This window comes from Olivibacter ginsenosidimutans, assembly GCF_039542865.1.
Lineage (GTDB): Bacteria > Bacteroidota > Bacteroidia > Sphingobacteriales > Sphingobacteriaceae > Olivibacter > Olivibacter ginsenosidimutans.
The window spans coordinates 57,672-288,357 of sequence record NZ_BAABIQ010000044.1 but is presented as its reverse complement, the minus strand read 5'-3'; the positions used below and the strand labels follow the sequence as shown (position 1 = coordinate 288,357).

The window sequence follows — 230,686 nt, the reverse complement described above, 5'->3', positions numbered from 1 at the left end:
ATGTGACCGGCTTAACCGGTACAGCATTAAAAGATGCCATTTTTATGGAACGTTGCCGTGAACTATTTGGCGAAGGCCACCGGTATTTTGACCTCGTGCGTACCCGACGTATTTTAAACTCCTCTTGGGTTGCGCATCCACTTAATCAAGATCAGTTTACTCGTAGGGCATGGACGTGGCCAATCAATAATAGTGCATTGACCAATAATCCGTATATGGTATTGAACCAATATTGGTTGCCTGGAGGAGGTGGAAATTAATGGTGTTGTTTAACGCTAAAAATGAAAAGATAATGAAGCAAAGAAACATAACATCCTTTAAACAGCTAGGTATAGGGCTGTTGTTGGTTACGCTTTTATGGGGCGCATGTAAAAGAGACGAATATTACACCGATGGCGGATTGGCCAATCCGCATTTTGAAGGTACGATATTACAATATTTAGACTCTAAACCCATGCAATTCGATACCATAGCAGAGATTGTACGTTTGGCAGGCCTGGAAGAAACATTCAATAACGAAGAGTTTACATTTTTTTGCCCAAGCGATCGTGATATCAAAGATTTGATTAGCGACTACCGTCATGATGGAGTGAATAAAAAACTGTACGAGTTAAATCGCGATACGATTAAAACGCTTGGAGATGTCGATTCACTCATTTGGCGAAAATATCTTTTACGCTATATGTTTAGGGGAAGAAACGTCCTGGCCGACTATCCGCAAATCGATCCCGATTTATCGAATGTGTATCCAGGACAGAATTATTATGCTTACGATAATTCCATTTCTAAAATTGGCGTCTTCTATAACGATGCGGTGAGCAGCGATGGAAAGTCAGTCTTGAAATACATGGGATATCGGCAACTGTTCATTTATTATATCCCCAATTTGTCGTATCCCGATATGACCATTGAAAATAGAGTAGCATCGTCTGACATCCAACCCACCAATGGGGTAGTCCATGTGCTGGATTATACTAGGGGTAGTTTTGGTTTTGATAGTGGCGAAGTTATCGATGACATCGTACAAAGTAAACGCTAGCGTTTGGATTAAGGTTTTAAAAAAAAAGAAAATAGTATGCGATCAAGTGTCTACCAGTTTGGATTATATGCCTCCGTTTGGTGCTTCTTGTTGCTTTCATGCAGCAAAAATGCGGAACAATTCAGTGAGCCCTATCCGGAAGGAAAAGCCCCTTTGGGTATTGTTATAGACCGTGCACAGCTACCCACTCCAACAGCTGGAACTCCTGGAACAACGGTAAAGGTAGCAGCCACGGGCCTGCTGCCGTACAAAGATGAACTCATATTCCGGTTTAACGGTGAAGAAGCAGAGATTAAAGAGGTAACCGAAAGTGAAATCTCCGTTATTGTTCCCGAGTTTGCCAGTACAGGAGTAACCTCTATCTCGGTAGGTGATGTGGTTACCTTTGGCCCTGAATTTACGGTAAATGGTAAAATCAGAATTGACCCTACCTTTACGGCTTTGCAGGGTACGAACGATGCAGTGGGGCAGATCTACTTTACTAATGATGAAAAAATGATGGTTATAGGCGGGTTTACGAACTATAATAATAAAGGAGTGGTGCGCCCTATTAATCGTATTGCCCGCGCTTTCTTAGATGGGACCTATGATGCCGGCCTGCGCTCAGGATTGGGTGCAAACGGGTATTTGAGTGCTATTATAGAGGTCAACAATAAGTTTTATATTGGCGGTACATTTTCCGGTTATGCCCAACGAAGCAGCAATATCAGTAATTTAACCATGCTGAATAACAATGGCAGCATCGATACGATGGGAATCCATACCTGGCGTAGGCCAGACCAAGCCGATACCATTCAGTATTTCCCGCGTTTCAATGCTGGATTTCATGGAGGAAGTGTATACCGTGTATATAATCAAAATAATAAATTATTGGTTACCGGATCATTCCGTTATTACGTTAGCCGACAATACGATAAACCCAATAAATTGGAAACCAGGGATACGATTATTATTGATAGTACTGAAGTACGGCAATTTGCACGGCTGAACTTAGACGGAACCTTGGATAAAACCTATCGCTTTAACCAGGGAACTAATAAAAGTTTGGTCGGGGCTAATGGAAACACCGACACGTATTATCATACGGAGGGTGCCCAGAAGGGAAAAATGTTGGTGTTTGGTAATTTTAGCCAGTTTGATAGCCAGCCGGCAGGTTACATATTGCGGCTGAATGCTGACGGAACGATCGACCCAACGTTCAATGCTGGCGGAGCAGGCTTTGATTATGAAGTGTATTGGTCATCGTACAATGCCACAACACATAAATATGTCGTTTGTGGAAATTTCCGCACATACAATGGGAAGTCGAAGCTCTCCATGGCGATGCTCAATGAGGATGGATCATTAGATGACACTTTTGTGCCGCGGATCTTGGAGAATGGTTTGCCCCGCTTTATCAAACAACTCAACGACGGACTCATTGTGGTCAGTGGTTATTTTAATAAATACGATGGAAAAACGCGTAACCGCTTTATGGTGTTGAACCCAGATGGTAGCTTGGCAGCCGGATACAATGCAATCGGAACGTTTAATGGAGATCTTTATGACGTTTATGAAACGAGATCAGAGGATAATAAGCCGGCGTTACTGCTCATTGGCGATTTTACACAATTTAACGGCCAATATTATTATAACATGATCCGAGTGTTGATTGAAGAATAAATTAAAACGGCATTTGCCATTAAATAATATAATCTGATGAGAACAGAGAGAATAGTTGCTAAACTAAAGAAGATGTTACCACATTTGGGATTAGTAGGCCTGTTTGCCGGTCTATTGGTGGTATCCTGTCAACAAGAATTTGACAAAACGATTCCGGATACGGCTAACAATGATTCGGTAAACGTAACCTATGGCCAGCCAAAAGTGCTCTATGTCGTGGTGGACGGTATGCGGGGGCAATCCGTACAAAACTTGGCACCCCCTCATATCACCAGTTTACTGAACCATGCCATTTATTCTTGGGTATCGCTGGGCGATGCGGAAACCGCCAAACCGGGTGCCAATTGGGCCAGTCTATTTACCGGAGTAAGTAAAACGAAACACGGTGTATTAGATAATGATTTTAGTAATAACCATTTTGATATCTATCCGCTGATCTATAAACGCATTAAGGCCTTAGACTCCGCAATGAACATCCAAGTGTTTACGACCTCACAGGTCTTTAAAGATCATCTAACGGATGATACCGATGCAAGTGAATTGTTAGCGAATGATGAGGCCGTCAAATCAGCCGTAAAAACAGCATTGGGCGATGAAAATGCCGGTTTTATTACAGCTCATTTCAGTAACCCCAATGCTGTAGGGGCCAGTGTAGGTTATGACGAAACAAAGCCCGCTTATAAAGAAGCCGTATTGGCCTTCGATAACGAACTTGGGGAGATGTTGGAGGCGCTAGAAGCCCGTCCGACGTATAATCAGGAAAATTGGTTGGTTGTTGTGACCTCTAGTATCGGAGGAAGTTACCCAATAACGAATGATGATAATACCGTGTTTAGTAATCCTGTGGCTAATACGTTTACCATCTTTAGCGCTGCACGGTACAGAACCCGATACATTAGTAAACCGTTTGTAGGTAACAGGCTGCGTGGTGATTTTGTCCAATTTCAAGGCCAGCGCCGGGCAATATTGGAACCAGATGCAGAAGGAACAGATAATAACGCTTTATATGATTTAGATAGCAGCGCCTTTACTATTGAACTCAAGATCAAGAAAAATAAACGGATCAAAAATATTTATCCCTGTGTGTTAGGAAAGCGCCCGGAATGGTCGTCAGGCTGGCCTTCCAATGGATGGGTGATTTTTTTGGAAAATGATTTCTGGCAGTTTAATGCGCGCGGTACAGGAGATGGTAATCAAGTGAAAGGCGGGGTGTTGGCCGATGCAAGCTGGAGCAGTGTGGCGGTTGTAGGGGTTATTCGTGATGGTGAACGTTATATTCGAACGTTTACTAATGGTGCCTTTAATAATGAAACAAACATTCAGGGGTGGGGCAATCTAAATGCAGATGCTCCCTTATCAATAGGTTATATCCAGGGACAAGGACATGGTGAAGGGGATGTTTATGTGGCAGATATCCGAATATGGAAGGCCGCTTTACCCGATGATGTGATAGCCCAATATGCTTGTGAAACCACAATCGATGAGAATCATCCTTATTATAGTTATTTGGCTGGTTACTGGCCGGTAGCAGGTGATACAGACGGTATCATTCGCGATGAAGGACCTTTTGGTAGCCATTTAACCATGACTTCTGATGATTTTTCTTACAATGAAATTAACGATTATCTATGCGCACCGACTACAGAAGATTTGGGACAATCAGTGCCACGTTCTTTTGATGTGCCCACACAGATTTTTACCTGGTTAAAAATTGCACGCCAAGAAAGCTGGCAGTTGGATGGCCGTACCTGGCTGGATCAATAAATGGAATAGATACGTAAAGCATGGATCTTTAATAAGAGCAGATATGAATAAAGCAAATAAACATTGGAAACATTTTTCTATAATGGCTCTCTGTGCGATTGGAATAATTGCGTGTAAGAAAGAAGGCTTAGACAATTTTTCCTTGACAGATAATGTGACTACGATGGTATCGGCGGGAGACATCGCCGGAGAGATGACCAAGAATAGCGATGAAGTCACTATTCCGGTAAAGGTGACCTTGGCACATCCTGCAACGAAGGCCTTTCAGGTAGGTTTGCAGCTCAATACAGATACCGTACCCCGTTTAATAGAAGAGGAGAGTTTAACCGACGTATATGCCGTCAATACAGAGAGTATTATCGTTCCTAATGCGGTTAATGTGGCCTATGGCGCGAGTGAGGCTAGTTTTGAGATCAGGGTATCCATCTCTGAACTGGAGAAATATTTTGGTCATGATGTTGCTTTGGCATATGACCTGACCGACCCAGGAAAAGGAAATACGCTTGATCAAAAAACAAAAGTGATTGTGTTCAATACAGAAGATATATTAAAGCAGGAAGAGATACATTATGTGTCGATTACCAATGGTGGAGGTGGTATCATTGAGGCAAGCAGAAGGAAAAATTATAGCGTAACTTCTGCGGGAATCAGTATACCCTTAGGTATTAGTTTGGCAGGTACACCAGGCAATTTCTTTGAAGTGAGCACGGAAGTAGATGAAGACACCGTCGCTACCTTAGTGAAAAATGGTACGTTGCCAAAAAACACGATCGCATTGGCTACCAATCAGTTTGAATTAAAAGATACTTATCAGGTAGGTAGCAACCTTAGCCAAGCCGATATGAATGTGATTATACCTTGGTCCAGTATTGAAGAACATGCGGATCATACGCTTGCTATTGTGGTGAAGTTAACGGCAACGAGCAGGCACGTATTGGATACCGAAAAAAATCATGTGGTAGTTGTTATTCAGCCCAACATGGTCATGGAAAGGGATGTCACCGACCTCGGTACCCTAACGGTGGATCATGATAATGGTGGTGGACCAGATGCAGGGGAGGGGTCTAACAAACTGGTAGACGGAAATTACTCCAGTAAATTCTTCCAACCCGATTTTAGAGCAAACAGTTGGTTCCAGCTGGCTTTTGACGAAGCGCAATTTATTGGAGCATATACCATTACTTCAGGAAATGATGCCGCAGATCGGGATATGAAAGATTGGAATTTGCAGGGATCTGACGATGGAGAAAACTGGGAAACCTTGGATACCCGATCGGGAGAAACGTTCGCAACGCGGAACTTGACGGTACGTTACGATTTTGATGCTACGCATGCCTATAAGTATTTCCGCTTAAACGTGACCGACAACAATGGCAGCGGAGTCATACAGGTTTCGGAATGGCGATTGATTCAAGTCCCATAAAGGAGTAATGATGTGCTTAAGGTTAATATGAAATCGATTTAAATGGCAATTATGAAAATAAAATGGAATAAATTATGCATGTTTGGTTCTTTGATGGCCGTGCTCTATGTAGGGTGTAAAGACGATAAAAAAGAAGTGCCCGAACCCGAGGAACCGAAACCAACGGCAGCTTTTACCTATAAGCAGGTGGCAGACGACGACCCTTTTACTTTCGCTTTCACCAATCAGGCCACGAACTTTAACGTGGTTCGGTGGGAATTTGGTGATGATAGCAGTTCGGTCGAAACTTCACCAGAGCATACGTTCTTGAAAACAGGAACATTTACAGTTATGATGCGCGCCGAAAACGGCCAGCAGTACTGGGCACAGCGGGAAAATATTATTAAGATCAATCCAGATTCATTGATGGAAATGGATCCACATCGAAAGGGTAACGGAACCTTGGATATCGGTATCTTGACGGGTGTAAACTTGAGCGAGGTAAAATGGTATAGCGGTGAGGTGGCTACAGGTGAACCTCTTTCGACAGAACGCCAAATCAATATACCAGTAGAGGCTGGGAAATTTGAGAATTATACTCTGCAAGGGAAAACACCTAAAGGCTCTGTATTGCAAATAACCCGGTTATTGACGAATCTAGGCTTGGTGCGTGATGCAACAGATAATGGTGTGCTCTCTGTATCACGTGATAATGATGGCGGACCAGATGCTGGTGAAGGATCCAAGAAATTGGTGGATGGTGATAGGAATAGCAAGTTTTTGCAATTTAATTATGCAGGCGACTTATGGTTTCAGTTAGAGTTCTATGATCCGGTCATTTTAGGAGGGTATACATTTACCTCTGGTAATGATGCTCCTGAAAGAGATCCATTGGATTGGCGTTTGGAAGCCTCAACGGATGGGGAAACCTGGGATGTATTGGACGAAAGGACAGGAGAGAAATTTGATAGCCGTAATTTCACGAGAACATTTATTTTTGAAAATACGAAGGCATATAACCTCTATCGGATGTATGTGACCAAGCTCAACGGTGCTGGTTTGTTCCAAATGTCTGAATGGCGCGTGCTTTCATTACCGCAGGATTAATTGCTGAGCAATAGATAATACAAGCCAATGGAGAGGGGTTTTTAAAACCCCTCTCCATTGGCTTGTATTACTCATTTTATTAAAATAACTTATGCTAACCATATACCCAATTGCTTATTATGATCAAACCCTACTGTCGTTGTTTTAGTTTGCTTGTTTGCTTGGTATACTCTTGCCTTTATGTAGAGGCTCAAGATAATGTCGAGCAGATAGCGAAGCCATTGGAAACTTGGGCAAAAGATTTTCCCCAAGAAAAAGTACATGTTCATACGGATAAACCTTATTACATGGCTGGAGATACTATCTGGTTTAAAGCGTATACGGTCATAGGAGCCCATCATCAACTCTCTTCGCTCAGCGGTGCGCTCTATGTCGACCTGATTTCATCAACAGATTCGGTCGTTTCTTCCTTAAAACTACCACTCATGGCCGGCATGGCTAAAGGTAATATTGATTTACCGGTAGAACTGCGCTCCGGCAATTATCGCTTAAGGGCTTATACCCAGTGGATGCGAAATGCCGGTAGCGATTATTTTTTTGATCGGCCACTTTATATCGGCGCTTTAAGCCAAACAGGCACGCAAGCAGCGGCCAAGTTAACTTTAGATGACCAGAAGAAAGGGAAAGCGGTAGGCATGGATATTCATTTTTTGGATATGAAGGGTGCTCCATTAACCGATAAGCCTGTTGATTACACCTTGCGTACCAACAGTGAACTGCTTAGTCATCGAAAAGTGAAGACAGATGCCCAAGGAATGTTGCATATTGCCTTCGATGAAAAAGATCTTCGTGATACTACAAATGCGTTTATTGTGAGTGAAATTGAACTTGAAAAGAAACTCACAGCGACCCATGTATTTCCCATAACAGTCCAATATACGGCTGCTAATGTGCAGTTTTTTCCAGAAAGTGGTGATTTAGTTGGTGGTATGCCCTCGCGTGTTGCCTTTAAGGCTATTGGCGAGAACGGTTTAGGAATATCAATATCAGGAACAATAGTAGATGAACAAAACCAATCCTTAATAACATTTAACAGCGTACATGCTGGTATGGGGTCTTTTATGCTCACCCCCGAAACAGGAAAAAAGTATCAAGCGAAAGTGACTTTCCCAAATGGTGAAACGAAGAACTGTCCTCTTCCGGAAGTAAAATCGTCTGGCTATATCTTGTCGGTCTATCCGCAAGAAGCAAACGATACGATAATGGTACGTATCATGAGTAGCGCCGACCGGCTCAAACAGCCAGTGCAGTTGGTAGCACAAATGGACGGTGAGATCTTTTATGCCGCCGAGTTGAATGTGGTAAGGCCGTTAACTTCGTTGTATGTTCCGTTGGAACAGCACCAGTCGGGTATTGTCCAATTCACTTTGTTTCACGAAGGGCAGGCCACTAATGAGCGCTTGACCTATATTCCACGGCCGGATACACTGGTGGTAAAACTAAACGGCCTTGCGGATGCTGTAAAACCCAGAAGTGAATCGGTATTGGATTTTCTGGTGACCGATGTTGCCGGAAAACCAATAGTTAGCAATCTTTCTATGGCCGTTATTGATGAAAGCCAGGTGCCTGTAAAAGAAGAGAAACGAAGCACTATTTTGTCGCAATTATTATTGCAAGCCAATTTGAAGGGGTATATCGAAGATCCCAATTATTATTTTACGAATATAAGCAATGAAAGGCTGGATCACTTGGATCTCTTATTGATGACTCAAGGCTATCGGCGCTTTGTTTGGAAAGATTTATTGCAAGGTAAGATAGGAAAGCCTACGTATCCAGCAGAGAAAATAACGTCGTCTATTTCGGGTAAACTATTGACGTTGCGTAATGGGAAGCCTGTTCCGAATGGAAAGATTACCTTGTTTTCTACAACGGCAAATATTGCGTTGGAAACGAAAACCGATACTGAAGGAAAATTTACATTCGATAGTTTATTTTTGACCGATAATATCAAGTTTACTATACAAGGGCGTACAGAAAAAGGAAGCGACAAAGTCGAAATAAGCTTGGATGGTATACCAAGTTTAGCGGTAACACCCAATAAGAATACAGCTGATTTCTCTTTAAATGTGAACCAACAACTGAATACGTATTTCGAGAGTACGCAAAAACACGATGCCGAATTAAGTAACCTGGGCTTAGAAAGCAGAATGATCAAGTTAAATGAGGTCATTGTGAATGCGCGGGTGGAAAAGAAATTACCGATATCGCATAATCTGAATGGAGCGGGTAGGGCTGATCAAGTTATTTCAGGTAATGAGTTGGGAACCTGCCCTACCTTACGTATGTGCTTGGAGGGGCGCCTACATGGTGTGGTGTTTAAAGTGGAGCAAACCGATATCGGACCGGTGAGTTTCCCCAACTCAACCCGTGGAGGTAAGATGCTTTTAGTGGTCGATAACAAACAGTACAATACGAATTCGGATGCGATGGACATTTTGGGGATTTTTGAGCAGAATTTAATTGATCCGACCCAGATTTTAAGCATTGAAGTGATGCGTAGCCCATCGCTTACCAATATGTACGGACAGGCGGGTGCCAATGGCGTTATCTTGATCAATACTAAAGGCTGGACGCCTAATGAACGTACCGACTATAGTGCACAGTTATATGCCCCTAAAGGGTTTAGCGTAACACGTGAGTTTTATTCGCCCAAATATAGGGTTTCAGAGCGGTTAGACGCATTGGCTGATCAGCGTAGTACCGTTTATTGGAATCCTGCCATATCTATTGATAAAACAGGTAAAGGTCAGGTACGTTACTTTAATACGAAAAACCCAGGATGGTACCGTATTGAAATTGAAGGTATTGGTGCAAACGGACAATTGGGTAGAAAAGTGTTTCGCTATCAAATTGCCAAATAGTTCATTTCGTACAAGTATCCTACCGGGAACGATTTTTGTAGTGATGGTGTATGGATAAATGGATAATGACCAAAACAGGTTGTTTCTTACTACTGGTAAGCCTCATCTTTTCTGCGCTTCATGCTCAAACAAAAGACACGTTAACCTTACAACAGGCCTTTAAGCAAAGTGCAGATAGCACCCTGATATTAACCGAAAAAAGTGGTTGGTCTTTGGGCAATACCAATGCATTGGTGCTTAGCAAAAAAGGAGATACCGTAGCGTGTTATCAATATAAGTTGGTTCCTCCGCAACAATCTTCCCTGAAACGTATACCCAAACAGTTGGCAGCTATACTGAATGAACAATATCATGCTGCTGCAAAAGACTCGTTAAGGTTAAATGCTTATTTTAAAGTGTATCCCTTAGACGTAGATCGTGCACAAGTTTTTTGGATTCATATAATGAAGCTGGAACCCTGGCAACTCAAGGATGATCGAGCAGAGGGAGAAGGTTGTCCTGTGGTGGATTCAGCGGATCGACCTCGTCATATTTTTGACGGTGTTACGTATACGCTTTATTTGATAACCAGTGATGAAAGCCAAGAGTTACAATTTTATGAACCTGCCTTTTATGAGAAAGAATGTCCTGGTAGGGCAAGCCGGCAAAAGATGCTTGAAATTTTAAGCACTTTTAAAAGCATTTTCAACAAGAAATCACGAATTTAACCCAAAATTTAGTTTGCCCCTTGTTCTGCTAATAGTTTTAGGGTATAATCCAGGGATGCCTTGCTGTCCCAGCGGTCATGGCCGGTAACGATATACTGGGGCAACCCAAACCTTTGCTGTATGTTGCGGATACTTTGCGGCCATGCGCGAACATTTCCATCGTCAACATTCCCTAAATTTGTTGCTGCGGTACTTTTTATTAAACAGCCGCCATACAGTACCTTATCTTTCTCCAACCAAACCACAATATTGTCTTTAGTATGGCCTTCGCCTGGGTAATAAGCCTCAAAGCTGTATTCGCCAACCGTAAAAACAGTGTCCTGATTAAAGGTGTAGTTTGGGCGTGGTTTATGGTATTCCTTGCATAATTGATCGGTTAATTTTGATGTGTAGGTTTTGGCTCCGTGTTTTGCATAAAAGGTCAATCCGGCTGAACGATCATCATGCCAATGGGTGGCCAAACATAGCACTACGTTTTGGCCATGCTTACGTTTGATGCTATCCAGTAAAGGTTGGAATTGCGTGGTATCCCAAGGGGCATCAAATAGTACAGCACCATCTTTAGTGACTAAGTACATACCGTTAGCCGGGACCGGTTGATCGTTGTACATACCATAGCTTGTAAAAACATATAAATCGCCCGTTAGCGGAGTAATGGTTAATTTTTTAGATGGTGTTTGGGTCCAATTGGCCAGTATGGCAAATAAAAAAATAAAAGCTATAGAAAGAGATTGCATCGTAGCGCCAAAGGTATTAAAATTCTATGATTAAGCCGTTTTTTTCCTAAGCCGTCCTTTAATTATTTTTACTATAACGGGTGTAGTAGCAATAGCTACAATTAAAAAAATAATCTTTTCCAAGTTGTTTTTAATCCATTCATTTTCACCCAATAAAAAGCCCGCCGTTACCAACACGCCGACCCATAAAAAGCTACCAATAATATTGAAAATCGAGAATTTGCGCAAATCCATCTTCACTATACCGGCAACAATTGGAGCGAAGGTGCGAACGATAGGCATAAAGCGTGCCAATACAATGGCGCTCCCACCTTTCTTTTCGTAGAATTCTTGAGCCTGAGTGATATATTTCTTCTTAAAGAATAGACTATCTTTTCTTTGCAATAATATTTTGCCCGAACGGTTTCCTGTCCAATAGCCTAAAAAATTACCGAGAATGCCGGCAATAGAAATCAGTAAAACCCAATATAAAAGGCTAACCACAGGATTAACCTCGGTAAGGGTATTATTGGCTAAAATAATACCGGTAATAAATAATAAAGGATCACCCGGAAGGAAGAAACCCAATAAAATTCCAGTTTCAATAAAAACAATGAACAGTAGAAGGTAAAGTCCGCCATTATCCATAATCCAAACTGGGTCTGTAAGATTATGGAGAAAATCAAAAAAATCTGTCATTAAACGTTAACCAAGAAAATGAATGAAAACAGTGTTCATTATAAAAAAATGATACTATAAGCTATTTAAAATCAGTTAATTGCCGGATCTACTTGTTGTAGATTAAGGGTTGGCAGAAAAAGATTAAAAAAGAGTATACCGAAAGAGAAATTGGTAATAAGTGGGTTTTTGCCGCGTTTACACCCCCTATCTTTTCGTTTTTCCGAAGCATCATGTCAGCAATCTGCTTTAGTTTCCGACAAAGGTAACAAAAAGTATTAAGATAATGTTTTAGAACATGCTTAATAAGCTTTTCCCCGTAAAACTTCTACAAGCTGATAAGAAAAAGTCAGTAAGTAAATTATAGGAGGTGGCAAACATTAAAAATCAGAATAGTCTGTTGGATATAAAAAGATAATATCGCTATGGCTTACGTTATGCTGATAATTTGGTGAGGAGGATAATTTTTTCCAATAGGGATCATTGTTAAATGCATCCCAATGTTTTTCCCTTGACTGCATATCCTCAAAAGTGGTTAAATACATTAAATTGGGCATATTTTTACCAGCTAACACTTCTCCATAAAAAACCGCGTTAAAACCTAATCGTTTAAAGAGATTAATCTCATCGCCCAAATTGAACATGTCAACCTTATTGCGGTATCGTTTTTCAGTAGGCCCTTCGTAGCTTCGCAGTTCATAAATCCGGTCTTTGCGATTTCCCTTTAACTGGGGTATGCTGACTGTTGGACTCTTTTCAAAAGCCCTCATGAATATAGTTTCCATGCGTGTATAAGGAGGGTTATCATAAGCCGCATGGATATAATCAGACCCTGCTTTCTGATAGGTCTTGTCGTTCATAAGCTGTTCTTCCAAACCGAGGTACTGATCAAAAGTGGTATAAGGAATAAAAACGTAAAGTAGTCTTTCTGCGTCCTTTTTCTCCGTAGCTATCGGCTTAAAAACCCCAACTGTACGTATATTTGCCCGATGAAGCGCGGGGACGAAAGCGTGTTGAAGATAATGCTCTACACGCGTTTCCTGCTCTTGGCTTTGGAGGTGATATATTGTTAATTGATAAATATACCGTGGTGCAGCAAAACTTTTGGTAAGAAAAATGAATGTGAATACGATAAGCAGTTTCGTGGTTTTCATGTTGTCTTTTCGAGATAAAGATAGCAAAAAAATGAGGTTTGTATACGAATAAGCAATCGCTTTCTTTACTCACAATTTAGGAAGTTATTGAAATTTAAACTAGAAAGACGTTTTTTTGTAAAACTTAAAAGATATACCATTTGTTTGCTTGGCTATAAACCCTATTGATGATTAAAATGAAATACCTTATGCAACATATGTCGAATTTAGGTTCATTAAAGAACAGCAGTTTAGCTGCTCTTTTCATGCTAGCTGTTTTGGTTTCTTGTAAACCATCAGCAAAAACCGTTGTAGCGGATGAAGATAACGCCGGACTAACCTTACCGGAAGGTTTTGGCGCTCTTAAGGCAGCAGACAGCGTGGGTAAGGCCCGCCATCTTGTGGTCAATGCAAATGGTGACATTTTTGTCAAACTTGAAAAACCGAAAGATGGAAGCGGGATTTTGATGTTATCCGATGGCGATGGCGACGGTAAAGTAGATAGTACAGCAGGTTTTGGGAACTATGATGGAACAGGCATTGCCATGAAGGGGGATTATCTTTACGCTTCCTCCAACACCGATGTATTCCGTTATAAATTGAATGAGCACCAGCATGTTATAGACGGACAGAAGCCAGATACTGTTGTAAGCGGATTGATAGACCGTCGTCAGCATAACTCTAAGTCCATTAGCTTAGATGAAGCGGGTAACATCTATGTAAATATTGGTGCCTATTCCAATGCCTGTCAAATACAGGATCGTACCAAAGGTTCTCCGGGGATGTTGCCTTGTCCAATCTTAGATTCTGCAGGAGGAATTTGGCAATTTAAAGCGGAGGGGATAAAGCAGGGTTATGCTGATGGTGTCCACTATGCTACTGGTTTAAGGAATGTGGTTGGATTAGACTGGAATAAGCAGGCCAGCGCTTTGTTTGTCATGCAGCATGGTCGGGACAACTTACAGGATTTTTATCCAGAGTTATTTGGGGGGCCGGATGTGTCGGTGAATTTACCTGCAGAAACGATGTATGAAGTACATCAAGGAACAAACGCTGGTTGGCCTTATTTCTTTTATGATCAGGATAAAAAACAAAAAGTGCTAAATCCGGAATATGAAAGTCATAGAGCGGCATTAAGTGCGGATAGTATTGCTGACCCAGCCGTTGCTTTTCCTGGTCATTTAGCTCCTAATGCCTTATTATTCTATACCGGAAATATGTTCCCTGAAAAATATAGAAATGGGGCTTTCATTGCATTTCATGGTTCATGGAACCGGGCACCAAAACAAGAGGGGTTCTTCGTCGCATTTGTGCCGTTTAAAAATGGAAAGCCGAATGGGGAGTGGGAAGTTTTCGCGAAAGGTTTTGCTGGTGCGGAGCAAGTGGAATCTCCTGGGGATGCAAAACATCGGCCTACAGGCTTGGCACAGGGGCCAGACGGTTCCTTGTACGTATCGGATGATGCAGGAGGAACCATCTATCGGATTATTTATGGAAAGCAATAAGCTATTTTATTATTTTTTATCGATCGTTTTAGGGGGAACCATTGCAGGATGTAATGGTCATCAAGAAACAGGACAGCAAAAGGAACAACAAGAACTTAGTGCTTCAGCACCGCATCCTAACGTGGAAGAGACGCCAACATTGACAGGTAATCTTTTGGCTGGGAAAAAGGTATATGAAGATTATTGCTTAACCTGCCACCAGTCAAATGGTGGGGGAGTACCCAATTTAAATCCTCCTTTAAAAGGTACAGCGTACGTATTAGGCGATAAGGAACGATTAATTGGTATCGTATTAAAGGGATCAAATGAAGGATTGGAGATTAATGGGGAAACGTTTGATAATGCGATGCCTCCACATAATTTTTTAAGCGACGAGGCAATTGCCCAAGTATTATCGTATGTGCGAACTAGTTTTGGAAATCAAACAGACACCATTCGCGTAAACGAGGTTAAAACGGTGAGAGCCAAACTCAAATAAGTAGCTTGAACCGACTGTGGGTTTTTATTCAGGGAATACGACCTCACTTTCGGCAAATTTGCATAACTGATCAAGCATATCACTTAATTTCGTACCAGATGAGGTTAAGGTATATTCCACGCGTAAAGGTACTTCATGCACATTTTCTTGTCGGCTAATTAGCTGATAATGCTCCAACTGTTTTAAGCGATTCGCTAAAATATTATCGCTGATGTGTTTCAAATCCTCTTTGATACTGGAAAAACGGTTATTACCCTCTTCAATGCTAAATAAAACTTCTGTTAGCCATCGTTTACTAAGCAGGTATAAAAGTTCGTTTAGGGCGCATTTGTCTTCTAAATAAACTTGATTGTAATAATTTGTAGAACTTAATTTTCGCATAAATTTGGCTTTTTCAAGCTAATATACGTTATACGTGCTAAAGAATAGATGCGTTTTCACCGTTGAAACGTAACAAATCTGTTTATATCCTATGATTTGTGGTGCAATTGCTTTTTGAAAGAGGAGGGACTTAATCCAAATTTCTGTTTAAACAAGGTTGCAAAATAAGTGGGTGACGAAAAACCGGTTTGATAAGCCACTTCATTAATGGTCATATCTTGCTGTAAAAGGTATTTTGATTTTTTTAAGCGCCGATGGATAATATAATCATTTACACTACAGTGCAATAACGCTTTGACCTTACGGTACAACTGTACGCGGGATATACCAATTTGTCGACAGATATCGTCAACATTTAATTGGGGATTGGCTAAATGGGTTTCTACAATTGCTGAGAGATCATTAAGGAAGCGGCGGTCTAGTTCACTGAAAGCATTGGTATGATCTACCGTGGCTGATAATTCACTGCTGTATCGTTGCTTAAGTTCCTTTCGGGAGGCAATTAAGTTTTGGATAACCGCTTCCAAGTGAGTCGTGCTGAAGGGCTTAGTAATGTAAGCATCGGCCATTGCCTGTAAACCGGCTGCCCGTTGATCTTCTGAATCGAGTGCCGTTAACAAAATAATAGGAATAGTTGCTGTACGGGTATCTTTTTTTAGTAGTTTCACTAAATCAATCCCGCTTTTGCCGGGCATGACTACATCGCTGATGATTAAGTCTGGAACTTTCGTATAGGCTAACTTGATGCCATCTTCTGCATTGGTCGATGTATATACCTGATAATATTCGCTTAGCTTATCCCGGAAAAAATAATTAATTTCTTCATTATCATCAATGACCAATAACGTGTTCGTTTTAGGAGGCAGATGTTCCCATTCTTCCATACCCAAATCATGAGGAGTTTGTAAGGTTGTTAAATCGGGAGATGCCTTAGGCAAATCGGCTATCTCTTCAATAGCCATCTCTTTTTCGGCGTCCGTTAGATGAGCATCTCCAACGGGCAATCTCAGCGTAAAAGAACTTCCTTCGTTTTCTTTGCTGCTTACGGTAATTTGGCCATGATGCAATTCCACGATTTCTTTTACCAAGGCTAATCCTAGGCCTGATCCTCCAGTACTATAGGCGGCACCTTGATAAAAAGGATCAAAAATATGTTCTACATGGTTTTTATGAATTCCCTTTCCGTTATCAATGATCCGTATTAATACGTGGTCGCCAAATGTATTTTGTTCAGTTTTTACCTGAATTCTACCATTGTTGGGTGTAAATTTAAAGGCGTTGGAAAGTAAATTATACAGTACCTTTTCCATTAAATCTGCATCAAACCATAAATTGCTAATGGTTGTATGGTGTTCTACACTCAAGAGAATATGCTTTTGATGGGCTAAAGGTTTAAAAGATTGTACAATCTGATTAATAAATCGCTGAAAAGGTTGAGCAGCAGCTCTTAATTTCAATTTTTCCTGAGCAAGCCTTTGGATGTCGATGAGTTCTGAAACCAAGTTCATTAAGCGCAATCCATTTCGTTTAATACGAAGTAAATGTTCTTTATGCGCTGGGGGAAGTGACGGTTCTTTTAGTAAGTCTTCCACAGGTGCCAATATTAATGTCAAAGGTGTTTTAAATTCATGCGATATGTTAGTGAAAAAGTTGGTTTTCGCTGCTGAAACTTCTTTTACTTGCTCGCTCATGTCAATGAGTTGCTGTTGTTGTTTACGAATTTCAGCATTTTGCTCTTCCAGATGCTTGTTTTTCTCCCAATTACTCTTTAACGAATAGATAGCTATACCAGCAAAAATAATGGCAAGAACCAAACTGATGACCAATATATTTAAGGCCGATTGTTGGTTACGGTAGATTTTCTGCTGCTCGTTTAATAGCCGTTGCTGTTTATCGATGTCTTGTTGCTGACTGTCAATTTTATCTGCTTGCATTTTCATCAGCTGTACATTGGCAGAATCGATAACAAGTGTATTTAATAAATTGTCTCGTTGATAGGGTTGTTTATGAAGGATTGCTACAGCCGTCCGAATGGCTTCAGCGCCTCCGGTAGGATATAGTACGGAAGCATTGATATGGCCTTGTGCAATTTGTTCCAGTCCGTTACCCGCTCCAGGGAGGGCATCGACACCGAAAATCTTAATAGGCTTTTTAGCATGGTTTTGCTGAAGGGCTTGGTATGCGCCGATAGCCATTTGATCATTGAAAGCAAAAATTGCATCTACTTCTTGCAATTGCCGCAAATGTTGCTGTACCTCATCGGTGGCTACCTGAATTAACCACTGGCCATTCAGCTGAACTTGAATAGCGATATTTGGGTGGTGCTGTAGGGCTTCTTTTACCCCTTTTTCGCGCTCTATGGAGGCTGAAGAACCTGGTAATCCCGTTATTAGTGCCACTTTACCCTTGCCCTGAAGATGATGCGCCAAGTATTGCCCGGCTAAATAGCCGATGTTATAATTGTCGGATCCAACATAAGCGTTATACAAGCCAGACGATGTCTTTCTATCGGTAACGATAACCGGTATCCCTTGTTGAAAAGCTTGATCAACAATGGGAGTAAGGGGATCGGCTTCGTTAGGCGATATAATTAACAGATCAATCTTCTTTTTAAGAAATGCTTGTACTTGCGCAAACTGCCTGTTGTTGTCTCCTCGGGCATCGGCATATAGGAAATCAATTTCGGGATGAAAAGACAACTCCCGTTTCATTTCCTTTAACATCGATTTTCGCCAAGCATCAGAACCAACACACTGAGAAAATGCAACCGTATAGTGCTTTTTTGATGCTTTTCCTGTACAAGAAGAAAAGAATAGCAGCAGTAAACCGAAGCAAAGGAAAAAATAAATGCGGTACATAAAACTGGTTTTGCGTCAACAGCGGGTTGAATATACTAATTTTTTCTACGGGATTTCATGATTAATCTACCACGGTGTAAAAAATACACTATTCTATCCTGGAAAAAATAGATTCAATAATGAAGATTTTGATACGAAATTGAAGTGCTTGTAATAGTTGTATTTGGATAATATGTTGATTTTTTGGATATTATGTCTTGTTTAAAAATTGAAATACGAATGAATCATTTTGGAACAATGTTACAGTGGAATACCTATTAAACCGGTTATTTTAGCTGCCATAAACCGTATATCAAAACATGAGTAAAAACATTGTATTTGCGTGGTCCTTTGTGGTGGCCTTGGGAGGATTTTTATTTGGCTTTGACACTGCTGTTATTTCCGGTGCAGAAAAAGCTATTCAGGCCTATTGGAAACTTACTGGTTTTGAGCACGGTCTTACGATGGCTATCGCGTTAATAGGTACGGTATTAGGAGCGGCCTTAGGTGCATGGCCTTCTGATAAAATAGGACGGAAAAATACGCTCTTCATTGTAGCAGCCCTCTATTTTTTTTCTGCGCTAGGTACTGCGCTTGCGCAGGAATGGCCAATATTTCTGCTTTTTCGGTTTTTAGGGGGAATTGGCGTAGGTGTGTCGTCAGTCACAGCGCCCATTTATATATCGGAGATTTCTCCAGCGAAATCCAGGGGAAAACTAGTGGGTTTGTTCCAATTTAATGTTGTACTTGGCATTTTAATTGCTTATCTATCCAACTACCTTATTGGACAAAGCGGCGAACACGCGTGGCGATGGATGCTTGGGGTTCAGGCGGCTCCAGCCTTACTGTTTTTTATTTTTATCTTCTTTGTGCCGGAAAGTCCGCGCTGGCTTTTATTGCATCGGCAAGATAGTACGGCAGCAGCGCGAATATTGAAAAGGATCAATACGGCAAATTACCAACAGGAATTGGCCTTAATTATAGCGGCACATCAAAAAGTTGAATCGAATCAGCATCAAGCGCAGCTGTTTTCGAAAGGCTATCGTACTCCTGTATTATTAGCGATTTTATTTGCTGTATTTAATCAAGTGTCTGGCATTAATGCGATTATTTATTATGCTCCTCGGGTATTTGAGCTTGCTGGATTGGGCACGCAAAGCTCTTTACTATCAACGGTGGGCATCGGACTGGTTAATTTTACGTTTACCTTGCTTGCGTTAAACTTTATCGACAGAGTAGGCCGGAGAACATTGATGCTCATCGGGTCTGTAGGCTTAATTGTATCGCTGAGTTTAGTTTCCTTTGCGTTTCACTCGGGACATACGGAAGGATTGGCGATAACCTTTTATTTAATGCTTTATATCGCTTTCTTTGCTTTTTCGCAAGGAGCGGTAATTTGGGTGTTTATTTCCGAAATTTTCCCTAACGAAGTGCGGGCCAAAGGACAAACGCTAGGTAGCCTTACCCATTGGGTAATGGCAGCGATCATCACCTTTAGTTTTCCGACATTAACGGAATTTTTGGGTGGTGCAAACACTTTTTTAATCTTTGTAGGTTTTATGATATTACAGCTTTGGTTTGTATGGAAAATGATGCCCGAAACGAAGGGTAAAACATTAGAACAAATGGAAATTGAAAAGTAATAAGATATGACAACTCGCAACTCACAACGAATAACAAATAACCGATAACGAATAACGAACGTGTTATGAAAAAAGTAGTCTGTTTCGGAGAAGTATTATGGGATATGCTTCCCGATGGAAAGAAACCTGGTGGCGCACCGATGAATGTTGCCTACCATCTCAATAAGTTAGGCATTGCAGGACAAATGATCAGTAGGGTAGGTAAGGATGCCGCAGGAGAAGAATTGATACAATTTTTAACCAAAATGGGACTTGCTACGGATTATATCCAGCGAGATGATTACTATAAAACCAGTGAGGTCATTGCCCGGATGGGAGAAAACCATGAAATGCAGTATACCATTATACAACCTGTTGCGTGGGACTTTATTGCTTATAATGAACGCTTGGAAAATCTAGTTGTTGAAGCCGATGTACTGGTGTTTGGCAGTTTGGTAGCCCGGAATGAGATCACCAGAAATACACTTTATCAGTTAATCGAACAAGCATCCTTCCGCTTATTTGATGTCAATTTTCGCGCACCGCATTATACTCCATCTACTATTGAGTATCTATTGAATAAAGCAGATGCTGTAAAACTAAATAACCATGAGCTGGAAGAAATTACCCAGTGGATGGGGGAAAATGGAGGAAACGAATACGAAGCCATTTCCCGCCTACAAGATAAGTACCGTCTATCTGAAATTATCCTGACCAAGGGAGCTAATGGAGCATCTTATTATACCGAAGAAAGTCGGTACGATTACAAAGCCTATCCGGTAACGGTTAAAGATACCGTGGGTAGTGGAGACTCTTTTCTAGCCGCCTTTTTAGCACAAAAATTATTGGGTAAGTCGATTGATGATATGCTGAATTATGCGGCAGCACTAGGTGCCTATGTAACTGCTCAGGCAGGAGCCAACCCCGTCTATAAAGAAACAGATTTAAACCGGTTTATTTGGGAAAAACAATTGGAGCAAGCAAAATGGAAATAAAGTAAATATAGGCCTGATCATAACAATAAGCATTTAAACTAACCAAACAGCTTAGCTTTCCTCATTATATCATCTATTTTTTTGGCACGCGAAAGGGTGCCTAGGGAAGGCTATTGCTAATTTTTTATCAAACCAATATTCAAGAAAATGAATAAAATACTAACCATTTATCTCCTGCTGATGGCTAATCTAGGAATAGCCATCGGACAAACAAACAGGATTACCGGTAAGGTGACAGATCTTTCCGGAAAACCTTTGGATGGCGTTAATATCTCCGTTATGGGGACAGCAATTAAAGCCATAACAAATGCCGATGGCACCTATAACATTGCGGCAAATCCGGGACAAAAATTGATTTTCTCCATGGTAGGGGCTTTGAATGAAACGCGTACTGTAGCGGGCACAACACCAATTGATGTACAGATGAACCTTAATTTCGATCTGGAAGAGGTTGTCGTGACGGGTTATCAAGCAGAACGAAAAAAAGACCTTACTGGAGCAGTAGCGGTGGTGGCAGTAAAAGACATACAAGATATACCGGCGGGAAACCCGATGAAAGCCCTACAAGGGCGTGTACCAGGCGTGTTTGTCAATACCGACGGATCCCCGGCAGGTAATGCTTCGGTGCGTATTAGGGGGATCGGTACCTTAGGAAATACCGATCCGCTGTATGTTATTGATGGTGTCCCAACAACAAGGGGATTACAAGAGCTTAACCAGAATGACATTGCTTCCATACAAGTACTGAAAGATGCGTCTGCAGCATCCATCTACGGTAGCCGCGCAGGAAATGGGGTAATCATTGTAACCACTAAACGAGCAAAGGCCGGTGTTAGTCACATTGGCGTCAATGCTTCTTCTTCCTTGCAATTTTACACTAGCAAACTTGATGTCCTGAATACCGACGAGCGTGGAAGGGCTTATTGGCAAGCAGCAATTAATGATCACCTGAATCCAAACCTGAATTCGACCTATCAATACGATTGGAATGGGGATTTCACCAATCCTATTTTAAATCAGATTATCTTACCCGAGTATTTGGATGAGGCAAAGACCATGAGACCGGCCGATACACGTTGGTTCGATGAAATTTCACGTACATCGCTATTGCAATCTTATGGATTGGATATTTCGAATGGTAATGAAAAAAGCAATACGTTATTTTCCTTAAGTTATTTTGATAATCAAGGTATCCTTAAAGCCTCACGCGATCAAAAGGTAACTGCAAGATTCAATTCCGATTTCAATCTATTTAAAGACCGACTTAAAGTAGGTGAAAATTTTTCAGCGACCTATATGAAAGATGTGCTCTTACCTACCACAGACATCACCATTTTATCGCTAATTGACCTGCCAATCGTGCCCATTCATACCATAGATGGTGGTTGGGGTGGACCGGCTCCTGGTATGGCAGACCGTCAAAATCCCGTGCGTTTGATTGAAGATAACCGCCAAAATAAAAATCATTTTGGACGCATTTTTGGAAATGCTTATGCCGATTTGGCTATTTTGCCCAATTTGCATTTTAAAACCAATTTTGGGATTGATTATGCCGGCAATTATGCGCGTACTTTGCGCAAATCTTATGTTTCGGGCTTTTTAGCCGATGCTACCAATCAAGTAAATACAAGCACGGACTATGCCGGTAGCTTAACTTGGCAAAATACCTTGATCTACAACGTGGAATGGAATGAAAAGCATAAACTGGAACTATTAGCTGGTCATGAACAAATCAAATTAATTAATCAAAATTTTTCAGGGAGTAGACAAGGTTTGGCTTTGGAAAATATCAATTACGCCTATTTGAGTGCGGGATCAACCCTTAAGGATAATGCTGGCGGGGGTGCTAATAGTGCGTTATTGTCGTACTTCGGAAAGGCGAATTATAGTTTTAATGATCGTTATTTAGCGTCTTTAACCATTCGTCGGGATGGCTCCTCGCGCTTTGGTAAGGATAGGCGTTTTGGAACATTTCCTGCCGCATCATTGGGATGGCGTCTGAGTGAAGAAAATTTTATTAAAGAAAAATTGCCCGTCATTTCCGATTTAAAGCTGCGTTATGGATGGGGGATCACAGGTAACCAACAGACTAATGATAATGCATCACTTGCATTGTATTCGGCCATTTATGGTACTAATTTAAGCGGGGCGTTTGATGGGGGTACGGCATATGACATAAGCGGAAAAGGAAGCGGGCAATTGCCCTCAGGATTTGTCTTTATCCAACGAGCTAATGATCAACTTAAGTGGGAAGAAGCCATGCAGCATAATATAGGGCTCGACTTTGGCTTGTTTGACAATAAGTTCAGCGGATCGGTAGATTATTTTATTAAAAAAACCAAAGATATCCTAATCAGTCCAGCCTATTTAGCCGTACTTGGTGACGGAGGTGCAAAATTTGTCAATGGTGCTTCAGTTGATAATAAAGGATTAGAGCTTGTATTGAATTACAATACCTCCATCGGAAGAGACCTTACCATCGATATCAGTGCGAACATCTCTGCCTATCGGAGTAAAATTACAAAACTTCCAGAAGAGGTCTTGACGTCCTATCCTGGCAATGGAACCGATAAGACAATTTTAGGACGATCGGTAAGCTCCATGTTTGGCTATGTAGCCGATGGTTTATTTACTTCTCAGGAGGAAGTAGAAAATTCGCCTGAACAACCGGGTAAAGGTCTAGGACGCATTCGGTATAAAGACTTAAATAATGATCATATTATCGACGATCGCGATCGTGATTACATTGGTAACTCAGATCCTGACTTTATTTATGGTATTAACACCGCTATAACATATAAGCGCTTTGATTTTAGTTTCTTCTTGCAAGGCATACAAGGAAATAGTGTGTATAATACCTATAAGAATTTAACCGATTTTTCCTCTTTAGCACCAGGGGCCAATTGGGGTAGTCGTACCTTGGATGCCTGGACCCCCCAGCATCCTAACTCAACGATTCCGGCTTTAACAACGGTGGATCGAAATAATGAAGGACGTAGCTCTACCTATTATGTAGAAAGCGGCTCTTATCTGAAACTGCGGAATATTCAATTGGGTTATAATCTAAAAGATGCCTTGCAGACATTGCATGTACAACAAGCACGGATTTTTTTACAGGCTAGTAATTTATTGTTGCTAAAAAGCAAGACATACAACGCACCTGATCCAGAAAATCCAGGTAATGCTTTTCCCATTCCTTTAATGACCACGGTAGGGATTAATCTATCCTTTTAATTAAAAGATGAAATAACATGAAGATGAAAATAGTAATAGCGATTCTGGTAAGTTTATTTTTTGCTTCCTGCAAAAAAATCTTAGACCAAGATCCTCAAGGTGTCATTTCAGGTGATGACCTGAATACCCCAGAAAACGCCGAAAAAATGCTCATTGCAGCATACTCCGCTCTAGGAAATGATTATTGGGCTGCTCCTTATAGCAGCATGTGGGCCTATGGTAGTATTCGTAGTGGCGATGCTTATAAAGGCGGAGATGGCCCGGGTGATGTGGCTGACTTTCATGCTTACGAAACTTTTGCATTGAACCGCGTGGATTTAGGTGCTTCGGACGTGACTTGGTTTCGCCTATATATGGGAGCTGGTCGGGTTAATGATGCTTTAGGCCGTATTAATGCGTTGTCAGATACCGATTTTCCAAATAAAGTAACGCGGCAGACCGAGGCTCGTTTTTTACGTGGGCATTTTTATTTCCTGCTTAAGATTTTATATAAACATATACCTTATATTGATGAAACCATTCCGAGGGATGATTACGATACGGTATCGAACCGTACGTACACCAGTGATCAACTGTGGACTAAAATAGCGGACGATTTTCGTTTTGCGGCAGATAATCTTCCGGACAAGCAAGCAGAAGTAGGTCGGCCAACAGCCTATGCGGCAAAAGCTTATTTGGCGAAAACCTTACTTTATCAGGCGTATACACAAGATGAACAAAATAAAGTCATTGCTATCGACAAGCCAAAACTGGAAGAGGTAAATAGCTTATGCGATGAAGTCATCAGCGGCCCATACAGCTTGATGCCCGACTTTGCTGAAAACTTTTTAACAGCCTATGAAAATGGGTCGGAATCAGTTTTTGCTATTCAGTATTCATTAGATGATGGTACACCCGCCGGTCGGGTGGATAACGGGCATTCATTGAATTATCCCATGAACCAGGAATATGGTTGCTGTGGCTTCCATGTGCCCAGCCATAATTTAATCAATGCCTTCCAAACCGACGATGATGGTTTACCTAAATTTGATACTTTTAACGACAACGATGTGGCAACTACAGGCGATTATAAGAGCCATACGTTTGACCCTCGCCTAGACCACACGGCAGCGATACCAGATCATCCGTACAAATATAAGCCTGATTTTATCTATAAAAGCACTTGGTCACGTGCGCCACAGATTTATGGGCCGCTATTAAGTATGAAAGAAACAGTGGCCTATGATGATCCATCGTTTAAGAAAATTCCACCTTTTATTGGTAGTTCAAAGAACTGGGCAATCATTCGATTTGCCGATGTTTTGTTGATGAAAGCAGAAGCACTAATTGAGCTGAATCGAGAAACTGAGGCATTGCCTTTGATTAATCAAGTAAGGAAACGGGCTGCAGAAAGTACAGCGCTTCTAAAGCGTGCCGATGGTTCTTATACATCAGCGTATAAAATCGGCATGTATCAACCGGGGATAAATTGTCATTGGACAAATGATTACGCTCGTCAGGCGCTTCGCTATGAACGACGCCTTGAATTTGCAATGGAAGGATATCGTTTTTTTGATTTAGTGCGTTGGGGCATTGCAGCGGAATATTTAAACAATTACTTTAGTAAAGAAAAATCGAGAGTAAGCCATTTGCAAGATGCCTCTTTTAAAAAGAACCGTGACGAATATTTGCCCATCCCCTTAAATCAAATAAATTTTAGCAAGGGACTTTATAAGCAAAATACAGGTTGGTAAGGTGTCTATGGAAAACGATGTAGCTTGTTTGGGCAGAATGCCTTACCGTTTATTAACGATTAAATCGAATGGATATGAACCATAAATTAATACCGCTTCTCTTATGTACCGTCATCTGGGGAAGCGCATGCCAACAGGTAACAAAAGCGAAAAAGGAACCTCATGAAACTTTAAAAAAGGAACAATATCGCCCCCTTTTTCATTTCAGTCCGAAAAAAGGCTGGATGAACGATCCTAATGGAATGGTTTATCTTAATGGTACTTATCACCTTTTCTTTCAACACAACCCTGATAGTGCCGTATGGGGCCCGATGCATTGGGGGCATGCCACCACGAAAGACCTTATCCACTGGGAAGAGCAACCCATTGCCTTGTATCCAGATAGTTTAGGGACTATTTTTTCTGGGAGTGCGGTAGTAGACAAAGATAATACAGCAGGCTTTGGTGCTAATGCCCTGGTAGCGATTTTTACCCATCATAATGCGGAAATAGAACAAAAAAAGACAGGAAAACATCAATACCAGAGCTTGGCATATAGCACAGATGAGGGCAAGACGTGGACCAAATATGCAGGCAATCCAGTACTCCCTAATCCGGGGATATGGGACTTTCGCGACCCCAAGGTAAGGTGGCACGAAGAAACTAAACGGTGGATCATGACATTGGCTACTAAACAAACTATAACCTTCTATAGTTCGCCAAATTTGAAGCAATGGAGCAAGTTGAGTGAATTTGGTGAGGGGATTGGTGCTCATGGGGGAGTCTGGGAATGCCCAGACCTCTTTCCGCTGATAGTGGATGGAGAGCGTAAATGGGTTTTACTCGTGAGCATTAATCCGGGAGGACCCAATGGCGGATCGGCTACACAATATTTTGTGGGTAATTTTGATGGAAAGACCTTTAAACCCGATAAGAAAGAAACGCGATGGATTGATTATGGCGCTGACGATTATGCTGGAGTGACTTGGTCTAATACAGGGAACCGTATTATTTTTCTCGGTTGGATGAGCAACTGGCAATATGCCAATGTCGTACCAACAACGGCTTGGCGCAGTGCAAATACGATACCTCGTGAATTAACTCTCAAAAGAGTTGGCGATGAAGTTTTTTTAAGCTCAGCACCCGTTAAAGAGCTGAATGATTTAAAAACCAAAATGGAAGAAATGACCAATGTGACGGTTGCATCAGAAAAAGACTTTTCTGATCTTCTTAAAAATACATCAATGACTTACTCGCTCGATTTGACTACAGCTAATCTAGATGATTTCACCGTCCAACTGGCAAATGATTTGGGAGAGCAAGTGCTGGTTGGCTATGATAAACAACAGAATCAATTTTACGTAGATCGTTCACAATCAGGAAAGACAGATTTCGAGTCGGGATTTGCCAAACGAATTGTTGCTCCGAGAGTAGCGAAAGATACCAGCATAGAACTAACGTTGGTGGTGGACGTCAATTCCGTTGAGCTGTTTGCGGATAAGGGGTTGACCGTTTTGACCGATATTTTTTTCCCGAACCGCGTGTTTGATAAACTTCGGCTCAAATCTCCCGAAAAGATCGAATTTAAACGGGTTAACCTTAGTCCGTTTAAGTCAAATTGATAGCATTATTAACTCCTCTTGTTTAGAGGTAAATAAGAACGTGATACAATAAATTTATTAGCAATATATGAAGAAGAATAAGTGGATTAAATTGGCCATCATGGCAACCCTTCCGATGGCATCAACACTAGCTTTACCTGCGAAGCCCGTCATTTTGGCTGGCCAGAAAATAGTTATAAACGATCGTAACGATGCTCCCGTTAAAACCATTACCGCAGAGAAGAAATGGTTGCTGTTACCGGTTAAAAACGGCGCACCTAAGCAAAAAATAGAAATTAGGGTACAGGGAAAGCCCGTGCGGGCATTTGATATCGAGTTAGCTAAGGGGCAACCCGACTGGTATGCTTACTTAGATATTAGTACATGGAAAGGACAACAACTGGAAATCACATCTAACGATGAAAAAGCCGTATCTGCTGATCTCGATGCCATTAAGCAGGAAGATCGAGAGCTGGATGCACAGCAATCATACCATGAACCGAATCGAGGACTATTTCATTTCTCTCCCAAAAGAGGTTGGAATAATGATCCAAACGGATTGGTTTATTACAAAGGTGAGTATCACCTGTTTTTTCAACACAATCCTTATGGTGTGCAATGGGGTAACATGCATTGGGGACATGCGGTGAGTAAAGATCTCATCCATTGGACTGAAGTGGGGGAGGCACTGTATCCCGATAGCTATGGTACTATGTTCAGTGGAAGTGGTGTGGTGGATGTGGATAATACCAGTGGTCTAGGCACTACATCAAATCCACCCATGGTCGTTTTTTATACTGCAGGAGAGCAATCGTGGACACAAGGCATGGCTTACAGTACGGATGGTCGGAAATTTACTAAATTCGATAGACCTGTAGTACCCAACATAAAGCGTGATAATCGTGATCCAAAGGTGATATGGTATGCACCAGGAAAGCATTGGGTTATGGTTGTTTGGGTGCCGGAAGCAAACGATCAACATAGCATGCATTTCTTAACATCGACGAACCTGAAAGATTGGAAAGAGGCAAGTGTGCTTAAAGGAGGAATAGGTAATGATCGCTATTTATTTGAATGCCCTGAATTCTTTGAACTTCCGGTAGAGGGTACGCAAGAAAAAAAATGGATACTAACGGGAGCAAACAGCCAGTACGCTATTGGTTCATTTGATGGCCAAACGTTTGTGCCCGAAATAGAGCGGTTAAATGGCCAGCGAGGACGTGATTTTTATGCTTCACAAACGTACAATAACGAACCAAATGGCAGGCGCATTGAAATTGGCTGGTGGCGAACCCATACCGACGGCAATGGTAGCAAATTTAATCAATCGATGAGTATACCCCTGGAGCTCAAGCTAGTTCAAACGCCAAAGGGGCCGCGGCTGAGTCGCACACCTATTAAGGAGTTGAACAATTTGCGCGAAAATCACCAAAACGTTTCTGCCGTAAATCTTAAAAACGGACAACTTTTTACAGCTAAAGGCGCTGATGCCGAAGCCTTGGAAATCCGCACGACTTTAACACCCAGTAATGCGTCTTCCATACACATTACCGTTAGGGGAGTGGATATCTTTTACAATGTGGCAGAACAGGAATTGAGTGTAGACGGTGTGAGTGCCCGTGCGGAACTGTCGGATAAGGGTAAATTGGATTTAATCCTTTATGTTGATCGGACGGGCTTGGAAATCTTTGCAGATCAAGGTTTATTGTTTATGCCTATTAACAAGAATATACCTGCTGAAAATAAGGGGCTGACCCTAAAAGCTACTGGCGGAGATGCCCAATGCGATCAGTTGAATGTATATACCTTAAAAAGTATTTGGCCATAACTATATCGTTTATAACTTGCTGGCTTGTTTATAAAATGATTGTTATTTCAAACAAAAACACCAAAATGGTTGAAATAACAATCAAATTTAGTTGCTAATTTATGAGGGGTATAAAACCAGGCAGTCACTATATGGTTCCATGGTTTGTTTACAATGTCACTGGCACCGATGGATCTTAGGTATTGGGAATCTAAGTAATCTTAATGCTCAGTAATTTGCGCTTAAAAGTTTTATAAATGCTGTTTAAAGAAAAGAATATTCTTATTGATGACCTCTTGCATGGGTATGGGCTGTTCAAGTGGGTTCCAAGGATGTTTACGGCCAAAAACATGATCGGAAGACACCGTAAGCAGTGTAGCTTTCGGATTGGCCGCTGCGAATTGATAAGCAACTTTTACAGGCACTGTTGTATCTTCCGTTCCATGACAAAGTAACCAAGGAATTGGAAGGGTAGCTGCTGCCTTTGGAATATCCAACTGTTTATCATGCAGAAGATAATCTTCATAAAGCTGATAATGAAGAGGCATTTCCTGTCTTGTCCGGCTATTGGTATAGTAAGCTACGCCTGATTGTTTCCATTCCATCATTTTTTCTTTTGACCAACCGCCCCAAGGTGTTTTGCATGCACCGATGGCAGCCCAGGTTACCAATGCCTTTATGCGGCTATCTTCGGCCGTTTTCAAGATACAGATGCCTCCGCCCATGCTGTGGCCAACGAGTCCGATGCGCTCTTTGTCGATGCCATATCGTAAACTATTCGCAGGGTGTTGAACCCAGTCGATTACTAAGCCCAGATCGTACAGCTGTTTGGTATAATTATTCTCACCAAAACCCTCAAGATCTGTAAAGTCTTCCGGTGTATCAGGAGTCGTACCATTATGCGAAAAATTAAATTTAACAAAGGTAAAACCAGATGCCAAAAACTGTTCGGCAATCAAATCAAAATTCCCCCAGTCTTTAAAACCATTAAAACCGTGGGCATAGATAATTACTGGCTGTTGTTCATGGGTCTCATTAAAAAAGATGTCCAAAGCTATTGGTTTGTCGTCGCTACCCTTAATGATCAGATTCTTCACTTTTGCCATAGTACTTCTATTTTGTAAGGTAAAGATACGAAATAGAGAGAAATCGTTGTTGTCATTATTCGGATGCACAACAAAAATTCGTTTTTTAAAAAAGCATTGGAACTCTGTAAAAAGATTTGTCACAATTACCGACAATGGTTATATTGCATCATGCCTATAGCCTGCTTAGATTGTCGGAACGTTACAGATTAACTTCTTACCGGCTTCGCGTTTCTCTCGTACAAGTTGTGGGATTACCTGGTACAAAAGTTGCATCTTCTTTGAGGTGAGTCCAGGGTGAGTCCGGGTTCCATCCGGGTTAAGTCCAGGTTTTTTATGATGAAACCTGGACTTAACCCGGATAAATCCTAGAAGGACTCTATATGGAGGACGGAGTTTGTGCGTGGAAGCTAGGAATCTAAGGTGAAGAAGGATGGTATAAATTTAGACTGGGGACGCTTATGAGAACAAATGTAACGTAATGATGGTAGAACCAAAACAGAAACGGTAATTTTAACCAACTAGTATGTTATTAAAGTTTTTTTATATATTCGAATATATTTTAAGCCAGATTATGCATTGCCGTTAGGCTGAAATAACCTAATCTTCATGAGTAGAAAAAGAGATAGCGTATTGTTGCAGCGTTTTATTTCGGGTGACGATTCGGCTTTTGCCGAGCTATACGACACCTATTGGGAACGGCTCTTCGTATATGCTGTACGCATTTTGGGTGATGAAGAAGATGCGGAAGATGCTGTACAGGATGCCTTCGTCTCCTTTTGGAAATATCGGAAGTCGGCAGAAAATGTTGAACATCTACATAGCTACTTGTTCACTATCGTTCGCAATAATACGGTTAAGCTCATTCGACGGAATATAGCGCGTCGAAATTACCTGAGTGCTATGCAATCTTTTTTCGACGAGCTGGTAGGCGGGCCAGATGAAATGTACATCGCAAAAGGATTAGAGCAGTTTTTTGAGGCAGAAATTGAAAAATTGCCAAACAAAATGCGCGAGATATTTCTACTGAGCCGCAAAGAGCAATTGAGTCATAAGCAGATTGCCGAAAAGCTTGGTATATCGCATGAAACGGTCAAGAAGCAGATTTATAATTCCCTCAAGGTACTGCGTGAGCAATTAAACAACGATCAATATAGCGCCCTATTGCTCTTGACGATTGTCTGGCTATGCTGCGGATAATTTTTGACTAAAAAATCATTTTCATCTACCACCATTTCCATTTTTGCTTCTCCTATAAGAAACACCGATATAAACGCGCATTATAAATCATATGATCGATGACCGAGGAGGAACTTAAAAGCTTATTAGAACGTTATGCCAATGAACAGTGCACAGCCGATGAAAAAAGGCTGGTAGAAGCATGGCTAAACCATTTGGAGGGACAATCCGACTGGTCCTGGCGTGATGAACAGCACCTTCAATTAATGAAAGCACGTATTGCGCAAAGAATCGAAGAACAAAAAGTTCCAGTAAAGAAAATAAAGCGAATCAAGAGGTATTATCAGCTGTTGGCGATAGCGGCCAGTTTTTTATTGATTGGCTCCGGAATTGTCTTGTGGAAGCATTACGAAGAGAAACCCCTGGTGGCAGACCATGTGATCGCCTTGCCCGATCAAATAGGCGGCGCACAATTACGCATGTCTAACGGAACGGTGATTAACCTTACGGATCTGAAAGAGGGAAGCTTCAACCAACAGGGTGTTGCAACTATAAAAAAAGAAAAAGGCAATAGTCTGGTTTATGCAGTTCAAGACCAGACGAAGGAGATTCCCTTAGCTGACCAATGGAATACACTACGGATACCAGCTGGTACAACCTATCAGCTAACGTTGCCGGACGGGAGCAAGGTATGGCTGAATGCTTGCTCAGAACTCACCTTTCCAACCGTTTTTGGGAAAGAAAGTCGTAACGTGAGATTGAAGGGCGAAGCTTATTTTGAGGTGGCGTCCCAAGCGAGGCAACCTTTTGTGGTGGAAGCAAATGGGAGTACCGTATCGGTGTTGGGCACTGCATTTAATATTTCGGCGTATTCGGATGAACCTCAAGTATTGACGACATTGACAGGGGGTTCAGTAGCAGTATCCTTAGGGGAGCACCGTTTGGTGTTAACACCAGGAGAACAGGCAAAAGCAGATATCAGTAATCGTCAGCTCGGAAAAGCTAGGGTAGATCCTGAAGTCTTTTTAGCTTGGAAAGGTGATTATTTTGTTTTTGATGATCTGGATATTCAATCGATTATGCATCAAGTTTCGCGCTGGTACAATACCGAAGTGGTTTTTCAAGGGCTTATTCCAACCAAAAAATTCGGCGGTACCTTTTCGCGCACGAAGCCTATTGAAGAGTTGTTAAGCTACTTGGAAAAATTGGGAAATATGCATTTTAAGCTAGAAAATGATTCTTATTTTAAAAAGGAAAGGAGGATTGTTGTTATGCCTTGACTTCCTAAATAGACCTAAATTCAGCAATAGGAAATAAGCCGTATGCTGTAAGCCATTTGCACGGTTTGCAAATCGATAAATCGGCAGATGCTTAAAGCCTACAGCGTAATGCGGGTTAAATTAAGGGTTACAAAAAAACCGAAAGTGTTCGCTCCACTTCCGGTTATACAGGTTCCGTAACCAACTATTGTAAACCACAGTTCATTAATTATAAAACCTATACGAATGTACAAAAAATATACTGCTAAAGCGGATAGGGGATTTTCTTATCTGTCAAAACCTTTATGGGTTATGAAATACACCGTTTTTCTGACGATGATCTTTTACTTTCAGGTCGAAGCTGCCGTTCGTGCACAGAATGCCAGCCTTTCCGTAGAAAATCTATCTTTAAAAAGTGTCTTTAGAATATTGAAAAAACAAACAGGATATGATTTCTTGTATGCGACAGATGATTTGAATAGTGCTACCCCGGTAACTATTCATATACATAATCGACCCTTAAGAGAAATACTGGATCAGTGTTTAGCAACACAGCCGCTGACCTATACCATGGATAAGGCAACGGTACTTATTGAACGGAAAAAAGAGTTGCCTAAATCAAATCTACAACAAGAAATAAATCTTTCAGGTAAAGTAACCGATCAACAAGGAAATCCTATACCTAATGCTTCGATTTATGTAAGGGAGCACCCGGCTAATGGTGTGAAAACGAATGCCAATGGAACGTTTTCTTTAAGGGTTTTAAAAAACGAAATATTGGTAGTCAGCTCGGTGGGGTTTATTAAAAAGGAAATTGTATTGGAAACACTGAATCTCCAACAGCCCATAAGTGTTGTGTTGGAAAGTCAGGAAGCGGTATTGGATGAAGTGGTAGTCGTGGGTTATGGCACCGTAGCGAAAAAAGATTTAACAGGCGCTATTGCAAGTGTGTCAGGTGATTTGGTCTCGGCACGTAAGACCACACAAGTTTCCCAAGCACTACAAGGGGCAGTGCCAGGAGTTATGGTTACACGTAGCGGCAATGCACCGGGCTCTTCTGCTACAATACGGGTACGGGGAATTACGACCATTACGGACGGAGGCCTCAATCCACTCTATATTCTGGATGGTGTACCAATCGATGATATCAATACCGTAAATCCAAATGATATTGAGAATATCTCGGTACTTAAAGATGCCGCATCAGCCTCTATTTATGGCTCCCGTGCGGCCTCGGGAGTTGTCTTAATAACGACAAAAAGAGCTAAAGATGGGCAAGTGGGCTTGGATTATTCGGTCGAATACGGTTGGGAAAAGGCTACGCAATACCCGGAATATGTGGATGCCATTCGTTATATGCAGCTGAGTAATGAGCTGCGTTGGAATGATAATGGCAATAATGATCAGGAATATCCCATTTATACCAAGGATGTCGTTGACAACTACTGGCAGTTGAACCGGGAAGACCCGGATACCTATCCGGCGACTGATTGGCGTGATTTAATACTAAACGATTATGCACCACGCCAAAGCCACGTGTTGGGTATTTATGGCGCCAATAAGTTTGTCAAAACTCGCGCGTCCATCGTCTATGACAAAAATGATGCTTTTTATGATGAAAGGAGTTATGATCGAATTACCTCGCGAATCAACAATGATTTTACCATCAGCAAATATTTAAAGGCAAGTGTTGATTTGAATTACCGGCGTACTATCATTAAACAAACATTAGATGAACCATTTTATAGAGTGGGTATCACACCACCTATTTATGCAGCCATGTGGTCGGACGGTCGACTTGGTGCTGGAAAGGATGGCGACAATATTTATGCGATCATGCATGATGGAGGCTTTAACCATACTTGGTATAACCAAGTTGGTGGTAAAATTAATGTAGATTTTACACCTATATCCGGGCTAACCTTATCGGGTGTGTTTTCCCCTTTTCTCAATTTTGATAAAAGAAAAAGCTTTAGAAAGAAAATTCCGTATACTCGTTTTAACGAACCGGATCGGATAGCGGGATATATTAATGGATATAATGAAACGAAATTGAGTGAATCTAGAAATGATAGCCATCGCTATACGGTACAGTTCCTGGCGAATTATACCAGGCAGTTTGGCGATCATAACATCAACGCCTTAGCTGGCTACGAATACTTCTATGCCTTTAATGAAAACCTGGGTGCTTCGCGTGGCCAATACTTGTTATCTAATTATCCTTATTTGGATATTGGACCCTTGGACCTTCGCGATAATAGTGGGGATGCCTATGAAAATGCTTACCGTTCTTGGTTCGGACGCGTTATGTATAATTACCAGGATAAATACTTGTTGCAAGCCAATATTCGTTATGATGGTTCTTCCCGCTTTGCACCTGGGTATCGATGGGGATCTTTCCCTTCTGTTTCGGCCGGTTGGGTATTATCGAATGAAAACTTTTTAAAAGATAAATGGAAACCTTTGTCCTTTCTAAAAGTACGAGCATCTTACGGAACGTTGGGCAATGAACGCATCGGTAATTATCCTTATCAAGCGCTGCTAAATTTTGAGAATGCGTCCCTATTCTATCAAGGGAATCAGGTGGTATCCGCACAGTCGGCCGCCCAGTGGCAGTATGTCATTCGTGATATTTCCTGGGAAACAACTTCTTCTTTTGATATTGGACTTGATGTTAATTTCTTTGATAACCGGTTAACTTTTGTGGGCGATTATTATAAGAAAACAACGAAGGATATGCTATTAAAATTAGAAATCCCCGATTATGTAGGCTTTGATAATCCTGACCAAAATACTGGGAAGATGTTTACTAAAGGTTGGGAAGCGCAAATTGGTTGGAACGACCGATTGGGTGATTTTCGTTATAGTGCTTCCTTTAATATATCCGACTTTATTTCGCGGATGGGTGACCTTGGCGGAACGGAATTTCTTGGCAATCAAATCAAAATCCAGGGCAGCGAATATAATGAATGGTATGGCTACCTATCGGATGGTTTATACCAAACACAAGCAGAAGTGGATAATTCAGCCACGCTAAACGCCAACGTAAGGCCGGGCGATATCCGTTACAAAGATGTTAGTGGGCCAGACGGTGTGCCCGATGGTAAAATATCTCCGGAATATGATCGGGTTTTGCTGGGCGGTTCATTACCCCGATATATGTTCGGAGGCAATTTCAACCTAGGTTATAAAAGTTGGGATCTATCCTTTGTTATCCAAGGGGTAGCAAAGCAAAACAGTCGCCTACACCCAGATATCGTACAACCGTTACGTGAAAACTGGGGTAATTTTCCGGCTATATTAGATGGGAACAGCTGGAGCAAATACCAGAGCGATGAGCAAAATCTGCAAGCGAAGTACCCACGCTATTCCAATACTTCTGCGGGAAATAATTATGCCGTATCCGACTACTGGCTGATTAATGGAGGCTATTTCCGATTAAAAAATATAACCGTAGGCTATTCCTTTCCACAACAGTGGATGGAAAAAGTACATCTAAAAGGACTCCGGCTTTATGGAACAGTGAATGATGTCTTTGCTTTCCATCACTTTCCAAAAGGGTGGGATCCGGAAATGAATACCTTCGGTTATCCCATTACTAGAACGTTTTTAATCGGTGCTTCCCTAAACTTTTAATGAAATAGCTATGAGAAACTCTATAAAAAGATATGCTTGGTTTGTGATGGTCCTTCTACTTCTAGGCTCCTGTGGTAAATTAGATATGAACCCCTTGTCTAAAGGATCAAGTGAAACGTGGAATTCGGTGCCAGAAGAGATTGATATGTCCCTAAACGGTCTATATAAGGCGGTCTTTTGGCCAGTAGATCAGGATGATTGGACAGACGACTGGATGTACCGCGAAGACTTAACACCAGTGACTAATGCTACCGTTAATGGACAGTCGGGCTGGGTAGGCGACTGGTGGAAAAATGCCTATAAGTGTATTGCACGGGCTAATGACGTGATCGCCAGCGTAGATCGTGCGGCAGATGTACTGTCACAGGAGCAGCGCGACCGTTATGTGGCTGAGGCACGTTTTGTACGTGCTTCCCAGTATGCGCTATTATTAGCGCGTTACCGTAATATTGTCTATACCGAAACCATGGTGGAAATTGATGAAGCCTTAACGGCCGAACAGGCGGATCCGGAAATGGTGCTGCAGAAAATCTATGCGGATTATGATTTCGCTGCCGCAAATCTGAAAACCGAATACAGCGCTAATGAGCTTAAACGTGCGACGGCAGGTGCGGCTTTAGCCATGAAGGCACGCATTGCTCTTCAAATGAGCGATTGGGAAGTGGCGAAGGAAGCCGCAAAGGCTTGTATGGATTTGGGTATCTATAAATTACATTCGGATTTTGCTGGCCTTTTCCTGTCTAAAACAAAAAATTCTGTAGAAACTATTTTTGGATTTCCCCGCTCCATCGAACTTAATGTTACAAAAGGCGATTGTCAGAACTATGTGTCCCGGAATGCCGGTGGATGGGCCGCCAAGGTTCCCTCTTGGGATTTGTTTTGTGCTTTTTTATGTACCGATGGCTTGCCAATCGATAAATCACCGTTGTTTAATCCGCATAAACCGTTTGAAAACCGTGATCCACGGTGTACAAAGACTATTGTGGAGTTTCAGACACCACTTTTGGGCTTTATGTACCAACCCCATCCAGATAGTTTACAGGTGTTGAATGTCAATACCGGTAAGAAGGTTAACAATAATGATACGCGTTCTGTAGCACAATATGCATCGTATAATGGCTTATTATGGAAAAAGGGAGTTGACGATGATTGGCTGAAAAATTCCTGGAAAATAGAGCCCGACCAGATTATCATTCGTTATGCAGATGTGTTGTTAATGTACGCAGAAGCCAAGATTGAATTAGGAGCATTAGATGAGTCGGTAACCGATGCCATCAATCAAGTTCGTGCACGGGCCTATGGGGTGGAACCAGCTAATGTAGCGGCTTATCCAGCGGTACAACTCGGTTCGCAAAGCGATATGCGCCGGATTGTACGGACAGAACGCCGGATGGAATTTGCGTTAGAAGGCATTCGTTATATGGATATTATCCGTTGGAACCTCGCTGAAAAGGTGCTGAACAAACCGAATTATGGTTTATTGGATGTAGCCGATTTACGTAAAAAAGTGATTGAACCCAAGCTATGGTTTTTTCCGCAAGCGCCAACTATCGATGAAGATGGTGTAGCGGATTTCTCTATCATGGCTAGCGCCGGATTGATTAAACAAATAACGATACGTAAATTTGATGCTTCACGACAGTACTTGTGGCCAATTCCTACTACGGAAATCTTGACGAACAGTAATTTGAAACAAAACCCGAATTATTAAGCGAAATAAATTTTGATGATGCAACGATTTAAGAAAATCAGTTTAATAGCCCTTTGTTTACAGGCAAGTGCATGTGCAGTACAGGAGCTTAAGGAGCCTAAACAAATTAGTGGCATCTATCCACATTTGGCCATGTATAATAAGGAAGGGGAATGCGGTACAGGCGCTGTGGTACCTTGGCAGGATCGCCTATGGGTGATTACCTATGGCCCGCACTTGCCCTTTGGGTCGTCAGACAAATTATACGAAATTACAAACGATCTGGAACGGACTATCCGAACCGAAAGCATTGGAGGGACACCTGCCAACCGAATGATACATCGAGAAAGTCAGCAGTTGTTTATTGGTCCTTATGTGATTGATTCGACAAGGAACGTACGGGTAATCCCGTACAAAACCATGCCCGGCCGTATGACGGGCAATGCGCGACATTTGACCGATCCAGCACATAAAATTTACTATGGTACGATGGAAGAAGGTTTTTATGAGGTAGGGGTTGATTCCTTGGATGTAAAAACCTTGTACGTAGATGGTAATGTCACGAGAAAACCCGGAGAGATGGTTCAGGAAGCATCTTTACTACCGGGAGCACATGGGAAGGGACTCTATTCCGGGCAGGGTGTATTGGTCTATTCCAACAATGGTGAAGCAACGAAGGAAGCCCTGACTAAATTTGATGTAAAAGCAGGGGCTTTATCGGAGTGGGACGGTAAAAATTGGAAGCTGGTTCGTAGAAACCAGTTTACGGAAGTTACCGGTCCGGGCGGCATCTATGGTAATGAACATCCGGAGTCAGATCCGATATGGACCAACGGGTGGGATCATAAATCGTTGCTATTGGGCGTTCGGTCGGCTGGTAAATGGTCTTTTTTCCGATTGCCAAAAGCGAGTCATAGTTATGACGGAGCGCATGGTTGGAATACCGAATGGCCTAGAATACGGAATGTGGGTACGGAAGCACAACCTGATTACCTCATGACGATGCACGGCATGTTCTGGCATTTCCCAAAAGGATTTACTAGTGGGCATACAGCGGGTATACGCCCCCGTTCTGCCTATCTTAAGGTTATCGGCGATTTTGCCCGTTGGAATGATCGCTTGGTTTTTGGTTGTGATGATTCGGCACAGAAGGAATTTTTGAACAAACGTAAACAAAAAGGATCTATTGAAGGCCCCGGGCAATCGAATTCAAACCTCTGGTTTACTTCCATAGATCAACCCGATAAGTTAGGGCCAGCAACTGCCGATGGAGCCGTTTGGCAACATGACACGGTGCAAGCGGGACAGACTTCTGACCCTTTTCTGTTTGCCGGATGGCCACTACGTTCCTGCTGGTTAACTAACGAAGGGAAGACACCAACTACGTTCTCCCTTGAGATCGATAGGCAGGGTGATGGGCAGTGGACAAGCTTCAAAACCATACCGGTTTCGCCCGGAGAGACGGTGAATCTTTCCTTTGATCAACAAGAAAGCGGGGAATGGATTCGGGTTAAAACGACTCAGCAAACACTAGCTAGTGTTCATTTTACCTATGGACAGCACGATGAACGGAAGGGAGAACCTGATGCCATTTTTCGGGGACTTGCACAAGCATCAAGCTTTAACGGTGGACTGCTCTATGGCCTAGGGAATGATCGAAAGGCGCTAGGTGTTTTGGCACAGTCTTATGAGGATGGTCAGGCAGCAGCGACAAGCGCTTATTATGAGCTTAATGAACAATTGCAGTTGATACCCAAAACGGATGATTCTACGGCAACTTTTATCGCCAAGCGCTTTGCCATTCCAAAAAATGTGTTATCGACAGACGCTTCGTCAGTATTGATAACAGATGATAAAGGAAGACGCTGGAGGTTGCCCTTAGGGGATAGCTCCTTAACCGCACTAAATAATAAGGGAGCTTTACGTGTCTGTAGGGAGGTAGCAACCGAAAGAGATTTATTCAATTGTCAAGGTACCTTTTATGAGTTACCTGCCGAGAATGCGGATGGTTTTGCGAAGATTAGACCGGTAAGTTCTCATCCCTTTAAAATCAATGATTATGCTTCGTATCGTGGTATGCTGGTGATGACCGGTATCGACCCGAAGGTATTAGCGAAGAATAAAAACGAGCATATTGTGGTATCTGCAGATAACAAGGCCGCCGTGTGGTTGGGTGCGATTGATGATTTGTGGAAAATGGGGAAACCAAAAGGGGAGGGTGGCCCGTGGATGAATACACTAGTCCACCGCAATGTTCCTTCAGACCCTTACTTAATCGGTTTTTATGATAAACGAAAATTAACTTTGTCGCATCAAGCGGCAGCAAAAGTAACTGTAACGATTGAAGTTGACCCGGGAGGGGAAGGAAATTGGATGAAATACAAGTCGGTTGACGTTCAAAAAGGTGAAACTTTTGAGTTTGATTTTCCAGCTTCTTTTCAAGCGAGGTGGATTCGTTTTAAAACAGACACGGATTGTACAGCGACAGCATGGCTTTCTTACTCTTAGCTTTTTTTATTATACTTAGGCAATGATTGGTAAGCGTTTATATGTAATAATGATCCTCATCGGGATTTCTGTTGCCCACCTCAGTGCCCAGCAACGGGAGGAGACGTTTACTATTGCCGGTACTGGAGCAGATGGTACGGATAAGCTGGTACTGCAATACGATAGCAGTGGTTTTCCTTCGGTTTTTTTTCAGGATATTTTTACGCCGGTTTGCTTGGATAATGTTTGCAAACCGGTTCGTATTAAGCTCTTTTGGGATCTGTTGGGAAATTATATCCAATACGAAGTGCCTCTTGATGAACCTTTAACCAAGTTGGATCATCAGGAGTTTACACCAGCAGACTATGAAAAACTGCAACAAATCCTCGCAAATGATGAGTCCTTACTAAAGCAGCTTAAGATGGAAGAGTTGATGGACTCAACCACCCAAAGGCTTTCCGATTCGGTGGATGCGGTTACGGGCGCAACGAAGAATACGGTGAAAGGGGAAGTGATTGAGGGGGCTTTATATACCTGCTATACGTTATGGCATTTAGTTCATGGTCAGGTGGTAGACGAAATACATCAGGTTATGCAGACGAAACTGGATGAGCAAATGCTCCATCGCTTCTTGAAAAGTACTAACTTCCATTATGTGCATTTCGCCTTAGATGAGGTTATGGATAAGCAGGGTATGGTGCAGAAAGGCTTTTTGCCGGATGTGTTGGCAGTGCTGGAAAGCAACCACATATTTGCCGCTCGTCGAGTAGCACAAGAAATTAATCTTCGCTATTTTACGGCGGGATCGGAGCAAGAAAAGCTTTGGGTGATATTTACCCGATCAGCTTATAGCCAACAGGTCGTTTTGTTGCGGCGAATGACTGGACTGACGCTGGATACGCGGCTTGTCGAGGAGATTGCCAATTATTTACCCAAGTTAAATCAAGCGCTATTTAAACAAGGGGTGAGCCTTTTAGCACATCAGGAAAATCTGTCGCCACCAATACAGGAAAAACTAATGGCCTATTTAAAATCGACCGATCAACAGAAGGCTCAAGTAGTTTATCAGGCCATGAATGGAAAAAATCAATTAACAGATACGGCTAAGAAACAATTAAATGCTTACCGAAAACAACAAAACCAGTTATGAACAAACAGCTTAAAACAAGTACATTCTTTTTGATGATGCTCTGTTGCTTTACCAGGCTTTTAGGGCAAGATCGGGTTCTGGTAGAGGCAGAATCTTTCCAGCAAAAGGGAGGATGGGTGATCGATCAGCAGTCTTTTCCCGTATTACACTCTTCTTACCTCATGGCCCATGGTATGGGTAGGCCGGTAAAAGATGCCAAGACGTATGTGCGGTTTCCTAAAAAAGGAACATACCAAGTGTGGATACGAACCAAAGATTGGGCACCATTTCCAGTTGGTCCAGGCAAATTTAAAGTACAGGTTGATGGAAAGCCATTAGCGCCAACTTTTGGCGAAAGTGGCGATAGCGCTTGGAAATGGTACAGCGGTGGTGAAGTGAGGGTAGATAAAGATTCGGTGGAACTCGTATTGCAAGATTTAACAGGGTTTAACGGTCGTGTAGACGCCATTCTATTCGATGCTACACCTAAAATAGAACCGCCAAATGAGCTCACAGCATTAGATAAGCTGCGCAATGAGCTGCTTGGCTTGCGTACCAACAGAAAGGAAATGGGAAACTACGATTTGGTAGTTGTTGGTGGTGGCGTGGCGGGAACCTGTGCCGCCATATCCGCTGCGCGACTAGGAATGAAAGTAGCCTTAATACAAGACCGACCGCTGTTAGGGGGCAATAATAGCTCAGAAATACGCGTGCACTTGATGGGCGATCTCGATAAAAGCTATTATCCGAAATTAGGTAGAATTGTGCGGGAGCTGGATAATGGTGATCCTGGAAACGGGAATCCGGATGCTAAAGAATATGGTGATGCCCGAAAATTTGCCATCATCAAGGATGAGAAGAATATTTCTCTTTTTATAAATACCCATGTCTTTGAGGCGGAAGCTGAAAATAATACGATTAAGGCTGTTATCGGGCGGGATATCGAGACCAATCAGGAGAAGCGCTTTACCGGTACCTATTTTGCCGATTGTACGGGCGACGGGACATTGGGCTTTTTGGCTGGCGCTGATTTCCGTATGGGGCGGGAAAGCAAGCAGGAAACAGGCGAATCTTTCGCTCCCGATAAGGCGGATGATTTTACCTTAGGGACATCGAACTTATGGGCCTCCTTACCGGTGGATAGTGCAACGACCTTTCCGGAGACACCTTGGGCACTTCCTTTCTCGGATGAATACCATATTGACGAAGAGAAGTCTGATTGGCAGTGGGAAACGGGTTTTGGCAACTTCAATACCATTACTGAAGCGGAACAGATACGCGATCATAATTTACGGGCGATATATGGCAATTGGTCCTACCTTAAGCACCATAAACCAGAGAAATATGCAAAAAGAGCGTTGGCTTGGGTAGCTTATATCGGTGGAAAACGGGAATCAAGACGCTTGATGGGCGATCATATATTAACACAAATGGATGTTCAGGAGGGTAAAGTCTATCCTGATGCAACGGTTACAGCAACCTGGACAATAGATCTTCATTTTCCGGATAAGAAAAATAGTCTTTATTTTCCTGATGAGGAGTTTTTTGCCGGCACGAAACATGTTCGTGTGGCACCCTATACGATTCCCTATCGGTGTCTCTATTCACGCAATATCCATAACTTATTTATGGCCGGAAGAGATATCAGTACGACGCATGTTGCCTTTGGCAGCACACGGGTTATGCGTACCTGCGGAATGATGGGCGAAGTGGTTGGAATGGCTGCCTTTGTGGCAAAGAAATATCAAACCAGTCCGCGCGGTGTATACCAGAAACATTTGCCGGAATTTATGGGCATGATTAAAGGTGAAGAAGGAGGGGTATCGGTACAACCGAAGTATATGCAGCAATAGGAGGGTTAATAAGCTGTAGGCAATAGGCTCTAGGCAATAGGCTCTAGGCATTTAGCTTATAGCCTACAGCTTACAGCCTATTACTGCTTGTTCAGCCGTGCTTCTTCTAAATCTAAATTATGCTCCATTTCGCGGATAACATGGTCATCGAATTTCTTTTCCCTACGGAAACGTTCCAGCCCCGCTCTGCGTAATGCCACCAATTCCAACATCACACGCCGATAAAGCATACGCACGGAAAAGAGTTGGTCTTTTTTCTCTTGTTCATTAGAAGTACTTTCTGTGGCTTCAATACTGCGTTGCAATTGCTCTTTAATCCGTCCGATGGTTGGGTATTCTGCCATTTCGCGCTCATATTTTTTGTCTAAATAGTGAATGCTTTCCTTTGCCAGCTGAAGTCGAATAGCCTCCACCTGATCACGCTCGGGTACATATTCATCTATTTCATCAACTTTTAATACTTTCAGAAAAAGGGGGAGGGTAAGCCCTTGAAAAACCAGGGTAACGAGAATAACAATGAAGGTAATGAATAGAATCAGATTTCGATGTGGAAAAGCTTCTCCGTTTTCCAGTGTTAAAGGAATGGCCAGTGCAGAGGCCAGGGAAACGACACCGCGCATACCCGCCCAGCCAATGATAAAAGGCAATTTCAGTCCCGGACTTTTTTCTTTGGCGCGGATACGCTTACTTAGCCAACGTGGTATAAAGGCCGAAAGATAGACCAAAATAATGCGTAAAACAATAACGATACCACTAATGTAAAGTGCATAGCGAATAGCTTCTTCCTTGGAATATCCTTCCAAGCCTTCCATTATAACAGGCAACTCTAACCCAATCAGAATAAAGACAAAACCATTTAACAGAAAGCCGATGGTAGCCCATACTTCTTTCGTTTGGAGGCGTGTATGGTAATTTAAAAAATCCCGGGAACGAAAGGATAAAAATAATCCACCACTAACCACAGCGAGTACTCCTGACCATTCAAAATGCTCGGCTACAATATACATGAGATAAGGTGCAATTAAGGTAATAGGTGTGGTGATGTTAGACGACTTGGCCAGGTAACGCAGTACGAAATAAAGAAGGTGTCCGATAACGAGTCCAACGACTACACCCATGACCGATAAAATTATAAATTCTGTCGCTGCTTCCTGTAATACAAATTGCCCCGTTATGATAGCGGCTAAGGCAAAGCGAAAAACCGTAAGTGATGCGGCATCGTTTACCAAACTTTCTCCTTCTAATATGGCCAAGCCTCGTTTAGGCATACTTATACCTTTGAGAACAGATGTTGCGGCAACAGCATCCGGAGGAGAGATAATCCCTCCTAATAGAAAACCTAAGGCTAGGGTGAAACCCGGAATGAGGTATACGGTAGCATAAGCAATAGCTAAGGAGGTGAATAATACTAATCCGAACCCTAAATAAAGGATTGACCTCCGCCATCTCCAGAAATCATTCCACGAAGTGTACCATGCTGCCTCGAAGAGGAGGGGCGGTAGAAAGATTAGGAATACCATATCTGGATCAACCTTGATATTATCAGGCATTTGGCCAATAAAACTGATACCCAAGCCTCCAATAACCAGTAAAATAGGGTAAGAAATTTTTAAACGCTGACTGACGAGGTACAGCATGGCCATGGCGAAAAATAAGGTCAATATGAGTAAGAGGTTCTCCTGAATCATAAGGTAAAAATACAAATTTAGCTATTAGATATGAGATACAAGTATCAAGACATAAGACGCAAGTATTAAGACGTCTGTCTGCGGTAGGCCCCATTCTTAAAACGTATAAATTCAGTTACCTTGCTTTCCGCTTTCTGCTTTTCGTTTAATGGTTTTCTCCGGGTCAAAAAAATGATTTAAAGGTCCTTTTCCTTTGCCTATGGCTACGTCTTTGCCTTGCAAAAGCGCTTGATAAACATAATGTTGTGCTTTAGTGATGGCGCTCAGCTCATTTTCACCCCTTGCGAGATAAGCCGCTATGGCGCTGGAGAGTGTACATCCCGTACCGTGGGCATTAGGTGTTTCTATCTTTGGAAACGAATAGGTATGCTGCTGTCCGTCGGATGCAAAATAAATAGTGGTTAAGGTATTGCCTTTTAGGTGGCCGCCTTTAAGAAGAACCGATTGGCAGCCTAAATCCTTGATCTTTTGGCCTGCCTGAAGCATATCGTCGATGGTCTTAATCGGCATCTTGGCCAATAAACTGGCTTCGTCTAGATTAGGTGTGAGGATATGGGTTAAGGGAAATAGTTTTGTTATCATGGCCTGTATGGCCGATTTTTCCATGAGCTGATGGCCACTGGAGGATACCATCACTGGGTCGAGCACTAGGGATACCTTCGTATGGGCTTCTAATCGTTTCGTCAAGGCCGAAACGATCGCCTTGGTATGTACCATTCCCATCTTGATGGCTTGTGGTGGAATGTCTGTTAGCAGGGCATCGAGTTGTTTAACCACCACCTCTGGAGGAATAGCATGTAATGCCTGTACTCCCAGCGTGTTTTGTACTGGTAAGGCTGTGAGTACGGAAGTTGCATAGCAGCCTAGTGCGGAAATGGTTTTTATGTCGGCAGGTATTCCTGCACCACCACTACCGTCAAAGCCAGCAATGGCCAGTACCGTGTGATATTGTTGTTCTGCATCCATGAGCTATGCAAACCTCGTTAAAAATATGATGAAATACAATGTGCTTTTTTTACCGCTATATTTGTCGTTTTTCACCATCCATAACTATTTAAGACCTATTTATCTTTGTTATAAAGTAATAGTTATGGAAAATCAATTTAATAAACAAAACGTATTAAGTGGCCTGGAAGAAAAATTTGGTCATTTCATACATGCACTTAGCTTATTTGATGCTAAGCAACTAAATCAACAGCCCGCCTATGGGGGTTGGACGGCAGGGCAGGTGGCCGACCATATGATTAAAGCTACTGCTGGTTTACCTGACGGGCATACGAAAGACGCAGAACGAGCTATCGATCGTTTTGTACCTGATCTAAAGGCTATTTTTCTTGATTTTGATACGCAACTGCAATCTCCGGATTTCATTTATCCCGGAAACGGTCCGTTTACTAAAGAAGCACTAATCGATCAATTGGAAAAGCAGGAGTCCATGTTAATGGAAAACGTGCAGACAAACAATGTTAAAGCGGTCTGTATCGATGCACCTTTTCCGACGCTGGATTTTTTGACCCGATACGAATGGTTTATGTTTATACAATTCCATTTAGCGCGTCACGAACACCAATTAAAGAAAATTCATGCGGCTTTATTACGTACTAGCGATACCAAATTAAGTACTAGTGATACCAATCCCGTATGATAACCTTTATAGCTGGATCGCCAGCATGTACTAACTGTTGGAATGCCTTTAAATCGCTTTTTCCATTTTGTCCCCGGTAATGGTATGGATAAACAATTTTTGGCTTGAACGCTAATACGGCTTTGGCAGCTTGTTTCTCTGTCATTGTATAAGGCATATTCATACATATAAATGCGATAGCGATATTTTTCAGGTTGCGCATTTCGGGAATGTCTTCGGTATCGCCGCTGACATATACCCGTTTATTCCCCAATGTCAGTACATAGCCGTTACCTCTGCCCTTGGTATGAAAAGCTTCCGCTGATTCGGGTAAATTATACATCGGAATGGCCTCAATCTGGATACCGGCTAATTTCGTTTGCTCTCCGTTTTTTAAGATGCGCGCTTTTGCTTTCAGGCTGTCAGGCAACTGGTCGGCTACCACTTGCGGAACGATCAAAGTAGCTTGGGAAAGATCAAGATGTTGCAACGAGCTAATATTGAAATGATCACCGTGGATGTCTGTAATAAACACTAAATTGGGTGTAGGCAGGTTTTTTAATTTCTCTGGATCCGTACTGGGATCGAATAAAAAATGTTGATCTCCCCAGCCAAGCAGAAATGCCGCATGTTCAATGGGTTGAACACTTATATTGTCGATTTTATCGACCGATTGGGCAAAGGAGGCGATGGATAAACAGCATCCAATAAGGGAAAAAAGAAATGTTTTCATGGTACTATGCTATTGAGTTAAAACATAAAGATAGTAATTAAATTGCGATGGGGGTTGAAGACAGAAATGAAGACTTGTGAAAAAAGGTAAAATTAGTTAAGTTTGTGCATGGATGCATTGTTAATTCACCCAGAAAATAAAGAGCAACTAAGGGCTGTGAAGGCCTTTTTGAAAGCGATGAAGATTCCTTTTGAAGAAAAAAAAGAAGATTTCTTTTATCCTGAATATGTTATAGATGGGGTAAAAGAATCTTTAAAACAAGCTAATAATGGTAACCTTATCCAATATACCGGAATAGAGAATATGCTCAATGCAAAATGAAATTGAATGTCCTTTACACACCATCGGCCAAAGAGACACTAAAATCTGTATATCAATTTATAACAACAAAATTCGGTCATCGTTCTGGAAAGAAATTTCTTAAAAGAGGTAGAGGCAACGGTAAAACTGATTGCCGTTAATCCTTTAATGTTTAAAGCTTCAGAAATTGATAACAGTGTTAGGATTACCTTCGTAGCAAAACAATGTTCCCTTTTCTATAGAGTGACTGAGGAAGCTATAAACCTATTATATTTTTGGGATAACCGCCAGGAACCCTTCGAAACTAAGCTGTCTTAAGCTTAGTAGAAATAGTTTATGGAAAGCGAAGCCAATGTAATTAGTCAAAAATAACTATCTTCCGCCCGGATTAAGGAATTTACCGTGGCAAATTTCACTTTTGATGCTATTAATAATGAAACGAACAATTTGTATACTGGGATGGGCAGTTTTGGTTTTAGTTGCCTGTAATAACAATCAGCAAAACAACGAAACAACAAGCGAGGATAATAATAGTGATACGAGTACAGCCATTCCGGCTCCGGCTACCGTCATTTTCAATGTCGCAGATACCATCCATCACGATAAAGATGCATTCACGGAAGGTTTTGAATTTCATGAAGGAAAATTGATCGAAAGTACCGGTGAATATGGAAAGAGTTCGATTAGAATATACCATCCGAAAAGTGGGTCGACTGAAAAGCTTATCCCCATAAAAGATCCAAAGATTTTCGGGGAGGGGATAACTTTTTTTCAAGGGAAAATGTATCAATTGACCTATCGAGAACATCAGGTGTTGGTTTATGATGAGCAGAACTTAAATCAGCCTATCCAGCGACTGACCTGGCCGAAGGAGGGTTGGGGAATGACCAACGATGGTACGAACCTGTTGGTGAGCGATGGCACGTCTACGTTGTATTATGTAAAACCGGATGATTTCAGTGTGGTGAAGACCTTGACGGTTAATAGTACAGAAGGGGCGGTAGACCAACTCAATGAGCTGGAATTTATCGACGGTTATATTTACGCCAATCGTTGGCATGAGGATGCTATTTATAAGATCGACCCCAATACCGGTTATGTCGTGGGAAAAATGCATTTTGAGGGTATGCTGGAACATTATTTACCCCAGCTCATCCACGGGGAAGAAGACGTACTCAATGGCATTGCATACGATCAGCAAGAGAAAATGTTGTATCTAACGGGCAAAAATTGGCCAATCACCTTTAAGGTTACATTTTAGTTACGAGTTGTACGTATAACCCAAATTATAATTGTTTTTTACGTTTTGCAAAATGTAATAGTTACATTTTTGTTTATTTTGTTGTGCGTTGTAAGCACTTACGGCCCACAACGCACAACGTATAACGAACTACAATTTTTTAATGGTTTCTGTGATACTGCCACAGGTCATCATTTTTTCTCCGAAATAAGGATTTCTAATGTTCTTCGACGGACTGATCCAGTTAGCGCCATCATTGTTGGCTGCCATAGGACAATGTGCTAAATAGAATTCACCGGAAGCAACGCCTTCTGCCTTAATCTGCGCAACAAGAGCATCACTTAACGTCGCGAAAGCTTCCCGCTGTTTTTGCAAATCAGTTGCCGATAGGATATTACCCGCCGCTGTCTGTATCCCTTTTCCGCCATCCCAAAGTTTGCTGGCTTCTTCTATCAAAAGCGCTGCTTCTTTGGCTTGCGCTACATCTCCCTCAACTAATGCCTCCTGTAAGTGGAGGTAATGTGGATAGAGGGCATTAAGTTCGGCACGCTTCGTTGTAGGTGTTGTTTGGGCCGTTTCATCCTGCTGAACTTCTGTTTGCTTTTTTGCCGAATCGCTGGACGATTGGTCTGCATTTTGACAAGATGTTAAAAAAAATGCTGCTGCCAATGCAGTTGATCCGATGTTTAAAAATGTTGTTTTCATTTTATTTAGATATTAGATATTAGATATTAGATATTAGATATTAGATATTAGATATTAGATATTAGATATTAGATATTAGATATTAGATATTAGATATTAGATATTGTCTTAAAAGCTTGATAAGTGATGAACGATGAATTATAAGTGATGCGTTCATTGTAAATTAGTTAGATACGCACAACTGATAACTCGTAACGCGCAACTTATAACTCATAACTCATAACTAATTAACAACTCCTCCTTTCTTGAGTACATATTCGCTGTATAGCAAATAAGCTCCGCTTATGACCACGTTATCTCCAGCCTTTAACCCACTGGTGATGGCCGTTCGATCAAAGGCTTCGGCTCCCGTTTCTACTATACGGGGTTCGAATTTCTCTTTACCCAATGCGATCCATACATGACTGCTTTTCCCACTCCGGATAATAGCATTGCTGGGAACGCTTAACGATTCAATTGAGGAAGTCTGTGGCAATAGAATCGTAGCGGGCATACCTGCTTGGAGCTTGTTGTCCGGATTAGCAATAGTTCCTCTTAACTGCAAAAGCTGTGTGCTTTCCTGATAAGCGGGTGAAATAAATTGCACTTCCATTTGGAGTGGCTGTTCCGTGTTGCCATTGGCAAATACGGTGAGTTTTTGCCCTTCCTTTACTAAAGAAGCTTCACGCGGATAAATGTCCGCTTCTACCCACATACTATGGTAGCCTTCTAATCGTAATAACGCGTCCCCTTCAGCGACATACTGGCCTTCGGTTATTAAAAGCTCGGATACTACTCCGCTGCTAGGTGCATAGAAAGTGATATAGGGAGAGGCCTTTCCACTACGCAGTAAGGAAGAAAGCTGCTGCTGAGTCTGGCCATATAACAACAGTTTCTGTTTCGCTGCTTCAAAAATATCCTGAAAGCGCGTGTCGCTGGTAAACTGTTCCGCCTGCTTATGGGTCATTAATAATTCTTGCTGTAAGGTGAGCAGCTGCTCGGAATAGCCTTTAAATAAGGCTTGCCCTTTACGGATGGAGGTGCCTGTTTCTTTTACATATAATTGTTCAATTCTGCCGGCATTACGGCTACTGATGACATTGCTTTCTTCTGGGTTTACCCGCAATCTACCGTTAGTTCTCGTATAATTGTTTACATTTCCTGCACCAATAACTGCAGTGCTAATATGCGCTAAAGCCTGCTGCTCTGCATTTAAGGTTAAGAACTTATCTTTTTTATTCCGATCAAAAGGAACTAAATCCATTCCGCATATTGGGCAGGAGCCTTTATGGTCTTGTACGATTTGCGGATGCATCGGGCAAGTGTACGTGCTTGTGGCAGTCGCTTTGTTCGATTGTTTACGACCCGAGCAAGCGCTTAACCAAAGGGATGGCACAACGGCGGAGGCCAATACGATTTTTATAGCTTGTTTTCTATTCATCACCAACGCGTTTATCTGTTAATACAAAATCTTCACTATCTACGAGATAAGCAGCATTCTTCGCTAATTGCCAATGCTCAATATTGCTTATTACTTGTACCTCCTCTTGGGTAGAAATGCCAGTTTGTATAGGCACAGCCTTAAAAATACCCTGCTCTTTCTTAAAGACAACAGCGGTATTTCCGAGTTGTACGACTGCTTGTTTGGGTACCCAGAACCCTTCTTTTTCGGAGAAGGCTAATGTGCCTTTTAGCAGTTGACCCACGGGTAATTTTATTCCTTTAAGATAAACACGTGCTATACTGAAATTTTCTCCGGCATTGAACGTCGGCTGAATTAAGCCAATTTCTCCCTGATAGCTTTCTTGGGGCTGGTCTATATTTTGAAAAAGTATCTTTTTGCCTACAAAAACCTTTGTGGCCCATTTAGATGGAAAGGCAAATTCGGCTATTAAGTCGGTGTTGGTATAGATGGTAAAGATCCCTTGTCCGGTATTTACATATTGCCCTTCACGTAGTAATATGGGTGAGCTTTCGAGACGGGTAGGAGGTGGGGGTTGCATGGATGCGGTGGATGACGCGTTCATGGCATCCATCTCTTCAGCATTGCCGGTAATGATGGAGCTATTAGCTGCTGGTGCAGCTGAAACCGGTTTGCTTTTTTCGAGGATATAACCACTCGCTGTACTATAAATAGGTATGCGGTATAATACGGTACCCGTTTTCAAAACCTGTTGGACTTGCTGAGTGCTCATACCCAAATATTGTAGCTTCTGCATGGCAGCTAGCATTAAGGCTTGTTGCTGCGTGTTACGTAAAAGCAACAACTCGCGTTGAGCGCTAACCAGTTCGGGCGAATAAATTTCGAGAAGCAGCTGCCCCTTGTGAACTGGCTGATAGTTATATTTAACGTATATTCGTTCCAGTCGACCGCTTACGCGACTACTTATACTGGTGTTGTTCCGACTGTCGTAGTTTACTTTTCCGGTTACTTGAACGGGAAATACCTGTAGTCCCTTTTTGGCCTGTATTGTTGCTACTTGAGCTACAACCTGTTGATTGGTAGCTTGTGCGAGCTGGCGAACACTTGAATCTACTGTGTTATGTGTATGTACCTTCTGGTCTGTCGTATGGTCTCTGTTCGGTGTGCAAGCCGTAACTAACAGCAACAAACAACCTATAACGAGCTTATTTATACAGTTCCTTTTCATAGTTTACGAGCATTAGATAGCGCTTTAACTTTTCATCTAACAAAGAATTCTTCATCATATTAAGCGCTTCCCAGTCGGATAATACGGCGGGTAATTGCTGCTTATTTTCGCGGTAAGCCTGAAAGGTAGCTTCCATAGCGCGCTGTAGGGCAGGAATGACCTTGTCGCTTATTCTTTTTATCTGCTCTTCCATATTGCTGATTTCTTCTTGCATACCATATAGCATCCCTTGGCTTTCCAATAGCATTCCTTGTCGCTCCTGTTGCATGGCATCCAGCTCCAGTTGCATGGCTTTCGTTTCGTTCTTGTACATGCTGCTGCTCCAAGGCGCGATAGGAATACTAACCATACCCATAACGCTATAAGCATTGGGCATCATGTTGCCTAGCGGACTCATATGATCAAAGCGAATTTTAAAATCTGGTTTACGTTCGCGCTTCATGCTTTCAATACCTAAACGCATGGTTTGCATATCGGCATTCATTTGATGAATATCTTTCCTACGCTCGGCCAGCAATGTGGTGTCAAGTGCTGCTTGTGGACTGAATGTAGGAGTAGCAGTAGTATCAATAGTAAAGGGTGTATCGCCGGGAACATTCATCAAGCTGTTTAACCAGGCTCTGGCACGTGCAATTTCTGCTTCCTGCATTTGGCGCATATTGCGGTTTTCTTCGAGCTGAGCCTCGGCTTTAAAGACATTGCTGAGTTGCGACTGATTATACTCATAGCGGATAGCTTCGATTTGTTTCATGCTTTGGAGTAAGGTTTCGTTTTCCTTCAAAAGACTGATCCGTTGTGCGGCAATTACCCAGGTATAGTATAAACTTTTAGCTTGGGCTTGGAGTTCATTCAGATTAACGGCGCGCTTTGCATCTTCTGTAGCGGCCTGCGACTGGATATATTGTTTATTAGCTTGTTGCTTACTGGGATTTGGAATTTCCTGTTCTACAGTAAACATCAGCGACCCTTTGTCGCCATCACTCATTAACGCTTGTCCGGGATAAGGCGTCATAAAGGTACCTGCCCCTACCATGGGCGCCATCCAGCTCGTTGCCGCTTTTGCGCGGTAAGTAAAGCTTTGGCTTCTGGAAGCATAAGCTTTTAGTTTGCTGTTTTGTTGATCGATGCGTGCAAGAATCGTATCCAAGGGGAGTACGGCCGCCTGAGGTGCTTGCGCACGGCTGCTGTAAGCTGTTAGGAGTAACAACAGCAGTAAGCAAAGCGGATATAAGGAACGATATCGCTTATTACTTAGCATCATAAATTTCCAATTTTCCATATTTACGTAATTCGTATTCTTTGGTCATTAAAAATATTAGTGGGGTAACCAGTAAAATATGTGTAGAAGAAGTCAGCACACCCCCAATCATCGGGAGCACGATGGGACGCATCACATCTGTACCCACACCGGTAGCCCATAGTACCGGTAGAAGTCCAAACAATGAAACACAGACGGTCATGATTTTTGGCCTTAACCTTTTGGCCGCACCCTGGATAACATAAGCGCTCAAATCTTCTTTACTAATAGTTTCGCTGCTATTTCCTTTGGCTTTAACCAGTTGCTGCATGGCATCATTGAGATAAATTACCATGACAATACCGGTCTCTACCGCTACCCCAAACAAGGCAATAAAGCCTACTGCTACCGCTACAGAAAGATGGACACCCCAGAAATAGATCATGTAAGCACCGCCTATAAGGGCGAAAGGAATCGTCACCAAGCTCAAAAATGCTTCTCTTAATGAATGGAAAGCAAAATAGAGCGCGAAGAAGATAATGATGAAGACTAGGGGCGCAATCCATAATAGGGTTTGTTGTCCGCGGATTAAATTTTCATATTGTCCGCTCCATTCCAGAAAATAACCTGGAGGTAGAATCGCTTCAGCACTGTTCAATTTTTCTATCGCTTCCTGCACTGTTGTGCCTAAATCCCGATCGCGCACATTAAATAAAACGGCACCCCGTAGCAGGGCATTATCTGAGGTAATCATCGGTGGGCCATCCTCAAAACGGAGATTGGCTACAGCGTTTAAAGGTACTTCGCCAAAGGAGGCACTTTGCAAAGGCACTCTGCCTAATTGCGTTAGGCTATTGCGGTAGTCTTGTGCGAGGCGGACGTTGATACTGAATCGCCTACGTCCTTCTATGGTTTGTCCGATAGCGGCACCACCGATAGCCGACTCTACGGTTTGGTTCACCTCATCTACCGTTAAACCATAGCGGGCTAAGGCATCTCTTTTGATGTCGACTGCTAAATACTTTCCACCAGTGATGGGTTCGACATAGAGATCTTGGATGCCTGGTGTTCCCTCCAACGTTTCCCGTACTTTTTCTGAAACGCTGGCCAAGGTATCGAGGTTCTGGCCAAAAACTTTAATACCAACGTCGGTACGGATACCCGTAGCTAGCATATTGATACGGTTGATGATCGGTTGCGTCCAGCCATTTACGACACCCGGAATTTGCAGTTTCTTGTCTAATTCTTGAATAAGCTGCTCTTTGGTCATGCCTTCCCGCCACTGGTCTTTAGGTTTGAGCATAATAATCGTTTCGATCATGCTCATGGGGGCATTATCGGTTGCGGTACTCGCTCTGCCCGCTTTACCTAATACCTGCGCGACTTCCGGAACGCTTTTGATAATTTTATCCTGTACCTGTAAAATACGTTTGGCCTCACTGTTGCTCACATCGGGTAGCGTAACGGGCATAAAAAGAATGCTTTGTTCATCTAAAGGAGGCATGAATTCGGTCCCTAATTTTTTCAGCAAAGGAATGGTGAGCAGTAGCGCAATGATGTTGATAGCGATGGTTGTTTTACGCCATGTTAACACGATCTTTATAATGGGCTCATATATTTTTTCCAGGAATCGGTTTATCGGATTAGCTTGGTCTGACTTAAACCGTCCTTTCATAAAAAAGGAAATCAATACAGGCGCTAGGGTAATAACCAATAAGGCATCCACCACTAATATGAAGGTCTTGGTAAAAGCAAGCGGGTGGAAGAGCTTACCTTCCTGCCCGGTAAGCATAAAAACAGGTAAAAAGGAGGTAATAATAATTACCGTAGCAAAGAAAACACCGCGGCTTACCTGCTTACTGCTTTTGCCGATTATTTCAATCCGCTCTTCTTCCGAAATCCAGCTTTTTTTCCGTTTAAATAATTTTTTTAATCGCTTCATGCTTCTGTACTTGCTTGATGTGTTGAATGATACCTTTCAGCAAGGTGTTTATAGGCATTTTCGCTCATGATAATGCCATTATCTACAATAACGCCAATGGCTAACGCGATCCCGGTTAACGACATAATATTGGAAGAGATGTCAAAGGCGTTTAATAGAATAAAGCTGATGGCAATGGTTACTGGTATTTGGATAATTATGCTCAGTGCGCTGCGCCAATGGAAGAGAAAGAGGATCACAATGAGCGATACCACGACCATTTCCTCTATAAGCGTGTGTTTGATGGACGATACCGACTCCTTAATCAATTCGCCCCGGTCGTAAACGATATCAAAGGTTACGCCTTTCGGTAAGCCTTTTGCTACTTCTTTCATTTTTGCTTTTACATTTTCGGTTACTGCTGCTGCATTTTCACCATAACGCATTACAACGATACCGCCTACCCGCTCGCCTTCGCCATTCTGATCGAAAATGCCCAATCGCGGTTCGCCCGTCATTTGCACCGTTCCAATATCGGATACGGTGATGGGATTGCCCTGTTGATTGCCAACAGGCAACTGTTCAATATCTTGCATAGACGCCAAATAACCACTTGTTTTGATGATGTAACCAATATCGCTCATCTCGAATTTACGACCGCCACTTTCATTATTGTTGCTTCGGATTGCCTGGATTACCTGGGCAACCGAAAGCTTGTAGTATAAAAGTTTGTTAGGGTCGATAGTTACTTGGTATTGTTTCTGGAAGCCACCGAAAGAAGCAATTTCGCTTACCCCCGAAACGTTCTGAAGGGCAAATTTGACATACCAATCTTGTATGGCCCGTTGCTCACCCAGATCCATATCGGGCGCCGCCAAGGTGTACCAGAGTACATGCCCAACACCGGTGCCATCGGGGCCTAAAGTAGGCGTAACTCCCTGTGGCAGCGTATTATTTAAGGTGCTCAGGCGTTCTAATACGCGTTCACGCGCCCAATAGATATCCACGTCGTCTTCAAAAATGATATAGATAAAACTCATGCCGAACATGGAGTTGGCACGGACGTATTTTACACGTGGCAAACCTTGTAAGTTTGTTACCATAGGGTAGGTGAGCTGGTCTTCTACCAATTGTGGTGAACGCCCCATCCATTCGGTAAACACAATAACCTGATTTTCGGAGAGGTCTGGAATCGCGTCAATGGGATTCTTTTTTACAGCAAAAACACCCCAAATAAATAATCCTAGACTTAGAAATAAGACGATAAATCGATTACGTAAAGACCAATCAATGATGTAGTGAACCATTTTGTTTTTGCGAGCTTGTCCGCCTACTGGCGGATTATGCGTTATCAGTTACGAGCCTATCCGCCCACTGACGGATTGTTGGTTATTGTTCTTAGGAACAACGTTCGTTATTTCGACCGAAATAAAATGGAGCGGAGAAATCTATGAAGGAATCGATTAAATAAATAAACAAGCGACTCGGAGATTTCTTTCCGTTAAATTACAGTCAAAATAATAAGAAGGATAAGGCTATATAAGATAGGTGCAATGGCGTACGTATAGGGATGGGTATCCACTGTACGGTGGCGCATTGTTGACTGGATGGCTTACCGTTAAATTGATCAACGCTTTGCTGGGATGCAAAGCATAGTTGGTGGGCAATATTGCCGTAGCGAGCGGGGAGAACTGTTGAAAAGCCCATTCGGCTGCTTGGTGATTTTTTTCCAGCTTAACCTGTTTGTGCTCTTCTTTGCAGCAATTCTTCTTTTTGCTGTTGGACTTTTCCATCCCGCAGATACCACATTTGCCCATATCTTTTTGCCAAAAGGTGGTTTCTACGTAGCGGTCCATGCAATAATGGCTATACGTACTAAACCCCGTGGCAATGCCAAGGTATAAAAAGGTCAATATGAGGGCAAATGCCTTCTTCACAAAAGCAAAGGTAAGAAAAAAAGATTAGTCAGTTTTATATTTTAATGGAGAAGATGTATAAAATTTGTTAAAGCAGAAAGCCATTTACCTATTAAGTTCTAGTCAACTGCTGACTTTCTTCTACCTTGAAGCGTAGCGGGATCCTAATCCTAACTGGGGATGATCGGGATTTTCCCGATAAAGCCTCGATGAAATCACGGTCGCGTCACGGTAAACCCCCGATAAATGGCAAAACTTGGGGTGAAGTTGGTTAGGTGTTTGTGTTTTTTGTTATTTTTATCCGTGAAGATAATGATGCTCATCAATAGTACATTTCCGGTGATTATAAGGCTGGGTGATGCACAGCTCACCCTCCATGCGGTAACAGAAGTATTAAGCTTTTTTGTAGCCTATCGCTATTATGTATACCTGAAGCGACGAAGTGGGGACGCTATTTCATCAGAAAATAGGTTGTGGATTATTTTGGGTGCTACTATCGGGGCATTGTTGGGCTCACGGTTGGTAGGCGGGATGGAAAATTTTCCTGCCCTATTGAATAGTACGCATCCTTTAACCTACCTTTACCTCAATAAAACCATATTGGGTGGCTTTCTAGGAGGGATTTGGGGAGTAGAACTGGTTAAATTGGCGATTGGCGAGAAGCGAAAGAGTGGAGACCTATTTGTATATCCTATTTTGCTGGGCTTGATTATTGGACGTATAGGTTGTTTTAGTATGGGCGTCCACGAAGAAACGTATGGCCTACCGACTTCCAGCTTTTTGGGGATGGATTTGGGAGATGGTTTGATGCGGCATCCGGTAAGTTTATATGAAATCGTTTTCTTACTTTTACTGTGGATGGGATTAAAGCAATGCGAAAAACGATTGGACTTATCAGAAGGTGCGCTGTTTAAATTATTAATGATAGCTTATTTCTGCTTCCGTTTCTTACTCGATTTTATCAAGCCGCATTATACCTGGCCAATCGGGCTTTCAACCATCCAAATGGTTTCACTCGTGGGGCTATTGTATTATTTACCTGATATGATTAAGCCCAGAAGATTAATAAAAACTGCTTATGCCTGAACGTCCGTATACGTATTATGATTTTACCACGAGCATCTGTAGCACCTGTTTAAGACGGGTAGATGCCAAGATTGTTTTTGAAGACAATAAGGTGTACATGCTGAAAAACTGTGTACACCATGGTTTCGAGAAAGTGTTGATCGCAACCGATGTAGCCTATTACAAGAATATTCGCAATTATAACAAGCCGTCGGAAATGCCCTTGCAGTTTAACACCAAGACGCAGTATGGGTGTCCCTACGATTGCGGACTTTGTGTCGATCATGAACAGCATAGTTGTTTGACGGTAGTCGAAATTACCGATCGTTGTAATTTAACCTGCCCCACCTGCTATGCCATGAGCAGTCCACATTACGGTCGGCATCGTACAGTAGCAGAGGTGGAAAAAATGCTGGATATCGTCGTGGCCAATGAGGGAGAACCGGATGTGGTGCAGATCAGCGGTGGGGAACCTACGGTGCATCCGGATTTTTTTGAGATCTTGGATATCGCGAAAAAGAAGCCTATCAAACACCTCATGGTGAATACCAATGGTATCCGTATTGCGAAGGATTTCGAGTTTACGAAGCGTCTGGCATCTTATATGCCTGATTTTGAAATTTATTTACAGTTTGATTCCTTTAAAGCGGAGGCTCACCAGCATTTACGTGGACAGGATTTGACGGAAATCCGTAAACAAGCGCTGGAGCATTTGAATGCCTTAAATTTGTCCACTACCTTGGTCGTCACACTCCAGCTGGGTGTCAATGATGACGAAATAGGAGAGATTATTGATTTTGCACTTAAACAGCGCTGTGTAAGAGGGGTTACGTTCCAGCCCGTACAGGTTGCCGGTCGTTTTGAAAAAGTTGATCCGGCGGTGCATCGCATGACCATGACAGACGTACGCCAAAAAATATTGGAACAAAGCTCCATTTTTACGGCGCAGGATCTTATACCTGTGCCCTGTAATCCGGACGCTTTGGCCATGGGCTATGCGCTAAAATTAGCTGGTGAGGTATTTCCGCTTACGCGTTATATTGATCCGGCAGTTTTGCTCGACAATAGTAGAAATACCATTGTATATGAACAGGATCAGGTGCTAAAAGAGAAAATGATTGATATCTTTAGTACGGGAGTATCAGTAGATAAGGTAGAAACCGAGCATATGCACCAGCTGCTGTGTTGCCTGCCTAACATACAGGCCGATGGCTTAAGTTATGATAATCTTTTCCGTATCATTATTATGCGTTTTATAGATGCATACGATTTTGATGTGCGTAGTATTAAAAAGAGCTGTGTACATATCGTCAATAAAGACGGAAAAATCATTCCTTTTGAGACGATGAACCTGTTCTATCGGGATGATAAAGAAGCATATTTAAAAGCATTGCAAAATGAACGTGTGCTTCCATAAAGCCGACATGTACCAGTGTATACTATAATTATAACAGTATGGAACTTTTTGGATTATTTTTTTTAATACCCTTCATCCCTTTGCTATTGATGTTTCTTGGATTCCTTAAGTTATTGAAGGGCGACGAAAAATCAAAAGCACAGGGCAAAACCTTATTCTTGATCGGCTTTATTATTATCGCATTAGCTTTGCTGATTGGCTTTTCTATTTGTAGTGGTATGTAAAATACCTTCCTTACTGCTACTTTTGTTTTAAATGCGCTGCTTGTTATTTTTACAAAAAAAATCACGATTTCGATGAATCCACTCAAAACCGCTTTATTATTTTTTCTGCTTGCTTGTTTTAGCTATCCATCTTCTGCTCAAGAAAATGCCGATTCATTATATATACGGCAGCACTATACCAAGATTGAACGGTACATTCCGATGCGGGACGGAGTGAAGCTATTTACTTCTATTTATATTCCGAAAGACCAAACAAAAAAATATCCGTTTTTAATTAACCGGACACCCTATACGGTTGTGCCTTATGGAGAAGATCAGTATAAGGCGACGCTGGGTCCGGATCCCTTGTTCATCCGTGAGGGATATATTTTCGTTTATCAGGATGTGCGTGGGAAATGGATGAGTGAAGGAAAGTATGCTGATATCCGACCGTATATTCCGAATAAAAAGAGCAAAAAACAGGTAGACGAAAGTAGCGACACCTACGACACCATCGACTGGCTGTTAAAAAACATTGCCAATAACAATGGAAAGGCGGGGATTTATGGTATTTCTTATCCGGGGTTTTATTCGACAGCCGCACTTCCGGATGCGCATCCTGCGCTGAAAGCGGTTTCACCGCAGGCGCCGGTAACGGACTGGTTTCGTGGTGATGATTTTCACCATAATGGCGCTTTTTTTGTAACCGATGCCTTTAATTTTTACAGTAGCTTCGGCGTGCCCCGTCCGAAACCGGTTAAACCGGGGCAAGAAGGAAAGAAAGTGGCTTATACCATCAACGATAATTACGATTTTTTCCTAAAATTAGGCGCCTTAAAACATGTAAAGGAACGCTATTTTGGGGATAGCATTCAATTTTGGAACGCGGTTACGACTCATGGTACGCTAGATACCTTTTGGCAAGCGCGCGAAATTACGCAACACTTGAAAAATATTAAACCCGCAGTATTAGTGGTGGGAGGTTTTTTCGATGCAGAAGATTGCTATGGTGCTTTGCATACGTATCAAGCTATTGAACAGCAAAACCCCAAAGCAGATAACCGATTGGTCATGGGACCTTGGTTTCACGGCGGGTGGGTACGTGGGGATGGCAGCTTCTTTGGTGATATCAGCTTCGGTCAGAAAACCAGTACCTGGTATCAACAAGCTTTGGAACTTCCGTTCTTTAATTATTATTTAAAGGGGAAAGGTACATTTAACCCTTCGGAGGCAACCATTTTTGTTACCGGCAGTAATGAATGGAAGCATTTTGATACCTGGCCACCTCAAGAGACCACCAGCAAATCCTTATATCTCCATGCCAATGGTAAGCTCAGTTTTGAACAGCCTACAGCAGCTGAAAGTTATGATGAATATGTGAGTGATCCAAACGCACCAGTACCTTACCAGAAGGGGGTTAACCAATCGCGCAGTAGGGAATATATGATAGATGATCAACGATTTGCCTCCAAAAGACCAGATGTTAAGGTCTACGAAACAGATGTCCTAACGGAAGATATTACCTTAACGGGGCCTTTATTGGCCAAACTACAGGTATCTACAAGCGGTACTGATGCCGATTACGTGGTCAAGCTCATCGATGTCTATCCGGACGATACACCCAATCCTTCTCCTAATCCAACTAATGTGTTGATGGGGGGATACCAGATGCTGGTAAGAGGAGAAGTGTTTCGGGGGAAATTCCGACATAGTTTTGAAAAGCCAGAACCTTTTAGGCCGGGAGAAATTACGGCGGTGGATTATACCCTGCCGGATGTGGCGCATACGTTTAAGAAGGGACATCGGATCATGATCCAGATCCAGAATTCCTGGTTCCCTTTGGTAGACCGTAATCCACAGCAATTTATAGATATTTACAACACCGCGGAAGATAGCGATTTTCAAAAGGCAACGCATCGCATTTACCATGATCAGCAGCATGCCTCGCATATCGAGGTGTCGGTGCTTTAATATTAAAGATTTTTAACTAACCAAACTGAATTATGAAACTAAAATTTGCCTTTCATTTATGGGGTATCTGGGCGATTTCTTTCGCTTTATTGATGGGATGTAAAAAGGATCGTGAGCAAACCGATATCGATTTATCTGCCGAGCACGAATTGTCCTCATTTATATTTAAGCAAGTCAATAACCCGGCATTGAGGATGGATATTGATGGGGAAATCATAGGCGATACGGTATTTGCCCATACCCTGGTTGGTACGGATTTGAGCACCTTGGTGCCCACGTTTGTGCATACGGGTGTAGGGGTTACGGTAGAAGGAGTTGAACAGCATAGCGATACAAGCGAACAGAATTTTACGCAATTAGTCCATTATAGCATAGCTGCTGAAAATGGTGATACACATACCTATGTGATCAAATTTAGCGATACGGGCTTGCCTGCTGTTTATATCGCTACAGGTGGGAAGTCTATTGACAGTAAAGAGGATTATGTAGATGGGCAGCTAAAGATTACAAAGGGACTAGCTGGAGAGGTATTGTTTGAAGGGGCTTTGGAGATCAAGGGCAGAGGTAACTCTACTTGGGGGATGCCCAAGAAGCCATATAAGGTAAAATTGCATGATAAAGCTGCATTATTGGGAATGCCGGCGGATAAAAACTGGGCATTGATGGCTAATTATGGAGACCAGTCATTACTGCGGAATGATGTAGCCTTTGAATTAAGCCGTAGGTTAGAATTGGAATATACCCCCCGACAACAATATGTTGAGTTATTTTTGAATGGGGAATACATGGGGAATTATAATTTGACCGAACATGTAAAAGAAGGGAAAAATCGGGTTCCAATTGATGAGGATAATGGCGGGTTTATCGTAGAAGAAGACGGTTATGCACACCAAGAACCAACATATTTCGATACACCGAAGGGGATGCCCATTACAGTAAAATTTCCGGATGAGGATGATATTACTTCAGCACAATTCGATTATATCAAGAACTATTACACGGCGTTTGAAAGCAGTTTGTTTGGCGAGGATTTTAGTGATGCTTCAAAGGGATATCAGCAGTATTTTGACCTGGCGAGTTTTGTGAATTATTATCTGGTCAGTGAAATATGCGGTAATACGGATATGTTTTGGAGCATGCGCATGTACAAAAAGAGCAGTCAAGATCCAAAAATATATACTGGGCCTGTATGGGATTTCGACTTAGGGTTTAATAATGATAAAAGAGTAGGTAACACCATAGATGATGCGCGAAAGAAACTGATGCTGACGGACGCACATTGGCCCCGTCAGTGGATCGATCGTATCATGCAAGACCCAGCGTTTAAAAAACTGGTACGTGAACGTTGGAATAGTGTAAAGGAAGACGTAAAAACCATCCCGCTGTATGTTGATGCACAAGCTAAACACTTGAAGTATAGTCAAGGTTTCAATTTTAAAAGATGGGATGTGTTGGGAGCACAGGTAAACCAAAGCTGGTTTGCAGGAGAAACCTATCAGGAATACGTGGATTTTGTTCGAGACTATTTGAGCGTGCGTGTAGACTGGTTGGACGAAGTAATCAATGGAGAACAGTTTGATTGATGAAGAGATTTTTTTGGGAATAGAAAAAAATATTATTAATCTTGTTAAAGCATAAGCTATTTGTAATGGCCGACTATAGATCGTTTAATTTATCTAACCATTGATTTGCTATTTTAGCGAATCTTCTGTTTACTTTTTTATCGCAACGCATATGAGCACACCTGAAGACATGCTATGGCTTGTACGGCTTAAAATGGGTGATAAAAGTGCGTTTCAAGCACTGTATACCAAGTATTGGGATATGGTATTTAATAATGCTTATAAGCGTTTGGGAAACCTAAACTTGTCGGAAGATGTTGTTCAGGAAGTTTTCAGTCAGTTATGGTTACGCCGTGAACAGGAACAGATACGGAATTTACCTGCTTATTTATATATAGCTACTAGAAACCAAGTATATAAACTTCAAAGGAAGGAACAAATTTATATACCCATTACGGAAATAGCAGAAGAATTGCGATTGCAACGAGAAAGTGCGGATGCCCAAATACTGTATAAAGAACTTTTGGAGACCTATAGACAACTGATTGAGCATTTACCACCGCAGCAACGGGAAATTTTTAAGTTAAGGTATGATGAAAATTTGGAGACAAATGAAATCGCTGAGCAATTAAAAATATCGCCAAAGACGGTCAGAAATCAATTGGGAAGGGCACTTAGCCGATTAAAAACGGCATTCACTTTTTTACTGATATTAACCATTTATATGCTGCTTAAAGTAAGTGGATCCCTTTCTTAAATAAAATTTAAAAAAATAATCTCCCCTAGTGGGCAAATTTCGAAAAAGAGGGTCATATAATATAGAACCAACTATATGGAACCCTTATCTAAAGAAGAATACTTAAGACTGGTAGACAAGTATATTTCAGGCGAGGCGTCTACAGAAGAAATAAGCTTTTTAGAGGCTTATTATGAAGCTTTTGCAACCAAAGAAGAATATACTACCTCTCTCAGTCGAAAGCAATATAAAATGCTATCAGCTCGTTTAAAAGAGCGAACGGATAGAAAAATAGCTTTTTATGATCAGATCCCGACGACTAGACGCTTCAATTTAGTTAAATATGCAGCGGTAGTATTACTTTTAATAGTTGCTGGTCTCTTTTTACTTCCTAGAAAAAATAATCCTACATCTTTTGAAAAGGCCCATATTACACCTAAACCAGGAACGGATAAGGCTGTTTTAACCTTAGCTAATGGGAAAAAAATCATCTTGGATAATAAGATGAACGATAGTGTATTTAAAGAGCACGGCTTGCCATTAAAAAAAGCCGAAGGCTATCTAAGCTATCAAACAGCTGATCATCAAGTTCCTTCAACGAAACGTCAGTTGGTTTATAATACCATTAGCACACCCAAAGGCGGTCAATATCGTGTAGAATTGTCGGATGGAACAGTGGTATGGTTGAACGCTTCTTCGTCCTTAACCTTCCCAGTTCAATTTAATGAACAACAACGGATAGTGGAATTAACAGGGGAAGGTTATTTCGAGGTTGCTAAAAGTCCTCATAAGAAATATATACCGTTCATCGTACATACGGCAGAACAGCGTGTAGAAGTTTTAGGAACACATTTTAATATCAATGCTTATAAAGAAGAACAGACGATTAGAACAACGTTGATTGAAGGTGCTGTTCGTGTTGTGAGTGGCTTTCGTGTTGATAAAGCAGTTGTGTTGAAGCCGAATCAACAAAGCCGTATTTCCAGATCAGGGAACGATGATGCAATAGACATCGTTTCGGTAAATGCGGATGCTGTGATCGATTGGAAAAATGGAAATTTTGTTTTTGACCGGGAGAATTTACCAGCAATTATGCGCAAAATTGCCCGATGGTACAACGTTGAAATTGAATATCAGGGAAAAGTAGATTTAGCCGACTTTGGTGGACAAATATCAAGGTCTAAATCACTACAAGAGGTGTTGACCGTGCTCGAATTAAGTGGGGGCGTACACTTTCAAATAAAAGGAAATAAAGTCATCGTTCGAGCAGAAGGATGATAGAACCCAAGGATGAACCATTTTAATCAATTAAATTATGAAGACTTAAATACCAAGACATGTGGCTAAAAGGAAAACCAGGAATGCTCGCGACACTCCCGGTAATAATCTGAGCTGACAAATCAGTGTGAAATCTAATTATTAAATCTCAAATCAAACAAAGATATGATTTTTTGCCTGCACGGGAAAATACCCAGGGCGCTATCTGCGCATGCCCAAGATAAATGGCAGCGATCATGGTACAGGAGCCTTTGGTCGTTTACCGAACCTAAATTCATTATTCGAATGAAACTATCTATTCTATTGGTGATTATTACAGCTATGCAAGTACATGCTACGGCATTGGCACAACGCATAACGCTGACCGAAAAGAATGCAAAGCTGGACAAGATTTTTAGAGCGATAAATAAACAGAGTAAAATCGATTTTATTTATAAGATTGAACAGTTGGAGAAATCCAAGCCGGTAACGCTCCAAGTTTATGAACGTCCAATTGAAGAAGTATTGGAGTTAATGTTTAAAAATCAGCCAATCGACTATGTGGTAAAAAACCAAACCATTATTATTCGAGATAAGAAAGCGATACCAACCGATGTGGATAAATTGGTGCTCTTTCCAATGGAAAAACAAAGCTTAACGATTCAAGGAAGGGTAACCGATAAAAACAGCCAACCATTATCCGATGTAACTATATTGGAGAAAGGAACAACAAATGGTGTGAAATCGGGAAGCGATGGTCGTTTTATGTTAACTGTCAAGGATCGATCAGCTATCCTGCGATTTACCATCCTCGGCTATTTATCACAAGAATTGCCTGCATCAGCCAACTTTACTCAAGTGATATTAGCAGAAGACCTGGCTAAATTGGATGAGGTGGTCGTAGTAGGCTACGGTACGCAGCGTAAATCGAGCATGACCGCTGCAGTAACGACTGTGAACACCGAAGATTTGCAAAATATCCCTCGGCCAAATGTTTATTCGGCTTTACAGGGACGTGTTGCCGGGTTAACAATCAATGAAACTTCTGGTGAACCGGATGCATCGCCATCTCTTCTGGTACGGGGTATTGGTACGATTGATGGTAATACAGGGCCACTGATTTTAATAGATGGTACGCCCACGGGTACCTTGAATGAAATTCCAGCACAGGATATTGAATCAATCTCTGTATTAAAAGATGCTGCTGCTGCTGCAATTTATGGTGCTAGAGCGGCTAATGGCGTGATATTGGTTACAACCAAGCAAGGAAAAAGTCAGGAAACAAAACCGATCGTCCAATTGAATAGCTATGTTGGTCTTCAAACACTGGCACAGTTTCCAAAGAAGTTATCGGCCTATGAATATGCAACACTAGTAGACGAAGTGCATGTCAATGACGGGAAAAGTCCGGTTTACTCGGAGAAGGATTTGGAAATGTACCAAAATGGATTAACAGATGATTTTCATGGCAATACCGATTGGAAAAAAGAAAGTTTACTTAATACGGCACCGATTTATACGAATCACCTAAGTGTCAGTGGAAACGGTAAGATGGGAAGGTACTATGTAGCGGGAGAATATGTCGATCAAAAAGGAATGGTGAAAGAAATCGACCATTACAACCGTATGAATTTTCGAGCGAATATAACTAGCGATATATCCAAAAAAATCCAATTTCAATTTTTGTCTAATTATATCAGGACGGCTAAGGATGCTACCGGGCTAGCGGGTGTGTTCAGTAATGTGTTAGCGGCGTCCCCAACAGCTCGGGTTAAGTATAGTGACGGGAATTGGGGAAGTATGATTTTTGCGAACGATCGTTACCTGTGGGATACCGGTAATCCTGTAAAATCAATCGAAGAATATGGACCAAAAAAGACGTATTGGAATACCCTTAATACCTCCGCAAATATCAGTTACACACCTATAGAAGGGCTGGTCATCAAGGGTATGGGTACGTATAGAAATTCTTGGGGGGATAAACAAGATTATAACAGAAGCTGGATGTCATGGGATCCGTTGAAACAAGAAATTGCCCAGACGGGCCCGGCTTCCTTACTTGAAGAATGGACGAAGGAGTATAAGTACGACCTGCAATTAACGGCTACTTATGAGAAGACCTTGGACGACCATTTTTTTAAGGCTTTGGCCGGCTACTCTCAGGAAAGTCTACGCAGCGATTTTATTAAGGGATTTAGAAAAGTGTTCATTAATAATGAAATTTATGAACTCAATGGCGGTGATGCTTCTACACAAACCAACGAAGGGGGAGCAGATCAATGGTCTTTTGCTTCACTTTTTGGCAGATTGAATTACACCTATAAAGATAAATATCTACTAGAGGCCAACTTACGTTATGACGGATCTTCCAGGTTTGCTCCGGGACAACAGTGGGGAGTTTTTCCTTCCATTTCTGTCGGTTGGAACATCAATAAAGAATCTTTCTTATCGGCGTATGATTTCATTGATAATCTTAAACTGCGCTTATCGGCCGGACAATTGGGAAATGCAGAGAAAGTGGCCCTCTATTTATGGTTTCCCAAAATAGAATCGGGACCTTATTATAATTTTGATGGTAAATTGGTATTTGGTACCCGCCCAGGTGAATTTGCCAATCGGGATTTGACATGGGAAACAACAACATCGTATAATGCGGGTTTAGATGGCAATTTCTTTAAAGGAAAATTGAATGTTGAACTTGATCTTTGGAGAAAGAATACCAATGATATTTTGCTAGTGGTTCCCATATCCACTACAATAGGTTCTCCTTCTTCTAATCTCACCGTGAATGCTGGTAAAGTAGGAAGCCAAGGTTTTGATCTTACAGTGGGTACACAGGGTAATTTTGCTAATAACTTCCGCTATGCTGCAAGTTTGTCTTTTACCGGATGGCATAGCTGGATAATTGATTTAAAAGATCGCGCAACGGCGTTTAGTACGGAGTTCAGGCCGGGAGAAGACTTAGGAAATTATTATGGCTATCAAAGTCTCGGAATTATTAATGATGAAGAGACTTTGGATCGCTATAAAAAATTAGAAAATGTGGCTCCACAGACCGCATTGGGTGACTTGCAATACAAAGATCAAAATGGGGACGGCAAACTGGATTACCTCGATAACGTGAAAATAGGTAATTGGTATACAAAAAATAATTTTGGTTTGAACTTAAGCTTGGGTTATAAAGGTTTTGATGCCCAGATTTTTTTCCAGGGTGCCTTTAATGTAGATAAGCAGATCATTGGTAATACTCGAACCTCCTTCATCAATTTTCAATCGCCTGATGCGAACCAGCTTGATCGATGGACAGAAGAAAATAGAAACGCCGATGCCCTTTATCCACGCTTGCGAAAAGAGTATAATATGAATACTGGGCCAAATTCAAGTTTTTGGATAAAAGACGCTTCTTATGTTAAGCTTAAAAACCTTCAGATAGGGTATAATTTTTCTAAAGAGGGCATAGAAAGACTAGGATTGAAGGGGTTGCGAGTCTTCCTTACCGGAACAAACCTCTTTACCATCGCCCCGCATTACCTAAAAGGGTACGACCCAGAAGTGGATATGGGCCCGTCGATATATCCGACACTACGTGTCTATGCGGCAGGGGTAAATGTTAGCTTTTAGAAGCAATAATGGGGATAATTTTTTGAGATGAAAAGAACCTAATTAATGGCAATGCCAAGAAACTAGGTGTTAAAAATTAAATGGTAATGAAACGAATATTTTTATTTTTTGTATCCATTGCGTTATCGGGCTGTCAGAAAGATTTTTTGAACAAAGGTCCGTTGACCAATCTTTCAGAGGAGTCATACTGGACGCAGGGATCAGACGCAGAGTATGCTGTAAATGGTCTATATGAAGCTTTTTATGAGCTTGATGGTGGAGGAGAATTTACTCCGGGTGGAGCTCCCTATATGGATCTCTGTACCGATTTGATGTACTTAAAAGCTCCATGGGAATTTGGTTTTAATGACTTTAATACAGGAAGCCTGACAGCAGACAATGGTTGGCTAGCCAATTTTTGGAAAAAGAAATATCAATACATCAGAAATTGCAATTTCTTTTTTGAGAATGTAGACAAAGTAAAAGATCAGCTTTCTGCAGAGCAATACAACGATCTTTCTGGTCAAGCAAGGGTAGTAAGAGCTTTCCTTTACTTACGTTTGGTACAGGGATTTGGTGACGTTCCGCTAATTACTCAAACGCTTTCGGCCGATGAATGGCCGGCACGTACCTCCGCAGAAGAGGTATTAGACTTTGTTATTTCAGAACTGGCTAAAGCAGCAGAAGAATTGCCTGAAGATCAGTCGGATGGCGCACACGGCAGGATTTACAAATATGTAGCGTTAGCGTATGAAGCAAGGGCTGCTTTGCACTACGCGGGCTTTTATGATAAACCGGCCTATTATCAAGTGGCTGCTGATGCCTTAGCCGCTATTGTCAATAGTGGTAAATTCGAATTATTTAGGAAAGTGGAAGACCCAACAGATAATTTTACCCAAATCTTTTGGGCGGAGAATGAAGGAGCTGATAATAAAGAAATCATTTTTTCTGATCAATATATAAAAGACTTAAGACCGAGTAATATAAGTACTTCCTTTGCTGGTCCGGGTTGGAAAGGCCAACAGGCACAGCAGAATTATATTGATATGTTTGAGGACAAGGCAGGGTGGCAAGCACATGGAATAAGTTTTCGTGAAATGAATAGCTATCGCAATACAAAGACATTGAAGAGTCCCTTATTAGGCAAATCGGATACGTATGATCCGAAAAATGAATTTAAAGACAGGGACCCTCGTTTGAACGCAACTTTTTTTAACCCCAATATTTATCAAGATGCGAATGGCGTTCTTCAGAAGCGAGGGGAAGATTGGGCTCCGGCCAATAGAAACTTTGCTCCAGATTGGGAAAATGATTGTTACTTCTTTAAAAAATTGGTCGATCCAACCAATTTCAATCCTGTCTATTATTATGGCAATAGCGACAATAATTTTCCACTAGTACGCTACGCTGATATGCTATTGCTTTATGCTGAAGCATTGAACGAGTTGGGGCGAGCAGCTGATGCGGTGACTTATGTGAATATGGTACGCAATCGGGTAGATATGCCAACTATTGTTGTTACGGACAAAGAAGATATGCGTGAGATTATTAAACATGAGCGGAAAATTGAGCTCATTGCCGAGCAAGTTTTGGTCTGGGATTATAAGCGATGGCGAGAATACGCTCGTACAATGCCAAATGGGGTAGAGTTCTATGGATTTCGACGAGAGACGTATGGACAGGCTTCTATATTGCTTCAACGTAAATTTATTACAAACAAGTACTATTTATGGCCAATCCCTGCAGTTGAATTGAGAAATAACCAAAATATGGTTCAAAATAATGGTTGGTAATTTTTAAATAATAGATCATGATAAAATATAAGCTATTCTTGCTGCTGGCCCTGATGATGTTCGCCATAGGATGTAGTAAAGATGAATTATACACCTATCCGTCTAGCTTGAGCGATAAGGCTCAGATAACAGCTATTCGGGTGCTGAACGATGCTGGTGAAGACGTTGTTATGGATTATACGATTGATGAGGCAACGTCTACAGTTACCGTGAAAGCCAATGCAGACGCATCACTGAATAAATTATTTCCTACGGCGACGGTTTCTGAAGGAGTAGTTGTAGAACCCGTAATGGGTAATTATACAGACTTTTCTTTACCGGTAACGTATACACTAATTGCGGGAGATCGTACCACTAAAAGAAATTGGACGATAACAGTTACACATTAAAAAGAACTACTTCCAATGAAAGCAACTCATGTATCCATTGTCTTATTATGCTCTTTTTTCTTTCTGGTAGTTAAAGGCTTAGCACAACAGGTGGTTTCGATTACTGACTTTGGTATCGGGCCTAATCAATCCGTTAATGCGCTTCCGGCGATAAAAAAGGCATTGAAGTTTTGCCAGCATAAGCAAGGCATCATCATCGATTTTCCAACAGGTCGTTACGACTTTTGGCCTGTAACCCAAGCGGGAAATACAGAGCAGATCGGTTTCGATATGCAGCAACTTAAGGGAATTACTGTTGAAGGGAATAATTCTTCTTTTATCTTTCATGGAAAAATGCAGATAGCGCGCATTGATTCGAGCAGTAATATCGCTTTTAAAGGATTTTCGGTCGATTGGGACCGGCCATTTATCTCCCAAGCGGTGATTACAGCTACTACAGATAGTACATTAGATGTGCGAATTGATCGACGGAATTATCCGTATACGATCGAGCGTGATACCATTTTCTTCTATGGTGAAGATTGGAAATTACCAGTATTAAACGTTTATAATAACCTTTACGATAAAGCGCGTAAAGAGATTGTCTACCATACCTGGGATAATCCATTAGGAGACATTTTTACACAAAAGGCCGAAGAATTACCAAATGGGAATGTGCGTTTCCATGGCCAAGTGAAAATCAAACCTGATTCAGGTACTTTCGTTTCTTTATTCCATCTTCGTTACGCTATCGTCGGGTTTGAAATTAAAAATAGTACAGAGGTCTTATTGAAAGACCTCTGTATTTACCACGCCCTGAGTCACGGAGTTTTAGGCATTAGAAGCGAGAATATCACCATGGACAACGCGTCGATGATGGTTAATGATACAAAGGGACGAGTATTTAGTATCATTGCCGATGCATCGCATTTTATCAACTGTAAGGGTACCATTAAAGTAGAAAATTGTGCACATACCGGACAAGGAGACGATTTCATTAACGTACATGGGACAAACGCTAAGATTTTAGCTATCGTGGATAAGCATACAGTATTACTTAACGAAAGGGGAGGATATAATGGGGTTGGGGATGAGGTGTGGTTGGTTGATTCGGGAACGGCACAACGAACGGATAGTTTGCAAATTGCGGCGATAAAAGCGGTATATGATCAGGAAAAGTTACGTGGATATGAAGTTACTTTTAACGAAAAATTGCCAAGTACCGTTAACACAAATGATTTCATAGAAAATAAAACCTGGACTGCTCGTTTGGAATTGCGAAACTGTCGTATCCTAAAGAGGCATCGGGCACGCGGTATTTTGGTGACCACCCCTCAGGAGGCAATCATTGAAAACAATTACTTTCGTACAGCCGGCACGGCCATATTGATTGAAGGGGATTTGGATTTCTGGTTTGAATCCGGAGCACATCGTAACTTGTTGATTCGGAATAATGTATTTGAAGATTGTTTGACCTCAGGAAATGCCCATGGTAATCGGGGTGAGTGGGGTGAAGCTGTAATTACCATTACACCTTCACATAAACCATCTTCTGTTCATGATGTACCATACCATCAACATATTCGAATTCTTCACAATACGTTTAAGGTATTCGATGCCCCTTTAATACGGGCACGATCGGTAGATGGATTATGGTTTACAGACAATACAATTATAAAAACCTTCACGTATCAACCCTATACTTGGCAAAAATCTGCATGCTTATTAGATGGTTGTCGAAAAGTGATCATTAAAAACAATCTTATAGATGATCAGTATCAAACGCGAGATGTGTTGATTGAGCATATGCAAAAATCGGACGTAAACATTGACCAAAAACAAGGATTTGTGTTGCGCGAATTAAAAGGTTTAAATACGCATCATACATGGTAACCATTACAATGAAAAATATATTTTTTTTAATTACGGTTTGCTTTTTCCTTTATGCTTGTTCCCAACAGGTTGAACAATATTCAGGTGATAGCCAATATGAAAGCTTTATAGTTGATGGGGTAACCTTCAGTATAGCCGATTCACCTTGGCGTGCAGATATGCGGGGGAACCATCGGGTGTTGGTAAAAGTGAATAACCCTCAGGAGGATGCCGTATTAGCCGAAATTCCTTGGCGAAGGCCTGATATTCATCCAGAAACAAAGAACGTGATTGTTGTTGAAGCACATAGTGGACGGGAAGTGAAAAATGTAGACGCTTTGTCGATTACGAATGAAAAGGGATTAATTGCTTTTCAACCGTTTCCACAATCTGCCGATTATTATATTTATTATTTACCTTATAAATTTCGTAAAGGATCCGGTGATGCGCGGTACGGAAAACCTTGGAACGATTATCTTCCCCCTGAATATACCGCGGATGTTTCATGGAAGCAAAACGTTGCAAAGGCAGTTAACCAGCTATCGAAAGTGCAAGTCAAAAAGTTTGAGAGCCGCACTAAATTTGATTACTTTACATCCATGGGCATCATTGCTACGGATAAAGAGGAGCAAGAAATTAGCGATAGAGACACGAATAGTGCCTTCATACTCTTTCCCGAAGATAGGGCCTTTCCGATACGATTACCCAATCGATTGCCTTGGCGCTGGGTAAAAAAAGGCCCTTCAGCTGATTTTGAAGGATATGCATCAAAGCATGAATTTTACGTTTGGCAGGTGGGTTTATGGGCGATGGATTCACTTAAGGACGTACGGGTTGATTTTAGTGATTTACGCTCAGCTGATGCTGTTATTAAGAAAGATCAATTGACCTGTTTTAATCAAGAAGGGACGGGATGGGATGGAAAATCCGTTCAGTTCGCTATTCAGGTGCCGCCTGGAAAAATTCAAGCATTATGGAATGGGGTTCAAATACCAAAGGACGCGGAACCGGGAACATATAAGGGTAATATGCGTATATCAGCAGATGGCCAACAAACAAAAGACTTATCGATTACCATCCATGTTGGCGATAATGTTTTAGCAGACAAAGGGGATAGCGATTTATGGCGACATGCGCGACTGAGATGGCTGAACTCAACGATAGGTATCGATAGTCTGCCTGTTCAACCGTATTCGGATATGCATGTGCATGAGAATACCATTGAGGCAACAGGAAGAACGGTGCAGTTGGCAAAAAATGGACTGCCTGAAATGATTATCATGAATAAGCAATCCATCTTAGCTAAACCGCTGATGCTTCAACTGGAAATGCCAGAAAAGGTACTGAATATTGAAGGCGATAGTTTTTCATTAAAACAAGACGATAAGGGCTTGGTGAGTTGGCAAGCGCATCAGCTGAAAGACGGTATTTCTTTTAATTGCCATGCGTATATGGAATATGATGGTTATATCCGCTATCGCATCAAATTAGCTGCAGAAAGACCCATAACCATACCGAATATACGTCTTATTGCATCTTATCCACAACCTATTTCCACCTATTTCATGGGAGTTGGATTTAAGGGTGGATATACACCTAAAAGCTATCGCTGGAATTGGAAAGGCCCTTGGGATAGCTATTGGATTGGCAACGATCAAGCTGGTCTACATACGGAATTTAGAGGGGGAGCTTACCATGGGCCTCTGTTAAACGACTATAAACCTGATGCGCCTGCATTCTGGGCTAATGGTGGTTTAGGACAAGTAGTCCTTAAACCAAACGTTTTTAATGGAAAAGAAGTGATCGCAGAATCAGGAAAAAAAACAATTGGTCGTGATACCACAGTGATCGAGTTTGCCCTTCTGATTACACCAGTTAAATCGGTTGATACGAAAGGTCATTTTTCGCAACGGTATTACCATTCGACACCGGATGGATTTAATAAGGCAGCCAAGGAAGGGGCGAATATCGCCAACATTCATCACGCAACTCGTCTTAATCCAGTAATCAACTATCCATTTATGGTACAAGATTCATTAAAGGCCTTTATAAAAGAACAGCACCAGGCGAATAGAAAAGTGAAGCTTTATTATACAATAAGGGAATTAACGAATCATGCTACCGAATTGTATGCTTTAAAAAGCCTGCATCACGAAATATTTACCGGTGGTGTAGGATATGGTACGCCTTGGCAGATGGAGCATCTGATTGCGGATTATAAACCGGCGTGGTATACTGAACTCCCCGGAGAACAGGCTGATGCGGCTTTGGTTTTAAATGGCTTTTCGCGTTGGATTAATTATTATTTAGAAGGGCTTCGATGGATGTATGAACATGATCAATTAGACGGTATTTATATGGATGATGTATCCTTTGATAGAAGCGTGATGAAACGTATGCGGAAAATCGCTGCAAAGTATCGCCCAGATGCGTTGATTGATTTGCACTCCAACACTGGTTATTCCATCGGCCCCGCTAACCAATACACGGATTTCTTTCCTTATGTAGATCGCTTATGGTTTGGAGAAAGCTTTAAGTACAACGAAATGACGCCGGATGAATGGTTCGTAACGTTTTCCGGGATTCCATTTGGACAAATGAGTGATATGCTACAGGACGGCGGTAATCCATATCTCGGAATGGTTTATGGCGCAACAGCCCGTCATTCATATGGTCCATTTTCACCGGTACCAATTTGGAAGTTATGGCAAACATTCGGTATTGAAGATGCTGAAATGATCGGCTATTGGGCTACTAATAAAATAGTAGAAACCAATCATGAACTTGTAAAAGCAACCGTTTATCGTAAACCTGATCAAGCACTGATCGCTATTGGAAACTTTGGTAAGGATGATGTGTCGGTTCGGTTGCAGATTGATTGGTCCAAATTGGGTTTCGACCCGAAATATGTTCGTTTAGAAGCACCTGAAATTGCGGATTTTCAATCGAAACGCATGTTTAACTTACAGGAAGCGTTGCAGATCAAGAAAAAAGAAGGATTGATTTTAGCAGTAACACCTTTAACTAAAGAAAGAAAATGATACCGTTGAAACACTTACCACTTATGTTCCTTTGCTGCCTATTGTTTATAGGATTACATCTTATGAACACAGCCGTTGCAAAGGCAAGAACTGCTGACCATAACAACATAGACGATACGTTATACGTGAGCGATTTTGGTTTAAAGCCCAATACCAAAGAGAATGCTGTTCAGGCAGTATACCAAGCCTTAAAGAAAGCAAAAGGGATGAAGAATCCGGTGTTGGCATTCGCAAAGGGGCGATACGATTTCTGGCCAGATAAAATGCTTGAGCGTACCTATTTTGAATCCAATACGACGGATAATAATCCCAAACGACTCGCTATTTTCATTGAAACGATGCAACATTTAACAATAGATGGCAAAGGTTCTTCTTTTGTTTTTCATGACCGTATTCAACCCATAACCATCGAGAAGAGTGAGCAGATTGTGATTAAGAATTTAGCCATTGATTGGGAATTTCCTTTAACTGCACAGGCGCTCGTTGTGGATACCAATAGCAATTACCTAGATATATCCTTAGATGCTAAGCAGTATCCATATAGCATTGTCGATGGAAAGATCATCTTTTCTGCAGAAGGATGGAAGGGAGTGATTACCGGAGTAATGGAAGTGGATAAAGAAACCAATCTTATAGCATATAACACGGGTGATAATCCAAGTGCATTAGGATCGGGATGGCAAAAATATACCGCTGAAAAATTGGGCAAAGATATTGTACGCTTGCATTATGCTTTTAAACGTAAGCCGGCAAAGGGTAATATCCTTATTCTTCGGCATAATGATCGTGATCATGCGCTAATGTTTATTAATGAAAGTCGTAACGTACATATACAGGATGTGAATGCTTACCATTGTGCAGGCTTGGGAATTCTCTCTCAATATGCAGAAAATGTATCTTTTGAACGGGTAAATATTGTTCCTAATAAAACAAAAGGTCGGTATTTTAGTGGACATGATGATGGCTTGCATTTCTCGAATTGTCGCGGTACTATTAAGGTAGAAGCGTGTATGTTTGAAGGGCTTATGGATGATCCAATTAATGTACATGGTACTTATGTGCGCATCATCCGTAAACTTGGGAGCAATAAGTTACTGTGTCGTTTTATGGAACATATGAGCACGGGAATGCCATGGGCACGAGCGGGTGAAAATATAGCTTTCATCGATAATACTTCGATGAAAACGGTAGGTAATACCACTGTACAAGCTTTTAAACAGATCAGTACGACAGATTTTGAACTTACCTTGACATCGGCTATTCCGAGTACTATTCAAGAGGGATTTGGCTTGGAAAATATGGATTGGACACCGACAGTGCTTATTCGGACATCTACATTCGGCGGTAATCGAGCAAGAGGTGTTCTCGTTTCAACACCAAAATCGATACGAATTGAACATAATGTATTTAAGTCAAGTGGTTCGGCCGTATTGATTGCTGGAGATGTAAACTCATGGTATGAATCGGGGGCTGTAACAGACTGTCTAATCAAGGGTAATAAATTCTTATCCTCCTGCAATAATTCCTTATATCAATTTACGGAAGCTATCATTAGCATATTTCCTGAAATTCCAGTAATGAACGAACAGACTGATCGGTACCATCGCAATATTCGTATGGAAGATAACGTATTCTTTGCTTTTGATTATCCTATACTATTTGCACAATCCGTGGATGGCTTGTCGTTTAAACATAACCAATTGCATCGGAGTTACGAATTTAAGCCTTTTCATCCACGTAAAGCTACTTTTACATTGATAGGTTGCCGGAATGCGCAAATTTTAGATAATACGATTGATCCTGAACTGTTAGGAAAAAATGTAGTACTGGAATACATGGATACTCATGATTTACGTTTACAGGATGATTTTATCTTATCCCATTAATACAGACGTTTATCCTGCTGTTCTTTCCAATATTGAAAAGGTTTTAGAAATTGTTCTTCGTGGTAGAAGACGAAGGGAATTTTTCGGTCATTGTCGGGAATGGCGATTTCGTCGTAAATGAATTTGTCGTCAAAACCGGCATCTGCAGCGGTGAAACGTGTAGTTGCGTATAATATCCGTTCAGGCCTTGCCCAATAGATTGCGCCCAAACACATGGGGCAGGGTTCGCAGGACGTATAAAGGGTACAACCGGTCAGTTGATAACTGCCGAGGTGCGTGCAAGCGTCACGTATGGCAACAACTTCCGCGTGCGCTGTTGGATCATTATCGGAAATTACTTGATTATAACCTTTTCCGATGACACGGTCATCTTTAACGATGATGCAGCCAAATGGCCCACCCATACCTTGCTTAACACCTACTAAAGCAAGATCAACAGCCTGTTGTAAATAAGCGATATCTTTGTCGGTGAGCATCGTTTTCATCATAAAATAGCGTTAATTATACCCTTCTCCATGACGTTGAAAAGGTATATAGTTACCAAATTTTTATAAAGATACGCATTCTTCTTTTGATCTCCATTTTCTTTCCGGAATAGGGATTGATGAAATAGGTGAAAAAAAAATTACTAATTCCGGTGATATTTTTCTTAATTTTTGCACATCTATTTAAAAGCACGATAATAATGGTATTGGAAGAAGACAAGAAGCAGGTAACCGTTTCTGATGGTGTTTTCCTGCAACTTTATAAAAAAGTATTCCCTACGGTAGCCCGATATATCGGAAAAAGAGGAGGAACTTTGGAAGAGGCAAAAGATGTTTTTCAGGACGCGCTGCTGATTTATTATGAACGCGTACAAAGTGGATCGACACCCATTAGGAATACGGAAAAAGGTTACATCTTCGGTATATCCAAGCATTTATGGATCCGTCGGTTTAAGCAGCAGGTGACGATGGAGCCCTTGAACGAGCAATGGGATGTGCCGGAAACAAAGGAAGAGACCATAGCTGATAGGCAAATTGTGCAAATGCTTAAGCAGGCTGGAGAACGATGCATGCAATTGTTAAAGAGTTTCTATTATGAACAATTAACGATGGCTGATCTGGCGAAGCGATTTGGCTTTGCCAGCGAGCGATCGGCGACGGTGCAAAAGTTTAAATGTTTGGAAAAAGTGCGGGATTTTGTTAAAAAAAATATAGGTCAGTATGAGGACATCATTAATTGAAATCCGTTTGTTAGAAGACTATCTCCAGCAGCGGCTATCTCCTGAGGATAAGCTATTGCTTGAGGCAAGACTATTACTTGAAGAAGGTTTACAGGAACGCCTGTCGCTTCAACAACGTTGCTATCAGCTGATTCAGGTTTATAGTCGGGAAAGCGTTCGTGAGCAATTGCAGCGGGTAGAACACGCGCTGTTTACCCAACCTGCACACAAACGGCTTGTACAGAAAATAAAGCAGTATTTTTTATAGGCTGTAGGCTTGGTGAAAGAAAAGCTAACAACCCGTTAGTAGCCGGACAGGCTATAACGAATAACCAACAACCAACAACGAATAACAAATAACTATATGGAATTTAGAAAATTTGCTGTATCCCACTACGGGGTGAGTGGGAATACCTTTGACGAGTATGCTAAGCACATAGAAACGACGATATCCATGTCTATGACGCCTTATATAACCGAGGAACGTCAGCTCAATGTAGCGCAGATGGATGTGTTTTCGCGATTGATGATGGATCGGATTATCTTTCTCGGTAATGCGGTAGACGATCGGGTAGCGAATATTATACAGGCTCAATTGCTGTTTTTGCAATCAACGGATGCGCAAAAAGACATTCAGCTTTATATCAATTGTCCGGGAGGATCCGTGTACGCAGGTTTAGGCATTTACGATACTATGCAGTATATTTCACCCGATGTGGCTACTATCTGTACCGGCATTGCTTTATCTTTTGGTGCGGTATTGTTATGTGCTGGTGCGGCGGGAAAAAGAGCGGCTTTAAAACATGCGCGTGTCATGATCCATCAGCCCTCGGGAGGCATGCAGGGCACTGCTGCCGATATGGAAATTAATCTGCAGGAAACGCTCAAATTACAAAAAGAGCTCTATCATATTATTGCAAACCATAGCGGGCAATCGTATGATTGGGTACACACGTCGTCTAACCGGGATTACTGGATGACCGCCGAAGAGGCTAAAAAATATGGCATGCTGGATGAAGTGCTTTACAACAATTTGCCAGATAAAAATAATGCAGCTACCGAGAAATAGATAATTAAACCCGTAACATCAACTAGGGTTGCCACAAAGGGCGCAGACGCCGTAGCGGGGTCTAGCCCTAGCTTTCTGAGTACAAAAGGAATCAGCGAACCGGAAAGCGATCCCCATAGCACGATAAAAGTTAACGAAACGGCCACACTAATCCCTACCCAAAACCAATAGATACCGTAATCGTATATACCTGTTTTCTGCCAAATAAATACCCGTAAGAAACCAATAAGGCCTAATATGGAACCTAATAAAAGTCCGGAGAAAATTTCTTTACGCATCACATACCACCAATCACTTAACTTGAGTTCACCCAAAGCCATTGCCCGAATAATAAGAGAGGCGGCTTGTGAGCCCGAATTTCCACCGCTCGAAATAATAAGCGGGATAAATAAAGCGAGTACCACGGCCTTCTCAATTTCTCCATCGAAATACCCCATCGCGGATGCGGTAAACATTTCGCCTACAAATAGAATGATTAACCATCCAGCCCTTTTTCTTACCAGCTCTATCCAGCTGGTTTTGGTATACGATAGGTCCAGCTCTTCTACACCACCAAATTTTTGAATATCTTCGGTATCCCGTTCTTTAATTTGATCTAATATGTCGTCAAACGTTACAATTCCAATCAACACGCCCTTTTCTGTTGTAATGGGTAGCGCTTCCCGATCATATTTTTCGAAGATGTCTAAGGCAGCCTCAATGGGTGTCGTGCTGGTAATGGATATAAAATTGTTATCCATCAAATCAGCCATAAGCGTATCGCGCTCTGCCATTAACAATTGCCCGATCTTTAAGTCGTCAATTAATCGATTCTGGTTATCGACTACATAAATATAATTTAATGTTTCTGCTTTTTTGCCAAATTTCTTAATATGTGTAAACACCTGCTCGACCGTCCAGTTGCTTTTCGCTTGCACGTAATGCGGAGTCATTAATTTGGCAATACTTTGTGGAGGATAGCCGATGAGATTTAAAGCAATTTCTTTCTCCTCAGCGTTAAGTAGATTGATCAATCGTTTAATGAGATCGTCAGGAAAGTTTTCAAAAAGTAGCGTTCTATCATCTGGCTCCAAATTATTCAAGACAACGGCAACGTCCCGATCGCCTAAGCTTTTAATAATTTCCTCTTGTATAGGGGGATCAAAATAGGAAAAGACTTCTGCTTTTTGATCACTGGTTAACCGTAGAAAGGTTAAATACCTTTCCTTTGGTGTCAATGCTGCCATTTGCTCTGCGATATCCGCAGGATGTGTTTCCAAAAATCTTTCCATAACCTATCATTTTCAGTGAGCAGCCCTGATTATTTTTCGCGACAAACTTAGATAAAAAAGTATGGATATACAATGTAGCGGGTGTCTTCTACATTTGTTTTGACAAAGATAGGAAACACCCGCTGATCATAGAAGATAAAAGACGCTTTTAGTCGTCTAGTTTAAAAAATTGTTTTACTGTTTGATAATTATTCAAATCAACTTGATTATTTTTCGCTGCTGTTGCCGCTTTACCTGCAATGACAACAACTTTGAATGCAATTCCCGGAGCAGAAGGAGCCGTATTGCTGGAGTTATGTACACGCAGTGTAACCGAACCTGCTTTAATACCATAGGTGAAATGGTTGGTTTTACCCGTCTCATAGAAGGAAAGGGGTAAGGCACTCCAAGGGCTTTCCCAAAAGAAGCCACCATAAACCATTACAGCACCATTATTGACGATATCCGCAGTAATTTCTGGCACAGACAGCGTGGCGACCACATAATTGGTTGAAAATATAACACTGCTGGTCCATGTAATCTTATTGGCCGTAAACGTTCGTGTAATGACATTGGCATTTCCTTGATCACCTTTACTGCCTTTATCTCCTTTGTCTCCTTTTTCGCCCTGCTCCCCTTGGATACCTTGAGGCCCCTCTGGACCGATATCTCCTTTTTTACAGGCATTGAAACTACCCATAATCAGTAAAAAAAATAATAGATGTTTGATGAATGTTTTCATAATCTTGTGTTTTTTTATGTTGTTTATCCGTATAGTCGGACGAAATAGAAGGAAGGGAAACAAGAAAATGAAATAAAATATATTCACGTTTTAACATGAGGAGATTTACAAAGGGGAGAAGGTGGAGCGGGACTACTTTTCTACAGATACGGTAAAATAAAAAGGTTTCCAAAATTATTTTGGAAACCTTTTTATTTTATAGGACTATCAGAAGTTTACCTAAAAATAATGACAGCTCTACTACAGTCGAGATCACGTCTTTATAATCTCTTGTGGCAATTTATTCAATTATTCGTTGATATTAAGGCTAGGCGGTGTTAATCCTTTTTCTGTACACGCCCGCTTTGCCGGTCTTTCTTTCGGCCAATGGCGTAACCACCAGCACCACCAACAGCAGCTCCGATAGCTGCGCCTTTGCCCTTACCGATAATCGTACCTAAAACTGCACCAGCACCAGCTCCAATCGCAGTTCCCTTAGCAGCATCACTCCATCCTTTTTTCTTAGGAGCTGTAGCAACAGGCGTATTTTCGCTGGGTTGAGCTACCGGCTCATTAGCTTGTTCATAGCCAGTATCACCATCATATCCTGCATCACCTTGATCTTGGTAAACATCGTTAGTGGTTTCTGTTCCTGTCGTACCCGCATTAGATTTCTTAGAAGAACTTGTAGCCTGACGATTAGCTGAATTGGGATTGGATGAAGCTTGTTCTTCAGCCTGTTTTGAACTTTCCTCGGCTATCGCTTTTTTTTCAGCATCAGCTCTTCTAAAGCTATCTAGCGCCAAGCTGTCTTTAACGTGTTGCAGTGCTTCCTGCTTGGCTAATGCTTCTTCTTTTGCTTTGTTATCATTACATGCCGTAAAGCCAATTCCGGCAAATAGGCATATAGCTATCCATTTATTCATGACGTTATTCCTTTTCTGATGAATACCAATGAAAAAATTGTGCCAAAAAAGACAAGCTACACTGAAATAAAAGAAAACTTTTTTGTGATTGACCAGATTTTACAGAAATTTATCATTCTTAACAATGATGAAGATGACTTTAGAAGCATTTAAAGAAACACTTACCTTAAGCGAACCTCCAGTGGCATTTTCCGTTCACCTAAAAGCGTTGTGGTACGATGCGAAGGGCAATTGGCAACGTGCCCATGATCTTATAGATCAGTTAACCGATGCTATTTCTGCACATGTACACGCTTATTTACACCGTAAGGAAGGTGACCGCTGGAATGCGCAATATTGGTATAACCGGGCAGATCAACCCATGCCGCAGCATTCGCTCGATGAAGAATGGGAAGATCTGTTCTATAAGTTACGCGTTGCGAGTTGTTAGTTGCCCGTTGTGGGAAAGAAAACGCTTCACACGCAACTCATTTAATTGCTCCAAAAGCGGCAAAGCATAAATTTTTATGCAAGATTTCTGTCTTTCGAAATCCGACTTTTTCTAATAATTTTAACTGATAATTGACGGAACGAGGGGTGTCTTCCTTTGCAATATAGTCAAATACCTTATCTCGATACGTTTCATCTTTTAAATGGATGAGGTATTCACCGAAACGCTCTTGGTAAATGAGCTGTTGAATAGTAGGCGTTTCTTGCTTGATAAAATCAGAAACCCATAGACTGCCTCCCGGTTTCAGGAGGTGATATAATTTGGTAAACGCTTCTTCCCAATCTTGATCATCCCGTAAATGATGTAAGACAGCCGCAGCCATAATGGTATCGTAATGGTTCTCAGGCAAAGGAGCTGTTCGTATATCTTCCTGTATAATCGTGATGATTCCTGTATTGACCGCTTCAACACGTTCTTTTGCCCGTTGCAACATGGGTAAGCTGAGATCTAATAGGGTACAGTCCAATGGCGCTTTTTTGCTTAAAAGCTTTAACGTATAATTTCCGGCGCCACAGCCGATATCTAATACCGTCTTCAAGTTGGGCGTACACGCTACAATACTATCTACAATTAGCTCCATGCTGAAAGCGGCGTCGATGGTTGTTTGCTGGCCGGTTTCTAAATTGGAAAAGCGTTCTACATCTTTATCAAAACGTGCTTTGATTTCATCAACTGTCGATTTGTTTACAAAATTATCCATTTGCTGTCGTTTATGTTTAAGACAAATTTATCGGAATAAATGATAGCTTAAAAATACTATTATTTGCAATTATTAATACCTTTGAGGTATCATGGAATTACGTCACCTGCTTTATTTTAAAACAGTGGCTGAACTTTTACATTTTAGTAAAGCTGCCGAACGTCTGCATATTTCGCAACCGCCGTTAACACGGCAGATTAAAGAATTAGAACAAGAGCTTGGTGTGCAGTTATTTTACCGGAACAATAGGCGGGTTCGCCTGACCGAGGCTGGCGCTTACTTTTTTAAATCTTGCGAATCACTTATCGGGCAGTTGGAGCGGAGCAAGCAATTGGTCAAGCAAATTCATGATTCGGTGAGCGGGGAATTTCGGATTGGCTACATCAGTTCGACATCATTAATAGCGCTTGCTAAAATCCTGCAAAAATTGCAGGATGAATATCCCCTACTAAAAACGCGTTTGTATGAGCTTTCTACGATCAAGCAGGTGAAGGCTTTGGAGGAAGGTAAGTTAGATGTAGGGATTTTACGCGCGCCGATTGCTTCCACACAATTGGAAATTACTTCGCTATGGCAAGATAAGTTTGCACTAGTCTGCTCTGCCGAAAAACCATTGGCATTAGGTATAGACGATTTCATACAGGCACATTTTATCTCCTATAATCGTCACTACGCTCCGCATTACCATCAACAGTTTATTGCTTGTTGTCGCAGAATTGGCTTTGAACCTCAGGTTGTCCATGAATGTAACAATATGCATTCGATATTAAGTTTGGTAGAAAATAATCTTGGAATAGCCTTGGTTCCGGCATCCATAAAGGGCCAATATCCCTCCCTCCATTTAAAATTTACAGATTTGGAAGATATTCCGGTATACACGGAAATTGTTATGGCTCATCATCATCATACGGAACATCCGGCATTGGACAGTTTTAAGAGTGGCTTTAAAGCTTTAAGCGCTAGGCTTTAAGCTTATGTTTTACATTTCGTCTCAGTTCTCAGGCATTTTTACCTTGAATGCTTTAAATGGATAAACATATGCTTTTTTACCATCATTGTAGCCGGCATTTCTATTCACTTGTGAACAGGTGAAATAAAGCTAACCGTCTTTTCCAATACCAAAAGAATCTGGCCAAATGTATTGATCGCTTTGTGAAAGTAAGTGGATTTGTCCATCCGGACTTAAGTATTTTATCGCTTTTTCTGTGGATACTGTCAAGTAGATGTTACCCTTACGATCGGCAATCATGCCATGGCAAACACCTGTTTTAGCTACTTTTTCCACTTTCGATGAGCGGGTTTGTTTATCGAGGGATGTATCTGCGAGATATTTCGTTTCGATACGATACAGGTAGTCTTGGTTAATAGCCCGAAAGTAAAGATATTGGTTGTCACGCGTTAAGGCAATCCCATTAACGTTAGATACAAATGGTTGCTTGCTGGCATCCATGACATCTTTTCCTTCGATGTGTAAGACATAGCCGGGTTGCGCTAGGGTAGCAGGATCATCCTGAAGTACAATCCGACTTTTTCCGTTCACCAGATTCAGGACGACAATGGCTTTTAAAGCTGGATCGGATAAATACGCGAGCTGTTTATTGTTATCTATACGAACATCATTTAATGCACTTTTATTTTTTGGTAAATCATCAAAGGTGTAGGTTTTCTTAACTTGATTGTCCTTTAAATCAATTTTTACCAATTTGAACTGACCACCTGCTTGCTTACTATCTCCGAATACAGAATTGCCGCCTCCGGGTTTTGAATCGAGTACCCATAACATATCCCGATCATCCACCATCATGTCTTGTACGTTGACAAAATGCTCCTCGGGTTGATTGGACTGATATACGTTCCATTCTTTATTGGGATAAGGCACCCGCTTCCCGTCAATGATTTCTGTTAGTGCATATAAGAACGGTTCGTTATGTGGGAAGGATACAAAGATGCGGTTGGTCTTTTCGGATACAGCCATACCGATGGGTTGGTTTTCGCCAAAAGAAGCTACTTCGATTGGATTATTTTGGCCTTTTAGTTTTGTGGCAACGGCAAGCATAAGGAAAAGAGATAACCAAGGAATGCATTTCATTTTTACATGATTATTTGTTAACAAGACAAAGAACAAAAAAAATTGTTTGCCTCTCCATGGATAAGGTATTAACACCTATCTATCTTTGCCTTCCATTCGCCTTCTAGTTAGATCCTATTCACGCTATATCCATATAGTATATCTTTTGGGATATCGACAGCGGATAAATAGCGGCAAAGTAGCGGGAAGATGGCGGGAAACGGGGTCGTGAATAGGAAGTGAAGGAGAACTTTGTTTTGTAGCGGAAAATCTATATGTTTACGGCGTAATTAGAGGAGTAATGCGCTAACATAGGCGTTTAAAACCCCATAGCTAATAGACAACAAATGGAAAGAAGAAGTTTTATTAAAAGTACCGTAGCCCTTGGAGCCGGTTATTATTTTAGCAATAATCTAGCATTCGGCCAAGAGGAAAATTTTCCAGCGGTTAGGGTTGCTGAAAACATGCGTAATTTTACCAGTGAAGCCGTAGAAGGAGTGATCAAAACTTTTCAAAGCAAGGTAAAGAATAAGGAACTTGCTTGGCTATTTGGAAACTGTTTTCCAAATACATTGGATACCACTGTATTTTTTCAGTCGACTGACGGCGTACCCGATACTTACGTGATTACCGGAGATATCGATGCCATGTGGTTACGTGACAGTAGTGCCCAGGTTTGGCCCTATCTTGCGCTAGTAAAGGAAGACAAGCATTTAGCCGATTTAATAGCAGGTGTTATTAATCGACAAACGGATTATGTTCTAAAGGATCCTTATGCTAATGCCTTTTATGATGATCCGGAAAAAGTAGGAGAGTGGGCTAAGGATAAAACCGATATGCGCCCAGGGGTACACGAGCGGAAATGGGAGATTGATTCTTTATGTTATCCCATCCGTTTGGCTTATCATTACTGGAAAGAGACGAAAGATACCACACCATTTAATGCAGTTTGGAAAGAAGCGATCCAAAATATTTTAAAAACATTTAAAGAGCAGCAACGTAAAGACGGCAACAGTCCGTACCATTTTGAACGGGTAACAGGTAGAGCTACGGATACCCTTCCAATGGATGGCTATGGTTATCCTGTAAAACCGGTTGGATTGATCTGTTCTTCTTTTCGGCCAAGCGATGATGCTACTGTTCTTTCTTTCTTGATACCGTCTAACTTTTTTGCCGTCGTATCGTTGAAACAGGCCGCGGAGATGGTAAAAACTATTTTGAACGATAATGCGCTAGCTAACGAACTAGCGGGTTTAGCAAAAGAGGTAGAAACGGCTTTGGATAAGTATGCTAAAGTAAAGCATCCGAAATATGGGGATATCTATGCTTTTGAAGTGGATGGCTATGGCGGTCACCTATTGATGGACGATGCGAACGTGCCAAGTTTGCTGGCTTTACCTTATTTAGGTGCTGTAAAGACCAATGACCCAGTTTATGTGAATACCCGTAAATTTATCCTTTCAGAGGATAATCCATTCTTTTATAAAGGAACTGCCGGTGAAGGTGTTGGCGGTCCACATATTGGTAAAGACATGATTTGGCCGATGAGTATTATCATTAGAGCCTTAACAAGCACCGATGATAAAGAAATAAAACACTGTATCCAAATGTTACAAAAATGCCATGGTGGAAAAGGATTTATGCACGAATCGTTTCATAAGGACGATCCTACTAAATTCACCCGTTCATGGTTTGCGTGGACCAATACGCTTTTTGGTGAATTGCTTTGGGAGACCTATCAACGGAAAAAAAGTTTGTTGAGCTAATAGCCAAGTTTTTTTTGACTTAGAAAACTAAAATGTTTTAGTTATTGTTTTAACTAAAACATTTTTTGTTTCCGGCGTTTTCCTTGTAAAAGTACGTTTAAAGGGCCGAATCTTATTTGATTTTTCATAAATTGCCAAAAGTATTAAGGAAAAGATGATAACAAGTGAATTATTTCAGGTAAATCAGGAAATTCAGTGGCAAGATGCAGGTAAGGGCATTCAACGACAAATCTTTGGACATGACGATGCGATCATGATGGTCAAGGTGAAATTTGAAAAGGGCGCAATTGGAGAAGTACATGCGCATCATCAAGTCCAAGTTTCTTATGTAGAAAGCGGTATTTTTAAGCTGCTTATCGGAAATGAAACCAAAATTCTAACAAAAGGTGATGGTTATTATGTTCCGCCAAATGTTTTGCACGGTTGCGAATGTTTGAAGGCTGGTACATTGATCGATGTATTTACACCTCACCGGCCAGACTTTTTAGTAAATGAATGATCCGGCAGTGGCGATGTAATGATGAGATCAACTGAGCTTTTTCGCCATGATCTTATCCTCCATAAGAAAGCCAGCACCAATATCAATATCTTCCATACCGATAATATCGAAACCTAATTGTTTATAGAAGTTTTCAGCTGTATTGAATTTATTGACATTTAAAAGCAGTTGCCGATCTCCCTTATTTCTAGCGATACGTTCTACTTCATCCATTAATTTACGACCAACACCTGATCGCTGTGTGGTAGGAAGAATATAAATTTTGTGAATCTTCGTTTGGGATAGCCCTCTATAAGGTGTTTCATAAGAGACAAAGCCGACAACTGTTTCGGCTTGTTTCGCCAATAAGAAATGATGCTGAAGATCGGTTAGCTGTTTGGTCAGCGATGCCTGACTATACATCATATCGAGCATGTAAGTGATTTGTTCGGGACTTAAAATAGTGCCAAAGGTAGTTGGCCATGTATTATAAGCAATCTCTTGAATGATCTTTATATCTTGTATATTGGCTGCAATAATTTCAATCATGACGTTATTTTGAAAGGACAAAATAACTAAATAATGTTTACATTATCTGATCAATAGCCGTCGCCAATTTTCGATCCCTTTCGGTCACTTTATCCCCCGCATCATGTGTAGATAACCAGATTTCAAGCGTGTTCCAGCTATTGGTCCACTTCGGATGATGGTTTTGTTTTTCTGCTAATAGTGCTACCCTTGTCATAAAAGCAAAGGCTTCTGAAAAATCATTGAATTCAAAGCGCTTATATAGGCTGTTTTCTGTTTCTCGCCACATAATCATCGCAATTTAATATACTTAGAGCCTGTTTAATTAATTATGTAAATTTAAACAGGCTCTAAATTATGAACAGTAAACCTTGCCTTTTGTTTTACAATTGCCATCCTCCGCCTAATGAGCGGTACAGATCAACCAAAGCAACGAGTTGAGCTTTTTTTAGCTGTGCTAATTCTAACTCACTTTGTAATACACTACTTTGTGCGGTGATTACTTCAAGATAGGTTGCCATGCCTGTATTAAACAGTAGGTCGGCATTATGGATGGCCTGTTGCAATTTAAGGGTACGGCTGCTCGCAATGGCCTGTCTTTCCTTAAGCTTATTTAACGCAACTAGCGCATCGGATACTTCCCCAACAGCTGTAATTACAGACTGTCTAAACTGAATTACCGTTTTTTCCTGATCAATGACAGCTAATTTATATTGTGTTTTTAGCTGTTTTCGCTGGAGGATAGGTTGGGTAATTCCGCCGATAGCCGTTCCGAAAAGTGAAGCGGGAACGGTAAACCAATCACTCGCTTTAAATGCGTTTACACCAGCTTGGGCACTTATGGTAAGCGAGGGATATAGGTTTGCTTTAGCGTAACGTTGATTTGCTTGTGCGGCAGTAATCGCCAATTCAGCTTGTTTGACATCAGGCCTTCTACTAAGTAAGGAAGAAGGGATTCCGGCGTCAACTGTTTCAGGAACGGAAATATTGTCTAATATTGTTTTTGTTGCAACAGCTTCTGGTAATTTCCCGCTTAAAATGCTCAGCGCATTTTCCTGAATATTGATTTGCTGTTCAAAATCGGGAACCAATGACGCTGCTGCCATACGTTGGGCTTCTGTTTGCTGTAATCCAAGTAATGTAATTTCGCCAACCTCGTATTGCTGTTTCATGATATGGAGGGTGCTGTCATTTAATAAAAGATTTTGATGTGCTACCTTTAGTTGTTCCTGTAACATGAGGAGGTTATAATAGCCTTGTGCAATAGTAGCAATTAGACGTGTCTGTATGGCTTTTTTTGCTTCAGCAGTTTGTAGATAACTCGCCAATGCTTCAGTCTTTCGATTTTTGACTTTGCCCCAAATATCAGCTTCCCAAGAAAGGGCTACGGCTGCGGTATAGTCTTCAATGTGCTTGCTACCTTCTAAGAATTGATTTAAACTCAAGCCATTTAAGCTATTATCTGAGGGCCTTGAAGTATTTGCCGTCACCTGCAAATTTACGTCGGGTAGATAACCTGCTTTTGCTTGTTTTAAAGTCAATTGAGCAGCCTCAATATTTTTTACGGCCAATTGCATATCGACATTATGCACTAAAGCTGTATCGATGAGTTGCCGCAATATAGAGTCACTAAAAAAATCACGCCAGGCAATTCCTGCAATACTTGATGAGTCTTGTTGACCGTCTTCCTGGTTGCGGTAGTGCTCAGGCACTAGATTGGTTTGTTCTAGTGTTTTTTCTGTGGTTTTGCAAGCCATAAATAAGGCCTGCAAAAACAATATAATAAAGAAATAAGATCTAGTATGCATTGTATAAAATATTATAAAATAAACCAATACGTTTAGCCTATTGATACCGTATCTGGTACAGCCAAAGACGCTTGTGCAGAGGGGTGATTTCCCTGATCGGTAAGATTCGGATTTGATTTTCCGGATACCTTTTCTTGTAAGTGTTGAAATACGATAAATAATACGGGAATGATAAACAATCCGAGTACAACACCTGCTACCATTCCTCCGGCAGCACCAATGCTAATGGAGTGGTTACCTAAAGCCGAAGGACCATTGGCGCGCATCATCGGAATTAGTCCCACAACAAAAGCAAGAGATGTCATAATAATCGGTCTTAGCCGTAATTGTGCAGCTTCCAATGCTGCTAAGGTGATTGGTTTACCAATTCTTCGGCCCTGTACTGCAAATTCTACAATCAATATCGCATTTTTGGCCAGCAATCCGATAAGCATGACTAAAGCAACTTGCACGTAGATGTTGTTCTCAATGCCTGTTAATCCAATAGCGGCAAAGACACCAAAGATACCCGTGGGGATGGATAGAATTACGGCAAGCGGTAGGATGTAACTTTCATATTGAGCCGCCAATAGGAAGTATACAAAAACTAAACAGAGCATAAAAATGATGGCTGATTGTCCGCCAGATGTAATTTCTTCCTTGGTCATACCAGAGAATTCGTAAGAAAAACCAGATGGCAAGTATTGTTTAGCTACTTCCTCTACTGCCCGTATAGCATCTCCAGAACTTTTTCCGGGGGCCGGCATAGCATTAATACCTATGGAGTTGAAAAGATTGTACCGGGAGGCTGTTTCTGGTCCATATACACGATTAAGTTGTACCAAGGTGTTAATAGGGACCATTTCACCTAGCTTGTTTTTAACAAAGACGCCATCCATAGAAGATGGTTCGGCACGATCTTCTTTATCTGCTTGTACCATAACTCGATAATATTTTCCAAATCGATTAAAATCGGAGGCCTGTGCACTTCCAAAATAGGCCTGCATGGTCTGTAAAATCGCCTTAGTACTTACACCCAATTGTTCAGCCTTCACGTCATCTAACTGTAATTCGTATTGCGGATAGTCTGCTCGAAATGAGGTAAAGGCGACCATAATTTCCGGGCGTTTCATCAATTCGCCAATGAAGTTCTTTCCAACTTGATCAAATTTATCCAATGGACCACCTGTACGATCTTGGAGAACCATATCCAGGCCATCAACATTACTAAAACCGGGCACTGTAGGGAAGGTGAAAACAAAGAAATTGGCTCCCTTTATTGTCGCTAATTTTTGATTAACCACGCCCATGATAGCATTGATGTCTTTTATAGCTCCTCTTTCTTCATGGGGTTTAAGCAAAATAAAAGCTACGCCGGCAGATGGACTAGTTGCCTGTGTCAAGATATTAAATCCGGAAATGATGTTCAACGTTTTGGTAAAGGGTGCATGTTGCAGTTGTTTTTCCGTCTCTTGTAGCGCTTCTGTTGTTCGTTCTAATGATGCACCAACTGGCATAGAAAGGGAGATGGCGATAAATCCCTGATCCTCGGAAGGAATGAATCCGGTAGGTGTTTTTCTTACCATCAGTATGGTTGCCACCAATACCAAGGCGAGACCGGCCAAACTGAGCCATTTAAAGCGGATGAGAAAACGTAAACTACCAACGTATTTTTTGGTTAAACGGTTAAAACTTGTATTAAAACCGGCGAAAAATTTTTCTTTAAAACTCAACTTTTCTTTAGGTGCTGTTTCAGGATTACTTTCCTTGAGGAATAGGGCACATAATGCGGGGCTAAGGGTCAATGCATTGATTGCCGAAAGTACGATAGCTATCGCGAGGGTGAAGGCAAATTGACGATAAAACATCCCTGTTGAACCTTCCATAAAACCTATCGGTAAAAAAACGGCAGACATGACTAGGGTAATCGAAATAATGGCGCCTGTAATTTCACTCATGGCTGATGTAGTGGCCATTTTAGGTGAAAGTTTTTGGTGCTCCATTTTAGCATGTACAGCCTCCACTACTACGATGGCATCATCTACGACTATCCCAATGGCTAAAACCAATGCAAATAAGGTTAATAAATTAATCGAGAATCCGAACACTTGCATGAAAAAGAATGTTCCGACAATCGCTACGGGCACTGCAATAGCCGGAATAAGCGTCGATCTGAAATCTTGGAGGAAAATAAATACCACTAAAAATACCAGCACAAAAGCCTCAATTAGGGTATGTTTAACTTGATCAATAGATTGATCGAGTGCATCTTTTGTATTGTAAAGCACTAAGTATTTTACACCCTTAGGGAAACTTTGAGCTGCTTTTTTCATGAAATCTTGAATGGCAATCTGGATCTCATTGGCGTTCGATCCAGCAAGCTGCATGACACCAATATTTAACCCTGCTTTTCCGTCGATCCGGGTTTTACTAGCATAAGTGTAAGAACCTAGCTCTACTTTGGCAACGTCCTTTAACCGCAATACTGAACCATCGGCATTGGAACGAATAATGATATTCTCATAATCTTCAGGCTGATTTAATTTGCCTTTGTACTTGATGACAAATTCAAAGGCTTCTCGGCTACTTTCGCCAAATTTTCCCGGTGCTGCTTCCACATTCTTATCCTGTATAGCCGCCATTACCTCTCCAGGAGTAAGTTTATAGCTAGCCATTTGATTAGGATTTAACCAAACACGCATGGAGTAATCTTTGCTTCCTCCAAAAACGAGCGCTTGCCCAACACCTGGAATACGTTTTAGTTCGGGAATAATATTAATTTGGGCATAGTTAGCCATAAAAGTCTGGTCGTAAATGCCTTCGTCTTCAGTATAAAGATCAAGCACCATAATCAGGCTATTTTGCTGTTTTGCCGTTGTGATCCCTGCCTGTACGACTTCTGCTGGAAGTTGACTGGTTGCTTGGGCTACACGGTTTTGCACGTTTACTGCCGCCTGATCTGGATCAGTACCTAATTTAAAATATACCGTAATCATTAAAGAACCATCATTACTGGCGGTTGAGCTCATATAACTCATATTTTCAACTCCGTTGATGGATTCTTCCAGTGATGGTGCTACTGCACGTAATACGGTTTCTGCATTTGCCCCTGGATAAAGTGCTGTTACTTGAACTGCAGGAGGGGCAATATCTGGAAATTGCTGCAACGGTAGCTTTACAATTCCGATAACTCCTAGAATGACTAATAATATAGAGATAACCGTTGCTAATACGGGTCTTTCAATAAATTTTCTTAACATAATTAATGGTTATAAGCTGTCAAATGCAAACTATCTGGACTGATTTCGTGTGGTTTAATAAGCTGACCATCCTGTAAGAGATCCATCCCTTTATAAACGATATGGTCACCATCTTTAAGGCCACTTTTAACCAAATAAGTGGCACCATTTTTTCCAATGACTTGTATGGGTTGTTTCGTTACTTTGTTACTATCATTTACCGTATATACAAAGATCTTATCCTGCATTTCCAAGGTGGCCATTTGAGGTACTAATAATACTTTTCCGTGTTTTTTACCCAGCCTTACTTTACCGGTATTTCCGGAGCGCAATAAACCAGCTTCATTGGCAAATGTAGCCCTTAACGTTATTGCACCGGTATTTTTATCAAACTGGCCATCTACCATATCTATTTTGCCTGCTTGGGTATAAACCGTTTGGTCTGACAATACGAGGTTAATTGGGGGAAGTTTTTTAAGCTTCTCTTCCAATGTCGCTCCTTCGTAATTGTTCTTAAAATCGACAAAATCATTTTCACCTAAGGCAAAATACACGTGTATTTCATGGATGTCAGAAAGCTCAGTGAGTGCTTGTGCATCTGCCGGACCCACTAAACTTCCCTGCTTTTTTAGCAAGCGCCCTATATAGCCATCCACAGGTGCCGTAATCAGTGTATACCCTAAATTGATTTTGGCCGTACCAACACTGGCTTTTGCCTGTTCCAGATTTGCCCTAGCTACGTTTCGAGCGGCTTCAGCTGTTTTTAACTGAAAATCAGCCAATACCTTATTGTTTACCAATCTTGTTTTTTTCTCTACTTCAATTTCAGCATTAACCAGTGCTGCTTCGGCAGCATGTAAATTGGCTAAGGCCTGATTTAATTGTTCTTGATAAGGTCTGCCATTGATTTTAAAGAGTGGCTGTCCTTTTCTGACTTTAGCACCTTCATCAACATAGATTGCATCCAACGTTCCCGAGACTTGAGGACGAATCTCCACGTTCGTAATCCCCTCAATAGCTGCGGGATACTCTTGGTAAACCGTTTGTTGCCCAGTATTAACGCTAACTACAGGAAGTGTTGGTGGTGGAGGAGCTTCTGGGCCTTGCTGTCCTGATGAACAGCTATATAAGAAGATGGAAGATGCTATAAGTGCTAGTTTACTTACGTTATTAAATAATTTAACAACGTTAAATAAAGGGTGATAGCTTTCAAATGTGAAAATTGTTAAGAGCTGTTTCATTTTTTTGTATTTTACTTTAAGTGGGTGTACTATGGAGCTGATTGTCTCCAACATTTAACAGTGTTAAATGATTTATTAGTGTTACTTTTTTGTTAAAAAAAATTAATTATTTAACGAACGGGTTATGCCATGGATGGCATCTTTTAAAACTTGCTGATTGGTTTCATCACCATTACCTTTATTAACCAGATTGATAGAAATCAAACCATGGATAATCGACCAATACGTAAAGTATTTTCTACAAATTAGCTCATCTGATGGTTTTTTATCTTTCATAATTTCTTTAATCACATCGGTAATCAACTTCGTATGCGAATCCGTACATTGAAAAGTTTTTTGCATTTCACAACAAGGTGCTCCTATTCCATACATCAATTGATACAATTCCTTTTGATCAAAAGAAAATTGCCAATAAGCCAACCACATGGCTTCAATTTGTTTTTCCGGCGTTTTTTCCTGCTCTTTAGCTTCTTTTACTTTTTTTGCCAGTTTCAAGTAACCTATTGCAGCCAACTCAGACAGAATTGCTTCTTTATTGGCAAAATATTCGTAAATCATGGGAGCGGTATACTCAATAATATCAGCAATTTTGCGCATGCTTAGTGATGAAAGACCTTCATCCCGTATAATTTGCAAAGAAGCTTGAAGGATTTTCATTCTATTCTCATCCTTTAACCGCTGAATCCGTTCCTTACTTCCCATGTGATAACCGTTGTAAATTATTTAACAGTGTTAGGCAAACTTCGAAATTATTTCTGAAATAAACGAACATAAAAATGTCATGAATTTTAAAGAGCTGAATAAGAGGTTTTTGTGGTGGTTTCGATTGGTGCATGTTGATCTATTATCTTTCCATTTTTTTCAAGCACTTGGCTTACCTCATTTACTCCACCCGTAAAAGGACCGGAAGTTTGGAGTTTCAGCGTGGCCATTGCTGCGGCAAATTCACCTGCTTCCCTAAGTGAGCTACCGTTGACTTTCTTGAATAAATAACCGGCCATGTAAGTGTCTCCACAGCCAGTAGCATCCGTTATTTGTTCAGGTATATAGGCTGGAATCTGATAGAGCATACGATTATGAAACAGTACAGATCCTTTGCTTCCCAGGGTAATAATAACTTCTTTAATTCCATAATCCGCTAGTATCCGTATACCTTCGTCTATATTTCGTGTGCCTGTTAAGGCTTCCATTTCAAATTCATTAGCCTTTAAAATATCAACATAAGGTAATACCTTTCCCTTCGCCAGCCAATCGGTATGAAATACCTTTTGTTTGCTTACCTTTCGTAAATAGCCTTGTACATCTAAAGAAATGGTTCCTTTGGTTGAAAGGTGCTTGATAACTTCGGCCGGAATGTCATCGGCCAATAATGGTCCTAAATGAAATATTTTGGCCTGAATATTAGCCAGTTGATCAACAGTAAAGGCATCGGCTTTTTGTAAGACACGTTGCGTGCGGTGATCCTGATTTTCATTATAGCTGTTTTCAAAATAAACAGTGTGTTTGCTTGGTAAGGCCGTTACGGTAATTCCCTGTGCTTGCAGTTGGTCAATAATATATTGCTCCTTGGCTCCAACAGCCGTAACCAAACCAAACGAGATGTCCATATTTTTGATCGCATTGGCAAAGTAGAAGGAAGTACCTCCCGGCATATTTTTTTGGCTATTACCGATGATAACTTTATCAAGTGTAATGTGACCGATACAACAAACATCAAACATACAAATGCTATACTATATGAAAGTTAAATTTCAAGAAACAGCGTTTCCAATCGGACAAAGATACCGTTTTATTTTAAACCGAACGTATAACCATTTGTTGCATGTGGTTGCCTCGCACATACGGCTAAGTTTGACAATTTTTTGATAAAAAATAGAAACTATCAACCTTAGCAACCTGTTCTATCAATAGAAAAAGGAGGTTATTATGTCATTGGTTAGAAGAAGTGGAAATACTTTTCCATCTATTTTTGATGATTTCTTTGATCGCGGTTGGTTTGACTGGGGAAATGCTCAGCTTTCCGCTACAAATACCACTGTTCCTTCCGTAAACGTAAGGGAAAAAACCGGTACTTATGAAGTAGAAATGGCCGCTCCTGGCATGAATAAAGAGGATTTTAAAGTGGAGTTAGATGGTAATTTACTTACGATTTCATCTTCGAAAGAGCATGAAGACAAAAAAACAGAAGAAGGTTATTCTCGTCAGGAATTTAGCTACCAATCTTTTCGGAGGAGTTTTAATTTTCCAAAAGATGTGGTAGACGAAGACAAGATTGAAGCCAAATACGAAAATGGTTTGTTACGATTAACCATTCCAAAAAAAGAAGCATCCAAGAAAAAGGGCCCTAGATTAATTAATATTTCCTAAAAAAATGAAGCGATCTTTCATAGCGGCTGGTATCTTTTCGGATACCAGCCGCTATGAAAGGTTTATAAACCTGTATGTATCCCTTAATTAAAGAATATTTATAAGCTCAATTGCTCTTAATTGTTGATCAACTTTTTGGCACCCTCGCTGTATCGTTCTCCAACATTTGGATACTTCTCTAACAATTTTTGTATGGCGTTCAAATCTGTATCCGAGAGTTCGATGTCTACTGCTTGTGCATTTTCTTCCAGATATTTTCTTTTTTTCGTTCCCGGAATAGGAATGATGTCTTCTCCCTGTGCTAATACCCAAGCAAGAGCTAATTGTGCAGGTGTGACCTGTTTTTCTCGTGCGATGGAAGCAAATTCCGTAGCTAATGATTGATTATTGGTTAAATTCTCTCCGCTATACCGTGGTAGCGACTTCCTAAAATCATTATCCGCTAGCTGGTTTACATCCAATGTATTGGTCACTAAACCGCGAGCTAGAGGCGAGTATGGTACAAGCGTGACACTAAGTTCACGGGCAGTGTTCAGAATTTCTCCTTCCACCTCTCGTGTTAAAAGCGAGTATTCACTTTGCAGGGCTGCAATGGGATGAACCGCATGTGCTCTTTTTAGCGAATTGGCAGAAGCCTCACTCAAGCCAAGATAACGGACTTTCCCTTCTTTTACAAGCTCGGCCATTGCGCCGACAGTTTCCTCTATTGGAATCGTTGGGTCTACACGATGGGCATAATACAAATCGATGGTATCTATCTTTAATCGGCGCAGGCTGTTTTCAATAGCTGTTTTTATCCATGCTGGAGAACCATCAAAATAGGTGCCTGAAGAATTACTTGGTCGTGCAACATGATCTTTGAAGCGAAAACCAAACTTGGTCGCAATAAATACTTTGTCTCTATTTGGTGCAAGAACTTTTGAAATAAGTTCTTCGTTCGCACCGTTACCATACATATCGGCAGTGTCCCAAAAGTTAATGCCCAAATCTAGGGCCTTATGTAGGGTTGCTACACTCTCTTCATCGTCACCTGGACCATAGGCGAAACTCATACCCATGCATCCTAGACCTATAGCAGATAATTGCTCTGTTGTGTTACTCAAATTTCTGTACTTCATTTCTAAAAATTTTGTTCTTGATAAGCTTAACAAAAGTAAGTTAGATACGTTGTACTATTTTATAATAATCAAATAGCTTATTATAAAATTCAAACATGGATGTATTGTTCCCTAAATATTCCGGGGGTCATTTTCGTTTGTTTCCTGAAAAAGTTATTAAAATAGGGGGGATAAGAAAATCCTAAACTATAGGAGATTTCCGATATTGTCCAATCGGAATGTAGTAATAGGGCTTTGGCCTCTTTGATTAGGCGCTCTGCAATATGTTGGGTAGTTGTCTTTCCAGTTGTTTCTTTTACAGAACGGTTTAGATGATTGACATGTACTGCGAGTATATTGGCATAATCCTGTGCCGTGCGGAGTTGAAGGGTACGTTCTTGGTTATCGATCGGAAACTGCCGCTCTAAGAGGTCAAGAAATAAATCGCAAACACGGGAAGATGATGAATGTGCTAAATAGGCGTCTGTCGGTTGCATTTTCATCGCTTCATGGATAATTAAATGAAGGTAATTGCGTAGCACATCGTACTTATGGATATAAGTAGACGCGATTTCAACGATCATTTTTTCAAAAATGTCATGGAGTGCTTGCTGTTGTTCTGCATTAACAAAAAAGACAAAATTTCCACCAATCTTGAATAGGGGAAGCTGATGTAATAAGAAATGGGGGTGGTCTGATTGAAAAAAGGCCCTGGTAAACAAGCAGAAATAACCCTTTTGTTCTTCACTAATAGCTTCCCACGAATAAGGGATAGAAGGGTTAGAGAAGAGTAGGGCGGGCCGATCGATATCGACCCATTTATCGGCATAATATAGTCTTCCTGTCCCAATAATTAATGATATTTTATAAAAATCACGTCGGTTATAGGGAGTAGACTTAAAACAGTTCTCTCGAGTGAATACATTAAAATGACCGAATCCATTGGCATTATCGGCCGTTAAACCGAAGGGGTTTGCTTTTGGATTCCTATGATAAAAATCTTGTAAACTTTCTGTTTTATTCATTGTCAGCAAGAGTTGCTTATAGCTGTTAGTCGCTTTTCTTATGAAATCATTGCGGTGCTGCAACAACTAATCTATTATAACGAATATTTTATTATTATAGTGTCTGTTCATTGCCTTACTTCTCTTAATAAATGTCTTAACAAATGGCTATAACCCAGCATCACATGAGCTTATGTCATTTCATTTCAATTCCTAATCGAGATCAGGGTTTCACAAGCATTCTACTTTTGATGTAAAGAGAAATCAGGTACCCTAGTATTATCCAAAACATCGATAAGAAATTAGAGGTAAAAACGACGGTTTACATATAAGAAGACCTAGAGTGGCTGGCAATCAATTGCTTTTCCAATAGCTAAAATGCTTAGGGTGTCTAAATTACCCCATAATTGAACCCATTTTCCGTTCGATTCTTTTCTTAATTCTGTTAGCTGTTCCTGATCTTGTAAACATATGAAGTAAGGAACCCCGTCAGTGGTTTCTTCGGTTTTTACGGTTAGCTGTTGTTCCACACCATTAATCTTAGCTCTTATTATAAATGGGGGTTCGGTGGTATGTGCCATATCGTTTGCGCTTTAATGGGCGTGTGTAAAAGTCGTCATTTCAATCTTCTTTTGGTCATTTCGATATATTCCTACGTACGTTATCTTGATCGCATTGGAGAGGTCTATTAAACAAACAGACACCTCGACTATATACGTTTCGCTCGATATGACATAGAGGCTCTTTTCGATATGACGGCAACGAGCTTTTACAGCCCTATTTTAAAAACAGTTATCGTGTTGGATTGTTTGAGGTTAAGATAGATCCGATTATAAAAAACGTGCAAAATGGATTTTGCAACAAAAAATAAATGGTTTAAGATAGGAATAATCAGCCTCAGCCTACTTTGGGCTTTTGGAATAATGAAGATAGGTGTACCGAACCTGTTTACTACTGAGTTAGTTGTTTCTGTAGACAATATAATTCAGAAGTATAGTGCAGAAGGAGAGGAGAAACGCATTAGCTTGGTACTTCCATCGAAAGAAACTTATACCCACAGCTATGTAAATAAGGATTATTTGCCGAGCCCGAAAATAAAAGCGTTAAATGAATGCAAGCAATTGCTTATTTATATTCCAAAGTCAGGCAAAGGACATACTTTTTATGGGATAGAAACCTTGGATCATCAGGTATTGCAATCAAGAAGGCTAGATTTGGCCTATGCTTATTTTAATAATCGTTTCATTGTCTTTTTCATGATTGTGCTACCTATTGCTTTATATTGGGTGGCAAAAGATATTGCTATACGTGGCTTTTATCTGTTCTTGTTTATGCTGCATAGTTTTTTGTTAGCATACATTTGGGGGAAAGTACATTGGTTTTTGATGATTGTTCTTATTGTAACATTGATTAGGCTTAATAAAAAACGAGCGGATAGACGTGCACAAATTATTGAGGCGCCAAATGCTGGCTAGTTCTGCCAAGCATTTCGTAAAAATCGGAGCCAATTTCCATGGAAAATGTTGGTAACATCAGGTTCTTGATAGCCTCTATTCATTAGTTTTTCCTTTAGCAGTTGTAGGTCAGCTATGGTGTGTAAATCATAAGGACATTGTTCGCGGCCGAAGGCACCATCAAGATCTGAACCTATACCTATATGTAGAGAATTGCCTGCTAACTGACAAATATGATCTAAATGATCGATAAGTACATCAAGGTTGCACTGCATTTCCAGAGGGGTAGACAAGCCTCTTTGCCAGTTAGATACCATCATCCAGGCATCTAATGCACCACCGATTACCGCTCCTCGTTCAATCAGTGCTTTTATTTGTTCGTCACTGAATTGACGATTGTGGTTGACGAGTGCTCTACAATTGTTATGGCTGGCCCAAAGTGGTCCGTTAAAATGGTCTAACGCTTCCCAAAAGCTATCATCACAAAGATGAGTAACATCTAAAATGATTCTTAACCTCTCCATTTCGCTTAACAGTTGATGGCCCTTAGGGCCCATTAGGCCTTTAGCATCTGTTCCCTGTGCGTATCGCCCAGAGCCGTAATGGGCTGGACCGATAGCACGTAAACCACTTTGCCAGGCTAAATGTAGGTAGTCCAAATTTATAATGGAGTCTGCACCTTCTAAACTCAATATATAACCAATAGGTTTGGAAACAGAAGCAATGGTATCGTCGTTCCAAAGCTTGAGATGGGCTTCTAGGGAAATTAAATCTTTAATCTGCACCATTTCTCCTTTTGCTTCCATCGCTTTATACCAAGCCAGCTGCCCTTGAGTTTGTGCCCATGCCTGTTCAGGGGAGTGCCAACCGGGTAAAGGGTTATCCGGAGCTACATATCGCGCGATTTGTGTAGCTACCACTAAACCAATATTTCCTTTACGCAATTCGGGAAGAGAAACTACAGCGTTCCCGCGATCGGGTTTATCGGTTAAACCTTTTTCCCGCTGATTAATTTCCGCAACTGCTTTGGTCAGGTCTCGGTTCCATTCCAAAGCATTCATGCTTAGATCAAGATGTGCGTCTATTATAAACATAGATTTTCAAATGCTAAGTTTTCTTTTTCGGGCAGCAATCGTCCAGTTACCATCCCATTTCTGATCGACAATGGCATACGCTTCATCATATAATGCCACTGTCGGGCAAATATGATAGGGGATACCAAAAAAAACAGATCCTATAGGATATGCACAAGCATTGGGGACGCTAACCACCAAGTGTTCTTCGCTTTGAGCAACCGCTCTGGCTTCAGGAGCATTGATGAAAAAGACGCGTTTACTCAAGTCATTTTCAGCCGCAATAGCCTTATGCCCTAAATCTAAACAAAGGGTCTGTCTATCAATTGTGGAGATTACACGTGTTACTAATAATGCAGCTGGTAGAAATGATTGTTCATGAAGCAAATCGCCATAACCTTTATCCCAGAATACGAATGTACCAGGGCTACAAACGACATGTGCTTGTTTTATATGAATAGGAAATGTTGGCGAACCACCGGCTACTACAGCGACGTCAATCCCATACTCATTCTGCAGATTTAACATTAATTGTCTTATTGTAGCAAAATAATCGGTACACTTTTTCTCCCGTTCGTGCAAAGAGATATTATGAATATGGCCATCGTAACAATGTAATCCCAGCAGTTTAATATGACTTAACCTTTGGCATTGTTCTACCAGCTCCATTACTTCGTTGGGCATTATACCCGTTCTGTTCATGCCAACATTAATATCGATATAATAATGGACGATTAAATTATTGACAAGGGCCTGTTGATGGAGCTCCTGCGCTATTGTAGAGCAATCGATCAGGCAAGAGAAAATAGTCGTAGGGAAACGCTTAATCAAAGAAATAAAGCGTAGGATATTAGGACCAACAGGCTGATAGGCCAAGAGTACATCTTTTACACCACAGACACCTAGTAGTTCTGCTTCGGCAATAGTGGCGCATTTATATTGGTAAATTCCTGCAGCCTTTAGGAGGCTTATAGCTTCAGCTGATTTGCAGGTTTTAATATGAGGTCGTAGCCTATCAACAGATCCAGCCATAGCAAGGAGCTTCCGAATGTTCTCTTCCACGCGATGCGGGTAAACTACTAACGCGGGACTAGGAATATCAGCGATATTTTGAATGGTGTACCAAGGTGTTTCGGCTTTTTGTAGCATTCCTTTTGTTAAACTAGTTCAAAAAGAGCTTCTACTTCTACAGGTATATTATCGGGCAAACTACCCATTCCGACGGCGCTTCGGACGCCAATGCCGTTTTCTTCTCCCCATACCTGCGCAAAAAGTTCACTGCAACCGTTAATAATATACGGATGTTTCTCAAAGTTAGCCGTGCAATTCACCATGCCCAAGACCTTTATAACACGTTTTACTTTATTTAGGGAACCAAGGTTTGTTTTAATGGTCGACAGCATTGTTAAGCCTACTTGTTGTGCAACTAGCTTTCCCTGTTCCATATTGATGGTTTCGCCAATCCGGCCAATAATCAGACTTTTATCGTTCTGAACAGGCCCATGTCCCGATAGGTAGAGGTATTTTCCATCAATTAAATAAGGCTTGTATACACCAAGCGGAGCAGGTGCAGGAGGTAAAGTCAACCCTAAAGCGTCAAAATTTTTGTCGGCATCTATATTATCCATTGTTATTAATTTTTCTTTTTTTACGTTAAAAACCCCTTATGATGGCAGAGGTTAGCTACATGACATTGCGTATGTTGGTATTGGTAAAGGTATAAAACTAATATAGTTTTTAAGCTAAAAAAACGTCGAAATGTAAAAAAAAATGCACGTTAATTTCGCTTTCTTTAGTACGTGAGGAATGTACCGCTGCTGACATTAACCATTACCAATGGCATAGGCCTGTTTTACGTCATGAGAATATTACTTGACTTCACCGCAAATAAATGTAAATTAGACAAACAAAATATACCTTATATAAATCTATAAAAATGATACCAAGAAGGACGTTTATCAAGCATTCAGGCGCAGCATTGGGTGCGTTATTTATCGGTAATACCTTATGGACATCGTGTACCAAAAGAGCGCAGGAGGAAAAAATTGGTTTACAGTTGTTTACGATGCGAGACGATCTCGCCGCTAACGCTAAACAAACCTTAATGAAAATCGCCAACATTGGTTATGGCCATGTTGAAACCTTTTACGATTATACTACCGATAAGGATAGTGGGAAATATTGGGGACTATCTACTGCCGATTTAAAGACAATTTTGGAAGATAACGGGTTAAAGACCTATAGCGGGCATTATCAATTGAATGATTTTTTAACGATGGGAAAAGGACAAGATGATGCCTTAAAACAACAAGCTGAAATAGCGCTTGCTTTGGGTCAGCAATATTTGGTCATACCTGTTCCTCCAATGGATTTAATTGATAAATTGACCTTGCAGGATTTTCAATTTATGGCAGATCAATTGAATAAAGGTGGCGAGTACTGTAAAAGTGTCGGTTTAAAAATAGGTTATCATAATCACTTTTGGGAATTTAGAAGCTATGGAAAGGATAAGCAAAAGGGCTACGAGGTATTATTGAATAATACCGATGCTGACTTGGTTGCGTTTGAGTTGGATATGTTTTGGGCTATCAAATCCGGAGCGCATCCGTTAGACTTATTTCAACAATATCCTAAGCGATTTGAAATGTGGCATGTAAAGGATATTGACAAATCTAAACCCGAAATCATTGTTGGTGATGGTAAAGATTCTATACCTTCTCTAGATGTATTAAATAATATCAAATTCACAGAAGTTGGTACTGGAACGGTTGACTATAAAGCAATTTTTAAACAAGCAAATGAAGCTGGATTAAAACACTTCTTTATAGAACAAGATGGTATTTATATGAAGAATCATTTTGAAAGTATTAGAAATAGTTTCAACTATGTTAAGCAACAGCTTATTTCATAAGCATACGTTATTTTTTCCATGTTTTAGCCAGTATTCCCTAAGCATCGAACCCAATCAATACAGGGAATTCTAGACTTTTGCTGTAAGAACGTGACTACTTACTTTTAATGGGGCATGATTATTTCACGATATCGTTTTCGTAACTAAATAATAAAACCCAAGGGAAATTAAGCAAAAATTGATATCATTGTAGAAATAAGTCATTGGAGAACTGGTGCTCGTGCAAACGTTTTCTGTGAGCCTAATTAACGTTTTTATAGCCAAAAATAATGAATTCAAAAGAAAAGATCGGTAACTTCAGATGGACCATTTGCGCCCTGCTGTTTTTTGCCACGGCCATTAATTATATGGACAGACAGGTGCTTTCCTTAACGTGGAAAGATTTTATTGCTCCGGAATTTAATTGGACAAATAACGATTATGGAAATATCACCGCTCTGTTCTCGATATTCTATGCCGTCTCTCTTTTAGTGGCTGGACGATTTGTGGATTGGCTAGATACGAAGAGGGGATTTCTTTGGGCCATAGGTATATGGTCCATTGGTGCATGTTTACACGCATTTTGCGGTATTGCAACCTCAGGTATACTTACTGGCAAGTGGTTCGTTAGTTTCGCTGGAGCAAAAGAATCTATAGCTTTGGTTAACGATGGAGCTATGATTGCAACAGTCAGCGTTACTTTATTTATCTTCGCACGTTTTATATTGGCACTTGGAGAGGCAGGAAACTTTCCTGCAGCTATTAAAGCTACAGCTGAATATTTTCCTAAAAAAGATAGAGCATTTTCTACCAGTATCTTTAATGCTGGAGCAACAGTAGGAGCTCTTATAGCCCCCGTAACTATTCCTTTTATTGCACAAGCCTATGGATGGGAAATGTCATTTATTATCATTGGCGCCCTTGGTTTTCTTTGGATGGGTTTTTGGGTGTTTTGGTACCGTAAGCCAGAAGTACATCCTAAAGTGAGTGCAGCGGAATTAGCTTATATACAGCAGGATTTAATCCATGATCAACAACTGGTTGATTATGTGGCAGAAACAACGACCAAGGTGTCCTTTCTGAAATGCCTACGCTATAATCAAACATGGGCCTTTGCTTTTGGTAAATTTATGACCGATGGTGTTTGGTGGTTCTTTCTTTTCTGGACACCGGCTTATTTAAGCTCTGTATACCAGATGGATTCTACTGCAAGTGCGGTGCCTTTGTTTGTTCTATATTTAATTACGCTCCTCTCTATCATTGGCGGATGGTTACCTACTTATTTTGTAGACCAAAAGGGGATGAATCCTTATGAAGGGCGAATGCGAGCTATGCTGATTTTTGCTTTTTTTCCACTATTAGCCTTATTTGCGCAACCCTTAGGACATGTGAGCTATTGGCTTCCAGTTATTATTATTGGTATCGCTGGAGCAGCACATCAGGCGTGGTCGGCTAATATATTTACTACCGTAGGAGATATGTTTCCCAAAAAAGCTATTGCAACGATTACAGGTATCGGTGGTATGGCAGGAGGATTGGGTTCATCTTTCCTCAACAAAGGCTCGGGTATGTTATTTGACTATAGTCGCGATACGGAGATGTCCTTTATGGGCTTTCAGGGAATTGAAGCGGGATATTTTATTATATTTTCTATCTGCTCGATTTGTTACCTTATTGGATGGGTTGTGATGAAATCACTGGTGCCAAGATACAAACCTATTACTGATTTGTAGTTGAACGGTTGAAATGGATTAAACTGTTAATGACGTGGACGAAGCTGTTAATAAGGTCGATAAAACCTATAGCTAAATAATGTAGGGCTTATTTATCGAATAATTTTTCGAAATAGTCTATCAATCGCTGACATATTGCATGGAAAAATCATTATTTCTTAAGATAAATGTGGTAATCCATGATCTTTTTCAGAACTTTGCGTGCATGTTAAAAGGTTCGTAAATATTGTTCCCTACAGAGGGGTGTTGGAAGCGCCTTTTGTCATATTAAGTACAAGGTTAAAACGTGGAAAGTATTACCCACCCCACCACCGCACGTAATCGAAATAAAGTTCGTTTAGCGGTTTCTCTCTTTTATTTTGGTCAAGGGTTAGCTTTTGCTTCATGGGCAAGTCGTATTCCTGACATAAAAACAGCACTAAAGCTCTCTGATGGTCAGCTAGGAAGTCTATTGTTTGCATTGCCCTTAGGGCAACTGTTAACCATGGTACTGTCTGGTAGCTTGGTTACCAAGTTTGGAAGTAAACGGGTATTGATAGTAGCTGCGTTTTTCTATGTGCTTGCATTAACCAACTTGGGTCTAGCAACGAAAGCTTGGCATTTAGGAGCAGCTCTTTTCTTCTTCGGGGTTATTGGCAATATGTGCAATATAGCGGTAAATACACAGGGCGTTGCTGCCGAAAATCTTTTTGATAAACCTATTATGGCATCCTTTCACGGAGCTTGGAGTATCGCTGGTTTTACGGGTGCGCTGATTGGTCTATTCATGATTAATCTTGATGTCAGTCCATATCTTCATTTTTGGATGATCACAATCTTGGTTTGGATCAATATTCTGTTGCATGCAAGGTATTTGGTAGGAGGTGCGGGGCCACAGGCAACGACAAAGAAAAAGTGGTTTCTTAAACCTGAAGGAGCTTTGTTACAACTCGGAATTATCGGTTTTTGCAGCATGGCAACCGAAGGAGCTATGTTTGATTGGAGTGGCGTTTATTTTAAAGATATCGTTCGGGTATCTCCTGTATTGGTGCCGCTTGGTTATGCTTCTTTTATGGTAATGATGGCATCGGGTAGGTTTGTTGGCGATAAATTGATTGCAAATCTAGGCAGAAAACGTGTATTGCAAATTAGCGGTGTGCTGATTTCAGGAGGTATGTTTATCGCGGTATTATTTCCTTACCTGATATCGGCAGTTTTGGCCTTTATGTTGGTTGGTTTAGGAGTCGCTACTGTTGTACCCACGGTGTATAGTGTGGCCGGTAGAAACGGAAAGGTAGCGCCAGGCATTGCCTTAGCTATGGTTTCCAGTGTAAGTTACCTCGGCTTTCTGATGGGGCCGCCGCTAATTGGTTATATTGCTGAGTTGGCTAGTTTGCGTTATTCTTATGCGGTTATTGGTATATTTGGCCTAGTGATCAGTCTATTGGTTGCTAAAATAAAGGCTATAAAATAATTAGCCAATGTAATAGTTAGTAATACAAAAAACGAATAAAGAACAACAAACAACGATAAGATGAAAGTAGCCTTTTACAGTACCCAAGCCTATGATCGGGATTCTTTTGACCTGATAAATCAGAATGGCATGCATGAGTTTTTGTATTTTGATATCAACCTTAATATACAGACCGTTAAGCTAGCGCAAGGTTGCCAAGCTATTTGTATTTTTGTGAATGATCATGCAGATGCTGACGTGTTACGGGCGCTTGCTGCTATTCAAGTGAAAATCGTTGTTTTACGTTGCGCTGGTTTTAATCAAATCGATCTGGAAGAGGCAAAACGGTTAAACATGCAGGTATTGCGTGTACCGGCTTATTCGCCTGAGGCTGTAGCAGAACATGCCGTGGCAATGATATTGACGCTAAATCGAAAAACACATAAGGCATACAATCGGGTTAGAGACGGAAATTTTTCCTTAAATCGGCTGATCGGATTTAATTTGCATGGTAAAACGGTTGGCGTGATAGGCTTGGGTAAAATTGGTCTGGCATTTTGTAAAATTATGCATGGATTTGGTTGTAAGGTATTGGGTTATGACCCTCTTGCAACCCAAGTCCCTGATTATATTCATCTTGTAACGATCGATGAATTATTTGCTTCTAGTGATATCATATCCCTTCATTGTCCTTTACTTTCTAGTACCTTGCATATTATTAACGAACAACGTCTAGCACAAATGAAAGATGGGGTAATGCTCATTAATACCAGTAGGGGCGGACTTATCGAGAGTAAACCCATTATTCAGGCGCTGAAGGATGGAAAAGTTGGCTTCTTGGGAATCGATGTCTACGAACAGGAAGAAAAGCTGTTTTTTAAGGATCTTTCGGAAGACATTATTGATGATGATGATATCTTGCGACTGATGAGTTTTCCAAATGTCTTAATCACGGCGCATCAGGGGTTTTTAACTAGAGAGGCTCTTTTCGAAATTGCACATACGACTATCCAGAATCTAGCGGATGCGGAGCAAGGGATTGAAAGTAAAAATTCCTTAACAACATAAGCCTAGAATAGGCCGAATGTTAAAATTTGTTAAAAGTTCAGATCATCATGTAACCTTTTGATTTTCGTAACGTCTTATAGGTGGTTTTTGTTTATATTGGGTTTGTCAAGTCCTGCTTTTACCCAAAAGGCAGGACTTGTTTTTATCTTCCCATTCATTTTGTCATAAAAACGTCAATTCATTTTAAAGGTTTTTCAAAGTGTAGTTTGTACACTATCTTTGTGTCATTCATAATTTAGGTTTATAATTGGTTAGTTAGGAAGCCTTCAATCTCCCCGGTTGAAGGCTTTTCTTTTTTGCTATGCGCTTACCTAATTGGAATGAGTAAGGGCTAATCTAAAGAAAAGCTAAACTCATCGTAATCATTACGGCGCCAGGCAAGGTGCTGGGTAGCAGGCGAAATAGCGAATAAAGGTGAAAATGTTTTTACATGCACCCTCTTTTCATCCGGGAGAAATTCCAATATGCGCAACCAGCCGTCGCCGCCATTGCCATGCCAACCACCACCTAATGCCTGTGCATTAAAGGTCATCTGTTGTACTTTTTTGCCCGCTGCATTGATGTCTGTTCTAAACGCAATATGTGCCCGTTCGTCATCAGGTGCTCCTATATGGCCTGAAAAAACAAGTACAATATTTTTTGACGGTTTGACTAGCTTTTCCCAAATCGCTTTTCCATAATTAGCATTTTCTACTTTATAGCCTTCTTTTTCGATATGCTCATTTTTAGCATTTAAGTAAGAATGGGTAAGTACAACCACACGGTGACTGGCATATGCTGGTTTGTTTACAACCTTTTTTGCCCAAGTAAGTGTGCTGTCATGTGGAGCAAATTCCAATACAACAAACAAATATTTTATGCCATGAGGAGAAATTAATTCATACGCTGCGTTGGTGAGACTTGGCTGCCCATTGATATCTGCACCTACTTCTTTTAATAGGGCTTGTGACTTGAGATTTTTATCTACTGGAAAATAGGTGTTATAATTCGTTGCTCTATTTTCTGCACTTTTAAAACCATAATCATGATTTCCTGTAGCTGCAATATAAGGAACCTTACCGTCTAGTCTACTAAAGCTATGGGCAACCGACCGCCATTGTTCCAGACTGGCTTGGTTGCCGTTTTGACCATCAGGTGCCAATATATTGTTTTGCTCTACCAGGTCTCCGGTACATAAAACCATTTGAATGTTTAATGGCTTGATATTTTCACCAATCCAGCTCGTCATAAGTTCGAAAATAGGCTGATTCCGTGTGAATTTTACATAGGTCTGTGGATCAGGAAGTAAAATCATGGACCAGGAATTGGCGTCGGACAATGCGGGAACAGTATAATCCTTTTTTTGTGCAGTAACTGCAAAAAAGCAGTGCATTGCGGTAAGAAAAACTAGTGTTATTTTTGCAATAGGTTTCATCCGTCTATATTTTTGTTTTGGTCTATATTTTTAAGCACCTTAATCCCGCTATTTTCTGCTAATTAATTTGATTTTTTAGCGTGGCTTTTGTTGGCCGGGATACCCCATTCTTTAGTAATATAGGTGTAATCCCCTTCCGGAATGTCTTGACAATAAACAGTTAATCCATCGTGGGCATCCCAATATCCTTTTACGGTATAGCCTTTCATTGCACCAGCATCCGGCCCCTTTTCTACTTTTTCATTATCTGGATTAACAATAAGTTTAAGGCCAACCGATTCATTCATCATTTCCAGATCACCACGGCTATTTCCACCGACAAAAAGCGGTCGGGCTTTGATAAATGTTTGTATGGCATCTGCTTTTCCGGCATCTTGCGGAATAGGATAGACTAACTGATCCGTTACTTTATGTTGGTTTACAACAGACTTAACACCGAGAATGCGGTCGGCAGGGATACCCAAGTTTTCTTGTACGAATTGTTGATAAAGTAATTCTGGAGATGCCGATAGTACCCATATTTCAAAGCCATAGGCCTGTAGGTTGGCCAATAATTCACGCATTTCGGGGTAAAACTTCCGTTGATATTTTTCATGGAAACAGTTCTTACCAATAGTTTTTACCTCATCTGGTGTTAAACCAGCTAAAAAAGCTATTCGATTTTTAACATAATTTATGCCCACATTGTCCCCATGGAGCATCGCATCGATGATGGCCATTTTAGCTTTGGATAAGCTATCACGTTTATTAGCATAAGTTTCTTTAGCAAATTGGTAAATGGCTTCATCGGCCAAATAATACGGTGCTTGTCCAAATAACGTCCCGTCGCAATCGAATACAGCTACCTTCCGCTCCTTAATAATGCGTGTTGAATTTAAAAAGCTTTCTATTCGTTGATTTACGGTTTGGTCCCAGCCTGATATCTGGTGGTACGATTGCGCAAGGCTAATCCCAATGAAAGCTAAAGAAAAGCCCCCTATGAGGAGGGCTTTTCTTAGTATTTTTTTTAACCGCATGGCCAATTACTTTTGATGGAGCACTTCGAAAAGTAATTCAGGTTCATTAGTAGTAATATAATCGACTTTCTGTGCCAAGAAATTTTTCATATCTTCCACATCATTCACTGTCCAGACATTGACGCTCAAACCGATCTTATGGGCCTCTTTGATCCAATCTGGATTCTTTTTGAATGCATTTATATGGTAATCGATACCTGTATACCCAGCAGCTTTAGCTTCCGCAGGCGCGACATCGCCATTCAGGTAGGCGACTTTTGCTTTGGCATCTAATTGATGTACAAGCTTTCCAGCATCATAATCGAAGCAAATGTATTCAACCTGTTTTTGCAGACCTAGTTTTTTTACCAGATCAACAGACATACGCGTAAGTTGTAACGTGCGCTCCTTTCCTGCTTTTGCCGTTTTGATTTCAAAGATCAGCTTGGTTTTTTTATTTTTCTTACCTGCTAACAAATATTCTTCTGCAGTTGGGATTTTTTCCCCGTTAGGATGTTTTTTGACGAGCAGGTCTTGGTATGTAGAAGATTCAATGTCTATACCATAGAAGGTGGGGTCGTGGTTCACTACCAGGCTATCATCTTTTGTTAAGTGGACATCAAATTCAGAACCGTAACAACCTATCGCTGCTGCTTGATTTAAAGAAGCAATAGAATTTTCTGGTAGATTGTTTTTCTTCCAGGCTCCTCGGTGAGCAATGACTACATTTTTGTTAAATTGGGCGTAGCTGTTCTGCACCAAGGCAAATAAACAAAATGTGGCGATTAATAACGAATACTTTTTCATAGTTTTTTAATTTTTGATGTGCCTTTTGAATAGCGACAGCATCGTTGTTTCAAAGATAAGTGTCTTTTGATGGACATTCAATATACTTAATTTATTCCTCTAGTTCAGTAACACCAGCCCCCGTTTCTAATTCACTTAATTTGGACGTTTTTGTTAATTCGTAATGTTCATAAGTTCTTGCCTCGGTCCATGTTCTGGTGGAGATGTTGAATTTTCCTCCGAGCTTAACAAAAGCACCAACATCAGCAGGTGTTAAATACGGAAAAATATAGGTATTGCTTCCCTGATAGAAAAATGGTTGTGCATTTCCTGAAACAGGATCTGTCGAATGATAATGATCATTATTCGGAACGCGGTAACCAATGTTGTTTACCGAATCGATTATGGTTGTTTTTCCGTTGCCACCCATAAATACGACATCGAGTGGAATGGATTCCTTGCTGATGTTTGTGCCTACGAATAAAGCGATTCCGCAAGCATTTCCCGAATTTGGCAATAACCCCGATGTCGCGTCACCTAAGCCATCTCCGGCATTAGATTTATAGTCAATCGCTCGTATCCAATTGGCGTCCCGGATATCGGTTGAATTGGCACCATTGATTTTTTTCTGCGATCCGCCTACATAGAAAAATTCACCTTTACCCACCTTTCCTGAAGTAAGATTGAATTTATAGGTTCTTCCACCTCCAGTAGCCCATCCGGCACCTGGAGCGGCTCCTGCATTTGGAGTAGCGGCATTGGCATTTACACACACTACTACCGAAAACGGCACGGTTGAAAAATCTATATCTGTTGCTGCCCGTAGCTGAATATATTCGTAGTTTCCATCGGCCCCTTTAATGTCGTTGGCAAAACCACTAATGATAATCGGAAATTTACCGATATTATCGGGTATTTCTGGATCGCTAATATCCACGATATTCTCGTCTTCCCGAGGCCAAATCTGCAACGAATTTTTGGGTTGATTTTCGGTATCGGTAAACAGGATACCGGAAATATTAACATTTCGTGGTAAAGGTGATTGTGCAAATGAGGCAGTAGATTCGGTATGTATAGTCAACGTATCTATACCGTTTATCATAGATCTATTGCCTTCCAGGATATCGCCTTCTATTGGTTTAGGTGTTATTTCTCCACCGTTGATGGTAACTAAAGTGCTTTCATATTTAGATGGTGAAGCATAGGCCTTAGATGCTGTAATGATTTGTGTTAATAGGGGGTTGCCAGATGATACCACATTAATATTGGTAGATGGTATATTTTGTAAGTAAAGATGCCCTTTAACCCGACTTAATTGTGCGCCGCGGATATTGACTACAACTGAATCGCCTGAAGCGAAGTTCTCCGATTTATCGGTTAAGATAGATATGCCACTAATAACACCGGTTTGGACTTGTTGTACCACAATGGTATTCTTAGGGGCATTACCATGGCTTGGATCAGAAATTACCAAACCAACAATATTTTCTGCTCCGAGTAGATTTTTTTCCGTCAATTGTACATCTGCACTTTTGTAAATAGAACGTACATCGGCTATGCTAATATAAGGACTTGGGCGTCCGGCCGCAAAGTCGTGTTCCTTGCAGCTATAGGTTATGACCGCTATCAAGGAGAATAATAAAATTGCAAAATATCTATTTTTCATTTTCGGTTGAATTATTATTTCGTTTGCCACCAAACTTCGGTTTGTATATTATCGGGTCCTTGTCTATCTACCGCAGCTCGATAATTAACAGCATTGGTTGATTGTATATATACTGGGTAATTTAATCGAGCAGGCATTACACCATTGTTTTGCAGTCCAGCACCTTTTGGTATCTCAGGATAGCCGGTGCGTCTGTATTCAAACCACGTTTCTAAGTCAGTGAAAAATAAGGCATAATATTTTTGCAAAAAGAGCTGATTTAACTTCTCTGTTTCGGAAGCTTCATCATTCCATTGCACATGTTCACCGGTTAGATAATTTTCCGGCAATTCATACCCCCAAAGCTGGATAGCTGCCTTAATGCCCTCTTCATAATAATCTTTGGCTGGCTTCTCCGTAATCCAGCCCCTTACTACCGCCTCGGCTAATATAAATTGGACCTCAGCATAATTCATGATATTGCCCAACAACGGCTCGGTCATTAAATCTGTTGGTAAAGATGATTTTCCTACAGGGTGTTGTCCAACGGGATATCCACTTGGAACACCCGCGTATTCCCCTTCGTATAACGTAGCCCATTTTTCAATTCTCGGGTCACTTCTTTCGGTAAGGTTGTCCACAAAGAAATTGGTTAAACGCGGTCCATACCAATCACCAGGTCGCCAATTGGCAAAAGGAGAAGGATAGGAAGTGGATCCATCCCAGCGGAGTATGGCAGACTCATCATTGGAGGTCATGATAGGGTATTCCACTGGATCTGCAACAATTGCTTTAATTTTGGCAGCCACTTTTTCTGGCTCCTTATTAGCGATTCTAAGTAATAAACGGAGGTATAAAGAATTACCAAATTTCCGCCATTTTAGAATATCGCCATGAAAAATGGGATCTGAGGTTGATTTAATATCGGTATTACTTTTCAGTAGTTGATTGGCCCTTTCCAAACTATCCAGTAGGGCGGGATAAATATCTTGTTGCTGGTCAAAAACGGGAGTGAAATTTTTTTCCTCTCCACGTAAAGCCTGTGTATAAGGGATATCCCCATAAGTATCGGTTAACATAGAAAACACCCACGATTGGCAAATCAGCGATATGGCCATATAATTGGTTTGCTCCAAGTCGGCACCAAAAGTATAGATATCTTTAATGTTTTTTAATTCGAGATACCAATTGTTCCAAAGATAATCTGCTTCAGAAGTTTTGATGTCATACCGAAAAATTTTGCCATCGCCGTCACCCATATTAATCGTCACCTGCATCAATTCATTGGTAATGCGTTGACTACGGTTCATGTTATAGCTAACGATGTTTTTTAACGCTGGAGCAAGTAAAGCTTCCGGTAAAACTTTGCTATTCGCATTCGGGTTTTCGGCAAGTTCCTTAAAATTTTTGGTACAAGCGGTAAATGACAATAATAGCGCTAACGAAATATAATAATAAAGTGGTTTCATCATGTTCAAATTAAAATCCTACGATAAGATTCATCCCAAAGGTGCGTGTAGAGGGAAATTGGCCCAATTCAAAACCTTTATTGATATCGCCATTCCCAAGTGTTCCAAACTCTGGATCAAACACTGGCCATTTCGTCCAAGTGAATAAATCCCGGCCATATAGACCGATGGCAACACGTTGCACGTGTAACTTTTGAGCAATTGAGGGACTTAAGGTATAATCGATACGGGCTTCCCGCAATTTAACGAAGTCGGTAGAATAGGTGGTTCCTTCCACATTGTCTTTTCCATAATGTAAGACATAATAGTTCCGGACATCGGTAGCTATAACATCGTTCGGAACATAGGAACCGTCGGCTGCACGCATAACACCATTGCCAATAATACCATTATATCTGCCAGGTAAGGTATTGGTCGTTTTTCCCTGTTCAGCCATATTGGCTGCCGTTAACGAGTATCCTACAGCGCCATATTGTCCGTCGATTAAGAAGCTGAATTTAAATTGCTTATATCGGAACTCATTGCCAATACTTGCGCGCCATTTTGGATTGGTATTGCCGATGTATTTCATATCTTCCCCAATAACGGGATATCCATCTTGGTAAATGATCTGTCCGTCAGGAGCACGTTCATAACCACGTCCGTATAAATCTCCCATACTGCCTCCAATAGTGGCAATAATGGCACCGCGACTGCCTGGACCATTCTGAAGCGTTAAGCTGGATAATTCAGGTGTCAATTCTTTCACGATATTTTTATTAGCGGTGAATGTACCGTAGATATTCCAATTAAATCCTTCTCTATTTTTTAGAACATCGCTTGAAGCTTCAATCTCTATTCCTTTGTTTTGGATGAGACCGGAGTTGACAACAACAGAACTGTAGCCAGAAGAACGGTCGGTTGTTGCACTTAATATTTGATTGGTTGTGTTGGCGGTATATAACGTTAGCCCTAAACTTAAGCGGTTTTCCAAAAATTTAAGATCAGTACCAATTTCATAACTGGTCGTAAATAACGGTTTTAAGTCTTCATTAGGCATTTGAGATGGATTGGATTGCCCTCCTGGAATAACGAGTTCTGGCGCATAAACATAACTCGTTAAATAAGCTCCGGTTAACCCACTACCAACACCTGAAATAGAGCCTCTAATTTTAGCATAAGAAATAGCTTTTGGTAAATCTATCGCTTCCGATAAAAGGAAACTAGTGTTCACTGATGGATAAAAGAAACTAACATTTCTTGTTGAGGTGGGAGTTGCTAGTATACTGGTCCAATCGTTTCGGCCGGTTACATCGACAAAGAAATAATCTTTATAGGCAAAGGTAGCTAAACCATAAAAACTATTTAACACGTAAGATGAACGATAGGGTTCGGAAATAATAATGCCTGCAGAATTGGCTAAGGTGTAGACACCGGGATATAAAAGGGAGTCCGCTTTATTATAATCACGATTGTATGTGTTCTTCAGATGACTTCCTCCTGCTGAAATAGAGACGTCGATATCTTTATTGAGTTGTTTCTCATATTTTGCCAGGAAATCTGCACTCATTTCCTGTGCAAAAATGTTTTGGGTACGGTACATCCCCTTTTTGAATTTCTCTGTATCATAAGGTCGTTGTTGCGAGCGTCTTTCGTTATTCATGTCCATTGACGTTCGAACCATCAAACTGAATTCTTTAGTGAAATTATACGTTGCTTGCACGTTTCCAGTGATGCCATCCCGATCTGATTTATTGAGCATTTCATAAGCAATTAAATAAGGGTTGTCCGGATAACTGCTAAAAGGATAACTCTGTTTGAGTCCTTCTTGTCCTGGCATCCAATAGTCTTTTAGCCAATTAATATCGGCATTGGGTTCCCAAAAGATGTTCCAATACATAAATGATTGGTTATTGTACCCCGTATTCGGTAAATTGTCGCTGCCTTTTTTATTATAATTAACTTTGGCATTTATGCTGAGCTTGTCTGATACTTTTTGACTTGCTGATAAGGCGATGGAAGTTCGATTATAGCCTGTATTTGGAATAATCCATTTGTTTTGCACGTTGGTTGCCGAAAATCGAATCGATGTTTTGTCAGAACCGCCATCTAACGTTACGCTGTTGGTAAACGTTCTTCCTGCGTCAAAAAACTGTTTGCGTGCATTGGGGTAAGGCACCCATGGGGTTCTCGTTGTACCTTTGGTATGGGTGATGGGATCATATTGATAATATTCCTGACCATCAAACTTCGGTCCCCAGGCATCACTTGTACTTCGGGTACTGGCCCCGTCTTCACTATCATTGTAGGAATAATAGTTGGCACCATTCGTACCTTGACCATATTCATACTGATAATCGGGCCAACGGGATATGCTTTCGATGGCTGCGTTGGAATTAACCGTTACACCTAATCCTTTTTTCTTACTGCCAGACTTCGTAGTAATGATGATTGCACCATTGGCACCGCGTTGCCCGTATAGTGCGGCAGCACCGGGCCCTTTTAACACTTGTACACTCTCTATATCTTCTGGATTGATATCATTTAAGCCCGTACCAAAATCGACGGGCGAGTCTTCTGATAAATAAGCACCACTACCTGATCCAGTCATCTTACCGCTGCTATTATTAATAACGACACCATCGACAACAATTAAAGCTGCGGTTTCTCCGGAAAAATTGTTTTCTCCACGCAGAATAATTTTATTGGATCCGGCGGGCCCACCATTGGATCGAACCAAGTTTAAACCAGCTACTTTTCCAGATAAAGCATCCGTCCAATTATTGGATAGGGCTTCGGTCAATTGTTCTCCTTTCACCTGTTTTGTCGCATAACCTAGTGCTTTCTCTTCACGTTTAATCCCCAATGCGGTGACTACTACTTCATTTAAATCCGTTGTGGCTTCGGCTAAGGTTATACGAAGGTTCGGATTGTCTTCGTTTACCGTTATAGAAAAGGGGGTATAACCAATCAACGAAAATTTTAAATCAGTGCCTCTTTTTACTGTAATAGAGAATTGACCGTTAAGGTTCGTTATGCCTATAGATTTTCCATCAGCAGTAATGGAAACTCCCGGTAGGGATTCGTTATTGGAGTAAACCGTTCCTTGAATCTTGATGTTTTCCTGTACTAGGGGAAATGAGGAATGGCTAGCTGCAAACGCTGGATAAGGAAATACACCTAACGTAAGCATCAAGAAAACCATACAGGAGAGTAGAAAATAAAAATGAATAAATTTGGTTTCTGTTTGTTTCATAGAGTTTCATTTAAATGAACCATTGTGGAGTACTTGTTTTCGCTTCGGATGAAAGTTGCAATTTTAGTGCAGTTAGGTTGTGTAATGGTTAGTTTAGTGTTATCTTATTGTTAAGTTTGCTTTTGCTTTTTATGAAAGCAAGAGCTAAAATAGCTCAAAATAGAATCGATCATTTGATCCATGAGCAGATGCTATATGAGCTATTTTTATGGTAATTAATAATTCGGGTTTTGTTTCAAGTTTGGATTTAAATCCAATTCAACCTGTGGTATTGGCCACCAATAGTCGCGTGCCTTGTTAAATTTCCGTGTTTCAATTACACTATTTTTCCACGTCTTGATCGGTGCATTCATCACTGTTTCTGCCGTTTTCCACCGTCTGATGTCATTATAATAAAGGGCCTCGCCCACAAATTCTATGCGGCGTTCTTTACGGATAATTTCCCGCATTGCTTCTTGGCTTTTTCCGGCTGTAATGGCAGGCATGTTAACGCGTTTACGGATCTTATTTAAGCTTTCCAGTATTGCTGGGTTTCCAGGATCTATTTCATTTAATGCTTCTGCATACATCACGAGGATATCTGCATAGCGTAAGATGATAAAGTTTGTTTCCGATTGTCCTCCTTTTAAATCTTTTTTATCAGCAGGAGGGGTTTCTTTATCGTAGATAGAATATTTTTTCATAGCGTATCCCGTTTGCTTATAATAAGACGCCGATGCTGGCTCACCTTTATAGAGCGCACCCGGGTATACGACGGTTGCTTCCAAACGGGGATCTCGGTTTTCGTAAGGTTTTTCTGCATTATAACCCGAAGCAGGATCGGTTATGGCTAACCCATTTTTCATTTCATAAGCATCGATCAAATCTTGCAAGGGTGCGTTGGTGTTGTATTGTGCATCTATAAGATCGAAGGAGTGCGTAACATCTGGAAAAATATATTGCACGTCAAAAATGACTTCTTGATTGTTTTCATTTTCTGGAAGGAATAAACCACGGTAATCTGCAAACAGATCATAGCCTGCATCACCGGCTAAATCGATGACGGCTTTTGCTGCATCTGCAGCGGCCTGCCATTTTTCAGTACTATTATTTTCGTTGAATAATGGACTGGCTTCATAAAGCAGTACACGTGCCTTTAAAGCTAGTGCAGCTCCTTTGGTTGCTCGCCCGGTATTTGCTCCTGTTTGTTTTACGGGTAGGCGTTCTGCCGCGGTTTCTAAATCGGCGAGTATTTGCTGAATAACTTCTTCCCGCGTATTCCTGGGTAAAGAAGTTTGAGTGTCAGGATCTGGCGCATCCAGTATAAGTGGTACGCCTCCATAGTAAGTAGCCAACTCAAAATAAAATAAAGCGCGGAGAAAATACGCTTCGCCCTCCATGAGGCTTTGTTTTTCTTCGTCCAATCCGACATCTCCAATACGTGCAAAAAGTGTATTGGCCCGTCCTATGCCCTGATAACATTGTTTCCACCGATTGGCAATGACGCCTTCGGTACTGGCCGATTGCTGGCTACGACCAATGGCATCAAATCCTTCCGAAGTACTATAACAATACACATTTGGTGTCGCCCCTTCTTCCCATAAGGGGGTGGCTTCTCCACCAAAAAGCCCTTTATAAGTGAGTTCTGCGTAGATACTACTTAGTGCAGCATTGGCTGTCTCTTCCGTTTGCCAAAAAGTACTTTCGGTATATTTATAATCAGGATCCCGGTCTAGCAGGTCGGGATTACACGCTCCTAAAATAATGCTGGCAAATAGCGTAATAGCGATATATTTATGATGATTCATGATAATTCTCTCCATTAATTTTTAAAATGTAACGTTTACACCTCCACTGATGGTTTTAAGCATCGGATAATGGTACAATGAGCTATAGTTACTGATGGTTTCGGGATCGAAATCCTTATACTTGGAAAAGGTGAGAAAGTTTTCGGCATTAACGAAGACGCTCACTTTAGACAAACTGATCTTTGATGTCCACTTTTGAGGTAGCAAATAGGCTAATTGTACATTTTTTAGTCTTAGATAAGATCCGCTTTTCAACCAAAAATCCGATTGTAGGAAATTGTCATTTCCTCCAGTGCTTTCCGTTATGATAGGTAATTTAGCATTCGGATTTTCCGGTGTCCAGGTGTTGCCTACCCATTCTTGGGTAATGCCGGCCCCATTATTAAATGGATAAGCCAAATTACCTACAGGATAAAGGCGTATGCCGCCAATGCCCTGAAAAGATGCCCGTAACGATAGACCTTTGTAGTCTACATTGAAACCAAAACCATAGGTATATTTTGGAATGGCAGATGATTCATTAATGACGACGCGATCATCACCATTAATGATATTGTCACCATTGATATCTTTATACTTTATATAGCCGGGTTTGGTTGCATTGCTTTGGAAAGCGGATTGATCTACTTCCTCCTGGCTTTGGAAATAACCATCGGCTTGTAGCAAATAGTGTGAACTGATAGGGAGGCCTTCTTTGGTAATCGTAGATAAGTTGGTATCAAAATCGTACAAAATTTGTCCGTCTAAATCGATCACCTTATTCTTATTGTAGGAGATATTACCATTGATACCAAAACCAACCGCTCCAATCTTATCCTGATATTGGCCAGTGAGTTCAAAGCCAGTATTGTCAACAGTACCAACATTTCTCTTTGGGCCTGTTAATCCAACTTGCGAAGGAAAATTGACTGTTCGTAAAATATCGGTTGTACGTTTTTTGTAAACGTCAACCGTTAAATTGAGCTTGCTTTTTAACAATGCCATGTCTACACCTCCATTATAGGTGGTGGTGGTTTCCCAAGTAGTATTTGGGTCAGCATAGGCCAAAATTGCCGCACCCGGTGCCAGTAAGCCATTTATTCCACCAAAGCTATAATTCTGGCCTAGTTCAACGCTCTTTTCATAACTATAGAGATCAACGGCCTGATTTCCTAATTGGCCTATAGATGCCCGAAGCTTTAACATGTCAAAGAGATTCGATTCAAAAAAATCTTCTTTGTCGATACGCCATCCAGCAGAAACGGAGGGGAAGAAGCCCCATCGCTTATTGCGGGCGAACCTTGACGAACCATCGTAGCGGAAGGTGGCTTCAAACAAATATTTTTCATTGTAATCGTAGTTAGCTCGACCGAAATAGGAGATTAACACATCTTCCGTTCTTTGTCCGGATATGGCATTACGGATACTGCCTGCATCGAGCGCGGTTAACGTACCATCTAGGTATCCGGTCATTTCTGCACTAAACATGCCTGTTCCATAATAATCATATGCAGAACCCAACATGATCGCAACATGATGTTTGTCGGCGAATTGCTTTTTCCAGTCGAGGGTATTATAGAAATGTGTATTTATATTGTTATCGTCTGCTTCGCTAGATCGCGGGGCGGTAGCTGGACTGTTCCAATTGGTTGGTTTTAGTGTTTTCGGATTAAACGTCTGCACTTGTGGTGTGAATTGGGAAAGCAAGCCATCATACTTGTCTACACCAAATCGAATATTGTAGGTGATATCCCAAGGCAATTTATACTCTGCAAAAGCGGATGCTAAAAATCGCTGAACAATTTTTTTGGAATAGCCCGTTTCAGCAATCATCCTTGGATTCTCCCAGTTGTTACGACCAGGGGTTGATAACCAAGAATTTCCGTAGCGCCCATCGGCAAGTCGGTCGCTTAAGATAGGCAGCGATCGACTTAAATGTTTGAAAAAGTCGCTACCATAAAACGGTTGTTCGTAATTTCGGTAATAACCATCAATAGAGGCTCCTACTTTTAAGCGCTTGGATACATTTAAGGAAGCATTAAGGCTTAAGGAATATTTGTTTTCATTATCAGAAGGCCCAATCATGATACCATCACGATTTAGATACCCCAGGGCTAAGCGATATTGATAGGTGTCGGAACTTCCACCAAAGCTTAAGTTATGTTTTTGGATATTACCGGTTTTTAACGCGATATCAAACCAATTATTAGCTGGGTAGGTGTAGGGATCAGTTGCCATTCCTGCTTGGTATTCGGCAATATCTTCGTCAGAATAGATGGCGGCTTGCCCTTGATTGGCTAAAGCTTGATTTTTTAGGTTCATATATTGAATGGGATCCCAAACCACATCAGGCATACGAGTGGGGCTTTGCGCTCCATTGTAGTAATTGTAATTAACCTGCGAGACGCCACTTCCTTTTTTTGTGGTGACTAAAATAACCCCATTTGCACCCCTTGAACCATAAATGGCCGCTGCTGCATCTTTTAAGACCGTGATTGTTTCTATGTCGTCTGGATTAATTTCGTCCATGGAATACTCAATGCCATTTACCAGCACTAAAGGATTATTATTGTTTAGTGTTCCCATACCCCGAATTTTTATTTCCGATCGGTCGACGCCAGGCTGACTATTCCCTAATTTAACAAATAATCCTGGTGTACCCGATAAAGCATTACTGATGTTAGTCGTCGGCGATCCCTCTTTTTCTTTCATTTGAACCGTGGTGACTGCTCCGGTAAGACTTTCTTTTTTCTGGGTACCATAGCCCACCACCACGACATCTTCTAATTGAGTACTAGTAGACTCTAAACTGATCTTTACATCAGTCATTCGCTTATTAACCAATAGTTCGTAGGGTTTATATCCAATATAGTTAAAGTGTAATTGGGTGTTTGCGGCTACGGATACCGAAAACCTTCCATTACTGTCCGATATACCCAATGCCTTATTGTTAGCCAAAATAGAGACCCCTGGCAAAGGTTCTCCGGTGCCGGCTTCTTGAATGAGTCCTTGCACTTCGAAGGTGGTTTGGGCAAATGCAACATGCAACCCTAAAAGTAGTATACATAGGATTGTTGCTTTTTTTCGGATGGAATGAAAAGCCCTTTTACTGTTTAACTGATTCCGTTTCCAGAACAGATTCCTTTCCAATTTATTCATAATGTTTCGTTTTTATTATCATTTTAATTTAAATGATAATGTGTTGCCACGATGATGAAAGCCACAGGATGTATGCAGCCGGTAAATGGTTCGTTATGTTAAATAATGGTGAAGTTTGTAAGTCTTATTGTTGCTTATGAAAGTAAAAGATAAATAATACAAGCCAGCGTAGAACCTATAAGCGGTCCTAAAACAGGTACCCAAGCGTAACTTCCATTGAAGTTAGCCTTATTTTTTATCGGTAGTAATGCGTGCATAATCCGAGGACCGAGATCTCGCGCCGGGTTAATGGCATAACCGGTGGTGCCTCCTAATGAAAGGCCAATAACCCATACTACGAAAGCAACCGGTATAGCACCAATAGAACCTAGGCCTACAGGTGTTTTGGTTTGCTCAATGGATATTTCGCCATCGGTAAAAAAGAAAACAGCCAAAATAAGCACAAAAGTTCCTATGATTTCGCTAGTCAGGTTGATGGGAAGATTCCTGATAGCTGGTGAGGTACAAAATACGGCTTGTTTCAGTCCCGGATTTTCGGTTTGGTCAAAATGATCTTTGTACATCAACCAAACTAAAAAAGAACCAGCCATGGCTCCTATAAATTGTGCTAATACATACAATAAAGCATCACCATAAGATAAGCTTCCGGTAATTACCATTGCCAAGGTCACGGCTGGATTAAGATGGGCACCACTATAAGGGCCTGCGATGACTACACCCGTGAATACGGCTAGTGCCCAGCCGGTAGTAATGACTATCCAGCCACTATCATTGCCATTGGTTCCTTTTAGTAAGACATTTGCTACTACTCCGCCACCTAAAAGGATGAGTATTAATGTTCCTAAAAGCTCTGCTATAAAAGGTGTCATATTTTAGTTATTCGTTGTTTTTGTTGGTTATTCGTTATTGGTTATTTGTTAGATATAAAGACTAAACAGCAACAGATTAAAAGGTAACCATGAAAAATGAAAAGGTTGCTTTTAGTATTTAAAACGTATAACGCAAAAGTGTTCCGCTTTATGCTTTTCCTTTATCTTCCAATTTGGCCCATGCTTTAGCAGCTTCAATAGCCCGATGCCACTCTTGCATACGTTTGAGCACATCCGTTTTTCCGTCTGGCTCAAATGTTTGATCTATTTGCCACTGATCTTTCAGATCATTTAAGTCTTTCCAATAACCCACTGCTAATCCAGCTAAATAGGCTGCCCCAATAGCTGTGATTTCTGTAATCTTCGGCCGTACCACATCGGCTTGTAGAATATCCGCTTGAAACTGCATGAGTAAATTGTTTTTGGTAGCCCCGCCGTCTACCCGAAGTTCGTGTATTTCCTTTTGAGCATCGGCTTCCATCGCTTTTAAAATGTCTACGGTTTGAAAAGCGATACTTTCTAAAGCTGCCCGGGCAATATGTGCAGCCGTACTTCCTCTGGTTAAACCAACCATGGTGCCGCGCGCGTAAGCATCCCAGTGCGGGGCACCTAAACCGGCAAATGCAGGTACTAAATATACCCCATCGGTATCATCTACACGTTTGGCCAATGCCTCTACCTCTTCAGACGACTTGATGATGCCCAATCCATCACGAAGCCATTGCACGATAGCACCAGCAATAAAGATGCTTCCCTCTAAGGCATAAGTAACTTGGTTTCCTATCTGCCAGGCTACTGTGGTGACTAAGTTGTTTTTCGAAACAATCGGTTTGTCGCCGATATTCATCAACATAAAACAGCCTGTACCATAGGTGTTTTTTACCATACCTTCTTTCGTGCACAGCTGTCCGAAAAGAGCGGCTTGTTGATCGCCAGCAATTCCAGCAATAGGAATGCGGTCAGTTAACATTTTTCCCGCTGTTTGGCCATATACCTCGCTTGAAGATTTAACTTCGGGAAGCATACTTTCCGGAATCTCAAAAAGATCAAGTAATTCGTTATCCCACTGCATGGTTGAAATATTATACAACATGGTGCGCGAAGCATTGGTCACATCAGTTACATGTTTCTCGCCATCCGTTAAATTATAGATCAACCAACTATCTACAGTGCCGAATAATAACTTTCCCGCGGCTGCTTTTTCTTTAGCACCTTCCACGTGCTGAAGAATCCACCGGATTTTGGTGGCCGAAAAGTAAGAGTCAATGAGCAGTCCCGTCTTTTCCCTGATTTGTTGTTCATAGCCTTTTTCTTTTAACTCATCACAGTAAACGGCTGTTCGTCTGTCCTGCCATACAATAGCATTGTATATGGGTTTTCCCGTTTCACGATCCCAAACGATAGTCGTCTCGCGCTGATTGGTAATGCCAATAGCCGCGATGTCTGCCGACTTGATATCGCCTTTTACCAAGGCCTCGGCAATTACGGCAATTTGTGATGACCAGATTTCACGTGGATCATGTTCTACCCATCCAGATTTTGGGTAAATCTGGGTGAACTCTTTTTGTGCGAGTGAAACAATGGCTCCTTGGTAATTGAAAATAATTGCCCTTGAACTAGTTGTCCCTTGGTCAAGCGAAAGAATGTATTTTTTGTCTGTCATATTTAGTGTTATATTGTTGGTAAGTAGATGGTCAATTAGGTATTGGTAAAGGATGAATTAAATATCCTTTAGCAAGTGTTGTAAATTCAATAAGCTGTTCTTGAACCCAAGATTCATCTTGATCTAATTCTGCACGCATAATTTCCGCTACAGTTGGGGCCATTTCAATAGCTGCTTGGGCATCTAAAAACAGTATGCGTATTCTTCTGGCAAGTACGTCTTCCACTGTTCTGGCCATTTCGTGGCGTACTGCCCAAACAACTTGTGCTGCAATAGGCTCATGCTTGGGGTGAAGTTTTTTCCCTAAAGCGGTATTTGTAGCTACAAGTGCCTTGATTTGATCTGCATCGGTACCATAAACCTGCCAATGATCGCCCGTTGAAACGTTAACGGCACCATGAATAAGGGTATGTTCGGTTTTACACGGAACAAAAGGAAATTTGGCTATTTTGATGGCTTGGTTTACCGTATCTTCGGCCATTTTTCTATAAGTTGTCCATTTCCCCCCAGTAATGGTGATTAAATTGGTTTCATCAACCAGAAGCTTGTGGTCTCTGGAAATTTCTTTCGTACTTTCCTTCCCATCTTTAGGTGCTGCTAAGGGCCTGAGACCTGCAAAGACGCTTAAAGCATCCGAACGGGTGGGTTTTTTACAAAGGTATTCACTTGCGGTATCTAAGATAAAATCAATTTCCTTGGCTAATGCTCGTGGTTCCAAACGATGTTCGTTAAGTGGTGTATCAGTTGTTCCTAATACTAAATGATGATGCCAAGGTACGCCAAAGAGCACACGGCCATCGCTGGTTTCTGGAATCATTAATGCACTTTTTCCAGAAAGAAAAGAACGATCTATTACAATATGAACACCCTGGCTTGGACGTACCATCGCTTTATGGTTCGGATGGGCTAGGGTCAGAATGTCATCTACAAACACCCCAGTAGCATTGACGACAACTTTAGCACGAATGGTATGGTTAATGCCATTTTCTCGGTCTACCATAGAAAACCCATTAATTTTTCCTTCTGTATCTTTGTCAAGTTGTGTAACCTTCATGTAGTTTACTAGTGAAGCGCCATATTGAGCTGCCGTTTGGGCAAGATTAATAGCAAGACGGGCATCATCAAATTGTCCATCGTAATACTCAATGCCGCCTTTTAGTCGACTTGATTTAACTTCCGGAATCTGCTGGAGAACCTTATCTTTGGAGAGTAAGGTTGATTGACCAATGCGGTACTTACCCGCCATCCAATCGTAAATTTTTAATCCTACTAAAAATTTAAGTTTGGCAAACCAAGTATAGCAAGGAATGACAAAACTTTGCGCATGGGCTAGGTGTGGTGCATTCTTAAATAAAATGCCCCGTTCACGAAGTGCACCATAAACTAACTTAATATCGCCTTGAGCTAGGTAACGTACACCACCGTGTACTAATTTTGTACTTCTACTGGATGTTCCTTTTGCAAAGTCGGCTTGCTCCACCAAAAGCGTTTTGAAGCCACGGGTAGCGGCATCTACCGCGATTCCTAAACCTGTTGCTCCACCGCCGATAATGGCAATATCCCATTGCTGAACTTGCGTTAATTGTTCAATAGCGCGTTTGCGGCTAAACGATTGGATGTGATAAGCGTTTTCTTGCATAGTAAAGTCTACAATTAGTTTTACTAATTGGTAAATAACAAAGGTAAATGATCAAGTTTAGAAATCAAAAATAAATTATTGAAAATTTTACGAAAGAAAATGAAAGAATAAAACAAGCTTTGTTTTGATCAAAATAATTTGTTCTTTTGGTTCATATAAATTTTACGACAAGTAATATCTTTTGTAATTAACTTAAACACTAAGCTATGAATAGCGTAGAGCGCCATCAATTTATTCTTAAAAGACTTCAGGAAAAGGGTAGTATCCATGTAATTGATTTGGGCAAGGAACTGGATGTATCAACAGTAACGATTAGAAAGGATCTGAAGTTATTGGAAGAGCGACAGATGCTCTTTCGTACACATGGCGGTGCTACGCTGAATAATCCCTATACGATTGATCGGTCGGTTATTGAAAAAGAAAAGATGCAATCGGAAGAGAAGGCCTTAATTGCGGCAACTGCTGCGGCAATGGTTGAACCTAATGACTCGATTATCATTGCTTCAGGAACAACCGTACTAGCAATGGCTAGGCATATTCATCCGGTCGGTAATTTAACGGTAGTCACTTCTGCATTAAATGTGGCTATTGAACTGAACCGACATCAGCATGTCGAAATATTGCAGTTGGGAGGAATGATGCGTTCTACTTCGGCGTCAGTAGCTGGGCCTTATGCTGAAACGATATTGCAGGATTTCTTTTGTAGTAAATTGTTCTTGGGGGTTGATGGCATTGATCCCGATTTCGGATTAACGACAACAAACGGTATGGAAGCCCACCTTAACCGTAAAATGATAGAAGTGACGCAAAAGACGATTGTACTGGCCGATTCTACCAAATTTGGCAAACGAGGTTTTGGTCGTATTTGCGGATTCGATGAAATTGATGAAATTATTACCGATGCGGGTATTCCACCGCATATGTTAAAAGCCCTAGAAAGCATGGGCGTCAAGGTCACCGTTGTTTAGTTATCCGTTTTGCATTGCGCGCGTGGCACCTTCTTAAAAACCATACCAATTTTCTCAGAAAATACAAATGTGGATTAATCCACTTGTGTTGAAAATTATTTACACCTATTCTAAATACTAAGGTGCACCTTTGTACCTACACCTCTAGTAACAACAAAAAATTAAAAGGCTATGATAAGAGTTATAAAATTTGAAAAAGATAATTGTGCGCCATGCAATATGGTGTCTGAGTTTCTCGACAACAAAGGTGTAACCTACGAAAAAGTCAACCCTTTTGAGAATCCCGAAGTAGCTATGCAGTTCAGGGTGCGTTCAGTGCCCACCGTCATTGTAACAAAAGGAAATGAAGAAGTGAGACGCATAATCGGCTTTAAACCAGAAGAATTATTAGCCATAAGTGCCTTGCAGTAAGCCTAAACAGATATAACTATGCAAGATTGGATTTATTACGATAGCAAGACAGGTAATGTAGATCGATTTGTGCATAAACTAAAGGCCCAAACAGGATGGTTTGTTCAGCGTATTACTGAAGATTTATCGGTGTCCCAGCCGGGACATCTTATTACATTTACTACTGGGCGGGGTGAGATTCCCGAAAGCACAGCAAAGTTTATGCAGCAGAACGCCACCTTTATCAAATCCGTTTCAGCTAGTGGCAATCGGAATTGGGGATTAAATTTTGGAAGGGCTGCGGATATCGTTTCAACCCTTTACGATCTGCCTGTATTATTTAAGTTTGAACTATCCGGCAGCATGTCAGATGTTCAACAATTTATTAACAAAATAAACGAATATCATGAATACCACGGTAACGAAGAGTCCCATTATTGCTAAAAAATGGATTTTACTCAATAATGAAATCATGACTAAAGACGATGAAGATTTTCGTCTTTATAAAGATAAGGAAGCAGTAAGATCGTACTTCTTGGATTATGTCAATAAAAACACGGTATTCTTTTATACGCTCAAAGAAAAAATCGATTACTTGATCGAAAATAAATACTACGTCAATTTTTATGAGCATTATACTTTTGAACAAATGGAAGCAGTATACGACTTCGTTTATGCGCGTAAGTTTCGTTTCCCTTCGTTCATGAGTGCATTCAAATTTTTCCAAAGCTATGCCTTGCGGGATGACAGTGGAGAGAAATTTTTGGAACGCTACGAAGATCGCGTAGTGTGTGTCTCTCTTTATCTGGCCTCGGGCGATTTAAAACGTGCACTCGAATATGCAGAAATTTTAATTAATCAAGAATACCAACCGGCAACTCCTACTTTCTTGAACGCAGGGAAATTACGTTCGGGTGAATTGGTTTCCTGCTTTTTGGATGAAATCGGTGATAGTTTAAGCGGTATCAGCTATGCGATCGATGAGGCGATGAAACTTTCTTCGATTGGTGGTGGTGTTTCCTTTAACATTTCCAAAGTTAGGGCAAGAGGGGAAGCCATTAAGGGAGTAGAAGGTCGTTCTAGTGGTGTGTTACCGGTTATGAAAATTATGGAAGATACGTTTTCCTATGCTAATCAGCTAGGGCAACGCCCCGGAGCGGGAGCCGTATATCTCAATATTTTCCATACTGATATTGAAGAGTTTCTGGATTGTAAGAAAATTAATGTTGACGAAAAGCTACGTATTAAATCCCTCTCTATTGGAGTGATTATTCCAGATAAATTCATGCAGATTGCAGAGGCGGATGAGGTATGTTATCTTTTCTATCCACATACTGTTTACCAAGAATACGGACAGTACCTGGATGAGATGGATATGACAAGCATGTACGATGAATTGGTGAGCAACGCTAAAGTAAAGAAACGCAAAATCAATGCGCGTCATTTGTTAATTAAAATTGCGCAAACGCAAAAGGAAAGTGGTTATCCCTATCTGTTTTTTAAGGATAATGCCAATCGAGGACATGCGTTAAACGGTATTGGTTCGGTTAAATTCTCTAACCTTTGCACAGAAATCATGCAACTATCCGAAGTCTCTGATATTCGGTCGTATCATGAAGAGGATACCATTCGTTATGGTATTTCCTGTAACTTAGGTTCCTTAAATATTGCGACGACCATGGATAACCGTCGGATTAAGGAGGTAGTCAAAACGGCTATGCGTTCGCTAACGGTAGTATCTGATATTACGGATATCAAGATGGTACCCACTATCCAAAAAGCCAATCGCGAGTTGCATAGCGTTGGTCTGGGTGCCATGAATTTACATGGCTACTTGGCTAAAAATTTCATTACGTATGAAAGTAAAGAAGCATTAGATTTTTGTAATATCTTCTTTATGATGGTCAATTTTTATTCCATTGAATGCTCTATGGAAATTGCCAAAGAACGTGGTACGACATTTAAAGGTTTTGAAAATTCAGCCTATGCTGATGGGACATATTTTGATAAATATGTGGCGCAAGATTTCTTCCCGGTAACAGATAAGGTAAAAGAACTCTTCGAAGGAATCGTTATCCCTGATAAAGCGGCTTGGGAAAACTTAAAACAGCAGGTCATGGAAAATGGGCTATACCATGCCTACCGCATGGCCATAGCTCCAAACCAATCTACTTCTTATATTATGAATGCAACGGCTTCGGTGATGCCGGTAGTAGATACCATAGAAGTAAGGGAATATGGCGATAGCACTACATACTATCCGATGCCGTATTTGAATAACGATAACTATTTCTTTTATAAATCAGCGTATGATATGGATCAAAATAATGTATTGCGGTTGATCTCCGTTATACAGCGCCATGTTGATCAGGGTATCTCTACTATTTTACATACGAATTCAAAAGATACAACCCGAGATTTAGCTAAGTATTACATCTACGCGCACAAAATGGGGTTAAAATCCTTGTATTACACCCGTACCAGAAAAGCATCTATCGACGAGTGTATTTCTTGTTCGGTTTAAACTGCTAGTTGCCAGTTACGCGTTACCAGTTGCGAGTCGTTTATCGAAACTTCGTAATGTAATACCTCATATATAAATAAATATCAATATTGTAAATTATGAGTTGTGTATTATCGCGCAACTCATAACTCATAACGCACAACTCATAATAATAATGAATCAATATAAAGCGGTAAATTGGAATACACCAGAGAATGATTATGTAGGGATGTTCTGGGAGCAGAACATCAGGCAATTTTGGATTGATACGGAATACATCCCATCTAAAGATATGGATGTGTGGAAAAAACTTGCACCAGAAATGCAAGAAACATATAAGAAAGCACTGGGAGGACTAACGTTATTGGATACCTTACAGAGCCATACGGGAATGCCTAAACTATTGGATCATATCGATGGGCTGCAGAGTAAGGCCGTGCTTTCGTACATGTGCATGATGGAAGCTATTCATGCTAAATCGTATTCTACCATATTTACCACGGTTGCTAGTACCCCAGAAATTAATGAGCTTTTCGAATGGGTACAAGAAAATAAATACTTGCAATTTAAAGCGGCTACCATTGATCAATATTACCGGTCGCTCGATAAGAAAAAAGTAACCAACGAAGAGCTATTCATGGCCTTGGCCGCTTCCGTGTTGCTGGAGTCGTTTCTTTTTTATAGTGGATTTTTTATTCCATTATGGTTAGCCGGACAAGGCCAAATGGTTGCCAGCGCAGATATCATTAAAAAAATTGTCGCTGATGAATCCATCCACGGTGTTTTTGTGGGAATGCTTGCGCAAGATATTTATCGAAAATTACCGCATAAAGAAGACGTACGAAAAAAAGTCAATGATTTACTGATGCAGTTGTACGAAAATGAATTAAAATACACAGAGGAAATCTATACCGATGTGGGATTAACCGCAGAAGTTAAGGAGTATGTGCGCTATAACGCTAATAAAGCATTGATGAATTTGGGTTTTGAGGAGCTTTTTGAAGTGAAAGAAGTCAATCCTATCGTATTGAACGGATTGAATCTGGAGACAACACAACATGATTTTTTCTCGAAGAAATCCACAAACTATGAAAAAGCAACACAAGTTAGCCATTTACACGATGAAGATTTTATGCCTGATTTAACGCTACCGGTATAAAGATTGCCCATTCCCATGGATTTAAGATCAAACCTAATAGGGCGATAGTTGTTATATTCATAAAACGTAATTATTTTATCATGGCAACTATTGGAAATAAAGAATATCTTTTAGCGGAAGACGAGTGCATTCCCAACATCGATTTTTCGGAACGTATTATATCTATTGGTACCGGTACCTATATGATTTACAAAGGAGTGCGCGAACTATTTAAAAAACCGCTATTGGCACTTGGACAGGTAGCTATTGGAAGTGCCCTACTATATAGAGGCGCTACAGGAACGTGCGATGTGAAAAAAGTACTGGAAAAAGCCGCGCATCCCGAAAAAGCCGAATTTATATAGATCGAAAACAGATAACGTCCGCCTAAAAAGAGCGGGCGTTTTTTATTGATCACTACTTTCACTTTTCGTTAAGCGTTCATGTTAAGCCTGTTGTTTTCACGTTGGCGATCACGTACAATTTCACAATTAATTAGTGATCGTTAATAATAAACCTTCCGCTTTTGCTTTTTAATTTTTTTACAGCTGCACACCTGCTTTTGGCCTAATGGGTTCAGGTAAAGGAGATTCGCCTAATAATTCCCTCAAGTCTATTTCGATGTTTTTTGCAATTGTGGTAACGGGTGTATCGTTTGCTTTCCCTTCAAAAGGATCTTGGATCTGAATAGCAATTTGCTCAATGATAAGAAAGATAAACGAAATAATAAGCGCCAATATAATGGTTAAATAGCCCAACTCTTTAACCATTGCAAAGGGAATTAAACAGGCAAATGTGTGTACGAGTAACCACGAAAAGTAACCGTAAGGAACGGGGAATGGAGTGTTTTTTATCCGTTCGGCTTTTCCTAATTCATCTGTTAATTGCTGAAGGACCGTTTCCAGTTGAACCAATTGATAAGTTGATAAAGACCCCTGTTCATTAAATAACGTTAATTGTTGTAAGTTCATGGCTAAAAGTGCTTGAGGGATGTGTTTTTTGCTGTTAATCGTTTCGTAATCCGTTACAGACAACAATCTGTTTAAGTGTTCGATTCCTCCTTGCTTTCTCAAATGCTTGCCTAAGGCTTCTACAAAGCCGATCTGCCTGTAAATTAACTGCTTTCCACCCTCAGCGTTTTTCTGCCCCACGAAACTAATGACTTCCCGGGCAAACGTTCGCGAATTATTGACAATCGCACCCCAGATAATCCGTGCTTCCCACCATCTTTTATAAGCTGCATCAACACGGAAGCCCATCAAGATGGAAAGTGCTGTGCCCATAATAGCAATTTCTGTTTCGGGAATAGCGATGCGCCAACCCAATTCTATATAACCAATACAAACGATGATCGATAATAAAAGGTAAATAATAATCCATTTAGCAATGAGTTTAAACATTTGCACTGCCCTAATATTCGTTTCTACAATCATATAGTTAGATAAATTACAGGTATTAACTGAACAAAAAACAGCAAATAATAGGCATTGTTTTAAGCAAGGCACGTTCTCCTGAAATAATATACACGCAATAGGAAATAGTATATAGGAAATTAGGGTAATAAAAAAATTTTATATTAGGTTTGTACGCATATAACGCAAAGCATGATTCAATTTTTAAAAGACAGTACGTTTGCCGTAAATGATGTGATTAACCGCGCTTGGGAGGTGCTAAAAAAACATTATTTTTCTATTGCGGGCCTTTGTCTTTTACTTTTCCTGACCTCCAATGCTTCAGGGGTACTCTCCTTCTACTTTAGAGACGTCAACCTTATTCTCAGTGCCTTTATGCTTATTATCTTTACAACCCTTTATTTTGGTATCCAATTGGCGCTGTTTAAGTATATTTTTCATGTGGTAGATGATGATAAACAGCAGGTTTCTTTACGCGAGACTTGGCCAACGACGAAAGAAATCAGTTACTTTTTCATTGCCATGTTAAGCTTGGTTATGATGGTATTATTAGGTTTTGCCATCTTGGGTATTATTATTATGCCGGTCATCTACATATATCATAATATCAAGCATGGAGTAAATCTATTTGCCATTTTTTCCTTTATCTTTCTAATTAGCTTTATGTTGCGTGTGGCCTTTTATCCTTTTTTTATTATCGATCGGCATGAGAAGCCATTTAAAGCCATTCGCTTGAGTTTTGCTATAACACGGGGCAATTTCTTTAAGTTATTGCTCTTGCTTGTTTTTTTGGCTATCTTACATTTATTGTCTATCTATTTCAACTATCGGGGCTTTCCCATGTTGTCCGCCATGCTCAGCCTCCTGAATTCATTTTTGGTGGTACCGTTATCGAGTGTGGCCGTTGCATTAGCTTATCGGCAGATGATGAAGGATTATAAGGGAGAAGAAGACCCGACATTTATTAAAAATATTATTTGATTGAAGCAAGTATCAACCGTTTAAGAAGCGTATGGGACTAAAAGCTGCATTAAGCAAACCCTTTGCTGCTATTGTGGCGAAGAAAATCAATAAATGGAAATACAACGCGGTAGAAGTACAAGAAAACGTTCGGAAGAGCCTCGTTGAAGCTGCAAAATATACGGCTTTTGGTCGAGATCACGGTTTTTCTAGTATTCGTACCTATGACGATTTTAAAAATCGAGTGCCGCTTAAGGATTACGAAGGTTTACGAACATATATCGAACGGATTTTAGAGGGAGAGCAAGATGTCCTTTGGCCAGGCAAACCACTCTATTTGGCTAAGACTTCCGGTACGACATCAGGCGTAAAATATATCCCCATAACTGCAGACTCCATGCCGGAACATATTACGGCTGCTAGAGATGCTTTATTAAATTACATTCATGAAACAGGCAATACCTCCTTTGTGAATGGTAAAATGATTTTCTTACAGGGGAGTCCGGAAATGAAAGAAAAGAACGGCATAAAAATAGGCCGACTTTCTGGCATTGTGGCACACTATGTTCCAACCTATCTGCAAAAAAATAGGCTTCCAAGTTATACAACCAATTGCATTGACGATTGGGAAACCAAAGTAGATGCCATTGTAGAAGAGACCATCCACGAGGATATGCGTTTAATTTCGGGTATACCACCATGGGTACAAATGTATTTTGAACGGCTCTCGGCAAAAGCAGGTGGTAAGAAAATTAAGGATATATTTAAAAACTTTAGCCTTTTTGTATATGGTGGCGTGAATTTCGAACCCTACCGTGCAAAATTGGAAGAGATGATCGGAAAGCGGGTAGACGCTATTGAGACTTATCCCGCTTCAGAAGGATTTATTGCTTATCAGGATGCACCGCATAAAAAAGGACTGCTCTTGCTCTGTGATGCCGGTATTTTTTATGAATTTATACCAGTAGAGGAGCTCGCTCAGGAAAGGCCTCGTCGCTTAAGCCTAAAAGACGTACAGCTAGACGTAAATTATGCACTGATCTTAAATACGAATGCCGGTTTATGGGGGTATCACATTGGGGATACGATTAAGTTTGTTTCCCTAAATCCTTATCGTATCGTTGTTTCAGGTAGGATTAAACATTTCATTTCTGCTTTTGGTGAACACGTTATCGGAGAAGAGGTAGAGCAGGCACTTATGAGTGTTGCGCATGCCGAACAGGTGGAAGTAACCGAATTTACCGTTGCCCCTCAGGTTAATCCTACAGCCGGTGAATTGCCTTACCATGAATGGTTTATCGAATTTGCTAAACCACCGGTAAACATGGAAACTTTCCGCATGAAAGTTGATCAAGCATTACAGCAAAAGAACGTTTATTATTTTGATTTGATAACCGGTAAAGTATTACAGCCTTTAGTGATTCGATCCATGCAAAAGCATACTTTTGTAAATTATATGCGATCTTTGGGAAAATTAGGAGGGCAAAATAAGTTGCCCCGTTTAGCAAACGATCGGTCAATAGCTGATCAGTTAGAACAATATATTTGTGAATAAGAAAAATATAGCCATACTGGGCGCCACAGGAAGTGTCGGAACGCAAGCATTAGACGTTGTGCGTGCACACCCTGATGCATTTCATATTACGGTACTTACCGCTGGGAGTAATGCCGATCTATTGATCCAACAGGCACTGGAGTTTAAACCGGAATCTGTGGTGATTTCTGATGAACAACAATACCAACGGGTAAAGCAAGGCCTGTCCGGTAGTTCTATTGAAATTTTAGTAGGAGGGGAAGCCTTAATTGAGGTTGTTCAACGACCCAAGGTAGACATCGTATTAACAGCCTTAGTTGGCTTCGCGGGTTTGCGACCCACTGTGGCAGCAATTAAGGCGGGTAAGGATATCGCATTAGCGAATAAAGAGACTTTAGTGGTTGCGGGCGAATGGATAATGGCTTTAGCTCATGAACATCACGTCAATATATTACCCGTAGATTCTGAGCATTCTGCGATTTTTCAATGTTTGGCGGGAGAGGCGGACAATTCAATCGAACGAATTTACCTAACAGCTTCTGGAGGGCCTTTTCGTGGGAAAGATAAATCGTTTTTAGCTTCCGTTACTAAAAAAGAAGCGCTTAAACACCCCAATTGGATAATGGGACAAAAGATTACCATCGACTCCGCTTCTTTAATGAATAAAGGTTTGGAGGTGATTGAAGCAAAATGGCTGTTTTCATTAACCGTAGAGCAGATTAAGGTGGTCGTACACCCACAATCGATCATCCATTCCTTGGTTCAATTCCAAGACGGCTCATTAAAAGCACAAATGGGGCTCCCAGATATGAAACTGCCTATTCAATATGCTTTGAGTTATCCCAGTAGGTTACCAAATGCTTTTGTTCGATTTGATTTTATGGATTACCCACAATTGAATTTTGAGCAACCCGATATGGAAACTTTTGCTAATTTAGCGCTGGCTTATAAGGCTTTGGCTGTTGGAGGAAATATGCCCTGTACCTTAAATGCTGCCAATGAAATTGCTGTGGCAGCATTTTTGAATGACGAAGTCGGTTTTATGGAAATGAGCGATATTATCGGAGAAACCATGGCACATATTCCTTTTATAGAAAGACCTACCTTGAATGATTATATGCATGTGGATGAGGAAGCAAGGAAAATTGCCAGCAAATTAGTAACAAAAAAGAAAAAGGTATATCAAATAGAAAAATAAAGCATGAGTGGATTAGTTATGGCGGGCCAGTTATTGTTGGGCTTGTCTATTTTGATTGTTTTGCATGAGTTAGGACACTTTTTAGCGGCTCGTGCATTTGGGATAAAAGTGGAGAAATTTTATCTATTCTTTGATGCCTGGGGCATGAAACTCTTTAAATTTACGTATAAAGGTTGCGAATACGGGATAGGATGGTTACCGCTAGGAGGCTATGTTAAGATCGCTGGAATGATTGACGAATCGATGGATACCGAGCAATTGAAAGGCGAACCTCAAACTTGGGAATTCCGCTCAAAGCCTGCATGGCAGCGACTTATTGTCATGTTGGCAGGGATTATTGTCAATATTATCTTGGGTATATTTATTTTTTGGATGCTTACGCTTCGTTACGGCGAGACCTTTACCCCAAATGATAAATTAGTAGATGGTTTGGCTCCTGGAACGATCGGAAAAGAGGTAGGCTTACAAGCTGGTGATTTAATCACGGCTATTGACGGAGAGCAAGTTGTACGCTTTGAAGATGTTCGTAGTCCGAAGGTTTTGCTAGGCAACAGTAAATTAACCGTATTAAGAAAAGGTCAAACCATCGATTTAACCGTTCCTGGTGATATTTTAAATGAAATTTCTGATTTAGGAATCGATGAATTTGTATTACCGCGGTTTAGAATAACGCATATTGAACTGGTCGAAAAAGGTGGAGCAGCCGAAAAAGCAGGCCTAAAGGTGGGGGATAGCTTGGTTTCCATTAATCAGCAACCGATCGTCTTTTGGGATCAGATGGCTGATGCGTTACTTGCCAGTAAAAATAAAGATGCACAGATTGTTTATTCACGAGCAGGAAAAATCGATACATTACAAGCTAAAATTAGTCCAGAAGGAAAGCTCGGTATAGGAACAGGAAGAGATCTTAGCCGTATCCCTCAAGAAACACTGAAGTATGGATTTCTGGAGGCACTTCCTATAGGCGCCAGCAAAGCTTGGGGATCTTTGACGGACAATGCTAAGGCTTTGGGTAAAGTGGTTACCGGACAAGTGAAAGCGAATAAAGCATTATCTGGACCTGTCGGAATTGCGCGTATGTTTGGTGCAGAAGTTGATTGGGTAAAGTTCTGGAGTCTGGTAGGTTTATTATCCATGGCTTTAGCTTTAATGAATATATTACCTATTCCGGCATTAGATGGTGGTCATGCATTATTTTTGATCGTCGAGATGATCAAAGGAAAACCGTTGAGTGATAAATTCATGGAAAGAGCACAAATTGTAGGTTTTGTCATCATTGTAGCACTCATGATTTTTGCTCTAGGCAATGACATTATGAAAGCTTTTAGCGACAAATTGCCTTAATGTCCGACCGCCAAATAAATTTTAAAATTTATTTGGCGGTTGTGCTATTAAGCAATATATTTGCGTCCCGTTAGCGCAATAAGCCCAGGTGGCGGAATTGGTAGACGCGCTAGTCTCAAACACTAGTGGGAAACCGTGCCGGTTCGATCCCGGCCCTGGGTACTAACAAGACCTGTTAATCAATTTGATTTCAGGTCTTTTTTCTTTTTCAGGATGTAAAAGAAGATATAATAAATTTTATACTTATTACATACCCAAGAGATCGATCTCCGGCAACATATCTTCAATGGTATGCCCATCCTTTTGTTGACACTTTCTCCTGGTAAGCCTTTAGATGTACCATATCATAGCATCAGTTCAGCAAACGTGGACATACAAACGTATTAATACGAGCATATTAATACATCTTAAGATGAAAAGGTAGACCGCTATGCTGATTGGGATGCCTCCTTCGGCGATAAATGTTTCTTCATTTTGTCTTTAAGGTACTGACGGAATGGGATATCTAGGGTAACCATGATCAGGTAAGCGAGACCGATTAATAGCATAACGGCTACCGGAATAATGATTGCCATATGACCCAAGGCTGGTTTATACCGTTCAACATAACTCATAAAGATCCAGATGAAGGGATAATGAACCATGTAAAGAGGATAAGAAATATTGCCTAGAAATTTACAAATAGCACTCGGTGTACTGTTTACACCAGTACCGGCTCCAAGAGCAATCAGGAATGGAAAATAGAAAATAACTAATAAAGGGTCTATTACCCAGTTTAGTGATTCAGAAAAAGGAATAAAAAAGACAAGAGCTAATAAAGCAGCTAATGGAATAAATCTTAGTTTGGTACGAATAATCCAGTTTGTGCGATAAACCAGCATGCCAGCGAGAAAAGAATAAAAGATACGTATACCCCCACCTATAAAATTGTCGCCGCCCCAACCAACACCCAAATAACCGGAACGATAGGATTCATATCCCAGCAAAAATGCCGCAAGCAAAACTAAGCATCGCAAAATTTTATTAGATTGTTTGAATAGCACCAGTACATAAAAAACATTGGCTATATATTCCCAAAATAATGACCATGTAGGTGGGTTGAGATGAAATAGATTAAAATAGCGCTCAGGTACAAGAGGGTAGGGGATTAGAAAACAGGAACTTAAAAATAAGAGTAGTACTTGAGTCGTTGTAAATTTTGCGTGAAGATTGCTAAAGGGGTCAAATATAAAGGCAAGCAGACCAATTACCGAACAGATAATCACTAATGGGTGCAAGCGGATAAGCCTTAATTTAAGAAATGATGCCGTCCCGATTTGACGTATCTTATTGTCGTAAGCATAGGCAATAACGAAGCCAGATAGGCAGAAGAAAAAATCGACCGCAAGGTAACTGTGTGCAATAAAATTGTCCTTGTAATCGGGGGTCGCGATTTCCATAAAATGGAAAATAACAACCGCGATGGCAGCAATTCCTCTAAGTCCATCTAGAAAGGCATAGTGCTGTTTCGTTTTTAATAAAGAAGGGTTTTGTGTTGTTGCGTACATGCTTGTTTTACGAATCTGATAGCCGAATAATGCTTGCTGTGACACACAGCGCATCTCGGAGAAAGTTGTAAACTTCCTGCAAAAAACAAAGAACGTAGAATAAGGATAGGTTGAGCAATACGGCTGTATCAATTTTTCCAGCATTTGTCTCAATCTATCAACATAATCCAAACACCTTTGTTAATGGTTTTCATCTCTTTTCATAATCTCATAGTAACAAAATAATAGGTTTATTTTATATTATTTATATTTGTTCTAAATAGAAAAGAGCTGGTGCCAGTTCTTGAATATCCAGTACTTTTGCTTGCATAATGCTCAAACGATTTGTTGCTATAGTCTTGCTTATTGCGCTGATTGGTTCTAACTTTTCGCGTTTCTTTATCTATGCTGGATTTGAGCTGAATAAGAAATACATTGCTTCAACACTTTGCGAAAATAGGGATAAGCCATGGATGCATTGTGATGGTAACTGTTATTTCATGAAAAAAATTAAGCAGGCACAGGAAAATGAAAAAGATCAGCAGAAACAATTGCAACGGAATCTTTTTCAAGAAGTCTGCATTATTCATACTATCGAAATTAAATTTGCGAACCGCTTATTGCGGGTAATTAATACACCCTATCCTGCAAAGAAAACAAGAGTGATCGCGAATCCCCTCTTTCATCCACCTAAAATAGCTTAAGTCTCTTTTCTTCTTCATTTTGTGGTATCAACCACGATAGATCTACATATTAGTTAATATCGTTTAAAGCTGTTTAAGCACAGTTTCTGTACAAGGGTCTACACATGTACACGGCCATACGCCGGTATATCTGGATTGGTGTTGATTCTCGTATCCATGAGCTTCCTATGCATGCTTCATGCAGCATTTGGATAAAAGAATGGTTATGCCGAACTGATGCTTTAAAAGGCAAAATAAAATAATAATTGCTACTGATGAAAGTTATTAATATTCTTATTTATATACTACTGCTTATTCCAACAAGTTTTGCCCAGCAACCTACTACGGTTACAGGCAAGGTATACGATGCGGTTACGAAAGAACCTATAGTAGGAGCAACGGTTGCTACGGTACACCATTCGATGACGACCGATGCTGCAGGAAATTTCACCATGGTTACACAAGAGAAAAACCTTAAGGTCTCTTCTGTTGGTTACCAAAGTCGTTCAATAGCTATAACCCGTGCAGCGTTGGCTGTTGCACTCCAACCTACGTATGCAGAACTTCAACGAGTAGTCGTTAGTGCTAATCGTACTGCCGAGAAACGAAGTGAAGCACCTATTGCTATCGCTTCCATTAGCAAGCAAACCATAGAAGATACGAAAGCCCAACGTCTTGATATGCTATTAAATAAAATAAGCGGAGTCAATATGGTTAATCTCGGGAATGAACAGCATGAAATGAGTATCCGACAACCTATGGGTACCAATAATTTGTTTTTATACTTAGAAGATGGCATTCCAATCCGCACCTCAGCTGTGTTTAATCACAATGCACTACTGGAAATGAACATGGCAGCAGCCAAAGGAATAGAAGTCATTAAAGGTCCCTCTTCTGCGTTATATGGAGCAGAAGCAATTGGAGGCGTTGTCAACATAATCACCCAGGCACCCCCAGCTTATACTGCGGGCTATATCAGCACGCAAGCCAATAACCGCGGTTATAAAAGGGTAGATGGCCAGTTAGGTACAACGTCTGGAAAACTTGGTTTTATTGCCAGTGGATATTATGCTGACCAGCATGACGGACCAATAGATTACAGCGATTTTCATAAAAGTGCAGCGACATTCCGGCTCGATTACAAGATCGACCAAAATACCCTTTGGACGAATAGTCTTTCCTACATTGATTATTATAGCGATATGTATGGTGATTTGGATAGTATACATTTCGCTCAAAAAAATTATGCATCGCAAGTTTTTTTTACGTATCGTAAAGTACATGCCTTGAGGGCACGCTCAACTATTAACCACAGCTGGAACAAAAACAGCTCAACCAGTGCAAGCTTCCTATACCGGGATAATTCCGTTATACAAAATCCGGCGTATCAGATCGCTAGTTACCCTATAGGAGGGCTAAACGGTAATCCTGTTTCACAGGATACCGCTACGGGAAACATCAATAAAAACGCTTTCAAATCCTATGGCTTGTCCGTCCAGCACGTGCAGCGATTTAATTTTCTACAAAGTAAACTAGTTATGGGCGTTAATGCAGAACATAGTCCGCAAGCTTATTTTCAAGAGTTCATATGGGTAAAAAAGCATAGCCAAGAGAATTTAGTCTCTTATGTGGGCTATATGCAGGTTAATCCTGATTCGGTTATGGCAAATTATAAAACAGTCATCAGCAATTTCGGCACCTATGCCAATTACGATTTTTCAGTGGCTAAAGGTCTACGGATTTCGGCTGCGTTGCGTTATGATGCCTTTCAATATGCATTTATCAATTTTCTACCCGGATCGGCTGTCAAGGGCGGTCCGTCTACTCTTACCAATTATAGTAAGCTAGCTCCCAAAATTGGTTTTACCTATAATGATCAGGGAATTGGTTTCTACGGAACCTACAGCGAAGGTTATGTGCCTCCACAAATTACCCAAGTATTTGGCAAGTCTGTTAACAGTACATATCTACTGCCGCAAACTTTTCATAATTACGAATTCGGCGGTTGGCTTTCTTTACTACAGGATAAGTTGTATATCGACTACAGTGCCTACTTCATGAAGGGTACCAATGAAATTATTACGGTACGTATGCCAGATAATACATCGCAGGCGCGAAATGCAGGTAAAACCAGACATATCGGTATCGAGTATGGAATCAACTATAGGCCAATTGCCGATATTTATTTTCGGTTAAGTGCTACAAATGCCAAGCACACATTTGTAGACTATGTGGCTAATGGCATTACCTATAACGATAAACAGCTATCTGCAGCCCCGCGCTTTTTTGGCAATGTCGAATTAATGTATAAGCCACATCAATTGCCCGGACTTCGATTGGGGATAGAAGAACAGCATGTAGGGAAATATTTTATGGACGATCTCAATCAATATACCTATGCGGGTTTTGATGTAACTAATGTGCGCATAGGATATCAGTTTTCTGCCATTGAAGTTTGGCTAAATGCCTTAAACGTATTCAATACCTATTATTCTACTTTATCTACGGCTGCTGTTAGCAACGGCATAACGGCCTATAATTATCGCTTGGGCGATCCAAGGGCATTCACCTTGGGGCTTTCTTATCGTTTTGGTAAACAAGATTAGCAATAAACTTAAAAATAATGATGCGTAAAAATATCTATAAATGGCACCGCGTAAGCTCCTTGATTATTGCGATACCTGTTTTACTTTGGGCATTCAGCGGATTTATGCACCCTATTATGACCAATTTCCGACCGGCAGTTAGCACACAAGCTATACCTGTGGAGGCATTGAATAAACATAAAATACCGCTATCTTTACAAGAAGTGTTGGCGCGAAATAAGCTGGATAGCGTTTATAGCGTTCGGCTTATTCATATTGATACCAATTGGTTTTATCAGTTGCGGTTGAACGCTGGCGTGCAGCTCACCTACATCAGTGCAAAAAATGGGCAAATATTGCCCAAAGGTGATTGGCTATACGCCCAATATTTAGCTCGATTTTTTCTGGAAGGTCCTTTATCGAAAGACGTTTCCCACAGGCAAGATACACTGGTTAGGCCTGTAGCACCATCTATGGCCATGGATTGCTGCGGGGAAGCAGCGGCTACGGTACTTCATCATAAACGGGGAGCTCCTATTGCCGGTGTTTCTGCTGTGCATACATTTAACAATGAATATAAAAGCATCTACTGTTTATTACCGGTTTATAAGGTTGCTTTCGATCGGGTAGACCGGATCAGGCTTTATGTAGAAACCGGGCAAGATCGATTTGCCGTGGCATTCGATAAGAACAGGGCTGCGTTTAACGCCTTTTTTAGTTTGGTACACACATGGGGTTGGATTAACTTTTTAGGAAAAGGAAGAGTTTTAGTTGAAATGTTCTTTTGTGGTTTGGCCTTTTTAACGGCACTGATGGGTATCTATATTTTCTGTACTACCCGTAGTAAAAAAGTGCAGGGTAATAAATTGGTTAAAGCAAGACGAAATCATCGCTATACCGCTATTGTCGCTTCCATATTTACCCTGATGTTTTGCTTTAGCGGAGGTTATCATGCTTTTTCCGGACTAAAAGGAGAGGAAAAGACAGTGTATCGGTCGAATCATGCATTTGCGGCATCGGCAGTAACGTTTGATCTTGATCAATTGCAGGATGTTGTTCAAAAACCGATAAGCAATATCGGTTTGGTGCAGATTGACGGACAGTCCTATTGGCAGGTATATGTAGCTGCCAATCAGGAAAGTGCTAAAACCAAAGATCTGATGGCGGAAATGGGAACAGATGCAGCGGAAGTGGTCTATGTGCGTATGCACGATTATGCTATCCTACCAAATGGCGATGAAAAGTATGCACAAGAGTTGGCTACGGCATTTAGCGGGAAAAACCAGCAAGCAATTGTTTCCTGTGCGCCCATTACCCGTTTTACAGATGAATATAACTTTACCGATAAGCGCTTACCGGTTTGGAAAGTCAGCTACTCCGATAATCATCGTGAACGTTTATATATAGAAACCTCAACAGGCGTTCTAGCAAAACGAACCAACGATCTGGAGGTATATGAGGGCTATAGTTTTGCGTTGTTACATAAACATCATTATATGGATTTTTTTGGAAAAACCGTAAGGGATATTAGCACGATGGTAGGAGCAGGGCTTCAAGTACTCATGATTGCCGTGGGCCTCATCCTGTATGTTAGGTGGAGAAATCGCCGCGCATCGTCTGTTGGTAAAAGATAAATGTAGTTATCTCTTATGATTTCTTTTTGCATAAATCAGACGCGGAGACGTGTCCTTGGCTTTTTTGTCTGCGTGTTGGCGTTCTTTTTCTTTTATGATTAATTGGTGCATTTCATGGAGCTTTTTTGCTGCACCATGGACGATCGGCATCGATTCTCCCAACGGAATAAACAACTCCCGATCACCTTTTTCGGTCATTCTGTCGGTAACATGGAACGCATGTAAAATACCGGCGGCATTGTATCGTGGGTCATGAACAGGCTTCAAATCGGTTAACCAACCATTGGTATAGTAGTGCAAGGACATTAATATCATCATGATTGATCCTGTTGGTAGGTTTTTATTGGAGGTATACCGGATGGTATAAGGCTGATGATCCGGTATCTTAAATTCCTGATAATCGATCGTCTGTACCGTATTCTGTCTAAAATCAAATGCAATCGACGTAATTTTTACAGCAGGTATGATTTTACTGTTGCGTTGAACAAAGGCAAAGTCTTTTTCGGTATCACTAATATCCAATTCAAAACGCAGGACGCCTTGCTCATCGACCATTGAAACGGGAGACTTTTTTAATACGCGTTCGAAGGGGGCGTCCAGGTTAAATTGAAAACCTCGTAAATCGGAGAGATGGACATCATGTAGATCCCGTTCACCAATAGACTTTTCCGAATGATGAAGGCATTGACGAATCATACCTGTAAAGCGATAGGCCATTTTACTGTCTGCCTGATCAATGATCATCCCGATGACGCGCCGCATCGTAGCCGAAATCGTACTGGCTAGACCGAACTCATGTCCGGTTAGTTTGGTGGATGTGGTTTGCTTAAATTTTCGTGGTAAACTTTGTACAATTTGCTGCCCTTTACTGCTTCGGTACACCAATGGACCAATTTTCCCGTGTACATGTCCTTTTTTATCATTAATTGCCATCTTACTATTGCTTATGTTTTAATCCCCCTGCCCAAACGGGCTACCAATATATGCCTATTTTCCTACTAAGTCGTAAATATAACGCTAATAAATGAAATATTTAACTAATATCAATCCATATTTTGTATTAAAAATATGGATTGATATTGGACTTACTATGGAGTCACTATGGAGTCACTTAAGAATTGATCATAACTTAATTGCCAATTGGTATGAGGCATGGAAGAGCAAGGACAGGGTTATCAAATGGTAATGTTTATCGGGTTGAAGTATGGATAAATACGCCAATAAAAATCTTTACCCCTTTTGTCTATAAAGCCCAAGCCCGGCCAAGGCAAATGACAAGACATCAATAAGGTGCTATTTTCAGATTCTTCTTTCATGATGTTCTTTCGCGTTGCCACTGCTTGATCAAAATCCGTATCCCATTGTGTACCCCAATCGGGTTTTGAGACCAAAAAAGGCGTATGAAACGTGTCTACAATATGCTTTAAAAACTTTCCGCGTGAATGAATGGTAAAAATGGTGTGTCCCGGTGTATGTCCTTCTGCCAATTCTGGGATTAAACAAGAAAAAAGTTCTTGGCCGTAGTCAAACAACTGTATGCGGTCATTGATTTTTGCCAACATGTTTTTTGCAAAAGATATGTTGAAATCAGCAGCTGATTGGTTTCCCTTAGCATTAGAAAAATCCGGTTTTTCAGACATCCAAAAGTTATATTCCTTTTTTGCTAGGTGGTATGTTGCATGAGGAAAGATGAATTCATCCTCGGCATTGAGAATTCCTCCTATATGATCTATATGTGCATGGGTAATAACAATATCCGTAATATGTTCAGGACTTAAACCTATGGTTTGTAAAGAAGGAATCAGTTTTCCGCCATTTTCGCCAAAATGATGGCCGCTACCTGTATCAAGTAATATTAGCTTATCCTCTTTACGGATTAACATGACATGAATTCCCATTTCCATCTGCTTAGGAGATAAATGAAGTTTACTTAGTTCATTTGTTAACCGTGATTCTTCTGTTCCGGGTGCAAAAGTTGGCTGAATTGATGCTAAGGAAATAATACCATCAGACAAAATATAGGTTTCCAACTCGCCAATAAGCAGTTTCAGGGCTATGTAGGTTTCCCCATTTACAGCATCATGGGTAATGCGTTTAAAACCCATTCGTTCTGTTGACAACAATAAGCTGCCCGTTGCTAACACGCCTGATTTTAAAATTTCTCGTCTGTTCATATCGTTGTTTCTTATCGTACTACAAGGATTGAATGATGTGTTCTAGCGGTAAACGTGATTTCGGATTAATGGATGGCTGATTGGCATCGCTGGGATCCCGATATCCAATAGCAACGGCAAACAGTGTTTTATAATCCTTCAATTGCAGTATGCTATCGTACTCCTCATGTTGAATACCCTCCATAGGTGTGCTGTCAATCTCCATACGCACACAAGCAGAAAGGAAAAATCCAAGAGCTAGGTATACCTGATGTTGCATCCAGTATTTGACTTCGGTTTCTCCCTTTGGTTTTAGAAATTGATTGTAGTAACTGACAGAACCCAGTGGATATTGATGAATTTGCGCTTCAAATTTTTCTACAACGTCAATTGCAGTAAATACCACCAAATGGCTTGCTTCATTGATTTTCTGTTTATTAAAATAGGACGCATTGGCCAGTTCACGTTTTGTTCTTTCGTCTGCTACGAAAATAAATTTCCACGGCTGGCTATTGATGGATGATGGGCTTAACCGTAAAATTTCTTTTAATTCCTGAATTTTTTCATCCGAAATCTTCCTGTTTGGATTATACTTCTTCGTCGTGTACCTGTCTTTTGCAAGGTCTAAAAATCGCATATCTGTACATGTTAAATTATACTATACTTTTTATTGTTGCAAACCTAAGTATAGTATTATACCTTTGCAATAACGGTCAAAAACGATAGTAACAGATGTATAGTATAGACAATAAGCAATATCCTTGCAGTACTAGCCTGACAATGAAATACATAGGTGGAAAATGGAAAGCGGTTATCCTTATTCATTTAATCGAAAAAAAACGGTATAGCGAGTTGAGAAAAGAATGTCCGGTAATAACGGAACGGACATTGAGCCTGCAATTAAAAGAAATGGAAGAAGACGGCCTGATAAAACGCACGGTTTATACGAGCAAACCACCTTTGAAAGTAGATTATGAGTTAACTGAATTTGGCAAAACGCTTATTCCTGTACTCCATACTATTGCCCAATGGGGAAAAGAAACAGCCAAAAACAATAAACGGGTACGCGTGCTAAAGGATAGTACGATATAATAAGTATTCACTACGGGATCATAAATATTCACTACGGGGAAACGCCTCTACCTATTTCCAATATCTTTTTTTTAAAATATTTTAAAAGAATGAACATTCATTTATATTTGAAGAATTATGCGTAATCGGGATGAAAATAAAATAGAACGGATCAAACAAAGCGCTTTGGAGATGATTGTAAAAAATGGATTGGACGCCTTTAGTATTCAAAAATTGGCGAAAACGGTTAGTGTATCTCCTGCCACAATATATATTTATTTTAGAGATAAAGAAGATCTTATTCTCCAGTTGTATCATGAAGTAGGAGAAAATATGATGCGAGAAACGTTAAAAGGTTTTAATCCGGAAATGCATTTTGGAGAAGGATTACGCGTTCAATGGACCAATCGATCAAAGTATTGCATCCAGCATAAAAATGAAATGATCTTTTTAGAACAGATTCGTCACTCTTCTTTGCATGAACAAGCCTCAGCGATGGTAAATGAGCAGTTTCAGTTGGCCATGGGTGAATTTGTGCGAAATGCAATTAGCCGGACTGAAATGCGGCCAGTTGCCACCGAGGTATTTTGGTCAATAGCATTTGCCCCTTTATATAATTTGATTCGTTTCCATGAACGGGGTAGCAGTCTAGGTAGAAAAAAATTTGTTTTCTCTGAGAAAATAATGCTGGAAACACTAGAAATTGTTTTAAAAGGATTAAAACCATAAAAATGTGGGTTGAATTCGATATATTTTTATTGGTTAATCGTCTTTAACGTAGAGATGGTTAAGAGAGAGAGGAGAAGAGAATCGCCTGAAGAATTTAAACGAAAGAGGTGGCCAAAATACAAAACTGGTGCCCTTGCATAAATTTTAAAAAATGAAGCAGCCTTCAGCTCATGCTAGCAAGAAAACGTCTGGTGTTTTTGGATTACTAAAACCATATGCAGGCCTATTAAGTATATTGTTATTATTTGCTTTTTGTAGCAATGCCTTAAATCTTTGGATTCCAAAAATTATCGGTCAGGGAATAGATGCTTATCAAAATCATCACTTTTCATTTAGTGCAACCATTACGGAGTTTGGCATTATTGTATCGGTTATCTTTATATTTACTTATCTGCAAAGTATTTTGCAAACCTACGCCTCAGAAAAGGTAGCCAGGGATTTGCGTAGGCAACTTATTCAAAAGATATCCGGACAAGCATTTGCTTTCATTAAAGAAGCCACACCAGCTAAACTATTGACGAATTTAACGGCAGATGTCGATTCCATTAAACTCTTTGTTGCGCAGGCTATTGTGTCCATTGTTTCTTCTGTGTTCATTATTATCGGAACAACTATCTTGTTGTTAACCATTAATTGGAAACTAGCTTTAGTGGTGATCATGATTATACCCATTATCGGTGGTACATTCTTTCTAGTCTTGCGCAAAGTAAGGGCATTATTTATTCAAAGTAGGGCCGTAATCGATTGGTTAAATCGTATTATAAACGAAAGTATCCTTGGGGCGGCGCTTATTCGGGTGATTAATTCCCAGCAGCTGGAATACCATAAATTTTTAGAGGCAAATACCAAAGCTAAGGGTTTTGGATTGGCTATTCTTCGTTTGTTTGCTGCACTGATACCGATCATTATATTCACAGCTAATTTAGCTGGTTTGGCGATTCTGATGATGGGCGGGCATTTTGTAATTAATGGCCGCATGAGTTTGGGCGATTTTGCTGCATTTAACAGTTATTTGGCTCTTTTAATCTTTCCCATTTTAGTTATTGGTTTTATGAGTAACGTAATTGCCCAGGCTACCGCATCTTATGAACGAATTAATAAGGTAATTGATGCACCTGAGCGTGCCGAAACAGGTTCCCGTACTAGCGCTCTAAAAGGTGAGTTGGAGGTCGCATCCGTTTCGGTTAACTATGGCCAGAAGCCTGTACTTAAAAACGTTTCCTTCCATGTAAAACCCGGAACTAAAACCGCGATTATTGGACCTACTGCTGCGGGAAAGACGCAATTGCTTTATCTGCTGACGGGCTTGATTAAGCCAGACACAGGAAGTATTCTATGGGATGGTTATCCAATGGATAGCTATGACTCAACCTCCTTTTATAATCAAATTGGCTTTGTTTTTCAGGACAGTATTATTTTTAATATGAGTATCCGTGAAAACATTGCGTTCAATGATACGGCTACCGATGCATCGTTGGAAAAAGCCATTGCCACAGCAGAATTGGATGACTTTATTCACCAGTTACCCGATAAACTCAACACCTTGGTATCCGAAAGGGGAACAAGTCTTTCTGGGGGGCAGAAACAGCGCATTATGTTGGCAAGAGCTTTAGCATTGCATCCTAAAATTTTATTACTAGATGATTTTACAGCAAGGGTAGATCAACATACCGAACAGCGAATTGTCCAGAATATCCAGCAAAACTATCCCGATCTTACCTTAATTTCTGTGTCGCAAAAAATAGCTTCAGTAGAAAACTATGACCAACTCATTTTATTAATGGATGGAGAAGTGATTGCGATCGGTAAACACCAGGAACTCATGCAAAGCAGTCCGGAATATGTTCAGATTGCAAATTCACAAAAAAGTACCAGCAACTATGAATTATAACCTCAATAAGCTTGCTGACGACAAAAAGAAGCCGTCGACCATTGCATCTCTTAAACGGCTATTGCAGCTTATAGCCAATGAACGGAGGCCGTTACTGTTGGCACTTATCGTCATTTTAGTCAATTCGGGCTTGAACTTATTAGGGCCTTATTTAATCGGACATACTATTGATACCTATGTGGTTACTAAACGGTACCATGGCGTATTGGTATTTTCCGCCATCCTCCTGAGTATGTATCTCATCGTTTTGTTAACCAGTTACCTACAGACGAAGCTCATGGGGAGTGTTGGCCAGCGTTTATTGTTTACGCTTCGCAATGCGATATTCAATAAGCTGCAACAGTTGCCCGTTGCTTTTTTTAACCAGAACAAAGCCGGAGATTTGATTTCTCGTGTCAATAACGATACCGATAAATTGAATCAATTTTTTTCGCAGGCATTGACCCAGTTTATAAGTAGTATCGCAACCATGACGGGGGCAGGTATTTTTTTGTTGGTCATCCATGTGGAATTGGGCTTAGCAGCATTATGTCCGGCAGCTATTATATTGGTGTTCACTAAAATCATTTCACCTTGGCTAAAGAAAAAAAATGCGGTAAACCTAAAGAGTGTAGGAGGAATGAGCGCGGAAATCCAAGAAAGTTTGGATAACTTTAAGGTCATTGTAGCGTTTAATCGTCGCGATTATTTTAGAAAGCGTTTTGATGAAGCTAATCGTGCCAATTACCGTACAGCCATTCAAGCTGGATTAGCCAACAATATTTTCTTACCGGTTTATAGTTTATTTTCCAGTTTAGCCCAATTAGTTGTGTTAACTTTCGGGATTTACCTGATTAGCAAAGGCCAGTTTACGGTTGGATTGCTTGTGAGTTATCTCGCTTATTGTGTAAGTTTTTATAATCCGCTCCGTCAATTGGCCTCCCTTTGGTCCAGTTTCCAGGTGGCTATGGCTGGATGGGACAGGATTTCACAGATTTTGTCTTTAGAAACCAATCTCACCATTATACAAAAGGAAACATCGACGATGAACAATCCTGTCTTGGAATTTAAGCATGTCCATTTTGCTTATCCTGGCGGAAAGGAGATTCTGCATGACATCAATTTCAGCTTGGAAAGCGGAAAAACCTATGCGTTGGTTGGTCCGACGGGTGGAGGAAAGACAACAGCGGCTTCTTTGATGGCTCGCTTATATGACCCAACGGCAGGAACGGTTTTACTGAATGGAAGAGATATCCGGACTTTTGAAGCAGCAGAACGTTCGCAGAAGATTGGTTTTATTTTACAAGAACCTTTTCTATTTAGTGGTACCGTCAAGGAGAATATACTTTATGGAAATCCGGCCTATCAGGATTATAGTGGGGAACAATTACAAGAGCTGGTTCAGGCAAAGGGATTAGGAGAATTGTTATCGATTTTTGACGGAGGCTTAGAAACGCAAGTATCCTCTAATGGAGACGATCTTAGCTTAGGGCTTAAACAAGTTATTGCCTTTATACGTGCAGTTTTAAGGAATCCAGATGTATTGATTCTAGACGAAGCAACAGCCAATATCGATACGGTTACCGAACAATTGCTGGAGAAAATTTTGCAACAATTACCGCAGGAAACAACCCTCGTGATTATTGCCCATCGATTGAATACAATTGAAAATGCCGATGAAATATTTTTTGTTAATCTTGGAGAAGTAACCAGAGCAGGTTCTTTTAATGAGGCTGTTGAACGGTTGATGCATGGAAAGAGCGCTAGTTAAGCCAGATTATTAGCCATAAAAAAACCTCACTTATGGGAAGTGAGGTAAAAAATCTAGTTTTTTTAATCAACCTAACCTAATTTGTAAAAGAAATAAGTGCCTAGAGGTATAAAGACATATAATGCGAAGTAAATCATTTTTGCAATTACTAAAGAAAAATTTACACCAAATGCCGTTTTCCTTACACCAAAAGTTTTTTTTGGTATTTTTAGACTAATTTTTTTGGGGTTCATGTCCCAATTTCCATGTTGGGAATGGGAAGGAAAAAGCAAAATTCAAAAGTTTTTCCCGTATGCGTCTTTTGGTAAAAAGCCAAATTTCTTTTTGAATGCATGGCTGAAATGATGTGGATACTTGTAGCCCATAGCATAGGCTACTTCAGTGATACTACGGTTACCTTCCTGTAACATTTGAAAAGATTGCTGCATGCGTACATCGTTTAGATAGCCAAATACCGTATTTCCAAACAGTTGTTTAAATCCTTTTTTTAATTTGAAGTCATTCATACCCGCAGTTTCAGCTAATTGCCTTAAGGAATAATTAGCTCCTGGATGTTGATGAATAAGTTCTTTGATATAATGAAATTTGTCAATATCTTCTTTACACAGTCGAAGCGTTGGTGAAACCGGAGTAGCGTCATGGAAAAATTGATCAATTTGCAGATTCAATAACTCAATTACCTTTGCTTCGAGGTAGGTTTTTTTAAATATGCCTTGTAAATTGCAATGCATGATTTCCAAAATTATACGACTCATTGCTGGTGTAATGGCTTTGCTTTGTTGACCAATAAGAATTGGCTGATTGGTTTGAATGGCCTGCCCTAAAGCACCTAAACAGCGGAGATCAGGGCCAAATAACCGTTCAAAATAGGCTGGTGAAAATATGACATCTAAAACTTTTCGCGAATGGGGATAAAAAAGCGTACCATCAACTTCGGGAAGGAATAATAAGGTATGTTTGCCATGCAAAATGTCAATATTTTTGTAGGTAATAGCGACCTTGCTGGTAAATTCTGAATGCCCTTCCAATTCGAATTGCATTTTTAAGAAAGGCTGCTCATGTTTCGTAGGCATGGTAATCGGTGCAGGTAACGTCCAATCCCGGTAAATGAGGCAAACGCCATCCAGTTTAATGACACGATGTTTTGCAATAAGGTACTGGTGGCTAAACTCCATTAGCTCATCACTGAAATCTATTGCCGATAAACGACGTACGGTTTCTGTATGAAAAATCTCCTGAAAGGTTAGGAGTGATATGGGCTTAGTCGTGTACTGCATGTTGCTGAAATACTCCGTATAATGTTCAAATTAATCCTTTATCTGTTATTTTTAAGGCAATAGCCGTTTTACCTTTGCATTATTTATAATAAGTCTTAATACATGATACAAAGGTATACAAAAAGGAAAACGTTTACGAATAAAAATGTATTCATTTACAGCATTAAATATGGATTATTGGGGATATTGTTATTTTTAGGGCAACTAATTAAAGCGCAACAGCAAATGGTTCAGGTAACAGGTAAGGTAAATACTTCTGATGAAGAACCCTTGGCGTATGCCTCCATTTTACTAGAAGATACTCGTTATGGTACGATGTCTGATAAAGAAGGAAAATTTTCCTTTGATGCGCCTGCGGGTCAATATACCTTAATTATAACGTATGCGGGCTTTACGGCTAGAAGTATACCCATAGTTCTGAATGGCGGAGAAGTAAAGGATATGGGGGTTATTGTTATCGAGGCTGCTTCCAATCAATTACGAGAAGTGATTGTGGAGGATATCCAAACAAACAAATTTGCGAATAAGCAAACGGCTACGCCGGCTCGGATGCCGTTGGCTAACTTAGAAAATCCGCAAGCCTACAGTGTCATCAGAAAGGAACTCATGCAAGAACAGGTTGCCATTGATTATAATTCGGCCTTAGTTAGTGTTCCTGGTGCAGTGGTTTCAAATGGTGTAAATGATAGTGGGAATGATATCAGACTCAGAGGTTTTTCATCTCAGGCTACTTAACGGAATGGATTGGCCTTAGACGCTCGTACCCAAACCGATATTTTCAATCTTGAGCGGGTAGAGGTATTAAAAGGTCCGTCTGGAACATTATTTGGTGGACAAATGGCGGGATACGGTGGCGTGGTCAATAACGTAACGAAGAAACCTTTTGAGAGTTTTCGTGGTGAAGTAACGTATACGGCAGGTAGTTTCGGTTTAAATCGATTTACAGCAGATGTCAATAGCCCATTAAATGCGGATCGGACGGCACTTATGCGGGTAAATGTTTTTGGGCATAGCGAGAATAGTTTTCAGGATTATGGTTTTTTGCGTAATGCTGGCGCTGCTGTCAGTTTGGCTTTTAAACCGAACGACAAAACGACGGTACGGTTTGATGCCGATGTAACCATTCCAACTAAAAATCTAAATGGGTATACAAGGCCAACTAAAGGTTTAACAGCAAGTAGTATAAGAGATCTTCATATGGACTTTAAACGATCGCTATCTAGTGATGATATTGGTACGCCGAGATCTACTGTGAATGCTATGGCTGAGATTGAGCGGAAACTGTCTGATCATTGGATTTCAAGAACCAGTTATCAACATGGACAATCAGGAGAAAAGGGATCCATATTCTTTGTGACCTATTTTTTGGATAACGAAAATATCCAACGACGTTTTAGGATATTTGAAAATTATCAAATTGTTACCGATAATATACAACAGAACTTTACCGGTGATTTTAAAATTGGTTCTGTTCGAAATCGAATGGTAGTAGGTTTAGATTATTTTTCCAGAACCCTACATAACCAAAGTATGCAACCCATATTTCAAATATATGATACGGTTGCTATTAATGACCCCAATGGCTGGACTCCAATTGCAAAGTCTCGAATTAATGATATAAGACAGGAAAAAGGACAGCCATCTACAAACGATATTACAGGGGAGAAGACTTACGGTGCCTATTTTTCTGATGTGGTGAATATGACCGATAATCTGATGGCAATGTTAAGCTTGCGTGTCGATCGTTTCGAACGACAGTCGTCTAGACATAATGGCGTTGAAGCTGATGACGGAGATGGACAGACGCAGTTTTCTCCTAAATTAGGGTTGGTTTATCAACCAGTTAAAGACAAAGTTGCTCTTTTTGCAAGTTATTTAAATGGTTTTTCTAATCCTGCTCCATCGTTAAATAGCGAAACAGAAACATATACCTATTGGAAACCGGAGCAAGCGAATCAATGGGAAGGTGGGGTTAAATTGGATCTTTTAGATGGCAAGTTAAGCAGTACCATAAGTTATTATAATATTGAAGTAAAAGATAAAGTTCGTTCATTAGGAGATGGTTCTTCCGTACAAGACGGTACGCAGCAAAGTAAAGGAATAGAGTTTGATATTATTGCCAATCCTTTGCCTGGCCTTAATATAGTAGCAGGATATGGATATAATGATAATACGTTTACCAAAGATACTGAAGCTAACCAAGGAAAACGTGCACCTTGGACTCCGGTCAATGTGGCTAATTTTTGGTTAAGCTACCGTTTGATGACGGGTACAGCTAAAGGGTTGGGTGCTGGTATTGGAGGTAACTACGCAGGGAAAACATACTTTGATGTTGATGAGCTCTTTTCCGTTCCTTCATCTACGCTCTTTAGTGCTACCGTATTTTACGATCAACCCAAGTACAGGATTGGTCTGAAATGTAATAACCTCAGTAATGAACATTATTGGAACTTCTATGGACAACCACAGAAGCCAAGAGAAGTGCTGTTAAACGTGTCTTATAAGTTTTAATGCGGCAATGGCAAAGAGCGAATAGGTAATAGCAAGCAATAAGCCGTAAACTATAGACAATTCCGACAACGAATAACGAACAACGAATAACTATAAAAACGATGGGTAAAGAAAAAAGCTTAGCAACAGTGCCTCCTAAAAAAGTAGGAAAAAGCTGGTTGAGTAGGGCCATTGCATGGATTCATTTATGGCCTAGCCTGGTGTCGGCCATTATCTTAATCGTGGTCTGTATAACCGGAACAGTCGTCGTGTATTGTGACGAAATTATGGAGTGGTCGGCTGGTGATGCCCGATATGTAGAACAGGTAGGGAAAGAACGTATGCCTGTAGAACTAATCATGGAACGGTTGAAAAAAGAATTTCCCAATTATGGCAACCCAAGTTATATGGTTGCCTATAAGGATCCTAAAAGGAGCGTGCGTTTCAATATGTTTAGCAGAAAGGTGGGTTTACGGATGGTATACGTTGATCCGTATACAGGTGAAATTTTAAAGAATGATGCAACCATCTATTTCTTTTACATTACGGCACACCTCCATGCATCCTTGCTATGGGGTAAGACGGGTATGTGGATTGTAGACATAGCGACTATTATTTTTCTGATCGAGCTAATTACCGGATTAGTGTTATGGTGGCCAGCAAAATGGACAAAGGCAACGCGTGATGCGAGTTTTAAGGTAAAATGGAAGGCACGTTTTGAACGTCTAAATTATGATCTGCACAATGTCATTGGTTTTTATGCCTTATCGATTTGTCTGGTTTTAACGCTTAGCGGTTTGATTATTGCGTTTAAACCGCTAGCTCAATTTACCATTCAAGCTGCCGGGGGGGATGCCTCTCATCACTGGGAAGAGCAATTGCCTGCTGCTGATCAGGGGAAGGTACCAGCAGCTATTAACCATACCTTGGATCAGTTTTTTGCCGCCTATCCCGAAGCCAAGGAAGCTCAAGTAAATACCTTTAAATTAGATCAGAATGGTTGGTACGGATTGCGTTTGGCACGTGCTATCGGACTGAAAAGCGCAGATAATGCCAAGGCGTTTTTCATAGACCGGTACAGTGGGCGCTCCATCGAAGTGCCTGAGGCGGCCATGAAGCATGAACAAGTAGAAAATATTTACTGGAGCCTGCACATGGGGACTTGGATGGGACCTATCGGAAAACTATGTACATTCATCGGTGGATTGGTCAGTACGAGTTTGCCCATAACGGGTTTCATCATTTGGTGGGGACGGAGAAAAAAGGGTAAGAAGAGAAAAGGCTCAAAGGAGTCATTAGCTGAAGAACGCAGTATGGGTTCGTATAAGCCAAGACACCTTGTTAAGGCGAATAGCTAAATCATGCGCAGTATACCGTATTAAATGCGATTGTCTTGTCTTTCTGTAGAAGAACGTGGAAAGTAGCGCTAGAATTTCTACTTTTACCTTTTCAAAAGAAAAAATTATGCACAAGCAGTCATCAATAGAGCTACTGATTATCGCTTGTTCTGCCGGAGGAGTGTTATTATTGATGGATTTATTGGCCGCACTAAATCGGCAAATTGGATTTTCAGTATTGGCGGTCGTCCATCGTAATGATAAGTTTCCCAGTTCGCTGGAGCAAATGGCCCAGCAGAAATGTAGTTTAAGCGTTAAACAAGCGGAAGAAAAAGAATCCTTAGCGCCTGGAGTGGTTTATTTTGCCCCGGCAGGATATCATGTATTAATTGAATCGGATAAAACCATTTCCTTAGATGTATCTGAGCCGGTTAATTATTGTCGGCCCTCTATTGATGTGGCTATGCAAAGCGCAGCAGAAGTTTATCGGGAAAAACTAATGGCCATTCTGCTTTCCGGGGCGAACCAGGATGGAGCAGAAGGCATGCGTGCAGTATATGCTTACGGTGGCTTAACCTTGGTGCAAAGTCCCAAAGAAGCAGAAGTAGATACCATGCCCAAGGCTGCAATTGATACCCATGCTATTGTTTCGATTCTATCAGACGAACAGTTGAAGCGTTATTGTCGAGAGCTTGTTTAGTTGCCAGTTGTGCGTTACAAGTTACCCGTTGTGCATTGTCGGCGTAGGTATAAGACACAAGTGCAAGGCACAAGACCTTTTTTAATGAAAATATAATAAAGCCAAAAGCTTCTGGGAATGTTTTGATACTTGATACGGATATCTTCAGACTAGAATGATCAACTTTCCATCATCAACGATCAACTGCCAACTATTTTGTTAAAAAAATATTTGGACGTATGGACTTAATGCATTACTTTTGCAATCCAAAATAACACTAAGTACTGCGGAAGTGGCGTAATTGGTAGCCGCACCAGACTTAGGATCTGGCGCCGAGAGGCGTGGGGGTTCGAGTCCCTTCTTCCGCACTTGATTCCTCCCGACAATATCGGGAGGAATTTTTGTATTAAGCATTATTAAAACGCAACGAATGAACATTTCACAGGAGAAAGTAGACGACCTGAATGCAGTTATCCATGTAGACATTAGCCCTGCAGATTATAACGAACCCGTAAATAAAGCCATTAAGGAACAGGCTAAAAAAGCGAAGCTTCCCGGATTCCGTCCTGGAATGGTACCTGCATCGCACATTAAAAAAACTTACGGTAAAGCGATTCTTTTTGACGAGATCAACCGTTTGGTAAGCGATCAATTGAACAAGTATTTAAGTGATAATAAAATAGAAATACTTGGACAACCGCTTCCCAAAGAAGACACTGCGGCAAACTACAATTGGGATTTTAATGATGAATTTAAGTTTCAATATGAAATTGGTTTGGCCCCTGCTTTTGACATGCCTTTCGGCGAAAAGGATAAACTTACGCAATACGATATTAAGGTAGATGACGAAACATTAGCTTCCCGTATAAAAAATTTACGAAAAAGCTATGGCAAGATGACTAATCCAGAGGTTTCGGAAGATGGTGACGTTTTGTATAGTACGTTAACCCAATTGGATAAAGCAGGTCAGGTCTTGGCCGGTGGTATTGAGAATACGGCTTCTGTAAGGACGGATTTAGTAGAGGATAAAAAAATTAAAAAGTCATTGATTGGTCTGAAGAAAGGCGATGAAGTAACGATCGATCTTAAAAAGGCCTTTAATGACGAAAATGTAGCACGTATCTTAAATATCAGTCAGGAAGAGGCGGAAGCTTTAAGCGATAGCACCTTTAAATTAGTGGTGAAGAATGTGAATCGTTTGGAGGAAGCAGACCTTAATCAGGAGCTTTTTGACAAGTTGTTTGGAAAAGACGAGGTAAAAACAGAAGAAGAGTTTCGGGCACGTGTGACGTCAGAAGTGGAAGCGATGTTAGTTCAAAATTCGGATCAGCGTTTGCAACAGGATTTGTATAATTTTGGCATGGAAAAAGTAACCGTTCAGTTTCCAGATGAATTTTTGAAACGCTGGTTGAAAGCTACTAATGAAAAGTTGACGGATGAAGAATTGAATGAAGGATATGACGATTTTATTAAAAATTTGAAATGGACCTTGATTGAAAACAAAATCATTACGGAAAATAAACTGGAGATTAAATACGAGGAAGTATTTAAATTGGCAAAAGAACGTATTGCAGCCCAGTTTAAGATGTATAGCCCGGAGCCCATTAGTGAGGAACAGCTAGCGCAATATACGGTTCAATTTTTGCAAGATAAAGAACAAGCCAACCGTTTATTTGAAGAAGTGAAAGCATTGAAGGTGTTTGATTTTCTTAAGGGCTTAGTAAAACTGACAAAAAAAGAAATTGATTATAACAAATTCTTGGAACTTAAATAAGCATTTATCATTTCCTATAGGATACGGAATGATGCGGGCTGGCTAAACTCAAACTTTAGCCAGCTTTTTGTTTGACCTATCTCCGTATTTCATGATTGTTCTGGCGCATTTTGGTTTAATACTAATAATAGCATTGGGGTTAATTCTAGGAGACTTAGAAACGGCAAAGGCGTCAGTTTTTGTCTTGATATAAGGCATTATGTCAGTCTGTAGACACGGATTGGAGGAAATATTGGCTTGGCGCATTCTTTGCAGAAAGCTAAGCGTAAAAAAGTGTAATCCTCTTTGCTGGTATTCGAGATTTTAGAATTAATCTTCTATATTAGCTAAGCAAAAAAGCAAAACTATGAACATAGATAAAAATGAATTTAGAAAATATGCGGTAAAACATCACCATATAGGCAGTCAACATGTTGATCGTTTTATCAACAACGTGGAGACGCAAATGCCTGTTTCACTGACTCCCTATATCATAGAGGAGCGTCAGTTAAATGTTGCACAAATGGACGTGTTTTCCCGTTTAATGATGGATCGGATTATTTTCTTAGGCGATGCAGTTACTGATCAAGTAGCTAATATTATACAAGCACAGCTTTTGTTCTTACAATCTGCAGATGCTCATCGTGATATTCAGATTTACATTAATTCTCCAGGTGGTAGCGTATATGCAGGTTTAGGTATTTACGATACCATGCAATATATTTCACCTGATGTCGCTACGATCTGTACCGGCATGGCTGCATCAATGGGTGCCGTATTGTTAGTAGCAGGCGCTAAAGGTAAACGGGCGGCTTTACGCCATTCGCGGGTAATGATTCATCAACCATCGGGTGGAGCGCAAGGTGTGGCTGCTGATATGGAAATTAACCTTCGCGAGATGTTAAAGTTAAAAAAAGAATTATATCAGATTATTGCAGATCATTCCGGAAAATCCTACGAGTGGGTAGAAAAAGCATCAGATCGCGACTTTTGGATGACCTCCGATGAAGCGAAAGAAAACGGAATGATTGATGAAGTGTTAATAGGGGGAAAGAAAGATAAATAACATGGCAAAGAACCCAAGAGAAGTTACTTGTTCGTTCTGTGGTTTGCGTAAGTCGGAAACATTAATGCTCATTGCGGGCAATGATGCGCATATTTGCGACCGATGTGTGGCGCAGGCTAATGAGATTTTAGCGGAGGAATTGACCTTACGTAAAAATAAGAGCGTACAGGCAGCATTAAAATTGTTAAAGCCAGCTGAAATAAAGGCACATCTAGATCAATATGTTATTGGTCAAGATGATGCTAAAAAAGTATTGTCTGTTGCCGTTTATAACCATTATAAACGGTTGAACCAGAAGGTAGATAAAGATGAAATTGAAATAGAGAAGTCGAACATCATTATGGTTGGTGAAACAGGTACTGGAAAAACCTTATTGGCAAAAACGATTGCCAAAGTGTTGAATGTACCTTTTTGTATCTGCGATGCGACGGTATTAACCGAGGCTGGTTATGTTGGCGAAGACGTGGAAAGTATTCTCACCCGTTTACTACAAGCAGCGGATTATGATGTTGCATCTGCGGAACGGGGTATTATCTATATTGATGAAATTGATAAGATTGCCCGCAAAAGTGATAATCCATCTATTACACGTGATGTTTCGGGCGAAGGTGTACAACAGGCTTTATTAAAAATTCTTGAAGGGACAGTGGTGAACGTACCACCACAGGGCGGCCGAAAACATCCGGATCAAAAAATGATCGCTGTAAATACCAGTAATATCTTGTTTATCTGTGGTGGAGCATTTGATGGGATACAGAAAAAAATCGCTAACCGTATGCGTGCGCAAACCGTAGGATACAAAATGAATAATGAGCATGCAGAAATCGATTTAAACAATCTTTATAAATATATCACACCGCAAGACCTCAAGGCGTTTGGATTGATTCCGGAGCTCATCGGTAGGTTGCCTGTCATTACGTACCTGAACCCATTGGATCGGGATGCATTGTTAAATATTTTGACTGAACCGAAAAATGCGCTGGTTAAACAATACCAGAAGTTGTTCGATTATGAGCATATCCAACTTCAGTTTGACCCGGAAGTCTATGCATTTATTGTAGATAAAGCCAATGAATTTAAATTGGGCGCACGTGGCTTGCGGGCGATCTGTGAAGCCATCATGCTAGATGCAATGTTCGAAATCCCTTCACATGATAAGGATGATGGGGGAGCACTATATATTACATTGGATTATGCCAAACAGAAATTTGAAAAATCCGATCTGAAAAAATTACATGTTGCCTAAGCAAATCAAATCCTCCGTTCAAAAACGGGGGATTTTTTAGTTTTACGTTGTAAGTAACTTAAAAAGCAGAAAGTACAATAGGGCATCAGGTATGAGCAGATGAGAAATAATAAGTGCTAAGTCTACTTTAGTCGACGCACAACGCACAATCGACAACTGATAACTCAAAACTATGGCAAAACGGATAAAGGAAGTAGAGTCTCCGATCAAATCAGGGCTCAAAAATAAAGAAGACATTGTAAAAAATTGGTTGCCTCGCTACACCGGAAGACCTTTGGAAGAATTTGGCGAATACATTTTATTGACGAATTTTTCAAATTATTTGCTTCTATTTTCGGAATGGCATAACAATGCACCGGTATATGGGCTTGATAAACCCATGCAAAGCGTAACCGCAGCCGGTATTACAATTATTAATTTTGGAATGGGAAGTCCGGTAGCCGCAACCGTTATGGATTTGCTAACCGCTATACAACCTAAGGCTGCTTTATTTTTAGGAAAAGCAGGTGGATTGAAGAAAAAGAATAATATCGGAGATTTGGTTTTGCCAATCGCTGCGATTAGGGGGGAGGGAACGTCAAATGATTATCTTCCACCAGAGGTGCCTGCTTTGCCGGCGTTTGCTTTGCAAAAGGCCATTTCGACAACGATACGGGATAATAGTCGTGATTATTGGACAGGTACGGTATATACAACCAACCGCCGTGTGTGGGAACATGATAAAGAATTTAAAAAATACCTGAAATCTATTCGTGCAATGGCTGTTGATATGGAGACGGCAACCATATTTACGGTTGGGTTTGCAAATAAAATTCCTACAGGGGCGCTTTTGCTAATTTCTGATCAACCCATGATCCCTGAAGGCGTAAAAACACAGGAAAGCGATTCATCGGTCACCGCAAATTTTGTAGAAATTCATTTAAAGATAGGCATTGACTCTTTGAAGCAGCTTATCAATAATGGACTAACGGTTAAGCACCTTAAGTTCTAAGTTATAAGTGTTTTTTATTCGGTTTATTAGAGGAAAGTCAGTCCGATTCTTCGGTTTAACCCTTGTTCAAAAATTCGGATTAATGTCGAAAGCTGAATATTTCCTTTTCCATTTTCAAGTTTAGAAATGTAACTTTTTTTCGTTCCTGCTCTTTCCGCCAATTGTTCCTGTGTCAATTTTGCTTCTTTGCGTGCTGCTTTCAACATTTCGCTCACAATAAACATTTGTGCACCTTCTTCGTATTTGTTTCGACTTTCAGTCCCGATTTTTCCGTGTTCGAGTTCAATCAGTTCGTCAAATGTCTTTATATTGTTATATTTTTCCATAACCGTCATTTTTTATTTTAAACTTGTCTACCGGGAGGCAAAGTATTCCTTCATTAATCGTGCTGCTTTATCAACTTCTTTTTGCGGTGTTTTTCGGGTCTTTTTTTGAAACCCATTAAAAAGAACGACAAGTTTCCTATCATCAAAGCAACAGAAAATTCGATAAATATTAGATTTGTATTCAATCCGAATTTCATAAAGTCCATCCGTTCCTGTCAAATGTTTTAAAAACTTTTCAGGAACCTGGTCAACTTGTTTAATCAACTCAAAAACGTATTGAATCTTCCCTTTTACTTTTTGATCCTGCTCTTGGTAAAATTCAATGAAATGGTTTTTGTAGAAGATTATTTTTCTGCTCACTTGCCAAAGTTATTTTAAAAGATAACATTTTCCAAATTTTGAGAAGTTTTTTAGTGTTATGAGTTTTAAGTCCTAAGTGTGCGCTTACCCATTACAACTTTAAAGCTTATAACATAAAACTTTAGGCTTTTCGCTTTCTGCTCTTAAAACGTAAAACTTAGAACTCAGAAGTGCTTGTTGGTTATCGGTTATGAGACCGTTAACCAAGTCTGCTTTTTTACTTTTGAGTTTTTACTTTTGAATTCCTTATGTTTGTATCTATACGATTAAACAAAAGGCTATGTGGTATAACAACATTTTAGAAACGATAGGCAATACTCCCTTGGTTAAATTGAATCAGCTAACAAAGGAGATTAGGGGTACTGTTTTGGCGAAAATTGAGACCACTAATCCAGGAAATTCTATTAAAGATCGTATGGCGATCAAGATGATTGCTGATGCCGAAGCGGCTGGTTTGCTCAAACCAGGTGGTACCATCATAGAAGGAACTTCTGGCAATACCGGAATGGGCTTGGCAATTGCTGCGGTAATCAAGGGGTATAAATGTATTTTTACGACAACGGATAAGCAATCTAAAGAGAAAATCGATGCTTTGCGTGCCTTTGGTGCTGAAGTTATTGTATGTCCTACCAACGTTGAGCCAGAAGATCCGCGTTCTTATTATTCTGTTTCTAGCAGACTGGAGCGGGAGGTTCCAAATGCTTGGAAGCCAAACCAATATGATAACTTATCTAATACTCAGGCACATTACGAACAAACTGGTCCAGAAATATGGGAACAAACCGAGGGTAAAATCACTCATTTAGTCGTTGGTGTAGGTACAGGGGGGACAATTAGTGGCGCAGGCAAATACCTCAAAGAAAAAAATCCAGCTATTAACGTGTGGGGTATTGATTCTTACGGTTCTGTATTTAAAAAATATAAAGAAACGGGTGTTTTTGATAAGAATGAAATTTATCCCTATATCACTGAGGGTATTGGGGAAGATTTTTTACCCAAGAATGTAGATTTTGGTGTCATTGATCACTTTGAAAAAGTGAGCGATAAGGACGCTGCACTTATGACGAGGGAAATAGCCCGCAAAGAAGGAATTTTTGCAGGGAATTCGGCAGGTGCAGCTATTGCCGGATTATTACAGATGGGCCACCTATTGAAAGAAGAAGATGTAGTCGTCGTTATTTTTCATGACCACGGATCACGTTACATGGGGAAAATGTATAATGAGGATTGGCTGCGCGAAAGAGGCTTCCTTAAAGATGAAAAATTGACAGCAGAACGGATTCTGAAGCGGAGGGGTACACAAGAAATGATTACGGTTGATGGTGAGCAGTCGGTGATGGAAGCCTTTAATACCATGAAAACATTGCATATTTCACAAATTCCCGTTACACAACAAGGAATGGTTGTAGGAAAAGTGACGGAAGCCGATATTTTACATGCACTTTTAGAAAATCCGGGAACGAAATCGGGCAAAGTGATCGATATTATGACAGCGCCTTTTCCTTTTGTCGACCGCAATACGTCCATTAATAAGCTTTCTGCTTTAATAAACAAAGATAATAATGCCGTTCTAGTTGAGGATACTTCGGGAAGGTTAGAAATTATTACGCAATACGATATTATTAATGCTATATCGGGGTAAAGGAAGTTGCCCGTTGTGGGTTACGAATTATGAGTTTTGCAGAAAATTATATTGGTGATAAAAAGAGTATATGATCAATGAACAATTTTGTTCATTGATCATATATAAATTATATTGACAATAATGAAATGAGATTGTCTAGTCTTGATACGCACAACGGACAACTCGCAACGAACAACTTTTTCAATGCAGGGGTTTCCCTTCAATTCTTTTTATCTGTGCACCCAATGCTAAGAGACGCTTATCAATATGCTGGTAACCCCTTTCAATTTGTTCGATATTGTAAATGACTGATCGCCCTTGTGCAGATAATGCTGCAATTAAAAGCGACACTCCCGCGCGGATATCGGGAGACGTCATCTCGATTCCCTTTAACTTAAAGGCTTTATTCAAGCCGATGACGGTTGCCCGATGCGGATCGCACAGGATAATCTGCGCACCCATATCAATTAGTTTGTCGACAAAAAAGAGGCGACTTTCAAACATCTTCTGATGAATTAATACGTTTCCTTTAGCTTGCGTTGCGACAACCAAAACAATACTTAATAAGTCTGGCGTGAAGCCAGGCCATGGAGCATCTGCAATGGTTAGAATAGAACCATCAATAAATGTTTCAATCTCATAGGATGTTTGTGCCGGAATATAAATATCATCACCCCGATGCTCCAACTGAATACCTAAACGTCTAAATACGGTAGGGATAATTCCCAGCTCTTCAAAGTGAACATCTTTTATGGTTATTTCGGAGCTGGTCATGGCGGCTAATCCAATAAAAGAGCCAATTTCAATCATATCCGGCAACATACGATGTGCTGTTCCCGATAGGCTGTCTACGCCTTCGATGGTCAGTAAATTGGAGCCAATACCAGTAATTTTCGCACCCATACGGTTAAGCATTTTACACAGTTGTTGTAAATAGGGTTCGCAAGCTGCATTGTATAGCGTCGTTGTTCCTTTCGCCAGTACTGCTGCCATCACGATGTTTGCGGTACCGGTTACAGACGCTTCGTCTAACAAAATATAGGTGCCCCGTAGATTGGTTGCGTCAATGGTGAAGAAATGGTTGTTGGCATCGTAATGGAAAGTAGCTCCAAGTTTTTCAAAACCCAAAAAATGGGTGTCTAATCGTCTTCTGCCAATTTTATCACCACCAGGTTTTGGAATAGCAGCTTTTCCAAAACGAGCTAAAAGCGGTCCAACCAACATGATTGATCCTCTTAGGCTGCCGCCCTTTGTTTTAAATTCTTCCGATTGAAAATAGTCAATATTAATGTCTTTCGCTTCAAATGTATAGGTGTCTTGATTGATCCGTTCAACCTTTACACCCAAATCCGCTAAGAGCTCTATTAATTTGTTGACATCCTTGATATCCGGTACATTGCTGATGGTCATCTTTTCTGCCGTAAGCAACACGGCTGAAATGATCTGTAAAGCTTCGTTTTTAGCTCCTTGTGGGGTGATTTCTCCTTTGAGTGGCTGTCCGCCATAGATTTCAAATGCGTTCATGCAATGGTGCTATGCTTATAAAAAATTAAACCGGCTTCTATCTTGCTGCCTGAAAGGACACATACGATAATAAGCCGGTTGGAATAATCAGATGGGAGGGAAGTTTAGAAGCGTTTACGCTTTTTCCCTCCATTGTTCTGGTTCTTATTGTTATGCTGTTGTCGGTTCTTTTGCCCTCCGCTATTCTGTTGATTATTGGTGTTGCTTTTTGTGCGATTACCGGGAGGAGGAGTTTTAAACTCTAATTTAGTTAGATTGACATCATCACCGAGCACCAAATCGTTATTAGACATTTCTTTGAGATCATCAATGATGTGTTCATCGCTTACCGAATCCTTATTCCACGTAACATAAGCCATTTTCATAAAATTAGCCATAGACTGTACCATGCTTTTCTTGCGATCGGGATCTTCGATTTTCTTTGCCTTGTTAATCATGAGCTCAATCGTATAACCATAATGTTTGTACTTTATACGATGCTGAGGGTAATTCAGTGTCTCCGGTTTGGCATGGATGGCACCTGGAGTGGGTTTTGGGTAAGGAGAATCCACGTCAATCTGAAAATCAGAAATAATATGTAAATGATCCCAAAGCTTATGTTTAAAATCGGTTACATCTCTTAAATGCGGATTCAAAAAACCCATCAGGTCTATCACGACCTGTGCATGCCGGTTACGTTCTTCCTTAGTCGGAAGCGTACAGATGTAAGCGACCATATTCTGTACATTGCGGCCATACTCGGCCAATATTAATTTTTTTCGGGTGCTATTATAGTCAAATTCCATATCTTTCTTCTATTACCAGTTGTGCGTTGCGCGTTGCTTCCAAATGGCTAATTAACAATTCTAAGTTTTGCAAATTTAAGCAACAATTGCTTTTGTCCTAATTCTTTAAAAAAAATTGTTGCTTTTACATCAGGTTTATTTCCTTCTAAATTAATCACCTTGCCAAAGCCGAAACGTTCATGTTCTACTTCCATGCCTACTTGCAGGGTGCTGGTGTCTGAAGGAGTGAAACCAGGTGAGGGTTGATGAGCCTTTGGCAATATTGTGGTCGTTTTCTGTGCTATTTTTGGCTTGGGCTTGGTGAATATATCTTGTGTTTGTGACCAACTGTTTCGTTCTTTTGCGAAAATATCTCCATTATTTGGCTTTGGCATAGGCGCTTGGAAGTCGAGTGCCAAGTAACGGGGGTCTATTTCATCAATAAATCGGCTGGGTTCGCAATTGTTTAAGGTTCCCCACCGATAACGGGAAGTAGCATAAGATAAAGTAAGTTTCTTTTCGGCACGTGTTACAGCAACATAAAATAGTCTTCTTTCTTCTTCCAGCTCGGTACGTGAATTAAGAGATAATTGAGAAGGAAATAGATTCTCTTCTAAACCTACAATGAATACTTGCGAAAATTCCAGTCCCTTGGAAGAGTGGATGGTCATTAACGAAACCGTATCGGCATTCGGATTTTTGTCATTATCATCATTGGTCAGTAAGGCGATATCCTGCATAAATACAGCTAAGCCTTTTTCCTCAATATCTTCCCTTTCGCTAAATTCTTTAATCCCGTTTAAAAGTTCTTGGATATTTTCGTAGCGATTCAATCCTTCTACTGATTTATCTTCGTACAGATCTTTTAAAATACCCGAATGTTGGGCTATATGCATAGCCGTGTCATATGCATTGTTGTTTTTAGCTAATACCTGAAACCCCTGGATCATGGATCCAAAAGGATAAACAACACTCGCTGTACGTCCGTCTAAAAAATCTTGTGGACTACTAATAATTTCCCAAACGCTCTTTTGATGCTGGTCTGCTGCAATAAAAATCCGATCAACGGAGGTATCGCCAATACCTCTTCGCGGATAGTTGATGACACGTTTGAGGGCTTCTTCATCGTTGGGGTTAAACGTTAGACGAAAATAGGCAATAAGGTCTTTTATTTCTTTACGTTGGTAAAACGATGTACCTCCGTATATTTTATATGGGATGTTTAATTTGCGTAGCGCTTCCTCCATTGCCCTTGATTGTGCATTGGTGCGATACAGAATAGCGAAATCCTTAAAGTTGCGGGAATAAAGCGATCGGTCTTGCAAAATACTTTCGGCTACCATCTTTCCCTCTTCATTATCACTGAAAGCGCGTACCACTTTTATTTTATCACCGATTTCATTATCTGAGAAAACATTTTTCTTCAGTTGGTTTTTATTATTGGAAATAATGCTGTTGGCAGCATTAACAATGTTCTGCGTAGAACGGTAATTTTGTTCCAATTTAAAAACATGAAGATCAGGGTAGTCTTTTTCAAAATTTAAAATGTTCTGAATATTAGCTCCCCTAAAAGCATAGATACTTTGTGCATCATCACCTACTACACAAATATTTTCATTAATGGCCGCAAGTCGCTTGACAATAAGGTATTGTGAGAAATTGGTGTCCTGGTACTCATCTACCATTAAATACCTAAATTTCGTTTGGTATTTATACAGCACTTCGGGATGCTCTTTGAGCAGTACATTGGTTTTAAACAGTAAGTCATCAAAATCCATTGCCCCTGCTTTGTAACAGCGTTGCGTATAGGTCATATAAATCTGTCCTAACTTATCGCGCCCGGCAGATTGATCTTCTGCCTGGATCTGTGGATTTTGTTGGTATTCTATTGCAGCGATCAGGTTATTCTTGGCTGCAGAAATGCGGTTGTATACAAAATTGGCATTATATAATTTATCATCCAATTGCATTTCCTTCAATATAGATCGGATTAAGCTTTTGCTATCATCCGTATCGTAGATCGTAAAATTGCTGGGATATCCAATGAGATGTGCTTCTACCCGTAAAATTTTGGCAAATACGGAGTGAAAGGTACCCATCCAGATATTTTTTGCTTCACCACCTACCACACGAGTAATCCGTTCACGCATTTCTTTAGCTGCCTTATTGGTAAACGTTAATACTAAGATATTAAAAGGATCAACACCTTTTTGAATTAAATAGGCTACTCTATAGGTAATAACGCGTGTTTTTCCTGATCCAGCTCCTGCCACAATCATGACTGGGCCTTCCGCTTGTTCTACTGCTGCTCGTTGTGAAGGGTTTAATCCGTTTAAAAAATCCAAAATTCCTGCCTTTGATTTAAGAGGTGTAAAGATAATAAAAAGTTGTGAGTTACGCGTTACGTGTATCAAGTATCAAGACATCAGTATCAAGACATCAGTATCAAGTATCAAGATATTCCTAACGCTCTTAGCTTTATTAATTTCACTAAAATTTGTCTTGTGTCTTGCTACTTGTATCTTATGTCCTTTTTAAGCTTTTAACTTTTAGCTTTTAACTTTTAAATTTGACAAATGCAAGCACAATATCCTTTTAATGTACGAGTCTACGGATTGCTGATTAATGAGCAGCAAGAATTATTAATAAGTGATGAACAGGAATACGGGATTCGGTTCAGCAAATTTCCTGGGGGTGGCTTGGAATATGGCGAAGGGCTGCGTGATGCCCTGAAGCGGGAATACCTGGAAGAATGCATGGTAGAAGTAGAGGTCTTGGAACATATTTATACGACAGATTTTTATGAACATTCCTATTTTAACGACAGTCAGATTATTTCTATCTATTATAGCGTGATTAATAAAACGCCTTTTAATATTCTATTTAGGCAGCTAGCTTTCGATTTTGGTACGCAAGTGGGCGAAGTTTTGCAATCCTTCAGGTGGGTAAAATTGACAGATATTAAGCCTGAAGACCTAACCTTTAAAACCGATAGAATTGCTTTGCAGGAGTTATTGAACCAGCAGCGTGGTTGTGCGTTGTAAGTTGTTATACCTTACACCTCATACCTTAAATCTTACACCTCATACCCATACCGCTGTTCATTTTGTTCAGTCTTAGTAATGATGGCTGATAATTTTTATTGAAGGCTATCTTTGCGTTACTATGTATTTTATAAACCTATTATTCATATTGCTTTCCCTAAATGTATCGGCTCAGGCATTATCTGTTGCCCGCTATTGCGCCATGGGAAACACGGGGATAGCGTTACAGGGACTGGAAAGCTTATCGGCGAATGCCGCAGGTCTCGCTGCCCTAGACCAATCAGCAGTAGCTTTATATTATCAAGGCCATTATGTAGCTAACACCCGTACACAAGGGCTGTTAATGGCTATACCGACGCATATAGGCACCTTTGGCGTTTACCTCAATCAATATGGTATCTCCGGTGTTTACGTTGAGCGTACAGTCGGAGCAACGTATGCTATATCCTTTGGTCAGCGTTTGTATACCGCTTTAACGCTTAATTACCATCAGTTGCGTATCACAAACTATGACAGCAAGCAAACTTATTCTGTAGATGTGGGTCTGCAGTACCGTATTCAAGATAACTGGTGGGTTGGTGCCAAACTAGCGAACCCCGGTTATGCCGCTTATGACGATGCGCTTTACGCGGTGATCCCCGTTCAATTGAGTTTCGGTACCAGCTATCGCGTACATCAGGGCTTATTGTTAACAGGTGATATGGAGCGTTTACTCTATAGAAAAAAGACGGATGTGCGTACCGGCTTGGAATACCAATTAGCATCTTGGATCTATTTTAGAGGTGGTCTTGGATTCGATGAGTTTAGCCAGTTTTGCGGACTCGGTTTACGCCATCGAAAAATGACGTTTGACTTAGCCACGATCATCCATCCGCAGTTGGGTTTTGCTCCGCAATTATTTTTGGCTTATGCTTTTTAGGTTATGCACGATATCGGTGCTTTTGCTAGTTGTTTCGATCTGTCTAAAAGCACAAACAAACGAAGACCTGTTACTCGAACAGTTGATGGAGTCTATAGCTAATGAATTGCCTGAGGATGTGGATAATACCGAACTTACAGAACGATGGATCTATTACTTGCATCATCCCATTGATTTGAATGCAACCTCTGGTAAAGAATTAGCGGAATTACAATTTCTTTCACCCTTACAGGTGGCCTCAATTGTCGATCGCCGGAAAGAAACCGGTTCTTATTTGTCTGTGTATGAATTGCAATCCATTGCTGGCTTAACAGCCGATTTGGTTCGTTTACTGCTTCCCTTTGTACAAACCGATCCGTCTTCAGAAGTAACACAACGTCGTCTTGGCGATTACCTAAAGGATGGCAAATACGATGCGCTCTTTCGTTATAGTAGAATCCTAGAGCAATCGAAGGGATACACCATAGCTGATCCAACAAAATCACGGTACCTCGGCTCTGCCGATCGCCTTTTGATAAAGTATCGCTATCAACTGCCTCAACGGTTGCAGGTAGTCGTCAATATGAAAAAAGATGCGGGCGAACAGTTCTTTACAGGAGCACAACGGATGGGTTTTGATTTTTATTCGGGAAGCATTGCCCTACAATCGCAGCACCGATGGAAACAGATCGTATTAGGAGATTATACGCTGCAATTTGGTCAGGGATTGGCATTGTGGTCGGGATTAAGTTTTGGGAAAGGAGCATTGGTACAGCACGTAGCTCGCTTAGGTATGGGCTTACGACCATACACCTCAACCAATGAATATGCTTTTTTTCGAGGGCTAGCCGCTACCTATGCGTTACGAAAGATAAGCATTACACCTTTTGTTTCGTATAAGCCATTAAGTGCAACCTTTGCTGATCGTGTTGATGATCATAATATCTACAGCGCTATTAGCAAAACGGGGCTTCACCGTACTCCAAATGAAGTTGCTAATCGGTATAAGCTAAAAGAATTGGTTTTTGGCGCTAATGCGCAATTCCAATCCAACGGACTTACCATTGGTGTAAATACGTTTCGAACACAATTTGCAGGTCTTATCCAACCAAGGGAGTATTTGTATAATTCCTATTCGTTTCGCGGACAAGCGCTAACCAACAGTAGCATCTATTATAGTTACGCTTTTCAGAATATCTATGCCTTTGGCGAGCTGGCTAAAAGTTTTACAGGGGGCCTGGCGTACACTAGTGGCTTGATCAGTACACTTTCGCATGAGTTGTCTCTCGTTCTGCAATACAGGAATTACCAGAAAGATTACCATGCGTTTTATAACCAGGCTATAGCCGAAGGTAGTGAGCCGGTTAATGAAAAGGGATTTTATACCGGATTGATTTTTCAGCCCAGCAAACGATTATTATGGGTTGCCTATGTCGATTACTTTAAATTTCCCTGGCTTCGTTACCGAGTAGATGCCCCGTCGGATGGTCAGGATATGTTCACACAACTTACCTTAACCCCTAATAAGCAAACGAAATGGTTGTTTAGGTATCGCTATCGTAATAAGTTGGAAAACGGCGATTTGGTACAACAGGTGTCTTCAATGGCTCAAGTTAAACGGCAGCAGCTACGGGCAGAAATACAATTTCGGCTGAGTCCAATATTTAATATGCGCAACCGTGCCGAATGGGTATACTATAAGAAGGCGGACCAAAAAGAAAGAGGCTATTTAGTTTACCAAGATATGCTGTATAAGCCGATGCAAGGGCATTTCTCCGGAAACTTTCGTTTCGCCTATTTTCACACCGATGGCTATAACGCCCGGATTTATGCTTTTGAGAACGATGTGTTATATGCTTCTTCTTTTCCCTTTTACAGCGACAAAGGTTTTCGGTATTATCTAAACCTGAGATATAAGTTAAAGCGGGGAATTGACTTTTGGTGTCGGTATGGGGCATTTCTATATCCACAAAAGGAAACGTTAGGATCAGGCTTGGATACTATTGAAGGCAAGCACAAATCGGAAATTAAGGCGCAAATCCGTGTACAATTTTAAAGCATTGCCATGTATCCGATAGCTATTTACCGCGCACAGCATCCGTACCTGTTTTTCGTTGCGGCGTTTATAAGTGGTATCCTTTTGGCTTTTTATTTACCCGTTTCTTCGATCGCTTATGATGTGGTATTGGTAGGAGTGGTGTTGGCATTAGGTACCTTTACCGCCTTAGCATGGAGGAGTAAATGGAAAGACTTTCGTTTATTTGATCTTGCTGGTTTAAGTTTTTTCGCCATATTAATAGGTTTAGGCTGTTTGCTTACCTGGAAAGATATTCCTGAGATGAATGCTCAGCATTTTAGCCATTATCCGGCAACACGTTTTTTAGGTTATGTGGTGAGCGATCCCGATTCCCGAGGGGATTTTCTATCGGTAGAATTGAAGGTTTCCGCCGTCAAAGAAAGGGAGCTTCATCTGGTGGACGGTACCCTTTTACTTCGGATTGATCAACGGAAAAATCCCATTTCTTTGCGCTATGGAGACGAGCTTTTATTGGAAGGACATGTCCAACGGATTGATCCTCCTTTTAACCCACATGCCTTTGATTATGCGCAATATATGGCTAACCGGAATATTTGGCATCAGCTATACCTGTCGTCACAGGAAATTAAAAAAACCGGCCGTTTGGAAGGTAGTAAATTGATACGATACGCCTTTACGCTTCGACGATATTTGCTGTTCAAATTTGAACAACAGGTAACCAATAAAGCTTCTGCTGCACTTTTATCGACATTAGTATTGGGGTATCGCGCCGCACTCGATAAGGACTTGGTACAAGCATTTTCTACTACAGGAACTATTCATGTGCTTTCTGTTTCGGGGATGCATGTGGGAATCGTCTTTGCCTTTTTTGCATGGGGCATGCGGTGGATGGAAAACCGCCGTTATTTTTCTGGCTTACGTTTGCTTATCCTGTTAATCTTGGTGTGGTGTTACGCCTTAATTACCGGTTTTTCTTCATCCATATGTCGGGCAAGCTTTATGATTAGTTTTATGTTGATCGGACAGGTCGGAAAACAGTCCCGTCATACCTATAATCATATCGCTGCCTCAGCTTTCTTTTTATTGCTGTTTTATCCTAAGTATCTCTTAGCCGTAGATTTTCAACTTTCGTATTTGGCGGTGATAGGCATGGTCTGGATTGCCCCCAAAGCCAATGCTTGTTTAAACATCAAGCATAAGTTCGGTCGACAGTTGGTGGCTTACCTTTTGTTATCGTGTGCTGCCCAAGTGTTAACCTTCCCGCTAGTATTATATTATTTTCATTCCTTTCCTACGTATTTTCTCGTAGCCAATCTTTTGGTAGTTTTACCGGCAACGCTTATCATCTATGGCGGGTTTGTTTTGCTTTTGGTACCCATTGCAGCTATTACGCGGTTAATAGGCTTCGCATTGGAAAAGTTAATTGCTTTGCTAAATGAACTACTGATAACCGTAGCCCATTGGCCAGGGGCCACGATAAAAAGTGTCTGGATAAGTCCGTATGAATGTATAATGCTTTATTTTGTTTTGATCACCTGTGTATTGACCTGTCAATATGCGAATAAAAAATTGTTTTACGGCATGCTTGGTTGTTTTATTGGATTAACGATCCTAACAGGCTATCGTGTTTGGAACAAAGCTACGGTGAAACAGCTCATTATATTTAATGTGCAAGAACAGATGGCTATCGCGTTACTTGATGGAAATAAGCCCATACTATACAGCAATATAAAATCCACTCAAGATGTCCTATTTTCCTATGCGATTAGACCGACCATAGAAGCGCAATCGACCATAGAAAATTTGGTATTTATTCCTTCACCGGCTAAAAGTTGCGGTGTCCAATTTAGTATCAATGGTGATCTTATTCAATTTATGGGAAGAACATTGTTCATTTTGGATGGGAAGAGGAGAAATAAACTACCAGCACGTACTCCACATTGGCTATTGTTAAGAAATGATGCCTCTTGTAATTTGTCTGTTTTTAGTAAAGCGGGAAGGAGAAAACCTATACTGATCCTAGATGCTTCCAATCATATCCGCACTTTAAAAAAATATGCTGCTGAAGCAAAGCGCTTCGGGTTTGAGATATACTGCCTAAAGGATAATTTTGCGTATGTTTGGGATGCTAAAAAGCAGCGATAGCATGTCCATTTACGAAATACTGCAGCATTATTGGCGATATTCGCATTTCCGTCCATTGCAAGAAGAAGTCATTGAGCAAGTACTTGCAGGAGAAGACACCTTAGCGCTAATGCCGACAGGTGGAGGGAAATCCCTTTGCTTTCAAGTACCAGCTATGGCTATGGATGGCATTTGTATCGTAGTAACGCCACTAATTGCGTTAATGAAAGATCAGGTAGAGCATTTGCACGCAAAAGGAATTGAAGCGGTGGCCATTTTTTCTGGAATGACCAAGCGCGAAGTTGATATCGCCTTGGACAATTGTATTTATGGGAAGATAAAATTTTTGTACCTGTCGCCCGAACGTTTGATGAATGAACTGGTCCGCGAACGTATTCGCTATATGAAGGTCAATCTATTTGCTGTTGATGAAGCGCATTGTATCTCACAATGGGGGTATGATTTTAGGCCGCCTTATTTGCATGTAGTTACCCTCCGAGAGTTGCATCCTCAAGTACCTTTCTTAGCCTTGACCGCAACCGCTACCCTTAAGGTGATGGTAGATATTCAGGAAAAGCTACAGTTTAGGTTAAGATCAGATCAAAGAAGTGCTGTTTTCGTAAAGAGTTTTTTTCGTCCTAACCTGGCCTATCTGGTATTGGAGGAAGTGCATAAAACCAGACGGTTATTGGGTATCATAAAAAAGACTGGTGGAAGTGGTATTGTCTATGTTCGTAATAGAAGGGAGACGCAAGAGCTTACTCGTTTTTTGCTGTCGGAGGGCGTTAAAGCCGATTTTTACCATGCAGGACTGACAACGCCCGAGCGCTCCAAAAAACAAGAAGATTGGAAAAAAAATCGAATACAGGTTATTGTCGCTACCAATGCCTTCGGAATGGGAATAGATAAATCTGATGTCCGTTTTGTGGTGCATATGGATTTACCCGATTCCTTAGAGGCTTATTATCAAGAGGCAGGCAGGGCAGGTAGAGATGAAAAAAGTGCCTATGCTGTTTTACTTTTCAATGAAGCGGATAAGCTACGCTTGCTTAAAAACCTTGAATTAAGCTTTCCTACCGTTAAAGAAATTACCCAGATTTATTATCATTTAGGGAACTATTTCCAGCTAGCTTACGGTGCGGGTCAAAACCTCAGCTTCGATTTTGATCTGGCCGATTTCTGCCATCGATATCAATTGGAGCCTTTAAAAACCATTAGTGCATTAAAATTTCTGGAACGAGATGAATGGCTGACAGTGTCCGAAAGCGTTTATATTCCTTCACGCTTGCGCTTTGAAGTATCTGCACAAGATTTGTACAGTTTTCAAGTGGCTCATGCTAATTTGGATGGATTTATCAAGACCATTTTGCGGGCATACGGTGGGGCTTTCGATTATTATACACCTTTTAGAGAAGCAGATCTCGCCCGTAAAGCAGCCTTGTCAATGGCAGATACCCTAAATTGTTTACAACAGTTGGAGCGGTATCAAATTATTACGTATATACCGCAGACGGATAAACCGCAGTTGCAGTTTTTGAGGCCTCGAAGTGATTCCCAGCATCTCTCCGTAAATAGGCAACATATCTTGGAACGAAAGCAAATTGTTACCGAACAAGTGGAGGCCTTGCTTAACTATTTGAAGCCAGACGACTGTCGCTCGCGTAAGTTATTGGCCTATTTTGGTGAACAACAAAAACAATTATGTGGTATTTGCGATTATTGTTTAAGGCAAAACAAAAAATCAAGATTGCAAGAGTCTGCTAATAAAATTATTGCAGAGCTTACCGCAGCATTAGCGCATGCACCCTTGTCTTTAGATGATTTGGTGGCCTGCTTACAAACTGGTGATGAACAGGAGCGAATTTCGGTTATTCGGGATTTGGTGGATAGTGGGAAGTTAAAATTAAATCAGGGAAAATATTATTTGTAATAGATTAGAAATACTAGCACTAACCCTATTAGTCAAGACAAAACAACCATGCATGCAGCCGTATGTAGCTATATTGGAATATATAATTTAGCAAAGTTTTGCTTAATTAAATGTTGTTTATTTATATTTGTACATACCGCATTATAAACATTATGGAGCACACGGACTTTACTGATGTTGAATTATTGATGGAATTGAAGGCAAATAACCATCAAGCATTCAAAGTAATCTATAAAAGGTATTGGAAAGTGTGTTTTTTACAAGTATTTCGAAAATCAGGCAGCAAAGAATTGGCAGAAGAGCTTACCCAGAATGTATTTGTATCCTTATGGGAGCGTAGGCAGGTTGTAGAGATTTCCAATTTATCTGCCTATCTTTTATCCGCCGTTCGGTTTAGCTTTATTAATCATTTAAAGAATTTACTGCAATTTGATATTTACGTCGAAAACAAGAAAATAAATGGCGAAATTGGTTGTAATGTGTTAGAAGAACGATTGGCTGTCAGGGAACTTTCTGTTTCTATTGAGAAAGGTATTAACTTACTTCCGCGGAAAACCCGTGAAGTGTTTGTACTCAGTAGACTGGAATATCGTTCCGTCAAAGAAATTGCACAGCAATTGAAAATTTCTGAAAAGGCAGTTGAATACCACATCACACAATCTCTTAAAGTGATGCGTATTGCTTTAAAAGATTATATGCTCTTATTTATTTTATTGATTGTTTTTGGCTTTTAGGCATTAATCCCTCGCTTTTTTACTAACCTTTTACCTCTTTCGTTTCAAGTCCATTTTATAAAAAAAATATTTTTTTTAGGGATTGGGTATAGTTGCTTTACTATACTTATAAGAGCCCTTAATAGGGAATACCAATTTATTTTACCCGTTATGAGTCGAAAGGCATTTCAAAACTTATTGGAACGTTATTTAAAGGGCCAATGTACCAGAGAAGAACAAGATATTGTTCGTCATTGGTATGACTTACTCGATGTTGAAGAACAAATAGATTTAGATGAAACGGCATTTGAGACCTTGGAGGAACGTCTATGGGATAAAATAAATACAGTCACTCTTCAAAAAGAAGACAAAAAAAAAGTTCCTCAGATTAAGCGTTTGTCTTCATATAGTTATATTTCTATTGCTGCAGCACTAGTGATCATTATTGCCGGAGCGGTGTGGATAAATAGGCGATTGCGTTGTAACCCTGTAGAACCTGAATTCGTATTGGCCAAGTCACATGCTGTCGTTGTAGTTAAAAACAATAAGCAGGGAACGATGGAACTTATATTGCCAGACGCATCGAACGTTAAGTTGTTTAAAGGAGCGCAGCTGACTTATCCTAAGGCATTCAACCGGAGAGAAATTACCTTAGTTGGGGATGCGCTTTTTGATGTGAAGAGCGATCCTTCGAATCCGTTTGTGGTTTTCCATGAAGGGATGATTACACGGGTTTTAGGTACCTGTTTTTTAATTAAATCCGGAGTGACAACAGGTAATGATGAAGTGATCGTATACTCGGGTAAAGTTGAAGTTATACGGTCGTCAAAGAAAAGTAATTTCATAGAACGGATTGTCGAAAAACCGGTGACCGTACAACTTACCATGAATCAACGAGCGGTTTTGAACGAGAAAGAGCAGACCCTACGGGAAACACTAGCTGAAACGCCTGTTCCTATTGAGGCGAAGCAAAAATTGTTGCAAGAGACTGCTTATAAGGAAATGACTCTTTCCGATTTGGCGAAGCGATTAAGTGACGTATACGGTATAACTATTCAAGTTAAGCCACAGGCGAAGAATATCACCTTTACAGGTGATTTAAGCGATATGGGATTGTTCAACCAACTGAAATTGATCTGTAATGTAACCGAAACAACCTATCATATAGAAGAGAAAACCATCATTATCCAATAATAACACAAACCAAATTAATTGCCCATGAATACGACATAAACTATAACCCAATCAAACAAAGACCGGCAATATGGGGGTATTGCCGGTCGGAGATTAAATCATGATTATGGGTCGGCATATTGGCCGGCCCTTCACAAACCAAAATTTTTCGAATTTATGAAAAAAGAACGAATTATTGCTATAACCAAACAAGCGATGAGAATATCTTTTATTCATGCGCTGCTCATCTCTATTGGCACCTTTACAACCTATGCCCATACAGCAGAAGCTCAAGGAGCATTGAAAAGAACAATAAGCATTACAAAAACGCGGATGACGCTAAAAAGCTTTTTGGAAAACCTAGAAAACCAGTCGCATGCAAAATTTATTTACAGTCCGTCTATTTTAAAAAGCCACCGTACAGTAGAAGTTGGCGTCCTAACAAGTGATCTAGAACACGTATTAAATGAGGTACTTGTACCAATGGACATTGACTATAAAGTAGAAGGAGAGAAGATTTTATTAATTCAGAATAGGCAAGATACTAAGATCGGTGGTAAGATCATTGACGCGGTAACGAAACAGCCATTACCAGGTGTAAGTGTGCTCATAAAAGGATCAAGTAACGGTATCTTAACGAATGAGGAAGGGCAATTTACGTTTTCTGCAAAGGTGAATGATGTACTGGTTATTTCCTACGTGGGCTATGTAGGGCAAGAAATCAAGGTTACCAGTAGTCGGCAAGTTTATAACATCAGTTTAGAACCAACCACCAGTGATCTGGATGAAGTTGTAGTAACAGGTTACTCATCGCAGCGGAAGAAAGACCTTACGGGAGCTGTTGCAGTTGTTGACATTGGCCAGATGAAAAGCCAACCGGCAGCGAGTGCTGTGGAAGCTATGCAAGGAAAAGCGCCTGGTGTACAGATTATTACCGATGGTGCCCCCGCTTCCACTCCCCAAATACGCATTAGGGGATATAGTACAATCAATAACAATGATCCATTATACGTTATAGATGGTGTACCTTATGAGGGGAAATTAAGTTGGCTTAATCAAGCAGATATAGAATCTATGCAGGTCTTGAAAGATGCTTCGGCTGCCTCCATATATGGTTCTAGAGCCAATAATGGTGTCGTGATTATAACAACAAAACAAGGAACAACCGGAAAACCGGCAATAACATTTGATGCGTACTATGGGACACAAGATCCGCGAAATGGTTCTTTTCCTAAAATGATGAATCCTACTCAGTATGCCGAAAATTTATTGCTTTCATTCCATGGCGAAGACCCAGGGTCTTCTTTTACCAAGTTATATGGAAGCGGTGCTACGCCAGTTTTGCCTGAATACCTATTAGCAGGTTCCAAAGTGGGCTTAGAAGTAACTGACGCAGATGCGAATCCAAGTCTTTACAATTATACTAGGGACAATAGTACATTTTACCAAATAACAAAAGCTAATCAAACAGGAACAAATTGGTTTGATGAGATTACGGAAAACGCACCCTTACAATCCTATCAATTGGCAGCCAATGGTGGTAGTGATAATGCTACTTACGCTGTTTCTGCAGCTTATTTTGGGCAAAATGGTACGATTAAACATACGGGTTTTGATCGGTTTAATTTTCGTTCAAACACACAGATTTCTGCGTTCAATAACCGATTTCGTTTTGGTGAAAATGCTCAATATAGTTATTCAGAAAATTATGGTTTTGGAAGTAATGTCAATACGCCAGGAACTTACCAAGATGAAGGGAGTGCACTCGGTTTTGCCTACCGGATTCCAACCATTATTCCAGTTTATGATATTATGGGCAACTTTGCTGGTTCTAAAGGAGGAGCACTTGGAAATGCTCAAAATCCTTTAGCTATGTTATATCGTGCAAAAGACAATAAGAATAAAAGTAACTTTTTTTTCGGAAACATATTCGGAGAAGTAGATGTAGTTGATGGTTTGACAGCCCGTACGAGTTTTGGTATTCGCTACGAAAATTATAATGGCATTTCACTTACTTATCCCAATCTAGAATTTTCAGAAGGTAGTAATGCTAATGGCGACAGCGAAAATCAGGGTTATAATACAGAGTGGACTTGGACGAATACATTGAATTATAAGAAAAACTTTAACGATGAACATAATTTGAATGTCTTAATAGGTACAGAAGCAATAAGAAATAGAAGTCGGCAGTTAGTGGGTTCACGAAATGGATATTTTATCTTAGGTAATCTTGATTATTATTATTTGGATGCAGGTACGTCTAATATTACAAATTCCAGTACAGGAAGTGTCGGTTCATTATTTTCTATTTTCGGAAAAGCAGATTATTCGTACAAAGATCGCTATCTATTGAGTGCAACAGTGAGAAGAGACGGTTCTTCTAATTTTGGATCAGCACATCAATACGGTGTCTTTCCTGCCGGAAGTGTAGCTTGGCGTTTATCACAGGAGGAATTTATGAAAAATACGGAATGGTTAACCGACCTAAAAATTAGGGCTGGCTATGGAATTACTGGAAATCAACGCATCCCCGCATTTCAATACCTTGATCGCTTACAGTCTTCTATTGGGTCTTCCTCATACCCTATAGCAGATGGTAAAGGATTGGTAACTGGTGTTCGACAAAATGCATTTAAGAATGAAGTGGTAAAATGGGAGGAGGTAAGATCACTTAATATCGGTCTGGACTTTACTGTTCTCAATGGTAAATTCGACGGTTCATTCGATTGGTATAATAAAAAAACGAGTGATATGCTTTATCCCGTTCCTTTACCTTCAGTAGCAGTTGGAGGAGGATCGTCTCCTTATGTTAATGTTGGCGACATGGAGAATAAAGGTGTTGAATTGACTTTAGGGTATCATTACGGAAGAGAAGATGACAGACCATTTAAGTTTGATGTTGGCGTTAATATATCGCGGAATGTCAATAAGGTAATCGAATTAGCTCCTGGTGTTACACAGCAAATTTATGGCAATTTTCGGAGTCTAAGTACTACAGTGCTGAAGGCTGGTGATCCTTTTGGATCTTTCTATGGTTATAAGGTAGCGGGTATATACCAGAGCGAAGAAGATCTTGCAAATTCTGCAACATATACAGATGCGCGAGTTGGTGGACTAAAATATGTAGATATTGATGGAAATGGTTCTATAGGTCCTGAAGACAGGACGGTTATTGGTAATCCGCATCCCGATTTTATCTATTCTTTGAGTCTAAATGCATCGTATAAAAACTTTGATCTGGCATTATTTTTTAATGGTTCTCAAGGAAACGACTTGTATGAAGCTACACGTTATTTCACAGATTTCACCACTTTTGACGGTGCTTTGAGTACGCGATTACTCGACGCTTGGAGCCCAACCAATACAAGTAGTACTATTCCTTCACTGTATCGAGGTGCTTCTGACTTTGAGTACGCTTCTTCAAGTTATTATGTACAAGATGGTAGCTTCTTTAGGTTAAAGAACTTTCAGATTGGGTATACACTCCCGGCAGAGCACTTGTTTGGCAAGGCGATTTCCAGAATGCGCGTTTATTTGGGAGCAACCAATTTATTTACAGTCACCGACTATACAGGTTTAGATCCAGAAGTCAGTCAGGAAGATAGTACCTTCCCTGTATTAGGTGTAGATCGTGGCATCTACCCCGTTTCCAGACAGTTTATTATAGGTTTAAATGTCGGCTTTTAATTGTTAAGATCATGAAGATAAAAGGAATAAAATATTTCGTATATGCAACGCTTGTGTTTTCTGCATTTTCTTGTAGTAAAAGTTTTTTAGAACGTAATCCGCAAGCGGAGTTAACGTACCCTCAAATAGAGAGTAAAGACGGCGTAGAAGGTTTGTTAGTAGGAGCCTATGCATTATTAAATGGGAATATCAATGGCGATTGGGGGAACTATGCTTCTGCTCCAAGTCAATGGCTTCTAGGAGAAGTTGCAGCTGATAATGCGCATAAGGGAAGTAATAATGGTGACCAACCCAATATGAATCTGATCGAGCAGCACAAGCCAACAAGTACAAATGATAATTTACAGGTTTTGTGGAACCGATCTTATGAAGGGATTGTGCGCTGTAATAATACCCTTCGTATACTGGCTCAATTGCAGGCAGGCTCCGGAGAGAAATTTGACGATGAAAGAGCGATACAAATTCAGGGTGAAGCTAGATTTTTAAGAGCTCATTACTATTTCATGTTGAAAAGAATTTTTGTTAATGTACCCTATGTTGATGAAACCGTGGCTGCTGAAGATGCGAGTGCAGTTCCAAATGATGCTGATGTTAACCCTAAAATAGAAGAGGATTTGCAGTTTGCGGTTGATAACCTAACTGATAAGTTCAATAATGAAGCTGGTAGGGCAGACAAGATAACAGCGAAGGCGTATTTAGGCAAGTTTTTATTATACCAAGAGCGTTATGATGAAGCGCTACCTTTGTTAAAGGATGTGATCGCTAGTCGGCCGGATATTACATCATTACCCTTTACAGATAATTTTGATGTAACTAAAGAAAATGGACCAGAAAGTATCTTTTCTGTTCAGCACACCATTAATCCAGATGGAACAGGTGATAATGGAAACGTTGGTGATATGTTGAATTTCTTCTACGGTACTGCACCTATTTCTTGCTGTGGTTTTTTTCAGCCCTCATTTGATTTAGTCAATTCCTATCGGGTGACAGATGATGGATTACCGATGCTTGATGGAACCTATCAGGATAATCCTTATTTGTCTGATTTTAAATTAAGTGGTGATGATAAGTCTGATTACAAAGTGGATAAGAATTTAGCTATTGACCCCCGATTAGATTATACCGTTGGGCGTAGAGGTGTGCCGTTCCGTGATTGGGGTATTATGCCTGGAGATGGTTGGATCCGTGATCCAGGATTTGCTGGCCCTTTTGTTGCCATGAAACACACCATTGAAAGTTCACAATTTGCGACAAATACCGTTGCTGGTACACAACAGATTACCGGTTTAAATGTCAATATCATCCGATTAGCTGATGTCTATTTAATGGCCGCTGAATGTCAAACAGAATTAGGAAATCTCGCTGATGCACTTCAATTAATTAATGCTATACGGGAAAGAGCCGCCAATTTAAGTCCAAAAGAAGTAGATGGGACACCAGTTGCTGCTTACAAGGTTAAACCTTATCCTTCCTTTCCAAATGTAGATTATGCGCGAAAGGCTGTGCGATTTGAACGACGTTTGGAATTAGCGCTTGAAGGACATCGGTTTTACGATCTAGTGCGATGGCATGTCGCTAAAGATGTTTTGGAAAATTATTCGAAATTTGAAGGCAAATATCTTAGCATTTCGAAAAATCTTTCTTTTCAGGATAAAAACACCTACTATCCTATACCACAGGACGAAATCGATCGGAGCGGAGGTGCTTTGAAACAAAATGACGGTTATTAACCAATCCATTTCTATACTAATAAAAAGCCGGAAGAAGTGATTTCTTTCGGCTTTTTACGTTAAACCTGGATATTATATTAGTTCAGTAATAGGTAATAAGCTATAGGTTTTAAAGCCTAAAGCGTAATGCGGGTTAATTTTATTTTTCATCGTTGAATCTTATAAGACATTTGTCGTTTTAAAAAAGAAATGTTACATTTGATGTATATCATTAGGCTAACGAAATGAAAGCAAAAACCTATTCTACAAACAGTATTATTCCAGGCATTGCCAAGGAGTATGATATGGTATATTTTGTCAATACTTCAAGAAAGGGCTTATCCTACGAAGATTTTGTCAAAATCGCAAAACAAACACCTTTTTCTATTGACGATTGGTCTTCTTTTCTACACCTGTCCGAAAGAACCATGCAACGTTATAAAAAAGAGAACAAGCCCTTTGATCCCATTCATACAGAAAAGATACTGGAAATAGCACTTCTTTATGATCAAGGTACAGATACTTTTGGTGATGCATCGGGTTTTAATTTGTGGCTTGATCTACCGAATGTAGGTTTAGGAGGTGTGACACCGAAGTCGCTTTTGGATAGTACATTTGGCGTTACCATGTTACGCCACGCTTTGGTTCGTATAGAAAACGGCATTCCGGCGTGATTTTGTATCGGCTCGTTAAATCGCGATATAGTCGTGATATTGCTAGAAAGGGTGCTGAATTGTGCGGAGGACGCTGGAATAGCGTAGGGGTGCCGATGTTGTACACCTGCCCATCCAGAGCCTTAGCTATGGCTGAAGTGGCCGTGCATCTGCCTTTGGGCATTTTGCCAAAGGATTTCGTTATGGTAACACTGTATGTGCCCGATGAAGGAGGAATGAAGGTGTTGCCTCAAATAGATTTACCCAATGGCTGGTTTCATTATCCACCGATATATTCAACACAAAGAATAGGCGATGCATTTATCCGGAAATCGGATTATTTGGTGCTGCAAGTACCATCGGCAGTCGTGCACGATGATTTTGTGGCCTTGATCAATCCGCATCATCCCTTATTTCCGCAAGTTAAAATGCTTGAGCAAAGACCTTTTGTCTTCGACAGACGTTTATTTCAACATCATTTATCATGAGTGATAAAGCTACCATAAGAGCTTGGGCGATGTTTGATTGGTCAAACTCCGCATATAATCTCGTCATTACATCAACCATCTTTCCCGCTTACTATACCGCTATTACCACAACGGATGCTACAGGAGATCGGGTGAGTTTTTTCGGTTTCCGTTTTATCAATACAGCACTTGCTAATTATTCTCTGGCTTTTGCGTATCTCGTTATGGCGCTTGTTTTACCAATACTTTCGGCAATCGCCGATAATCGGGGTAATAAGAAATCGTTTATGAAAGGATTTACCTACATGGGAGGATTGGCCTGTATTGGATTATACTTTTTTAAGCTGGAAACCTTAGCGTTTGGGATTATTTGCAGTACGCTAGCTGCAATGGGTTATATTGGTGGTGTATTATTTAACAATTCTTATCTTCCGGAAATTGCTACGGTTGATGAACAGGATCGGGTGAGCGCTCAAGGCTTTGCATACGGTTATGTAGGAAGCGTTATCTTGCAGCTAATTTGTTTTGTATTTGTACTCAAACCAGAATGGTTTGGGATAAGTGATCCAACATTGGCCCCACGATTATCTTTTCTATTGGTTGGGCTTTGGTGGATCGGCTTTTCACAGATCCCCTTTCGTAAATTGCCTCCGGGTAAAGCCAATAAAAAAGGTACGAGCACCCATGTACTAAAAAATGGTTTTTTGGAATTGACCATTGTCTGGAGGAAAATCCAACAGCTTTCCAGACTGAAACGATTTTTGGCTGCCTATTTCTTTTATGCCATGGGGGTGCAAACAACGATGTTGGTGGCTGCGGCGTTTGGGGAGAAAATTCTTCATTTGGGAACAGACAAATTAATAATTACTATATTATTGATTCAATTAGTAGCTATTTTAGGTGCATATCTTATGTCTGCCTTAGCTACTCGTTTGGAAAATATTCAGGTATTGGCGGGGGTTGTATTGGTTTGGATAGCCGTTTGTGTTAGCGCTTATGCGATTCGTACAGAAGGTCAGTTCTATGCTTTGGCCGCCGTTGTTGGATTAATTATGGGTGGAATTCAATCCCTATCACGATCAACATACGCCAAGTTTATTCCAGAGAAAGAAACGGATACAACTTCCTTTTTTAGTTTTTATGATGTTACAGAAAAGTTAGCTATTGTTATCGGTTTGTTCTCCTTTGCTTTTATAGAAGAACGTACCGAAAATATAAGATATTCTGCATTATGCTTAGCTTTGTTCTTTGTCTTTGGATTGTTTTTTCTTTGCCGTTTACTTTGGAAGAACAATCAGGGAAAAGACACGTTGAAAAATAGAATATAAAAAAATAAGATTTATGGATGTTAGTTTGTTCATTCCCTGTTTTATTGATCAATTGTACCCGGTTACGGCCTTTAATACCGTAAGAGTGTTGGAAAAAGCGGGATGCAAAGTAAACTATAATCCAGCGCAAACTTGTTGTGGGCAACCAGCCTATAATGCTGGTTTTTGGGATGAAGCAAAAGGGATTGGTCACAAATTTCTACAGGATTTTGAAGCCTCAACATATATTGTATCACCCTCTGCTTCTTGTACGGGTATGGTCAAAAATGCATATAACGATCTTTTTACCAATTCTATGGTACATAACCAATGCCGTTCTATTCAAGCGAGCATCCATGAGCTTTCCGACTTTTTGATTAACATCCTAAAAAAGGATTATTTTGGTGCTGAATTGGAGGGTAGGGCCGTTTATCACGATTCGTGTTCAGCATTGCGCGAATGCAAAATAAAGGAAGAACCGCGGCAACTTTTGTCTAAAGTTGATGGACTGGAAGTGATAGAAATGCGTGATCAGGATACCTGTTGTGGTTTTGGTGGGACCTTCTCCGTGAAATTCAGTGCGATTTCATCTGCTATGGCCGAGCAAAAAGTAAATAATGCCTTAGCGGTAGGTGCTGAATATATTATTTCTACTGATGCTTCTTGTTTGTTGCACTTACAGGCTTATATTGATAAACAGCAACTTCCAATAAAAACCATGCACTTAGCGGATGTTTTGGCAAATGGTTGGGGGAACGTTTAGTGGCTATATAGTTAGTGGTTGGGTAGTTATTGGTTAGTAGTAGTTGATATGGGTGTCCTTTTAACCGTAGGGAAGAAATCTGTGGTCTCTTTCTTTCTGGTTTAGGAGTCGGTACACACAACACCTGTGATATTCCATTTTTTTTCCTAAATTGCCTTCTTACACAAACCAAAAAAATATGAATAATAGAAGAACCTTTTTAAAGCACTTGGGGATGGGTGCTTTGAGCGCTACCGTGTTTTCTAATTTACCGTTAGCCGTTTCTGCCGGAGATAAAAAGCTTTTCTTTGATATTTCTCTGGCGGAATGGTCCTTTCATCGAGCCTTGTTTTCAAAAAAAATGGACAATCTAGACTTTGCGGCTACCGCGGCGACAACATATGGCATTCATGCGGTAGAATACGTGAATCAGTTTTTTAAGGATAAGGCCAATGATCAGACATACCTACGGGAGATGCTTAAACGTGCCAAAGATAATGGTGTTAAAAATGTACTCATCATGGTTGATGGTGAAGGAGAGCTTGGGGCAACCAATGATGCTGAGCGTAAAAAAGCCGTTGAAAATCATTATAAATGGGTAGAGGCTGCCAAGTTTTTAGGATGCCATGCCATCCGTGTTAACGCAGCAGGTAAGGGATCTGCGGAAGAGGTCATGCAAGCGGCGGTAGATGGATTAGGATCGCTAAGCGAATTTGCTGGCAAACATAAGATTAATGTCATTGTAGAAAACCATGGTGGCTTATCGTCTAATGGTCAGTGGCTCAGTTCGGTTTTGAAACAGGTTGGCAAGAAAAATTGTGGTAGTCTACCAGACCTCGGTAATTTTTATGAATACGATCGTTATCAGGGGGTGACAGATATGATGCCATTTGCCAAAGGTGTGAGTGCAAAAACACATGATTTTGACAGTGAAGGAAACGAAACTGTTATTGATTATATGCGGATGTTGAAAATTGTAAAAGATGCCGGGTTCCATGGCCATATTGGGATAGAATATGAAGGGGAAAAACTCAGCGAGGATGAGGGTGTCAAAAAAACGAAACTTTTACTCGAGCGTGTTGGAGCGGCGTTGAGTTGATTAATATGTAGACCGCTTTCCTAAATTTGCATTTAAACATAAGTTTATCTAAGTTTGGAGGGCAATGCATGAATAATACTCATCTATTATTTTAGCATTGTCCTTTTCAATGACTAGGTATTGAAAACCGATTAACGTTAATATAACCTTAAAATAATTATACTGAGGATATTGTTATATATTTTCGCAATGTTGCGTTGGTTGGACACTTAGGTGTAATTTAAATGGAGAATTTGCAAGGACGTATATTATGGAAGGCATTTATCGAGGGCAATGATCAATCATTTGAGTCTTTATATGAGCTCTACATTGCCAGACTTTTTGCGTTTGGCATGAAGTATCATACCGATCGTGATTTAATACAAGATTGTTTGCAAGACTTGTTTGTTAATATCTATCACTATCGAAGTAATCTAAATCCAGATGTGAATCCCCTTTCTTATCTTTTTGCTGCATTAAGGAACGGTATATTGGCCCGGTTAAAACAAGAAAAGAAAAATTTAGATACAACCGCTTTAATATATACCTTCCAGTTGGAATGGAGCGCGGAAATGACTTGGATAAAAAAAGAAGAGGACCGCGCGTTAATCTATAAATTACAGCAGTTCACACAACGCTTACCAGCTAGGCAACGGGAAATTCTCTATTTGAAGTTTAGTGAAGAACTTGGTTACGAAGCGATAGCTGAAATGCTTAATATCACGGTACCTACTTGCCGGACATTGGTATATCGCGCCATCAAGCAACTGAGAGAACAAATTGAAAACCTTCCTTTGGTACATCTATTGTGTTTGTTCTTTAAAAGACATTCCCTTTAATACTTTGTTCGTGTTTTATTGTTCAAGTCTATTGTAGGTATTTTTATTTTCTCAATATACCCGTTTGTTACTTCCTTATGAACGATGGAAAAAAGGGGAAGTGAAAATTAATTTTAATTTTTTCAAAGAAGTAGTCTATAAAAATCAATGCTTTTACTTTATATCTAAAAGAGTACGATTAACTTTAGATGAAGAGAAAAGTAGAAGATATTTTAAGTGAAGATAAAATAGCCGGGATAGATAAGAAGCCTACTGATTTGGATGATCAGGAAAAGCTAGCTTTGACATTTAGCAAAACGTTTGCAGAGAGTAAGCAGGAACACCTATCTGCACATGAAAAGGGTACATTGTGGAATGACATACATGCTCAGATAAGACGTAATCAGCAAGCGGTTCCACGTATGAGGTTTGTTAAGCGGTTGAATTGGTTTGCAGTCGGACTGGTTTTTATCCTGCTATCTTTAGTTGTTTTTCTTCAACTTCATAAAGATCCAGTAACCATTCAAACCGTAGCTACTCATAACAAGAGCTTCTTTTCGGGAGTTACTGAAGTGGAATTACTGAAGGCTGATAAAAAATCAGTGGCATTTGGTACGGATACCTTAATTAATTATAGCTATCTACAGGAAGAATCAAAAGTTGACCAAAAGAAAAATACTACTCAATACAATTCTATAGGTGTGCCCTATGGGAAGAGAAGTCAGCTTTTGTTAGAAGACGGAACAAAAATCTGGTTGAACGCTGGTTCTATCCTTACTTTTCCTGAACATTTTGCCGATAACCAACGAGAAGTTTATCTAGAAGGCGAGGGGTATTTCGAAGTGGCTGCCGATGTACATAGACCCTTTAATGTGAAATCTGCACATATGGATATTCACGTGCTGGGTACCAGTTTTAATGTAAGCACCTATGCTGATGATACCTTTGCATCTACTATATTGTTAAGTGGCAAGGTAGAGGTTTCCAGTAACAGTTCAATTATTTTTGACAAACAGATATTAGAGCCAGGTATGGAAGCTAAAGTGAGTAAGCAATTACAGACTTTGGTGGTAAATAAAGCCCCAGAAGGTTCTGTTTCGTGGACTAAACGTAGGCTGATACTGAAGAATACTTCACTTGCCGAAATAAACAAAAAATTGGAGCGCTTCTATAATACACCCATTATAGACCATTCTGACGTTTCTATCCATGATACATTTTCTGGCAGCTTAGATCTAAGTCAGAGCCTACAGGAAGTTTTACAAAATATATACGATAAGCAAACCTATACGGCCAAACTCATAGAAAGGAGGATATGTATTCAAAAAAGATAATCAACTGAATAAGAAATAAGAGGAAAGTGCTGCAACACTCTCCTCTTTATGAACTAATTAACCGGATTAATTAATTAATTTATGTGCTAAAGTATGAATTTTTTTCACACCTGCCAACCCTGTATACAACAGGCAGGTACTGTTTCAAAAATATTTCGAATGTTAAAGTTGGCAGCAATTTTAGTATGCATTACGACTTTTGGCGTGCATGCTAACGCTTACTCCCAGCGTAAAATCAGCGTACAACTTAAAAATGGCAAACTAACTGCGTTCTTCGATGAAATCCAACAACAGACTTCGTATTCAGTTTTTTACAGCGATAAGCTTGTTTCTGGTAAACAAGCATCAATTCATGCAATTGATGAAGATCTGTTTCAGGTACTAGAGGAGGTTTTGTCGCGTAATAACCTGAAGTATAGTGTAAATGGTAAACAAATTACCATCAAAGCAAAAGCATCAGCTAAACTTTCACCTAAAGAAAAATACCGTCGACAAGACTCGCTTGTAAAAGTTAGGGGTAGGGTATATGACACCCACGAACCACCACAGACGCTCCCGGGTGTAAGCATAAAGGTGAAAGGAACGGACGAGGGTGTGACCTCAGATGCAGAAGGTTATTTTGATATCAATGTTGGTACCGGTCAAACCTTGATTTTTTCTATGGTCGGTTATCTACCGGAAGAATATCCTATTACCAAGAGTTTAAGCAGTTTAAACATTTCTCTAAAAGAAGATGTTTCGGCCTTAGATGAAGTGGTTGTTGTTGGGATGACCGAACAGCAGAAAAAACATATTGCCAGTTCGGTTGCCAATTTGAATGTGTCATCCAACATTGCGGGAAAGCCTATTACCTCATTATCTCAATCGCTTCAAGGGGGTGTCACCGGCTTAGCAGTAAGTCAGGGCTCTGCATTGCCTGGCGGAGACGCAGCTACAGTCAAAATCAGGGGTATCAGTACCCTGGGCAATTCAGATCCGTTGGTGCTTGTAGATGGCATTCCGATGGATATGAATACAATAGACCCTATTACAGTGGAGAGTATCACTGTGTTGAAAGATGCAGCTGCAGCTGCTATCTACGGATCGCGTGCCGCAAATGGTGTCATCGTAATCACCACCAAACGTGGCGTGCCAGGCCGGGTGGTCGTTACATATGACGGGTATTACGGGATGCAGTCGCCTACCTACATGGCGGATCTTGTAGATGCCCCCATGTATATGCGTATGTACAATGAGGCGCAGGTGAATACGGGTAATAGCCCTTTCTACTCGCAAACGGAGATTGATAGTACTAGCATGGGGATTGATCCTGTTCGTTATCCAAATACCAATTGGATAGACCTGATGGTCGATAAAACTGCACCAATTACTAGTCATTCCCTTTCATTAAGTGGAGGCAATAGTTTAGCTAGATTTGCCGTTACCGGAAATTACCTGAACCAACAAGGGATGATTCCCAATACCTCTTCCGAACGATATAATATCCGTGCAAATACAACTGTCACCTTGAGTCCTAAATTTTCTATTAACCTGGATGTGCTGGCCATCAAACTTGACTGGGATCGGCCAAACCGGATTGACGGCTCAGGCGGAAACCGTATGTTGGAAGATATTCACCGTGTACCTCCTACTATCCTACCCAAATATCCGGATAATGGCTCTGGGAAAACAATCTATGGGCGCTACGTTGATATTGTGAATCCATTGGCTTATGCAGAAAAAGGAGGGATACGACAACGTGAGAATGGACAAGCAAGTATCAATTTTCAGCCGAAATGGGAAGTATTCCCAAATTTTAACCTGAAAGGGCAGTTTTCTTTTCGCCTTAATAGCGATGTGACACACGATACCCGCGATGCGTTCAATTTTTTTGATTACTATTCCGGAAACTTGGTACAGACTTGGAGTCAGCAACGGGAGAGTACCATGGCTCGTACCACCTATTATTACGTTGGAGGGTCGGCTGATTATTCCTATCGGCTGAATAAACACTACTTTTTTGCCTTGGCAGGCTATTCCCAGGAACAAACTAACAGTAATAGTTGGGATATATGGTCTATCATGTCATCTTACGCAAAGCTCAATTATTCCTATGATGACCGATACTTACTTGAAGCTGTGGCACGTATAGATGGATCCTCTCGTTTTGGTCCCGGGCATAAATATGGGTTTTTTCCGTCATTTGCTTTAGGTTGGAATATCCATAACGAATCTTTTCTTAAGGGGCAGGCAGACTGGCTAAATAACCTTAAGTTAAGGGCGTCCTATGGACAACTGGGGAATGAGAATATCGGATTATATAAGTACCAAACACTTATCGGTACTGGAGATGGTGTGGAAAGCACTTGGGGTAATCCGGACATTACTTGGGAAACGGTTAATATGCTGGATATAGGATTGGATATCGGTTTATTCAAAAATAACAAGATAGAGATTACAGCCGATTATTATGATAAGCTTACTAAAGACATTATCCTTACTCCTCAAGTGTCCTATGTAGGCGGATTGGGGAATGTTCCTGTAAATGCAGGAGAGGTAAGAAATCGCGGATTTGAATTTTCTCTGAATTATTTTGATCAATTAGGAAGCAATACCAGTCTGTCCATCCGGCCGGGGTTCACTTATAATAAGAACACCGTTGAAAAGCTATACGGTGGAATAGATGTATTTTCTAATGCCACCACCATTAACCGTGAAGGGTATTCCGTGTCGAGTATTTTTGGCTATCATGCGAATGGCTTGTTGCAGGAAGGTGATTTTGATGCCAAAGGTAATGCGCTCTTGCCTGTTGCCACCAATGCGCATCCTGGTGATGTGCGATATATTGATGTCACTGGTGACGGAATTATAGACGACAATGATCAGACGGTTATTGGTAATCCAGTGCCCAAGATCAATTACTTTACTAACGTAAAGGTTTCTTACCGCAATTTTGACCTTGAGTTCTTGTTGCAAGGCACTGGTGAGAGCGATTTGGTATTAGGTGGAATGCTGGCCTATCCACTGGATATGAGCTTTGACGGAGGAGTACCGACTAAGTATTTTGCTGAAAGATACTGGACACCCCAACGTACTGATGCAATGTTCCCGCGTTTATCTGTGGCACCTGCTGTCAATAAGCTATCGTCAGACTTTTGGATACAAAATACAGCCTACCTTCGGGTCAAGTTTATGCAGTTTGGATTCAATTTTAAAAAAGATACTCTGCTAAAATATGGTATCCACAATGCGCGGATCTACGCCAATGTACAAAACCCATTCACAATTAGCAGTGTAAAACTCATTGACCCAGAAAGTCAGGGAAATCAATGGACTTATGGTATTATGCGCGCCTATACCATTGGTTTAAATGTACAATTTTAGAATGGTTGATATGAAACCATCCGTGAGTAATTTGCAAGGTGACGGATTAATCACACATAGTAAATAGTAAAATAAAATAGACGATTAATTATTTGTAGATGAAAAAGATAACAATATTTTTGTTTCTGGCGGCCTTTAGTCTTTATTTCTGTAGCTGTGAGAAATACCTGACTCATGATGACCCTTCTGGGGTGACTGATGCCGATTGGTGGGAAACAGAGGCCAATGCCCGGAACGCACTTAACGCTGTTTATGCTGGTATGCCGCAAGGCACTGATGGTCGTAATATTATGTTGGCAGGCTCAGATCTAAGCGATGAAGCAGTGGGAAGACAAAGTTCCTTTGGTGATTATGAGCAATTTACAAAAAGCTTGCAAACTTCCGATTGGGGAGTGGCTTTACATATTTGGCGGGACAATTTTCTAGACATCCGTCGGGCAAATCGTTTTTTGGAAAATGTTGGCAATGTATACATGGATGAAGCGCTAAAAGCGCGTTATAAGGCGGAAGCGAGAGCACTACGGGCCTATTATCATTTGGAACTCTTTTTATTATACGGAGCTATACCAATAGCTGATCATTCGCTTAGCCAAAACGAGAACACACTTACGCGTAATACGGAAGAGGAATGTTATACCTTTATATTTACAGAGTTAGCTGCTGCTGCGGAAGAATTGCCAGTTTCTTATAGCACATCGGAGGCCTGGCGGATATCGAAACCGGCTTGCTGGGCATTTATCACCAGACTGGCTCTGTTTTACAAGCACTTTGACGTGGCTGCTGAGTATGCCAAAAAAGTGATCGACCTCGATGTTTTTGTGCTATATCCGGATTATGCTAAACTGTTTACCTACGATGGTGAACTAAATCAAGAACGCATTTACTATAAAGATGCCGGTTGCGCGACCGCATGGGATCGTTTTGCACCCAATAGTCTTGGTGGCCGAACGGCTGTATCGCCTACAAATATCGTGGTAAATAATTTTGAAACTAGGCAAGGCAAAACGATTTGGGAACTCGGGGCCGATTCGGTAGCGCTTTATAAACGTAATCCCAATTATCACAATAACCGGGATCCCAGGCTTTCGGCCAGCGTTTTACTTCCTGACGAAACGTATCTCGGTGAAAAACTGCAACCCTTTCTTCAGGATAACGCCAATATGAACCGCGTGGGTGTGCAAGCATCAACTATGACGGGCTACTGGGTGAAAAAATACCTCGATACTAAAGATCAGAACGGTGCACGGAGCCTTGATTTTATGTATGTCCGTTATGCGGAGATTTTGCTTACTTATGTTGAATCGCTGATAGAAATAGGAAAATATGATCATGATGATGTTACGAAATACATTGACCAAGTGCGTCAACGTGCGGGAATGCCAAAGGTTGACAAAAGCAAATACAACTCACAGGAAACACTGAGAACTTTAGTAAGGAGGGAACGTCAGGCAGAGTTAGCTTTTGAAGGGCAGCGTTTTTTCGACATCAGGCGTTGGGGTATTGCCAGTGAAGTTATGAATGGACAGGTTTATGGAGCAACCAACCCAGAAACAGGCGAGACAGTTAAGGTGGAAGTCAGAACGTATAAGCCCGATCGTGATATTCGCTATCCGATTCCAAGAGGGGAGATCACCGCTAATCCCAATCTTGCCCAAAACCCAGGCTACTGATTAGCTGAAATACATGCCTGAAAATAATGGTTAATTAAAAGTTAATTTTTCAATTTAAGCGTTGTCGGATTTTTAGAAGATTTTTTAGTTAAAAATGATAACCGAGATCGGTTCTCTTACTCTTATCTTGAATATATTTTAATGAGTGAACAAAATTGTTTTTAGCATTCATTATACCAATGGACTTATCAAAAAAAATATTTTAATATATTAGGGTCTATTTTAAAAATATTTGCATTTATTGAGAAAAGCGTTAACTTAGACCCTGATCTTTTGGATATGTTTTAGCCTAATATGATGAATCAATGGAATATTCATAATACTTATTGGTGAACTTGTTTAAACGTTATCTTTTGATCTGCAATGGTGTCTACAAAACAATATTTACATCAATATTGTGGTAAATATTTCTTAGATTTAGTTTTTATTGAAAACGTAATCGCCTAATTAAGAAAATCATAACATATAAAACGACAAACCGGTTGTCACAGTTTATAATCAATACGTATGAAACCAGAAAGTACCTCTAGAAGGGATTTTATCAAGAAGTCTGTCTTTGCCGCGGCAGCATTTAGCATTGTTCCGAGATTTGTATTGGGTGGACAGGGATACTTAGCCCCTAGTGATCACCTTACCAAAGGCGTTATTGGTGTTGGTGGCATGGGGCGAAACCATTTCGCTTATGCCGGTACCAAGACAGTAGCGATTTGCGACGTAGATAAACGCCATCTGGCTATTGCGATGCAACAATTAAAAGATAATAGCATTAAACAGTTGGCCGATTATCGTGAGCTGATTCAATTGCCGGAAGTAGATATTGTACATATTGCCACGCCTCCTCATTGGCATGGCATCATGGCAGCAGAGGCGGCCCGTGCAGGTAAAGATATTTGGTGTGAAAAGCCAATGACCCGTACCATTGGTGAAGGAAAACGTGTTAAAGAAGCCGTTCAGCAGAATGGTCGGATTTTTCGGTTAAATACCTGGTTCCGGTTTAAAGACGATTTCTATGGTATGGCTGTACCGGTAAAAAAAATAAAAAAATTGGTAAATACTGGTATGTTAGGATGGCCTCTAAAAGTTACGGTGAGTAGGCATACAGGATTCGATTGGAAATTCTACTGGGTGGGCAAGGAAAACCTAGTGCCTCAGGAAGTACCTGCAGAATTGGATTACGATATGTGGCTGGGCCCAGCACAACATAGACCCTACAATGCACATCGGGTACACCAGACCTTTCGCGGCTATTGGGACTATGATGGGGGTGGATTAGGCGATATGGGTCAGCACTATTTAGATCCTATTCAATATTTTCTGGGTAAAGACAACGAAAGCCCTGTATCTGTGGAAGTGGATGCACCTCAACAACATAGTGACGCTGTAGGCACGTGGAGACGTATTGAATATACGTATGCGGATGGTTGTAAAATTATTTTAGATGGGGAGGGAAGAGACAAGAATGTTCCTTACATTGATGGTCCGAAAGGAAAATTATACCCTGGTTTTAAATCAGATATTCCCGACTTAGAACGTAAACTAGCCACTTTCCCGGAGCCAGAAGAACAAGTAACAGACTTTGTAGATGCGGTAAAAAAACGTCAAAAATTTGCTTTGAATGAAGATAATGGTTACCGTTCTTGTACCTTGGTCAATATGGGAATAACAGCAGTAAGGTTGGGCCGATCCTTAAAATTCGATCCAGATAAACAGTTATTTGTGGATGACGAAGAAGCCAATCGTTTAGTAGACCAACCTATGCGTGGACCTTGGACCATTTAATTAACATTAACCGATTTAAAGCAAGACATAATGAACCGAATAAATAAACACCTATATACCTTCGTAGTAGCTTTGGCACTGGCGTATTTACCAGCAAGAGCACAAGAGGATACCGGACGCACAACAGCAACTAAAATAGCCGATTTATTGGCTACGCAACCTGCCCCAAATGCAGTTAGATTAGCGGCAGCAATGGCGCAATTAGATGGGTTTACAGCAGATGATATCAGCACACTCTTACAGCAGTTACACCCCCAAGGAGGTGATAATGCTAAAATAGAATACGCAACCGTAGCGTATTCGTATGACGTAATGAAGCCTGGCAGAGAAAGCCAACGGACTAAATTTGTACAGGGAGCGATAAATGCGTTGGGAAAATTGCAAGATCGGGATAATAAGGGATATGTACTCAATTTACTGTCGAATGCGGGAAAAGAGGATGTGGTAGCAGCTGTTGCGACCTATTTACATGACGAATACCTGGGTGACCGTGCTGCTCGTACCTTAGCGAACACGCATAGTGATGCAGCGGGTAAGGCCCTTGCTGAGGCGTTACCAGGAGCAAAAGGCAGAAACCAGAGTTACATCATTGAAGCTTTAGGAGATGTGGGTTATGAAGCGGCGGCACCTGCTATTTCACCTTATACGGATGCTCCAGACATCACCGTACGAAGGACAGCACTTTATACCTTAGCGAAATTGGCTGATGCTACTTCTGAAGAAACATTACGCAGCGCAGCTGCTCAAGCAGATTTTGCTTATGACGAGTCGAATGCAACGGCGGCTTATGTGAACTATGGGCAGAATCTAGCCTTGAAAGGAAATAAGGAACTGGCCGAACGAGTGGCCAATAACTTGTTAAACGTAAGTGACGAACATACGCCAACCCGCATAGCCGGCCTTAATATCCTGAGCCAACTGAAGGGCGACGCATATGTATCCGATTTGATTAAGGCAAGTAAAGATAAAAATACGGCTTACAGTATCGCGGCATTAAAACTTGCTCAACCGGCTTTAAAAACACATGTTAAGGAGTGGGGAAAAGCATTGAGGAAGGCGGAGCCAATGACGCAGGCCGCCATTTTACAAGCACTGGCCAATACTAAAGATAGTCAAGCGCTTCCTATGGTAGAACAGTCCCTAAAAAGTAAGGATACCTTGGTACGGAAAACGGCTATTCTTGCTTACGCTAAATTGAAAGGATCGGCAGGTACTGACCGGCTACTTCAGGTATTAGAAAAAGCGGATTCGACCGATAGAGCTGCTGTGAAAGAGGCGTTTTTTACCATGGATGATCAGGCGTTCATTGGTCAATTAATAAATGCTTTACCTGCTGCCGCACCGACAGATCAGGTCACTCTCCTGGAAATATTGGCGAATAGAGGTGCCAATGAAAGTTTTGACACCGTAAGTTCCTTATTAAAAAGCGAAGATCCAGCTGTACAATCGGCAGCTTATCAAACCTTGCCGGCTATAGCTACTAGTCAACATCTGAGTGCTTTAACGCAACTGTTATCAACAGCGAATGATACGACCGAAATAGAGGCGGTACAGCAAGCCATCGTTGCGGCAGCAACGCAAGGTGAACAAAAAGAGCAGACGATACAAGCGGTATTGGCTAGTTATAAAAATGCTGAGGCTGGGCAGAAAGCACGCTATTTCCAAGTTTTCGCTGGAATTGGCCAGGGGGAGGCCCTAGCACCTGTAGTAGAGGTATTAGACAGGAATGATGCAACGCTAAAAGCTGCGGCAATTAAGGCCTTAGCCAATTGGAATGATAGTGGTGCTTTACCGCATTTGGTTAAATTGAGCCGTTCCGTAACAGATGCAGAACAGTTTAATGCAGTTATTAATGGTTTAGTGCGGCTAACTGCTCAAGCAGATTTTCCTGCGGAGCAGAAGGTACTGTTATTACGTGATGCTATGACAGTAGCACAAACGGTAGCACAAAAGAAAGCGATTTTAGGTGCTTTGGAGGCTAATAAAACCTATAATGCCTTAATTTTTGCGGGTAAATTTCTAGATGATCCAGCATTAAAAGCAACCGCCGCCATGACTGTGTTGAACATTGCCTTAGCTGACCCTGCTTTATACGGGCCTGAAGTACGCAAAATTCTTGACAAGACGGTAGAAGCCTTAAGCGGTCAGGATAGCGACTACCTTAAGCAAGCATTACTAAAACATATCGCTGAATTGCCACAAGGTAAAGGTTTTGTTCCGCTTTTCAATGGTGTTGACCTCCGTGGTTGGAAAGGTTTAGTGGAGAATCCGATAAAACGGGCGAAAATGAGTGCAAAGGAATTGGCTACGGCACAAGCTAAGGCTGATGAAATCATGCGTAAGGGTTGGTATGTAAAAGATGGAGTGCTCTATTTTAATGGTAAAGGAGATAACATCGCGACGATCAAACCTTATGGCGATTTTGAACTATTGGTAGATTGGAAGTTAAGTCCGGTTGGAAAAGAGGGGGATGCTGGTATTTATCTTCGCGGAACGCCACAAGTACAAATATGGGATACCTCTAGAGTTAATGTAGGTGCTCAAGTGGGTTCAGGTGGTTTATATAACAATGAGCAAAATGAAAGTAAGCCTTTGAAAGTAGCCGACAATGCCTTGGGTGAATGGAATACGTTTCGTATTTTAATGAAAGGAGATCAGGTGACCGTTTACCTGAATGGTGAGTTGGTGACCGACAATGTGCCCTTAGAAAATTATTGGGACCGAGGTTTACCGATATTTCCCGAAGAACAGCTAGAATTGCAAGCACACGGAACAGAAGTTGCATATCGTGATATAACCATTCGTGAAATTCCACGGAAAGAAGTGTTTATCCTTAGTCCGCAGGAGAAGGCAGAAGGCTACCAGGTATTATTCGATGGAACCAATATGAATGCCTGGACAGGCAATACAACGGCTTATACCATCAGCGATGAAGGTACATTGGCTTGTTATCCGACGGAAGGTTCAGGTGGTAATCTTTATTCCAAAGAAGAATACGGCGATTTCATCTACCGCTTTAGCTTTCGTCTAACCCCCGCAGCCAATAATGGTATTGGTATTCGGGCGCCCATGGAAGGAGACGCCGCTTATGTAGGTATGGAAATTCAGGTGATTGACGATAGCGCAGATGTGTATAAAGATATTAAAAAATACCAGCATCATGGTTCTGTTTATGGGGTAATACCCGCAAAAACAGGTTATCAGAAACCTGTAGGCGAATGGAATGATGAGGAAATATATGTTAAAGGGAATCGGGTACGGGTTACGTTGAATGGTACGGTGATTTTAGATGGAGATATTGCTGCCGCCTCAAAGAATGGTACAATGGATCATCGCGAACATCCCGGACTCCTGCGTAAAACGGGTCATCTAGGGTTTTTAGGACATGGTTCTGAAGTACATTTTAAGAATATACGGGTGAAAAGGCTTTAATAGTTGCGAGTTGTGCGTTATACCATGCTAAAGCTTTTCGCTTTCTGCTTTTTAATTCCTACTTTTGTCCTCACAAAAAAATCACAGAGTAAGTGATTGATATTAAACATTTTTTAAAATTTAAAATCATAGTTGTAGATGATTAATATTACCCTTCCCGACGGTTCTATCCGTTCGTATGAAAAAGGAGTTACTTCTTTAGAAATTGCCCAATCTATTTCAGAGGGACTTGCCCGAAATGTTTTAGCAGCCGAAGTTGATGGCCAGGTTTGGGATGCTAGTCGCCCAATCGAAAAAGATGCATCTGTTCGTTTGTTAACCTGGAATGATAAAGAAGGTAAAGCGACGTTTTGGCATTCTTCTGCACACCTCATGGCAGAAGCGTTAGAGGCATTATATCCCGGTACAAAATTTGGTATTGGCCCTGCAATAGAGACAGGCTTTTATTATGATGTGGATTTTGGTGATCAGTCTTTTTCTTCAGACGACTTCAAGCGAATTGAAGATAAAATGCTGGAACTTGCCCGTGCAAAATCTGACTATGTACGCAAACAAGTATCCAAGGCCGATGCACAGGCTTATTTTACGGAAAAAGGAGATGAGTACAAACTTGATTTGATCAAGGATTTAGCGGATGGGTCCATTACATTTTATACCCAGGGTGGTTTTACCGATTTATGTAGGGGTCCACATATCCCCAACACCGGCTTTATTAAAGCGATAAAATTAACCAATGTAGCTGGAGCTTACTGGAGGGGAGATGAAAGTCGGAAACAGCTGACGCGGATTTATGGTGTGACATTCCCGAAGGCCGGCGAATTGGCCGACTATCTAAAAATGATAGAAGAGGCAAAGAAAAGAGATCATCGCAAATTAGGTAAAGAGCTTGAGTTATTCGCTTTTTCCGAACGAGTTGGCATGGGACTGCCATTATGGCTGCCTAAAGGGGCTGCTTTAAGGCAGAAATTGATCGACTTTCTGCAAAGGGCTCAAATAAAAGCAGGTTATGAACCGGTGGTTACACCGCATATCGGCCATAAAAATCTTTATGTGACCTCAGGGCATTATGAAAAATATGGTGCCGATTCTTTTCAGCCTATTCATACACCGCAAGAAGGAGAGGAGTTCTTGTTAAAGCCCATGAATTGTCCACATCACTGTGAGATCTATAAGACCAAACCAAGGTCTTATAAGGATTTGCCGGTCCGTTTTGCAGAATTTGGTACGGTATACCGTTATGAACAAAGTGGCGAATTACATGGTTTAACAAGGGTAAGAGGGTTTACCCAAGATGACGCCCACTTATTCTGCCGTCCAGATCAGGTAAAGGATGAATTTAAAAAGGTTATCGATTTGGTACTCTATGTATTCAAAGCATTAGGTTTTGATGATTATACGGCACAGATATCTTTACGGGATCCAGAGAATAAGAATAAGTACATCGGCAGTGAAGAAAATTGGTTATTAGCAGAAGCTGCCATTGTTGAAGCTGCGGAGGAAAAAGGATTAAAAACCATTACGGAATTAGGAGAAGCTGCATTTTATGGGCCAAAGCTCGATTTCATGGTAAAAGATGCTTTGGGGCGTAAATGGCAATTAGGTACTATTCAGGTAGATTATAACTTACCCGAACGTTTCGAACTGGAATATACCGGTAGTGATAACCAAAAGCATCGACCTGTAATGATCCATCGTGCTCCTTTTGGCTCATTAGAGCGCTTTGTTGCCGTATTGATTGAACACTGTGCAGGAGACTTTCCGTTATGGCTTGCACCAGAGCAGTTCATTATCCTTCCAGTGTCAGAAAAATACGAAGATTATGCAAAAAAACTTTTAGAATCATTAAATAATACCGATATTCGCGGGTTGATCGATTTACGTGATGAAAAGGTAGGCAGAAAAATCCGTGATGCGGAGGTGAAAAAGATTCCTTATATGCTCATTGTGGGCGAAAAGGAGGTGGACAATGGCACGATTTCTGTTCGAAAACACGGCGAAGGTGACCTCGGTAGTATGACGGTGGAAACCTTTAGCAAGCAGTTAATTAAAGAAATAACCGTTTAAATTAAAGGAAAAATTTGGCATTAGGAAAACCAGGAATGAGAGGGCCGCGCCCTCCTTTTAAAAAGAAAGAACCCGATCATCGTATTAATCAACATATCCGCGCAGCAGAAGTGCGCTTAGTTGGTGACAATGTAGAACAAGGGGTTTATCCAATTAAGCAGGCTTTAGCAATTGCTGACGAGCTCGAGCTTGATTTGGTTGAAATCTCTCCGAATGCGAATCCTCCTGTTTGTAAAGTTGTCGATTATAGCAAATTTGTTTACGAACAAAAGAAAAAGCTTAAAGAAATTAAAGCCAATGCCAAGCAAACCGTTATCAAAGAAATTCGGTTTGGTCCGAACACCAATGAGCATGATTTTGATTTCAAGCTGAAACATGCCATAAAATTTTTAGAGGCAGGTGAAAAGGTGCGTGCTTATGTGCATTTTAAGGGTAGAGCTATTGTCTATAAGGATAGGGGAGAGATTTTATTATTGAAGTTTGCTCAAGCATTAGAGGATATTGGTAAAGTGGAGTTATTACCAAAGTTGGAAGGAAAGCGTATGTTCATTACCGTAGCGCCCAAAAATCCCAAAAATAAATAAAAAGCTATTTTGGACAATGGCGAATAAAAGAGACTAATAGATAGATAATAATAGATTAGAAGAGTTATGCCAAAAGTAAAGACCAATTCCAGCGCGAAGAAGCGTTTTAGCTTGACTGGAACAGGTAAAATCAAAAGAAAACACGCGTATAAAAGTCATATCCTGACGAAGATGAGTACTAAACGCAAACGTAATTTAACGAAAAGCGGTTTAGTATCAGATGCAGATTTAGGTAATGTAAAGCGTATGCTTGCCATTGGTAAGTAGTTAATTATTCACATTTTTATTAACCGGGTATTGGGTTGTAAGTCTGCTGACGACATCGGAAACGCAGCACCTCATACCAAATTTAAATTAAAATTTTTATGCCACGTTCGGTTAACGCAGTAGCTTCTAGAAGAAGAAGAAAAAAGATCCTTAAACTTGCCAAAGGCTATTATGGATCACGTAGCAAGGTGTATACCATTGCAAAAAATACGGTTGAAAAAGGTTTGCAGTATGCTTACCGTGACCGTAAAACCAAAAAGAGAGAATTTAGGGCATTATGGATTCAACGGATCAATGCGGGTGCCCGTCAACATGGAATTTCTTATTCACAGTTGATTGGTAAGTTAAATGCAAAGCAAATTGGTTTAAACCGGAAGGTTTTAGCTGATTTAGCCTTGAATAACCCCGATGCTTTTAAAGCAGTAATTGATGCAGTTAAATAAGTATTGATTTTATCCCATCTATTAGTAAAAAGGGAGGCCTTTAAGCCTCCTTTTTTGTTGAGTTCCAACGCTGGCGTTGACTTTAGGTTATTCTTCTCGAAAAACGTTGGGAAGATAATGTTGGGCTTCTTGTAAAGCTTCAATATTGAGTTGTGGGGAGATACCTTTTTTCGCCAATAGGGAAAGCAACGCTTCGGTGGGAATATTTCCTGTCAGTTGTTCGCTAGCCATTGGGCAGCCACCATATCCTCCTAAGGCGGTATCCAGGCGCTGACAGCCACTGATCAAGGCAGCTTCTATTTTTTCTTGGACTCCTTGTGGCGTACTATGCAAGTGCATACCCAAATCGATCATTGGAAATAATTGCTTTAGCCTACTGAAGAGCTGACGGATATTTTCTGGCGTGGATACACCTGTGGTATCTGCTAACATCAGGTGCTTAATATCCAGAGCTACTAATTGTTCGGCATAGTCTACTACGATATCCGGATCCCATGGATCGCCATAGGGATTCCCAAAAGCCATCGATAAATAAACTAACGGCTGTTTTTGAAAAGTATAACACAGGGCTACCATTTCTTTTATGCGTTCTAATGCTTGGGCTCTACTTGCATGGGTATTTCGCTGTTGGAACGTCTCCGACATCGAAAAAGGAAATCCAAGAAAGTTTATGGAGGGGTAAACACACGCTTTTTCTACCCCTTTTCTGTTCGCAACGATAGCTAACAATTGGGTTGGTGTATCGGCTAAGTCCAACAAAGAAAGGACTTCGGCTGTATCTTGTAGTTGAGGTATGGCCTTTGAGGAGACAAAACTACCAAAATCCAGGCGGTCGAAACCGACTTTTAATAATAGATTCAGGTAGGCAGCTTTAACAGTTGTCGGAATAAATTTCTTGATTCCTTGCATAGCATCTCTTGGACATTCAGTGATCTGTATCATAGCGGTTGTTGGTTATTAATCGTTCGTTATTCGTTCGTTCATCGCTTATCCCAATTACACTAGACTGCCCTTTATTTTGACCATAAGACCATCTAACTGTTCATTAAGCCTTATTTGGCAAGATAACCTACTTTTTTCGTCTGCATCTGGTAGTGTATCCAACATATTCAATTCATCGTCTGACGGCGCTGATAGGGTATCCCAACCCGATAATATGCTCACGTGGCAGGTGGCACATAATGCCATACCTCCACAGGTAGCAAGGATAGGGTATTCGGCAGCCTTTAAGACTTCCATTAAGCTGAGATTGATATCTTCAGGTATTTCGATGGTCTGCATGAAACCTTCTCTATCTTCAACGGTAATATGAATCATGTTTATTAAAATTATGCGTTATACTACGTAACCGTTTATGTATCCACTAAAAAGCATGTACGCCATTTACTGTCGTATATTTAAAGCTCAATTTCTGTTCCGGATAAACGTATTTAAAGGCGCTTTGTGCCATTAACGCCGCTTCATGGTAACCACATAAAATCAGCTTAAGTTTACCAGGATAGGTATTAATATCGCCAATCGCATATATGCGTTCTATATTAGTAGCGTAATCAACGGTATTCACGTTAATAGCCGACTGGTGAATGGCTAACCCCCAAGTAGCAATAGGCCCTAATTTCGGACTTAAACCAAAGAGCGGTATGAGTGCATCCGCTTTCAGCGAAACGTCTTCTTGCCGTTTATTCGTTACGATAATATCCGTTAAATGACCCGTTCCCCGAACACTAGATAATTGATGTGCTAATAAGAGATTAATTTTGCCATGTTTTGCCAATTCGAAAACCTTTTCCGTGGAATCAGGTGTACCTCTAAAGTTTTCGCTCCGGTGTACCAATGTAACCTTTTCGGCAATCTCACTTAAAAAGATGGTCCAATCCAATGCTGAATCGCCGCCCCCTGCAATTACAACCTTTCGGTCCCTAAATTGCTCAGGATTTTTAACCATATAATAAATACCTTTTCCCTCAAATGCCGTTAAACCTTCTACTTCTGGTTTTCGAGGTTCAAACGAACCTAAACCCGCCGCAATGACAATTACTTGTGCATAGATAGACGTGCCTTCATTGCTTTTAACGACATAAGAACCATCCTCTTGTTTTTCTAAAGCTTCCACACGCTCACCCAGTGTAAAGGTTGGTTGGAAGGGGGCAATTTGTTCCATTTGTTTATCAATGAGTTCCTGTGCCTGGATGGCGGGGTAACCAGGGATATCATAGATCGGTTTATGCGGATAAATTTCCGAGAGTTGCCCCCCAATTTGAGGTAATGCATCAATGACATGGCAACGCATTTTTAGGAGACCAGCTTCAAAAACGGCAAATAAACCTACTGGTCCGGCTCCAATGATACATATATCGGTTGTAATCATAGGTCTATTCTTTAGACCCTGGATGATCATCCAAGGTTAGATTATTATAAATCGTGTTTAAAATACGTTCCAATTGCTTGAAATCGCCTTCATTGAGCTTTTCCCAAGCTTTGGTCCGAATTTGCTTAATTTGCGGTGATAATTCTTGTACTTTGACTCTCCCAAGATCGGTTAAATGGACAATGAAACTTCTCCTATCGTTTGGATGTACTTTGCGTTCAGCTAATTTCTTTTTGATTAATAGGTCAACAATTCGCGTTAGTGTGGGTTGGTCTTTTCCACACCGCTCAGCTAGTTCTTTTTGGGTTAAATCTTGATGTTCATAAAGATTTTTTAGGACCATCCATTGATCTACGGTCATGTCAAAGCCTTTGTTGGCGAAAACAATTTGTGCATATTGTTTTACCCGGCGTGCTGTACGATCGAGTAAAAACGAATACCTATTGTACGGTTCTTTTTGCATAACAATATTTAGTATAACAAATATATGTATATCAAATAAAAAGTAAAAATTAAAAAAGGAAAAAGCCGTAACGTGAGGGTTCAGAAATCTGACGTGGAGAACGAATGAAAGAAGGTCAATAAGCTTGGTTCATTAAGATAAACAAAAAAAGGTGCCTAATAATCTAGGCACCTTTCTAATACGTATTTTACAGCACGATATTATATAAGTATCGTTTTATGCTTTAGCTGTTTTAAAACTTGTTTTCTCGGCAGCTGAAAGTTCTTTTGCCGGAGCTTTTTCCTCACCCTGCAAGTCGGCAAAAATAGGTGCCGCTAAGAAGATAGACGAGTAGGTTCCGAATATGATACCCACCAAGATAGCGAAAGAAAAACCGCGAATGACCTCTCCTCCGAAAATAAATAACACAGCCAGTACAAATATTACCGTTAAGGAAGTAATGATGGTACGACTTAAGGTTCTATTGATAGCCGTATTCACCACATGTGATAAAGGTTCATTTTTAGCACGATGCAGCTTCAAGTATTCACGTATACGGTCGAAAACAACCACAGAGTCGTTAATGGAATAAGCCACTACCGTTAAAATAGCTGCGATAAAATGCTGATCGAGATCCAATGAAAAGGGTAAGATGCCATCAAATATCGAGAAAATACCCAATAGAACGATTGCATCATGTGCAAGAGAAATTGCTGCAGCAACACTATATTGCCATTTCCGGAAACGGATGAGGATATATAGCGCAATTACAATGATCGAGAAGATAACAGAATAGGTTGCCGAGACCTTAATATCATTCGCTATTGTAGGTCCGACTTTCTGAGAGCTCACAATCTGGTATGCATTGTTTTGCACTTTAGCTAGCCCTTCGTTTAATTTGTCAAGCACCTGTTTGTCGGCCGCATCATCTGTTTGATCAATCAAATAAGGAGTAGTAACCCGCAATTGATTGTCGCCTCCAAACGTTTTAACTTCACTAGTAACGCCGAAAGTACCATCTAGATGTTCCCGAACTTCTTCTAAGTTAACCGCCTTTTCATACTTTATGGTATAGGTACGTCCGCCAGAAAAATCAACACCTAAGCTAAAGCCTTTAGTAAAGATTGAAATCAGACTAATGATCGTTATGGCAATAGAGAATGCATAAAACTTTTTACGATTTTTAACAAATCCGAAGTTAGCATTCTTCATGGTATGATCACTCCATGGATAAGACACGGTAATTTTCATATCCTTTTGAAGCATCCACTCAAAAATAATACGAGTGATGAAAATGGCCGTAAATAATGAAGTAAGGATACCAATTAATAAGGTCGTAGCAAAACCTAAAATTGGTCCAGTTCCGAAAATATATAGGATTACACCCACAAGGAAAGTGGTAATCTGCGAATCCAATATCGAGGGCATGGCATGTTTATAACCATCGGAAATGGCTTGTCTAACACCTTTACCCAGTGCAAATTCTTCCCGTATGCGTTCATATATCAGTACATTGGCATCAACTGCGGTACCCATGGTCAGCACGATACCAGCTATGCCGGGTAGGGTAAGTACTGCACCTAAGGAAGCCAAAATCCCCATAATGAAAAATACGTTAAAGATAACGGCGATGTTAGCAACTAATCCGGCGCGGTTGTAATAAAAGATCATGAAAATTAATACAACGACTAGGCCAATGACTGAAGAATTGATACCGGCATCGATAGCCGCTTGTCCGAGTGTTGGACCAACAATGGCCTCTTCTACTATTTTTGCAGGAGCAGGTAGACGCCCGGCTTTTAAAACATTGGCTAAATCCTGCGTATCTTCGAAGGTAAAGTTTCCGGTTATGGAAGATATCCCATTAGGAATTTCATCTTGTACCGTAGGAGCAGAATATACGGTATTATCCAATACGATAGCAATTGCTTTTTTAGGATTCGCTGAAGAAGCTGCCGCACTGATTTTCCGCCATTCGCGGGCACCCTCGCTATTCATGGTCATTTCCACCTGTGGGTTATTGGTGCGTGCATCTACGTCTGCTTTTGCATCAGCAATAACATTGCCCGTCAATACCGGATTTCCTTCCAAACCAGTCGGTTTAATAGCAAACAGCTGGAACATTTTGGTTTCTTTAGAAACCGGTTTCACGCTCCATAGTAATTTTACGTTAGCGGGGATAATTGCTTTAACAGCAGGACTGTTAAAATAAGAATTTACTAAGGCGGTATCTTTCTGCAATACATAACCAATAACTGGTCCGTTGCCTAAAGCCTGTTGTCCTTGTGCATTTTGCCCCACATTAGGACTCATTACAGCAAATAGCGGATTCTGATTCCGAGCTTGCTGCATGGCTAAAGAACTACTATCTTTTGCTGATGAATCGGTTATTGCTTTATTTCCAGCGCCAAGCGATGCTAATCGACCGCCACTTACAGAGTCTTTTGCTGTCGTATCATTTGTAGCAGCAGCAACTTTGTTTTCTTCCACTTTAAGCGTTGAAGCTAAGGTGTGGTTAATATTTTCTAGCAATGGAAAAATCTCTGTATTATCATAGGTCTCCCAGAATTCGAGTTTTGCAGAACCTTGTAAAAGCTTACGTACACGCTCTTCATCACTTACCCCTGGGAGTTCAATTAAAATACGGTTGGTTCCTTGTTGGCGCTGTATGTTCGGAGAAGTAACACCAAACTTATCAATACGGGTACGTAAGATGTTAAAAGAACGATCAATCGCGCTGCCGGATTCTTTTTCTAGAAAGGCCAAAATGTCGGCATCTGAAGAATTTGCCGTAATATTATTTGCTGCATTATCTTTACTAGCGAAGAAGCTGGCCAATTTCGTATTAGGACTCAATTTCTTGAACTCCTCACCAAATAGGCTTACAAAATCTTTTTGACTATCCTTACTTCTCGCTTCGGCATTATCCAATGCTTTCTTGAAATTTTCATCTTTAGGGTTATCGGCCAAATTATTAATTAGCTCCTTAAGGGAAATTTCCATGGTAACGTTCATTCCACCTTTAAGGTCAAGTCCTAAAGACAATTCCCGTTCTTTACAATATTGGTAGGTGTATTTGGCAAAACCGAGACTATATACATTCACGGTAGCCATTGAGTCTAAATAAGCCCGTTCTTTTGCGGGATCCCCTTTTGCATAGGCAACTGCATCGCGTTCCACTTTATGGGTTACAAAAGTAAATGAAAGTGAATACAGGCACGCAATCGATATCAGTATTACAAAAAAGTTAATGAGGCCTTTACCTTGCATCTTTGTTTAGTGTTGTATTTATATAGTAATAATAATTGTATACATTTCATCTCTTAAAATGATACTCAGCCAATTCCGCTAAGTTTCTTAAGAACGGCAAAGCTATGAAATTTTTGAATAAACAAGAGGTTTATTGAAAGAAAATTGTTGTCTTAGAGCAGACTTCTGAGTTATACGTTTTAAGTAAGACGTTTTAAGCGGTATATGGTGTAAGGTTTGAGATATAAGGTGTAAGATACTAAGCTTTAGGTAATCTGTCAGCGGCTCAACCAACAACCAATAACAAATAACTAAACCTTTGTATACACCAAAAAACTATAGTCATAAGGATTTTTTTCATCACTTTCGTGATGTTCTACCTGCTCCAATTGCCATTTTTCGTCGCTTATTGGTGGAAAGAATGTATCCGCATCTTCGAACACCTGCTGGATTACGGTAAGGTAAATCTTGTCTGTGAAAGGCATGGCCTCTTCATAAATCTGTGCTCCTCCCACAATAAACACCTCATCGTCTTCCCTTTCTTTTTCGCAACGTTCCAATGCTTCTTCAAGGGAACTTGCCACTTCTATTCCTTCTGCCTGATAATCTTTTTGATGAGTAATAACGATATTACGACGTTTTGGCAACGGTTGGCCAACCGATTCGAACGTTTTTCTACCCATAATAATGGTATGGCCAGAAGTGGTTTTACGGAAAAACTTGAGATCTGCTGGCATATGCCATAATAACTGATTATTTTTTCCTATCGCGTTATTCTTTGCCGCTGCAACGATTATGGATATCATGGTAGCTGTTTTAGACCGCTACGATCGCTTTAATATGCGGATGAGGGTCATAATTCTCTAATTTAAAATCTTCAAACCTAAAGTCGCCTATTTCCTTCACTGCAGGGTTGATGGTCATAGTAGGTAGCGGTTTTGGTGTACGACTCAACTGTAATGCAGCTTGCTCTAGGTGATTGTTATAAAGATGTGCATCACCTAACGTATGAATAAACTCCGCCGCTTCCATTTCACAGACTTGAGCAACCATCATGGTTAATAGCGCATAAGACGCAATATTAAAGGGAACACCTAGAAAGATGTCGGCACTTCGTTGGTAAAGCTGACAGGATAATTGGGGTTTTGTTTGCCCTTTAGCTGTATCTGGAGGTGCTACGTAGAACTGGAAGAAGGCGTGACAGGGAGGGAGTGCCATGTGTTCAATTTCGCCTACATTCCATGCTGAAACAATAATACGACGGGAGTCTGGATGCTGTTTTAGCTGTTGGATGACTTCCGCGATCTGATCGATATGCCGTCCATCTGGAGTTGGCCAAGAGCGCCATTGGGAACCATAAACAGGCCCTAGGTTTCCCTTTTCGTCTGCCCATTCATCCCAAATACTTACCTTGTTTTCTTTTAGATAGGCAATATTGGTGTCGCCGCTTAGGAACCATAATAGTTCATGAATGATAGAGCGTAAGTGTAGTTTTTTAGTAGTCACCACCGGAAAACCCTCCTGAAGATTAAAGCGCATTTGATAACCAAAAACGCTTCGGGTACCAGTGCCCGTACGATCATGTTTTTCTACACCATTTTCATATACATGGCGCATCAAATCAAGGTATTGCTGCATGTTATTTCGAATGATATTTTTATTGGGGTAAACTTAGCTAAAATGCTTGGTATTCGCGAATGGAAGTTACAAAAAAACATCAAGTGTATTTGTTTTTGTTTTTATAAATCTAGGAAATCACCTTTTAATTAAAGGATCTATTGAAGATCGTTTTCTAAATTGCTGTTTTTGTTGTTTCGTTTTGGGAAGCAAGGGCTTCTCGTTGTGCAACAGGAGTAATCGTGATTCCTCGTAGATTGCTGCCATCTGTAGGTTTTATTTTAAAGTATTCTAAGAGAGAAAGAAAAGAAAGTAAGCTGATCATCCGCAAGGCTAGGCGGAAGTCGGTCATTTGATAGTTTCCTATCGTTTGGTGGAAGGTGCTAGCCAAGTGCAAGGTAACGGCACCCAGGGCGATGCCCATTCCTAAAGCCATTTGTTGGGCAGTATTATAGAGTGTGTTCGCATTGCTTAAGCCTTCGGCTGGAATATCAGCATAGGCCAAGGTGTTTAAGCTCGTAAATTGCAGTGACCTGGTCATGCCTGATATAAAGAAGACTAAGCCGACTAGCCAAAGTGGGGTGCTTATCGATAAGAATGAAATGGTAAATGTTATAGCGGTTAAAATAAGGCCATTACCGATCAGGACCGTGCGAAAGTTAAATCTACGGGTAATCCATATAGCCGGTGGTTTCATGCTCATACTGCCTAACATATTAGCCATATAAAGCAATCCGGCATGAAAAGGATTCAGACCAAAACCTAGTTGAAGCATTAATGGTAAAATGAAAGGAGCAACATTGATGACCATGCGGGTAATGGTGCCCGAATATACCGTTACCGCAAACGTTTTTATTTTTAAGGTGGTATAATCGATCAAGGGGTAAGCCGTTTTTTTGGAGTGCCAGACAGAAATTCCCATAAGTGCAAAGCTCAGTAGGAGTACCAGTCCGGGTTTGGTATACTCACCGTTCGAGTTGCCGATCATTTCGGTGCCCACCATGATTCCCGATAGTCCTAAACCACTGATGATAAAACCAATTTTATCTAGGGGGCGTTTGTTTTCAGCATTCATAGCGGGAATATATTGATGGGTGAGCCAAAGTGCAAGGAGACCAAACGGAATGTTGATAAAGAAAATCCAATGCCAGCTTAAATAGGTTGTAAAAAAACCACCTAATACAGGCCCCAATATAGGGCCCATTAAGCCTGCCCAGGCAATATAACCAATGGCATCTACCAAATCTTTTTTCTCTGTATTTTTTAACACAATCAAACGGCCTACCGGAACCATTAATGCTCCTGCCGTCCCCTGACAAATTCTGGCTAACACAAATAGCGGAAGGTTTCGGCATAAGCCACAGGCGATTGACGAAAGAATAAAAGCAATAATGGCCGTACTGAAAATTTTTTTGGCGCCAAAGGTATCGGCTACCCAACCACTAATCGGAATGAAGACGGCTAGCATAATGGTGTAGGAGGTAATTCCTGCGCTTAAATGAACGACATTGGTTTGGAAATCGTGAGCCATTTTTGGCAATGCGGTTGAAATGGCTGTTCCATCCAGCATTTCCATCAGTAAGGTCCCTCCAACGATGAAGGAAATAATACGTGATTTTTTTTGCATTGTCTTATATGCTTTTGCGATCGTTATGCTATGCCTGAAAGAGTTGCGTTGCGGTGATTGTATGAACGTTGAGTGCTCAAAATCGCCAGGCCGAATCTGCTGCAAAAGTAAGGTTTTAAATGTAATTCATATGTCTTTTTCTATAAAATTTCCTTATTTACAATGTTCGTTGGATGCCCGTTAATATAGTTTAGCGCATTTTCAAAGGCCTTACCAAAATAACGTTCATAACTGTTCCTTTCCACATAACCCAGATGGGGTGTACAAATTACTTGAGGCATTTTTAGCAGTTCATTGTCGCGGTTATAGATCGGTTCTTCTTCATACACATCTAATCCAGCAAAAGAAGGTCTGCCTTTTTTTAAACAATGCACTAAGGCACCTTTTTCAATAAGCTCAGCCCTTGCAGTGTTAATCAAAATAGAATTTTCTTTCATGCGCATTAAATCAGTTTCTCGTATAATACCTAGAGTGTCTTTAGTAAGCCTGAGGTGGATGGTGATAATATCAGCTGTTTTGAAAAAAACTTCTTTGCTATTTGTTGTGCTGAAGCCATCGGCCAATGCTTTGGCTCTCGACTTTTCACTGCCCCAGATAATTACGTTAGCTCCAAAAACTTTTGCGTATTGCGCTATTAATTGTCCTATTTTTCCATATCCCCAAATGCCAATAGTTTTTTCATAAACGGTATTTCCGATATTAATCTGCCATTTACCAGCTTTCATTGCTTCAATGGCTTGCGGGAGTTGCCGCACCGTATTCATCAATAAAGCCCAAGTTAGCTCCGCTGGTGCGATAGGAGATCCAATCCCTTCGGAAACTAATACCTTATGTTTGGTGCAATCCGATATATTCAGATGATTCGAAATTTTGCCCGTCTGGCTAATTAGTTTAAGATTTGGCAATAATGAAAGCAAGCGGTCATCAATTTTTGTTCGTTCACGGGTTAAAACCAGTATATCGGTATCTTGTAATTGTTCCGCCAATTTTTCTGGATTTTTCTCCGTATGATGTCGTATCTGAACCAATTGTTCTTTCAGTAAGTCAAAGCATTTTAATTCCTTAATAACATTTTGGTAGTCATCTAAAATGGTGATTTTCATTATAGGTGGTATTCTAATGGGCGAATAAGGATTTAGCTCGTGGTTTTCTGGCTATAACTAATCGTAGAGATCCTGTAAATTCAGGCTGATTACGAAGATATCCGTATTTTCTGTCCCATTCACCGCTATCCAAAGCTTGTTGCAGTCTAGTAACCAGTTGTTCTTCCACACCGCTAGAAAGAAACCCCCAAGCAGATTGTGCTTTTCTAACGGATGGGTTTAAAAAGGCTTCTGGACGGCCATAGAATGCTTCAATAAATCCATCGGTACAATCCAGTGGGATGGGGATCGTCTTCACCTCACAATGATCACCAAGAACGCGTGTAATGAAATCCATTGTAGGGAATTTTAATCGTTCGGCCTCAAGCATTTCCCCGAAATAATTAAAGCCCCAAAAGATATCCATTGCATTTGGATCAAACGTCAGGATCAGTATACGATCATTGGAAACCCTATGGAGTTCTTGGAGACCTTTGGCGATATCGGGCCAATGATGAATCGTTAGTGTGGCTAAGGCGGCATCAAATGTGCTATCATCAAAAGGTAAAGTATCGGCTTTTCCTATAATTGCAGGAACTTTACGCTGTGCCGAGCGCTGCGCGCGCATAACTGATAAGGGTTCGACGGCAACTACATAGCGATCAGAAGGTTCATAAGACCCTGCACCTGCCCCTACGTTAATTAGTGATCGAGTATCTCCAAGTGCCTCATTGATGTAAGAGGCTATACAAGGATCAGGTACGCGGTGGGAAGCGTATTGGATTTCAGGATCATCGTAATTAAATGTAAGATCGGCCATTATTGTGTGTTCTTTAATAGTTAAACAACGGTTTCCAAACTTAACCAAAATGCATAGAAACTACAATAGAAATTATAAGTCAAAATCAATAGTAATAATATTTCTAAAATAATTTGTTAGATATACCTAACTTTACTAGTTATGCTGAATAAATTATTGTTTTCCAATCATCATGCATTATTCAAATTTATTTTTTACGCTATGCTTTATCCTATGTTCATCGAGCGTCTTCGGACAATTGGGAATACTGAAGGGACAAATAACGGATGAATCAGGCCACGCCATTGCATCCGCTTCTATTACACTGTTAAAAACCGCTTTAGGAACCAAATCGGATTCAACTGGCCATTATGTAATTATGGGAATGCCCCTTGGTAAATATGAAATGAAGATCAGTTCTGTCGGTTATGTTTCATCAGCTATCGAGATTTTCATGGTAGGTGATACCAGTGTTAGACATGACATTGTCCTTAAAAGAATGGACAATGAGGTGCTTAATGAGGTAGTGATTACAGGCACTATGCGTGAAGTAAGCAGGCTGGAAAGTCCGATACCAGTAGAAGTTTTCACACCAAATTATTTTAAAAAGAATCCAACACCAAGCTTATTTGATGCGGTAGCCATGATCAACGGTGTTAAACCGCAGCTAAACTGTAACGTTTGCAACACGGATGATATTCATATCAACGGAATGGAAGGACCATATACGCTGATTTTAATTGATGGAATGCCCATTGTAAGTGCTTTACCCACCGTTTATGGACTGAGTGGTATTCCGAACAGTATGGTTGAGCGTTTAGAAGTGGTTAAAGGGCCAGCTTCTTCTTTATATGGTTCAGAGGCTATGGGTGGAATTATTAATGTCATTACCAAAAACCCATTAAATGCTCCGCTCATAAGCACCGACGTATTGGGTACCACCTGGGGGGAGCTGAGTGTTGATGCAGGAGCGAAGTTCCAATTAGGTCGGACTACAAGCTTGTTGGGATTGAATTATTATAACTTTCAGCGAAAAATCGACCATAACCACGACAACTTTACCGATATGACCTTACAAAACCGGATTTCGGTGTTCAATAAATGGAATATTGCGCGAAAAGAGCGACGTTCGGCAAGTTTGGCTGCACGATATGTGTATGAGGACCGTTGGGGAGGAGAAATGAGCTGGAATAAATCTTTCCGAGGAAGTGACGAGGTATATGGCGAAAGCATTTATACCAAACGAGCAGAAGTAATAGGCCTCTATCAATGGCCTATGGTTGAAAAAGTCTTTACCCAATTTTCCTATAATTGGCATAACCAAAACTCGTGGTATGGAAACACCCCTTATAGGGCAACGCAGCAAGTAGCTTTTGTACAAACCTATTGGGATAAGGCGATTGGGGCTGAACATCATTTTTTATTAGGTGCAGCAATGCGTTATACGGTATATGATGATAATACACCAGCAACCGCTTCGGCAGATGGTATTAAAAATGCTCCATCAAAGACACCTTTGCCGGGATTGTTTGTCCAGGACGAATGGGAAATGAATAAGAAGAATAGCCTTTTGTTAGGCTATCGATACGACCACGATAAAAACCATGGTCATGTGCACTCGCCAAGGATAGCCTATAAATTTTCACCGAATAGCCATCACACCATCAGGGCAAGTTTTGGTACCGGTTTCCGCGTCGTGAATTTGTTTACGGAAGATCACGCTGCTCTAACGGGTGCCCGCGAGGTCGTGATTGCAGAAGCGCTTAACCCTGAACGATCGTATAATAGTAACTTGAATTATATATGGCGTATTCCTACGGACCAGTTTTTTCTAGGCTTTGATATTACAGGGTTTTACTCCTATTTCACGAATAAACTTGTTGGCGATTTCGATACGGATCCTAACCAGATTATTTATGATAACCTACACGGGCATGCGGTATCGAGGGGGATTTCCTGGAATACCGATTTAACTTTCCAATTTCCGTTGAAACTGCTGGCAGGTATCACTTTTATGGATGTTTATCAAAAGGAAGCCCAAGAAGATGAAGGCTACGTTAAAGTCCGGCAGCTGCACGCGCCAAAATGGTCGGGTACCTTTACGGCAAGTTACGAATTACCGAAAAGATACACGATCGATCTTTCCGGGCAATGGGATGGGCCAATGCGACTTCCAATACAGCCAAACGACTATAGGCCGGAATATTCACCCTGGTTTTGTATTGCAAATATACAACTGACCAAGAAGTTTAAAAATGGCGTGGAGCTGTATGGAGGGGTCAAGAATCTTTTTAATTTCGTACCTAAATACCCCTTAATGCGTCCGTTTGATCCTTTTGATCAATACGTAGATGATCCCGTGCAAAATCCAAACGGTTATACCTTTGATACTGAGTATAATTATGCGTCCTTACAAGGCATTCGCGGATTCTTTGGTATTCGTTATCAAATTTTAAGAAAGTAGAGAATGATACAGGAAATCGATATAAAAACATGGATCATTACGTTAACAAGTTTAATAACCATGATCACCACGGCGAAGGGACAGGATATTTTACCCAAAATTAGTCTTGCGCAGCTCGACGATAGTATGTTGGTGAAGCCGCAGCCAATTGTCGTGTTAATTGGTTCTGGAAGGTGTGGTTACTGTGCCATGCAGCGAAAATTATTAGAAAAAGATAAACAGATTGCTTTATTGTTTAAATCCGTATATTTTGTCGAACTAAATGCCGAAGAAGACTCGCCTGTATATTTTAATAAAAGGTTATATCAACCACCACTAAAGGGAGTATCCGGAGGTATACATGATCTGGCAGTAACGCTTTCCGGAAACCAGAACCAGATGAGTTTTCCACTTTGGATTTTGCTAGATGCTAATTATCGTGTGCTTTACCGTTATAATGGACTATTGCGTAAAAACCAACTCATGAGTCTTTTATCTTTAGACGTTCCGGAGAACTAACAGAGGTTAGCAAAGAAAAGCGTTCGTAACGGATGGAGTACCGTACGAACGCCAAAGCTATTTTGCTATGTGATTTATCGATTTAATTCATCGTAAAAGAAGGAGGGATAGCATCATCAGTTGCAGCCCAGGTTTTATTGGGGTGTTTACCCATAACCAATTCCAATTTTCCACCTTTGCGTAATTCTTCATGACTAAACCACGATTTATTCCAAGGCACGCCGTTTAACTTGGCCGATTGAATGTATTTATTCTCAGGTGCATAGTTTTGGCACACCACTTGAAAAGTTTTCCCATTCCCTAAAGACAGGCTTGCTGTTTCAAACATCGGACTGCCGATAACATACATAGGCAATCCGGGTGTAATCGGGTAGAAGCCTAACGAGGAAAAGACAACAAATGACGTCAAACCACCACCATCTTCGTCGCCCGGTATTCCCATGACGTCATTTCTAAACCATTGTTGCAGCAGGTTACGTACTCTTTTTTGTGTACGCCAAGGTTGTGCCGCATAATTGTATAGGTAAGGAATATGCATGGCTGGTTCATTACCCATAGAATATTGCCCCACATTACCACTATGATCAGCATAAATATGATAAAAATCAGGTCGGCCTCTACCCAGAGGTGTACTATACATATTTTCCAACGCATCGACAAAAGCTTGTTTTCCGCCAATCAATTGGATCAGGTCCGCTATATTATGCGGTACATCGAAACGATACACATAGCCCGTGTTTTCATCATAGGCGTCGCGTCCACCAATCCCTGGAGGGAAACGGTAATCCAAATTAGGCATAAAAACGCCAAAAGTGTCTTTCGGATGGAAAAATTTCGTTTCGGGGTTTAGCACCTTCCGGTAATTTAAGCTTCGTTCGGCAAAATGCTGGGCTTCTTCCTTTTTACCTAAGGCCTGAGCAATTTGTGCTAAACACCATTCGTCATACACGGTACCTAACGTTACAGCTATGGGTTGCCGCCGCTCCCACGAATGCACCTCTGGAACAGTTTCCTTTTCGTCAGGAGCTAGGGACGGAAAGTAACCATGGTCTTTATAAAACTGATCCAACACACCTGCCGGTTTTGAAGACCACGGCGCCAAGGTTTTCTCGGTTATGGCTGCTTTCGATGCCTGGTAAGCAGCCGCAAGATCAAAATTGCGTAAGCCTTTGTTGTAAGCATCTGCCACCATAGCCACCGCATGATTGGAATTCATTCGACGGCTGTCGCCAGTAACTTCTGGGAAATTTGGCATCCAGGGACGAGGCATCTGTTGTGTCATCAATAAATAAGAGTTAATCATATCGGCCTCCATTTGTGGTTCGATAATGACTCTTAAAGGATGTGTTGCGCGATACGTATCCCAAATCCAATCGTCTGTATAGAAAGGCCTACCGTTATCATTATGTATCTTGCCGTCATAGGCACTGAAATATTGACCATCTTCCGAAAGGCAGATCATCCGCTCGTATGTACGATACAACGAGGTATAAAACACCGTTTTTGCATTTTCATCGGTACCAGAAACCTGTATCTTATTTAACGTTTTGTTCCAAACGTCACGTCCTTTTTTTGCTAAGGCTTCCACATCATAATCTTGAATTTCGCGTCTCAGGTTTTTCTTTGCCTGTTCAGCACTGATAAACGAAACTCCGTAACGAGCTTTTAGGGTTTTGCTATTATTGGGAAATTTTAATACAAAATAGGCGTTATGCCCTTTCGTCGTTTTTTCCTGTGTTGCTAAACGTTCGCCTTTATGGGTTCCAATTTCCAGTGGTTTGATGTCTGTTTCCAAGTAGATGTACACCTTAGTGTTATTGTCCAATTGCTGATATCCGCTCACACGATAACCATCATGAGAGAGCTCTCCATCTCGTGTATTCAACACTAGATAGACCGGTTCATTGGTATGGCTCATATCGAAGGTGTATATTCCCGATTGATGAGAGGGGGCGTATTGTACCGCTATATCCTGGTCATCCAAATCAACACTATAGTAGTTCGGCTTAATTACTTCATTATCATAACCCAAAGGGATTACCGATTGAATATCCTGCAAAGCCCCTTGAAAAGGACTTAGGTTAAAAGCCGAGCTTCCGCGATGGCTGATCACGATTAAAGGTAATCCGTTGAGCACATTACCTGTAAAGTTTTCCCGTTCAGGATAAACGCGTAACATGCTGTTGGGTAAATGAATGGTAGGGTAGGTCGGGACTAATAAATGGCTGATATTGCCAATATACGGATTGACATAGTCGACAGGCTCTTTAGTCTGCGCAAAGCCATTTGTTATTGTTGTTAGCCATACGGCCCACAAGAGTGAAAAGTTTAATCGTTTCATTATCGCGTAGCTTTTTCTTGAAATTCTTTACTAAAGGAATAAGGGGCATCGTCAGGGGCGATACCACGTTTCTTGTTTGGTTCGTCGCTTAATTCAACGTTGATAGTTGCACCCTTGGTTAAATCCTCATGACTGAAATAATTTTTGGTATACGCATGGCCATTGAGAGTTAGCTGACGGATGTAGCGTTTATTTTCATTATTGTTAGGAGCTGTAATGGATATTTCTTTACCATTTTCCAGATGCAATTTTACCGATTCGAAAAGGGGTGAACCAATTACGTATTGATCCGTTCCCGGGCATACCGGATAGAAGCCTAGGGCTGAAAAGACATACCAGGCTGATGTTTGTCCGTTATCTTCATCACCACAATAGCCATCAGCTTCGGCATTGTATAATTTATCCATCACCTCACGTACCCAATATTGGGTTTTCCAAGGTTGGCCGGCGTAATTGTAGAGGTAAACCATATGCTGCATGGGTTGATTACCATGTGCATACTGTCCCATATTCATCACTTGCATCTCACGCATTTCATGGATCATGCTCCTGCTTTTCATTCCTTCGGCACCTGGAATGATGAAAACGGTATCTAACATATTAATAAAGGACCGATTTCCGCCCATAAGCTGGATAAGGCCTTGTGGGTCATGAAATACCGACCAGCTATAATGCCAGCTATTCCCTTCAGTAAAGTCGCGGCTCCAATCCGTACCATCAAATGTTGTCGGAAAGCTACCGTCTTTTTTCCTTCCACGCATCAGTTTATACGCCGGATCAAATACATGTTTATAATTCATTGCCCGTTTGGCATAAATAGCGATCTCCTTTTCTGGCTTATGTAACTTTTTACCTAGGGTGTAGATGGTCCAATCATCATAAGCATATTCTAAGGTGCGGGCAACATTTTGGGAAATATGCACATCATTTGGAATATAGCCGTATTGATTATACTCCTGATAACCGGTTCTCCCCGAAGCAGGTACGGTAGGATGTACGTGATTGGCACCGTGCTTCAGTGCTTCCCATAAGGTGTCAATGGCATACCCCCTTAATCCTTTAATATATGCGTCTGCTACAATGGATGCCGAGTTGTTACCCACCATGGTGTTCCGATGTCCGGGGCTAGCCCATTCGGGCAGAAAACCACTCTCTTTATAAGCATTTACCAATCCTTCTTGCATCTTAACGTTCATTGAAGGGTAAACCAAGTTGAGAAAAGGAAATAAAGAACGGAAGGTATCCCAAAAACCCGTGTCTGTAAATAAATAGCCCGGCAAAACATGTCCGTTATACGGACTATAGTGTATCACCTTGCCTTGCGCATCAATTTCAAAAAAACTTCGCGGAAAGAGCACCGAGCGGTAAAGACAAGAATAGAAAGTACGTAAATGATCTATTTGCTTATCGGTAACTTCAATTTTCCCCAAGGTTTTGTTCCAGATTTGTTTACCGTTTTGTACGAGTTGATCAAAAGATTGATTTCCCAATTCGTTTAGGTTGAGCGATGCCTGTTCAATGCTTACAAAGGAAGAAGCCACACGCGCATGTACCTGCTCTCCTTTATGGGTAGCAAAGCCAATAATAGCGCCGCTATGATCGCTGGTTGCTTCCAATTGATCGGTATGGATTTGTTTGTCGGCTACAGCAGCATGGTAAGTAAAGTCTTTGTCAAAAACGATGACAAAATAATTTTTAAAATTTTCAGGAACACCACCACTATTTTTGGTTGTATAACCTATTATTTTACGCTCTTCTGGAATTACCTTGACGTAAGAACCTTTATCAAAGGCATCTATAGTTACGTAAGCTTGGTCTGTTTCGGGAAAGGTAAATTGAAAAAGAGCAGCCCTTTCCGTTGGCGTGATTTCTGTCGTAACATCGTGATCTGCTAGGTACACCTTATAGTAATGAGGTTTCGCTATTTCCGCCTTATGCGAAAACCAACTGGCGCGTTCTTCCTCATCAAATATCGGCTTACGAGTGGTAGGCATTAAAGAGAATTGTCCATAATCGTTCATCCACGGGCTCGGTTGGTGTGTTTGTTTAAATCCCCTAATTTTATCAGCGGTATACGTATATATCCATCCGTCACCCATTTTTCCGGTTTGTGGAACCCAAAAATTCATACCCCATGGCATGGCAATAGCAGGATATGTGTTTCCGGTTGACAATTCAAATTTCGACTGGCTCCCTACGAGTGTATTGACATAAGAAACCGGATCGGACTGCTCTTGAGCTAATGCCGTTGAGCATGTTGTTATAAAAAGTGCTGCACTTAAAATTTTTTTAAAACGTGTTGTTGGTAAATTCATTTGTTTTAGTAAATATTTTTCTTTTGTGTTGATAAGCTAAATTGCTTTAGCGTATTAAAATTATAATGTTTTAGCATTCAATTGCATTTACATCCAAAAAAGGGAACAACGGTTTTACAAACAGGCTGTACGCATTACAAAGCTAGCATTTTATGGGTTAAAAAAAAGCGTTGTTTTGCTTTCGGTGGTTGACTGTCGTTAACCACTGTTTTCAGCTATTGCTTTTTTTGCTGATGCATCTTAGTTTTGAGGCAATGATGACTATACATTCGTTTGTAAAAACCGCTTTCATTACCTTATTATTTTGCTTAGGTATAATAAAGGGCTATACTCAGCAGAACGATCAGCGCCGTACTGCATTGAAGCAGGAGATAGCAGCTTTTATGCTTAGCACGGCAGATGAAGTAATTAAGTTTAGGTCGATTGCGGATACCATGCAGACCTCAACAACAGAAGAAAGAAGGAAAGCACTACAAAAAACACCACTTTTTATAACGTTAAAAGGTTTTCTAGATGCCCATGCGGAAGACTATCTATCGGTGCGGGAACAAGAATTAGCCAAATTTGCTATGCCACCAAAAGCATTGGCTAATTTACCGTATAAACCGATACCGATGGATAGTACCCTGGAAAGTTTCTATAACATGCCGGAGATCGCCAGCTTAATTCTTATTCATGCGTTAAGTCCGGCGGAGGTTACCCTTTTAGTGAATAATCTTTTGATGCCTCAAATTATAGATTTAAATGGGGAAGATGGCCGGAATCAAGCTACTATTAGCCAATTGTGTGGTGCCAAAACCTATGTTAAGCAGGAGCATAATCACGTTTGGAAAATCTGGAATGTTAACCGCTTATATCCGATTTCGTTTTCTTGGAATACCGAAACGGGAGTAATGAGCAATTTTAATTATTTGCCACCAGATGCTCACGTCATTGAAGGTATCACGTTTACCGACTTTATGAAGCCTGCTACTCTTTGGGATACCTTGTTTTTCAAGCTAAGAACGTTTCAATGGAATTTATATCATGAGATAACATCCGCTGGAAACGACAGTTATTATGAACGAACCAAGTCGATAGGCACTGCTTTACATACCTTTTTTCAGAAAAACAAATCAGATTATCTACAGGTACGCAAGCAATTATTAACAGACAGACCAGCGCCTATAACTGTTCCGGCATCTGCCCATGCAATAATAGAGGATGTTGATTCTGTCGGGATTAAAGATGAATTAACCAGTTTAAATCCTTTTATATTTGGTCCGGAAGACCTGACCATGAATCTTTATATTTTCCTCAGTAGTGGCCGACATTTGAGCAAAGAGGGACCGATAACACAACGCGTACAGGACAATGCCGTTATTGGATTTCAACATCATGCGGCACCAACCCCTCTTGAGTATGTTTGGAAGATACAAGCTATTGGCTACGCAGAGATTATAGAGTACAATTGGAATATTGCTACAGGAGAACTTTCGTCGATTAAAATGTGGGAAAAATAATTACCTTCTAAAGGAAAAAAGTTTCCAACGGATACGGAAGAAGAATGTGTTCTTTAAATTTCTTGTTGAGCCAGACTAATATGAACCAAAATGGGAGCTTGTTGGTAAAAACCAGGAACGAATGCCAAATAAGCAATAACGAAATAGTAACTTAGCGGCATGATTACTTTTGCCAATGCGAAGATAAATATCGGCTTACAGGTGTTAAATAGGCGAACAGATGGATACCATAACCTTGAAACGGTCTTCTATCCTGTTAAACTGTATGATATCTTGGAAATTGTGCCTTCGGATACCGTACGATTGGAAGTTTCGGGTATCCGAATTCCAAATGACAACCAAGACAATCTTTGTATTCGGGCATATAAATTACTGACCGAAGATTTTGACCTCTCACCTGTCTGTATTTATTTACACAAACATATTCCTGTAGGTGCTGGTTTAGGTGGTGGATCTGCAGATGCGGCTTTTCTTATAAAATTACTAGCACAATATTTTAAGCTTGTTCTATCCATAGAGCAGATGGAAAATTACACCCGTAGGCTTGGTGCAGATTGTACTTTTTTTATCCGGAATGAACCCGTATATGCTACAGGTATAGGAGATATATTTACTCCCGTAGAGGTGAATCTCTCTCGGTATTCATTCGTATTGGTTAAACCACCAGTACATATTTCCACAGGCGAGGCCTATGGTAGTATTCGATCTCTTCGTGAATCTAAACAGTTGCTGGAAAATATTAACCTGCCTGTTGAAGCTTGGAGAGAGAAAATTTTTAATGATTTTGAAATCGGAATTTTTGAACGTTATCCGGAAATTAGAGGAATAAAATCTTATTTGTATGAACAAGGAGCTATTTATGCGGCCATGAGCGGATCGGGCTCTACTGTTTTTGGGATTTTTGAGAAACCAGTAGAACTGGAAGAAATGAAATGCAAAAATGAAGTTTTTTGGGTATAGCAAGCGTAAAGCAGAAAGGATAAGTAAGTTTTACGGTTTAAGCCGACGAATTTTGAATACTATCGTTAAATACTAAGTACTGAATACTAAATACTCAACAAATGAATAACCCTATTTGGATCATGAGTTCAGCTTTTGAACAGCTGACATTGGCACAATTGATAGAACAAACAACAAGAATGGGAGCACAAGGAATAGATCTTTGTGTTTTCCGGAAAGACGGTACACGCCAAGACCACGTGGCAACTCATTTGGATTATGATCATTTTGGTCCGGAAGAGGCAAAGCATCTACTGGATGAATTTAATCAGGCTGGATTGCAATTGTCTTTGGGCGCCTTTGAAAACATGATTGGTGGAGACATGGAACAACGTCTCAAAAACCAAAATCATCTCTTAAAACTGATTCGCATGGCTTATCTATTAGGTGGGGATGCGAATAACATAAAAGTGGGGACCTTTGTAGGCTACAATCATGAGTTAGGTGTACAAGAAAATGGTTTTCAGAAAAATCTAAATGAATACCTGCGCGTATTTGGACCTATTGTTCAATATGCAGAAAGTCTAGGCGTAACTATTTTATATGAAAATTGTCCAATGGAAGGATGGCGTTCGGCGGCATATACCTCGACCTATAATAATCTACCGGCAGTATTGGCAGCACGTAAATTGATGTATACCCTTATACCGAGTAAAGCACATGGCGAAATTTATGATCCTTCACACGATATTTGGCAACATACTGATCCGGTGGCGGTGATTGCGGATAGCGATATCCGCCGTATTCATCGCATTCATGTAAAAACTACCCGTAATTTGCAGACCCCTGGGCGCATCGCTTGGGGCGGCATGTATCCAATGCAACAAGTAGATGCGACTTTAGCGGCAGCAGCTGGTGTTGCACAACCTGTTAACGACTGGGATCGTCATCATTACGAAGCAATGCTTCCGGGCTTTGGCGGGACGGATGATATGGACTGGACGGCGTTTGTACAAACCCTCCAATCGAAAGGTTTTGACGGACCGTTTGAAATAGAGAATGAAGCAAAAAACTCTAAAGACACCGGCAACTTTGCTGCTACGGTTCAAGGTTGTGAAGCCTGTATCCGCTTTTTGAGTCCGCTACTTTGGAATTTAACATCCGCTGGCTACGTCTATAGCGGAGCTAAGCCTTTGCAGCTACCCTCCGTAAAAGATATACCCATAAAAACGATGGCAGACGTATCATCTAATTATCAGAAATGAGCGTTCTTTGGTAGACCTTATTTATCTTTTTTGTCGCCAAACCTTTTTTTTGTGAATTTGTTATAGGAGTATGAACACGAAAGAAGAAAAGAAAGAATTAAAAGCATGCAATAAGACAACGAAGTTCGTTGCTTTTGCCTTGACAGGATTAGCTGTAGGAGCAGCTGCTTATTACCTGTTTGGTACGAAAGAGGGGCGAAAGACCTTAAACAAAGCTGTTGATGGCGTTAATAGTCTAAGCAAAAATTTAAAAGCGCAAGCCGAAGAAGGCTTAGAAAGGGCAACTAAGTTGGCTAAGCGAGCAAAGGAAGAGTATGAAAAAGTCGTTAATCTTGCAGAAGACGCTAGTCATGAAGCGATGGAAAGGGCTAACAAGTACAAAGAAGAAGCCAAAAACCTTGCTAAAAAAGGATTAAGCCGAGCGAAAGACGTGAAAGACGGTGCCAAGGAATATGCCAAGCGGGCACTTGATCAGATGGAGGAAGCAAGTCAAAAAGCGAAGCAAAAAGTAGATAAAGCTTAGAAGTATCAAGGCATCAGTCTCCAGTATCAAGACCTAAAGATAAGTCTTGTATCTTGTGTCTTATGTCTAGTATCTCCGAAAAGAGTATCTTTGCCTCGATGAGTTTAATTAAAGAGGTAACCTTGCTGATCCGTAAAGAGATTACATTAGAATGGCGTTCAAAGTATGCGTTGAACGGTATTTTGTTGTATGTAATTTCGACAGTATTTGTGTGCTACCAAGCGTTTAAATCTGTTCATCCTGTTATTTGGAATGCGCTTTTTTGGATTATTTTGCTTTTTGCGGCTATTAATGCCATTTCAAAAAGTTTCACCCAAGAAAACAAGGGTAGGCAGCTTTATTACTATAGCTTAGTTAGTGCTCGCGCAGTTATTTTATCAAAGATTATTTACAATGTTCTATTAATGCTACTGCTCGCTGTGGTAGCATTTTTTGCATATAGCACCATCTTCAAAAATCAACTAGGTGATCCTGCGTTATACTTTTTCACGATCATGTTGGGAAGTTTAAGTTTTGCAACAGTGTTAACGATGGTATCTGGCATAAGTGCCAAGGCGGGAAACAATGGGACATTAATGGCAATTTTAAGTTTTCCTATCATTCTACCGCTAATTCTTGTTTTGATCAAACTTTCAAAAAATGCTATGGATGGGTTGGATAGGAGCGTTAGCTATGACGAAATAGGTGTGCTGTTGGCAATAAACTTAATGGTTATTACCGTTTCTTTATTGTTATTTCCTTACATTTGGCGTGAATAAACGACTCGACAAATTAAAATAGTAATATCCTATGAGGGCTTATTGGTGGAAAATTCTAGGGGCTGTACTGATCGGCTATTCCCTAATTGCCGGATTTCTAGTTTCGGTGCCTAAGTTACCCATTT

Annotated in this window: 178 protein-coding genes and 2 tRNA genes (2 of these 180 only partly in view); 111 read left to right on the top strand and 69 right to left on the bottom strand. The window is 40.7% G+C overall.

The genetic code is table 11. The annotated features are described in order from the left end of the window. From ABD930_RS20715 to ABD930_RS20680, 8 genes are all read left to right on the top strand, one after another. Positions 1 to 260 carry the 3' end of a RagB/SusD family nutrient uptake outer membrane protein gene (locus ABD930_RS20715; RefSeq protein WP_345234988.1) on the top strand. The gene continues 1,294 nt to the left of window position 1, outside the view, so 260 of the gene's 1,554 nt are visible here — the last part of the coding sequence; the start codon falls outside the window, past its left edge; its stop codon occupies positions 258 to 260. A gap of 32 nt (positions 261 to 292) precedes the next feature. Continuing rightward, complete coding sequence (locus ABD930_RS20710; RefSeq protein ID WP_345234986.1) at positions 293 to 1,039, top strand: fasciclin domain-containing protein; 747 nt, start codon at positions 293 to 295, stop codon at positions 1,037 to 1,039. A 36-nt stretch (positions 1,040 to 1,075) separates the two neighbouring features. Then, the gene (locus ABD930_RS20705) at positions 1,076 to 2,701 is read left to right on the top strand and encodes a DUF5008 domain-containing protein (protein WP_345234984.1); all 1,626 of its coding nucleotides are present in this window, start codon (positions 1,076 to 1,078) and stop codon (positions 2,699 to 2,701) included. 36 nt (positions 2,702 to 2,737) lie between these two features. After that, on the top strand, positions 2,738 to 4,465 hold the full coding sequence (locus ABD930_RS20700; RefSeq protein WP_345234981.1) for an alkaline phosphatase family protein: 1,728 nt from the start codon (positions 2,738 to 2,740) through the stop codon (positions 4,463 to 4,465). Between the two features lie 43 nt (positions 4,466 to 4,508). Next, the gene (locus ABD930_RS20695) at positions 4,509 to 5,888 is read left to right on the top strand and encodes a discoidin domain-containing protein (RefSeq protein WP_345234979.1); all 1,380 of its coding nucleotides are present in this window, start codon (positions 4,509 to 4,511) and stop codon (positions 5,886 to 5,888) included. A gap of 51 nt (positions 5,889 to 5,939) precedes the next feature. After that, the gene (locus ABD930_RS20690) at positions 5,940 to 6,974 is read left to right on the top strand and encodes a PKD domain-containing protein (RefSeq protein ID WP_345234977.1); all 1,035 of its coding nucleotides are present in this window, start codon (positions 5,940 to 5,942) and stop codon (positions 6,972 to 6,974) included. Positions 6,975 to 7,093: 119 nt separating this feature from the next. Next, positions 7,094 to 9,835 carry a hypothetical protein gene (locus tag ABD930_RS20685; RefSeq protein ID WP_345234975.1) on the top strand — a complete coding sequence of 914 codons (2,742 nt, stop codon included), beginning with the start codon at positions 7,094 to 7,096 and terminating at the stop codon, positions 9,833 to 9,835. A gap of 50 nt (positions 9,836 to 9,885) precedes the next feature. Continuing rightward, a complete protein-coding gene (locus ABD930_RS20680) occupies positions 9,886 to 10,542 on the top strand; it encodes a hypothetical protein (protein ID WP_345234973.1) in 657 nt (218 codons plus the stop codon). Between the two features lie 8 nt (positions 10,543 to 10,550). Here the strand turns inward: ABD930_RS20680 and bla are convergent, their stop codons facing one another. The 3 genes from bla to ABD930_RS20665 all read right to left on the bottom strand — a co-directional run bounded on the left by bla (position 10,551) and on the right by ABD930_RS20665 (position 13,090). Beyond that, positions 10,551 to 11,279, bottom strand: a complete 729-nt coding sequence (bla, locus tag ABD930_RS20675) for a BlaB/IND/MUS family subclass B1 metallo-beta-lactamase (protein WP_345234971.1) — start codon at positions 11,277 to 11,279, stop codon at positions 10,551 to 10,553. A 30-nt stretch (positions 11,280 to 11,309) separates the two neighbouring features. Then, positions 11,310 to 11,957, bottom strand: a complete 648-nt coding sequence (locus tag ABD930_RS20670) for a DedA family protein (RefSeq protein ID WP_345234969.1) — start codon at positions 11,955 to 11,957, stop codon at positions 11,310 to 11,312. Between the two features lie 359 nt (positions 11,958 to 12,316). After that, positions 12,317 to 13,090: an NIPSNAP family protein gene (locus tag ABD930_RS20665; RefSeq protein WP_345234967.1), complete on the bottom strand. Its 774-nt coding sequence runs from the start codon at positions 13,088 to 13,090 to the stop codon at positions 12,317 to 12,319. A 188-nt stretch (positions 13,091 to 13,278) separates the two neighbouring features. On the opposite strand from ABD930_RS20665, the gene ABD930_RS20660 reads away from it, so the two are divergent. Beyond that, complete coding sequence (locus ABD930_RS20660) at positions 13,279 to 14,574, top strand: PQQ-dependent sugar dehydrogenase (RefSeq protein ID WP_345234965.1); 1,296 nt, start codon at positions 13,279 to 13,281, stop codon at positions 14,572 to 14,574. Then, positions 14,561 to 15,052: a c-type cytochrome gene (locus ABD930_RS20655; protein ID WP_345234963.1), complete on the top strand. Its 492-nt coding sequence runs from the start codon at positions 14,561 to 14,563 to the stop codon at positions 15,050 to 15,052. Before ABD930_RS20660 ends, ABD930_RS20655 begins: the two co-directional genes overlap by 14 nt. A gap of 24 nt (positions 15,053 to 15,076) precedes the next feature. On the opposite strand, the gene ABD930_RS20650 is transcribed toward ABD930_RS20655, so the two are convergent. Further along, a complete protein-coding gene (locus ABD930_RS20650; protein WP_345234961.1) occupies positions 15,077 to 15,433 on the bottom strand; it encodes a winged helix-turn-helix transcriptional regulator in 357 nt (118 codons plus the stop codon). An 89-nt stretch (positions 15,434 to 15,522) separates the two neighbouring features. Then, positions 15,523 to 18,291, bottom strand: a complete 2,769-nt coding sequence (locus ABD930_RS20645; RefSeq protein WP_345234959.1) for a substrate-binding domain-containing protein — start codon at positions 18,289 to 18,291, stop codon at positions 15,523 to 15,525. A gap of 299 nt (positions 18,292 to 18,590) precedes the next feature. Here ABD930_RS20645 and ABD930_RS20640 point away from each other — a divergent pair, with 299 nt between their 5' ends. The 6 genes from ABD930_RS20640 to ABD930_RS20615 all read left to right on the top strand — a co-directional run bounded on the left by ABD930_RS20640 (position 18,591) and on the right by ABD930_RS20615 (position 29,262). Beyond that, positions 18,591 to 19,913: a sugar porter family MFS transporter gene (locus ABD930_RS20640; RefSeq protein ID WP_345234957.1), complete on the top strand. Its 1,323-nt coding sequence runs from the start codon at positions 18,591 to 18,593 to the stop codon at positions 19,911 to 19,913. Positions 19,914 to 19,978: 65 nt separating this feature from the next. Then, on the top strand, positions 19,979 to 20,887 hold the full coding sequence (locus ABD930_RS20635; protein ID WP_345234955.1) for a carbohydrate kinase family protein: 909 nt from the start codon (positions 19,979 to 19,981) through the stop codon (positions 20,885 to 20,887). Between the two features lie 147 nt (positions 20,888 to 21,034). Next, positions 21,035 to 24,121: a SusC/RagA family TonB-linked outer membrane protein gene (locus ABD930_RS20630; protein ID WP_345234953.1), complete on the top strand. Its 3,087-nt coding sequence runs from the start codon at positions 21,035 to 21,037 to the stop codon at positions 24,119 to 24,121. A gap of 17 nt (positions 24,122 to 24,138) precedes the next feature. After that, positions 24,139 to 25,854, top strand: coding sequence for a RagB/SusD family nutrient uptake outer membrane protein (locus tag ABD930_RS20625; protein WP_345234950.1), 1,716 nt, complete (start codon positions 24,139 to 24,141; stop codon positions 25,852 to 25,854). 74 nt (positions 25,855 to 25,928) lie between these two features. Continuing rightward, positions 25,929 to 27,455 (top strand): glycoside hydrolase family 32 protein, encoded by a 1,527-nt coding sequence (locus ABD930_RS20620; protein ID WP_345234948.1) that lies wholly within the window; start codon positions 25,929 to 25,931, stop codon positions 27,453 to 27,455. 67 nt (positions 27,456 to 27,522) lie between these two features. Then, positions 27,523 to 29,262 (top strand): glycoside hydrolase family 32 protein, encoded by a 1,740-nt coding sequence (locus ABD930_RS20615; RefSeq protein ID WP_345234946.1) that lies wholly within the window; start codon positions 27,523 to 27,525, stop codon positions 29,260 to 29,262. A 230-nt stretch (positions 29,263 to 29,492) separates the two neighbouring features. Here the strand turns inward: ABD930_RS20615 and ABD930_RS20610 are convergent, their stop codons facing one another. Next, positions 29,493 to 30,416 (bottom strand): alpha/beta hydrolase family protein, encoded by a 924-nt coding sequence (locus ABD930_RS20610; protein WP_425571149.1) that lies wholly within the window; start codon positions 30,414 to 30,416, stop codon positions 29,493 to 29,495. A gap of 519 nt (positions 30,417 to 30,935) precedes the next feature. Between ABD930_RS20610 and ABD930_RS20605 the strand changes: the two genes are divergently transcribed. The 7 genes from ABD930_RS20605 to ABD930_RS20575 all read left to right on the top strand — a co-directional run bounded on the left by ABD930_RS20605 (position 30,936) and on the right by ABD930_RS20575 (position 43,559). Continuing rightward, a complete protein-coding gene (locus ABD930_RS20605) occupies positions 30,936 to 31,526 on the top strand; it encodes an RNA polymerase sigma factor (protein ID WP_345234942.1) in 591 nt (196 codons plus the stop codon). Between the two features lie 98 nt (positions 31,527 to 31,624). Continuing rightward, on the top strand, positions 31,625 to 32,785 hold the full coding sequence (locus tag ABD930_RS20600) for a FecR domain-containing protein (RefSeq protein ID WP_345234940.1): 1,161 nt from the start codon (positions 31,625 to 31,627) through the stop codon (positions 32,783 to 32,785). 225 nt (positions 32,786 to 33,010) lie between these two features. Then, positions 33,011 to 36,400 (top strand): TonB-dependent receptor, encoded by a 3,390-nt coding sequence (locus ABD930_RS20595; RefSeq protein WP_345234938.1) that lies wholly within the window; start codon positions 33,011 to 33,013, stop codon positions 36,398 to 36,400. Positions 36,401 to 36,410: 10 nt separating this feature from the next. Further along, positions 36,411 to 38,111 (top strand): RagB/SusD family nutrient uptake outer membrane protein, encoded by a 1,701-nt coding sequence (locus ABD930_RS20590; protein ID WP_345234936.1) that lies wholly within the window; start codon positions 36,411 to 36,413, stop codon positions 38,109 to 38,111. Between the two features lie 15 nt (positions 38,112 to 38,126). After that, positions 38,127 to 40,598 carry a hypothetical protein gene (locus ABD930_RS20585; protein WP_345234934.1) on the top strand — a complete coding sequence of 824 codons (2,472 nt, stop codon included), beginning with the start codon at positions 38,127 to 38,129 and terminating at the stop codon, positions 40,596 to 40,598. A gap of 49 nt (positions 40,599 to 40,647) precedes the next feature. Then, positions 40,648 to 41,727 carry a hypothetical protein gene (locus ABD930_RS20580; RefSeq protein WP_345234932.1) on the top strand — a complete coding sequence of 360 codons (1,080 nt, stop codon included), beginning with the start codon at positions 40,648 to 40,650 and terminating at the stop codon, positions 41,725 to 41,727. Next, positions 41,724 to 43,559 (top strand): FAD-dependent oxidoreductase, encoded by a 1,836-nt coding sequence (locus ABD930_RS20575; protein WP_345234930.1) that lies wholly within the window; start codon positions 41,724 to 41,726, stop codon positions 43,557 to 43,559. The genes ABD930_RS20580 and ABD930_RS20575 overlap by 4 nt, the downstream gene beginning before the upstream one ends. 80 nt (positions 43,560 to 43,639) lie before the next feature. Here ABD930_RS20575 and ABD930_RS20570 read toward each other — a convergent pair whose 3' ends face one another. Continuing rightward, positions 43,640 to 45,247, bottom strand: coding sequence for a Na+/H+ antiporter (locus tag ABD930_RS20570; RefSeq protein ID WP_345234928.1), 1,608 nt, complete (start codon positions 45,245 to 45,247; stop codon positions 43,640 to 43,642). Positions 45,248 to 45,358: 111 nt separating this feature from the next. Next, on the bottom strand, positions 45,359 to 46,213 hold the full coding sequence (thiD, locus tag ABD930_RS20565; RefSeq protein ID WP_345234926.1) for a bifunctional hydroxymethylpyrimidine kinase/phosphomethylpyrimidine kinase: 855 nt from the start codon (positions 46,211 to 46,213) through the stop codon (positions 45,359 to 45,361). Between the two features lie 124 nt (positions 46,214 to 46,337). On the opposite strand from thiD, the gene ABD930_RS20560 reads away from it, so the two are divergent. Beyond that, positions 46,338 to 46,892, top strand: coding sequence for a DUF1569 domain-containing protein (locus ABD930_RS20560; protein ID WP_345234924.1), 555 nt, complete (start codon positions 46,338 to 46,340; stop codon positions 46,890 to 46,892). On the opposite strand, the gene ABD930_RS20555 is transcribed toward ABD930_RS20560, so the two are convergent. Further along, the gene (locus tag ABD930_RS20555; protein WP_345234922.1) at positions 46,870 to 47,604 is read right to left on the bottom strand and encodes an MBL fold metallo-hydrolase; all 735 of its coding nucleotides are present in this window, start codon (positions 47,602 to 47,604) and stop codon (positions 46,870 to 46,872) included. The genes ABD930_RS20560 and ABD930_RS20555 overlap by 23 nt on opposite strands. Before the next feature lie 108 nt (positions 47,605 to 47,712). On the opposite strand from ABD930_RS20555, the gene ABD930_RS20550 reads away from it, so the two are divergent. After that, positions 47,713 to 47,925, top strand: coding sequence for a DUF2683 family protein (locus tag ABD930_RS20550; protein ID WP_345234920.1), 213 nt, complete (start codon positions 47,713 to 47,715; stop codon positions 47,923 to 47,925). A 412-nt stretch (positions 47,926 to 48,337) separates the two neighbouring features. Continuing rightward, positions 48,338 to 49,165 (top strand): glutaminyl-peptide cyclotransferase, encoded by an 828-nt coding sequence (locus tag ABD930_RS20545; protein WP_345234918.1) that lies wholly within the window; start codon positions 48,338 to 48,340, stop codon positions 49,163 to 49,165. A 129-nt stretch (positions 49,166 to 49,294) separates the two neighbouring features. On the opposite strand, the gene ABD930_RS20540 is transcribed toward ABD930_RS20545, so the two are convergent. The 7 genes from ABD930_RS20540 to ABD930_RS20510 form a co-directional block, all read right to left on the bottom strand. Beyond that, the gene (locus ABD930_RS20540) at positions 49,295 to 49,849 is read right to left on the bottom strand and encodes a DUF3347 domain-containing protein (protein WP_345234916.1); all 555 of its coding nucleotides are present in this window, start codon (positions 49,847 to 49,849) and stop codon (positions 49,295 to 49,297) included. 223 nt (positions 49,850 to 50,072) lie between these two features. Beyond that, entirely contained in the window at positions 50,073 to 51,269 is a 1,197-nt protein-coding gene (locus tag ABD930_RS20535; RefSeq protein ID WP_345234914.1) for an efflux RND transporter periplasmic adaptor subunit, read from the bottom strand. After that, positions 51,262 to 52,479 (bottom strand): efflux RND transporter periplasmic adaptor subunit, encoded by a 1,218-nt coding sequence (locus tag ABD930_RS20530; RefSeq protein WP_345234912.1) that lies wholly within the window; start codon positions 52,477 to 52,479, stop codon positions 51,262 to 51,264. Before ABD930_RS20530 ends, ABD930_RS20535 begins: the two co-directional genes overlap by 8 nt. After that, complete coding sequence (locus ABD930_RS20525) at positions 52,457 to 53,740, bottom strand: TolC family protein (protein WP_345234910.1); 1,284 nt, start codon at positions 53,738 to 53,740, stop codon at positions 52,457 to 52,459. The genes ABD930_RS20530 and ABD930_RS20525 overlap by 23 nt, the downstream gene beginning before the upstream one ends. Further along, entirely contained in the window at positions 53,727 to 55,658 is a 1,932-nt protein-coding gene (locus ABD930_RS20520) for an efflux RND transporter permease subunit (protein WP_345234908.1), read from the bottom strand. Before ABD930_RS20520 ends, ABD930_RS20525 begins: the two co-directional genes overlap by 14 nt. Next, a complete protein-coding gene (locus ABD930_RS20515; protein ID WP_345234905.1) occupies positions 55,655 to 56,944 on the bottom strand; it encodes an efflux RND transporter permease subunit in 1,290 nt (429 codons plus the stop codon). Before ABD930_RS20515 ends, ABD930_RS20520 begins: the two co-directional genes overlap by 4 nt. Positions 56,945 to 57,172: 228 nt before the next feature. Then, the gene (locus ABD930_RS20510; protein ID WP_345234903.1) at positions 57,173 to 57,574 is read right to left on the bottom strand and encodes an HYC_CC_PP family protein; all 402 of its coding nucleotides are present in this window, start codon (positions 57,572 to 57,574) and stop codon (positions 57,173 to 57,175) included. 291 nt (positions 57,575 to 57,865) lie between these two features. Here ABD930_RS20510 and ABD930_RS20505 point away from each other — a divergent pair, with 291 nt between their 5' ends. From ABD930_RS20505 to ABD930_RS20450, 12 genes are all read left to right on the top strand, one after another. After that, positions 57,866 to 58,639: a prolipoprotein diacylglyceryl transferase gene (locus ABD930_RS20505; protein ID WP_345234901.1), complete on the top strand. Its 774-nt coding sequence runs from the start codon at positions 57,866 to 57,868 to the stop codon at positions 58,637 to 58,639. Further along, the gene (locus ABD930_RS20500; RefSeq protein WP_345234899.1) at positions 58,632 to 60,035 is read left to right on the top strand and encodes a radical SAM protein; all 1,404 of its coding nucleotides are present in this window, start codon (positions 58,632 to 58,634) and stop codon (positions 60,033 to 60,035) included. Before ABD930_RS20505 ends, ABD930_RS20500 begins: the two co-directional genes overlap by 8 nt. 296 nt (positions 60,036 to 60,331) lie before the next feature. Then, a complete protein-coding gene (locus tag ABD930_RS20495) occupies positions 60,332 to 62,209 on the top strand; it encodes a CocE/NonD family hydrolase (protein WP_345234897.1) in 1,878 nt (625 codons plus the stop codon). Between the two features lie 32 nt (positions 62,210 to 62,241). Then, entirely contained in the window at positions 62,242 to 63,792 is a 1,551-nt protein-coding gene (locus ABD930_RS20490; RefSeq protein WP_345234895.1) for a CotH kinase family protein, read from the top strand. 151 nt (positions 63,793 to 63,943) lie between these two features. Next, positions 63,944 to 64,528, top strand: a complete 585-nt coding sequence (locus ABD930_RS20485; RefSeq protein ID WP_345234893.1) for an RNA polymerase sigma factor — start codon at positions 63,944 to 63,946, stop codon at positions 64,526 to 64,528. A gap of 75 nt (positions 64,529 to 64,603) precedes the next feature. Continuing rightward, positions 64,604 to 65,785, top strand: coding sequence for a FecR family protein (locus ABD930_RS20480; protein WP_345234891.1), 1,182 nt, complete (start codon positions 64,604 to 64,606; stop codon positions 65,783 to 65,785). A gap of 165 nt (positions 65,786 to 65,950) precedes the next feature. Beyond that, on the top strand, positions 65,951 to 69,385 hold the full coding sequence (locus tag ABD930_RS20475) for a TonB-dependent receptor (RefSeq protein WP_345234889.1): 3,435 nt from the start codon (positions 65,951 to 65,953) through the stop codon (positions 69,383 to 69,385). A gap of 86 nt (positions 69,386 to 69,471) precedes the next feature. Further along, positions 69,472 to 71,157 carry a RagB/SusD family nutrient uptake outer membrane protein gene (locus ABD930_RS20470; protein WP_345234887.1) on the top strand — a complete coding sequence of 562 codons (1,686 nt, stop codon included), beginning with the start codon at positions 69,472 to 69,474 and terminating at the stop codon, positions 71,155 to 71,157. 17 nt (positions 71,158 to 71,174) lie between these two features. Then, positions 71,175 to 71,546 carry a DUF5018-related domain-containing protein gene (locus ABD930_RS20465; protein WP_345234884.1) on the top strand — a complete coding sequence of 124 codons (372 nt, stop codon included), beginning with the start codon at positions 71,175 to 71,177 and terminating at the stop codon, positions 71,544 to 71,546. A gap of 15 nt (positions 71,547 to 71,561) precedes the next feature. After that, the gene (locus ABD930_RS20460; protein ID WP_345234882.1) at positions 71,562 to 73,418 is read left to right on the top strand and encodes a right-handed parallel beta-helix repeat-containing protein; all 1,857 of its coding nucleotides are present in this window, start codon (positions 71,562 to 71,564) and stop codon (positions 73,416 to 73,418) included. An 8-nt stretch (positions 73,419 to 73,426) separates the two neighbouring features. After that, entirely contained in the window at positions 73,427 to 76,438 is a 3,012-nt protein-coding gene (locus ABD930_RS20455; RefSeq protein ID WP_345234880.1) for a glycoside hydrolase domain-containing protein, read from the top strand. 62 nt (positions 76,439 to 76,500) lie between these two features. Continuing rightward, positions 76,501 to 78,324, top strand: coding sequence for an alpha-1,3-galactosidase-related protein (locus tag ABD930_RS20450; protein ID WP_345234878.1), 1,824 nt, complete (start codon positions 76,501 to 76,503; stop codon positions 78,322 to 78,324). Here ABD930_RS20450 and ABD930_RS20445 read toward each other — a convergent pair. Then, on the bottom strand, positions 78,321 to 78,812 hold the full coding sequence (locus ABD930_RS20445; RefSeq protein WP_345234876.1) for a nucleoside deaminase: 492 nt from the start codon (positions 78,810 to 78,812) through the stop codon (positions 78,321 to 78,323). The genes ABD930_RS20450 and ABD930_RS20445 overlap by 4 nt on opposite strands. A gap of 197 nt (positions 78,813 to 79,009) precedes the next feature. On the opposite strand from ABD930_RS20445, the gene ABD930_RS20440 reads away from it, so the two are divergent. From ABD930_RS20440 to ABD930_RS20430, 3 genes are all read left to right on the top strand, one after another. Beyond that, positions 79,010 to 79,549 carry an RNA polymerase sigma factor gene (locus tag ABD930_RS20440; RefSeq protein ID WP_345234874.1) on the top strand — a complete coding sequence of 180 codons (540 nt, stop codon included), beginning with the start codon at positions 79,010 to 79,012 and terminating at the stop codon, positions 79,547 to 79,549. Beyond that, positions 79,530 to 79,796 (top strand): hypothetical protein, encoded by a 267-nt coding sequence (locus ABD930_RS20435; protein ID WP_345234872.1) that lies wholly within the window; start codon positions 79,530 to 79,532, stop codon positions 79,794 to 79,796. Before ABD930_RS20440 ends, ABD930_RS20435 begins: the two co-directional genes overlap by 20 nt. Before the next feature lie 96 nt (positions 79,797 to 79,892). After that, positions 79,893 to 80,597, top strand: coding sequence for an ATP-dependent Clp protease proteolytic subunit (locus ABD930_RS20430; protein WP_345234870.1), 705 nt, complete (start codon positions 79,893 to 79,895; stop codon positions 80,595 to 80,597). On the opposite strand, the gene mgtE is transcribed toward ABD930_RS20430, so the two are convergent. The 3 genes from mgtE to ABD930_RS20415 all read right to left on the bottom strand — a co-directional run bounded on the left by mgtE (position 80,552) and on the right by ABD930_RS20415 (position 83,494). Then, complete coding sequence (mgtE, locus tag ABD930_RS20425; RefSeq protein ID WP_345234867.1) at positions 80,552 to 81,868, bottom strand: magnesium transporter; 1,317 nt, start codon at positions 81,866 to 81,868, stop codon at positions 80,552 to 80,554. The two genes, ABD930_RS20430 and mgtE, sit on opposite strands and share 46 nt — an antisense overlap. Positions 81,869 to 82,016: 148 nt before the next feature. Continuing rightward, positions 82,017 to 82,589, bottom strand: a complete 573-nt coding sequence (locus ABD930_RS20420; protein ID WP_345234865.1) for a hypothetical protein — start codon at positions 82,587 to 82,589, stop codon at positions 82,017 to 82,019. 317 nt (positions 82,590 to 82,906) lie between these two features. Continuing rightward, positions 82,907 to 83,494: a YMGG-like glycine zipper-containing protein gene (locus tag ABD930_RS20415; protein WP_345234863.1), complete on the bottom strand. Its 588-nt coding sequence runs from the start codon at positions 83,492 to 83,494 to the stop codon at positions 82,907 to 82,909. Between the two features lie 133 nt (positions 83,495 to 83,627). Here ABD930_RS20415 and ABD930_RS20410 point away from each other — a divergent pair, with 133 nt between their 5' ends. After that, complete coding sequence (locus tag ABD930_RS20410) at positions 83,628 to 83,924, top strand: hypothetical protein (protein WP_345234861.1); 297 nt, start codon at positions 83,628 to 83,630, stop codon at positions 83,922 to 83,924. A 37-nt stretch (positions 83,925 to 83,961) separates the two neighbouring features. Here ABD930_RS20410 and ABD930_RS20405 read toward each other — a convergent pair whose 3' ends face one another. Then, positions 83,962 to 84,684: a class I SAM-dependent methyltransferase gene (locus ABD930_RS20405; RefSeq protein ID WP_345234859.1), complete on the bottom strand. Its 723-nt coding sequence runs from the start codon at positions 84,682 to 84,684 to the stop codon at positions 83,962 to 83,964. 91 nt (positions 84,685 to 84,775) lie between these two features. On the opposite strand from ABD930_RS20405, the gene ABD930_RS20400 reads away from it, so the two are divergent. Beyond that, positions 84,776 to 85,654 (top strand): LysR family transcriptional regulator, encoded by an 879-nt coding sequence (locus tag ABD930_RS20400; RefSeq protein WP_345234857.1) that lies wholly within the window; start codon positions 84,776 to 84,778, stop codon positions 85,652 to 85,654. A gap of 129 nt (positions 85,655 to 85,783) precedes the next feature. Here the strand turns inward: ABD930_RS20400 and ABD930_RS20395 are convergent, their stop codons facing one another. Next, positions 85,784 to 86,773 (bottom strand): L-dopachrome tautomerase-related protein, encoded by a 990-nt coding sequence (locus tag ABD930_RS20395; protein WP_345234855.1) that lies wholly within the window; start codon positions 86,771 to 86,773, stop codon positions 85,784 to 85,786. Between the two features lie 326 nt (positions 86,774 to 87,099). On the opposite strand from ABD930_RS20395, the gene ABD930_RS20390 reads away from it, so the two are divergent. Together ABD930_RS20390 and ABD930_RS20385 are read left to right on the top strand one after the other, a co-directional pair. Then, positions 87,100 to 88,518, top strand: coding sequence for a glycoside hydrolase family 125 protein (locus ABD930_RS20390; protein WP_345234853.1), 1,419 nt, complete (start codon positions 87,100 to 87,102; stop codon positions 88,516 to 88,518). 154 nt (positions 88,519 to 88,672) lie between these two features. Next, complete coding sequence (locus tag ABD930_RS20385) at positions 88,673 to 89,017, top strand: cupin domain-containing protein (protein ID WP_345234851.1); 345 nt, start codon at positions 88,673 to 88,675, stop codon at positions 89,015 to 89,017. Between the two features lie 27 nt (positions 89,018 to 89,044). Here the strand turns inward: ABD930_RS20385 and ABD930_RS20380 are convergent, their stop codons facing one another. The 7 genes from ABD930_RS20380 to ABD930_RS20350 form a co-directional block, all read right to left on the bottom strand. Continuing rightward, positions 89,045 to 89,545, bottom strand: coding sequence for a GNAT family N-acetyltransferase (locus ABD930_RS20380; RefSeq protein WP_345234849.1), 501 nt, complete (start codon positions 89,543 to 89,545; stop codon positions 89,045 to 89,047). 37 nt (positions 89,546 to 89,582) lie between these two features. Continuing rightward, positions 89,583 to 89,813 carry a 4a-hydroxytetrahydrobiopterin dehydratase gene (locus ABD930_RS20375; RefSeq protein WP_345234847.1) on the bottom strand — a complete coding sequence of 77 codons (231 nt, stop codon included), beginning with the start codon at positions 89,811 to 89,813 and terminating at the stop codon, positions 89,583 to 89,585. A 94-nt stretch (positions 89,814 to 89,907) separates the two neighbouring features. Further along, entirely contained in the window at positions 89,908 to 91,332 is a 1,425-nt protein-coding gene (locus ABD930_RS20370; RefSeq protein ID WP_345234845.1) for an efflux transporter outer membrane subunit, read from the bottom strand. A 32-nt stretch (positions 91,333 to 91,364) separates the two neighbouring features. Then, positions 91,365 to 94,571 (bottom strand): efflux RND transporter permease subunit, encoded by a 3,207-nt coding sequence (locus tag ABD930_RS20365; protein ID WP_345234842.1) that lies wholly within the window; start codon positions 94,569 to 94,571, stop codon positions 91,365 to 91,367. Positions 94,572 to 94,573: 2 nt separating this feature from the next. Continuing rightward, a complete protein-coding gene (locus ABD930_RS20360; protein WP_345234840.1) occupies positions 94,574 to 95,791 on the bottom strand; it encodes an efflux RND transporter periplasmic adaptor subunit in 1,218 nt (405 codons plus the stop codon). Between the two features lie 102 nt (positions 95,792 to 95,893). Beyond that, positions 95,894 to 96,493, bottom strand: coding sequence for a TetR/AcrR family transcriptional regulator (locus ABD930_RS20355; protein WP_345234838.1), 600 nt, complete (start codon positions 96,491 to 96,493; stop codon positions 95,894 to 95,896). Positions 96,494 to 96,579: 86 nt separating this feature from the next. Next, a complete protein-coding gene (locus ABD930_RS20350) occupies positions 96,580 to 97,512 on the bottom strand; it encodes a PfkB family carbohydrate kinase (protein ID WP_345234836.1) in 933 nt (310 codons plus the stop codon). 205 nt (positions 97,513 to 97,717) lie between these two features. Here ABD930_RS20350 and ABD930_RS20345 point away from each other — a divergent pair, with 205 nt between their 5' ends. Further along, positions 97,718 to 98,158: an Hsp20/alpha crystallin family protein gene (locus tag ABD930_RS20345; RefSeq protein WP_345234834.1), complete on the top strand. Its 441-nt coding sequence runs from the start codon at positions 97,718 to 97,720 to the stop codon at positions 98,156 to 98,158. Between the two features lie 116 nt (positions 98,159 to 98,274). On the opposite strand, the gene ABD930_RS20340 is transcribed toward ABD930_RS20345, so the two are convergent. The 3 genes from ABD930_RS20340 to ABD930_RS20330 all read right to left on the bottom strand — a co-directional run bounded on the left by ABD930_RS20340 (position 98,275) and on the right by ABD930_RS20330 (position 100,840). Further along, the gene (locus tag ABD930_RS20340; protein ID WP_345234832.1) at positions 98,275 to 99,276 is read right to left on the bottom strand and encodes an aldo/keto reductase; all 1,002 of its coding nucleotides are present in this window, start codon (positions 99,274 to 99,276) and stop codon (positions 98,275 to 98,277) included. Between the two features lie 89 nt (positions 99,277 to 99,365). After that, complete coding sequence (locus ABD930_RS20335; protein WP_345234829.1) at positions 99,366 to 100,280, bottom strand: helix-turn-helix domain-containing protein; 915 nt, start codon at positions 100,278 to 100,280, stop codon at positions 99,366 to 99,368. Positions 100,281 to 100,597: 317 nt separating this feature from the next. Continuing rightward, on the bottom strand, positions 100,598 to 100,840 hold the full coding sequence (locus tag ABD930_RS20330) for a hypothetical protein (RefSeq protein ID WP_345234827.1): 243 nt from the start codon (positions 100,838 to 100,840) through the stop codon (positions 100,598 to 100,600). Positions 100,841 to 101,107: 267 nt separating this feature from the next. On the opposite strand from ABD930_RS20330, the gene ABD930_RS20325 reads away from it, so the two are divergent. After that, positions 101,108 to 101,734 carry a hypothetical protein gene (locus ABD930_RS20325; RefSeq protein WP_345234825.1) on the top strand — a complete coding sequence of 209 codons (627 nt, stop codon included), beginning with the start codon at positions 101,108 to 101,110 and terminating at the stop codon, positions 101,732 to 101,734. On the opposite strand, the gene ABD930_RS20320 is transcribed toward ABD930_RS20325, so the two are convergent. The 3 genes from ABD930_RS20320 to ABD930_RS20310 are packed head-to-tail and all read right to left on the bottom strand — an operon-like array spanning position 101,731 to position 104,414. Further along, entirely contained in the window at positions 101,731 to 102,807 is a 1,077-nt protein-coding gene (locus ABD930_RS20320) for a dipeptidase (RefSeq protein WP_345234823.1), read from the bottom strand. The genes ABD930_RS20325 and ABD930_RS20320 overlap by 4 nt on opposite strands. A 6-nt stretch (positions 102,808 to 102,813) precedes the next feature. After that, positions 102,814 to 103,935 carry a D-TA family PLP-dependent enzyme gene (locus tag ABD930_RS20315; RefSeq protein WP_345234821.1) on the bottom strand — a complete coding sequence of 374 codons (1,122 nt, stop codon included), beginning with the start codon at positions 103,933 to 103,935 and terminating at the stop codon, positions 102,814 to 102,816. 8 nt (positions 103,936 to 103,943) lie between these two features. Continuing rightward, positions 103,944 to 104,414 (bottom strand): RidA family protein, encoded by a 471-nt coding sequence (locus ABD930_RS20310; RefSeq protein WP_345234819.1) that lies wholly within the window; start codon positions 104,412 to 104,414, stop codon positions 103,944 to 103,946. Between the two features lie 308 nt (positions 104,415 to 104,722). On the opposite strand from ABD930_RS20310, the gene ABD930_RS20305 reads away from it, so the two are divergent. The 4 genes from ABD930_RS20305 (at position 104,723) to ABD930_RS20290 (ending at position 109,909) form a co-directional block, all read left to right on the top strand. Next, positions 104,723 to 105,697, top strand: a complete 975-nt coding sequence (locus ABD930_RS20305; RefSeq protein WP_345234817.1) for a sugar phosphate isomerase/epimerase family protein — start codon at positions 104,723 to 104,725, stop codon at positions 105,695 to 105,697. Positions 105,698 to 105,966: 269 nt separating this feature from the next. Continuing rightward, a complete protein-coding gene (locus ABD930_RS20300) occupies positions 105,967 to 107,409 on the top strand; it encodes an MFS transporter (protein ID WP_345234815.1) in 1,443 nt (480 codons plus the stop codon). A 286-nt stretch (positions 107,410 to 107,695) separates the two neighbouring features. After that, positions 107,696 to 108,862 (top strand): MFS transporter, encoded by a 1,167-nt coding sequence (locus tag ABD930_RS20295; RefSeq protein ID WP_345234813.1) that lies wholly within the window; start codon positions 107,696 to 107,698, stop codon positions 108,860 to 108,862. Positions 108,863 to 108,922: 60 nt separating this feature from the next. Then, the gene (locus ABD930_RS20290) at positions 108,923 to 109,909 is read left to right on the top strand and encodes a 2-hydroxyacid dehydrogenase (RefSeq protein ID WP_345234812.1); all 987 of its coding nucleotides are present in this window, start codon (positions 108,923 to 108,925) and stop codon (positions 109,907 to 109,909) included. Positions 109,910 to 110,240: 331 nt separating this feature from the next. Here the strand turns inward: ABD930_RS20290 and ABD930_RS20285 are convergent, their stop codons facing one another. The 11 genes from ABD930_RS20285 to ABD930_RS20235 all read right to left on the bottom strand — a co-directional run bounded on the left by ABD930_RS20285 (position 110,241) and on the right by ABD930_RS20235 (position 128,549). Next, a complete protein-coding gene (locus ABD930_RS20285) occupies positions 110,241 to 111,323 on the bottom strand; it encodes a metallophosphoesterase (protein ID WP_345234811.1) in 1,083 nt (360 codons plus the stop codon). Positions 111,324 to 111,385: 62 nt separating this feature from the next. Further along, positions 111,386 to 112,339 carry an HAD family hydrolase gene (locus tag ABD930_RS20280; protein WP_345234810.1) on the bottom strand — a complete coding sequence of 318 codons (954 nt, stop codon included), beginning with the start codon at positions 112,337 to 112,339 and terminating at the stop codon, positions 111,386 to 111,388. A gap of 6 nt (positions 112,340 to 112,345) precedes the next feature. Next, complete coding sequence (locus tag ABD930_RS20275) at positions 112,346 to 113,125, bottom strand: glycerophosphodiester phosphodiesterase (protein WP_345234808.1); 780 nt, start codon at positions 113,123 to 113,125, stop codon at positions 112,346 to 112,348. 91 nt (positions 113,126 to 113,216) lie between these two features. Beyond that, positions 113,217 to 114,770 carry a DUF5689 domain-containing protein gene (locus ABD930_RS20270; RefSeq protein ID WP_345234806.1) on the bottom strand — a complete coding sequence of 518 codons (1,554 nt, stop codon included), beginning with the start codon at positions 114,768 to 114,770 and terminating at the stop codon, positions 113,217 to 113,219. A 14-nt stretch (positions 114,771 to 114,784) separates the two neighbouring features. After that, positions 114,785 to 116,221, bottom strand: coding sequence for a SusD/RagB family nutrient-binding outer membrane lipoprotein (locus ABD930_RS20265; RefSeq protein ID WP_345234804.1), 1,437 nt, complete (start codon positions 116,219 to 116,221; stop codon positions 114,785 to 114,787). Positions 116,222 to 116,228: 7 nt separating this feature from the next. Further along, positions 116,229 to 119,453 carry a SusC/RagA family TonB-linked outer membrane protein gene (locus tag ABD930_RS20260; protein WP_345234801.1) on the bottom strand — a complete coding sequence of 1,075 codons (3,225 nt, stop codon included), beginning with the start codon at positions 119,451 to 119,453 and terminating at the stop codon, positions 116,229 to 116,231. Between the two features lie 215 nt (positions 119,454 to 119,668). Then, a complete protein-coding gene (locus tag ABD930_RS20255) occupies positions 119,669 to 121,255 on the bottom strand; it encodes a RagB/SusD family nutrient uptake outer membrane protein (protein ID WP_345234799.1) in 1,587 nt (528 codons plus the stop codon). Positions 121,256 to 121,261: 6 nt separating this feature from the next. After that, positions 121,262 to 124,378 (bottom strand): SusC/RagA family TonB-linked outer membrane protein, encoded by a 3,117-nt coding sequence (locus ABD930_RS20250; protein ID WP_345234797.1) that lies wholly within the window; start codon positions 124,376 to 124,378, stop codon positions 121,262 to 121,264. 134 nt (positions 124,379 to 124,512) lie between these two features. Beyond that, positions 124,513 to 125,247, bottom strand: a complete 735-nt coding sequence (locus tag ABD930_RS20245; RefSeq protein WP_345234795.1) for an MIP/aquaporin family protein — start codon at positions 125,245 to 125,247, stop codon at positions 124,513 to 124,515. Positions 125,248 to 125,395: 148 nt separating this feature from the next. Next, entirely contained in the window at positions 125,396 to 126,910 is a 1,515-nt protein-coding gene (glpK, locus tag ABD930_RS20240) for a glycerol kinase GlpK (protein WP_345234793.1), read from the bottom strand. 31 nt (positions 126,911 to 126,941) lie between these two features. Beyond that, positions 126,942 to 128,549, bottom strand: a complete 1,608-nt coding sequence (locus ABD930_RS20235) for a glycerol-3-phosphate dehydrogenase/oxidase (RefSeq protein WP_345234791.1) — start codon at positions 128,547 to 128,549, stop codon at positions 126,942 to 126,944. A gap of 206 nt (positions 128,550 to 128,755) precedes the next feature. On the opposite strand from ABD930_RS20235, the gene ABD930_RS20230 reads away from it, so the two are divergent. The 6 genes from ABD930_RS20230 to ABD930_RS20205 all read left to right on the top strand — a co-directional run bounded on the left by ABD930_RS20230 (position 128,756) and on the right by ABD930_RS20205 (position 133,913). Further along, on the top strand, positions 128,756 to 129,517 hold the full coding sequence (locus ABD930_RS20230) for a DeoR/GlpR family DNA-binding transcription regulator (protein ID WP_345234789.1): 762 nt from the start codon (positions 128,756 to 128,758) through the stop codon (positions 129,515 to 129,517). Between the two features lie 171 nt (positions 129,518 to 129,688). After that, complete coding sequence (locus ABD930_RS20225) at positions 129,689 to 129,928, top strand: thioredoxin family protein (protein ID WP_345234788.1); 240 nt, start codon at positions 129,689 to 129,691, stop codon at positions 129,926 to 129,928. Positions 129,929 to 129,946: 18 nt separating this feature from the next. Then, a complete protein-coding gene (gene nrdI / locus ABD930_RS20220) occupies positions 129,947 to 130,351 on the top strand; it encodes a class Ib ribonucleoside-diphosphate reductase assembly flavoprotein NrdI (protein WP_345234786.1) in 405 nt (134 codons plus the stop codon). Then, a complete protein-coding gene (gene nrdE, locus ABD930_RS20215; protein WP_345234784.1) occupies positions 130,314 to 132,431 on the top strand; it encodes a class 1b ribonucleoside-diphosphate reductase subunit alpha in 2,118 nt (705 codons plus the stop codon). Before nrdI ends, nrdE begins: the two co-directional genes overlap by 38 nt. 154 nt (positions 132,432 to 132,585) lie before the next feature. Next, on the top strand, positions 132,586 to 133,569 hold the full coding sequence (gene nrdF, locus ABD930_RS20210; protein ID WP_345234781.1) for a class 1b ribonucleoside-diphosphate reductase subunit beta: 984 nt from the start codon (positions 132,586 to 132,588) through the stop codon (positions 133,567 to 133,569). Positions 133,570 to 133,649: 80 nt separating this feature from the next. Then, positions 133,650 to 133,913, top strand: a complete 264-nt coding sequence (locus ABD930_RS20205) for a YgaP family membrane protein (RefSeq protein ID WP_345234779.1) — start codon at positions 133,650 to 133,652, stop codon at positions 133,911 to 133,913. Positions 133,914 to 134,090: 177 nt separating this feature from the next. On the opposite strand, the gene ABD930_RS20200 is transcribed toward ABD930_RS20205, so the two are convergent. Further along, positions 134,091 to 134,981, bottom strand: a complete 891-nt coding sequence (locus ABD930_RS20200) for a bestrophin family protein (RefSeq protein ID WP_345234777.1) — start codon at positions 134,979 to 134,981, stop codon at positions 134,091 to 134,093. 171 nt (positions 134,982 to 135,152) lie between these two features. Here ABD930_RS20200 and ABD930_RS20195 point away from each other — a divergent pair, with 171 nt between their 5' ends. From ABD930_RS20195 to ABD930_RS20175, 5 genes are all read left to right on the top strand, one after another. Continuing rightward, entirely contained in the window at positions 135,153 to 135,941 is a 789-nt protein-coding gene (locus ABD930_RS20195) for a beta-carotene 15,15'-monooxygenase (RefSeq protein ID WP_345234775.1), read from the top strand. Between the two features lie 31 nt (positions 135,942 to 135,972). Beyond that, entirely contained in the window at positions 135,973 to 137,475 is a 1,503-nt protein-coding gene (locus ABD930_RS20190; protein WP_345234773.1) for a GH3 auxin-responsive promoter family protein, read from the top strand. Next, entirely contained in the window at positions 137,468 to 138,652 is a 1,185-nt protein-coding gene (locus tag ABD930_RS20185; RefSeq protein WP_345234771.1) for a 1-deoxy-D-xylulose-5-phosphate reductoisomerase, read from the top strand. Before ABD930_RS20190 ends, ABD930_RS20185 begins: the two co-directional genes overlap by 8 nt. Before the next feature lie 3 nt (positions 138,653 to 138,655). Then, a complete protein-coding gene (gene rseP, locus ABD930_RS20180; protein ID WP_345234769.1) occupies positions 138,656 to 139,996 on the top strand; it encodes an RIP metalloprotease RseP in 1,341 nt (446 codons plus the stop codon). 82 nt (positions 139,997 to 140,078) lie between these two features. Continuing rightward, positions 140,079 to 140,158: transfer RNA gene (locus ABD930_RS20175), tRNA-Leu, on the top strand. Positions 140,159 to 140,424: 266 nt separating this feature from the next. On the opposite strand, the gene ABD930_RS20170 is transcribed toward ABD930_RS20175, so the two are convergent. After that, entirely contained in the window at positions 140,425 to 141,543 is a 1,119-nt protein-coding gene (locus ABD930_RS20170; protein WP_345234767.1) for an acyltransferase family protein, read from the bottom strand. 311 nt (positions 141,544 to 141,854) lie between these two features. On the opposite strand from ABD930_RS20170, the gene ABD930_RS20165 reads away from it, so the two are divergent. The 3 genes from ABD930_RS20165 (at position 141,855) to ABD930_RS20155 (ending at position 146,424) form a co-directional block, all read left to right on the top strand. Further along, a complete protein-coding gene (locus ABD930_RS20165; RefSeq protein ID WP_345234765.1) occupies positions 141,855 to 142,226 on the top strand; it encodes a hypothetical protein in 372 nt (123 codons plus the stop codon). Positions 142,227 to 142,480: 254 nt separating this feature from the next. After that, positions 142,481 to 144,811, top strand: a complete 2,331-nt coding sequence (locus ABD930_RS20160; protein WP_345234763.1) for a TonB-dependent receptor — start codon at positions 142,481 to 142,483, stop codon at positions 144,809 to 144,811. 17 nt (positions 144,812 to 144,828) lie between these two features. Then, positions 144,829 to 146,424: a hypothetical protein gene (locus tag ABD930_RS20155; RefSeq protein WP_345234761.1), complete on the top strand. Its 1,596-nt coding sequence runs from the start codon at positions 144,829 to 144,831 to the stop codon at positions 146,422 to 146,424. A 6-nt stretch (positions 146,425 to 146,430) separates the two neighbouring features. On the opposite strand, the gene ABD930_RS20150 is transcribed toward ABD930_RS20155, so the two are convergent. The 3 genes from ABD930_RS20150 to ABD930_RS20140 all read right to left on the bottom strand — a co-directional run bounded on the left by ABD930_RS20150 (position 146,431) and on the right by ABD930_RS20140 (position 149,214). Continuing rightward, positions 146,431 to 147,357: a hypothetical protein gene (locus ABD930_RS20150; protein WP_345234759.1), complete on the bottom strand. Its 927-nt coding sequence runs from the start codon at positions 147,355 to 147,357 to the stop codon at positions 146,431 to 146,433. A 242-nt stretch (positions 147,358 to 147,599) separates the two neighbouring features. Beyond that, a complete protein-coding gene (locus tag ABD930_RS20145; protein WP_345234757.1) occupies positions 147,600 to 148,598 on the bottom strand; it encodes an MBL fold metallo-hydrolase in 999 nt (332 codons plus the stop codon). Between the two features lie 19 nt (positions 148,599 to 148,617). Next, a complete protein-coding gene (locus ABD930_RS20140; protein ID WP_345234756.1) occupies positions 148,618 to 149,214 on the bottom strand; it encodes a nitroreductase family protein in 597 nt (198 codons plus the stop codon). Between the two features lie 95 nt (positions 149,215 to 149,309). Here ABD930_RS20140 and ABD930_RS20135 point away from each other — a divergent pair, with 95 nt between their 5' ends. From ABD930_RS20135 to ABD930_RS20120, 4 genes are all read left to right on the top strand, one after another. Continuing rightward, positions 149,310 to 149,669 carry a winged helix-turn-helix transcriptional regulator gene (locus ABD930_RS20135; RefSeq protein WP_345234753.1) on the top strand — a complete coding sequence of 120 codons (360 nt, stop codon included), beginning with the start codon at positions 149,310 to 149,312 and terminating at the stop codon, positions 149,667 to 149,669. Positions 149,670 to 149,786: 117 nt separating this feature from the next. Then, positions 149,787 to 150,377 (top strand): TetR/AcrR family transcriptional regulator, encoded by a 591-nt coding sequence (locus tag ABD930_RS20130; protein ID WP_345234751.1) that lies wholly within the window; start codon positions 149,787 to 149,789, stop codon positions 150,375 to 150,377. Between the two features lie 151 nt (positions 150,378 to 150,528). Continuing rightward, the gene (locus tag ABD930_RS20125) at positions 150,529 to 152,268 is read left to right on the top strand and encodes an ABC transporter ATP-binding protein (protein WP_345234749.1); all 1,740 of its coding nucleotides are present in this window, start codon (positions 150,529 to 150,531) and stop codon (positions 152,266 to 152,268) included. Next, on the top strand, positions 152,258 to 154,018 hold the full coding sequence (locus ABD930_RS20120; protein WP_345234746.1) for an ABC transporter ATP-binding protein: 1,761 nt from the start codon (positions 152,258 to 152,260) through the stop codon (positions 154,016 to 154,018). The genes ABD930_RS20125 and ABD930_RS20120 overlap by 11 nt, the downstream gene beginning before the upstream one ends. Before the next feature lie 275 nt (positions 154,019 to 154,293). Here ABD930_RS20120 and ABD930_RS20115 read toward each other — a convergent pair whose 3' ends face one another. Continuing rightward, positions 154,294 to 155,295: a helix-turn-helix transcriptional regulator gene (locus ABD930_RS20115; protein ID WP_345234744.1), complete on the bottom strand. Its 1,002-nt coding sequence runs from the start codon at positions 155,293 to 155,295 to the stop codon at positions 154,294 to 154,296. Between the two features lie 102 nt (positions 155,296 to 155,397). Between ABD930_RS20115 and ABD930_RS20110 the strand changes: the two genes are divergently transcribed. From ABD930_RS20110 to ABD930_RS20070, 9 genes are all read left to right on the top strand, one after another. Further along, entirely contained in the window at positions 155,398 to 156,030 is a 633-nt protein-coding gene (locus ABD930_RS20110) for a carboxypeptidase-like regulatory domain-containing protein (protein ID WP_345234742.1), read from the top strand. A 9-nt stretch (positions 156,031 to 156,039) separates the two neighbouring features. Next, a complete protein-coding gene (locus tag ABD930_RS20105; RefSeq protein WP_345234740.1) occupies positions 156,040 to 157,806 on the top strand; it encodes a TonB-dependent siderophore receptor in 1,767 nt (588 codons plus the stop codon). A gap of 101 nt (positions 157,807 to 157,907) precedes the next feature. After that, the gene (locus tag ABD930_RS20100; protein WP_345234738.1) at positions 157,908 to 159,143 is read left to right on the top strand and encodes a PepSY-associated TM helix domain-containing protein; all 1,236 of its coding nucleotides are present in this window, start codon (positions 157,908 to 157,910) and stop codon (positions 159,141 to 159,143) included. Between the two features lie 106 nt (positions 159,144 to 159,249). Beyond that, positions 159,250 to 159,822, top strand: coding sequence for a chemotaxis protein CheB (locus tag ABD930_RS20095; protein ID WP_345234736.1), 573 nt, complete (start codon positions 159,250 to 159,252; stop codon positions 159,820 to 159,822). A 265-nt stretch (positions 159,823 to 160,087) separates the two neighbouring features. Continuing rightward, positions 160,088 to 160,169 (top strand) — tRNA-Leu (locus ABD930_RS20090). Positions 160,170 to 160,231: 62 nt separating this feature from the next. Beyond that, a complete protein-coding gene (tig, locus tag ABD930_RS20085) occupies positions 160,232 to 161,575 on the top strand; it encodes a trigger factor (protein ID WP_345234733.1) in 1,344 nt (447 codons plus the stop codon). A 346-nt stretch (positions 161,576 to 161,921) separates the two neighbouring features. Next, on the top strand, positions 161,922 to 162,620 hold the full coding sequence (gene clpP, locus ABD930_RS20080) for an ATP-dependent Clp endopeptidase proteolytic subunit ClpP (RefSeq protein WP_345234731.1): 699 nt from the start codon (positions 161,922 to 161,924) through the stop codon (positions 162,618 to 162,620). 1 nt (position 162,621) lies between these two features. Next, positions 162,622 to 163,866, top strand: a complete 1,245-nt coding sequence (gene clpX / locus ABD930_RS20075; protein WP_345234729.1) for an ATP-dependent Clp protease ATP-binding subunit ClpX — start codon at positions 162,622 to 162,624, stop codon at positions 163,864 to 163,866. Between the two features lie 172 nt (positions 163,867 to 164,038). Beyond that, complete coding sequence (locus tag ABD930_RS20070; RefSeq protein WP_345234727.1) at positions 164,039 to 164,857, top strand: AMP nucleosidase; 819 nt, start codon at positions 164,039 to 164,041, stop codon at positions 164,855 to 164,857. Between the two features lie 26 nt (positions 164,858 to 164,883). Here the strand turns inward: ABD930_RS20070 and ABD930_RS20065 are convergent, their stop codons facing one another. Further along, positions 164,884 to 165,183, bottom strand: coding sequence for a helix-turn-helix domain-containing protein (locus ABD930_RS20065; protein ID WP_345234725.1), 300 nt, complete (start codon positions 165,181 to 165,183; stop codon positions 164,884 to 164,886). A gap of 27 nt (positions 165,184 to 165,210) precedes the next feature. Next, positions 165,211 to 165,543: a type II toxin-antitoxin system RelE/ParE family toxin gene (locus ABD930_RS20060; protein WP_345234723.1), complete on the bottom strand. Its 333-nt coding sequence runs from the start codon at positions 165,541 to 165,543 to the stop codon at positions 165,211 to 165,213. Positions 165,544 to 165,823: 280 nt separating this feature from the next. Between ABD930_RS20060 and ABD930_RS20055 the strand changes: the two genes are divergently transcribed. Further along, positions 165,824 to 167,185: a pyridoxal-phosphate dependent enzyme gene (locus tag ABD930_RS20055; RefSeq protein WP_345234722.1), complete on the top strand. Its 1,362-nt coding sequence runs from the start codon at positions 165,824 to 165,826 to the stop codon at positions 167,183 to 167,185. 183 nt (positions 167,186 to 167,368) lie between these two features. Here ABD930_RS20055 and murA read toward each other — a convergent pair whose 3' ends face one another. The 3 genes from murA to ABD930_RS20040 form a co-directional block, all read right to left on the bottom strand. Then, complete coding sequence (gene murA / locus ABD930_RS20050) at positions 167,369 to 168,691, bottom strand: UDP-N-acetylglucosamine 1-carboxyvinyltransferase (RefSeq protein ID WP_345234720.1); 1,323 nt, start codon at positions 168,689 to 168,691, stop codon at positions 167,369 to 167,371. A gap of 104 nt (positions 168,692 to 168,795) precedes the next feature. Next, on the bottom strand, positions 168,796 to 169,476 hold the full coding sequence (locus ABD930_RS20045) for a DUF4290 domain-containing protein (RefSeq protein WP_345234718.1): 681 nt from the start codon (positions 169,474 to 169,476) through the stop codon (positions 168,796 to 168,798). Between the two features lie 47 nt (positions 169,477 to 169,523). Further along, positions 169,524 to 171,800, bottom strand: a complete 2,277-nt coding sequence (locus ABD930_RS20040) for an ATP-dependent helicase (RefSeq protein WP_345234716.1) — start codon at positions 171,798 to 171,800, stop codon at positions 169,524 to 169,526. A gap of 231 nt (positions 171,801 to 172,031) precedes the next feature. Here ABD930_RS20040 and ABD930_RS20035 point away from each other — a divergent pair, with 231 nt between their 5' ends. The 24 genes from ABD930_RS20035 (at position 172,032) to rplT (ending at position 206,772) form a co-directional block, all read left to right on the top strand. After that, the gene (locus tag ABD930_RS20035) at positions 172,032 to 172,499 is read left to right on the top strand and encodes an NUDIX domain-containing protein (RefSeq protein ID WP_345234714.1); all 468 of its coding nucleotides are present in this window, start codon (positions 172,032 to 172,034) and stop codon (positions 172,497 to 172,499) included. 121 nt (positions 172,500 to 172,620) lie between these two features. Beyond that, complete coding sequence (locus tag ABD930_RS20030; protein ID WP_345234712.1) at positions 172,621 to 173,418, top strand: hypothetical protein; 798 nt, start codon at positions 172,621 to 172,623, stop codon at positions 173,416 to 173,418. Beyond that, positions 173,408 to 175,453, top strand: a complete 2,046-nt coding sequence (locus ABD930_RS20025; protein ID WP_345234710.1) for a ComEA family DNA-binding protein — start codon at positions 173,408 to 173,410, stop codon at positions 175,451 to 175,453. Before ABD930_RS20030 ends, ABD930_RS20025 begins: the two co-directional genes overlap by 11 nt. Before the next feature lie 9 nt (positions 175,454 to 175,462). After that, complete coding sequence (locus tag ABD930_RS20020; RefSeq protein WP_345234708.1) at positions 175,463 to 177,580, top strand: ComEC/Rec2 family competence protein; 2,118 nt, start codon at positions 175,463 to 175,465, stop codon at positions 177,578 to 177,580. 1 nt (position 177,581) lies between these two features. Continuing rightward, entirely contained in the window at positions 177,582 to 179,489 is a 1,908-nt protein-coding gene (locus tag ABD930_RS20015; RefSeq protein ID WP_345234706.1) for a RecQ family ATP-dependent DNA helicase, read from the top strand. Between the two features lie 152 nt (positions 179,490 to 179,641). Further along, on the top strand, positions 179,642 to 180,223 hold the full coding sequence (locus ABD930_RS20010) for a sigma-70 family RNA polymerase sigma factor (RefSeq protein ID WP_345234704.1): 582 nt from the start codon (positions 179,642 to 179,644) through the stop codon (positions 180,221 to 180,223). A 150-nt stretch (positions 180,224 to 180,373) separates the two neighbouring features. Beyond that, complete coding sequence (locus ABD930_RS20005; protein WP_345234702.1) at positions 180,374 to 181,396, top strand: FecR family protein; 1,023 nt, start codon at positions 180,374 to 180,376, stop codon at positions 181,394 to 181,396. A 156-nt stretch (positions 181,397 to 181,552) separates the two neighbouring features. After that, entirely contained in the window at positions 181,553 to 185,062 is a 3,510-nt protein-coding gene (locus tag ABD930_RS20000; RefSeq protein ID WP_345234700.1) for a SusC/RagA family TonB-linked outer membrane protein, read from the top strand. A gap of 11 nt (positions 185,063 to 185,073) precedes the next feature. Next, the gene (locus tag ABD930_RS19995) at positions 185,074 to 186,792 is read left to right on the top strand and encodes a RagB/SusD family nutrient uptake outer membrane protein (protein ID WP_345234697.1); all 1,719 of its coding nucleotides are present in this window, start codon (positions 185,074 to 185,076) and stop codon (positions 186,790 to 186,792) included. 224 nt (positions 186,793 to 187,016) lie between these two features. Further along, a complete protein-coding gene (gene parS / locus ABD930_RS19990; protein ID WP_345234695.1) occupies positions 187,017 to 187,445 on the top strand; it encodes a type II RES/Xre toxin-antitoxin system antitoxin in 429 nt (142 codons plus the stop codon). Beyond that, the gene (locus tag ABD930_RS19985; protein WP_345234693.1) at positions 187,442 to 187,912 is read left to right on the top strand and encodes an RES family NAD+ phosphorylase; all 471 of its coding nucleotides are present in this window, start codon (positions 187,442 to 187,444) and stop codon (positions 187,910 to 187,912) included. The genes parS and ABD930_RS19985 overlap by 4 nt, the downstream gene beginning before the upstream one ends. Further along, the gene (locus tag ABD930_RS19980; RefSeq protein ID WP_345234691.1) at positions 187,909 to 189,219 is read left to right on the top strand and encodes an MFS transporter; all 1,311 of its coding nucleotides are present in this window, start codon (positions 187,909 to 187,911) and stop codon (positions 189,217 to 189,219) included. Before ABD930_RS19985 ends, ABD930_RS19980 begins: the two co-directional genes overlap by 4 nt. Positions 189,220 to 189,232: 13 nt before the next feature. Continuing rightward, positions 189,233 to 189,961, top strand: coding sequence for a (Fe-S)-binding protein (locus ABD930_RS19975; RefSeq protein WP_345234689.1), 729 nt, complete (start codon positions 189,233 to 189,235; stop codon positions 189,959 to 189,961). A gap of 178 nt (positions 189,962 to 190,139) precedes the next feature. Continuing rightward, positions 190,140 to 191,039 (top strand): sugar phosphate isomerase/epimerase family protein, encoded by a 900-nt coding sequence (locus ABD930_RS19970; RefSeq protein WP_345234686.1) that lies wholly within the window; start codon positions 190,140 to 190,142, stop codon positions 191,037 to 191,039. A 224-nt stretch (positions 191,040 to 191,263) separates the two neighbouring features. Continuing rightward, complete coding sequence (locus ABD930_RS19965) at positions 191,264 to 191,857, top strand: RNA polymerase sigma factor (RefSeq protein WP_345234684.1); 594 nt, start codon at positions 191,264 to 191,266, stop codon at positions 191,855 to 191,857. A 188-nt stretch (positions 191,858 to 192,045) separates the two neighbouring features. Further along, entirely contained in the window at positions 192,046 to 193,170 is a 1,125-nt protein-coding gene (locus ABD930_RS19960) for a FecR family protein (RefSeq protein WP_345234682.1), read from the top strand. Positions 193,171 to 193,329: 159 nt separating this feature from the next. Then, positions 193,330 to 196,533, top strand: a complete 3,204-nt coding sequence (locus ABD930_RS19955) for a TonB-dependent receptor (RefSeq protein WP_345234680.1) — start codon at positions 193,330 to 193,332, stop codon at positions 196,531 to 196,533. A gap of 98 nt (positions 196,534 to 196,631) precedes the next feature. Further along, positions 196,632 to 198,203: a RagB/SusD family nutrient uptake outer membrane protein gene (locus ABD930_RS19950; protein WP_345234678.1), complete on the top strand. Its 1,572-nt coding sequence runs from the start codon at positions 196,632 to 196,634 to the stop codon at positions 198,201 to 198,203. A 507-nt stretch (positions 198,204 to 198,710) separates the two neighbouring features. Continuing rightward, complete coding sequence (locus ABD930_RS19945; RefSeq protein WP_345234675.1) at positions 198,711 to 199,982, top strand: Gfo/Idh/MocA family oxidoreductase; 1,272 nt, start codon at positions 198,711 to 198,713, stop codon at positions 199,980 to 199,982. A gap of 30 nt (positions 199,983 to 200,012) precedes the next feature. Further along, the gene (locus ABD930_RS19940; protein WP_345234673.1) at positions 200,013 to 203,414 is read left to right on the top strand and encodes a DUF1080 domain-containing protein; all 3,402 of its coding nucleotides are present in this window, start codon (positions 200,013 to 200,015) and stop codon (positions 203,412 to 203,414) included. A 138-nt stretch (positions 203,415 to 203,552) separates the two neighbouring features. After that, positions 203,553 to 205,478 (top strand): threonine--tRNA ligase, encoded by a 1,926-nt coding sequence (thrS, locus tag ABD930_RS19935; RefSeq protein WP_345234671.1) that lies wholly within the window; start codon positions 203,553 to 203,555, stop codon positions 205,476 to 205,478. A 14-nt stretch (positions 205,479 to 205,492) separates the two neighbouring features. After that, a complete protein-coding gene (gene infC, locus ABD930_RS19930; protein WP_345234669.1) occupies positions 205,493 to 206,062 on the top strand; it encodes a translation initiation factor IF-3 in 570 nt (189 codons plus the stop codon). 66 nt (positions 206,063 to 206,128) lie between these two features. Further along, a complete protein-coding gene (gene rpmI / locus ABD930_RS19925) occupies positions 206,129 to 206,329 on the top strand; it encodes a 50S ribosomal protein L35 (RefSeq protein WP_345234667.1) in 201 nt (66 codons plus the stop codon). Positions 206,330 to 206,427: 98 nt separating this feature from the next. Next, positions 206,428 to 206,772 (top strand): 50S ribosomal protein L20, encoded by a 345-nt coding sequence (gene rplT, locus ABD930_RS19920; RefSeq protein ID WP_345234664.1) that lies wholly within the window; start codon positions 206,428 to 206,430, stop codon positions 206,770 to 206,772. Positions 206,773 to 206,859: 87 nt separating this feature from the next. On the opposite strand, the gene ABD930_RS19915 is transcribed toward rplT, so the two are convergent. From ABD930_RS19915 to ABD930_RS19870, 10 genes are all read right to left on the bottom strand, one after another. Continuing rightward, entirely contained in the window at positions 206,860 to 207,714 is an 855-nt protein-coding gene (locus ABD930_RS19915) for a hydroxymethylglutaryl-CoA lyase (RefSeq protein ID WP_345234662.1), read from the bottom strand. Between the two features lie 54 nt (positions 207,715 to 207,768). Then, complete coding sequence (locus ABD930_RS19910) at positions 207,769 to 208,089, bottom strand: 2Fe-2S iron-sulfur cluster-binding protein (protein ID WP_345234660.1); 321 nt, start codon at positions 208,087 to 208,089, stop codon at positions 207,769 to 207,771. A gap of 46 nt (positions 208,090 to 208,135) precedes the next feature. Continuing rightward, the gene (locus tag ABD930_RS19905; protein WP_345234658.1) at positions 208,136 to 209,140 is read right to left on the bottom strand and encodes an NAD(P)/FAD-dependent oxidoreductase; all 1,005 of its coding nucleotides are present in this window, start codon (positions 209,138 to 209,140) and stop codon (positions 208,136 to 208,138) included. Positions 209,141 to 209,144: 4 nt separating this feature from the next. Further along, positions 209,145 to 209,603, bottom strand: a complete 459-nt coding sequence (locus tag ABD930_RS19900; protein WP_345234656.1) for a MarR family winged helix-turn-helix transcriptional regulator — start codon at positions 209,601 to 209,603, stop codon at positions 209,145 to 209,147. A gap of 216 nt (positions 209,604 to 209,819) precedes the next feature. After that, positions 209,820 to 212,852 carry a protein translocase subunit SecDF gene (gene secDF, locus ABD930_RS19895; protein ID WP_345234653.1) on the bottom strand — a complete coding sequence of 1,011 codons (3,033 nt, stop codon included), beginning with the start codon at positions 212,850 to 212,852 and terminating at the stop codon, positions 209,820 to 209,822. Positions 212,853 to 213,142: 290 nt separating this feature from the next. After that, positions 213,143 to 213,637 (bottom strand): dihydrofolate reductase, encoded by a 495-nt coding sequence (locus ABD930_RS19890; protein ID WP_345234651.1) that lies wholly within the window; start codon positions 213,635 to 213,637, stop codon positions 213,143 to 213,145. A gap of 10 nt (positions 213,638 to 213,647) precedes the next feature. Then, positions 213,648 to 214,469, bottom strand: coding sequence for a thymidylate synthase (locus tag ABD930_RS19885; protein WP_345234649.1), 822 nt, complete (start codon positions 214,467 to 214,469; stop codon positions 213,648 to 213,650). Between the two features lie 154 nt (positions 214,470 to 214,623). Beyond that, positions 214,624 to 216,075 (bottom strand): MFS transporter, encoded by a 1,452-nt coding sequence (locus ABD930_RS19880; protein WP_345234647.1) that lies wholly within the window; start codon positions 216,073 to 216,075, stop codon positions 214,624 to 214,626. Positions 216,076 to 216,215: 140 nt separating this feature from the next. After that, on the bottom strand, positions 216,216 to 217,178 hold the full coding sequence (locus ABD930_RS19875; protein WP_345234645.1) for a D-2-hydroxyacid dehydrogenase family protein: 963 nt from the start codon (positions 217,176 to 217,178) through the stop codon (positions 216,216 to 216,218). 13 nt (positions 217,179 to 217,191) lie between these two features. Continuing rightward, entirely contained in the window at positions 217,192 to 217,977 is a 786-nt protein-coding gene (locus ABD930_RS19870; RefSeq protein ID WP_345234643.1) for a class I SAM-dependent methyltransferase, read from the bottom strand. 172 nt (positions 217,978 to 218,149) lie between these two features. Here ABD930_RS19870 and ABD930_RS19865 point away from each other — a divergent pair, with 172 nt between their 5' ends. Both ABD930_RS19865 and ABD930_RS19860 read left to right on the top strand, forming a co-directional pair. Further along, complete coding sequence (locus tag ABD930_RS19865) at positions 218,150 to 220,420, top strand: TonB-dependent receptor (RefSeq protein WP_345234641.1); 2,271 nt, start codon at positions 218,150 to 218,152, stop codon at positions 220,418 to 220,420. 3 nt (positions 220,421 to 220,423) lie between these two features. Next, the gene (locus ABD930_RS19860; RefSeq protein WP_345234639.1) at positions 220,424 to 220,918 is read left to right on the top strand and encodes a thioredoxin fold domain-containing protein; all 495 of its coding nucleotides are present in this window, start codon (positions 220,424 to 220,426) and stop codon (positions 220,916 to 220,918) included. 82 nt (positions 220,919 to 221,000) lie between these two features. Here ABD930_RS19860 and ABD930_RS19855 read toward each other — a convergent pair whose 3' ends face one another. Together ABD930_RS19855 and ABD930_RS19850 are read right to left on the bottom strand one after the other, a co-directional pair. Then, on the bottom strand, positions 221,001 to 223,259 hold the full coding sequence (locus tag ABD930_RS19855; protein ID WP_345234637.1) for a GH92 family glycosyl hydrolase: 2,259 nt from the start codon (positions 223,257 to 223,259) through the stop codon (positions 221,001 to 221,003). Next, positions 223,259 to 225,574 (bottom strand): GH92 family glycosyl hydrolase, encoded by a 2,316-nt coding sequence (locus tag ABD930_RS19850; RefSeq protein ID WP_345234635.1) that lies wholly within the window; start codon positions 225,572 to 225,574, stop codon positions 223,259 to 223,261. The genes ABD930_RS19855 and ABD930_RS19850 overlap by 1 nt, the downstream gene beginning before the upstream one ends. 254 nt (positions 225,575 to 225,828) lie before the next feature. Here ABD930_RS19850 and ABD930_RS19845 point away from each other — a divergent pair, with 254 nt between their 5' ends. The 6 genes from ABD930_RS19845 to ccsA all read left to right on the top strand — a co-directional run. Beyond that, positions 225,829 to 227,076, top strand: a complete 1,248-nt coding sequence (locus ABD930_RS19845; RefSeq protein ID WP_345234633.1) for a hypothetical protein — start codon at positions 225,829 to 225,831, stop codon at positions 227,074 to 227,076. 159 nt (positions 227,077 to 227,235) lie between these two features. After that, entirely contained in the window at positions 227,236 to 228,036 is an 801-nt protein-coding gene (gene ispE, locus ABD930_RS19840) for a 4-(cytidine 5'-diphospho)-2-C-methyl-D-erythritol kinase (protein WP_345234631.1), read from the top strand. Positions 228,037 to 228,137: 101 nt separating this feature from the next. Further along, positions 228,138 to 229,280 (top strand): sugar phosphate isomerase/epimerase family protein, encoded by a 1,143-nt coding sequence (locus tag ABD930_RS19835; RefSeq protein ID WP_345234628.1) that lies wholly within the window; start codon positions 228,138 to 228,140, stop codon positions 229,278 to 229,280. 70 nt (positions 229,281 to 229,350) lie between these two features. Next, positions 229,351 to 229,803 (top strand): YtxH domain-containing protein, encoded by a 453-nt coding sequence (locus tag ABD930_RS19830; protein WP_345234626.1) that lies wholly within the window; start codon positions 229,351 to 229,353, stop codon positions 229,801 to 229,803. A gap of 98 nt (positions 229,804 to 229,901) precedes the next feature. Continuing rightward, positions 229,902 to 230,561 carry a heme exporter protein CcmB gene (locus ABD930_RS19825; protein ID WP_345234624.1) on the top strand — a complete coding sequence of 220 codons (660 nt, stop codon included), beginning with the start codon at positions 229,902 to 229,904 and terminating at the stop codon, positions 230,559 to 230,561. A 31-nt stretch (positions 230,562 to 230,592) separates the two neighbouring features. Continuing rightward, positions 230,593 to 230,686: the start of a cytochrome c biogenesis protein CcsA gene (ccsA, locus tag ABD930_RS19820; protein ID WP_345234621.1), read on the top strand. 560 nt of this gene lie beyond the right edge of the window; 94 of the gene's 654 nt are visible here — the first part of the coding sequence; it begins with the start codon at positions 230,593 to 230,595; its stop codon lies beyond the right edge, outside the window.

What these genes read in the sequence shown, in the direction of transcription:
- ABD930_RS20020 (WP_345234708.1), top strand. Translation starts at nt 175,463, where the DNA reads ATGTATCCGATAGCTATTTACCGCGCACAGCATCCGTACCTGTTTTTC.
- ABD930_RS20165 (WP_345234765.1), top strand. Translation starts at nt 141,855, where the DNA reads ATGCTCAAACGATTTGTTGCTATAGTCTTGCTTATTGCGCTGATTGGT.
- ABD930_RS20540 (WP_345234916.1), bottom strand. Translation starts at nt 49,849, where the DNA reads ATGAAAACAACATTTTTAAACATCGGATCAACTGCATTGGCAGCAGCA.
- ABD930_RS20445 (WP_345234876.1), bottom strand. Translation starts at nt 78,812, where the DNA reads ATGATGAAAACGATGCTCACCGACAAAGATATCGCTTATTTACAACAG.
- ABD930_RS19880 (WP_345234647.1), bottom strand. Translation starts at nt 216,075, where the DNA reads ATGCAAAAAAAATCACGTATTATTTCCTTCATCGTTGGAGGGACCTTA.
- ABD930_RS20045 (WP_345234718.1), bottom strand. Translation starts at nt 169,476, where the DNA reads ATGGAATTTGACTATAATAGCACCCGAAAAAAATTAATATTGGCCGAG.
- thrS (WP_345234671.1), top strand. Translation starts at nt 203,553, where the DNA reads ATGATTAATATTACCCTTCCCGACGGTTCTATCCGTTCGTATGAAAAA.
- ABD930_RS20555 (WP_345234922.1), bottom strand. Translation starts at nt 47,604, where the DNA reads ATGAAAACATTTCTTTTTTCCCTTATTGGATGCTGTTTATCCATCGCC.
- ABD930_RS20645 (WP_345234959.1), bottom strand. Translation starts at nt 18,291, where the DNA reads ATGTACCGCATTTATTTTTTCCTTTGCTTCGGTTTACTGCTGCTATTC.
- ABD930_RS20235 (WP_345234791.1), bottom strand. Translation starts at nt 128,549, where the DNA reads ATGCAAGAAAACGCTTATCACATCCAATCGTTTAGCCGCAAACGCGCT.
- ABD930_RS20545 (WP_345234918.1), top strand. Translation starts at nt 48,338, where the DNA reads ATGAAACGAACAATTTGTATACTGGGATGGGCAGTTTTGGTTTTAGTT.
- ABD930_RS20600 (WP_345234940.1), top strand. Translation starts at nt 31,625, where the DNA reads ATGACCGAGGAGGAACTTAAAAGCTTATTAGAACGTTATGCCAATGAA.
- mgtE (WP_345234867.1), bottom strand. Translation starts at nt 81,868, where the DNA reads ATGGAAAGATTTTTGGAAACACATCCTGCGGATATCGCAGAGCAAATG.
- nrdI (WP_345234786.1), top strand. Translation starts at nt 129,947, where the DNA reads ATGCAAGATTGGATTTATTACGATAGCAAGACAGGTAATGTAGATCGA.
- ABD930_RS20585 (WP_345234934.1), top strand. Translation starts at nt 38,127, where the DNA reads ATGATGCAACGATTTAAGAAAATCAGTTTAATAGCCCTTTGTTTACAG.
- ABD930_RS20145 (WP_345234757.1), bottom strand. Translation starts at nt 148,598, where the DNA reads ATGAACAGACGAGAAATTTTAAAATCAGGCGTGTTAGCAACGGGCAGC.
- ABD930_RS20330 (WP_345234827.1), bottom strand. Translation starts at nt 100,840, where the DNA reads ATGGCACATACCACCGAACCCCCATTTATAATAAGAGCTAAGATTAAT.
- ABD930_RS20035 (WP_345234714.1), top strand. Translation starts at nt 172,032, where the DNA reads ATGCAAGCACAATATCCTTTTAATGTACGAGTCTACGGATTGCTGATT.
- ABD930_RS19825 (WP_345234624.1), top strand. Translation starts at nt 229,902, where the DNA reads ATGAGTTTAATTAAAGAGGTAACCTTGCTGATCCGTAAAGAGATTACA.
- ABD930_RS20030 (WP_345234712.1), top strand. Translation starts at nt 172,621, where the DNA reads ATGTATTTTATAAACCTATTATTCATATTGCTTTCCCTAAATGTATCG.
- ABD930_RS20160 (WP_345234763.1), top strand. Translation starts at nt 142,481, where the DNA reads ATGAAAGTTATTAATATTCTTATTTATATACTACTGCTTATTCCAACA.
- ABD930_RS20465 (WP_345234884.1), top strand. Translation starts at nt 71,175, where the DNA reads ATGATAAAATATAAGCTATTCTTGCTGCTGGCCCTGATGATGTTCGCC.
- ABD930_RS20495 (WP_345234897.1), top strand. Translation starts at nt 60,332, where the DNA reads ATGAATCCACTCAAAACCGCTTTATTATTTTTTCTGCTTGCTTGTTTT.
- ABD930_RS20530 (WP_345234912.1), bottom strand. Translation starts at nt 52,479, where the DNA reads ATGAAAAGGAACTGTATAAATAAGCTCGTTATAGGTTGTTTGTTGCTG.
- ABD930_RS19910 (WP_345234660.1), bottom strand. Translation starts at nt 208,089, where the DNA reads ATGATTCATATTACCGTTGAAGATAGAGAAGGTTTCATGCAGACCATC.
- ABD930_RS19970 (WP_345234686.1), top strand. Translation starts at nt 190,140, where the DNA reads ATGAATAATAGAAGAACCTTTTTAAAGCACTTGGGGATGGGTGCTTTG.
- ABD930_RS20255 (WP_345234799.1), bottom strand. Translation starts at nt 121,255, where the DNA reads ATGGAGAGAATTATCATGAATCATCATAAATATATCGCTATTACGCTA.
- ABD930_RS20380 (WP_345234849.1), bottom strand. Translation starts at nt 89,545, where the DNA reads ATGATTGAAATTATTGCAGCCAATATACAAGATATAAAGATCATTCAA.
- tig (WP_345234733.1), top strand. Translation starts at nt 160,232, where the DNA reads ATGAACATTTCACAGGAGAAAGTAGACGACCTGAATGCAGTTATCCAT.
- ABD930_RS20365 (WP_345234842.1), bottom strand. Translation starts at nt 94,571, where the DNA reads ATGTTAAGAAAATTTATTGAAAGACCCGTATTAGCAACGGTTATCTCT.
- ABD930_RS20325 (WP_345234825.1), top strand. Translation starts at nt 101,108, where the DNA reads ATGGATTTTGCAACAAAAAATAAATGGTTTAAGATAGGAATAATCAGC.
- ABD930_RS20395 (WP_345234855.1), bottom strand. Translation starts at nt 86,773, where the DNA reads ATGAAATGCATTCCTTGGTTATCTCTTTTCCTTATGCTTGCCGTTGCC.
- ABD930_RS20635 (WP_345234955.1), top strand. Translation starts at nt 19,979, where the DNA reads ATGAAAAAAGTAGTCTGTTTCGGAGAAGTATTATGGGATATGCTTCCC.
- ABD930_RS20320 (WP_345234823.1), bottom strand. Translation starts at nt 102,807, where the DNA reads ATGTTTATAATAGACGCACATCTTGATCTAAGCATGAATGCTTTGGAA.
- ABD930_RS19845 (WP_345234633.1), top strand. Translation starts at nt 225,829, where the DNA reads ATGATGACTATACATTCGTTTGTAAAAACCGCTTTCATTACCTTATTA.
- ABD930_RS20560 (WP_345234924.1), top strand. Translation starts at nt 46,338, where the DNA reads ATGGAAAATCAATTTAATAAACAAAACGTATTAAGTGGCCTGGAAGAA.
- ABD930_RS20375 (WP_345234847.1), bottom strand. Translation starts at nt 89,813, where the DNA reads ATGTGGCGAGAAACAGAAAACAGCCTATATAAGCGCTTTGAATTCAAT.
- ABD930_RS20140 (WP_345234756.1), bottom strand. Translation starts at nt 149,214, where the DNA reads ATGCGATTTTTAGACCTTGCAAAAGACAGGTACACGACGAAGAAGTAT.
- murA (WP_345234720.1), bottom strand. Translation starts at nt 168,691, where the DNA reads ATGAACGCATTTGAAATCTATGGCGGACAGCCACTCAAAGGAGAAATC.
- ABD930_RS20350 (WP_345234836.1), bottom strand. Translation starts at nt 97,512, where the DNA reads ATGTTTGATGTTTGTTGTATCGGTCACATTACACTTGATAAAGTTATC.
- ABD930_RS19905 (WP_345234658.1), bottom strand. Translation starts at nt 209,140, where the DNA reads ATGATTACAACCGATATATGTATCATTGGAGCCGGACCAGTAGGTTTA.
- ABD930_RS20065 (WP_345234725.1), bottom strand. Translation starts at nt 165,183, where the DNA reads ATGGAAAAATATAACAATATAAAGACATTTGACGAACTGATTGAACTC.
- ABD930_RS19940 (WP_345234673.1), top strand. Translation starts at nt 200,013, where the DNA reads ATGAACCGAATAAATAAACACCTATATACCTTCGTAGTAGCTTTGGCA.
- ABD930_RS20070 (WP_345234727.1), top strand. Translation starts at nt 164,039, where the DNA reads ATGGCAAAACGGATAAAGGAAGTAGAGTCTCCGATCAAATCAGGGCTC.
- nrdE (WP_345234784.1), top strand. Translation starts at nt 130,314, where the DNA reads ATGAATACCACGGTAACGAAGAGTCCCATTATTGCTAAAAAATGGATT.
- ABD930_RS20025 (WP_345234710.1), top strand. Translation starts at nt 173,408, where the DNA reads ATGCTTTTTAGGTTATGCACGATATCGGTGCTTTTGCTAGTTGTTTCG.
- ABD930_RS19950 (WP_345234678.1), top strand. Translation starts at nt 196,632, where the DNA reads ATGAAAAAGATAACAATATTTTTGTTTCTGGCGGCCTTTAGTCTTTAT.
- ABD930_RS20005 (WP_345234702.1), top strand. Translation starts at nt 180,374, where the DNA reads ATGAGTCGAAAGGCATTTCAAAACTTATTGGAACGTTATTTAAAGGGC.
- ABD930_RS20340 (WP_345234832.1), bottom strand. Translation starts at nt 99,276, where the DNA reads ATGAAGTACAGAAATTTGAGTAACACAACAGAGCAATTATCTGCTATA.
- rpmI (WP_345234667.1), top strand. Translation starts at nt 206,129, where the DNA reads ATGCCAAAAGTAAAGACCAATTCCAGCGCGAAGAAGCGTTTTAGCTTG.
- thiD (WP_345234926.1), bottom strand. Translation starts at nt 46,213, where the DNA reads ATGGATGCAGAACAACAATATCACACGGTACTGGCCATTGCTGGCTTT.
- rseP (WP_345234769.1), top strand. Translation starts at nt 138,656, where the DNA reads ATGAGTGGATTAGTTATGGCGGGCCAGTTATTGTTGGGCTTGTCTATT.
- ABD930_RS20000 (WP_345234700.1), top strand. Translation starts at nt 181,553, where the DNA reads ATGAAAAAAGAACGAATTATTGCTATAACCAAACAAGCGATGAGAATA.
- ABD930_RS20420 (WP_345234865.1), bottom strand. Translation starts at nt 82,589, where the DNA reads ATGAAAACATTCATCAAACATCTATTATTTTTTTTACTGATTATGGGT.
- ABD930_RS20595 (WP_345234938.1), top strand. Translation starts at nt 33,011, where the DNA reads ATGTACAAAAAATATACTGCTAAAGCGGATAGGGGATTTTCTTATCTG.
- ABD930_RS20680 (WP_345234973.1), top strand. Translation starts at nt 9,886, where the DNA reads ATGGATAAATGGATAATGACCAAAACAGGTTGTTTCTTACTACTGGTA.
- rplT (WP_345234664.1), top strand. Translation starts at nt 206,428, where the DNA reads ATGCCACGTTCGGTTAACGCAGTAGCTTCTAGAAGAAGAAGAAAAAAG.
- ABD930_RS20230 (WP_345234789.1), top strand. Translation starts at nt 128,756, where the DNA reads ATGAATAGCGTAGAGCGCCATCAATTTATTCTTAAAAGACTTCAGGAA.
- ABD930_RS20480 (WP_345234891.1), top strand. Translation starts at nt 64,604, where the DNA reads ATGGAACCCTTATCTAAAGAAGAATACTTAAGACTGGTAGACAAGTAT.
- ABD930_RS20500 (WP_345234899.1), top strand. Translation starts at nt 58,632, where the DNA reads ATGCCTGAACGTCCGTATACGTATTATGATTTTACCACGAGCATCTGT.
- ABD930_RS19980 (WP_345234691.1), top strand. Translation starts at nt 187,909, where the DNA reads ATGAGTGATAAAGCTACCATAAGAGCTTGGGCGATGTTTGATTGGTCA.
- ABD930_RS20315 (WP_345234821.1), bottom strand. Translation starts at nt 103,935, where the DNA reads ATGCTACAAAAAGCCGAAACACCTTGGTACACCATTCAAAATATCGCT.
- ABD930_RS20630 (WP_345234953.1), top strand. Translation starts at nt 21,035, where the DNA reads ATGAATAAAATACTAACCATTTATCTCCTGCTGATGGCTAATCTAGGA.
- ABD930_RS19955 (WP_345234680.1), top strand. Translation starts at nt 193,330, where the DNA reads ATGTTAAAGTTGGCAGCAATTTTAGTATGCATTACGACTTTTGGCGTG.
- ABD930_RS20335 (WP_345234829.1), bottom strand. Translation starts at nt 100,280, where the DNA reads ATGAATAAAACAGAAAGTTTACAAGATTTTTATCATAGGAATCCAAAA.
- ABD930_RS19855 (WP_345234637.1), bottom strand. Translation starts at nt 223,259, where the DNA reads ATGAAACGATTAAACTTTTCACTCTTGTGGGCCGTATGGCTAACAACA.
- ABD930_RS19900 (WP_345234656.1), bottom strand. Translation starts at nt 209,603, where the DNA reads ATGCAAAAAGAACCGTACAATAGGTATTCGTTTTTACTCGATCGTACA.
- ABD930_RS20470 (WP_345234887.1), top strand. Translation starts at nt 69,472, where the DNA reads ATGAAACGAATATTTTTATTTTTTGTATCCATTGCGTTATCGGGCTGT.
- ABD930_RS20670 (WP_345234969.1), bottom strand. Translation starts at nt 11,957, where the DNA reads ATGACAGATTTTTTTGATTTTCTCCATAATCTTACAGACCCAGTTTGG.
- ABD930_RS20100 (WP_345234738.1), top strand. Translation starts at nt 157,908, where the DNA reads ATGGGTAAAGAAAAAAGCTTAGCAACAGTGCCTCCTAAAAAAGTAGGA.
- ABD930_RS20625 (WP_345234950.1), top strand. Translation starts at nt 24,139, where the DNA reads ATGAAGATGAAAATAGTAATAGCGATTCTGGTAAGTTTATTTTTTGCT.
- ABD930_RS20345 (WP_345234834.1), top strand. Translation starts at nt 97,718, where the DNA reads ATGTCATTGGTTAGAAGAAGTGGAAATACTTTTCCATCTATTTTTGAT.
- ABD930_RS20270 (WP_345234806.1), bottom strand. Translation starts at nt 114,770, where the DNA reads ATGAAAAATAGATATTTTGCAATTTTATTATTCTCCTTGATAGCGGTC.
- ABD930_RS20430 (WP_345234870.1), top strand. Translation starts at nt 79,893, where the DNA reads ATGGAATTTAGAAAATTTGCTGTATCCCACTACGGGGTGAGTGGGAAT.
- ABD930_RS20110 (WP_345234742.1), top strand. Translation starts at nt 155,398, where the DNA reads ATGATACAAAGGTATACAAAAAGGAAAACGTTTACGAATAAAAATGTA.
- ABD930_RS19890 (WP_345234651.1), bottom strand. Translation starts at nt 213,637, where the DNA reads ATGATATCCATAATCGTTGCAGCGGCAAAGAATAACGCGATAGGAAAA.
- ABD930_RS20125 (WP_345234749.1), top strand. Translation starts at nt 150,529, where the DNA reads ATGAAGCAGCCTTCAGCTCATGCTAGCAAGAAAACGTCTGGTGTTTTT.
- ABD930_RS20525 (WP_345234910.1), bottom strand. Translation starts at nt 53,740, where the DNA reads ATGATGCTAAGTAATAAGCGATATCGTTCCTTATATCCGCTTTGCTTA.
- ABD930_RS20435 (WP_345234872.1), top strand. Translation starts at nt 79,530, where the DNA reads ATGAGGACATCATTAATTGAAATCCGTTTGTTAGAAGACTATCTCCAG.
- ABD930_RS19860 (WP_345234639.1), top strand. Translation starts at nt 220,424, where the DNA reads ATGATACAGGAAATCGATATAAAAACATGGATCATTACGTTAACAAGT.
- ABD930_RS20390 (WP_345234853.1), top strand. Translation starts at nt 87,100, where the DNA reads ATGGAAAGAAGAAGTTTTATTAAAAGTACCGTAGCCCTTGGAGCCGGT.
- ABD930_RS20055 (WP_345234722.1), top strand. Translation starts at nt 165,824, where the DNA reads ATGTGGTATAACAACATTTTAGAAACGATAGGCAATACTCCCTTGGTT.
- ABD930_RS20250 (WP_345234797.1), bottom strand. Translation starts at nt 124,378, where the DNA reads ATGAATAAATTGGAAAGGAATCTGTTCTGGAAACGGAATCAGTTAAAC.
- ABD930_RS20490 (WP_345234895.1), top strand. Translation starts at nt 62,242, where the DNA reads ATGAAACTAAAATTTGCCTTTCATTTATGGGGTATCTGGGCGATTTCT.
- ABD930_RS20475 (WP_345234889.1), top strand. Translation starts at nt 65,951, where the DNA reads ATGATTTTTTGCCTGCACGGGAAAATACCCAGGGCGCTATCTGCGCAT.
- ABD930_RS20710 (WP_345234986.1), top strand. Translation starts at nt 293, where the DNA reads ATGAAGCAAAGAAACATAACATCCTTTAAACAGCTAGGTATAGGGCTG.
- clpX (WP_345234729.1), top strand. Translation starts at nt 162,622, where the DNA reads ATGGCAAAGAACCCAAGAGAAGTTACTTGTTCGTTCTGTGGTTTGCGT.
- ABD930_RS20245 (WP_345234795.1), bottom strand. Translation starts at nt 125,247, where the DNA reads ATGACACCTTTTATAGCAGAGCTTTTAGGAACATTAATACTCATCCTT.
- glpK (WP_345234793.1), bottom strand. Translation starts at nt 126,910, where the DNA reads ATGACAGACAAAAAATACATTCTTTCGCTTGACCAAGGGACAACTAGT.
- ABD930_RS20520 (WP_345234908.1), bottom strand. Translation starts at nt 55,658, where the DNA reads ATGAAGCGATTAAAAAAATTATTTAAACGGAAAAAAAGCTGGATTTCG.
- ABD930_RS19875 (WP_345234645.1), bottom strand. Translation starts at nt 217,178, where the DNA reads ATGAAAATCACCATTTTAGATGACTACCAAAATGTTATTAAGGAATTA.
- ABD930_RS20275 (WP_345234808.1), bottom strand. Translation starts at nt 113,125, where the DNA reads ATGAAAAAGTATTCGTTATTAATCGCCACATTTTGTTTATTTGCCTTG.
- ABD930_RS20685 (WP_345234975.1), top strand. Translation starts at nt 7,094, where the DNA reads ATGATCAAACCCTACTGTCGTTGTTTTAGTTTGCTTGTTTGCTTGGTA.
- ispE (WP_345234631.1), top strand. Translation starts at nt 227,236, where the DNA reads ATGATTACTTTTGCCAATGCGAAGATAAATATCGGCTTACAGGTGTTA.
- ABD930_RS20225 (WP_345234788.1), top strand. Translation starts at nt 129,689, where the DNA reads ATGATAAGAGTTATAAAATTTGAAAAAGATAATTGTGCGCCATGCAAT.
- ABD930_RS19995 (WP_345234697.1), top strand. Translation starts at nt 185,074, where the DNA reads ATGAAGATAAAAGGAATAAAATATTTCGTATATGCAACGCTTGTGTTT.
- ABD930_RS20360 (WP_345234840.1), bottom strand. Translation starts at nt 95,791, where the DNA reads ATGAAACAGCTCTTAACAATTTTCACATTTGAAAGCTATCACCCTTTA.
- ABD930_RS20505 (WP_345234901.1), top strand. Translation starts at nt 57,866, where the DNA reads ATGATGCTCATCAATAGTACATTTCCGGTGATTATAAGGCTGGGTGAT.
- ABD930_RS20115 (WP_345234744.1), bottom strand. Translation starts at nt 155,295, where the DNA reads ATGCAGTACACGACTAAGCCCATATCACTCCTAACCTTTCAGGAGATT.
- ABD930_RS20620 (WP_345234948.1), top strand. Translation starts at nt 25,929, where the DNA reads ATGAACCATAAATTAATACCGCTTCTCTTATGTACCGTCATCTGGGGA.
- ABD930_RS20535 (WP_345234914.1), bottom strand. Translation starts at nt 51,269, where the DNA reads ATGAATAGAAAACAAGCTATAAAAATCGTATTGGCCTCCGCCGTTGTG.
- ABD930_RS20290 (WP_345234812.1), top strand. Translation starts at nt 108,923, where the DNA reads ATGAAAGTAGCCTTTTACAGTACCCAAGCCTATGATCGGGATTCTTTT.
- ABD930_RS19850 (WP_345234635.1), bottom strand. Translation starts at nt 225,574, where the DNA reads ATGAATTTACCAACAACACGTTTTAAAAAAATTTTAAGTGCAGCACTT.
- ABD930_RS20650 (WP_345234961.1), bottom strand. Translation starts at nt 15,433, where the DNA reads ATGCGAAAATTAAGTTCTACAAATTATTACAATCAAGTTTATTTAGAA.
- ABD930_RS20195 (WP_345234775.1), top strand. Translation starts at nt 135,153, where the DNA reads ATGATTCAATTTTTAAAAGACAGTACGTTTGCCGTAAATGATGTGATT.
- clpP (WP_345234731.1), top strand. Translation starts at nt 161,922, where the DNA reads ATGAACATAGATAAAAATGAATTTAGAAAATATGCGGTAAAACATCAC.
- ABD930_RS20010 (WP_345234704.1), top strand. Translation starts at nt 179,642, where the DNA reads ATGGAGCACACGGACTTTACTGATGTTGAATTATTGATGGAATTGAAG.
- ABD930_RS19870 (WP_345234643.1), bottom strand. Translation starts at nt 217,977, where the DNA reads ATGGCCGATCTTACATTTAATTACGATGATCCTGAAATCCAATACGCT.
- ABD930_RS19915 (WP_345234662.1), bottom strand. Translation starts at nt 207,714, where the DNA reads ATGATACAGATCACTGAATGTCCAAGAGATGCTATGCAAGGAATCAAG.
- ABD930_RS20665 (WP_345234967.1), bottom strand. Translation starts at nt 13,090, where the DNA reads ATGAAAACCACGAAACTGCTTATCGTATTCACATTCATTTTTCTTACC.
- ABD930_RS20410 (WP_345234861.1), top strand. Translation starts at nt 83,628, where the DNA reads ATGACTTTAGAAGCATTTAAAGAAACACTTACCTTAAGCGAACCTCCA.
- bla (WP_345234971.1), bottom strand. Translation starts at nt 11,279, where the DNA reads ATGCAATCTCTTTCTATAGCTTTTATTTTTTTATTTGCCATACTGGCC.
- ABD930_RS20485 (WP_345234893.1), top strand. Translation starts at nt 63,944, where the DNA reads ATGAGCACACCTGAAGACATGCTATGGCTTGTACGGCTTAAAATGGGT.
- ABD930_RS20615 (WP_345234946.1), top strand. Translation starts at nt 27,523, where the DNA reads ATGAAGAAGAATAAGTGGATTAAATTGGCCATCATGGCAACCCTTCCG.
- ABD930_RS20205 (WP_345234779.1), top strand. Translation starts at nt 133,650, where the DNA reads ATGGCAACTATTGGAAATAAAGAATATCTTTTAGCGGAAGACGAGTGC.
- nrdF (WP_345234781.1), top strand. Translation starts at nt 132,586, where the DNA reads ATGAATCAATATAAAGCGGTAAATTGGAATACACCAGAGAATGATTAT.
- ABD930_RS20450 (WP_345234878.1), top strand. Translation starts at nt 76,501, where the DNA reads ATGAACACAGCCGTTGCAAAGGCAAGAACTGCTGACCATAACAACATA.
- ABD930_RS20455 (WP_345234880.1), top strand. Translation starts at nt 73,427, where the DNA reads ATGAAAAATATATTTTTTTTAATTACGGTTTGCTTTTTCCTTTATGCT.
- ABD930_RS20150 (WP_345234759.1), bottom strand. Translation starts at nt 147,357, where the DNA reads ATGGCAATTAATGATAAAAAAGGACATGTACACGGGAAAATTGGTCCA.
- ABD930_RS20400 (WP_345234857.1), top strand. Translation starts at nt 84,776, where the DNA reads ATGGAATTACGTCACCTGCTTTATTTTAAAACAGTGGCTGAACTTTTA.
- ABD930_RS20155 (WP_345234761.1), top strand. Translation starts at nt 144,829, where the DNA reads ATGATGCGTAAAAATATCTATAAATGGCACCGCGTAAGCTCCTTGATT.
- ABD930_RS19865 (WP_345234641.1), top strand. Translation starts at nt 218,150, where the DNA reads ATGCATTATTCAAATTTATTTTTTACGCTATGCTTTATCCTATGTTCA.
- ABD930_RS20265 (WP_345234804.1), bottom strand. Translation starts at nt 116,221, where the DNA reads ATGATGAAACCACTTTATTATTATATTTCGTTAGCGCTATTATTGTCA.
- ABD930_RS20700 (WP_345234981.1), top strand. Translation starts at nt 2,738, where the DNA reads ATGAGAACAGAGAGAATAGTTGCTAAACTAAAGAAGATGTTACCACAT.
- ABD930_RS20570 (WP_345234928.1), bottom strand. Translation starts at nt 45,247, where the DNA reads ATGATTCAGGAGAACCTCTTACTCATATTGACCTTATTTTTCGCCATG.
- ABD930_RS20580 (WP_345234932.1), top strand. Translation starts at nt 40,648, where the DNA reads ATGATCCTCATCGGGATTTCTGTTGCCCACCTCAGTGCCCAGCAACGG.
- ABD930_RS20170 (WP_345234767.1), bottom strand. Translation starts at nt 141,543, where the DNA reads ATGTACGCAACAACACAAAACCCTTCTTTATTAAAAACGAAACAGCAC.
- ABD930_RS20190 (WP_345234773.1), top strand. Translation starts at nt 135,973, where the DNA reads ATGGGACTAAAAGCTGCATTAAGCAAACCCTTTGCTGCTATTGTGGCG.
- ABD930_RS20695 (WP_345234979.1), top strand. Translation starts at nt 4,509, where the DNA reads ATGAATAAAGCAAATAAACATTGGAAACATTTTTCTATAATGGCTCTC.
- ABD930_RS19835 (WP_345234628.1), top strand. Translation starts at nt 228,138, where the DNA reads ATGAATAACCCTATTTGGATCATGAGTTCAGCTTTTGAACAGCTGACA.
- ABD930_RS20385 (WP_345234851.1), top strand. Translation starts at nt 88,673, where the DNA reads ATGATAACAAGTGAATTATTTCAGGTAAATCAGGAAATTCAGTGGCAA.
- ABD930_RS20405 (WP_345234859.1), bottom strand. Translation starts at nt 84,684, where the DNA reads ATGGATAATTTTGTAAACAAATCGACAGTTGATGAAATCAAAGCACGT.
- ABD930_RS20370 (WP_345234845.1), bottom strand. Translation starts at nt 91,332, where the DNA reads ATGCATACTAGATCTTATTTCTTTATTATATTGTTTTTGCAGGCCTTA.
- ABD930_RS20640 (WP_345234957.1), top strand. Translation starts at nt 18,591, where the DNA reads ATGAGTAAAAACATTGTATTTGCGTGGTCCTTTGTGGTGGCCTTGGGA.
- ABD930_RS19885 (WP_345234649.1), bottom strand. Translation starts at nt 214,469, where the DNA reads ATGCAGCAATACCTTGATTTGATGCGCCATGTATATGAAAATGGTGTA.
- secDF (WP_345234653.1), bottom strand. Translation starts at nt 212,852, where the DNA reads ATGCAAGGTAAAGGCCTCATTAACTTTTTTGTAATACTGATATCGATT.
- ABD930_RS19960 (WP_345234682.1), top strand. Translation starts at nt 192,046, where the DNA reads ATGAAGAGAAAAGTAGAAGATATTTTAAGTGAAGATAAAATAGCCGGG.
- ABD930_RS20460 (WP_345234882.1), top strand. Translation starts at nt 71,562, where the DNA reads ATGAAAGCAACTCATGTATCCATTGTCTTATTATGCTCTTTTTTCTTT.
- ABD930_RS20260 (WP_345234801.1), bottom strand. Translation starts at nt 119,453, where the DNA reads ATGAAACAAACAGAAACCAAATTTATTCATTTTTATTTTCTACTCTCC.
- ABD930_RS20515 (WP_345234905.1), bottom strand. Translation starts at nt 56,944, where the DNA reads ATGGTTCACTACATCATTGATTGGTCTTTACGTAATCGATTTATCGTC.
- ABD930_RS20660 (WP_345234965.1), top strand. Translation starts at nt 13,279, where the DNA reads ATGCAACATATGTCGAATTTAGGTTCATTAAAGAACAGCAGTTTAGCT.
- ABD930_RS20120 (WP_345234746.1), top strand. Translation starts at nt 152,258, where the DNA reads ATGAATTATAACCTCAATAAGCTTGCTGACGACAAAAAGAAGCCGTCG.
- ABD930_RS20310 (WP_345234819.1), bottom strand. Translation starts at nt 104,414, where the DNA reads ATGGATAATATAGATGCCGACAAAAATTTTGACGCTTTAGGGTTGACT.
- ABD930_RS20655 (WP_345234963.1), top strand. Translation starts at nt 14,561, where the DNA reads ATGGAAAGCAATAAGCTATTTTATTATTTTTTATCGATCGTTTTAGGG.
- ABD930_RS20415 (WP_345234863.1), bottom strand. Translation starts at nt 83,494, where the DNA reads ATGAATAAATGGATAGCTATATGCCTATTTGCCGGAATTGGCTTTACG.
- ABD930_RS19945 (WP_345234675.1), top strand. Translation starts at nt 198,711, where the DNA reads ATGAAACCAGAAAGTACCTCTAGAAGGGATTTTATCAAGAAGTCTGTC.
- ABD930_RS20130 (WP_345234751.1), top strand. Translation starts at nt 149,787, where the DNA reads ATGCGTAATCGGGATGAAAATAAAATAGAACGGATCAAACAAAGCGCT.
- ABD930_RS20705 (WP_345234984.1), top strand. Translation starts at nt 1,076, where the DNA reads ATGCGATCAAGTGTCTACCAGTTTGGATTATATGCCTCCGTTTGGTGC.
- ABD930_RS20305 (WP_345234817.1), top strand. Translation starts at nt 104,723, where the DNA reads ATGATACCAAGAAGGACGTTTATCAAGCATTCAGGCGCAGCATTGGGT.
- ABD930_RS20550 (WP_345234920.1), top strand. Translation starts at nt 47,713, where the DNA reads ATGGATGCATTGTTAATTCACCCAGAAAATAAAGAGCAACTAAGGGCT.
- ABD930_RS20440 (WP_345234874.1), top strand. Translation starts at nt 79,010, where the DNA reads ATGGTATTGGAAGAAGACAAGAAGCAGGTAACCGTTTCTGATGGTGTT.
- ABD930_RS20355 (WP_345234838.1), bottom strand. Translation starts at nt 96,493, where the DNA reads ATGGGAAGTAAGGAACGGATTCAGCGGTTAAAGGATGAGAATAGAATG.
- ABD930_RS20605 (WP_345234942.1), top strand. Translation starts at nt 30,936, where the DNA reads ATGAGTAGAAAAAGAGATAGCGTATTGTTGCAGCGTTTTATTTCGGGT.
- ABD930_RS20575 (WP_345234930.1), top strand. Translation starts at nt 41,724, where the DNA reads ATGAACAAACAGCTTAAAACAAGTACATTCTTTTTGATGATGCTCTGT.
- ABD930_RS19830 (WP_345234626.1), top strand. Translation starts at nt 229,351, where the DNA reads ATGAACACGAAAGAAGAAAAGAAAGAATTAAAAGCATGCAATAAGACA.
- ABD930_RS19965 (WP_345234684.1), top strand. Translation starts at nt 191,264, where the DNA reads ATGGAGAATTTGCAAGGACGTATATTATGGAAGGCATTTATCGAGGGC.
- ABD930_RS20590 (WP_345234936.1), top strand. Translation starts at nt 36,411, where the DNA reads ATGAGAAACTCTATAAAAAGATATGCTTGGTTTGTGATGGTCCTTCTA.
- ABD930_RS20285 (WP_345234811.1), bottom strand. Translation starts at nt 111,323, where the DNA reads ATGAAACCTATTGCAAAAATAACACTAGTTTTTCTTACCGCAATGCAC.
- ABD930_RS20200 (WP_345234777.1), bottom strand. Translation starts at nt 134,981, where the DNA reads ATGATTGTAGAAACGAATATTAGGGCAGTGCAAATGTTTAAACTCATT.
- ABD930_RS19975 (WP_345234689.1), top strand. Translation starts at nt 189,233, where the DNA reads ATGGATGTTAGTTTGTTCATTCCCTGTTTTATTGATCAATTGTACCCG.
- ABD930_RS20015 (WP_345234706.1), top strand. Translation starts at nt 177,582, where the DNA reads ATGTCCATTTACGAAATACTGCAGCATTATTGGCGATATTCGCATTTC.
- ABD930_RS20690 (WP_345234977.1), top strand. Translation starts at nt 5,940, where the DNA reads ATGAAAATAAAATGGAATAAATTATGCATGTTTGGTTCTTTGATGGCC.
- ABD930_RS20095 (WP_345234736.1), top strand. Translation starts at nt 159,250, where the DNA reads ATGCACAAGCAGTCATCAATAGAGCTACTGATTATCGCTTGTTCTGCC.
- ABD930_RS20300 (WP_345234815.1), top strand. Translation starts at nt 105,967, where the DNA reads ATGAATTCAAAAGAAAAGATCGGTAACTTCAGATGGACCATTTGCGCC.
- ABD930_RS20280 (WP_345234810.1), bottom strand. Translation starts at nt 112,339, where the DNA reads ATGCGGTTAAAAAAAATACTAAGAAAAGCCCTCCTCATAGGGGGCTTT.
- parS (WP_345234695.1), top strand. Translation starts at nt 187,017, where the DNA reads ATGAAAGCAAAAACCTATTCTACAAACAGTATTATTCCAGGCATTGCC.
- ABD930_RS20135 (WP_345234753.1), top strand. Translation starts at nt 149,310, where the DNA reads ATGTATAGTATAGACAATAAGCAATATCCTTGCAGTACTAGCCTGACA.